Source organism: Vreelandella mediterranea (genome assembly GCF_970647075.1).
The window spans coordinates 3,120,346-3,346,222 of the sequence record NZ_OZ310198.1; the positions used below are offsets into that span (position 1 = coordinate 3,120,346).

Consider the following 225,877-nt stretch of genomic DNA (forward strand, 5'->3'; position numbering starts at 1 on the left):
GTCGTTTTGGTGCTGGGCAAGCCACAGCGTATCCCCCGGAGGCACGTGCGCGGCGAACGCCTGGTAGCGCGCTCGCCGCGCGGCGGCCTCGACCCCGTCGCCCTGAACATCGACGTGGACGGTCGCCACGCTAAGCGCCACCTCGAGGGTATGGCACAGGGCCTGGCAGTGCGCCTCGAAGCCGGCTGCACCGGGCTGTAAGCCGTGATTGACGTGCAGGGCGTGAAGGGGTCGGCCGGCCTGGCGGCATACCCTGGCGGCCAGGGTGAGCAGTAGCGTGGAGTCCAGCCCGCCGGAGAGCGCCACCCAAATAGAGCGCCCCGGCGCTGTATGCGCCAGGGCGTCGATCAACAGCCGTTCGAGCGGATCCGAGGGCTTATGCGGTGGGCGCGCCATAGCTCATCAGGCGATCATAACGGCGCTCCAATAGCGCGTCGGTATCCATGCGCTTGAGCCGGTCGAGGCTTTCGCCCAGGGTCTGCTTGACGCGCTCGGCGGTGGTTTGCGGGTGACGGTGAGCGCCGCCCAGCGGCTCCTTGATCAGCTCGTCGACGAAGCCAAGCTCCTTCAAGCGCTCGGCGGTGATGCCCATGGCCTGGGCGGCCTCGGACGCCCTGTCGGCGCTTTTCCACAAAATGGAGGCACAGCCTTCCGGCGAGATCACCGAGTAGGTCGAGTACTGAAGCATGTGCAGCTCGTCGCACACGCCGATGGCCAGCGCCCCGCCGGAGCCACCCTCGCCCACTACGGTCGAGATGATCGGGGTTTTCAGCCGCGACATGACCGCCAGGTTATAGGCGATGGCCTCGGATTGGCCCCGCTCCTCGGCGTCGATGCCGGGGTAGGCGCCGGGGGTGTCTATAAAGGTCAGCACCGGCATCTTGAAACGCTCGGCCATTTCCATCAGGCGGCACGCCTTGCGGTAGCCTTCCGGGCGCGGCATACCGAAGTTGCGGCGCACCTTCTCTTTGACATCGCGACCTTTCTGGTGACCGATCACCATCACCGGGGCATCGTCGAGGCGCGCCACGCCGCCCACCAGGGCCGCGTCGTCGGCGAAGTTACGATCGCCATGCAGCTCGTCGAAATCGGTGAAGATCGAGGCGAAGTAGTCCAGCGGATAGGGGCGCTGGGGGTGGCGCGAAATCTGGGATACCTGCCAGGGCGTCAAATCCTTGAAGATCGACTCGGTCAACTTGCGGCTTTTCTCTTCGAGCCGGGTAATTTCGTCGGACAGGTTGACCTGGTTGTCGGAGCTTACCAAGCGCAGCTCCTCAATTTTCGCCTGAAGCTCTGCTATGGGCTGTTCAAAATCGAGATAGTTGGGGTTCATCGGCTCTGCCTGTAAGCTGCCTGTAAAAAACAAGCCTGATTAAAAACGTCGTCAAACGTGCATTATCGCACCCTAACCGGCGCGCGCAAGGCGCACCGGTCAAACGCTACTTGTAGCGCAGCTGGATACCGACCTGACCTTCGACGTCGCGAAGGGTTTGCAACAGGTCGTCGCTGGGGGTCACGCTCCAGTTTTCGTCGAGTGACAGCCACCCGGTAGCATCCGCGTGGCGGTAGTGAAGGTGTATCGGAAGCCCGGCCTCGTCGCGGTATGGGGTTAGACAATCGCGCAGGCTCTCGACCAGCCGGCCGTTGATCTGCGCGGCGTCCAGGGCGATTTCCACGCCCTGACCGTAGCGCAGCCGCGCCGCCACCATGGGCGTGACCTCCTTGCCGCGTAGCTTGAGCCCACCGGAGAAGTCGTCGCTCGACACGTCGCCTTCGACGATCAGCACCTGGCCGTCGAGACTTTGGCCTCTAAGCTGCTCGAACAATTCGCCAAAGATCGAGGCTTCGATGCGCCCGGTACGGTCGTCCAGGGTGACGAACGCCATGGTATCGCCGCGCTTGGATTTCATGGTGCGCATCGCGACCACCAGCCCGGCAACCCGCTGCGGCTCCCAGGAGGGCTTGAGCTCGCTGATGCGCGTGGAGACGAAGCGCTTGAGCTCCCGCTCGTACTCGTCGATCGGGTGACCGGTGAGATAAAGGCCGAGGGTATCCTTTTCGCCAGCCAGCCGCTCACGGTCGGACCACTCCCGGGCGTGGCGGTATTCCAGGTAGACATCGCTCTCCTGCTCTTCCTCTACCGCGAACGCCTCGCCGAACATATCCATCATGCCCAGATTCTGGTTGGCGTGGTTCTGGGCCGCCGCCTTCAAGGCGTCCTCCATGGCCGCAAACAGCACCGCCCGGTTGGGGCCAAGATTATCCAAGGCGCCTGAGCGAATCAGCGCCTCGAGGGTGCGCTTGTTCATCCGCTTGGCGTCGATGCGCCGACAGAAATCGAACAGATCCTTGAAGGGGCCGTCCGCCTCGCGGGCCTCGACGATGGCACCGATGGGGCCTTCGCCGACGCCACGAATCGCGCCCAGCCCGTAAACCACCCGAGCCTCGATATCCACGGTGAACTTATAGCCGCCCACGTTGACGTCCGGCGGGGTCACGGTGAGCTTTAAGTTGCGACACTCCTCGATCAAGGGCACGACCTTGTCGAGGTTGTCCATCTCGGTGGAGAGCACCGCGGCCATGAACGGCCCCGGGTAGTGGGCCTTCAGCCAGGCGGTCTGGTAGGAGACCAGCGCGTAGGCCGCCGAGTGCGACTTGTTGAACCCGTAGCCGGCGAATTTCTCTACCAGGTCGAAAATGTTGCCCGCCAAGTCCTTGTCGATGCCGTTGGCCGCGCACCCTTCCATGAAACCGGCGCGCTGCTTGGCCATCTCTTCGGGCTTTTTCTTACCCATCGCCCGGCGCAGCATGTCCGCCTGGCCCAGGCTGTACCCCGCCATGACCTGGGCGATCTGCATGACCTGTTCCTGGTACAGGATGATGCCGTAGGTCGGCGAGAGCACCGGTTTCAACAGCTCGTGCTGGTAATCCGGGTGTGGATAAGATACCTCGGCGCGGCCGTGTTTCCGGTTGATGAAGTCGTCCACCATGCCGGACTGCAGCGGGCCCGGGCGGAAAAGCGCCACCAAAGCGATCATGTCGTCGAGTGAGTCCGGCAACAGGCGCTTGATCAGCTCCTTCATGCCACGGGATTCGAGCTGGAACACTGCGGTGGTTTCGGCGCGCTTGAGCATTTCAAACGTCTTGCCATCATCGAGCGGAATGGCGTCGATGTTGAGCGAGCCCTGCCCGGCCGCGTCGCGCACCTTGTCGACCATCTCCAGCGCCCAGTCGATGATCGTGAGCGTACGCAGACCCAAAAAGTCGAACTTGACCAGCCCCGCCTCTTCGATATCGTTCTTGTCGAACTGCACCACCAGGCCGGAGCCGTCTTCGTCGCACAGAAGGGGCGAGAAGTCGGTTAGCTTGGTGGGGGCGATGACCACGCCACCGGCGTGCTTGCCGGTGCCGCGGGTGGTGCCCTCGAGCTTGAGCGCCATCTCCCAGATCTCTTCGGCCTCGTCATCGGACTCGATGAACTCCTTGAGTGCCGGCTCCTGCTCGATCGCCTTGCCAAGCGTCATGCCCACTTCGAAGGGAATCAGTTTGGAGAGCTTGTCGCCGAGTGAGTAGGGCCGCCCCTGGGCACGGGCCACGTCGCGCACTACGGCCTTGGCGGCCATGGTGCCGAAAGTGACGATCTGGGACACCGCGTTACGCCCGTAACGATCCGCCACGTAGTCGATGACCCGGTCGCGCTTTTCCATGCAGAAGTCGACGTCGAAGTCGGGCATCGAGACACGTTCGGGATTCAAGAAACGCTCGAACAGCAGGTCGTAACCAATCGGGTCGAGATCGGTGATCTTCTGGGCGTAGGCCACCAAGGAGCCGGCGCCGGAGCCGCGACCCGGGCCCACCGGCACGTCGTTGTCCTTGGCCCACTGGATGAAGTCCATCACGATCAGAAAGTAGCCGGGAAACCCCATCTGGATGATGATCTCAAGCTCGAAGTCGAGCCGTTCCCGGTAGCGCTGGTCGATCTCCTTGTACTCGTCGCTGTCCCGCGGGTAGCGCTCAGCAGGAAACAGGAAATCGAGGCGCTCGGTCAGGCCGTCGTGGGAGACCTTTCTAAAGAACTCGTCCTGGGTCATGCCTTCGGGGATGCCGAACTCGGGCAGAAAGATTTCGCCCAGGCGCACATCGACGCTGCATCGCCGGGCGATCATCACGCTGTTCTCCAGCGCCTCGGGGATATCCGAGAAGAGCTCGGCCATCTCCTCCGGGGTTTTCAGGTACTGCTCTTCGCTATAGCGGCGCTCGCGGCGCGGATCGTCGAGCGCCTTGCCCTCACCGATCGCCACCCGGGTTTCGTGGGCCCAAAAGTCGTCGCGCTCCAGAAAACGTACGTCGTTGGTGGCCACCACCGGCGTGCCGGTTTCCACGGCAAGCTTCACGCTTGCGTGCACGCAGGCCTCCTCCAGCGCGCGCCCGGTACGCACGAGCTCCAGGTAGAACCGGTCGGGAAACGCCGCCTGCCACTGCTCCAAAAGCGCCTTCGCCTCGCGCTCGTGATCGCTCAAAAGGTGACGGCCAATCTCGCCTTCGCGTGCCCCGGAAAGCACGATCAGCCCTTCGCTTTGCTCGAGCACCCACTGTTTGTCCAGAATCGCGCGGCCCTGGCGCTGGCCGTCGCTCCAGCCTTTGGAGATCAGCTCGGTCAGGTTGCGATAGCCCACGTCGTTCATCGCCAAAAGCGTAATACGGTACGGGTGCGCCGCATCATGAGGATTTGCCAGCCACAGGTCAGAGCCGATGATCGGCTTGAGCCCTGCGCCTTGGGCGGCCTTGTAGAACTTCACCAGGCCGAACAGGTTCGCCTCGTCGGTCAAGGCCAGCGCCGGCATGGCGCGGCTTTCAGTCGTGCTGACCAGCGATTTCAGCTTCACCAGGCCGTCGACCAGGGAGTATTCGCTGTGCAAACGCAGATGAACGAAGGGAGACGTCATAGGACTTTCACCACTGGATAAATAAATGGGCCGTCGTCAGGCCAGCGCTAGCTGACGCTTGACCGGCGCAAAGCTTACGCGATGTTCACTCAGCGGGCCGTGCGCCGCCAGCGCCGCGAGGTGCTCTTTGGTCGGGTAGCCCTTGTGGCGGGCGAAACCATAGGCCGGGTGGCGTGCATCGAGCGCCACCATCTGGGCGTCCCGGGCCACCTTGGCCAGAATCGAGGCCGCGGCAATCGCCGGGTGGCGGGCATCGCCCTTGACGACGGCCTGGCCGGGAAGCGCGTGACCGGGCAAGCGGTTGCCGTCCACCAGTAAATACTCTGCTTGCGGGGCGAGGCCGTCAATCGCCCGACGCATGGCCAGGTGCGTGGCGTGAAAAATATTGAGTGTATCCACCTCCGAAGCGCTCGCCTCGGCCACGCAGTAAGCCAGTGCCTGGGCCCGAATCTGCGCATCCAGCGCTTCGCGTTTGGCCGCACTCAAAGTCTTCGAGTCGTTGAGCCCCTCGATGGGCGCTGCCGGGTCGAGAATGACCGCCGCGGCAACGACGCTGCCCACCAGCGGGCCGCGCCCGACCTCGTCCACACCGGCCAGGTACGCGCCGGCGTAGGGAATCTGTAAAGGCGGGTATTCTTTAGGTGTCTTGACGCTCATACGACTCCTCGGAATCTTTGGGAAGCGGGCGGCCTTCGGCGACCGCCTCGACGGCCAGCGCCGCGCGAACGCTCGCCCCGCGTTGAAGCGCGGCGTGCATGCTGGCAAAGCGCGCCTCCAGCGCCTGGCGGGAAGCGTCATCCTCCAGCAGCGCATTCAGCGCGTCGACAATCGCCTCCGGCGTGGCGGCGTCCTGAACGAGCTCCTCCACCAGCGCCTCCTGGGCGATCAGGTTGGGTAGCGAGATCCAGCGCGTCTTGACCAGCCGCTTGGCAAGCCAATGAGTGGTCGGGGCCATCTTGTAGGCCACCAGCATCGCCCGGTGACAAAGCATCGCTTCAAGCGCGGCGGTCCCGGAGGTCAGCAGCACCAGATTGCTGGCCACCATGGCTTCGCGGGCATTGCCTTGTATGAGCGTGACCGTGGCCGCGAGCGCCGGGGTTTGGCGTAAAAGCGCCTCGAGCTCCTGGTAGCGCTGCGCGGTGGCGGCGGGAATAACCACACAAAGCGCTGGATGGCGCTCCTTGAGCCGGGTCACCGCCTCGAGAAAGGTCTCGCCCATGAAGCGGATTTCGTTGCCCCGGGAGCCGGGCAGCACCGCCAAGAGGGGGCCGTTCTCGGGAAGCCCGAGCGCCTGGCGGGCAGCGGTGCGGTCGTTTTGAAGCGCCATTTCGTCGGCCAGCGGGTGGCCGACGAAGGCGACCGGCACCTGGTGGCGTTGATAGAACGCCGCCTCGAAAGGCAGAAACGTCAGCATGGCGTCCACGGCGCGGGCGATCTTTTTGACCCGGCCCTGGCGCCAGGCCCATACCGAGGGGCTCACGTAGTGGGCGGTCTTGATGCCCGCGCGGCGCAGCTTGAGCTCGAGGCCGGTATTGAAGTCCGGTGCGTCGATGCCGATCATGATGTCCGGCTGCCACTCACACGCCTCAAAAAAGAGCGTGCGGCGTACGCGAACGAGTTCGGGCAGGTGCTTGACCACCTCGACCAGCCCCATGACCGAGAGGGTTTCCAGCGGAAAGCGGCTCTGCATGCCCTCGGCCTGCATATTGGGTCCACCGATACCACAAAACTCGACGTTTGGGTGGCGCGCGCGCAGCGCACGCATTAGCCCGGCCCCCAGCTGGTCGCCCGAGAGCTCGCCGGCGACAAGGTATACACGCGCTAAGGCCATGCTCATCTTCCTGTGGCGTTGATGGTCACGCCGTGGCAGAGCGTCACCCGGTTCTGATCTAGCGGACGATACCGCGCGTGGAGCGCTCGATCGAGTCGGCGAAGTGCGTGACCTCGGGTATATCGAAGCGCGTGCGCATTTCTTCGAGGGCCTGCTCGACGGTCATTGCCTGGCGGTAGACCAGCTTGTAGGAGGCGGTCAGCGCACTGATCACCTCGCGGCTGAAGCCGCGGCGTTTGAGCCCCACCAGGTTGAGTCCGCGCGCCTCGGCCGGGTTGCCGTTGATCATCATGTAGCAAGGCGTGTCCTTGGTGATGATCGAGCCGCCGCCGGCCATGGCGTAGTCGCCAAAGTGGCAGAACTGATGGACCGCCGAGAGCCCACCTAAAATCGCGAAATTGCCGACGGTCACGTGGCCGGCCAGGGTCACCTGATTGGCAAGAATACAGTCGTCGCCGATCAGGCAATCGTGGCCGACGTGGACGTAGGCCATGAACAGATTGCGCGAACCGATGGTGGTTTCGCCGCGATCCTGCACGGTGCCGCGATGAAGCGTCACGCCTTCGCGCACGACGTTGTCATCGCCCATCACCAGGCGGGTGGGTTCGCCGGCGTACTTCTTGTCCTGGCACTCCTCACCCACGGAGGCGAACTGGAAAATACGCGTGCGCTTGCCAAGCCTGGTGGGGCCCTTGACCACCACGTGGGGCCCGATCACCGAGCCCTCGTCGATCTCGACATCGGGGCCGATCACGCTGAACGGGCCGACCTCGACGTCGTCGGCAAGGAGGGCCGTTGGGTCGATCAGTGCGGTAGGATGTATCAAGTTACCTTCCTCTCGGCACAGATAATTTCCCCTGCGCAGGCAAGCTCGCCGTCCACCGTGGCTTCGCAGGCAAACTTCCAGATACCACGCTTGCCACGAATCACGTTCGCCTCCAGACGCAGCTGGTCACCGGGCATGACCGGGCGCTTGAAGCGCACGTTGTCGCTGCCCACGAGGTAGTACACGTAGCCATCGGCGGGCAGCTTGTTGACGGTTTTGAAGCCCAAAATGCCGCAGGCCTGGGCCAGTGCTTCGATCACCAGCACGCCGGGCATGATCGGGTGATGGGGGAAGTGCCCATTGAAGAAGGGCTCGTTGATGCTGACGTTCTTGTACGCCACGATGGATTCGCCCACAGTTAACTGCGTCACTCGATCCACCAGCAAGAACGGATAGCGGTGGGGCAAGTATTCGCGAATTTCGTTAATATCCATAACCATCGTAACGACCTCAAAAAAGACAAAAAACCTGATAGCGAATCAGGTAAATGCCAGCGTCGCCGCTGGCAAAAGGTGGCGAATTATACCCCCGCAGCCGGGTGAAGGGCCACCTGGCGCGAACCTAAAACGCGCCTCTACTCATCGCGGCGTACTTTTTCCAACTTGTTCAGCCGCTTGGCGATCTCGTCGAGTTGCTTGAAACGTACGGCATTCTTGCGCCACTGGGTGTTGTTCATCGCCCCGGTGCCGGAGGAGTAAACGCCCGGCTCTAAAATGGAGTTGGTCACCAAGCTCATGCCGGTGACCTGCACGCCGTCGCAGATCGTCAGGTGCCCGGAGAGCCCTACCCCGCCGCCCAGCATGCAGTGCTTGCCGACCTGGGTGGAGCCCGCAATGCCTACACAGCCCGCCAGCGCACTGTGATCGCCGATAGTCACGTTGTGGGCGATCTGTACCTGACTGTCGATTTTGACGTCCCGGCCGATCAACGTATCGCCCAGTGCGCCGCGGTCGATACTCGAGCAACTGCCGACTTCCACGTCGTCGCCGAGCACGACCCCGCCCAGCTGGGCGATCTTGTGCCAGCCCGCGCCGTCGTGGGCAAAGCCGAAGCCGTCGCCGCCAATCACGCAGCCGCTTTGCAGGATCACCCGCTTGCCGATCACGCAGCCGTGGCAAACGGTGACGTTGGCGTGCAGGCGCGAGCCCTCACCGATCGTGGTGTCCGCGCCGATCATGCTCCCGGCGCCGACCACCACCCGCGCGCCCAGCGTGACGCCGGACTCGATCACTGCGTGGGCCTGGATCGAAACGTCTTCGCCTAGCACGACGTCGTCGGCGACCACCGCGGTTGGGTGTATGCCGATCGTATCCCGGGCTTTCACGGGGTCGAACAGTTGGGAGACTTTGGCGTAGGCCAGGTACGGGTTGTCGATCTCCAGGCGAGGCACCGGGCAGTTTTTGCCGTGCTCGGGGTGAAGCAGCACCGCCGCTGCCCGGGTGGTCGTCAGATCCTTGAGATAGGCGCGGTTGGCCAAAAAAGCGATCTGGTCGGGCTCGGCTTCCTTGAGCGTTGCCAATCCGCGAATCGGCTGGTCAGCGTCGCCGTCGAAGGCGATGTCCAGGTGGCGAGCGATATCAGCCAGCGTGATGGTGTGAGGAGCGTGCGTCATGGGAGCCCACAATTGCGCGGGTGCGGCAGCGCCGCACCCCATCGATTAGTTTATAGCGAGTCGAAAATCTGCGTGACTTCATTGGTGACGTTGGGCAGATCCGTCGAGGAGTGCAGTACCCCCTGGGGCTCCACCAGCACATCGATGTTATGACGCGCCAGCACCTGCTCGACGGCTTGCTCGAGCTTGGACTCGGCGCTTTCCAGAAACTGCTGTTCGGAGTTTTGCTGGGCCTGCAGTACATCGCGGCGCAGCTGCTCGAAGCGGCTGCCCTTCTGCTGAAGCTCGGCAATCAGCGATTCACGCTGGGCCTGGCCCATGGTCTCGCCTTCGTTTTGCAGGCGCTGCTGAAGCTGCTGGAGCTCGTTACCCAAGCCTTGGGCTTCGCGCTGTTGGCTACCGATCTGACCTTCCAGCTGGCTCAGCGAGGTTTGTGCGGACTGCGTGTTCATCAGCGCAGCGCGCCAATCGAGTACCGCCACCTCGGAGGCAAAAGCGGGAAGCGCCATGCTCCCGAGAAGACATACCGCGGCCGTCAATTTACGCATGCTAACTCCTTTTCTTAAGCTGACACGGGTCAGGCCGGCAAGCGCCGGCCGACCACGGGCGTATTAGAACGTTTGGCCCAACGAGAACTGGAAGAACTGCGTGTCGTCGCCGCTTTCATCGTTGAGCGGCTTGGCAACGCTGAAGGTAAGCGGTCCTACCGGCGTTAGCCAGGCAAGGCCCACACCCGCGCTGTAGCGCAGATCGCCCAGGTCGACGCCAGAGCTGCAGCGCTGACGTCCGGCGTCTTCGTCCAATACATCGTAGCAAGAGTCCAGGAAGGTGTTACCCGCATCCACGAACAGCGACGGCTGAATCGAGCGCTGGTCTTCGACGAAGGGCAGCGGGAAGAGCACCTCGGCGCTGCCTTCCATCAATACGTTACCGCCAAGCGTGCGGTCGCGGCCGCCTTCGCGAGCTGGCGTGGTGCGCTGGCCCAGGGTGTTCGAGGTGTAGCCACGCACCGAGCCCAAACCACCGGCGTAGAAGTTTTCATAGAACGGGAACGGGTCGTTGGTTCCCAGCGTATCGGCGTAGCCCAAATTACCGGTGAACTTCAGCGCCCAGGTTTGCTCTTCGTTGACCGGGAAGAGCTGCTGCGCGCGGGCCCGCGCCTTGTAGTACTGGGCGTCGCTGCCCGGCACGCCGGCTTCCACCGACAGGCGCTGGTAGTTACCCGCGGTCGGCATGACGCCACGGTTCAAGTTGTTGCGGGTCCAGCTGGCGCTGAGCTTCAGGCTTTGGGCATCCTTACCCTCCTCTTCAACGTAGCGGCGGATTTCCGAGGCCGTATCGAAGTAGGTCTTGACCGTCAGGTCCTCGACGCTGGCGCCGAAGTTGAGCCGCGAAAGCTCGCTGATCGGGTAGCCGAAATTGATACCCGCGCCGTAGGCGTCGGTGGAGAACGTCGAAATGTCGGAGTCGGCGTAGTCGGTCTCGCGGTAGAAAACGTTATAGCCGCGGGAGATACCGTCCAGCGTCCAGTAGGGGTCGGTGAAGGCGAAGTTGACACTGGTGAAAGTATCGCTTCGCTGAGCGCCGATGTTGACCCGGTTACCGGTACCGAGGAAATTGTTCTGCGCCAGGCCCACCCCGTAGATGATACCGGCGCTTTGCGAGAAGCCCACGCTTGCCGAGACCGAGCCCGAGGGCTGCTCTTCGACGTTATAGGTCACGTCCAGAAGGTCGGGCTGGCCGGGCACCGGCTGGGTGTCGACCTCGACCTGGCTGAAAAAGCCGAGCCGTTCGAGGCGCTGGCGCGACTGAGTGATCGAGTCGGTGGAGGCCGGCGCGCCCTCCATCTGGGTCATCTCGCGGCGCAGCACTTCGTCCTGGGTGGTGGTGTTACCGTAAAACTCGATACGCCGAACGTAGGCGCGCTGGCCCGGGTCGACGGCGATCACCAGGTCCACGCTATCGCCGCTGCCGGTTTGCTCGGGCACGCCCTGCACCTCGGCAAAGGCGAAGCCTTCGGCGCCCAGGCGGCTTCGCAGCGCCTCGGTCGAGGCGTTGACCTGACCGCGGGAGAAGACGTCGCCGCTTTCCACTTCCAGCAACTGACGCGCTTCGTTTTCGCTGATTTGCAGGTCACCGGCAAAGCGGATGTCACCAACGCGAAACTGCTCGCCTTCATCCACGTTCAGAGTAATGTAGATGTCAGACTGCTGCGGGCCGATGGAGACCTGGGTCGAAGTCACGTCGAAATTGATGTAGCCGCGGTCCAGGTAGAACGAGCGCAGCCGCTCGATATCGCCGGCCAGCGCCTCGCGGGAGTACTCGTCGTTGGAGAACCAGCCAAAGATGCGCCCGGGGCGGTCTTCGAGCTCGAACACGCTGCGCAAGGTCTCGTCGTCGAAGTCGTCGTTACCGACGATGTTGATCTGACGGATGGTCGCGACGTCACCTTCGTTGACGTTGATGTTGACCTGAACGCGGCCCTCATCGATCTCCTGAACGTCAGTGCTGATGCTCGCACTGTAACGCCCCTGGGACTGATAGACGCCTTCGAGCTCGCGCTGGATCTCTTCGAGCGTCGAGAGCTGCAGCACCTGGCCTTCGGAAAGGCCGGACTGGCGCAAGCCCCGGCGCAGGTCGTCGTCGGCGATTTCACTGTTGCCGGTAATGTTCAAACGCGCGATGGTCGGGCGCTCGACGACCTGGATGACGAGCACGTCACCTTCCCGGGCAAGCGATACGTCTTCGAAAAGGCCGGTAGCGAACAGATTACGCGCCGCCGCCGCCAGCTCCTGCTCGCTGACGTTGTCGTTGGCGCTGACGGGAAAGGCATTGAAGACCGAGGCGGCAGATACCCGCTGCAGCCCTTCTACACGAATGTCCGAAACGTCAAAGGATTGTGCCTGGGCGCTACCCGCCGCCGCCAGCAGGAGTGCCGCCATTCCAAGGGTCTTGATTTTCATGCAGTCAGTTCGCTCGCGTTGGTCTGCCGGTTATTAAACAGGCACCATATACATTTGTGCAGGCGGATGACAAGGCATCCCACGCGCTACACGCGTCATTACCAAAGGCGCATCAGATCGAAGTAGAGCGCCATCACCATCAGCGTCCCTACCATGGCGAGTCCGATACGCAGCCCCACCGCCTGGGCTTTTTCCGAAACCGGGCGTCCGCGCACGATTTCGATGAAGTAGTAAAGTAAGTGCCCACCATCGAGTACCGGAATAGGCAGAAGGTTCAAAACACCGAGACTGATGGAAAGGTACGCTAAAAAGCCCAGGAACGCTTCCATTCCTGCCCGAGCGGAATCGCCGGAGATTTGCGCGATGGTGATCGGCCCGGAAAGATTGGATGGCGAAATGAGTCCCACCAGCATCTTGCGAATCGCATCCAGGGTTAGCATGATCATTCCGCCGGTGCGCGAAAACGCCTGCCCCACTGCCTCGACGGGCCCAAAACGGATCTCGCGTGTGAGCTCTTCGGGCCAATCGATCTGCTCTACCCCTGCGCCAATGTACCCAACCTCGGCGCCGTTCTCCAGTGGTTTGCGCGCCGGTGTCAGCGACAACGCTGCCGGCTCTCCGTCGCGCTCATAGCGTATTTCCAGCGTCTGACCGGCGCTTTCGCGAATGATCGATACGAAGGCCATCCAGTCGGCGATGGGCTCACCGTCGATGGCGATCATCCGATCCCCGGGTTCGAGCCCAGCGTTGGCTGCGGCTTCACCGTCGAGCACCGGGCCAAGCACGGCCGGTACGTCCGGGCGCCAGGGCGCGAAGCCTAAACTCTGCAGCGGCTGGGGCGGGTCCTGACGGACGAGATAGTCATTAACCGGCAGAGCGTAGGCGCGCGGCGCGCTGGTGTCGTTGTCCCTCGCCTCGATGGCGAGCTCGCCGCTGTAGCCGATCAGCGAAACGAGCTTTAAGTTGATATCTTCCCAGGAGCGCATGGGGTCGTTCTGGACCGCCGTGATCTCCGCGCCTTCGGGGAGGCCGGCTTCAAAAGCGGGCGAGCCCTCGACCACGTCGCCGACGATGGGCATGACCGTGGTCGTACCGGCCACGAACAGCGCCCAGTAGGCCACCAAAGCAAGCAGGAAGTTGGCGATCGGCCCGGCGGCGACGATCGCGATACGCGCCCAGACGCTTTTACGGTTAAAGGCCTGGTCGAGCTGTTCCTCGGGCACCGGCGCTTCACGCTCGTCGAGCATCTTGACGTAGCCACCCAGGGGAATGGCGGCCACGGCGAACTCGGTGCCGTGACGATCCGTCTTCGACCAGAAGGGCTTGCCAAAGCCGACCGAGAAGCGCAGCACCTTGACGCCGCAGCGCCTGGCGACCCAAAAATGACCGAACTCGTGGAAGGTGACCAGCACCCCCAGCACGACGATAACCGCTAAAACGTTCTGAACAAGCCCCACACGCTACTCCTTGGTGATCTCACGCCTCGCGGGTATCCGCGGTTTCGAGCAAGCGTCTCGCTTGCTCCCGCGCCCATTGGTCCGCCGCCAAAATCTGCTCGACGGTGTCCGCGCGGTGCGCGTGCGGCGAGGCCATGACGCCTTCTACCAGCTCGGCAATGGCGCCAAAGCGAAGGCGGCCGTCGAGAAAGGCCTCTACCGCGACTTCGTTGGCCGCGTTCAGCACTGCCGGGGCGGCGCCGCCGCGCTGCATGGCTTCCCGGGCAAGACGCAGGCAGGGAAAGCGGGTTTCGTCCGGTGCCTCGAAATCGAGCCGCGCCACCTGGAAAAGATCGAGCGTTTCCACGCCGGCCTCGATACGCTCGGGCCAGGCAAGCCCATAGGCAATGGGCGTGCGCATATCCGGGTTGCCCAGCTGGGCAATCACCGAGCCGTCGCTGTAAGCCGCCATGGAGTGAATCACGCTTTGGGGGTGCACCACCACCTGAATCTGCTCGGGGGTGGCGTCGAACAACCAGCACGCCTCGATCAGCTCGAGGCCCTTGTTCATTAGCGTGGCGCTGTCGACCGAGATCTTGCGCCCCATCGACCAGTTGGGGTGCGCGCAGGCCTGCTCCGGGGTCGCCGCCATGATAGCGGCGCTCTCCCACTGGCGAAACGGCCCGCCGGAGGCGGTCAGCAAAAGCTTTCGCACGCCGTGGCGTTCGAGCCCGCCGCGGTGCTCCACCGGCAGGCACTGATAGATCGCGTTGTGTTCGGAGTCGATCGGCAAGAGCGTGGCCCCGGAGCGCGCCACGGCGTCCATGAAGAGCGCGCCGCTCATCACCAGCGCCTCCTTGTTGGCAAGCAAGATACGCTTACCCGCTTCAGCGGCGGCCAGGGCCGGTAAAAGCCCCGCCGCACCAACGATCGCCGCCATCACCGTGTCCACTCGGGCGTCCCGGGCGACGGCGCACAGCGCCTGCTCGCCAAAACTCACCTGCGTGGTAAGCCCGGCTCCTTCGAGTGCGGCCTCGAGCCAGGCGGCGTCTTCGGCGTCGTCGAGTACCGCAGCCACCGGGTGGTGCACCTTGCACTGCTCGAAAAGCGCCTCTTTCGAGGTATGGGCGGTTAGCGCGTGGACGCGATAACGCGCCGGATGGCGGGCGATCACATCCAGCGTGTTTTTACCGATCGAGCCGGTCGAGCCCAGCACCGTGATGCGTTGCGGATTGCCTGAGCTCATAGCGCGGTGACCTGAACGCTAAGCACTTCTACGTAAAGAAGCGCGAACAACGGAACCGCCGCGGTCAGGCTATCGATGCGATCGAGCACGCCCCCGTGGCCGGGCAGCAAATTGCTCGAGTCCTTGATGTCGCGAAAGCGCTTGAGCATGCTTTCCAATAGATCACCCAGCACCGACACGAAGGTCACCAGCGCCGTCATCGCGATCAAGATGAGGCCGCCGGTCACGCCCATCGGCTGCCAAAAAGCAAAGCCGAGTGCCAGAATAGCGGTGGCGGTCAGCGCCCCGAAGACACCCTCCCAGGTTTTGCCCGGGCTGACCCGGGGGGCCAGTTTGCGCTTGCCAAAGCGCCGCCCGGCGAAGTAGGCACCGATATCGGCGCCCCACACCAGCAGCAGTACGAACAGTAGCCACACCGCGCCGCTTTCACGCAAAACGTTGAAGCCCACCCAGCATGGCAGCAGCACCCAAAGCCCCATGGCCAGCCGCCAGGTGGTACTTTGCCACTGCTGGCGCTTCTCCGGGTAGTTGGCCACCCAGAAGAAGTTGACCGCCCAGCCCAGCGCGGCGACCCACAAGGGCCAGGCGGCAAAGGCCGCCCCGCCTAACCACATGGCCGCCATGAACAGCGCCGTCAACGCCACCAGCTTGAGGCGTTTTGAGCGGCGGGTAACGCCGGCCAGGTTGGTCCACTCCCAGGCGCCCAGCAGTACGATGAGCGCGGTGAAGAGCGCAAAGGCGCCGCCTTGTAATCCAAACAGGCCGATCAGCGTCAGAGGCGCCAACCAGGCTGCGGTGATGATCCGCTGTCTAAGCACCTTGCGCCTCTATTTGTTCATCGGTCATGCCAAAGCGCCGGCGCCGCGAGAAAAACTCGTCAAGGGCGCTGTCGAACGCCGCGGCACCGAAGTCCGGCCAAAACAAGGGGGAGAAGTAGAGCTCGGCGTAGGCAAGCTGCCAGAGCAAAAAGTTGGAGAGCCGTTGCTCGCCGCTGGTGCGAATACAAAGATCCACCGGCGGCACGTCGGCGGTATTCATCGCCTGACCGAGGCGCGTTTCGTCGATTTCGCTGGGCTCGAGGGTGCCCGCCGCCACCTGTTCGGCAAGCGCGCGGCTCGCCCGGGCGATGTCCCAGTGGCCGCCGTAGTTGGCGGCGATCACCAGGTGCATGCCGGTGTTGCTCTCGGTCAGCGTCTCGGCGCGCTGAATATGCTTTTGTATGGTCTGGGAAAAGCCCTGCTGCTCGCCGATCACCGAAAGCCTTATATTGCGCTCGTGAAGCTTTTTGACCTCGCGCTTGAGCGCCATCAAAAAGAGCTCCATCAGCGCATTGACCTCCGCCGCCGGGCGCTTCCAGTTTTCGCTGGAGAACGCGAACAGGCTCAGGGTCTTGATGCCGCGTTCGGCGGCGCGCTGGATCACCGCGCGCACGGCTTCTACGCCGGCACGGTGGCCACGTACGCCGGAAAGCCCCCGGGCGCGTGCCCAGCGGTTGTTACCATCCATGATAATAGCGATATGCAACGGGCTCGACTCCCCGGCGTGAGAAGGCAGCGCGTCGCACGGCGCCTGGGTCGGAAACTGCGGCGACGTCATGAGTTCTCGCACCAACGTTCAGTCATAAATAAGCCATACAATCGCCCGGGGCGGCCAACCGCGCCGGGCGTAATAAAAGACACGACTACACCTGCATCAAATCCTGCTCTTTGGCGGCCAGGGCCTTTTCGATGTCGGCAATGTACTTATCGGTCAGCTTCTGGATCTCGTCTTCCCCCTGGCGCTGATCGTCTTCGGTGATCTCTTTATCCTTGAGCAGATTTTTGAAATCACCGTTGGCGTCGCGGCGTACGTTACGAATCGCCACCCGGGTGTGTTCGGCCTCGGAACGCGCCTGCTTGATATAGCTTTTGCGCGTCTCTTCGGTCAGCATCGGCATCGGCACGCGAATCACGTTACCGGCACTCGACGGATTGAGGCCCAAATCGGCGGTCATGATCGCTTTTTCGATCTTGGGCACCATGGGCTGCTCCCAGGGCGAGACGGTCAGGGTGCGCGCGTCTTCGACGTTGACCGAGGCCACCTGATTGAGGGGCACCTGGCCACCGTAATAATCCACGGTGACGGCGTCCAGAATACTGGGGTGGGCGCGGCCGGTACGGATCTTTTTGAAGTTGGTATGCAGCGCATCGACACTTTTTTGCATGCGCGCGTCGGCATCTTTCTTGATGTCGTTAATCACGTTTTCATCCTCTGTCTATCAGCGTGCCTTCCTTGCCCCCTACGACGAGGTTGAGCAAGGCGCCAGGCTTGTTCATGTTGAATACACGTACCGGCATGTCATGGTCACGTACCAGGCAGATAGCGGTCAAATCCATTACGCCAAGCTTTTGCTCGAGGGCGTCGTCGTAGGTCAACTGCTCGTACTTGACGGCATCGGCGTGCTTGACCGGATCCTTATTGTACACACCGTCTACCTTGGTGGCTTTAATGACCACATCGACATCGACTTCGATACCGCGCAGGCACGCGGCCGAGTCGGTCGTAAAGAACGGGTTGCCGGTGCCGGCGGAAAACAGCACGACGTCGCCGGAGGTCAAATAGCGAATCGCCGTGCGGCGGTCGTAATGCTCCACCACGCCACTCATGGGAATCGCTGACATCACCCGCGAGCGGATGTTGGAACGCTCGAGGGCGTCACGCATCGCCAGTGCATTCATCACCGTTGCCAGCATTCCCATGTGATCGCCGGTTACACGGTCCATACCTGCTTCGTTGAGCGCCGCTCCGCGAAACAGATTACCGCCTCCGATCACGATCCCCACCTGGACACCGATGCCCACGAGCTGTCCGATCTCCAGCGCCATGCGATCCAGCACCGCCGGGTCGATACCAAAATCGTGCTCGCCCATCAGCGCCTCGCCCGAAAGCTTGAGCAAGATACGCTTGTACTTGGATTTCGATTTATCCATTTTACCGGCGATGGGGTTGGCTTCTTGAACATCACGTGACATGGCATCTCTCCAGGATAAAGAACAAAGGGGGGTAGCAGGTCCTTTTAAGGGCCGAACGCAAAGGCCGGATACACAATGGCGTGCGCTTACGCGCACGCCATTATCGAACGGGAACCTGCGACCTTAGCGGCGGCCAGCCTGTTCCATTACCTCTTTAGCGAAGTCGACTTCTTCTTTCTCGATACCCTCGCCCACTTCGAAGCGCGTAAAGCGGACCACTTCACCACCGGCGGCCTTTACGAACTCGGCAACGGTCTGGTTAGGGTCTTTGACGAAGGCCTGCTGGGTCAGGCTGTTCTCGGCCAGGTACTTCTTCAAACGGCCTTGAACCATCTTCTCGGCGATCTGCTCGGGCTTGCCGGCCATGTCGGGCTGGGCCAGGATGATCGCTTTCTCTTCGTCGAGCTCGGCCTGGGGCATATCTTCCGGGTGAGAAACACTCGGGTTGATCGCCGCCACGTGCATCGCAACGCCTTTAGCGGTTTCGCTGTCGCCGCCGGTCAGTACGGTCAACACGCCGATACGACCGCCATGGACGTATTCGCCCACCAGGCCGCCTTCGACGGCATCGACAACGACGGCACGACGCACGCCGATGTTCTCGCCGATTTTCTGAACGAGCTGCTCACGTTCGGTTTCGATTTCGCCTTCGGTGACCGCGGCCACGTCTTCGCTTTTAGCGGCGAAGAAGGCGTCGGCGACCTTTTTAGCGAAATTGATGAAGTTTTCATCGCGCGAAACGAAGTCGGTCTCGGAGTTGATCTCGACCATTACACCGTAGCTGCCGTCGTCGGCAACGCGGGTCACCACGGCGCCTTCGGCGGCGACACGGTCGGCTTTCTTAGCGGCTTTGAGACCCGAGTTCTTGCGCAGGTTCTCGATTGCCACTTCGATATCGCCACCGGTTTCGGTGAGTGCTTTTTTGCACTCCATCATGCCAAGACCGGTACGTTCGCGCAGTTCTTTAACCTGAGAGGCGCTGATAGCTGCCATGAGAAATTCACCTCTGAAAGGATTCTTGAGAGTTAGACGCGCTACAAAGTATAGACAAGGCGTATGACCGCTTTGTATCACTGCCCGTTCAGCGCAGATCATCGTTTGTAGTGCGTATGCCGGCGTCAAACCTGGCGTAATCGGCCCGCCAAGCGGGCAAAAGGGGGCCAAAGCCCCCTTCACGCGATGCGGCTAGACGGCCCGCCGCATCCACCGTGACCGTATTACTCGGCCGCGGCGTCGGTTTCGGCGGACGCCTGCTCGTCGGTTACTTCAACGAACTCGTCCGGACGACCTTCTTTAGCGCGGCCACACGCGTCGGCAATCGCCTTCACGTAGATCTGGATCGCGCGGATGGAGTCGTCGTTACCCGGAATGACGTAATCCACGCCATCGGGGTTGGAGTTGGTATCGACCACGCCAATGACCGGGATACCCAGCTTGTTGGCTTCGTTGATCGCGATACGCTCATGATCGACGTCGATTACGAACAGCGCGTCCGGCAGGCCGCCCATTTCCTTGATACCGCCGATGGAACGCTCGAGCTTTTCTTGCTCGCGGGTCGCCATCAGAACTTCTTTCTTGGTCAGCTTCGCGAACGTGCCGTCTTCGTGCATGGTCTCAAGCTCGCGTAGACGCTTGATGGACTGACGGATCGTTTTGAAGTTGGTCAACATGCCGCCCAACCAGCGATGGTTGACGAACGGCTGGCTAACGCGGTTGGCTTCTTCCTTGATGACCTTGCTGGCGCTGCGCTTGGTACCAACGAACAAAATCTTGTTGTTGGACGCCGCCATCTTCTCGACCACGTCGATCGCTTCGTTCAGCGCCGGCAGGGTGTGCTCGAGGTTGATGATGTGAATCTTGTTGCGCGCGCCAAAGATGAACTTGCTCATCTTCGGGTTCCAGTATTTGGTCTGGTGACCGAAGTGAGCGCCTGCTTTGAGCAGGTCACGCATGTTAACGTGTGCCATGGTAAAACTCCTGAAACTCGGGTTAGGCCTCCACGCACCCCATGGATCCGACCGATAGTCTCGACGCTGAATCGGCGTCTAGCGAGGCTAAAGGCACCCGGGACCATGTGCCGGTGCATGTGTGTTTTCAAGGCTTGCTGTTTAGCCTCACGGGATATCCGCAGGGCTTCCTCTTGTACGCTTGCCCGCCGCCGACTCGATCGCGGGGCGATTACGGGATGGCGATTGCAGGAAAGCGCGCGGCTTTATACCATATATCATTGTCAAGATGAAGTCGCACCCATGGGTTTGCGCCTACTCCCGACCCCACACGCCATATCGAGAAGTCATGAACGTTCCAATCAAGACAGCGGAAGAAATCGAAAAAATGCGCGAAGCCGGCCGTCAGGCGGCCAGCGTTTTTGAAATGATCACGCCCTTTATAGCCGCAGGCGTCACCACCGGTGAGATCGACAAGCGCTGTCACGAGTACATCGTCGATGAGCTGGGCTCACAACCTGCACCGCTGAACTACCACGGCTATACCCACGCCACCTGCATTTCGCTGAACCACGTGGTGTGTCACGGCTTCCCGGACTTCAGCAAGAAGCTGAAAAACGGCGACATCATGAACCTGGACATCACCGTCAAAACCGCCGACGGCTACCACGGTGATTCCAGCATGATGTTCATCATCGGCGAGACCATCCAGGGCGAGCGCCTGTGTCGCGTGACCCAGGAGTGCCTTTACAAGAGCATCGCCCAGGTCAAACCCGGCGTGCATCTTTCCGAGCTTGCGCGCACCATTCAAAAGCACGCCGAAGGCAACGGCTACTCGGTGGTACGCGACTTCTGCGGCCACGGTATCGGTGCCGGCTTTCACGAAGACCCGCAGTTTCTTCACTACGACGGCTACGCGCCGAGTGCCGATATCGCGCTGGAACCCGGCATGTGCTTCACCATCGAGCCGATGATCAACGTCGGCGGCTACAAGACCAAGGTGCTGCGCGACGGCTGGACCGCGGTCACCAAGGACAAGAGCCTGTCCGCCCAGTGGGAGCACACGCTGCTGGTCACCGAAAGCGGCGTTGACGTGCTGACCGCGCGCAGCGACGAAGATTTCAGCTTCTTGAACTGATGCTCTTACACCACCACCGGTTCGAGCCGGACGCTACCCTGTTCGATCTTAAGGCATTTCGCGCGGAACTCGCTGGCACGCGCTCGCCGGTGGCCCCGTTCAAGGCGGCGCTCAAGCAACTGCAAGCGCGCCTGGACGAGCAGTTTCGGGCCGGCGGTGACATCCGCGATTTGGTGCGCGGCCGCGCCTGGTACCTGGACCAACTGCTGGCCATCGCCTGGGAGCGCCACGCCTGGCCGGATGACGCCATCGCCCTGGTCGCTGTAGGCGGCTATGGGCGCGGCGAGCTTCACCCCCACTCCGATATCGATCTGCTGCTGCTCTTGGAGCGAGACGACGACAGCGCTTACCGCGAGCCGCTCACCGCCTTTATCACCTTTTTATGGGACATTGGCCTGGAGATCGGCCACAGCGTGCGCTCGCTCAATGACTGCGAGCGCGAGGCGCGAGACGACGTCACGGTGATCACCAACCTGCTCGAATCGCGCCTGGTCGCCGGCCCAAAGCGGCTGCGCGAGGCGATGCGAAGCCGCCTGAGCCCGGCGAATCTGTGGCCGGCGGATCGTTTTTTCGAGGCCAAGTGGCAAGAGCAGATCACCCGCCACTACCGCTACAACAACTCCGAGTACCACTTGGAGCCGAACCTTAAAAGCTCCCCGGGCGGGCTTCGCGACATTCAAATGATCGGCTGGGTCGCCAAGCGTCACTTCGATGCCGAACAGTACGCCGATATCGTCGCCAACGGCTTCATGAACGACGCGGAGCTTCGCATTCTAAGCCAGGGCCAGGCCTTTTTATGGCAGGTGCGCTATGCCCTGCACATGCTCACCGGCCGCGCCGAGGACCGCTTGCTGTTCGATCATCAGCGCACCATTGCCGTGATGTTCGGCTTTCGCGATACGCCGGAGCGCCTGGCCGTCGAACAGTTCATGAAGCGTTATTATCGTCACGTCACGGCCCTTGCCGGGCTCAACGACATGCTGCTGCAGCACTTCGACGAGGTCATTCTGCGCGGCAAGGAAGAACTCGAAACGGTCACGCTCAACGAGCGCTTCGAGACCAAGGGCGGCTACATTCAGGCGCGCTCGCGCAGCCTGTTTCGCGACCACCCCGAGGCGATGCTCGAGCTTTTCCTGCTGATGGCCGAGCACCCGGAGATCGAAGGGGTGCGCGCCGACACCATCCGGCTGATTCGCGACCACCGCCACCAGATCGACGACCACTACCGCGACGACCCGCACCATCAGCGCCTGTTCATGGCGATCATCCGCTCGCCGGGTAACGTACCGCGCCAGCTCCGGCGCATGAACCGCTACGGCATTCTGGGCAAATACCTGCCGGAGTTCGGCCGCGCGGTCGGTCTGATGCAGCACGATCTTTTCCATATCTATACCGTCGACGCGCACACCCTGCGCCTGCTCAAGTTTTTGAACGGTTTTAGAAAACCCGAAGCCAAGGCGGACTTTCCGGTCGCCGCCCCGCTGATCCACCAGTTGCCCAAACTCGAGCTATTGTGGATCGCCGGGCTTTATCACGATATTGGCAAGGGCCGCGGCGGCGACCACTCGATCATCGGCGCCCTCGATGTCGAGCAGTTCTGCCGCCGCCACCACGTCTCGCTGCACGACACCAACCTGGTGAAGTGGCTGGTCGAGCATCACCTTTTGATGTCGATGACCGCGCAAAAGCGGGACATCAGCGACCCAGACGTGATTCGCGACTTCGCCCTGGTGGTGCGTAACGAAACCCGTCTGGACTATCTTTACGTGCTTACCGTGGCGGATATCAACGCCACCAACCCCACGCTCTGGAACGGCTGGCGGGCGTCGCTTTTGCGCCAGCTCTACGCGGAAACCAAGCGCGCGCTGCGCCGCGGGCTCAAAAACCCACCGGACCGGGACGACTGGATCCGCGAAACCCGCTGTGAAGCGCGGTCGCTTTTGCAGAACCTGGGGGTGGCCAGCGAGCAGATCGACACCCTTTGGGAGTCGCTGGGTGAGGACTACTTTCTGCAGTACGCGCCCAGCGAGATCGTCTGGCAGGCCCAGGGCATTCTCGCCCACCAGCCCTCCCTGCTTCCGCTGGTGTTGATCAGTGCGCCCACCGAGGACATGGCCGAAGGCGGCACCAAGGTGTTTATCCACACCCGCTCGGTGGACGATCTGTTCGCCGCCACCGCCGCGGCCATGGAGCAGTTGGGGCTTTCGATTCACGACGCGCGTATCGCGACTTCGCACAACGACTGGACGCTCAACACCTTCATCGTGTTGGACAGCCAGGGCCAGCCAATTCGCGATTTTGATCGCATCGAAGAGATGCGCAGCCACCTGGTCGAGGAACTCGACGACCCGGACGACTACCCGCAGATCGTCACCCGACATACGCCGCGCCAGCTCAAGCACTTCAAGGTGCCCACAGAGGTGATCATCGAGCAGGACCCGGCCAACGAGCGCACCCTGTTGGAGCTGACCGCCCCGGACCGCCCGGGCCTTCTCGCCCGGGTGGGGCGCATCTTCATGGAACAGGACATCGCGCTTTCTACGGCCAAGATCGCAACCCTTGGCGAGCGGGTCGAGGACGTGTTCTTCATCACCACCAAAGCGGGCGAAGCGCTGACCGACCCGGCGCGCCAGCAGCGCCTGCGCGAGCGTTTGATCGAGGAGCTGGGCGTGTGAGCAAGGAGCACCGGTGGCGCCGGGTATAGCGCTTCTATTCGTATGGGTGCTGGCCGTGGCCTACATGGATCTTCGGAAACGCCAGATCGCCAACCACCTCGTGTATCCGTTTTTGCTGCTGGCCGCGGGGTGGCTGGCCGTGACCGGCGAAAGCCTGATCGGGGTGGCCTGGCCCCAGGCGCTGTTCGGGTTGGGGAGCGCGCTGCTGCTCGCCATTCCCGGCCACGTAAAGGGGGTACTGGGCGGAGGCGACGTCAAACTGCTGGCCGCCCTTGGCCTGTGTTTGGGCACGACGGGGCTGCTGGCGGTAGTGGCGCTGACGGCGGCGCTGCTCGTCGTGTGGCACACCCTCGCGCGGCGCTTGCCGGCAAAAACCCGGGCGGCCCTTGCGCACTACGCACCGGGGATTTGCCCGCCGCCGCGCGATCACACCCAGGATCCCCTCGTTCAGGGCCCAGATGAACCGGGCTACTATGCCTACGCCCCCTTCATTGCGCTGGCGCTCGTGCTATTGGTGCTAGGGGCCATCAGCTTCACCGGCTAGTTGCCGCTAAAACCGCCGGCGGTATCGCTTGCGTAGCGTTCGGGAATGGGGTGGTTGAAGCTATCGAGCCAGCGCTGATGAGCAAGCTCCTGCTCCCGGGGTGAAAGGGACTGGGGCGTAAGCGATGCCTGATGGCCCTGGCGCTGAACCTGTAGCCAGTTATCCGCCGCGGTCATCGAATGCTTGCCCGGGCCCGCGCAGCCGCTTAACAGGGCGACCATCAAAGGCGCGGCCACCAGCACGACCAACCCCCGACCAACGCCCTTGGCTTGGGCGCCCCGCAGGCTACCTACCTTGCAATATGCCATTTCTTTATCTCCCTTGTAGCGGCGCATGGACTTAACGGCGCTGCTGATCTTCCAGCTGCATCTGGCGGGCGCGGGTTTCGGCGCGCTGGTACTGTAGGGGCGTCCCCCGCCCGTTGCCCAGCAGCGCGCTCGCGGCCTGGGGTCGCTGCTGATAGATCAACAGCGTCATCAAGTTCTCCAGCGGCAGCGCGTCGTCCTGGCTTAGCTCCAGCGCGGTCATGAACTCGAACCGCGCTTTTTCGAGCTCGCGACGCTGTAGATGAACGAAGCCCAGGTCGTTACGGATTTTGAAACTGGCGGGGTAGAGCCTGGCCGCTTCGCGCATATGGGTGAGCGCCTGATCGAAGTCGGCGGCAACGACGGCTACCTGGCCAAGGCCCTGGTGCGCCTCGGCGGCCACGCAGCTGTCGAGCAGCGAGCGGTAGAGCGCTTGCGCTTCGGGGTCCTTCAACTGACGCAAAATTTGCGCCTTGCGCAGGCGCACCTCGGCAATCGACTCGGGCAACTGCTCGAGGTGGGCCAGCGCCGCATGGGGCCTCCCCTGCTCGGCCATGTCGCTTGCAAGCTCGACGGCGAGCTGCTGTTCCGGCGCCAGTTGGCGGCACGCATCGACCGGCGCGCCCGACGTCGAGGGCACCCCGGCACAGCCGGAAAGCGCCAGCGCGAGAAGCACCGTGACGCTCGCTAAAACATGGTTCATCAATTCATCCCCGATATCGCGGCAAAAATGGCCATAAAGCCAGGGCCTGCCAGAATAATCAGCAGCGCTGGAAAGAGAAACAAGACCATCGCCCCGGACATCTTGGCCGAAAGCTTGGAGACCTTCTCCTGCTGGTCGGTGATTCGCCGGTCGTGGAAAAGCTCCTTGAGCGAAATGAGCGAGGCAACCGCCCCACCGCCCTGGCGTATCAACTGCTCGAGAATCACCACGCAGTCGTTGAGCGGATCCACATCCAGCCTTTCGGCCATGACGCTGAGCTCAGTGGCCAGGTCGAGGCCAGCGTCGACGCGGCTGAGCACGCGCCGGAGTTCCCGGGAAAGCTCGGGCAGAATGTGCTCTCCCTCCCGGGAGAGTACCCGCAGCGACTGATCCACGGTCATGCCCACCTCGAAGAGCATTCGCAAAAGCGGCAGCATCGCCGACACCTCTTCGCTAATCGCGGCGTGGCGCTTTGCGACCTGCTTTTTGAGCCAGCGCTTGGGCAGAAAAAAACCGAGCGCCGCGGCGATGAACACCGCCAACAGCGATGGGCCATCGCCCCAAAGCGCGGTGACGAGAGTGGCCAGTACGCCGGCCGCGATCGGCACGCCCAGCTGAAACGCGTAATAGGTGGCCCGCTGGTCGGCGCCGCGCCAGCTCAACTGTTCCATCAACTTCGGAACTTCCGCGTCCAGCTTGCCATCCAGGTAGGCAAGCTCCCCCAGCAGCGTACGCCGCGATACGCGGCCAGGGGTATCGGCCACCGCGATGCGCTGGGCAATCATGGCCGCTTTCCAGCGCCGGGTGAGCAGCACATAGCCCACCAGGCCCGCCGCAACAAAAAAAAGTAACGCACTGAGGGTCAAAAGCGTCATGGTTACATACTCTTCAACATACGCCACAAGAGCGTGCAGCCGGTCACTTGTAGCGTTAAAGAAAGCAGCAGCATGGCCTTACCGGCCGTCGTTGCCCACATGTCGAGTATGAACGTCGGGTTCGTCATCAAAATATAGCTCCCTATGGCGAGGGGTAAGCCGGCCAATACCACTGCGCTGATACGCGTCTCGCCGGTCATGGCACTCAACTGCCGGCTGGCCTGCTCCCGGTCGCGGATGATCATGATCAGGTTATTGAGCATATCGGTGGAGTTGCCGCCATAGCGCTGATTGACCTGAACCCCCAACGCCAGCATGTAAAACTCCTCGCGGGGGTAATCCTCGGCAAACTCGTTGACCGCTTCGGCCATCGGCATGCCAAGCTCAATATCCCGGCGAACGGTTTGTATCGCCTGGTTGAGCGGGTAGGGGCAGCGCTTCATGGCAAGCAGCATGGCATCATTCAAGGTTCTACCGGATTTGATACTGCGTATCATATGATCCAAAAGCGTCGGCAGTTGAGCGATCATACGCTCCAGACGTCTTTGCGCCCGCCACTGTCCAACGAGATAGACCACTAGCGCTATCAAGACGAGCGCAATCGGCGGCAGCACCCAGCTAATTTGGGTCAGCATCAGCGCCAGCAGAAGCACCAGGGACGTTGCCACCGCCACCACCCAGGGGGGCAGTTCGAGCCCGGCCTGGCTTAGCCAGCGCGCCACGCCTCTGGGTCGGCGCTCGCGGCGGGTCATGGGTGTGCGCTCGCTTTGGAGTCGCTGGCCCACGCGCTCGCCCACCGCCTGGCGGCGGCTTAAGCTCACCAACAAAAGCCCGGCCCCTAGCAGCAAGAGGCTGCCCACCATCAACAAAAGCGATACGCTACCCACCGCTCGCCCCCGGTAACGCGCCCTGGAGTTTTTCGTTGACCACCTGGGTGCTGTTTTGCACAAAGCTCTGCTGGTGCCGGTCGTAGCGAAACAGCAGGTTGGTGACGTAATTGCCCTGCTCCAGCCCGCCAAGCTCGATGATCTCACTGATACAGCGCTGGCCGTTGGGCAAACGGGACAGTTGAATGATCACCTCGATCGCCGAGGCGATCGAGCGGCGCACGGTACTCTCGGGCACCTGAACGCCGGAAAGCCCCACCAGGGTTTCGATACGTAGTAATGAATCGCCGGCGCTGTTGGCGTGTATCGAGGTCATCGACCCTTCGTGGCCGGTGTTCATCGCCGAGAGCACATCGAGCACCTCGACCCCGCGGGTTTCGCCCAGAATGATCCGATCGGGGCGCATGCGCAGCGCGTTGCGAACCAGGTTTCGAGCGGTCACCTCGCCGTGGCCATCCGCGTTGGGTGGGCGCGTCTCCAAACGCACGACGTGACCGTGCTTGAGCTGAAGCTCCGCGGTGTCCTCGATGGTCACCAGGCGCTCGCGCTGATCGATCAGGCTGCTCAACAGGTTCAGCATGGTGGTTTTACCCGTCCCGGTCCCCCCGCTGATGACGATATTGCAGCGCCTTTTCACCGCGCACTCGAGAAACGCCAACATGTCCTCGTTGAGCGAGCCGGCGCCGACCAGCTCCTTGCTTTGCAACATGTCCTTACGAAACTTACGCACCGAAAGACAGGCGCCGTCCAGAGCGATGGGAGGAATCACCGCATTGACCCGGCTGCCATCCGGCAGGCGGGCGTCGACCATGGGCGAGGATTCGTCCAGCCGCCGCCCAAGCGGGGCAAGAATGCGCTGAATGACGCGCTGAAGGTGATGATCATCGACGAACTGCAAATCGCTTTGCGACAACACCCCACGGCGCTCGACGAAAATACGCTCACAGCCGTTGACCAGGATCTCCGTCACGCTGGGATCACTGAGCAGCATTTCCAGCGGGCCGAAGCCGGTGAGCTCGTCGATCATCTCCTCGGTGAGCCGGTCGATCTCATAGCCCGACACCGCCAGCTGATGAAGCCGGGTAAAGGACTGAATATGCACGGCCAGAAACCGCCTGAGCTCATGCCGGCTGCCTTCGACCAGGTTAGAACCTTCATCCCCTAGCTGATCGATCAGGTAGCGGTGCAAACGCTCTTTAAGCTGAAAAAGCTGCTGGCGGCCCACTCGCTCCATAAGACGTCCTCTTTGGTGTGCAATACAAAACCCTCATGATCTTTCCCAACCCGATACCTGGCCGGGGGTTAGCGCCGTAGCCGGGGCCATCGCCAACGCCCTCGACACTCTTCTACCGGCTCGGGCAATAACGTTTTGGCCAACCGCCGCAACGCTCTGGAGAGTTCGCTGTGGGGCGCCAATTCAAATAGCGGCACGCCCTGGTTGAGACTATTGAGCCGCTGTTCCGCTAGTGCCGGCAGCACCGCGGCAAGTGGCGTGGCGAAGGTGTCCGCCAGCACCTCTGGCGTTGGCGAGACGCTGGATAAATGGCGGTCCACCAGCAAGCCCAGGCGGTTCAGAGAAATGCCTTCCGTCTTGTAGCGCTGTAGCCGCTCTAGATTACGACGGCTGCAGGGCACGCTCTGCTGGACGTACCAAAGCACCTGGTCCGCCGCGCTTGCCAGGGCGCGCAAAAAACCGCTGTCCGCCTGGCCGCACGCGTTGATCACGATAAAGGCGAAGTGCTGGCGCAAAACCCCCAACAAAAGGATCGCTTCCGCGTAGCTGTAGTGCTCGGGATAGCGCTCGTCCTGGAGCAGCGGCAGTACGAAAAGCCCGCTTTCGTGCTGGGTAAACACGTTGGCGATGACCGCGCTGTCGATACGCTGGGCAGAGCTCATGGCATCCTCGACGCCAAAGCTGCATTTCAGGTTCAAAAGCGCCTCCAGCTCGCCAAGCCCGGGGGCTGCATCGATCAACAAAACCGGCGAATGCTGTTCGGCCACCGATAGCGCCAGATGGGCGGCCACCCAAGTCGTATCCGCCGTGGCGTCCGTGCCCTCAAGCACCACCACGTTGGCGCGGGGGCCGGAGCTTCCACCGATGATCGACGGCTGTTTTCGAAGCAACCGACGCATGAGGCTTTGCACCTCACTGCGGCGCTGACCCACGGTCAGGTAGTCCCGCGCGCCGGCGCGCATCGCACCCAGCACCAACGCGTTCTCGGCGCTCTCCCCGACGGCGACGACGGCAAGATCCGGGCGCGACTCGACCACGCCCTCGATCACCAAAAGCGCCATGTCGCTGTTACTTGGGTCGATATAGAAAAAGAGGAGACCACTGCCCATCTGATCGGCCAGGCCGATAATCGCCTCCAGCTGAGGGGTTACCGGGACCAGCCGGGTCTGCTCGACCAGGGTCGCTTGAAGCCAGCTAATCTCTGCGTCGCCGCAGCCGCATACCATGAATATCTGCATCATCGCCCCTATTGTGACAGTCCGACGCTGCGGTTGAACGAGCCGTCCTCGAGCAGCAGCTCGTGCACGCTGGGCGCGTAATCGCGCACCTCTTCGCCGGGCAGGGCGGGCAGCGTCGCATCCGCCGCAATGGGCTGTACCAGGTGCGGCGTGACGATCATCAACAGTTCGCGCTCTTCGCTGCGGGTTTGGCTATTGCGGAAAAAAGCGCCAAGGACCGGCACGCTCCCGAGCCCCGGGAGCTGCCTCACCTGAGCACTGCGATTGGTGCTGATCAGGCCGCTGATGATGAAGCTTTCGCCGCTGGCAAGCGATACGCTGGTGTCCGAACGGCGAACCGTCAGCGCGGGCACCGTCGTTCCCGCAATAGTGACGCCGTTGGCGAAATCAAGCTCGCTGACTTCCGGGGCAACCTTGAGCGTGATCCGCTGCTCGTCGATGACCGTCGGCGTCAACGTGAGCCGCACCCCGAACTCCTTGTACTCGATGGAGACGCTGTCGCTTCCTGCACTGGGCACGGGGATAGGGAACTCGCCGCCGGCCAGAAAACTGGCGCTTTGCCCGCTCAGCGCGACCAAACTCGGCCGCGCCAGGGTATAGGCGAAGCCGCTGGTCTCCAGGGCGCTAAGCGCGGCCATGACGCGCTGACTCCCACCCCCGACCACCAGGTTGAAACCGCTGCTGGAAAGCGGCACGTTGGCGCCGGGGGTCAGCGCGCCGATGGTGCCCACGCCGACGGACCCGGGGCCTACGCCTGGCGAAGCGAACAGATTGTTATTAGAAGCCCCGAACAGCGACACCCCGACTTCGCGAAGCCGGGTCCGGTTGACCTCGACGAAGCGAATGTCGGTCTGCACCTGGGAGGGCACCGGCGCACGTTGCAAGGTGCGCTCGCCAAGCGCCTGACTCGCGGCGCCCGAAACGCTCAGGGCGATCTCGACCGGTGCATCGGCGCAGGGGGTCCAAATCGAGGCGTTGGTGACCCCGCCCGCCAGGGGTGTGATCAAAAAAGCGTTGCCGGAGGTCAGTTGCACGTTGGCCACCTCAGGATTGCCGACCGCCAGGCGCTCGATGGCGACCGGCAACGCCACCTCCCGGTGTAGGCCCGGGGCCAATTCGAGCGTGGCCGGCAGCTGGCTCAACTCGCTACAGCTGGACTGCGCAAGCGCCCCGGAGGAGTAGCTACCCACGCCCAACAGCACGCCGGCTAACACGCGTATCAGGTTCTTCATTGGTCTCCCTTACCCTGGCCTTTAACGCCCGGGCATCTCGTTATTGGTTTGTCGGTATGAGTAGGTCGTGATGAGTAGATCGTTATAAGCCCAGGATGGCTGGCATGGCGTTGATAACGGCACGTCGTTAACAACGCGGCAGCGGTCTAAGGCGCTTCCAGGCTTCTCACCGCCCCTCGAATCACGGCGACCGACGATTCGCTGGTCTCTGGCGAGCGCGGGGCCGGGGCCTGCTGGTACGGGGGCGGCGCGGCGTCATTCACGGGCGCGGCCGGGGGCGGGGCAGCCGGGCGCAGGGCCAGCTGCTCGAACTGAAAAAGCTGCTGGTTGAGGTCCTGGATCGAGGCGCCGCCCCCGCGATGAAAATCGGCCAGGCGCCCCTCCTCAGAGGCGCGCACGGCAATTCTTAGCTCGCCGACATCCGCGGCCAAGGCAAAGCGGGTGAGCAGCGTCTCGGGCACGGCGAGCACCAGCGTCCCGGATGACGGGTTAGCGCTACCCAAGGAGCTATCGTTTTGAACCGGCAGCGGCTGGACCGTTTCGCCTTCCGCGGTCAGCCCCAGCACGCTACCCACCGTCAATACCCGCAGGGCCGGCACGGCCACCTGCATCGTACGATCGGCGTTTTGCTCGGTTTGGGGAAGAAACAGCAGCACATCCACGTAGTCGCCTGGCGAGATGTGTCCACCAGCGCCCATGACCGGGTTAAAAGGTACGGCGATCGCCCGCTCGTCTGATCGAATCATGCGCGCCACCGTACCGCCGCTGGCAAAGTAGCTCTCTTTCAATACCGTCCCCTGGGCCGCATCGCGCCCCACGGCGCGCCCTACCAAAAGATCGGGGTCGCTGAATCCGCCCGGCGGCATCAGGCTCAGCCGCTCTACCTGGAGATCCTCGCGGACGATTGGATGATAAGCACTCAGGTCTTGAGCGAGTACGACGACATCCACGCCGGGCAGGGGCTCGGCCATGTCACTACGCATCGGCTCGCCTAATGCATCAATGCCTGGCTCAACGGCCACGACCGGTGACGGAGCAGCGGGCTGCTGAGCGATTCGAATACCCGCATAGCCCACGGCGATGGCCGCCAACACCAGCACGACCGCGATACACATTAGAAAACGGCTACTCACTACTTCTAGTCCCCAACGTTGTTCGGGCCTTTAACTTATCGACCAAGATCGGATAGCGTAACCACAAAGTTAAAATCACTTTAAGTCGAAAAACCTATAAAATATTGGCTTAATCCACAATTAAAGAGATTCAACGATAGCGTTCAATTGATAAGCAAGGTGGTATACGACAATGATGACAAGAGCATTAGAGTCTCGAGAACAACCTTCTCATCGTTGTCTTTAAGGCAATCATTAAACAAATAAAGACTTAACAAAAAGTAACATTTAAAAATAAAAAAATTACTAATGAAACCGGTCAGAATGACGATAAATAGCCATACCACTTACTAAACAACCATTTAAGAAATTAACAACCCTTTAGCGGATCGATACCGCTACCCATTGAATCGGAGATTACTAATGAAAGTGTTCGTTTCTCTCTACACCTACCTGACCACTCTTCACAACGATAAAAAAGGCGCCTCCGCCATAGAGTATGCATTGATTGCGGGTTTGATCGCGGCGGGCTTGATTACCGTACTTACTCTTCTAGGCGGCGGTATCGCCGACTTTTTCCAGCAAATCACCGATGGCCTAGGTCTTAAAGCACCTGAAACAACTCCTGAAACCGGCACTGGTGGCTAATGAAAAGCATAAAAGAGCTTTAATAAAAAAAGGCTAATATAGATAACTGACAGCACTCTAACTTATAATAGATAACATAAGTTAATAACCTAACGATTGGAACCGCTGTGGCCACTTTAAAAGCGCGCCAGGTTGGTGCTATCAGTATTGAATTTGCGCTGAGTTTCATTCTACTGTTGGGGCTTTTTTACGGCGCTATCGGCCTCTCCATGCCGCTGTTGCTAAGTGCCACTTATCAGCAGTTGGCCTCGGATGCGTTAAGAGAAGGCCTGGTTTGGAAAAACCATCATCAAGCCACCCAAGACGAGGCGGCGGCACATATCGCCTCGATCATCGACGCCGCATGGATGCCGGCGTCCTGGGTTGCGCCCTGCGCAAGCCAGGACCGCTATTTGACGGTCGACCCTCTGGAGGGCGCTTGGCATGTTTGCCTGCATCACCCTTCGCCGGACACCATACTCCCCCCCATCCGCTTGATGGGCGCTCAATTCCCCCCGCTGCCCGACCAGATAGTGGGGCGCGCCTATTTGCGAACCCTCGAGGTGGCCGCGTCGTCGAATTAACAGTGCATTTTGGGGTGATAACACGCCAACCGGATAAGCGTTTTCCTTCGTTTTGATAACAGGCAGGTGAACATGCCCCCGGCTTTTTCGGGCCCTCGAGGCCCCTTGTACCAGCGCGGTTTCATCAGTGGTCTGACGGCCTTCGTGCTGATGACACTCCTGTTGGTCATGGCGCTGTTGGTCGATACCGGGCGGCTTTTTCTCGAAAAGCGCCAGCTGCAGAAAGTGGCGGATATGGCGGCTCTCGAGGCCTCCGCCCGTTTGCCGCGGGGTTACTGTGCCGGCGCCCCCGCCCTTGCCCACACGCTCGCCTTGGAGTCCGCCGCCGTTCATGGCTTCGTCGCGGATGCCCAAAGAGCACTGTCAGTGCGCTGCGTGACGCTTGCAAGCCAGGACGGGATGCGCCAGGTATCGCCGATCCCCCACGCCGCCGTCGAGGTCACGGTGAGTCGCTCGACCCCAGCGAGTCTCGTGCTACGGGGCGGCGCCCTGGTCAGTCGTGGCCTTGGTGAGAACGTCGCGCTCACCGCCCGCGCGACCGCCCAGCGAAGCGATGCGGTGGCCGCCTTTACGGTCGGCAGCCAACTTCTACGCCTGGAAAGAGAACGACCGGTGGGGCGCTTTTTGCGCGCGGCCGGCGTCGACACCACGCATCTGGCCACTCTCAGCGCAAGCGGCGTTGCCAGCACCGACGTAAGCCCGCTGGGGCTTTTCAAAGCGCTCGGCATCGAGACGAGCATCGTGGAGTTGTCGCGTATGACGTCCTCGGAGCTGATCGCGCTCACCGATCAAAGGCTTGCCTCGTTGACGCTTGCCCAGTTGATCGACGCAATGGCCCGGAACGTCGACGATGAGAGCTTGCGCGCCTCGCTTCGCGCGTTTGGCCGCGCGATCGCCGCCCACCCGCGGCTTGGCCAGGTCAAGCTGAAACTACTGGGAAGCGACGCCACCGGGCTGATCGAGCTAAAGCGCGACGCCGTGAACAGCACCCGCGCGGTACTCGAAAGCCGCGTGAACCTGGCCGAGCTCTTGGCCGTGGCGCTGCTGACCGGCACCCGCGAGCAGACGATAGCGCTTGAAAGCCACGGGCTTTTCGGCCTCGAGGTAGCGGCCCGAATGGTCTCGGCGCCGGTGATCGCCATTGGGCCGGCGGGCAGCCAGGTGCCAGGCGGCCAGCTCAGGCTCGAGGTCAAACTCGATACCGCGGGTCTGGCACCGCTCGGGGCTTTTTCCGGGCTGCTGGGCGTACGGGTCAACTTTCCGATCACCCTCGATCTTGGCTCGGCCCAGGCCGAGCTCACCCGGCTACAGTGTCAGTTCGATACGCCCACCGCCGATATTACATTGAACACCTCGATTCTGAGCGCCTGCGTAGGAAATTCGCCCGGCCGTGGACCATGTGCCAGCCAGCTCGAAAACACCGACATCTGGCGGTTATTTGGCCGGCCCACCCTCACCGGGCGCGCGACGCTGGCGGGCCTGGCACACCGCCAAGCGCTGACGGATATGAGCGCCGGCGAGAAACGCATCGCGCAGCCCAACGCGCTGGCGTTAAGCGGCCAGGTCAATAACCTGGTCGGAAACCTTCTGGATCTTCTGGCCGGGCTGTTCCGCGCCCCGCAGAACCAGCCGAGAGAAGCATTTGTGGTAGGTGACAAATCCCAGAGCGTGCTGCTCGATCAGTTGGCTACCCACTACCTCGAGGCAACGAAAACCAGCAATGGCTTTTACAACGTCGACAACCTGGTTTCGCTGGTATTGGAAGGCAGCCCGGTATCCAACATCAGCGGCCAGCTCCGTGTACCGCCACTGACCGATAACTTTCTTATTCCCGACGCCCCTATTGTGCCTGCCTTGAGCCCGCTCCTCTGCCCATTGGGCGTGTGTCAGCGCTTTGACCCGGCCTTTAAAGCCTACGCCAATTACAACCCCGGCTTGCTTGGCGGAATCCTCGCACCCCTGGGTAACAGCAACTACCGTGCTTGTGGGCGTGTCAGTGTCAGCACGTCTCTTGTGAACTGGAACGCCTGCCTCAAGCATAATTTGATCCAGATGTTCAGGGCCAAAAACAATCCACCGCTGGAGATGATCAACGTACGAGACGCGCTGATCGTGGCTGACGCCGCCAACACTACCGGGGTCTGCTCGGGCAGCGTGTGTCATGTGCTGGGACCGCTGCTGCGCTCGGTGAAACCCAGCCTGACCGGTGTGGGAACGCTGGTGAGTACGCAGTTGCCTGAGGCGCTGGGCGTGACACTCGGCCAGACCGAGGTCCACCTTCACTCCACCAGCTGCGGGGTGCCCTCGATTGCCTACTAACGCCCAACAGCGCGGCGCCGTGGCGATCGAGTTCGCGGCCATCTTCCTGCTGTTTTTCACCCTGGTGTACGGCGCTTTCGCGTTTGCCCTGCCGGCCGTCGCGCGCTTGTCGTTTCAGCACTGGGCGGCGGAAGCGGCCCGCGCGGCAATGCGCGTCGACACCGACGCCCCCCACGCCACCGTGTTGGCGCGGCTGGGCGAGCAGGTGGAGCAGTCGATCGCCCATAGCTGGCTTCCCGGTGCTTGGCGTGGCGGCTGTGACGTGCCGGAAAGCGCGCCCTGGCAACCCCTGCCAGGAACGATGTATGGCCACTGGGCGTACGAGGCCCACCCGGCCCCGTCGCGAAGCCCGCGCTACCTGCTTCACGTCTGCCTCCAGGCCAACGACCCCATCGTGCCCCAGGTCAAAATCGGCAACCTGTACCTGCCCCCCCACAACGACGACAGCGGCCGCCCCTGGGTGCGCGGCTACACCATCACCCATCTTTGAGACGCGATGAGGCCACTTGGGCGTGACCCATTTGGCGGATGCTTATTTCCCGGTATGTTTGAGCAAGCCCTGGGGGTTGCCTATAATCGGTAGCTGACAATTTTCAGCCGCCGCCCAGGCCCGCCACGGACCCGCCATGAATCCTGATCTTAACGCGCTGCATCCTTATCCGTTCGAGAAGCTGGCCACGCTGAAAAAGGGGCTGACACCCCCGGCCGAGCTCGATCCCATTGCGCTCACCATCGGCGAGCCCCAGCATGCCCCGTTCAAGGGGGCGCTGGAGGCGCTAACGGCGCATCAGCACGAAATGGCCCGCTACCCGGCGACCAACGGCCTGCTTGCGCTTCGTGAAAGTATCGCGAACTGGGCGACCCGGCGCTTCCACCTTACGGGCCTGGACGCGGATCGCGAGATCGTTCCGGTCAACGGTACCCGCGAGGCGATCTTCGCCTTCGTGCAAGCCGCCCTCGATCGCAGCCGGGCGGCCAAAGTGGCGGTGCCCAATCCGTTTTATCAGATTTACGAAGGCGCCACGCTGCTCGCTGGCGGCGAGCCACACTACCTGGCCTGCACCGCGGAAAACGGCTTTCGCCCGGATTTCTCCCAAGTGGACGCCGCCACTTGGCAAGACGTTCAGATCGTATTTATTTGCTCGCCGGGCAACCCCACCGGCGCAGTCACCCCGCTTGCCGAGTTCAAACAGCTAATTGCACTTGCCGACGAGCACGATTTCATCATCGCATCAGACGAGTGCTACTCCGAGCTCTATCTCGACGAAGACACGCCGCCCCCGGGGCTACTACAAGCCTGCGCCGAGCTTGGCCGTTTTGATTATCGCCGCTGCGTGGTGTTTCACTCGCTCTCCAAACGCTCGAACCTGCCGGGGCTTCGCTCCGGGTTCGCGGCCGGCGACGCCGAACTTCTGGCCCCGTTCAAGCGCTACCGCACCTACCACGGCTCGGCCATGTCGCTGCCGCTTCAACACGCCTCGATCGCGGCCTGGCAGGACGAGGCGCACGTGCGCGCCAACCGCGATGCGTATCGAGAAAAATTCAGCGCCGTAACCGAGGTGCTGGCCCCGGTGATGGATTTTCCCACGCCCGAGGCAAGCTTTTACCTTTGGCCCGCCGTGCCCGGCGGTGACGATATCGCTTTCATGCAGCGCCTGTTTCGCGAAGAGCACGTAAGCGTGCTGCCGGGCAGCTTGATGGGCCGCGCCGATACAAACGGCCACAACCCGGGCGCGGGCCGGCTGCGCCTGGCGCTGGTCGCCGAGTTAGCGCCCACGCTCGAGGCGGCGCACCGCCTGCGCCGGATGATCGAGCGCGGCTAGCGCTGCATTGAGCAATCCCCAACGACAACCGCCACGACGCTCAAGGAGACGACTTTATGCTAACGCTTTATGTAATCGACAATTGCGACACTTGCCGTAAAGCGCGCAAGGCGTTGGACGAAAAAGGCCTACTCTTCAAGATCCACGACCTGCGCAAAGACGGCCTCTCAGCGCCCCTTTTGGAGCATATCCTCGAGCAGGTCCCGCTATTGAAGGCGATCAACAAGCAGAGCAAAACCTGGCGCGAACTGCCAGAAGAGGAAAAAGAGGATATCGACGCGACCTCCGGGCGCGAGCTCATTCTCAAGCACCCGACGCTTTTAAAGCGTCCGCTTCTCGAACTCGATAGCCACCAGATCCTGGTAGGCTACAAAGAGGGCGATTACGACACTATTAGCCAGTAACGGGTTCACCCAGTAACACCTTACTGGTACGCACACCGTTAGATATCGACACACTTGAAAGGAAGACGCTTTATGCTGAGCTTCGCGCTTGGAATCGGCACGCAAAACACTAAAGGCGACTGGCTGGAAATCTACTACCCGGCCCCGCTTTTCAACCCCGCCGAAAGCCTGGTGGCCGCCGCCCAAAAAGCGCTGGACGCCGCCCCGGGCACGCAAGCGATCAGCTTTTTACCCGAGGATTGCCAGCGCCTTGCCAGTGCCTTGAAGGACGCAGGCGACACGGAACAGGCGGCGATTGCCGAGTCCCTTGCCGACAGCAAGCGCCCGCTGGTTGCCATGTTCATCGACACCGACCAGCCGCCGCAAAGCGCCCCGGAGGTGTATCTCAAGCTGCACCTGCTCTCGCACCGCCTGGTCAAGCCTCACGGGCTCGATCTGACCGGGATGTTCGGCCTTCTGCGCAACATCGCCTGGTCGAGCGAAGGCGCGATCGATATCGAAGAGCTGCCCGCGCGGCGCCTGAAAGCGCGCCTGGCCGGCCAGCCGCTGTCCGTGGACTGCGTCGACAAGTTCCCGAAAATGACCGACTACGTAGTGCCCAGCGGCGTGCGCATCGGCGACACCGCCCGGGTGCGCCTGGGCGCGTATCTGGGTGAAGGCACCACGGTCATGCACGAAGGGTTCGTCAACTTCAACGCCGGCACCGAAGGCCCGGGCATGATCGAAGGGCGTATCGCCGCGGGCGTGTTCGTAGGTAAAGGCTCGGATCTCGGCGGCGGCTGCTCGACCATGGGCACGCTCTCCGGCGGCGGCAATATCGTCATCAAGGTGGGCGAAGGCTGCCTGATCGGCGCCAACGCAGGTATCGGCATTCCGCTGGGGGATCGCTGCACCGTAGAGGCGGGGCTCTACATCACCGCCGGCACCAAGGTCACGCTGCTCGATGACCAGAAAAACGACGCCGGCGTCGTCGCCGGGCGCGAACTGGCTGGTCTAAACGACCTGCTATTGCGGCGTAATTCGCAAACCGGGCGCGTCGAGTGCTTGACCAACAAAAGCGCGGTTGCGTTGAACGAGGCGCTGCATGCCCATAACTGAGCCGGAGGGGCTGTCGCCCACGCTCGTGCTCGCCTTCGATCTATTGGGCCGGGCCTCGGTCACCCCGGACGACGAGGGCTGCCAGGCCGTGCTCATCGAGCGCCTCGAGGCGCTCGATTTTCATATCGAGCGCCTGCCCTTTGGCGATGTCGAAAACTTCTGGGCGGTGCGCGGCCATCACGGCCCGGTGCTGGCGTTTGCCGGCCACACCGACGTGGTACCCAGCGGCCCGCACACCAGCTGGGAGTTCGCGCCCTTCTCGCCCTGCATCGACGATCACGGGATGCTTTGCGGGCGCGGTGCATCGGACATGAAGGGAAGCCTGGCGGCGATGGTCACGGCCGTCGAGCGCTTTTTGGCGCGCTGCCCGGACCATGATGGGCGTATCGCGTTTCTGATCACCGCCGACGAAGAAGGCCCGGCCATCGACGGCACTCGTGCGGTGGTCGAGCACCTTCGCGAGCGCAACGAGCGTCTGGACTACTGTATCGTTGGCGAGCCCTCCTCCACCGAAAGGCTCGGCGATGTAATCAAGAACGGCCGGCGCGGATCACTTGGCGGCGTGCTGCACGTCAAGGGCGTGCAGGGCCACGTCGCCTACCCGCACCTGGCACAAAACCCGATCCACCAGGCGCTGCCAGCGCTCGACGCCTTGGTGGCCGAGCACTGGGATGCGGGCAACGATTTCTTCCCCGCGACCAGCTTTCAGATATCGAACTTTCGCGCCGGCACTGGGGCCACCAACGTGATTCCCGGCGAGATCGAGGTGGTGTTCAACTTCCGCTACTCCACCGAGGTGACCAGCGAGACGCTGAAGGCGCGCACCGAGGCGATACTCGAACGCTTCGGGCTGGACGCTCATATCGAATGGACGCTCAACGGCGAGCCGTTTTTGACCGCCGAAGGGGCGCTGGTGGACGCGGTAATGCAGGGGGTTAGCGAGGTAACCGGCGAGCGCCCGACGCTCTCCACCAGTGGCGGCACCTCGGACGGGCGCTTCATTGCCACCCTGGGCGCCCAGGTGGTCGAGCTCGGCCCGCTCAACGACACGATTCACAAGGCGAACGAGCGCGTGCGCGCAAGTGACCTGGAGGCCCTCAGTCGCATCTATGAAGCGACGCTGGGTGCGCTGTTCACGCCCACCAACGCCGCGAGGAAAACCGATGAGTGAGCGCTTTCCCGATATCGAGGTATACATCGCCAAGCTCGACCTGGAGCGGCTAAACGCCTGGCTTGGCCACGTCATCGATGCCACGCCGCTGGCCCCGGCGGGTAAGCACCAGTGGCGAACCCGCGGCGCGCACCAAGGGGAGGTGATTCCTGTACTGGTGATGGACAACACCGCCGATGGCTTCGCAAGCCTTTGGCTCGACAGCGCCCATACGCCCTGGGAGAACGACCAGGCCTGCGCCCAGGCCGCCGCGGGTGCGCTTGAAACCGAAGTGCGCTGCTCGCTGGGCAGCTGGAGTCCCGGCGACGACCCGGATGCCTTCTGGCAGGTACTGCCCGACGGCCAGCAAGCGCGCATCGCTTGGCCAGACTCCGGGCGCTAGCCCAAAACGCCACAGGCCCCGCAATAGCGGGGCCTGTGGTTTGAAGCGAGGCTACTTTAAAGGGCGTTCAGGATTCGATGATGCTTACATCGTCGGCCTGTAGCCCGCGGTCGTTTTGAATCACGTTGTAGCGCACGATCTGACCTTCGGCCAGCATGCGCGGCCCGCGCCCGCGAATGGCGCGAAAGTGAACGAACACGTCCTCGCCGTTATCGCGGGTAATGAAGCCGTAGCCTTTATTGGTATTGAACCACTTGACCTCGCCCTCTTCACGCCCGTCGTTGGGGTCGATCACATCCTCCGGCTCCTCGTCGGCCGGCTCGTGACGCGGCGCGGCTTTGGGCCGGGCCGGTTCAGCGCGAACGGCATCGGCATTGACCACGACCGGCGGTGCAAATGCTGCCGCCGCCAGGGTGCCGACCAGCAAAACGATAAAGCTACCCAGCGCTACCGCAACGTACACGCCGGTCGTGCCGATAATGGCAAGCTCTGAAAGCCACTGTTCAGCCAGCGGCGCATCGGTTAAATGAACAAGACCTGCCAACAGCAGCGGCGTAGGAGCTGCGAGTAATACACTGATCAATAAACAACGCACAACAACTTTTGGATTCATAGATAGTAAAAGCTCTCTTGTTGTAGGAGTAACAAACAAAGGAAAATACACGAAACGATTATAGCAACCCGCCCGTAACGCGATAAACGCAAGCGCCACATCGATTTTTTAACGCCGGGCGGGTCAACCGTGTCGAGCATACACTACAAGGTATTGATCTTATCATGCTAAATGAATTATCGCCTGCCGAGCTCAGCCAACGGCTGGAGACGCTGGAAAGCAAGCTCGCCTACCAGGAGCATTGGCTGGACACCCTCGACCAAGCCGTCGCCCAGCAGGAGCGCCGCCTGGAAAAGCTCGAGCAGCTAAGCACGCTAATGCGCGACCGGCTGCGCGAGCAGCACCAGGCTTTTAACGACTCATCGAACGAAGGGGCACACCGCCCTGAAGACGATGTGCCCCCGCACTACTAGGCTCTGTCTGAAAAGTGCCTGCGCTCGACAATACGGCGTTAAAAATTGGCTCAAAATACTCATTTACACATGTAAACTCCGTTTTTTCGCCAATTTTTGCCTTGTCTTGTCTTCGCTCGTCGATTTTTCAGACAGACCCTAAGCCTTGCCCTTAAAACGTCTTGCAAGCCAAACGCCTGGCCATGAAACGCCCCGGGCTAGGCGCCGAGCAGTGAGCCGCTCGCGACGTACTCGAGGCCGAAGGCCTCGGCGACCGCCTTGTAGGTAAGCTTGCCGGCGTGCACGTTGAGCCCTGCCGCGAAGTGGTCGTCGTCTCTGAGCGCCTGCTGCCAGCCCTTGTCCGCCAGCGCCAGTACGAAGGGCAGCGTGGCGTTGGTCAGGCCAAGCGTGGAGGTGCGCGCTACCGCCCCGGGCATGTTCGCCACGCAGTAGTGAACGATACCATCGACGATATAGGTCGGCTCGGCGTGGGTGGTGGGCTTGCTGGTCTCGAAACAGCCGCCCTGATCGATGGCGACATCCACCAGTACGCTCCCCGGCTTCATGCTCGCAAGCATCTTACGGGTGATCAGCTTGGGCGCCGCCGCCCCCGGGATCAGCACCGCGCCGATGATCATGTCCGAGGTCCTGGCGGCTTCATCCAGCGCATCCGCGGTGGAGTAGACCGTTTTGATGCGCCCCTGGTAGCGGTCGTCCAGGGTCTCCAACCGGGGAATGGAGCGGTCCAAAATGGTGACGTCCGCGCCCAGGCCCAGCGCCATGCGCGCGGCGTTTTCGCCCACCACGCCGCCGCCGATCACCGTTACCTTACCCGGCGCGACGCCGGGCACGCCGGGTAGCAGCACCCCGGCGCCGCCCTGGGCTTTCTCGAGGCTATGGGCGCCCGCTTGAACCGCCATGCGCCCGGCTACGGTGCTCATGGGGGCCAATAACGGCAGCCCCCCTTTACCATCGACGATGGTTTCATACGCAATGCAGGTCGCGCCGCTTTCGATCAACCCTTGGGTCAGCGTCTTCTCGGCGGCCAGATGCAGGTAGGTGAAAAGCGTCTGGCCGGGCTTCAAGCGCGCGACCTCCTCGGGCTGAGGCTCCTTCACCTTCAGAATCAGCTCGGCGTTTTGCCAAAGCGCCTCGACGTCGGTTTCGATGCGCGCCCCCGCCGCCTCGAAATCACCGTCCGCAAACCCGGCACCTTCGCCGGCGGCCTGCTGCACGCTGACCGTATGGCCGCGCCCGGCAAGCTCGCGGGCACCGGTGGGGGTCAGAGCAACGCGGTACTCGTGGTTTTTGATCTCTTTGGGAACGGCGATATGCATGGCAGGCCTCGTGAAGGAATTAGGTTATCTTCCTTCATTACAGCACAGTCAGGCCGTACCGCCAGAATCTGGCCCCAAAACAAGAAAAACGCCGTCAAAGGCGTTTTCCAATAGAAAATTACCGCGTAAACGATGCTTTCACAGCAAAATCCACGCGACTTTCCCAAGTTCCTCTCCCAAGCTACTCTTCCACGCTACTCTTCGATGATGGCCGCCCCGTAAATGCGCTGATACTCGTCGGGCAGGCGCTTGGGCCGCCCGTTCGATAGGGCGGCGCACACAAAGCGGGTGCGGGCGTTGAGCAGGGTTTTGCCATCCGCCTTGCGCTTGAGCTGAAACCGCCGGGTCAGGCTGAAACGCCCGTCGCACTCGACGATCCAGGTGGCCAGCTGTAGCGCATCATCCTCAAACGCCGGGGCGAGGTAGTCGAGCTCGTGGCGGTGTACAACCATGGCCCTATCGAGCGCCCGGTAGCGCGCCAGGTCGAGGCCCAGCGCCTCGGAGTGGGCCCAGCTGATTTGCTCGACCCAGCGCAGATACTCGCTGTTGTTGACGTGCTGGTAGGCATCGATGGCGCGCGCGTCAACGGTGATATCCAGCACGAACGGCTTTGGCAGTACCCACTCCATCATCGCTCCTTACTCGGCCAACCTGGCACCATGGTGGCCTATCGCTTAGTCGCGGTAAACGCGCGCACCCAGCGCCTTGAGGTACGAGGTCTCGGGAATGGCCGGGTGCACCGGGTGATCCGGCCCCTGGTGACCCTGGTAGATCACCTGGCCGTGACGGTCCTGATGGCGCACCGCGCCCCGTACCACGTCGACCAGCCGGTCCTGGGCCAGGTGCATCGAGCACGAGGCCGAGAGCAAAAGCCCGTCGCGGCCCAAAAGGCGCATCGCTTCGCGGTTCAGGCGGGCATAGGCGCGCTCGCCGTTGGGAATGTCCTTGCGCTTTTTGATGAACGCCGGCGGGTCGAGAATCACCACGTCGAACTGCTCGCCCTCGGCCTTGAGGGCGGCGAGCGCCTCGAACGCGTCGCCTTCACCAATGGCCACCTGCTCGTGTACGCCGTTGAGTTCGGCGTTGCGCGCCACCTGCTCGAGGGCCGCGCTGGAGCTATCCACGCACAAAACCTCGCTTGCACCGCTGGCCGCCGCCTGCACGCCCCAGCCGCCCACGTAGCTGAATACGTCCAGCACGCGCTTGCCCGCCACCTGACCGTTGAGCCAAGCCCGGTTGACGCGGTGGTCATAAAACCAGCCGGTTTTTTGGCCGTTTAGCACCGGCACCACGAAGCGCGCGCCGTTCTCCTCGATCAGTACCTCGTCGGGAAGCGTGCCCTTGACCACTTCGACCTGGGCCTCGAGACCTTCCTGGCGGCGGCCGCCGGTGTCGTTACGGAACACGATCACTTCGGGCTTGATGACTTTCTCGAGGGCGTCGACGATCTCCTCGGAAAGCGCCTGCATACCGGCGGTGTTGAGCTGGACGACCAGCACGTCGCCAAAACGGTCGATCACAAGCCCGGGTAAAAGGTCGCCTTCGCCGTGAATCAAGCGATAAAAGGGCTTATCGAACATGCGCTGACGCAGCGCCAGCGCCTGGTTGAAGCGGTGGACGAACAGGGACCGGTCCAGGCGCATTTCCGGGTCGCGGGACATGATGCGCGCGCAGATCAGCGAGTGCGGGTTCACGTAGGCCACGCCAATGGCCTTGCCGTTGGAGGCCTCGATCAGCGCGGCTTCGCCAGCGGCGAACTCCTTGAGCGGCGTCTCTTTGGTATCCACCTCGTTGGAGTAGATCCATAGATGCCCCGCCTTCAAGCGGCGGTCGGCATTTTTATTCAAGCGCAGGCGTTGGGTCACAGGTGTCTCCAAAAGCATCGGCAAAGCGTAGGGTTAAGTTTAGCGCTGACACCCCGGGCAGAAAACGCTGGCGCGCTGTCCCAGGATGATACGTTTGAGTGGCTGTCCACAGCGCCGGCAGGGCAGCTCCTGGCGCCCGTAAACGTTGAGCCGCTGGGCAAAGTAGCCAGGCTCGCCCTGGCCGCTGACAAAATCGCGAAGCGTGGTGCCACCTTGGGTGATGGCGGCGGCCAGCACCTCCTTGACCGCTAACGCCAAGTCCTCATAACGCTTGCGCGAGATACGCCCGGCGGCGCGACGCGGATCGATCCCCGCGATGAACAGCGCCTCGGCCGCGTAGATATTACCCGCCCCGACCACCACGCGGTTATCCATCAAAAACGGCTTGACCGCCACGCGCTTGTGTCTTGAAAGCGTGTAGAGCCACTCACCGTTGAAGGCGTCACCGAGCGGCTCCGGGCCCAGATGCGCCAGGCGCGGGTCATGGGTTCCGTCGCCGTGCTGCCAGTCGACGAAGCCAAAGCGGCGCGGGTCGTGATAGCGAAGTACGAAGCCCTCATTGGTCACCAGGTCCACGTGGTCGTGCTTTTTGGGCAGATCGCCGACCCGGGCCACACGCAGGCTCCCGGACATCCCAAGGTGCCACAAAAGCGTTGCATCACCGGCCGCGCCTGCAAGCGGGATGCGCAAATATTTGGCCCGGCGTGCAACGCTGCCTACCCGCGCGCCGATCAAGCGCGTTTCGAAATCCTCGGGCACCGGTACGCGAAGGCGGCGGTTGCGCACCAGCACCTCGGTAATCTCCTGGCCCTCGATATAGGGCGCTATCCCCAAACGGGTGGTTTCGACCTCGGGCAGCTCGGGCATGGCAACAACCTGTGGTGGCAAAACCTTTCGTCTAAAAATGCCCCAATACCTTGGGGCGCACGGCCGCTTTAATAGCGCCATGCACGCAAAAACCCGGCTTTGAGGGCCGGGTTTTCAACAGGCATACGCCTGCGGTGAAAGCCGATCAGCGTAATCGAAATTACTTGATCTTCGCTTCCTTGTAGATAACGTGCTTGCGGATGACCGGGTCGAATTTCTTGAATTCGAACTTGTCCGGCGTGTTCCGCTTGTTCTTGTCGGTGGTGTAGAAGTGGCCTGTACCGGCACTGGACACCAAACGAATCTTGTCGCGCATGGTTCATTCTCCCAAAAAAGTCGGTGCAAAAGCGGCTTAGATAGTGCTGCCGTTTTTACGGATGTCGGCCAGTACCGTTTCGATACCTTTCTTGTCGATGATGCGCATGCCCTTGGAAGAGACGCACAGCTTCACGAAACGGTTTTCGGATTCGACCCAAAAACGGTGCGTGTGAAGGTTCGGCAAGAAACGACGACGCGTCTTACGCTGGGAGTGTGATACGTTATTACCAGTTACCGGACGCTTGCCGGTAACCTGACATACTTTGGACATGAGAGCCTCCAACCGCTTGGCCAGGACATAAGCCTGAGTGTTCAAAACTGTCGGGCAAACCGGAGCAGGGAGGAAGTCGACGCCCGTGAAGGCTTGGCTTTACCCGAATCCGTTATTCAACCCAAGTTTAAAGGTGGCACTTTATACCAGAGCACCCGGCCAACAGCAAGCAAAAGCGTGCCAAAAGGGTCAAAAAGGCCCTTTAAACGGGAAGACGCCAGGCCTTTTAAAGCCAGCCGCGCTCGGCAAAAGAGATGACATCGCCGTCCCCCACCACGAAGTGATCCAGCACGCGAACATCGAAAAGCCCCAGCGCTTGCGTCAAGCGCTCGGTGATGCGTCGGTCAGCGTCGCTGGGCTCGGCCACCCCGGAAGGGTGGTTGTGGGCCAGAATCACCGCGCCCGCATTGAGCTCCAGGGCGCGTTTGGCAACATCGCGGGGGTACACCGATGCGCTGTCTAGGGTACCGCGAAACAGCGCTTCATAGCGAATGATTCGGTGCTGGGTATCCAAAAAAAGTACCGCGAACTCCTCGTGGCCGAGATGCCTTAGCTGGGAACGCAGGTAGTGGCGCACAAGCGACGGCGAGGTCAAGGCATTGCCCCTGGCAAGCTGAGACGCCAAATGGCGCCTGGAGAGCTCAAGCGTAGCCTGTAGCTGGGCAAACTTGGCCGCCCCTAACCCGTGGGCCTGACAAAAGGTGCCCTGGTCGGACTCCAGCAAAGGGCGCAAGCCCCCAAAGCGAGTGAGCAGGTCCCGCGCCAGATCCACCGCGGAGCGCCCCTTGACCCCTACCCGCAAAAAAATCGCCAGTAGCTCGGCATCGGAAAGTGCCTGGGCGCCCAGCGTTAAAAGCTTTTCTCGCGGACGCTCGCCCTCCGGCCAATGATTGATCCCCATCGTCCCCTCCCCGTGGCGGCCGTGTGTTTTTTAATCGCCACTCGATAAAGCTCACTATACTTGGCTTTCACCCTTGGGGTCGAGCATGCCAAAACGCGCCGCCAAATGGTATGGTGAGCCCCTTTGGAGCGGGCCTTGAAGCGCCCGACTTTTGACTTATTCAGGCGTTTATCCGGGGAGTGTTATGGCTTCGATACAGCCCTTGGCGGGTTCGTCACTGGCAGGCAAGCGCATCCTGCTGGGCGTCAGCGCCGGCATTGCCGCCTATAAAAGTGCCCAGATCATTCGGCTCATCAAGCAGGCCGGCGGCGAGGTGCGCGTGGTGCTGACCGACGGGGCCCAGGCGTTCATCACCCCGTTGACCCTACAGGCGCTTAGCGGCGAGGCGGTGAGAACCTCGCTTTTGGACCCGGACGCCGAGGCCGGCATGGGTCATATCGAACTGGCCCGCTGGGCAGATGCGCTCTTGATCGCGCCGGCCACGGCGGATTTGATCGCCCGCCTGGTGCACGGCCTGGCCGACGACCTGCTGACCACGCTGAGCCTTGCCTGCGAGGCGCCAAGGCTGATTGCCCCGGCGATGAACCAGGCGATGTGGCGCCACCCGGCCAGCCAGCGCAACGCCCGGATGCTCGAGGCGGATCAGTGGCAGGTGATTGGGCCCGCCGCCGGCGAGCAGGCCTGCGGCGACGTGGGCCCCGGGCGCATGAGCGAGCCCGACGAAATCGTCGAGGCGCTCGCCAAGCGACTAAGCGCCCCGCCGGCGTTTTCGCAAGCGCACCGCCCCCACGTGGTGATTACCGCCGGCCCCACTCGCGAGGCGCTCGACCCGGTGCGCTATCTCTCCAACCATAGCTCGGGAAAGATGGGCTATGCGCTGGCCGCCGCCGCTTTCGAGGCGGGCTTTCGGGTGACGCTGATCAGTGGGCCGGTGAACCTGCCCACCCCGGCCGGCGTTACCCGTATCGACGTCGAAAGCGCCCTCGAAATGCACCAGCAGGCGCTCGAACTCGCCTCCCAGGCGGCGCTGTTCATCGGCTGCGCGGCGGTGGCGGACTACCGCGCCGAGCACGCCGCCGAGCACAAGTTGAAGAAAACCGACGACAGCGACACGCTCACGATCACCCTGGTGAAAAATCCGGATATCATCGCCGAGGTCGCGGCGCTGCCGGGGGATGCGCGCCCTTTCGTGGTGGGCTTTGCCGCCGAAACCCGGGACGTGGCTCACTACGCCCGGGACAAGCTTGCGCGCAAGAACCTCGACCTGGTGGTGGCCAACGACGTCGCGCAACAAGGCCTGGGCTTTGGTAGCGACGACAATGCCGCGCTACTCGTCTGGCGCGCCCCCGAGGGCACTGACCAGCTCAGCGCCCCGCCCCAACCCAAAACGGCGCTGGCTCGTTTGATTATCGAAAAAGCGCTTTCACTGACCGATTCAACCGCTGGAGCCGCCCCATGAGCCGCCCCCCTTTGAAGTGCAAGGTGCTCGACGAGCGCATGCTGGACTACCTGCCCACCTACGGCTCCGAAGGTGCGGCGGGTATGGACCTGCGCGCCCTGCTCGACGCCCCGCTCACTCTCGCCCCGGGGGATTGCGAGCTGATCCCGACCGGGCTTGCGATCCATATCGAAGACCCAAGCCTTGCCGGCATGATTTTGCCCCGCTCCGGGCTTGGCCATAAGCACGGCATCGTGCTGGGCAACCTGGTGGGCTTGATCGATTCGGACTACCAGGGGGAGCTGATGATCTCGGTATGGAACCGCGGCCAGGCGAGCTTCACGCTCGAGCCGTTCGACCGGCTGGCCCAGTATGTTTTGGTGCCGGTGGTACAGGCCACGCTCGAGGTCGTCGATAGTTTCGAGGACAGCGTGCGCGGCAGCGGCGGCTTTGGCAGCACCGGCAGCCAGTAAGGAGTTCGACCATGACGGTACCCGCTTCGATATTTCGCGCCTACGATATACGCGGCGTCGTCGATGACACCCTGACCGAGGCGACCACCGCGCTAATCGGCCAGGCGATTGGCAGCGCGGCCGCCGCCCGAGGCGAGCGTACGGTCATTGTCGCCCGGGACGGGCGCCTTTCCGGGCCGCGACTACAAAAGGCGCTCATCACGGGACTTTTGAGCGCCGGCGTCGACGTCGTCGATATCGGCATGGTACCGACACCGGTGCTCTATTTTGCCACTCATACGCTGGGAGTGGGCCGCTCCGGGGTGATGGTCACCGGCAGCCACAACCCGCCGACGTACAACGGCTTCAAGATCGTACTGGGCGGCGAGACGCTCTCCAGCGATACCATCACCGCGCTCTACCAGCGCATCGTCGATGGCGCGCTCGATGAGGGCGAAGGCCGCTACCGTGAAGTCGACGTACGCGCGGCGTATCTCGAGCGCATTCTTGGCGATGTGAGCGTGACGCGCCCGCTACACGCCGTGGTTGACTGCGGCAACGGCGTGGCCGGCGAGCTCGGCCCCGAGCTGATCCGCCGGCTCGGCGTTCAGACCACGCCGCTTTTCGACGAGATCGATGGCCACTTTCCCCACCACCATCCGGACCCGGGCAAGCCGGAGAACCTCGTCTCGTTGATCGAGGAGGTCGAGCGGCGCGGTGCGGATATAGGACTTGCCTTCGACGGTGACGGCGACCGGCTGGGCGTGGTGACGCCGCGCGGGCGCATGATCTACCCGGATCATCTTCTGGCGCTGTTCGCCACCGACATGCTCACCCGCCACCCGGGCGCCGGGGTGGTGTTCGACATCAAGTGCAGCCGCACCCTTCCCCGCGTCATTCTGGACGCCGGCGGCGAGCCGGAGATGTGGCGCACCGGGCACTCGCTGATCAAGGCGCGCATGATCGAAACCGGGGCGCAGCTGGGGGGCGAAATGAGCGGGCACATTTTCTTCAAGGAGCGCTGGTACGGCTTCGACGACGGCCTCTACGCCGCCGCCCGCCTTTTGGAGATTCTGGCGGCCGGCCCCCTTGATGCGGACGCGCTGTTTGAGCGTTTTCCCCAGGAATTCAGCACGCCGGAGATCAACCTGCCAGTGGCGGATGAAGAAAAGTTTGGCCTGGTGGAAGTGCTTGCCAGAGATGGCGACTTCGGCGAAGGTATCAAGACCACGATCGACGGCATACGCGTGGACTATCCGGAAGGCTTTGGGCTTTGCCGGGCGTCGAACACCACGCCGGCGCTGGTGCTTCGCTTCGAAGGGGAGAGCGAAGCGGCCCTGGCCGATATACAAGCGCGCTTTGCCCGTGCGCTTGCCCGCGCCGCCCCCGCGCTCGATACCGGCCCCATCCGTTAGCCTATCGCGTCACACAGAGCGCGCTTTAAAAGCGCGCCATAAAGGCCCAAGCGCCGCTAAAAAATCAACGCAAGGGATAAAGCAATGAATGCGAACACCCACGACCCCCGGGTCGTCGTGGAGGTGCTGTCCGAAGCGCTTCCCTATATTCAGCAATTTTCCGGCAAAACGGTCGTCGTGAAGTATGGCGGCAACGCCATGACCGAAGACACGCTGATCAACTCCTTCGCCCGCGACATCGTGCTGATGAAAGAGGTCGGCATCAACCCGGTGGTGGTTCATGGCGGCGGCCCGCAGATCGGAAGTCTTTTGGAAAAACTCAATATCGAGTCGCGCTTCGTCAACGGCATGCGCGTCACCGACGCTGAGACCATGGACGTCGTCGAAATGGTGCTGGGGGGGCTGGTCAATAAAAGCATCGTCAACTTGATCAACCAAAGCGGCGGCAAGGCGATCGGGCTGACTGGCAAGGACGGCGCCCAGATTCGCGCCCGCCAGCTCAAGGTCGAGCATAAAAGCCCGGAAATGACCGCCCCGGAGATCATCGATATCGGCCACGTCGGCGAGGTCGAGTCGATCTCCACCGACCTGATCGAAATGCTCGCCCAGCGCGATTTTATTCCCGTGATCGCGCCGATCGGCGTGGACGATGCGGGCCACAGCTATAACATCAACGCCGATTTGGTGGCGGGCAAGCTCGCCGAGGCGCTCAGCGCCGAAAAGCTGATGCTTTTGACCAACGTGGCGGGGCTAATGAACAGCGAAGGCAAGGTACTGACTGGGCTGACGACGAGCCAGGTCGACGAGCTGATCGCCGATGGCACGATCCACGGCGGGATGCTTCCGAAAATACGCTGCGCGCTGGACGCCGTAAAAGGCGGGGTCGTCAGTGCGCAGATCGTCGACGGCCGCGTGCCTCACGCCATCCTGCTCGAGATATTCACCAAGGCAGGCGTAGGCACCTTGATCAGTGACGCAGGCTAAGCCCAAAGGATCAGCACCATGAGCGATGACAATAAACCTCGCCGCCGCGAACAGATCCTGCAGGCACTGGCCATCATGCTCGAAGAGGACAGCGGCAAGCGCATCACCACCGCTGCCCTGGCCCGCCAGGTCGGCGTGTCCGAAGCGGCGCTCTACCGCCACTTTCCGAGCAAGGCGCGGATGTTCGAAGGCTTGATCGACTATATCGAAGAGAACGTGTTCGCGCGCATTACGCGCATTCTCGAGGACATTCCCGAAGCCGAGCGCCGCTGCGCGACGATTCTCTCGCTGCTGCTGGGCTTTGCCGAAAAAAACCCCGGGCTTGCCCGGGTGCTCGGCGGCGACGTCCTGACCGGCGAAACCGCCCGCCTGCGACAGCGTGTTCATCAGCTGTTCGAGCGTCTGGAAACTCAGCTCAAGCAGATTCTGCGCGAGGCCGAGATCCGCGAAGGACTTCGCCCGACGATTACCGCCTCGGCGGCGGCGAACCTGCTGATCACCCAGGCCGAGGGGCGCATATCGCAGTACGTGCGCAGCGATTTCAAGCGCGCCCCCACCGAGTACTGGGAGGACCAGTGGGCGCTGATCGCAAGCGGGCTTTTGCGGGAGATCGCCCAGCCCGCTTGATCGTGTTTTGCGCGCATAAAAAAGCCCCGGCGATAAGCCGGGGCTTTTCATTTCAAGGGCTTTTCTTTTCAGGGGCTTTTGGGCTTTCAGCGCCGCCTTAAGCCGCCACGCTCTCGCCCATCTTCAGACGAAGCTTTTTCATGGCGTTCTTTTCGAGCTGGCGGATACGCTCGGCGCTCACGCCGTAGACATCGGCCAAATCGTGAAGCGTCGACTTGTCATCGGTCAGCCAACGGCGCTGAAGAATGTCCCTGGAGCGCTCGTCGAGCTCCTTGAGCGCGCCCTGAAGACGACGCGTGGAGTCCTCTTCGAAGTCGCTGTCCTCGAGCTGGGTGGCCGGGTCGAGGGTGGCGTCGTCGAGAAACTGCGACGGGGACTGGTAAGGGCTATCTTCGTCGTCGCTTGGCGAGGCGTCGAAGCCCGCGTCGAACGCCGAAAGACGACCTTCCATATCGCGCACGATCTCGGGTTTGACGTCCAGATCCTTGGCAATGGCGTCGACTTCGTCGTTGTTCAACCAGGCCAGGCGCTTTTTGGCGCTACGCAGGTTGAAGAACAGCTTGCGCTGCGCTTTGGTCGTAGCGATCTTGACGATCCGCCAGTTGCGCAGCACGAACTCATGAATCTCGGCCTTGATCCAGTGAACCGCAAAGGAGACCAGGCGCACACCCTGATTGGGGTCGAAACGCTTGACGGCCTTCATCAGGCCTACGTTGCCTTCCTGGATCAGGTCGGCCTGGGCCAACCCGTAGCCCGAGTAACTGCGCGCGATGTGTACTACAAAGCGCAGGTGCGACATCACCAGACGCCGCGCCGCTTCGAGATCACCGTCGTCGTGAAGGCGGAACGCAAGCTCGCGCTCCTCCTCGACGGTAAGTACGGAGATGCCGTTAACCGCTTGAATATAGCCGCCCAGGTCATTGCCTGGAGAGAGCTGTCCCACCGGTAGAAGACTAGTGCCCATGCAGATGGTCTCCTCGTTACCAATCCTGGTTGACCTGCTATCGTCATCAACATGATCCATCGCGCGGCTCACGATCGACATAGCGGTGTCAGCGTTGTCGCTATGACAGCAACCAATGTATAAGGTTCATATAACCCGGACCATGGTTCGAGCCGGATCGCGCACCCGCGCTGAAAAACCTAGCGCGGGCGAATGCTGGATAGGTGGCGCGACACGGCAAGCCATGCCCCCAGCCAGCCCAATAGTGTACTGCAGGATAGCAAAATTGTGGAGCCTGTCACGTCCAACTGCGGCAATGTGAAGCTGGCCCCGTAGCTTGCCGCCAGCGCCGCCACCGGCATCGAGAGCCAGTGGTTACCCAGCGCCAGCAACAATAGCGCAATCAAGCCCCCACCAAAGCCGTACCAGGCCCCGCTGTACAAGAAGGGCCGGCGCACGAAAGCATGGGTGGCGCCGATCAGCATGACCACCTCGATCTCCCGGCGACGGCTTTCCACGGAAAGGCGAATGGTATTACCCACCACCAGCAAAACCCCAAAGCCGAACAGCACGGCCAGCGCCAGCGCCACCCGCCGCCCCAGGTCCGCCAGGTGGCGAAGCCGCTCCACCCAAGCCAAATCCACACGCACTTCATCGACCCCCGACAAACCTTCCAGGCGCCCGGCGAGCTGCTCCATGGCCAGCGGCTCGACGCTTTGCGGGTTGATCACGATGCTTGCGGGCAGCGGGTTCTCCTCGAGGCCCATCAGCGTATCGTCGAGGCCCAGCGAGCGCTGAAACGCCGCCATCCCCTCCTCGGCGCTGATCAGCCGGGTCTGTAACACGCCCTGCTCGGCGTTGACCGCCTCGTCGATACGCGCAGCCTGAGCCGGGTCCACCTCGGTTTGCAGGTAAACGGTAAGCGTGGCGCTTTCGTCGAGTTCGGCGTCGAGCAGCCGCGCGCTATCCAGCGTCAGCCAAAGCGCGGCGGGCAGCACCAGCGCAATGGCGATAGCCAGCATCGTGAGTACGTTGCCCAAGGGGTGGCGCACCAGCCGATAAAGGCTGTCACCGAGCATGGCCCGGTGGTGGCGGCCCCAAGCGCGCAACCGGCTGCCCAACCCCGGGCCCGTGGCGCGGGGCTTGGGCGGGCGCGGCGCGGCTGCCTTATGGGGAGTACTGGCGTGCCCGGCGGCCGGTCGGCTGACCGCGCCGGTGCGGCGAGCGGGGCCGCTGGGGGGCGTAGTCCGGCGCGTCATACTGCCCCCTCATCGGCAATCAGGCGACCGTCGCGCAGGCGCAGAATACGGTGGCGTAGCCTGGCGATCAGCGCCAGGTCGTGGCTTGCGATCATGACCGTGGTGCCGATGCGATTGAAGTCTTCGAACAGCCCCATGATATCCGCGGACAGGTGCGGGTCCAGGTTGCCGGTCGGCTCGTCGGCGAGCAGCAGCGCGGGCTTGTTGACCACCGCCCGAGCAATGCCCACCCGCTGCTGTTCGCCGCCGGAGAGCTCCACGGGGAGGGCTTTCTCGCGGTGCAAAAGCCCCACTTTATCGAGGGCGGCCCGCACCCGGCGCGCGGATTCCCGCGGCTCGAGCCCCTGGATTTCCAGCGGCAACGCAACATTGCGAAACACGCTGCGATCGAATAGAAGCTGGTGGTCCTGAAAGACCACGCCGATCTGGCGTCGGTAAAACGGCACCTGGCTTGCGTGAAGTCTGGCGATATCGTGGCCGGCCACCACCACCCGCCCACGGCTGGGCCGCTCCAGGCGCATGATCAAGCGTAAAAGCGAGCTTTTACCCGCCCCGGAGTGGCCAGTCAAAAACACCATCTCGCCCTGGCCCACGCGAAAATTGAGATGCGCCAGCGCCTCGAAGCGCCCGCCGTAGCGTTTCCCCACGTGTTCAAACGCGATCATGCGCGGGCGTGGCTCTCGGGCTGGTCGAACAGCGCATTGACGAAGTCGTTGGCATCGAAAGGACGCAGATCATCCAGGCTCTCGCCAACGCCGATAAAGCGGATCGGGGTATTGAGCTGCTTGGCCAGGGCGAAAATGATCCCGCCCTTGGCGGTGCCGTCAAGCTTGGTCAGCGTAATACCGCTGACCGGCACGGCTTCGTTGAAGGTGCTGGCCTGGGAGATAGCGTTTTGGCCGGTGCCGGCGTCGAGCACCAGCATCACCTCATGAGGCGCGGCGGTATCGATTTTCTGCATCACCCGGTGGACCTTTTTGAGCTCCTCCATCAGGTGGCTTTTGTTATGCAGCCGCCCGGCGGTGTCAGCAATCAAAACGTCCACACCGCGGGATTTCGCCGCGCTGACCGCATCGTAGATGACCGAGGCGCTGTCGGCGCCGGTGTGCTGGGCAATCACCGGCACGCTGTTGCGCTCGCCCCACACCTTGAGCTGTTCCACCGCCGCGGCGCGGAAGGTGTCGCCGGCAGCAAGCATCACGCTTTTGCCTTCGCGCTGAAAGCGCTGGGTCAGCTTGCCGATGGTGGTGGTCTTGCCCACACCGTTCACACCGACCACCAAAATGACGAAGGGTCCATCACCCTCTTTGGTGAAATCGAGCGGTTTGGCGACGGGCTCGAGCATATTGCCAAGCTCTTCTTGCAAGCCTTTGTAGAGCGCGGCCGGGTCCTTGAGCTCCTTGCGCGACACCCGGGCTTGCAGGCGTTCGATAATCGCGGTGGTCGCCTCGATCCCCACGTCGGCCATCAACAGCTGGGTTTCCAGATCTTCCAAAAGCTCGTCATCGATCTGCTTTTTGCCCAGAAACAGATCCGCCAGCCCGTCGGTCAGGTTGGCCCGGGTCTTGCCAAGCCCTGATTTGATACGCGCGAAAAAACCCTGCTTTTCCGCTTTCGCGGCCACCGGCTTCTCCTGGGTGGCGGTCCGGGCCGCGGCCTGGACCGGTTCGCCCTGTGGCTCGGCGGGGGGCGGTTCTACCTCGGGCCCGGCGGGCTGTGGGTCGACCTCGGGGATACGTGGCGATTCAGGCTCGACCTCGGGCTCCTGGGGCGTCGGCTCGACTTCCGGCTTTTGAGGTTCAGGATCGACCTCGGGCTTTTGAGGTTCAGGATCGACTTCCGGCTCTTTGGGCTCGGGTTCTACTTCGGGCTTCTGGGGCTCGGGGTCGACTTCCGGCTCCTGGGGCTCGGGCTCTACCTCAGGCTCCTGGGGCTCGGGGTCTACCTCAGGCTTTTGCGGCTCGGGCTCGACTTCCGGTTCCTGGGGTTCGGGTTCCACCTCGGGCTTTTGGGGCTCGGGCTCGACTTCCGGCTGCTGGGGCTCGGGTTCTACTTCGGGCTCCTGCGTGGTCGGGTCCAGGGCGCTCTCTTCTTGAGACGCCTGGGGCTTTTGGGGATCCTGCTTTTTCTTACGTTTCAAGAAACCGAACATGGGGGTATCCAACTAAAAAGGTGAACATTGTGACCATCCTACCACCGCCAACCAAGACTTTGGATAATCGGCCCGTTACAATCGGCCATATGAAACGACAACGCCCTTCACGCAAAACCTCTGCGCCTCGCGACGCATCCAAAGCCCTCGGCAAGCTACGTATTATCGGCGGTGATTACCGCCGCCGCCAGCTTCCGGTGCTCGACCACCCAGGTCTTCGCCCAACGCCCGATCGGGTGCGCGAAACGCTGTTCAACTGGCTGGGGCCAAAGCTTGCCGGCAAGCGCGCCCTGGACGTGTTCGCAGGCTCCGGCGCGCTAGGGATCGAGGCGCTTTCGCGCGGGGTCGCCCAAGCAGTGTTCGTCGAGCGTGAGACCCGCGTGGCCGCGCTGATCGAGCAGAACCTGGCGACCCTGGGCGCCACCAACGCCGAGGTCAAAAGCCAGGATGCCACCGGTTTTCTAGCGGGCGCCTCCACGCCGTTCGATATCGTGTTCATCGACCCACCGTTTCTAAAAGGCCTGGCCGGGCCGTGCTGTCAGGCGCTGGAAGACGGCGGCTGGCTAAGCGCCGAGGCGTCTATCTACCTGGAAACCGAGCGCGCCTTGACCCCGCAGGTGCCCGCCAACTGGCAGCTTTACCGGGAAACCACCGCCGGCGAGAGCACCGCGCGGCTTTACCGGCGCACCGCGCTTGCCCAATAGTCAGCACGGCGTTACGCTCGCACTCCCAACGCGTCATTTACTGTGGGCAGGCCCTTCTGCCCCGCTTTTTGGAGGTAGGCATGAGCCTTGAACTATTTAACCAGCTGGAACAGAAAGTCACCGACGCCGTCGAGGCGCTGGAGCTGATGAAGCTCGAAAACGAAGAGCTTCGCAAGGAGAACGCCGAGTACAAGCAAGAGCACGAAGAGTGGGAACGCCGCCTACAGGGCGTGCTGTCGAAATTCGAATCGAGCGATACCTCGGGTTCCGTTTAAGGCTGCGTGTCTAGCGCTGACATTAACAGCGCATCCTCTCGCCCGGCCCCGTTAGCGGCCGGGTAGTAGTTTTTTCGCCGCCCGTCCACGCCAAACCCCGCCGCTTCATAAAGTTTGACCGCCGCCACGTTGTGCTCGCGCACCTCGAGCAGCACCCGCTCGCTTTGCCACGCCCGCGCCTGGTCGAACACCCCCTGCAAAAGCGCCCGCCCCAGGCCTTGACCGCGATACTCGCTCAAAACGCCAATGGCCTGCAGCTCGGCCTCGAAGGGAAGCCGCGCGATGAGCGCGTAGCCTACCAGGCGCTGCTGGCGCCATAAGCCCAGTACGACCATGCTCGAATCCGTAAGCGCCTGTTCGAGCGCGCGCTCGCTCGCCCCGCTGCGGGTCTGGGCCTCCAGGCCGACCAGGTCGGTGAGATGCGCAGCGGACAGCGCCTCGATCACGCGGGGCGCGCCGCCGCGCCCTGGGCAAGACGTAAAAGTTCGGGCCACAGCGCACGCTTGGCCGTCGCACTCGTGAGCGTATCGAGCGCTGGCCCCTGCCAAACAGGAAGGCCCAGCGTATGGCTTTGACGCTCACGAAGCTCGAGTACCTGGCTTAGCGCGTGGCCACCTTCGCCTGGTTCGTCGCTCTCCAAGGCGGGCTTCGCCCACCAGAGCAGCCGTTCGAGCTGCCAGCCCTGACGGCGGGCTGCGCCTTCGATAAAGGCAGCCAGGCCTTCCCGTGCCTCGCCCATCGGGTCTTCAGAGGCAAAGGCGTTGGCCACCGGCGGCCAGTTGAAGGTGATCAATTGAGGAAGCGCGCCGTCGATCAGCCCTGCCGCGCTTAGCATGTTGCCTAGCAGTCGCTGCTCGCCGGGGCCAGGCGCGCCCGGGTGCAGGCTCAGCAAGCGCCCATCGATGCACACGCAAGTCACGGTAAACACCACCGGCTCGGCGTGCGCCACCGGGGTGCTGGCGGGCGCTTTTTCAGGGGCAGGGGCGGGCGCTGGCTCGGCTCGCTCGGGAGGGGCGATATCGCCCAGCAGCGCCCGGGCGGATTTGGGCGGGGTGCTGGCGCCAGGTTCGGGCACCGCCTGAGTGCTGGCCGGGGCCCTGGGCGGCGCAGCGCTTTGCTCTTCGAGCAGCGCGTGCAGCGCCTGGCGCGGCTCGGCGGCCGCGGCGGGCGCCTCCCATTCGCAGGCCTCGGTGGGTAGGGCATTGGGCAGCTGGTACCGGCACGCCCAGGCCGTGATGCCCATGGCGTCCAGATAGTGGCGTCGGCTGGCTTCCGGAGTCACTGCCCGCCGCCGCGACAGTCCGGGGAATTAGGCCGTTCGCTGCCGCGGGCGGCCCACTCCTGGGGGGTATAAAGGTGCAGCGCCAGGGCGTGAACCGGCCCGCCCAGCTCGTCGGCCAGCAGCGCGTAAATCTGCTGGTGACGCTTGACCGGCATCATGGCCTCGAAGCTCTCGGAGACCAGCGTCACTTTGAAGTGGGTCTCGGAATTGGCGGGCACGTTGTGCATGTGGCTTTCGTTCTCTACGCGCAGCACGTCGGGCGAAAGCGCCGTTAATTTCTCTTCGATTTGTGTCTGCAACGTCATGACCGGCCTCCTGGGTGGATAAACGCTTTTATTGTACGCCCTTAGCGGGGCGGCGACGATGCCCGCCGTTCAACGAGTGCGCGGCGGGCAAGCGAGACCCGGCCGAGGCTGACCGCGAGCGCAAGGCAGGTGGTCAGCGCGCTGAACCAGAGCGTGGCCTGCACCGAAAGGCCCAGTGCCAGCGCCGCCCCGACCACCGCCACACCAAACGACTGGCCAACGGTGCGCACCGTACTCATCACCCCGGAGACGTTGGCGCTTCGCTCTGCCGGCAGGCTTGCCATCATTTCGCGGTTGTTGGGCGGTTGAAAAAGCCCGAAGCCGATCCCGCAAAGTGCCGTGCGCCAAAGGCTTCCCGCAATGCCCGTGGTTTCATCCACCAGCGCCAGCGCCACCAGCCCTGCAATCAAGAACAAAAGCCCGATACTCGAAATCACGCTGGGGTTGAGCTTATCCGCTAGCCGTCCGGCAAGCGGGCCCACCACCATGATGGTCAGCGGCCAGGGCGTGAAGAGCCAAGCGGTTTGCAGTGGCGTGAAGCCCATCTGATCCTGATAGAAAATCGACAATGCGACGAAGGTCAGCCCCTGGCCGATGAAGGCAAGCCCCGAGGCGGACACCGCCAGGGTGAAGCGCATCTCGCCAAACAGCACCAGTGGAAGCAATGGGTAGCGCGCCCGGCGCTGGCGCCTTATGAACAGCGCAGCGGTGGTCAGACATAAAAGCGCCCACGAAAGCCCCTGCACCAGGGCTGCGTGGCCAAGCGCGTCCATGGCGAGAAAAAAGCTCGCCAGCATAGCCATCGAGCAGAGCGCCCCCCACACGTCGAAGCTTCCTTGGCGCGGCGTTTCACGAGGCAAAGCGCGGGCGGCGAACCAGAGCGAGCAGAGACCCAGCGGCATATTAAGTGCAAAAAGCCACGGCCAGTTGGCGAAGGAGAGAATCACCCCGCTAAGCGTGGGCCCAGCGGAGTAGCCCCCGGCGACCACCAGCGCGCTCAGCCCCAGCGCGCTGCCTAACAGTCGTGTGGGAAAGATGACCCGGTAGAGCGAGGGCCCGATGGAGAGTGTCGCCGCCGCGCCGAGGCCCTGCAGCGCGCGAAACACCAGCAGCGTTTCAAGGCTTCGTGACAGCGCCGCACCAATCGACGCCGCCACGAACGTCGCCAGGCCCAACAGGTAGAGCCGCCGCCGGGTAATCAGCTCGCTCAGCGCTGCAAACACCAGCAAAAACGCCGCGCACACCACCTGGAAGATATTGGTGATCCATACCGAGCGCGAGGCCGAGGCGCCCAGGTCCTGGGCGATGGTGGGCAGCGCCAGGTTGATCATGGTGGTGTCCATCACCGCCATGGTGGTGCCGGTCATCAGCGCCAACAGCGCAAGCGCGCGTTCGCGACCGGGCAGGCCGTCATCACTGGGGCGGGTTTCAAACAGTCGCATGGGGCGGGCGTTCCTCTCAAGAGCGCTACGGTTAAAGGCCATTACAACGACAAAACCGGCCGGAGCCGGTTTTGTCGTGCAGCGCTGAGTCGATCCAGGCGCTAGGGCGCGTCGGTCTCGAGGGAGAGCGCGTCCTCGACGTCGGAAATTTCCAGCGCCGTTTCATCATCCAAATCGACGGCCAGGTAGCTGTGCTCGACGTGGAGAAACGATTGGAAAAGTGTCCAGTCCAGCGGCTTGGGCCACTGGCTTTCGTCCTCTTCCCAGGCGCTTAGCTCGGTTTCCAGGATATCGCTGAAGCGCTCGCGCACGAAGGTCTCGAGTGCTTCAGGGGTATCCATTTCGGGAATGAGGTAGATGGTACTTTCACGTTCGACGTCGTCCAGGGTCAGGTCGTCGTCTCCCATGGTGGGTTCCAGCGCATTGATCCAGTCGACAAAGGGCTGGGTCGGCCTGACGCTCAGAGCGGAGCGGTTAAGCAGTTTCATGGGATTCTCCTCGCCGTCGAAACGTTGACCATTATGGGCGCTATAGCGCCCCCTTACCAACTTTTACTAGCGCATTGGCGTTAATGGCTTTTTCGCCAATGTTTTATTCCACTTCCGGGCGCATGGCCGGGAACAAGAGCACGTCGCGAATCGAGGCGCTGTCGGTAAACAGCATCACCAAACGGTCGATACCGATGCCCTCCCCCGCCGTGGGCGGCATGCCGTACTCGAGCGCGCGCACGTAGTCGGCGTCATAGTACATCGCTTCCAGGTCGCCGGCGTCTTTCTCGGCGGCCTGCTCGCGAAAGCGCTCGGCCTGGTCTTCGGCGTCGTTGAGCTCCGAGAAGCCGTTGGCGATCTCGCGCCCGCCGACGAAAAACTCGAAGCGGTCGGTGACGAAGGGATCCGCGTCGCTTCGCCGCGCCAACGGGCTGACCTCCGCCGGGTACATCGTAATGAAGGTGGGCTGGTCGAGTTTCGGCTCGGCGACCTCTTCGAAAATCTCGGTCTGGACTTTGCCCAGTCCCCAGCTCGGCTTCACCTTGATGCCAACACGCTCGGCCACGGCCCGGGCGCTTTCCAGCGAATCGAGCTCGGCTTCAGTGATGTTATCGCCATACTCGAGGATCGAATCCTTGAGGGACAAGCGGCGAAACGGCTGGCCGAAATCGTACTCTTCGCCCTGGTAGGAAAGGAGCGTGGTGCCCAGCACCTGCTCGGCGATCGAGCGCAGCATCGCCTCGGTCATGTCCATCAGGTCATTGTAATCGGCGTAGGCCCAGTAGAACTCGACCATGGTGAATTCGGGATTGTGCCGGGTCGAGAGGCCTTCGTTACGGAAATTGCGGTTGATCTCGAAGACCTTCTCGAAGCCGCCCACCACCAGGCGCTTGAGGTAGAGCTCCGGGGCGATGCGCAGGTACATGTCCATATCCAGCGCATTGTGATAGGTGATGAACGGCCGCGCCGTCGCCCCGCCTGGGATAGGCTGAAGCATGGGGGTCTCGACCTCCATGAACCCCTGGCCCTCGAAGAACCGGCGCATCGAACTGATCACCGCGGCGCGCGTCTCGAACGCCTTGCGCGACGCCGGGTTCATGATCAGGTCGACGTAGCGCTGGCGGTAGCGCGCCTCCTGATCGGTCAGGCCGTGGAACTTGTCCGGCAGCGGGCGCAGGCTCTTGGTCAGAAGCTCGGCCTCCTTCATCATCACGTAGAGATCGCCCTTGCCGGACTTGTGCACCGGGCCACTGGCGGCGACGATATCGCCGATATCCCAGCTCTTGATCTCTTCCAAAAGCTCGGCGGGCAGGCCCTTTTTATCCACGTAGAGCTGGATTTGGCCCGCCACGTCCTGGATGACGATAAACGGGCCGCGCTTGCGCATGATGCGCCCGGCGACCGACGCCTGGTGGTCAAGCGCTTCGAGCTCGGCCTTTTCCTTGTCGCCGAGCAGATTCTCGAGCTCGACGGTGAGGCTGTCGCGGCGGAAACCGTTGGGGAAAGCGCTTTTACCCTGGGCGGCAGCGGTCTCGCGCCGTGCGGAAAGCTTGGCGCGGCGCTCGGCGATCAGGTGGTTTTCGTTGTCCAGAGAAGACGCGTCTTGGTTAGCCATCCAGCACCCTATGTATGTTCCAGGCGGGTCATGCACCAAACACGGCCTGACCCCGCAAAAAGATTACAAGCCCTGCTTGAGGCTTGCGATGATAAATTGATCCAGGTCGCCGTCCAGCACCTTGTCGCAGTTGCTTGACTGCACGCCGGTGCGCAGATCCTTGATACGCTGGTCATCGAGTACGTAGGAGCGGATCTGGCTGCCCCAGCCGATATCGGCCTTGGAGTCCTCGGCTTCCTGCTTGGCGGCGTTGCGCTTTTGCATCTCGTGTTCCCAGATGCGCGCCTTGAGCTGCTTCATGGCGAAGTCGCGGTTGGCGTGCTGGCTGCGCTGGCTCTGGCAGGCCACGACGATACCCGTCGGCTCGTGGGTGATCCGCACCGCCGAGTCGGTGGTGTTGACGTGCTGACCGCCGGCGCCGCTGGAGCGGTAGGTATCCACGCGCAAATCCGAGGGGTTGATCTCCACCTCGAAGGTGTCGTCGATCTCCGGTGACAAAAACACCGAGGCGAACGAGGTGTGACGACGCCCGCCGGAATCGAAGGGGCTTTTGCGCACCAGCCGGTGAACCCCGGTTTCGGTGCGTAGCCAGCCAAAAGCGTGGTCGCCCTGGATATGCAGCGAGGCGGACTTGATGCCCGCTACTTCGCCGGCGGAGGCTTCGATGATATCCGCCTTGAAGCCGTGGTGTTCGGCCCAGCGCAGGTACATACGCAGCAAAATGTTCGCCCAGTCCTGGGCTTCGGTGCCGCCGGAGCCGGACTGAATGTCGAGATAGGCGTTGTTCTCGTCCATTTCGCCGGAGAACATCCGGCGAAACTCGAGTTTCTCGAGCGAAGCCTGCATGCTGTCGAGCTCTTTATGAACTTCCTCGACGGTGGCTTCGTCGTCTTCCATCTCGGCCAGTTCCAACAGGTCGCGGCTATCGCCCAGGCCCTGGTCCAGCTCGTCGATGGTCGCCACGATCGTCTCTAAAGTGGCGCGCTCTTTGCCCAGCTTCTGGGCGTAGTCCGGATCGCTCCAGACGTTCGGGTCTTCGAGCTCGCGGGAGACTTCTTCTAGCCGATCTTTCTTCTCGGCATAGTCAAAGATACCCCCTAAGAACGTCTGTCCGCTCAGACAAGTCCTTGATCTGGGTGTGTAGCGGGTTGGTTTCCAACATGAGTGGCCTGACCTTGTTGAGGATTCGAAAAAAGGCAAACGCCACCGGGCGGCCTTAGCACTGGCCGATAAACGCCTGCGCAAGCCCCCGAAGCGGCAAAATCGTTGGAACGCATTGTAACGAAAGCCCACGCTTCCCGCATCCACCGCGCTAAAACCACCGCCCGCCCCTTCAGAGCGACGCCATCATCACGAGTCGACGACGATGACCCCGAGTTCTTCCAGGCGTTCTCGCGTCGCGGCATCGGTCTGGAAGGTAACCGGACGCGTCAGCGACCAGAGAAAGTGGGTGCGAAACCCCGCGGCCACCGCGTCCTCGGCGCTCCACAGAACGCAAACGTCCCGCGCCAGCCCGCAGAGATAGACATCACTCACCCCGCGATCGCGAAGCCAGCCCGCAAGCCCCGTGGCCGGGCGCTGGCCGTCCGGGCCCTGGTTGTTGCGAAACGCGCTGTAGGAGTCGATCTGTGGGTCGGTGCCTTTACGGATGATGGCGTCGCAAGGCGTCCAGTCGATCGCGGGATGTAGCGCCGCGCCTTCGCTTCTCTGAATACAGTGATCCGGCCACAAGGTTTGCTGATGACCGAAGCGTTCGATGGCCTCGAAAGGCTGATGGGGCGGGTGCTGGGAGGCGAAGGAGATATGCGTCGGCGGGTGCCAGTCCTGGGTGGCGACCACGTGGCCAAAGGCGCGCTTTGCCAGCAACGCCTCGATGCCGGGCAAAATGGCATCCCCCTCGGCGCAGGCAAGCGCCCCGCCGGGCAGAAAATCCGGCTGAACATCCACGACGATCAGCGCACTCTGCGCCGCGCGCTCTCCAGCCACCAACGCCAAAGGGCCGGCTTGCGGTTCGCGGCTTGCCGCTACGACATCATCTTCCACCATGCAACGCTCCTGAGATCCAAGACGTGAAACCCGCTAAAAGTCATTCATTCAGTATCGAGGCCCGCCCCTCGAGGCGCAAGCGGTGGCGAGCAGGCGCCTGCTCGCCCATCGGTTTTTGCTCAGACGAGCATCGAGGGTTTGAACAACTCCGAGCGATCGAGAGTGGTGCCCGACACCATGAACGCCCCCATGCCCTGATAGTGCAGCGACGCTTGTTCGTCCGCCCCGGGGGCGGCATGAGCTTTGACGATCTCGAAAATGAACAGGTCGTATCCGTCGATCATGGCCTCGTCGTGCAAACGGCACTCGAAAGAGGCGTAACACTCGTCGATCAACGGCGCACCGACCTTCGAGGCCGAACCGGGCGTGAGCTCAAATGCTGCAAACTTGTCGACCTCGCTGCCGGAGCAGTTGCCGACCCCCACCACCGTGTCGATGAGTGCCGCCGACGGAATATTGATCACGCACTCGCCGCTTTCGCGCACCATTTCGTGGGTATGATTGCCGGCGGCGATCACGCAGCCCACCAGCGAAGGGGAAAAGGACATGACCATATGCCACCCCAGGGTCATGATGTTGCTCTGCTGCTGCCAGCGGGAGGAAACCAGTACGATCGGGCCAGGCTCGAGAAAATGCCTGGCGTTCGAAACGGGGAAATCTTCTTTCACCAACGCGCGGGACATGAAAAACCTCCGGTCAGATGGGGAAGTTGGCCAACCTCGAGGGTATGGCCTTCGCCCCATAAAACCAAAAGCGCTGGCAACATGGCCAGCGCTTTGTCCCTCACCCGATCACGGGTTTACCGGATTTCGGTGGATGTCCCTCGCCCAAGGCTTAGAAACGGTAGGTCAGCTGGGCGCCGATACCGTGAGCTTCGTTTTTGTAGTCCGCCGTGTAGGTCGCCCCACCCACCGGTACACCGCCGGTCGCCGGGCTTGCCAATAGATCCTGGCGCTCCTGGTCCACCGAGGTACTGCGCTCGGTCAGGTAGGAGTAGGCGACATCCAGGGTGAGATCCGGCGTCGGCGACCAGCCCGCGCCCAGCGAGAAGATGCGCCGGTCGTCGGAGGGAATCCGCACGCTGCGGTGCGCGTCGTTGGTAGGCGTGAAGTCGAGCGTAAAGCCGGCGCGCAGCGCAAGGGCCGGTGTCAGCTGGTACTCGCCGCCGGTGGCAAAGGCCCAGGCGTTGGAGTAGTTCTGGGTCTCCTGGGTGATGGTACCGCCATCGGTGCCGGTCACGCGGATCTCGTCGAACTGACTCCAGCGCACCCAGGAGGTACCGAACATCAGCTTGAACCGGTCGCTCATTTGCTGGGTGACCGAGAAATTGACCGTCTCCGGCGTGGTCAGATCCAGCGACGCGTTGTCCGCGCGCACGACGTTACCCAGCGGGTCGGTGGCGGAGAAGTTGCCATCGAGGGTGTAATCCACTTTGGAGCGGTAGGTCAGACCTAGGGTGGTTTCCGGTACCGGCTGGTAGATCACCCCCAGGTTGTAACCCCAGGCTTCGTCGTCGCCGTCTACGCGGGAGTCGACGTCGGTGGCGGCGTTAAACCCGGTGCCCGAGGGAATTTGGCGGCGCAGCTCGCCGTCGACCGAGTTGTAGGACACGCCCGCACCCACTGACCACTGGTCGTTGAAGCGGTAGGACACCGTCGGCTGTGCCGAGACCACGGTCACTTCGGTGTAGTCGCCGAAGTAGCGGCCCTGAAAGGAGCCTTCATAGTCGGTTTTAGAGCCAAACGGGGCGTAAACGCCGAAGCCGAACGCTAGCTGCTCGTTCACCGGATGCGCGTAGAACGCGAAGGGGACGAGCGTACCCGGCACCATATCGCCTTCGTTAGTGCCCCCGATGCTGCCGACGGGAATCTGATTACCGTTGGGCAAACCGCCGGTCGCAACGCCGGAATCCAACGTGCGGTTGGCCTGGACGTTACGAATTTTGGTTTTAGGATTCAAGTAGGTGGCACCCGCGGTGAACTGCGCGCGGTCCAAAAACGACATCCCCGCCGGGTTACCGTACACGATGGTCGCATCGTGTATGTTGGAGCTACGCCCGGCATGGCCGTAACCCTGCCCGCTGACGCTCTGTTCGTTGATTTGATAGCCGCCAGCGTTGGCCTGGCTTGCAAAGGTCGCCGCAGCCACAGCGGACACCATCGCCAGTTTTTTAACGTTATTATGCATAGTGAGCCTCATTTCCCAATGATCCGGCGAGGTACGCCCCGCCCGCGTTATTATTCGCCCCAGCGCTAGTTTTCGCCCAATGTCGGCGCAGGTTCAAGGGGCAAACGGTCGTTTTATTTCTTTTGGGGTTTATCCATTAGTCTTACGAGCGTTTTAAATCGGTGTTTTAGTTAACTTTACCGAGTTTTTCTGGATTGCTTGACCTATGGGCCACCCACAGGTTTTACACTGAGCGTGAACGTCGACAACGGTAATGCGACCATGCAGCCAAGCGCCTCCCAAGCAAGCCCCTCACAAGCAAGTCCTTCACAAACCGCGGCCCTCATGAAAGTCAGTGAGCTTGCCAGGCGCGCGGGGGTCAGCGCCGAAACGGTACGCCACTACAGCCGCGAAGGGCTTTTGCACCCGGCGCGCCACCCGGACAACGGCTACCAGCTCTTTTCCAGCGACGACCTGGAACGGCTCGCCTTCATTCAGCGCTCGCGGACGCTGGGCTTTAGCCTCGCCGAAATCCGCGACATCCTGGCCCACGCCGACCAGGGCGATTCCCCCTGCCCGCTGGTGCGTGACCTGCTGGCCAGCCGCCTGCCCCAGATACGCGCGCGCATCGAAGAGCTCGAAGCGTTGGCAGCGCGCATGGAGCAGGCGCTGGAAAGTTGGCAGGCCATGCCAGACGCCACGCCCACCGGCCACAGTATCTGCCGACTCATCGAGAGTTTCCCGGATTCCCGCTCATGAAATCATATACCTGCGTTGGCGCATCGTTTGATAAGCGCCCCCAGCGCTTTTTAATTCGCGGCATGAACTGCGCCGGCTGCGTTAAAAGCGTGGACCGCGCGCTCGGCCAGCTCCCCGGGGTCGAACACGCCACGGTCAACTTCGCCACCCAAACCGCCGAGGTGAGCGGCGAAGTATCGAACGAGGCGGTGTGCGAGGCAGTGGCGGCGAGCGGCTACGTCGCCGAGCCAATCATCGATTTCAAACAAGCCGAGCAGCGCCGCCGCGACCAGGAAGAAGCCACCTACCAAGCGCGCCTGCGCGGCGGGGTTTTGTCGCTGGCCCTGGCGCTGCCGTTGATGCTGGCCATGCTGGTTTATCACCCCGCCCCGCAGGGTATGGGCCGCATCTTCTGGCTGGTGATCGGTCTGCTAACGCTGGCTATTTTGGCGTTTCCCGGGCGGCACTTTTTCACCAACGCCTGGCGACAGCTGACCCACCGCCAAGCCAGCATGGATACGCTGGTCGCCCTGGGCACCGGCGCGGCCTGGCTCTACTCGATGGCCGTGGTGCTCTTCGCCCCTTGGCTGCCCGAGGCCGCCCGGGGTATTTACTTCGAGGCTTCGGCCATGGTGGTCGGGCTCATTTTGCTGGGTAACGCCCTGGAGCTTCGCGCCCGGGGCCGTACCCGCCAAACGCTCGGCCAGCTTTTGGATCTGCAGGGCACGACCGCGCGTCTCGAGCGCAATGGCGATACCTTCGAAGTGAATGTCGATGACGTGGTGCCCGGCGACACCCTGCGCGTACGCCCAGGCGAACGGCTGGCCGTAGACGGCGTGGTGCTCGACGGGCAAAGCCATGTGGATGAATCGATGCTCACCGGTGAGCCCGCGCCGGTGTATAAAGCCGCTCAGGCGGCGCTTGCCGCCGGCACGGTCAACGGCGAGGGTAGTCTTTTGTATCGCGCCACCCACACCGGCCGGGACACTCGCCTTGGACGTATTACCGAGCAGGTCGCCCACGCGCAAAACGCGCGCCCACCGATTGGCAAGTTGGCCGACCGAATCTCCGGCGTCTTCGTACCCGCCGTGATGATTCTGGCCGTGCTCACCGCGCTTATATGGTTCAACCTGGGCCCGGCGCCACCGACGCTTTACATGCTGGTAACGGCGACCACGGTGCTGATCATCGCCTGCCCCTGCGCACTGGGCCTCGCCACGCCGCTTTCCACCATGATCGGCGTGGGCAAGGCCGCTGAGCACGGGGTACTGATTCGCGACGGCGAAGCGCTGCAGCGCTCCTGCCGGCTCACCACCCTGGTGGTCGACAAAACCGGCACGCTGACCGAGGGCAAGCCCCGCGTGCTCGAGGCGGCTATTTTTCATTCCGATTGCGCCTGGCTACTGGGCGCGGTGAACGCCCTGGAGCAGCGTTCGCAGCATCCGCTGGCCAACGCGCTTTGCGCCTACGCCAGGACCCAAACGACGGAGGTCGTAGCGCTCGAGTCGTTTGCAAGCGACACCGGCGCAGGGGTGCGCGGTACCACCGAGCAGGGGGACCGTTTGCTGCTGGGTAGCGCCCGGCTGTTGGAGGAGGCCGGTATTGGCCTGGACGCGGCGGCCGAGATGACCGCCGCGCTCGAAAAGAACGCCCGGTCGGCGGTGTATATCGCGGTCAACGGCGCGCTTGCCGGTGTGTTCGCCATCAGCGACCCGGTTCGCCAGGACGCCGCCGCCAGCATCGCCCGTTTGAAACGCGATGGATTGACGGTGGTGATGCTGACCGGCGACAACCGACATACGGCGGCGGCGGTAGCCTGGGAGGTAGGTATCGATGAATTCATGGCCGGGCTTTCCCCCGAGGACAAGCTCGAGGAAATCAAGCGCCGCCAGGCGCGGGGTGAAATCCTGGGCATGGCTGGCGATGGCATCAACGACGCCCCGGCGCTGGCCCAGGCGGATGTCGGCTTTGCCATCGGCGGCGGCACGGATATCGCCATGGAAAGCGCCGGCGTTACCTTGATGCACGGCTCGCTTCACGGTGTCGCCACCGCCATCGAACTCAGCCGCGCCACCCTTGCCAACATCAAGCAGAACCTGGCGGGCGCGTTCGGTTACAACCTGCTGTGCATTCCTATCGCCGCCGGCGCGCTTTACCCACTGACCGGCATGCTGCTCTCACCGATCATCGCCGGGGCCGCGATGGCGCTCTCCTCCGTGACCGTCGTCGGCAACGCCAGTCGGTTACGCCGCTTCACCCCCACCGCCTGGGAGACGTCATGAGCGTATTGGTGAATCTAACGGGCGTTTTGCTGATCGCCCTGATCGTCTGGTGGTTCTGGCTGGGCTAGCGTTTGGCCAGGCCCGATTCGGGCATGATCAGCTCACGCCGATATAGCGCCCCGGCTTGTGGTTGAGCGCGATGATGAGGTTCAGCGTAACCGCCCCCAGCACCGAGAATGCCACCCGATCCAGCGGCAGCTGGGTCAGCGCGACCAGCAGGATTACCCCGTCGATACCCAGTTGCACGTAGCCCGCCCGCCAGCCGTGGCGCTGCTGCAGGTAGAGGGCGAGGATATTGATGCCGCCAAGGCTCGTGCGGTGGCGAAAGAGCATCAACATCCCGATCCCCATCAGCGCCCCGCCCATGAGCGCGGCATAGAGCGAGGGCACGCGCTCGAAGGCGACCCACTGCTGGGTCAGCTCGGCGAATAGCGATACCAGTCCGATCGCCACGAAGGTGCGCAGGGTGAAGCTCCACCCCATCCGCTTGATCGCAAGATAATAAAACGGCAGGTTGATCGCGAAGAACCAGGCACCGAAGCCCCAGCCGCTCATGTAGTTGAGCAAAAGCGCAAGCCCCGCGGTACTGCCGGTCAGCAGCACGGCCTGGGTGTAGAAAGTGACGCCCAGCGCCACGAAAAACGTGCCCAGCAGCATCGCCATGACGTCTTCATAGGGTTTGTGCGGGTCGCTGGGAAGATCCTCCACGCGCATGGGGCATCCATCCTTTTATCGTTCGGTTGTAAACGTCCGGCTTGGCGGGGCTCGCCTAAACGGCGCTGGCGTGCTCGACCATCAGTTGCAGCGACTCCCGGCCGCGCCAGCGGTTGCGGTTGAGCTTGAACGCGCAGTGAAGCGAGTCGCCTACGTCGAAGCCAGGTAACTCGCCGGGAGTCAGCGCGCGAAACCAGATCGCTTTCAAGGTGATCGGGCCCTGGGAGAGCTCCATCATCAGGTGTATTCCTTCGCCGCCCACCGGGCGCAGCGACTCGATGATGAACGCGCCTTCGAACAGCGGCGGATCGAACTCGCGCCCGTAAGGGCCCAGGGCCTCGATTTCATCCAGCGTCGTTAAACTCAGCTGCGCAGCGGACAGCGTGCCGTCGGTCAAAAGCCTTGGGTAGCGCGGCTCATCACCCAACTGCTCGGTCACGGCCTGCAAAAACGCCGTCTTGAACGCCTCGAGTTGCTCAAACGGTAGCCCCACGCCCGCCGCGCCGCTGTGCCCGCCAAAGCGGGGTAGCGCGTCCGGGGCAAGCTCGAAGGTGCGCTGCAGGGCGTCGCGCATATGTAGGCCCTCGATCGAGCGCCCGGAGCCGGTAAGCATGTTGGGCGCGGCGGCTTTGGTGAGCACCACCGCCGGGCGCCCGTAAGCCTGCACCAGCCGCGAGGCGACGATACCCTGAACCCCGGCGTGGCCCTCCTCCACGAATACGACCACGGCGGGCTCATCCGCCTCGATGGCGGGGGTCGCCAAGCGCTTCGCCTCTTCTGCCATCTCGGCTTCGATCGCCTTGCGCGACTGGTTGTCCTGATCGAGCACTTCGAGCTGGCGGTTCGCCACCGCGTCGCTTTCGGCCAGCATGTAGTGAAGTGCAGCGTAAGGGTCGTCGAGACGCGAGCGGGCGTTGATGCGCGGCCCCATCTGAAAGGCCAGTGTTTCGGCGCTGAACGGCACGCTATCCGCGCCAAGTCTTGCCGCCATCGCTCGCCAACAGGCGGCGTCCATGCGGTTGATCAACGTAAGCCCCTGGCTTACTACCGCGCGGTTAGCGGGGCTAGCGCCGAGCGACACGCAGTCGGCCACGGTGCCGAGCGCCACGTAGGAGAGCCAGGGCGAGAGCTTGGGGGTGGCCGCATTGAGCACGCCCCACTCGATCAGCACGCCCCGGGCCAGCGACATCAAAAGCCACGCCACCATACAGCCGGCGATGGTTTTATCCGGGTAATCGCAGTCGTCGCGGGTCGGGTTGATACAGGCGTAGGCGGATTCTGGCGGGCCTTGCTGGGGCAGCGCATGGTGGTCGCTCACGACCACGTCGATGCCCGCCGCCTTGAGGCGGGCGATGCGAGGCTCATCGCTGCTGCCGCAGTCCGCGGTGATGACCAGCGTCGGCAGCGGCTTGAGCGCGAGCGTACGCTCGACCAGCGGCAAACTGATGCCGTAGCCGTCGTTGATACGGTGACCGATCAGGCTGTGAAGCCGGTACTCGGGCACGCCGAAAAGCTCGACCAACGTGCGCCGGATCACCACGTGGGAGGTAATACCGTCCACATCGTAGTCGGTTAAAATACCGATGGACTCGCCTTCGGCGACCGCTTTGGCGATACGCTCGGCCCCGCGACGCCCATCCATTAGCTTCTCAGGATGGGCCAGGTAGCGAAGGCTTGGGGAGACCAGCGGCGTGAGCGGGGCCTCGTAGCCTGGCAGGCGCGAGGCCAGAAGCCTGGCCTGCAGCGCAGTGAGCCCCTCGGCCAGGGCCCGAGCGTACACCGCCTCGTCCACCGGGCGCGGCGTGAGACGAGGACGGCTGGCGTTGTGTAACAGCGTAGTGGGCGCGGCGCTCAAATCGGTCATCAATACGTGCGCCGATGCTCGGCGACGAACTGCTGAACCGCGGCCAACTCCGCGGGAAGCACCGTATAGCGCTCCTCTCGCTCGAGCAGGTCATCCATGTGCGTGGGCAGCGCCACGCCTTGAAAGCCTGCCTTGACCACGGCCTCGGCGAATTTGGCCGGGTGAGCGGTGGCCAGCGTCACCACTGGGGTGGTTTGATCGGCGCGGGCGCGCTCGGCGGCCCGATAGCCGGTCGCGGTGTGCGGGTCGAGCATCTCGCCGGTGCGGTGGTGCGCCTCGCGGATCGCTTCCAAAATCGTGGCGTCGTCGACACTGTAGCTTGCGAATTTTTCGCGCAGCCGCGCAAGCGGCGCCTCGGCAAGCGCGGTAGGCTCGGTTTGGAATCGCTCCAGAAGGGCGGCCACCGCGGCACCGTCGCGCTCGTAGGCGTCGAACAACAGCCGCTCGAAGTTAGACGATACGACGATATCCATCGACGGCGCGAGCGTGGCTTCCAACGACTTCTTGGAGAAGTCGTTGTCGGCAAGCGTGCGGTGGAGAATGTCGTTGGCGTTGGTGGCGATGATGAACTGCTTGACCGGCAGGCCCATCTGGTACGCCGTATACCCGGCGTAAACGTTGCCGAAATTCGCCGAGGGTACGCAGAAGCTGACCTCGCGATGCGGCGCCCCCAGGGCAACACCGGCCGCCACGTAATAGACGACCTGGGCCATGATGCGCGCCCAGTTGATCGAGTTGACCGCGACCAGCCGGGTGCCCTGCAAAAAGTTCTGGTCGGCGAAGCTCGCCTTGACCATGGCCTGGGCGTCGTCGAAATTGCCCTCGATGGCGATATTGAAGACGTTGTTGGCAAGCACAGAGGTCATCTGGCGGCGCTGCACTTCCGAGACGCGCTGATGCGGGTGCAGGATGAAGATATCCAGGTTGTCGCAGTGGCGACACCCCTCGATCGCCGCCGAGCCGGTATCGCCCGAGGTGGCCCCCATGATCACCGCACGCTCGCCGCGCTTTTCGAGAAAGTGATCCAGCAGCCGGCCAAGCAGCTGTAGCGCTACATCCTTGAACGCGAGCGTCGGGCCGTGGAACTGCTCGAGCAAAAAGTGGTTGGCATCGAGCTGCTTGAGCGGCACGACCGCATCGTGGCTGAAGGTGGCGTAGGCCTCCTTCACCAGGCGGCGGAAGGTATCGTCATCGATCTCGCCACCCACGAAGGGCTTCATCACGCGAAAGGCGATCTCGGCGTAGGAGAGCCCGGCCATCTCGGCCAGCTCTTCCCGCGAGAAAGTCGGCAGCGTCTCGGGCACATAAAGCCCGCCGTCGCTTGCCATACCGGTCAACACGACCTCTTCGAACGAGAGCGCGGGCGCCTGCCCACGCGTGCTGATGTAGCGCATGTGATTACTCTCCTTCGTCCAGACTCTCCACGCGGATGCGTGTCGCGGGACCGGCGATATCCGCCATCGCTTCGATTTCGCGAATCGCGTCATTCATGTGGCGCTCTTTGGTGCGGTGCGTCAGCAGGATGATCGGTACGAGCTCCCCTTCCGTCGCCTCTTTTTGAACCAGCGCCTCGATGGAGATGCCCTGCTCGGCCAAAATGGTCGCCACCCGGGCCAGCACGCCGGGGCGGTCGACCGCCAAAAGGCGCAGGTAGTACGCGGTGGTGATCTCTTCCATCGGCATGATACGAAGCTGGTTCGCATCATCGTTGATGCCGCTGAAGGCCAGGTACGGCACGCGGTAGTGGTGGTCGGTGGTGATATCCCGGGCCACGTCCAGAATGTCGGCCACGACCGCCGAGGCGGTGGGCTCGGCGCCGGCGCCGGCGCCGTAGTAAAGCGTGGGGCCGACCGCATCGCCCATCACCGCGATGGCGTTTTTGACGCCATGCACGTTGGCCAGAAGCCGCTCCTTGGGAATCAACGTCGGGTGCACGCGAAGCTCGAGCCCCTGATCGGTACGCTTGCAGATGCCCAGATGTTTGATGATGTAGCCCAGGTTATCCGCCTGATCCACGTCCTCGGCGGTGATGCGCGCGATGCCTTCGGTGAAGGCTTTGTCGAACTGCAGCGGCACCCCGTAGGCGATAGACGCCAGAATGGTCAGCTTATGGGCGGCGTCGATACCTTCCACATCGAAGGTGGGGTCGGCCTCGGCGTAACCCAGCGCCTGGGCTTCGGCCAACACGTCCTCGAACGCCCGGCCTTCATCGCGCATATGGGTGAGGATGTAGTTACCCGTGCCGTTGATGATGCCGGCTACCCAGTCGATACGGTTGGCGCCCAGGCCCTCGCGCAGGGACTTGATGACCGGAATACCGCCGGCCACCGCGGCCTCGAACGCCACGATCACGCCCTTTTCGTGGGCGGCGCGGAAAATTTCGTTGCCGTGCACGGCGATCAACGCCTTATTGGCGGTAACCACGTGCTTGCCGTTTTCGATGGCGGTGAGCACCAGCTCCCGGGCCACGTCGTAGCCGCCCACCAGTTCGACCAGCACGTCGACATTGGGGTTGGTGGCCACCTCGAAGACGTCCGAGGTGGCGTTGATGCCGGTAATGTCGCAGTCGGGGTGAATACTGCGATGGGCGACCTGCTCGATCACGATGGGCCGGCCGGCGCGGCGGGCAATATCCTCCGCGTTACGCGTCAATACGTTGAACGTGCCGCCGCCGACCGTTCCCAAACCACAAAGGCCTACTCTTACCGGTTTCAAAATACTTCCCCCTTTTGCTACGTGCTGCGTCTTAACGTTTGAATTGGCGTGCGCCACGCGTGGCGGCGTTATTCGTCTTCCAGGCTTAGTCGTCCAAGCCTAACATGCCCACCAGCCGGTCCGGGGGTACAAATCCTGGCACCATCTGGCCGTCGGGCAAAATGATCGCCGGTGTTCCCTGCACGCCCAGCGCCATACCGAGCTCGTACTGCTCGCCGACCGGGTTGTCGCATACGCTGCCCGCTAAGGTTTCGCGCTGCTGGGCCCGGGTCATGGCTTCACTGCGATTATCCGAGCACCAGGCTTTTTCAAGCGTAGTGGCCGCATCGCTTTCCATGCCGGCCCGCGGGAACGCCAGGTAGTGTACGGCAATGCCGCGCTCGTTGAGCTCGGGCACGGTCTCGTGCAGGCGCTCGCAGTAGGGGCAGGTCGGGTCGGTAAAGATCACCACCGTCGCACGGGGCTCGTCCACACCGCGATACACGAAGCGCTCGGACTCCGGCACCTCATCGAGGGCCGCCACGCGCTGCTGGTTCTGCGCCTGCTCGGTCAAATTGACCAGCCCCTGCTCGGCGTTTTGGTACAAATCGCCCACCAGAAAGTAGCTGCCGTCTTCATTGGCATAAAAAGACTCGCCGTTTTCCAGGCGCACCTGGTAGATGCCGTCCATGGGCGTCTCATTGACCTGCTCGACCGGCATCGGCTGGCCATTGACCTCGAGGCGCTCGGAAAGGGTCTGGGCGTCGGCGTGAGCGAGCCCGGGTAACAGGCTCGCGCCCAGTAAAAACAGTGAAGCAAGGCGCGTGTAAGGCGGCGCGCCGGCCGTGAACGTGGTGCGTTGACCCATGGTCTTCAACCTCGTGGATGATGATCTGCGTGCAGTTGCTCCAGGCGCGCCTGGGCAACGTGCGTGTAAATTTGCGTCGTGGACAGGTCACTGTGCCCAAGCAGCAGCTGTACGACCCGCAAATTGGCCCCATGATTCAATAAATGCGTCGCAAAGGCGTGGCGCAACGTATGGGGCGACAGCGGGCGCGTGATGTTAGCCGTTATCGCGTGAATTTTAATCCGATGCCAAAAGGTTTGTCGCGTCATGGCTTTGTCGGCACGGCCGGGAAATAGCGCCGGCCGGGTGATGTCCTTCATTAGCGCCGGCCGAGCGTTTTTGATATAGGTTTCGAGCCACTGAATCGCTTCGTCGCCCATGGGCACCAGCCGGTCTTTATCGCCCTTGCCGCGCACGCGCACCACGCCTTGGCGCAGATTCACCGCGTCGCTCGAGAGCCCAACCAACTCCGAGACGCGCAGCCCGCAAGCATAAAGCAGCTCCAGCATGGTGCGGTCGCGAAGCCCCAGCGGGGTTGCGGTATCCGGCGCCAACAGTAGCCGCTCTACCTCGTCCTCTTCTAACGTATTGGGCAGGCTCGGGCGCACCCGGGGCAGCGCCACATCCGCCAGCGGGTCCCGGGCGATGTGGCCATAAAGCTGCGCCCAGCGGTAAAAGCTACGCAGCGATGAAAGCAACCTGGCGTTGCTACGCAGCTGGTAGCCCGCTTCTTGACGCTCATCGAGCAGCCCGGTGAAACGTCCGGAGCTTGGTGCCAGCAGGGGTTCGTCAAAGCGGGTCAGATACGCTTGCCAGGCACTCAAATCGCGCCGGTAGGCCGCTAACGTATGATCGCTTGCGCCTTGCTCAAGCCATAGGGCGTCCAGAAAGGTGTCGATATCGCTCATGGGTCAACGTTTCCAGGCTTTGAAGCGCGCCAATAAAAAAACCCCGCCCCGCAAAGCGGTGACGGGGTTTTGTATCCAGGCGCCGGCAAGGCGTCCGGGAAAAGCGGCGATTAAGCCAGCTTTTCCTTGATACGAGCCGACTTACCGCTGCGCTCACGCAGGTAGTAAAGCTTGGCTTGACGAACGTCACCGCGACGCTTGACTTCGATAGAGTCAACCAGCGGGCTGTAGGTCTGGAAGGTACGCTCAACGCCCACACCGTGAGAGATTTTACGCACGGTGAACGCGGAGTTCAGGCCACGGTTACGCTTACCGATGACCACACCTTCGAAGGCCTGCAGACGCTCGCGGGTACCTTCTTTTACTTTCACCTGAACGATGACGGTATCGCCGGGGGCGAAGCCAGGGATCTCTTTGCTCATTTGCTCGTTCTCGAGCGCCTGGATCACCTTGTTTTTACTGCTCATGTTGCTTACTCCTGAATAACGTAATGGTTCGCCACGCAATGGTGGAAGGGGCAAACCGTGATCCCGGCGCTCGAAGCGAGCTACGCGGGAGTCGTTATGGGTGACGCAGGTGCGTTACGCCCTGCACCGCCGCCCTGGCCTACCCGTGGGCCTGGGCGTGTTCTTCGATAAACTCGTCGAGCAGACGCCGCTGCTCAGCACTCAGCTCGCGCCCTTCCAATAAATCGGGTCGGCGCTGCCAGGTTCTGCCTAACGACTGTTTCAACCGCCAGCGTTTGATGGCGCCGTGATGGCCGCTTAAAAGCACATCGGGCACGCTCTTACCGTCGATCACTTCCGGACGCGTATAGTGCGGGCAGTCCAGCAAGCCGTCGTTAAACGAGTCTTCGATGGCGGAGTCCTGATGCCCCAGTACGCCGGGTATCAGCCTTGCCGCCGCGTCGATCAACACCATGGCCGGCAGTTCACCACCGCTTAGCACATAGTCGCCAATCGACCACTCTTCGTCGATGTCACTCTCTACCACGCGCTCGTCGATGCCTTCGTAACGCCCGGCAACCACGACCAAAGGGCCCGCGTTGACAAGCGTTTCGACGCCTTTCTGGTCAAGCTTTCGCCCCTGAGGTGAAAGGTAAATCACCTTGGGCACCTGACCACTGCGCGCTTGGCCCTGGGCCTTTGCATCGGCAATCGCGCCGCGTAGTGTGTCGACCTTCATCAGCATGCCTGGGCCGCCGCCGTAAGGCCGGTCGTCCACGCTGCGATGCTTGTCGGTGGCATACTCCCGCGGATTCCAGAACTCGAGGGCGATCTGGCGCCGCTCGACCGCTCGGCCCACCACCCCTTGACGGGTAATGGCTTCGAACATTTCGGGAAAAAGCGATACCACGCCGATCCACATAGCGGGCGCCGTCGGCTCACTTTCCATACCGGACGTCTCGGTGCGGGAATCGATGTTCGAATCGATCATCAAAACTCAGGGTCCCACTCGACGATCATCTTGCTCTCGTCCAGGTCGACCTCACGCACCACGTCATCGGGCAGAAAGGGCACCAGCCGCTCGCGCCGGTCGATGGCGTTCTCATCACCGCGCACCACCATGACATCGTTCGCGCCGGTTTCAAACAGGTAGCTCACCTGCCCCAACCGCTCGCCTGACACCGTGAAGACCTGTAAGCCTTCGAGCTCGTGCCAGTAATACTCGTCGTCGGCCAGTTCGGGAAGGGCTTCTTTGGGCAGCAGGATCTCGGCCTGGGCCAGCGCTTCGGCGGCCGTACGGTCATTGATATCCTTGAGCTGCACCACCAGCGCCTTACCCTGGCGACGCCCCGTAATGACCGGCATACGCGTCAGGGTCTGGCCCTGGCGCACCCACCACTCCGGGTACTCCAAAATACTGTCTATCGGATTCGTGTAGGAGTAGACCTTGAGCCAACCCTTCACCCCATGGGGGCTTGTCAGCTTACCCAATACGACATGAGCGTCGTCAACCTGGCTGGCGTCAACACGGGTCATTCACCAACGCTCCTACTACTATATCCAGCGCCGGGGTATCCAGCACCACAGTATCTCGGTCTCCGCATCGCGTTTCTCGATACGGCACTTCTCGACAGACTTACGCCTGCTTGCTTGCTTCTTTAACCAGCTCGGCAACGCGGCCGGAAAGCTGTGCACCGTGGCCCTGCCAGTGTGCAACGCGCTCCAGGTTTACGCGCAGACGCTCTTCCTGACCACGGGCAACCGGGTTGAAAAAGCCAACGCGCTCGATGAAGCGGCCATCACGCGCGTTGCGCGAGTCGGTCACGGTCAGGTGGTAAAAGGGACGCTTTTTGGCGCCACTACGTGCCAAACGAATGGTAACCATACGATAACTATCCTTCGGTTGAGGTTACGAGAGTGGAGCATGGCGCACATCGCCATCAGAACACTCATCATGCAGTTTCCGGTACGCGTTACCTGTACAGGGGTTACTAAAACCCAAGTGCCTGATACGTACCGTTTTTCCAATACTTCACGGGCAGATCGAAGCAGCGCGACTGGCGCAAAGCCCTAACACCCACGCATGAAGAGGCCGCATTCTACGCAAATGCGGCCAACTTGGAAAGTCTGGCCGCCAGAAAACTCATAAGGCGTCAACCAGACACACTCTTTTGAAGGGCGAGCCTTAACGCCAGGGCAGCCCACCGCCGCCGCCCATGCCGCCGGGGCCACCCATACCGCCAGGTCCACCGGGGCCACCACCACCGCCGCCCATCATGCCGGACATGCCGCGCATCATCTTCTGCATGCCGCCTTTCTTGCCGGCTTTCTTCATCATCTTCTGCATCTGCTTGTGCTGCTTGAGCAGGCGGTTCAAATCCGGCACCTGAAGACCGGCGCCGGCGGCGATACGCCGCTTGCGCGAGCCGTTGATGATGTCCGGTGAGCGGCGCTCCTTAGGCGTCATGGAGTTGATCAGCGCTTCGAGCTTGCCCATCTCTTTTTCCGGGCCTGGGCCCTGGGCCATTTCAGCCATTTGACCCATGCCGGGGAGCTTACCGAGCAAGCCCCCCATGCCGCCCATCTTCTTGAGCTGCTGGAGCTGCTCGCGGAAGTCCTCGAGATCGAAGCCGTCGCCCTTCTTGACCTTATTGGCAAGCTGGGTGGCCTTGTCCTTGTCGACGGTGCGCTCGGCTTCCTCGATCAGCGAGAGCATGTCGCCCATGCCGAGGATGCGCGAGGCGACGCGGTCCGGGTGGAACGGTTCGAGGGCGTCGACTTTCTCGCCCATCCCCATGAACTTGATGGGCTTGCCGGTAATGTGACGTACCGACAGCGCCGCACCGCCGCGGGCGTCGCCGTCGGCCTTGGTGAGGATCACGCCGGTCAGCGGCAACGCTTCGTGGAACGCCTTGGCGGTGTTCACCGCGTCCTGGCCGGTCATGGCGTCGACGACGAACAGCGTCTCGTCGGGCGTGATCGCCTTATGCAGCGCCTGGATCTCGGCCATCATCGCTTCGTCGATGGCCAAACGGCCCGCGGTATCGACCAGCACGACATCGTGGAACTGAATTTTGGCGTGCTTGATAGCGGCGTTCGCGATGTCGACCGGCTTCTGGTCCGAGCTCGACGGGAAGAAGTCGACCTCGACCTCTTTCGCCAGGGTCTCGAGCTGGTCAATGGCCGCCGGGCGGTAAACGTCCGCCGACACCACCAGCACTTTCTTCTTTTCGCGCTCGCGCAAAAAGCGGGCAAGCTTGGCAACGGACGTGGTTTTACCCGCGCCCTGCAGACCCGCCATCAGCACAACGGCGGGGGAGCTTTTAAGGGTCAGCCCTTCGTTGGCCTCGCCCATGATCGCTTCGAGCTCTTGCTGAACGATCTTGACGAACTGCTGACCCGGCGAGAGGCTTTTAGATACTTCCTGGCCGACGGCGCGCTCACGCACGCGCTCGATGAACTCCTTGACGACGGGCAGCGCCACGTCCGCTTCCAAAAGTGCCTTACGCACTTCGCGAAGCGTTTCCTTGATATTGTCATCGGTCAGGCGCGCCTGGCCTTTAATCGACTTCAGCGTCTGGGAAAGACGCTCGCTCAGATTCTGGAACATGGGGCCTCTGCCTTTATCGCTGCCGCCGGGCGTAGACGCCGCCGGACGTGTGTAGGTTCGATTATACGCGCTCAACGCGCGAGTCTCTATGGCTTCTCGCGATACACTACTGTGCGACGCTTTACGATTGGTTATAGTAGGCGCTAGTCTCTCGGCCTGACTGATTATTCTTAGCCGTGTTCATCAACGACGTGTTTATCGACCACCGGGTTATCGACGACCAGACGTATTAATCGACAACCGGGTCATCGACGACGTTTCTTAACCTTACGCGCGCGAAGCGCACGGATAGCATCATGCAGGCGCTACCTTTCGCCACCATCGCTTTTGTACTCTACATCGCCGCGGCCATCTGGCAGGGCATGACGCTGTTCCGCCGGGTGCCCCCGCGGCGGGCCATGGTGCGCCTTCTGGGCGCGCTCGGGCTTTTGCTGCACATACCGGTCGTGGTCATGCTACTGGGTGAGGCGCCGGGGCTTTTGCCCGGCTTTTCCACCAGCGTGACGCTTTTGATGGCCGTGGCGGTGAACGTGGTGCTGGTCGCAAGCCTATTCAAGCCGGTGCTGAATGCCAGTATCGCGCTTTTCCCGCTGGCCGGAGTCGCGCTGATTTTCGCCACCTGGCTTCCCAACCAGGGGAGCCATACCGGGCTTACGCCGGGCATTTTACTGCACGCGGCAAGCTCGGCGCTGGCCTTTGCGGTGCTGGCGATTGCCGCGGTTCAGGCCGTGCTGGTCGGGCTGCAAAACCAGGCCCTGCGCCACCACCACATTCGTGGCATCGTGCAGTCGCTCCCACCGCTGACTACCATGGAGCGGGTACTGTTCGAGCTGGTATGGGCAGGGGTGCTGCTGCTCACGCTCTCGATCGCAAGCGGTTTGATCTTTCTCGACAACCTCTTCGCCCAGCATTTGGTGCACAAGACCGTGCTCTCGATCGCCGCCTGGGTCATCTTCACGACGCTTTTGATCGGGCGCTACCGGTTCGGCTGGCGGGGCATGCGCGCCGTGCGCTGGACGCTGGGGGGCTGTCTGCTTTTGATCCTGGCGTACTTCGGTAGTAAGTTCGTGCTGGAAATAATCCTTAACCGCTAGCCGGGCCGCGAGGGGGTTCTTGACAGACACCCCACGTGCTTCTAAAAACGAGCTTGATACGCCATAAAGGAACTTTCGACTTGAGCGACGATTTCCCGCTGGGATTACTGTTCGGCCTTCTAGCCTTACTGATACTGCTATCCGCCTTCTTCTCGAGTTCTGAAACGGGCATGATGTCGATCAACCGCTACCGGCTCAGCCATCAGGCCAACAGCGGTGACCGCCGAGCCAAGCGGGTCATGCGCCTTTTGACCCGGCCTGATCGTTTGATCGGCGTCATTCTGATCGGCAACAATTTCGTCAACAATCTGGCGGCGTCGATTGCGACCATCATCGCCATCCACTTCTTTGGCGAGGTGTCGGGCCCGGCCATCTCCACGGCGCTTTTGACCATTATCATCCTGATTTTCGCCGAAGTGACGCCCAAGACCTACGCGGCGATCAAGCCCGAGCGCATCGCCTACCCCACCTCGATGGCGCTGGAGCCACTGCTGAAGCTTCTCTATCCGCTGGTCTGGCTGGTCAACGCCGTTTCCAACGGCCTGCTGCGCCTGGTCGGGGTCAAAAGCGTCGATAGCGGCGGTGACAGCCTGACCCGGGACGAGTTGCGTACCGTGGTTCATGAGGCGGGTACGCTGATTCCCTACCGCCACCGCGCCATGCTGCTGTCGATTCTGGATCTCGAAAACGTGACGGTAAACGACATCATGGTGCCGCGCCACGAGGTGCTGGGTATCGACCTGGACGATTCGCTCGAGGATATTCTTGCCCAGATTCGCACCAGCCAGCACACCAGGCTCCCGGTTTACAAAGGCGATATCAACAACATCATCGGCATGCTCCACCTGCGCAACGCGGCGCGCTTTCTCTCCCGCGACGAAGTCACCAAGGCGGCGGTGGTACAAGAGGCGCGCGAGCCCTACTTCATTCCCGAATCCACACCGCTACACACGCAGCTTTTGAACTTTCAAAAACAGAAGCGGCGTATCGGCATCGTGGTGGACGAGTACGGCGACGTGGAAGGGTTGGTCACGCTGGAGGACATTCTCGAAGAGATCGTCGGCGAGTTCACCACCGACGTCTCGGAAGACGAAGAGATTCATCAGCAGGATGACGGCAGCCACGTGATCGAAGGTACCGCTAACATCCGCGAGATCAACAAGATGCTGGGCTGGCAGCTCCCTACCGACGGCCCCAAGACCCTCAACGGGTTGATTTTGGAGCATCTCGAGGCGTTCCCGGAAGGGCCGGCGTCGCTGCAAATCGGCAATACACGCATGGAAATTCTGGAAATCCGCGACAACCTGATCACCTCGGCGCGCTGCTGGCCGCTTTTACGCGCGCCCAGGCGCTAGGCCAGGCTACATCTTGTTCTGCGGTGCCTGGCCGCGCTGGGCGATGTCCAACTCACCGGCGGTCTTGAGCGCCTTCACGCGCGCCTCGAGATAAGGGCGCAGCGCCGCGCCTTCGGCGTCCTGGGCCATCACCGGCGGGCCGAAAGTAAGCCGAACCGGCGCACGAAAGCGCGACGGCCACTTCTTGAACGCTTTGCCGCCGCAGTGCGACGTCCAGGAGCCCCAGAGGCCGGCAAGCCCGGCGGGAATCACCGGCACGTTGTCCCGCGCCAGCATGGTCTCCAAACCGCGCCGGAAGGCCTGGAGTTCCCCGTCCGGCGTCAAACGTCCTTCGGGAAAGATCATCACCACCTCGCCGTCGCGCAGTGCCTCGCTGATCATCTCAAGCGTACGGCGAAGCCCCGCTGGCGTTCGCCGCTCGGACTCGACCGGAATCGCCCCGACCAGCAAAAACCACCACTTGAGCCAGGGCGAGTCGAAAATCGGCTGGTCCATGACAAAGCGCAGCGGCCGGGGGCTGCCCCCGCCCAACACCAGCGCATCCATGAAGCTTACGTGATTGCACACTACCAGCGCCGCGCCCTTGCGGGGCACGTGCTCGCGGCCGCGAACGCGCAGCCGGTAGCTTAGCCGCATGGCGATATAGATGGCGTAGCGCAGCACGTAACGCACCGGTTTGACGAGCCGCGTCACGCGGGCGCACCCTGGGCGCGAAGGCCAGCCAGCACGGTGCATAAAAGCTGGTCCAACAGTTCATCGACCTTGAGCTGCTGCCCCTGCCAGTACCCCAGGCGCTCGTTCAGCCCCAACTGCACCAGACCATGCACGCTGCCCCACAGCGTGCGCCCCAGCCGACGCGCCTCCATGTCGTCCAGCGCGGGCTGGTAGCGCTTTAGCGAGGTTTCCACTTGGGTAAATAGCGCCTCGATCAAATCGCTTTGGCGCTGATCGAGCTCGCCCTCTTCGGCCAAGGGGTAGTCGAACAGCAAATGCCAGCGGTAGCAGCCCGCCTCGGCGAAGTGCCAGTAAGCGTGGGCCAGCTCGCGAAGCCAGGGCTCGGGCTCGTCTTCCGTCAGGCTCTCGATGGTTTGCTGCAGCTGCGCCAGGGTTTCCACGTTGACGTGCTGCAATAAATTGTTAAAGCTGCCGTAAAGTTTGAGCAGCGTACTCGGCGCGCACCCCACGTCCCGGGCCAGCGCACGCAGCGATAAACCGTGGACGGGCCGCGAGGCCAGCCACTCGTCGCAAACGTGCATGACCTGCGCATGGAGGGTATCGGGCGCATGCTGTCGGGGACGGGCCATGGCGATCTCTTCAGGTCAGGCAAAAAGGCGAATGCCTCAACGCACTTGAGTTTGAGCAAGGGTTAATATAAGACAGGATACCTCACATCGAACACTGTTTTCGATACTAATGCACGACATTTAGCGTATTCTTGTCGCCCCGCGCCCAGCATATTTAACACGGGTTATAAGGAGACAGGCATGACGGGACGCCTACACGTGCAGCGCCTATCGCTTTCCCGCATGGTGCCCGAACTCAGTCAAAGCGACCCCTTCATTAGTTCGCCCAATTTAGCGCCGCGCCAGCCGGTATCGGCCCTTCGCCTGGAACAGGGCGTTATTCGTCACACGCCGCTTTTTTGGGGGCTAACGCCGCCCTGGCTCAAGGTGCTCGACCATGCCCCGCACTGCGCCCGGGCCGAGTCGCTTGACAAGCGGGCGATGTTCGAAGAAGCCTTCAACGCGAGACGCTGCGTCATTCCCGTGACCGGCTTTTACGTATGGCAGCAGCGCCCCGGCGGCAAGCAGCCCTACCTGGTCACCGCGACCGACCGTGCCCCGCTGCTGCTAGGGGCACTCTGGTGTCGCTACCACACCACGCTGACCGCGTTTAACGATTCCACCGCCTTGATCAGCGTGCCGGCCAACGTCTGCTTGTCCACGCTGACCGACCGGCTGCCACTGGTCATCGAGCCCTCGGCACTGGATCGCTGGCTGGACCCGGCAAGCTCGTCAGAGCACCTTCATGCGCTGATGACCCCGGCACCTTTGGAACTGTTGGGCGCCTTTCCGGTATCAAAGAGTGTCAATAACCCAGCCAACCAGTCGGCTGCCTGTGCTCACCCGCAAGGGGCCATGCTGCGATGGACCGCGCCCGAGGAGTTTTAATGTTACGCCCACACCCTACCGCCCCTGCCTTGACCTTACGCTACGCCGCGGCCGGCATGGTACTCAGCCTGACCGGGTATGCCCCTGCCCTATGGGCCGAGGAAGCGCCGGTGGCCGAGGTCACCACTCCGATCACGAGCCCCTTCGATGCCCGCGACTACCGGGTCGTGACCCTGGAAAACGGCCTCCACGCGCTGCTGGTCAGCGACCCGGAGGCCGACAAGGCAGCCGCTTCGATGAACGTGCGAGTGGGCAGCGCCCAGGACCCGGACGATTTGTTAGGGTTGGCCCACTTTCTCGAGCACATGCTGTTTCTCGGTACCGAGCCTTACCCGGAGCCCGACGCCTACCAGAGCTACATTGCCAACAACGCGGGCTCGCACAACGCGTTTACCGCCCAGCAGGACACCAACTACTTCTTCGACGTGGCGCCGGATGCACTGCCCGGGGCGCTCGACCGCTTCAGCGCGTTTTTCCTCTCGCCGCTTTTCAACGCCGACCAGCTCGAAAGCGAGCGTAATATCGTCCACTCCGAGTACCGGGCACGCATCCGCGACGATTCGCGCCGGGAAAACGACGTGCTCGACCAGGTATTGAACCCGGACAACGCCACCACCGGCTTTGCCGTAGGAAGCCGCGAGACCCTGGCAAGCCCCCCGGAAGGCGAAACGAGCCTGCGCGACCGGATCATCGATTTTTACCACCACCACTACGATGCCAACGTCATGAACCTGGCCGTGGTCGCCCCGCAGCCGCTCGATACGCTGGAAGAGTGGGTCGTGGAGCGCTTTGCCGATATTCCGGACAACGGCCTCGAGGCGCCGGTCATCAACGAGCCGCTGGCGCTAAGCGATGACCTACCGATCTATATCGAGCGCCAATCCTTCGAGGACCGCCGCCAACTCAACTTCTACTTCCCGGTGCCGGACCCCACCAGCGATTACCGCACCAAGCCCTCGCAAATGGCCGCTCACCTGCTGGGCGATGAAAGCGAAGGCAGTCTTTTGGCCGTGCTACGTGAGGCGGGGCTGGCCTTTGGGCTCAGCGCCGGCGTGGGCCGGGGCGACGGCGAGCACGCGCTGTTCGTGGTGTCCATCAACCTGACACAAAGCGGCGCCGAGCGCCTCGACGACGTTCAGGCGACGCTCTTTGCCGCGGTGAACGAGATCAAACGCGAGGGGATCGAGGGCTGGCGCTTCGAAGAGCAAGCCGCGCTTGCCGAGCAGGCGTTTCGCTTTCAGCAGCACGGCGACCCGCAAGGCGAAGCCACCCGCCTGGCCATGAGCCTTTCGCGCTACCCGGTCGAAGACGTTCAATACGCGCCCTACCGTATGGACGGCATGGATAGAGACGCCCAGCAAGCGTATCTGGACGCGTTGACCCCCTCCAACATGATCCGCATCTACTCGGCGGCGGAGGTCGAAAGCGATTCCGTCTCGCCCTGGTTCGATACCCAGTGGCGTAAGCTTCCCGCCCCCGAAGCGAGCGGTGAAGCGCTTGGCGGACTGGCGCTTGCCAAGCCCAACCCCTTTATCGCCAGCGACCTGAGCCTGGAAGAGGGTCAGGACGAGAGGCCGGACGTCCTGATGGAGTCGCCGTCGTTTACCGCCTGGCACATGCAGGATAGCCGCTTCAACACGCCAAGCGTCGAGTGGCGCATTAGCCTTCAGCACCCCAGCGCGAGCTACTCCGCCGAGGAAGCGGTGCTGACGCGTATGCTCTCGGGCTGGCTGAACGACAGCTTGAGCACCTCGCTGTATCCTGCCTGGCTTGCGGGCCAATCCTTCGACGCCTACCCCCACGCTCGGGGCATGACGCTGGCGTTTTCGGGCTGGCGCGACGGCCAAACGCCGTTTATCGAGCAGGCGATCAAGCAGTTGAAAACCGCCGAGATCACCGACGAGACCTTCGAGCGGGTGCGCTACCAGCTCCAGCGCGAGTGGCAAAACGCCCCACAGGCGCCGCTCTACAATCAGGCCGGCCGCCTGGTGGGCGAAGCGCTTCTAACACCGCAGTGGGATAGCCGCGCGCTGTATGCAGCCAGCCAGCGTCTCGAGCGCCACCACCTGGAAGACTTTCGAGAGCGTTTTTTAAGTGAGCTGTACGTCGACGCCATGGCGGTGGGCAATCTCACCGCCGAGCAGGCGCGCGATGAAGCCGCACTGATTCGCAACACGCTGCGCCCGCGCCTGACCCGCGAAGATATTCTGGATGTAACGCCGCTGGCCATCGATGAGGGCGGCGCGGTGCTCCACCCGGACAGCGCCCGGGACGAGTCGCTGGTGCTTCGCTACGTTCAAGGGCGCGACCAAAGCGACGACGAGCAGGCTGCGCTCATCGTCATTGCCCAGTGGCTGAATACCGCTTTCTACCAAACCCTGCGCACCGAGCAGCAGCTCGGCTACGTAGTGAGCGCCAGCTACTCGCCGCTGCTGGATGCCCCGGGCATTGCCTTTATCGTTCAGTCGGCGGATGTCGAAAGCGACGAGATAGCCCGGCGCATCGAGGGCTTTTTGGAAAGCGCCACCGACGAGCTTGAAACCCTGGATGACGAGACGCTTGCGCCTCACCGTCAGGCAGTGGCCAGCCGCTACGCCCAGCGCGATACGAGCCTTTCCGGCATGGCCGGACGCTACTGGCAGGCCACCGCGCGCACGCCGATTCGCTTCGACCGCCGCGAAACGATGGCCGAGCAGGTACTCGAGGTAAGCGCCGATGACATTCGCGCCGCCTGGCCTTCGCTCATGGAGCGTACCCTGGACGTGCGCTTCGATCCGGGTGATGCGCCCAGCGACACCGCCGCCTACCGGGCAAGCCTTGAGCCCTTCCCCGAGCGCACCGATGAACGCGAAGCGCCCTAAAGCGGCGCTTTGACCTCCCCGCTCAGGCGTCGAACGCCTGAGCGGGCAGCATCGCCTCCACGAACATCACCACCTCTTCGAGCACCTGGCGCTGGTAGTCGGTCAAACGCTGCTGGTTGTAGCCTTCGATTTCGCGAGCGAAGGCTTTTAGCGTAAAGCCGGAAAGCGCCGGGTCGTTCAATCGCGCCCAGCGAAATGCCTCCCACTGCTCGCGCTCTTCGCCTTCCAGGGTATCGGGGTAGTTGCGCGCGCGAAAGCGAAACAGCATCTCCTCCAGCCGCGGGTCCTGAAAGGGAAAGCGCTGACCGACCAAATCCCAGGGCGCCATTTCCCGAACCCGCTCCATCTGTTGACGATCCGCCGCGGAGAAGAAGCTGCCCGAGTAGAGCATCAGATCCGGGTCCTGGGGGGCGTCATCGAAGCCTGCGTTGAATACCTCGGCCACTTTTTGAGCAACGCCCGAAAGGTCCGCGCGTAGCGCCTTCCAGTGTTCGCGGCACTGCTCGACGTCCATCCCCAGGCGCGCCTGAATGTCGCCGTACTCACCCTTTCTGGGGCCTTCTACATCCTTCAATGCCGTGGCGGGAAATACCACCGGGCAGCGGTTGATGTGAATCACCTTCAGCGGAATACGCGACTCGCCCTCGGCCAGGTCTTGCTGGCTGACGAAGACCCGCTGGCGGATCTGCTCGACACTCAGCGATGTGAGCTCACTTGGGTCGGCGCTCAGGTCGAAAACGATCACGCCATTGGGGTTGGTGGGGTGCTCGACCAGCGGCATGACCAGCGCGCTGCAGGCGCGGCTGGCCGGGTAGCGCCGGGAGATGTGCAGCACCGGCTTGGCGCTTGCCACATCGAGCTGGGCCGCCACGGCGCGCTTGCCGCGAAGTCCCATCAGGTAGTCGAAGAGTCTGGGATTTTGGGCTTTTAGTAGCCTTGCCAGCGCGATGGTCGCGCGCACGTCCGCTAGCGCGTCATGGGCGCCTTCGTGGGCAATGCCGTTGGCCGCGGTCAGGTCTTCGAGCTTGAAGCTCGGCGCGCCGTCTTCACGTTGGGGCCACTCGATCCCCTGGGGGCGCAGCGCGTAAAACGCACGCACCACGTCGATCAAATCCCAGCGGGAGTTGCCGTTTTGCCACTCACGGGCGTAAGGGTCGAGAAAATTACGATAAAAAAGATGACGCGAGACTTCGTCGTCGAAACGCAGGCTGTTATACCCCACCGCGCAGGTACCAGGCTCTGCCATGAGCGCCTGTATCTGGCCGGCGAACTCGGCTTCCGCCAAGCCGTGGCGCTGGGCTTTTTGCGGGGTAATGCCGGTGATCAGACAAGCGGCGGGGTGCGGCAAGGCGTCGTCACTGGGCCGGCAGTAGATCTCTACCGGCTCACCGATCTCGTTGAAGTCGGCGTCGGTGCGCAGCGCAGCGAACTGCGCGGGGCGGTCGCGGCGCGGGTCGGCGCCGAAGGTTTCATAATCGTGCCAAAGAAAACTGGCAGGGGCGGCGTTGGCTGGCGCCATGTGCGAATACTCCCGTGAACGTATCCCGCCAGCCTACAACAACGCCGTTATACAAAAAAGTTCAAACCCGGCACGGGCGCCCGCGCCCGGCCCCGCCACCCTGCTCGACTCACTTCATGCCGCCCCCTCGCTCACTCCTTGGGCAAGGTGACGTTGAGCTCGAGCACCGAGCAGTTGTCTTCGCTGTCCAACGATACCTGAATGGCGTCGTCCGCGACGTGCACGTAGCGGCGCACCACCTCCAGGAGTTCGCGCTCGAGCATCGGCATGTAGTCCGGCTGGCCGCGCTGGCTGCGCTGGTGGGCCACAATGATTTGCAAACGCTCTTTGGCGACCGAAGCGGACTTCTTGCGCTCGCGCTTCAAGAATTCCAGCAGTTTCATCGACGACCTCCCCCAAACATGCGGTTCAGAAGACTTTTACGCTGTACTTCATGAAAGCGTAGCGGAATCTCTTCGCCCAAAAGGCGCGAGACGGTATCGGCATAAGCCTGACCGGCGTCGCTTGCGCCGTCGTGGGTGACCGGCACGCCCTGGTTCGACGCCCGCAGCACCGCCTCGGACTCCGGAATCAGCCCGATCAAATTGATCGCAAGGATCTCGCGAATGTCTTCGAGCGTGAGCATATCGCCGGAGGTTACGCGCGAGGGATTGTAGCGGGTGATCAGCAGGTGCTCCCTGACCGGGTCCAGGCTCTGTTCGGCGCGGCGGGTCTTGGAGCCCAAAAGCCCGAGAATACGGTCCGAATCGCGCACCGAGGAGACTTCCGGGTTGGTCACGACCACTGCTTCGTCGGCGAAATACATGGCCAGCTGCGCGCCGCGCTCGATCCCCGCCGGGGAGTCGCAGATCACGAAATCGAAGTCCCCACGAAGCTGCTCGAGCACTTCGTCCACGCCTTCCTGGGTCAGCGCGTCCTTATCGCGGGTTTGCGAGGCCGGCAAAATAAACAGGTTTTCTACGCGCTTGTCGCGAATCAGCGCCTGGTTGAGCGCCGCCTCGCCCTGAATGACGTTCACCAGGTCGTAAACCACGCGCCGCTCGCAGCCCATGATCAAATCCAGGTTACGCAGGCCCACGTCGAAGTCGATGACGACGGTTTTTTTGCCGCGCAGTGCAAGCCCGGTGGCAATGGCCGCCGCGCTGGTGGTTTTACCGACCCCCCCTTTACCTGAGGTCACTACAATAATTTTGGCCAAGAGTCATTTCCTTTTAGAGGTCGTTACATCGCGGGGGGATATTTTTATCGTCGTCGCGCGCAACGAGAACATCAATGTCAGTCAGTAGACGTATCAATACGGCCTTACTGTAACGAAAAGCAACCTGTACGTCGCTACGCCCGTCGCTCTCTACGGCAAACGGCGTATCGAGTTCAGGTTTACGCCAGCAGTTTGATCTCGAGCTGCTCCTCGGAGAAGTGTACCTGGGCGGCGGCGCCTAAAAGTTTCGGGTCGATATCCTCGAGGCGCTTGTAGTTGCCCGCCACGGAAAGAAGCTCCGCTTCGAGCTCGCGACAGTAGATGCCGGCGTGGGTATTCCCGTGAATGCCCGCAAGCGCGCGACCGCGAAGTGCGCCGTAGACATGAATACTGCCCGCGGCCAGCACCTCGGCGCCGGCGTTGACCGCGCCGATGACGATCAAATCACCTTCGGCGGCGCTCACTTGCTGGCCCGAGCGCACGGTACCGCGAAATAACCGGGTCGCCACCGCCACGGGTTCGCTGCCCGCCTCGACGGCGGGTTCGACCGGGGCGCTGGTGGGCTCTACGCTTTCAAGGGCTCGCGCTCGGCTCTCTTCGACCGGGGCGAACCAGCCAAGGCCGAGCGCCCAGGCCGACTGGCGAACCGGCTCCGGGCCGCCGCGTACCGCGACCGGCAAAAGTTTGTGGTCGCGGCACACCGCGCAAATGCGCTCCAGGGCCAAGTGCGGTTCATCGAGCTTTTCCACGCTCAGTACAACCGGTGTATGCTGAAAGAACGCGGGGGATTGTGAGAGTTTGCCGGCCAGTTGACGCCTGATCTGCTCGGGGTCGGCACTGCTTAACTCCATGACCGTCATGGGCAGCATGCCGCCTTTAAAGGTAAAGGCGTTGTCGGCACTATCGGCATTGAGGCTCATGGCCGAACTCCATGTCATGTTCAGGTAAGATAATCGTAGCGCAATCTCGCGCCGGGGATGTGAAGGCCCGCTGGATTCCAGGCGCAAAGTCACATTACCAATGGCAAAGCTAAGCGACAGCGCCGGTGACTGCAACTACCAAAGCACCGACGACTGATTTTTTTCACGCGACGCACCTTCTTGCAGGATGATTCATGCACGGACTGTTAAGACGCCTGTTCGCGCCTCGGTGGCAGCACCCTGACTCCGAGGTCCGCCTCAAGGCACTCCATCAGCTGGACCCACAACAATCAGAACAGCGCGAGGCCTTGAAAGCGCTTGCCGATGATCCAAAACCCGATATCCAGCTTGCCGCATTGCAGGCACTGGACGATATCGAGACGCTGGTCAGCCGCCTTCCCGATCAGGGCGAGAATGCCCCGTGGTATAACGCCGCCCTCGAACGGCTCACCGGCCGTCAGGGCCAGACCAGCCTTCACACCCGGTGTCAGCTTACCGCTACGCTAACCGATAAGGCGCTGCTAAACGATATTACCCTGCGCGGCGACAACCTGGATTTGCGCCTGACCGCCCTGGCCGCGCTGACCGACGACGTCGATTTGATCCACCAGGCATGCCACAACGGCGTGGCCAGCGTCCGCCACCGGGCCGCCGAACGTATCGAAGACGAAGAGAGCCTGAAGCGGCTTTTAAAACAGGCGCGCCGCGACCGCCACGTCATGCGCCTGGCGCGGGAAAAGCTGGACAAGCTTCGCCACGACAGCGCCTGGCTCGAGCAGCAGAAGGCCCGCCGCGAGGAGCTTTTAACCAAGCTCGAGCAGCTGGCGGGCGCCGCCTGGGAGCCGCTTTACGGCGGGCGCCTTCGCCATCTGGAGCGCGAATGGCGAAAGCTCGAACACCCGCCGAGCGCCGACCAGGAGGAGCGCTTTCATCGCGCGAGCCTGGGCGCACGCAAGACCTTGAGCGACCAAGAAACCCAGGAGCAGGCCCGCCAGCAGAGCCAACTTCGCCGCGACGAAGTGGAAACCACCCGCGAGCAGCTACTGGCAGGGCTGGAGCAGACCTTGCGCGGGCTCGATCACGCCGAGGCCGTAACGCTTCAGGATATCGACAGCCTGCGCGCCCAGCGCCAACTTCTGGGTCAGCGCTGGCAGTCACTCTCCGACCTGCACGCCGCGCCGGAAACCGCCCAAGCGCGCTACGCCCAGGCACTCGATGAGTACGAGCGCGTCATGGAGGCCTGGCAGCGCTGGCAAAGCCATCAGCCCGCCTTCGAAACGGCGCTGGCCAACCACGACCTGAAGGCGCTTGCCGAGCTTACGCCCTCGCTTGCCTGGCCCGAGACGCTGGCCAAACCAGCGCTTCTACAGCGCGCCCTCGAGCTTTTTGCGCTCGACCAGCAGCAAAGCCAGCGGGATACCCCCTCTTTGGATGCGCTCGATGCCGAGCTCGATAACTTCGAGCACATGCTCGAGCGCGGTGCGTTCAAAAGCGCCAGCCGACTTCACCAGCGCCTGAAGCCCACCCTCGAGGCGCTCGACACGCCAAAGGCCAAGCCGCTCAAGGCGCGCTTGAAGCACCTGGGTGCGCAGCTGGCCGAGCTTCGCGACTGGCGCGGCTTCGTGGCCGGGCCCAAGCGCGAACAGCTCTGTACGAGCATCGAGGCGCTCGCCGACGATACTTACATGGCCGAGCCGGCGCTGGACCGCCGCCACCGCCAGCTCGTCAAGGAGTGGAAGGCGCTGGGCGACGCGGCGGCCAGCCGCGAGCTTGCGGCGCGCTTTCGTCACGCATCGGAGCGTATCCACGAGCGCCTGGCCCCCTGGCGCGAGACGCTGGAGCAGACGCGCAGCGCCAACCTTCGCCGCCGCGAAGAGCTCTGCGAGCAGCTCGAAACGCTTTGCGAGCAACCCTCTGAAAACGCCGACCCGGACGTACTGCGCGAAATTCGCGACAAGGCACGCCACCAATGGCGCGAATACGCCCCGGTCCCGCGCGAGGCCTCGGAAGCGGTGGGCCGGCGCTTTGGCAAGGTACGCCACCGACTGCAAGCACTGATCGACCAACGCGCCGAGCAGATCGCCGCGCAAAAGCGGGCGTTGATCGAGGAGGTCCAGGCGCTTCTACACGACGCCGAGCAGCCACTCAACGAGCGCATTCAGCGCGCCAAGACGCTTCAGCAGCAGTGGCGAAGTCTGGGCCGGGCGCCCAAGGGCGAGGAGCAGGCGCTCTGGAAACACTTCCGCCACGCCTGTGACCAGCTCTTCGCCCAGCGCGACGCGCATAAAAACGAGCAAGCGGCCCACCAGCAGCAGAAGCTCGACGACATGCAGACGCTCATTGACGAAATGGATAGCTGGCAGCCCGCCAAAGCCGATGACGCCACCACCCTCGAGGCTTTCATTCAACGCGCCCAACAGCTGGAGCCGCTGCCGCGCAACCGGCGAAGCGAAGGGATGCAGCGCCGCTTGAGTGGAATCGTTCGCGCTCGGCGCGACCGGCTGAGCCGCCTGGCGGTGGCGGCCATCGTGGATCAGTGGCAGGCGCTTACGCCGCTGATCAAGGCGCACCTGGCCGCCGACCAGGCCGCCCTCGAGCAGTCAGCCGCCACCCCGGTGGACGCCGCTGACGTCTTGGGGGCACCGCTTTCCGGCGCGTTTTTGAAAGCCCACCAGCGGCGCAACGCCGCGCGCGGCAACGCTCAGCCCTTTTCTGACCAGGCACACCAGGCGGTCAACGAGGCGCTGGCGAAGCTTCGCGTCCACCTTTCACTACTGGCGGTGGGTAGCGTCAAACCCCAGGACGAGCCGCTGCGCCTGGCCATTCAGGTCGAGCGTTTGAACGAAGGGTTGAGCGGCGAGCGCAGTCAGGCCGAAGAAACCCAGGCCATTCTAGAGGCCCTTTTAGCGCTCGGCCCCATGCCGAACGAAATTTGGCAACGCGAAGCCGGTGAGCTCGATAGCCTGCTGGGCCGTCTGGCTCAACTGCCCACGCCCTCACCTGGCGCGCCGGGCGAACACTAAAAAAGGGAGGCTTTTGGCCTCCCCTTTTTTAGTGCTGTCATACGCGGAAGCAACGCCTGCGGCTAGCCCATGAACTGGCCGCCGTTGATATCGATATTGGCGCCGGTGATAAAGCCCGACTGTTGGTCGGCCAGAAACACGACCAGTCGGCCGATCTCTTCCGGCGTACCGTAGCGCTTCACCGGAATGGTTTCGCGAATCGCCTCGCGCACCTTCTCGGGGATGTTCATGATCATATCGGTGGCAATGTAGCCGGGAGAGATGGTATTGACCGTAATGCCTTTGGTGGCCGTCTCCTGAGCCAGCGACATGGTCAGACCGTGCATCCCCGCCTTGGCAGCGGCGTAGTTGACCTGGCCGAACTGGCCCTTGCGCCCGTTGATGGAGGAGATATTGATGATGCGCCCATACGCCTGTTCGAGCATGGGGTTGATGACACTGCGGCAGGTATTGAACACGCTATTGAGGTTGGTATCGATGACCTCGCTCCACTGCGCCTGGTCCATCTTCTTCAACGTACCGTCCCGGGTGATGCCGGCGCAGTTCACCAACACACTGATGGGGCCGTGGGTTTCGGTGATCTCCCGGGCGCCGTCCATACACGCCTGATAGTCCGATAGATCGACACCGGAAAGCGCGATATTGTCGAAACCGTCGGCTTTTTGGCTCTCCAGCCACGTTTTGGCTTTTTCCGGATTTCGGTACCCGGCCACGACCTGGTATCCCGCCTCGGCCAGCGATCGGCAAATCGCCGTACCGATGCCACCCGTTCCGCCCGTCACCCAAGCAACCTGGGGTTGATTAGCCATTGACTACCTCCCTGATATGACAAATGGCCTGCACCAAACGTAAACGCCCGTAGCGCCGCAAGCCACTTCAAATTGGCGCATAAACGCGTCGGCTTATCGCGCACCGTGTTGTTATCTTCTTTTCCTCGACGCCCGCGCTTTGCAAGGCGTCATAAAAGCATAGCGTTACTACGCCAATGTTGCAGCACGATGAATCAAACGGGCTTCAACAGGAAAACTTTATATAAACCATTGACGCGGGCCCAAATATGCGTAGAATACGCCACACGTTGATGCGGGGTGGAGCAGTCTGGTAGCTCGTCGGGCTCATAACCCGAAGGTCATCGGTTCAAATCCGGTCCCCGCTACCATCTTCTACAAAAAAGCCGTTACCGAAAGGTAGCGGCTTTTTTGTGCCTGGATAGTGGCGATATGCGAGAAAAGCGCGTCGGGCTCAGCTCTTTATAAGCCCTGGAAGGTCATCGGTTCGCTTTTGTTTTAAGATCAGCGGTCCCCGCTACCATCTTCTACAAAAAAGCCGTTACTGAAAGGTAGCGGCTTTTTTGTGTCTGGAAAGTGGCGATATGCAAGAAAAGCGCGTCGGGCTCAGCGCTTTATAAGCCCTGGAAGGTCATCGGTTCGCTTTTGTTTTAAGATCAGCGGTCCCCGCTACCATCTTCTACGAAAAAGCCGTTACCGAAAGGTAGCGGCTTTTTTGTGTCTGGTCATTATTCTGTGCCTGATCGCGTTGCGACGTTCAGCGCCGCCCTACGCCCCGGCGCCCAAGTATGATAATTTTGATGATTCATCATACTCTTCAAGACTTCCGAGGTAGCCGTGCGCGCAGCTCTTGGTGCCCTGTTGGCACTCTCTTTAACCTTGGGGCTTACCGGTCAGGCTCAGGCGCAGACACGCCTCAGTTTCTCTTGGCCGAGCAACGTGGGCCCATTGAACCCGCACGGCTACACGCCCAATCAGATGTTCGCTCAATCCATGGTGTACGAGCCGCTGGTAAAGTATCAATCGGATGGCTCGGTGGCGCCCTGGTTGGCTCGCTCCTGGGAGGTCTCCAGGGACAAACGCACCTACACCTTTCATCTGCGCGACGACGTCACGTTCTCCAATGGCGAGCCCTTCGACGCGGCGGCGGTAGTGGCCAATTTCGAGGCGGTGCTTGACCATCCAGCCCCTCACGCCTGGCTCGAGCTCGTCAATCAGATCGAGCATGTCCGCGCGCTCAGTGAGGACACCGTCGAGCTGACCCTGGCCGAGCCCTACTACCCGGCCCTGCAAGATCTTACCCTACCCCGCCCTTTTCGCTTCGTGGCACCGTCGCAGCTCGATGACAACGCCGGTGGCGTCCTGGCGCCGATCGGCACGGGCCCCTGGGTGCTCGACGAGACGCGCCTGGGCGAGTTTGACCGCTTTGCGCAAAACGAACACTACTGGGGCCAGACGCCGAGCTTCGACGAGATCGATGTCCGCGTGATTCCCGACCCCAACACCCGCGCCATCGCGCTGCAAACCGGCAGCATCGATTTGATCTACGGCGCCGAAGGGCCGGTTTCGCCGGACACTTTTCAGCGCCTGGCCGATAGCGGGCGCTACACCACCGCGCTTTCAGAGCCGGCCGAGACGCTGATGCTGGCGCTCAATAGCCAGCATGGCGCCACACGCGAGCGCGCCGTACGCCAGGCGATCAATCACGCGGTGGATAAAGCCGGCATTGTGGAGAGTGTGTTCTACAACACCCAGCGCGCTGCGGATTCGCTATTTGCGCCAAGCGTGCCCTACGCCGATGTGGACCTGCCCCCCTACGAGTTTGATCGCGAACGCGCCGCCGAGCTGCTCGACGAAGCGGGCTGGACGATGGACCGCGGCGTTCGTACCAAAGAGGGCGAGCCGCTGCTCATCGATCTGGTCTTCGTGGGCAACGATGCCGTGGCGAAATCCATGGCGGAGATCATTCAGGCCGAGCTTGGTCAGGTGGGTATTCAGATCCGCCTGATCGGCGAGGAGGAAAGCAGCGTCTATGCCCGCCAGCGCGACGGCCGCTTTGGCATGATCTTCAACCGCACCTGGGGGGCGCCCTTCGACCCGCACGCCTTCATTAGTGCCATGCGCGTGCCCGCCCACGCAGACTACCAGGCACAGCTGGGCTTGCCGGACAAGGCGGAAATCGATGCGTTGATCAAAGAGATTCTGGTCTCGACGGATGAACAGAACCGCCAAGCGCTCTTCGAGACGCTGCTGACCCGCCTGCACGAGGCCGCCATTTATCTGCCGCTGACCTATAGCAACGTGCTCGCGGTGGCGGACCCGACTATCGGGGCGATCCACTTCGGCGCCATGCCAGGCGAGATACCCTTCGAGCGCTTTACCCCGGAGCACGCCGACTAATGGCGGGGTTCATTGCCAAACGCCTGCTGTTGCTGCCGCTATTGCTGCTGGCCGCCTCGATCCTGATTTTTTTGCTCCTGCGCCTGGGGCCGTCGGACCCGGCGCTGGACTACTTGCGACTTTCCCAGGTGCCGCCGACCGCCGAGGCCCTGGAACACGCCCGAGCGGCGCTGGGGCTCGACCAGCCTTTGATCAAGCAGTACCTGGACTGGCTTTCAAGCGCGCTGCGCCTGGATTTTGGCGTCTCCTACGCGACCCAGCGGCCGGTGTGGCCGGATCTTCTCCATTTTCTGCCCGCCACGCTGCAGCTGGCGGGAGCGGCCTTCGTTCTGACACTCGTCGTCTCGATACCGCTGGGGCGCTGGGCGGCGCGCCACCATCACCGCGGACCGGATGCGGCGGTGCGATTGATCGCCTTTTTCGGCGTTTCCATGCCCAACTTTTGGCTCGGCTTTCTGCTGGTGCTGCTGTTTTCGGTGACCCTTGGGTGGCTGCCGCCCATGGGTTACGGAAGCATCGCGCACCTGATCATGCCGGCGGTGGCGGTCTCGCTCATGTCGCTTTCGATCAACGCGCGAATGCTGCGCGCCAGCATGCTGGAGGTCGCCGGCCAGCGCCACGCGCGCTACGCCCGCCTGCGCGGTCTCGGTGAGCGCGATGTCGAACGCCGCCACGTCTTTCGAAACGCCCTTTTGCCCATCATTACCGCCTCCGGCATGCATATCGGCGAGTTGATCGGCGGCACGTTGATCATCGAAAGTATCTTCGGCTGGCCAGGCGTTGGCCGCTTCGCGGTGTCGGCGATCTTCAACCGCGACTACCCGGTCATTCAGTGCTTTACACTGCTTCTGGTGGCGATCTTTGTGGTGTGCAATTTGATCGTCGATATCGTTTACGCTTGGGCAGACCCGCGCATTCGCGTCTCCCGCGAGGGGGTGCAATGAACACGACCGCCACGGCCACGCCGCCCCGCCGAGGCGGGTGGCGCCAGGCGCGCCCGAGCACACGGGTCGCGCTTTTGCTGGTGGCGGTACTGGCCGGCGCTGCGCTATTCGGCGGCTGGCTTTCGCCCTACGACCCCAATGCGGTGGTGCTGGCCGAGCGTCTAACGCCGCCCGGCGCCGCGCACTGGCTAGGCACGGACCACCTTGGGCGCGACATTCTCACCCGGCTGATGGCGGGCACGCAGATCTCGCTGGGCGTGGTGGCCATCACGCTTTCGTTGATGCTGCTGCTGGGGATCGGGGTCGGCGGCAGTGCCGGTTTCATCGGCGGGCGCACCGACCAGGTGATCATGCGCCTGATCGACATTTTCCTGACGTTTCCTACCTTCGTGCTGTCGCTTTTCATGATCGCTGTGCTGGGCACCGGGCTGACCAACGTGGTGCTCGCCATCGCGCTTTCGCACTGGGCCTGGTACGCGCGCATCACCCGCGCCGTCGTGCTCTCCCTCAAACACCGCGATTTCATCAGCGCCGCCACCATGGCCGGCGCCAGCCGAACGCAGGTGTTCCTGCGCCACCTGCTGCCGGCCACGTTTTCGCAGCTGGCGGTACTGGCATCGCTGGATATCGGCCACATCATGCTGCACGTATCAAGCCTTTCGTTTCTGGGCCTGGGGGTGGCCGCCCCGACGCCGGAGTGGGGCGTGATGCTCTCGGATGCGCGCCAGTTCGTCTGGACCGAGCCGCTTTTGATGCTCTGGCCCGGGCTTGCGCTGTTTATCAGCGTGATGGCCTTCAATCTGCTTGGCGATGCCCTGCGCGACCGCCTCGACCCTCACCTCCACCGGGAGCAGCTATTGTGAGCGACCCACGGCCCCATCGCACCTTGAGCCTTTCGAAAATGACCGTCGATGCCCAGCAGGAGCGGCTGGTGGACGACGTTTCGCTGACGCTGAATCGCGGCGAGGTCGTCGCCCTGGTGGGCGCTAGCGGCTCGGGTAAATCGCTGACCTGCGCGGCGGCCCTCGACGCCCTGCCCGGCGGCGTGCAGAAAAGCGCCGGCCAGGTAACCCTAGACGGCGCGCCGATCGCGGCCTCGCTTTTGCGGGGCCGAGTGGTGGCGTCGATCATGCAGAACCCGCGCAGCGCCTTTAACCCGGTGCGCACGCTCAAGGACCACGCCGAGGAGAGCTTAAAAGCGCTGGGCGTGAGCAAAAAGGAGCGCACCCCGCGTATTCATCAGGCGATGATCGACGCGGGGCTCGACGAGCCTCAACGCCTGCTCAAGCACTATCCCTTCGAGATGAGCGGCGGGATGCTTCAGCGGGCAATGATCGCGCTGGCGCTGGCAAGCCAGGCGCCGTTTCTCTTTGCCGACGAACCCACCACCGACCTGGATAGCGTTCACCAGCGCGCGATTCTCGACCTGCTGGCCAGGCTGCGCGAACGTTTTGGGCTGGGTCTTTTGCTCGTGACCCACGACATGGGCGTGGTCGCGCGTCTGGCCGATCGCGTGCTGGTCATGGACCAGGGGCGAATCATCGAAAGCGCGACGGTGGCGGCGATATTCAGCCACCCAAGCCACGCCGTTACCCAGCGACTGGTCGAGGCGCACCTGTCGCTCTACCCGCATTCCGGGAGAGCACCATGAGCTTTTTGGCCACCCAGGATCTGGGCCACACCTATGGCCGTCGCGCACTTTTTGGCAAACGCCCGGCCCCAGTGCTCGAGGCGGTGTCGATGGCCATCGAACGGGGCGAAACGGTGGGCATGGTGGGCCGCAGCGGCTGCGGCAAGAGTACGCTAGCGCGGCTTTTGACCGGGTTAGAGACGCCTGCGCGCGGCGCCGTGACCTTTCAGAGGCAGCCGCTTTCGGCCATGACGCATGCCCAGCGGCTGGCGTTTCGCCGCCAGGTGCAGATGGTGTTTCAGGACCCGCAGGGGGCGGTGAGCCCGCGCCTTAGCGTTTTCGAGATCATAAGCGAGCCTCTCATCCACCTGACCGGGCTCACCCGCGCGCAGCGCGCCGCGCGGGTGGCAACGCTTCTGGACGCTACCGGCCTCGAGGCGCGCATGGCCACGCGCTACCCCTTTGAACTCAGCGGCGGCCAGCTTCAACGGGTATGTATCGCCCGGGCACTGGCGCCCCGGCCGTCGCTGATCGTACTCGACGAAGCAGTGTCGAATCTGGATCTACACCTGCAAATTCAGATGCTGGAGCTCTTCAAGGCGTTAAGGCGCGACCAGGGCGTGGCGTTTTTGTTCGTGACCCACGACCTTCGCCTGGTCGAGCGCTTCTGCTCGCGAGTGCTGGTCATGAAGCACGGTCGCGTGGTGGAAGAGAGCCCCGTCACGGCGCCGCTGGCGCTTGCCTCCCACGAGGGCCGGGCGCTTTTGGACGCGGTGCTGCCCGCTTTTCCAGCCAAGGCGGCCCCACCCGGGGAACGACTCGCGCCCGCGACTGTCCTTTAACGGCTACGCCCCATTTTTAAAGGAACTGATCGAATGAAAAAGACCGCTATTTTGCTGAGCCTGGCCGCCGCCCTCACCGCGCAGAGCGCGTTTGCGCAAAGTCAGGCGTGCTCCGCCGAGGCCCTGATGGCTGCCAACCAAAGCATGTACGATCAGTTCGAGGCCTATACGGCCAACCAGATGGACCAGGGCCGCAGCATGGAAGAAGTAACGGCGTCCATGGAGGAGATCACCGCGGCGGGTAATGCCGAAGAGGTCATCGAACGCCACCAGGGCGAGCTCGAGATGATGGAGCCGGGCTCTGATCATCAGCCCTCCCAGGCGCTTTGTGACGACATGTACACCATGCTCGACGACATGCAGGCCGAGCTCGACGCGCAACAGTAAGCGCTACCCTCCTTCCTTGCTTGAAAGCGGTGCCGCCAAACGCGTCGGCACCGCTTGAATAACCCCGCCCCTGCCTGCATATCATGTGTCATGCTTGTCTTATCACTTTTTCCAGCAGAGCACAGAATTCATCATGTCGATTATTGATCCCCGCACTGGCAACACGCTGTCCGCCGAGCCCACCGAAACCGCACAAACCGGTAGCCCTCAAGGCAACGTCTCGCGTGACGACGTCATCATCGAGCTAAGCGCTGCCAATATCCAAAAGGTACTGGAAGCCTCCGCCCAAGTGCCGGTCGTACTGGACTGCTACTCGCCGGACAACGAGCCGTGTCTGCAGCTCATGGCCGTGCTCGAAAAGCTCGCCCTCGAATACGGCGGCGCGTTTTTGCTGGCCAAGCTCGACGCCCAAGCCAACCCCGAAATCGCCGCACAGCTTGGTGTGCGCTCGGTGCCGGATGTCAAACTGGTAAGCCAGGGCGGCCTGGTCGATAACTTCCAGGGGGCGCTACCCGAAACGGAGGTGCGCGAGTGGCTCGGGCGCTACATTCAGACGCCGGAAAACGCCCCGGCAAGCCCGGAAGAGCAGGCCGAGGCGGCCCTGGCCGAAGGCGATACCGCCACCGCCCAGGAGATCTACCAGGGCCTGATGACCCAATACCCGGAGCACTACGCCTACCAGGTGGCATTTGCCCGCGTCATGGCCATCAAAGGCGAGCTCGATGAAGCGCGTAGCGTCATCGATAACCTGCCGCCGGAAGAGCGCGACGCTCCCCAGGCGCGCGGCGTACGCGCCAGCATCGAATTCAGCGAGCAGGCGCTCTCCCATGAGGAGATCGCCGCGCTAGGCGAGCGCGATGACAGTGAAGCACGCTACCAGCGCGCCCTGCGCCAGGTGGCCGACGGCGACTATGACGCGGGGCTCGAAGGCCTTCTGGCGCTGATGAAGAGCGACCGCGCGTTCAATGACGACGCCGCGCGCAAGACCCTTTTGCAGGTGTTCGATGCGCTAGGGGCCGACCACCCGCTGACCGTCGCCTACCGCCGCAAACTGTTCGCCCTGCTCTACTGATCAGGGCGCGCCCAGCACCGCGTCCAGCCTTGATAACGCCGCCTCCAACTGCGAGGCGGTCGTGCCGAAATTAAGGCGTACGAAGCCCGGGCAGCCAAACGCGGCCCCGTCGGAAAGCGCCACCCCCGCGCGCTCCTTGAGCGTCTGATAGGGCGACTCCCCAAGCCCCGCCTGGCGCATGTCGAGCCAGACCAGGTAGGTCGCCTCCGGCGCGCTCATCTCGACACCTGGCCAGCGCGCCACGTAGCCGGCCAGTGTTTCGCGGTGCCCTCGCAATACGTCGAGCAGCGCCTGGCGCCAGGGCTCGCCTTCTCGGTAGGCGGCTTGTACCGCCACGAGCCCCAGCACGTTCACCTCGGGCAGAAACCCTTCGCACGCTTGGGCGAAGCGCTGGCGCACGTTGGTATCCGGTATCACCGCGCAGGCGCTGGAAAGCCCTGCCAGGTTGAAGGTTTTGGAGGGCGCCCAGAGCGTAATCGTACGCCTTGCAAGCGCGGGAAACAGCGCCGCAAGCGGCTGGTGCGTCGCGCCTTCGTCGAGCAGCAGATCGCAGTGTAGTTCATCAGAGACCACCCACAGATCATGGCGCTCGACCAGCTCGGCGAGCTTTTCGAGCTCCTCCTGGCGCCAGACGCGTCCGGTAGGGTTGTGCGGCTGGCACCAAAGCAGCAGGCGCGTTTGTGGGGTAATCGCCGCCTCCAGCGCGGCGATGTCGAGCCGCCAGGGCTCGCCGGGGCTTTCCGGTTCGGCGAGCATCGCCTGTTGAGCAAGGCGTCCGGTGCGCTCGGCCACGGCCAAAAACGGCGGGTAAATGGGGGCGACGGTGAGCACGCCCTCGCCGGGCTCGGTCAGCGCCAGGGTTGCAAAGTGCAGCGCTGGTACCACGCCTGGCAGCCAGTGCTGCCATTCGGGCTCGATGGGCCAGCCGTAATGGGCCGCGCTCCACTGACAAAGGGTCTGCTTGAGGGTCTCGGGCACCTCGCCGTAGCCGTAAACGCCGTGCTCGACCCGCGCCTGGAGCGCCTCGATGACCGCGGGCGGCGAGTGAAAATCCATATCCGCGACCCAAAGCGGCAATATCTCACTACCGTAGCGGTGCCATTTTTGTGAAGAATAGCCGCCTTCGGGCTGGCGCCGCTCGACAGGCGTGGCAAAATCAAAGGCCATGAAACATCTCACTGATTGCTAAAGGGTATCGATGAGCATGCCGCAAAACGATTTTTATACCAAGGTGCGCGCCGGGCTTGCAGCGCTTTTGCGCCAGTGGCGCTCGCTTGGCCAAGCGGATGCCGATCAGTTGGCGCTCATTTTGGCCGAGACCGCGCGCGTCGCCAAGCTGGGCGCGCCAGAAACCACGCCCAGCGGCGACGAGCTTACGCAGTGGAGCGGTGACACCCAAGGGAATATGCCGCTTTGGGCACCGCGCACCGCGGTCTTTTTGCTCAACCAGATGCCCGCCCGCCCGGCGCCGCAAAGCGAAAAAGAGGCCTGCGCCTGGGCGTACTGTTGGCTCAAAAACCGCGCGTTCGATTCACGAGAGGCCGCCCAAGCCGCGCTGCCCGAGCACCTGCAGGCGCCGCTCAAGGACGCGCTCGAGGCGGCCTGGCGCGACCAGCAGGGCCTTCGGCTGGTCTAGCGCCGACGTACCGGCGACTTCGGCTTGAAGCCAGCGGGCTTGGTGGCAAGCCAGGCCACAAAAGCACGCGTGTCCGGGTCCTCTGCCAGGGCCTGGACCGAGGGGAAGCGGTCGGCTAGCTCGCGCTCGCTATAAAGTCCATGAATATGCTTGTGGCAAGGGTGGCAAAGCCAGGCGATGGCGGTCAGCCGCACCTTGCGGCTGTAGCGCTTTTTATAGCGCGCCTTGTTGTGCAGGGTACGCGGAATGAGGTGGTGTTTGGTCAACGCCGCGGGGCGCCGGCAAAGCTCGCAGGCGTTCGGTTTGTCCGGCGGCGAAAGCGACTGGCCCGACCGAGAAGCAAAGTCCAAAAGACGCGGCCCTCCAGGCCAAAAATAAAAACCCATAATACGTATCGACTATAAGGATAATCGGCAATGCTGGAAGTTCCCTTAAGCTGGCAGCTCGCCAAAATAGTGGTATCGGTGGTCATGGTGCTGAGCCTTGGCGTGATCGCGGTGCGGGTCAGCCCCAAAGTAGCCGGGTTATTGGCGGGCTATCCGCTGGGCACCGCGCTGGCGCTTTTCTTTATCGGCCTGGAAATATCGCCGCTGTTCGCCGCGCAGAGCGCGGTCCATACCTTGGCGGGCTTCACCGCCACCATGGCACTGGGGGCGGGCTACTGGCTCTGCGGACGAAAACCCGGGCTTACCGGTGTTCTCACGGGCACCGCCGGCGGGATCGCGGCCTGGTTTTTGGTGAGTCTGGTGCTGGCCCAGTTCGATTTCACGCGGTTGACCGGCACGCTCACGACACTTTGTGCCATCGCCGTGTTCAGCGTGCTTTTTCGGCGCATTCCCGAGCGCATGGCGACCGCGCGAGCGCCGTTTTCCTGGCGGGCCCTTTGCCTGCGTGCGCTGCTCGCCACGCTGATCATCTTTGTCATCACAAGCCTCGCTCACTGGGTGCCAACGGCCTGGGCGGGCACGCTGGCCGCCTTTCCCATCACGATGCTGCCCTTTTTGCTGATTCTGCACATAAGCCAAGGCCCCGAGCCCACCGCCACGGTCATCAAACACTACCCGATGGGGCTGGGCTCGCTATTGTGCTACGCCCTGTGCGTCTCCTACACCTACGAACAGTGGGGGCTTTTGCCGGGTACCCTGGCAGGCTTCGCGCTCGCTACGCTCTGGCTCGTCGGCTGGATGCAGGGCCAGCGTTGGTGGGCCAATCGTCGACCCGCGCCGGGTCAAACCAGTTGACCCGGCGGGTATCAGGGCCGATTCTGAAGGCGCAACCCTTAACCCTCTACCCACAAGGCATCGTCCATGTTCACCCGCAGGATTGAACCCGCTTTTTATGATACCGACGCGTTGGGCCATATCAACAATACGCGCCTGCCCGCCTGGTTCGAGCTGGCGCGCAACGACCTTTTCAAGCTCTTCACGCCGGATCTGGACCCTAAAAAATGGCGGCTGATGATCGCGCGTATGGAGATCGACTACCGCGCTGAACTGTTTTACGGTCACGACATCGAACTGCGTACCTACTTGACGCGCTTGGGTAACAGCTCGTTCACGGTCACGCAGGAGGCGCACCAGCAGGGCACGCTGACCAATGTAGGCCACACCGTCTTGCTGCAGTACGACCACCAGGCAAAACGCGCCGTTCCCATCGAAGGCGCGCTGCGCGAGGCGTTGACCGCGCATTTACAGGATGCGCCTGTCTAAGCACTGGCCCGCGCAAGGGGCCCCGAGGAGCACCGATGGCTATTCGCTATAACCTTTGGCTAGACCCGGACAACACGGCCCAGCACAAGGCGGTGGAAGCGGACCTGGAGCGCTACTTCATCGAGCGTTTTGCCGACTATCCGCATATCCGCTTGTTTGGCGCCGACCCCTACGATTATGATGCCCCGTTCAACCGCCTGTATGATGCGCTGATGGCGCGCGCCGCCGAATACTGCGAGCGCACCTGGTGCTACGTGGCCTCCCCGGAACAGCTCACCCGCTGCTTTTACCGCGCGGTGGGCCGCTCCAATAAATTTATTCAAGACGAGCAACGTTAAGAGATTTTTCGATGGTAATTCGTACCGATCATGCCCCCGATGAGCGCCAACTGGCGATCATTACCCAGCAGCTTGGCCGGGCGCCCCGCGGTATCGAAGCCGTTGCCGCCACCGACCAAAACGGCACGCCCCTGGCGCTGCGTATGGCGCCGATCGTCGATGGCAAACCCTTCCCCACGCTTTACTGGCTTTGCTCCGATGTGCTCAAGATCGAGATTTCCCGGGTCGAAGCGGTGGGCGTCATCAAGTCATTGGAACAACGCCTTCAGGACGAGCCCGATTTTCTCGAACACTATCAGCAAAGCCACCGGGACTACGTGGCCGCGCGCTGGTCCTTCATGAGCGATGCCCAACGCGAGGAAGTCGCGCGGCTGGGCTACACCGAGGTGTTCACCGAGCGCGGTATCGGCGGTATCAGCAACTGGCAGCAGATACGCTGCCTGCATACCCAGTATGCCCACCACCTGGGCGGCCATAACGTGATCGGGGCGTGGATGGACGAGCACTACCAGATCGATCGGTTCGTGCCCTGAGCACGACGCGAAATCTTCACACCATCGCTTTAAGGAAGAATCGGTATGTCGCGTATCTGCGTTTATCTTGGCTCCCGCGCGGGGAGTCGCCCGGCCTTCATGGAAGCGGCCCGTACGCTGGGTGACACCCTGGCCAGGCGCGGCCATACGCTGGTTTACGGCGGCGCAAGTGTCGGGCTGATGGGCGAACTTGCCAATGCGGCGCTGGACGCCGGCGGCGAGGTCATCGGCGTGATGCCGACGCATCTGGTCGAGCGTGAGCAGGCGCATTTTGGCCTGACCGAGCTGATCCGCGTGGCCAACATGCACGAGCGCAAGGCCACCATGGCGGCCCATGCCGACGCTTTCGTGGCACTGCCTGGCGGCATCGGCACGTTCGAGGAGCTTTTCGAGGTCTGGACCTGGGGCTATTTAGGGCTTCACGAAAAGCCGTTGGCGCTTCTGGATACCGAGGGTTTCTACGCGCCGCTATTAGCTTTTTTGGACAACACCGTAGAGCAGGGCTTTTTGACCTCGTCCACCCGCAGCATGCTGATGGATGCCGACACCCCCGAAGCACTGATTCAGATGCTGGAAAGTCAGCTCGGCTAACCTCGCAAACCCAAGGCATGCAAAGCGCGCGACGACGATTAACGGGGCCGGGTAATCACGTCCTGAATGTCGGCGCGCGTACGCTGGTAGGTGAGCTGCAGCAAGCGGGCGTCGTCGCCGGCGCGGTGGCGCTGGATCGAGCCATCGTTGATGATCGCTTCCTTGGTTTGACTCCAAAGCGCCTGCTGCGGCTCGGTCATCAGAATACGCAGCGCCTCGAGGCGAAAGTGAGGCAGCATACCGGCGTGATAAAACAGTAGCGAAAGCCAGGTATTGTCGTAGCCCCAGCTGTCACTGTAGGCCTTGCCCAGCTCGCGCAGTTCGTCGTTGAGCCAGTGGGCGATTTGACGTACCGGATACCCTTCCTGAAACAGACGCTCGCGGGAGATCCCGTGAAGAAGCTCCGCCTTGGGGTCCCAGTGCGTCCACTCCTCCAACGGCTGTACCAGGAACGCACAGCAGCTCCCATCGGCGCGGGCCAGGCCGATCTCGATGGGGTAGCTGCCGCGGCCAAACCCCGAGGCCTCGATATCCAGAATAGTGGGGAGAGCCTCTGTCGCGGGGGGTGTCATACGCCCACCGTCACGCTGCGACTACCTGGGAGGGACTCGCCACGCTTTGCCAGTAGGCCGACCGTTCGCCGTCCACATCCAAGCCCAGCTCGCCTAATTGATAGGCGCGCGAAAGGCGCTCGGCAGCCAGTTTGTGGCCCGCCTGGGCCGCCCGGGCGTACCAGGTGACGGCGTAATCTTCGCGGCACGGGTACTGCACGCAGCCGTGCTCGTGGATACGCGCGGCCTGATATTGGGACTGAACGTCACCGGCCTGAGCGGCTTCCAGCACGTAGCGCGCGCCGCGTGCCTTGTCCTGAGGCGAGAGGCTGCGTTGAAACAGCATCTGTCCGTAGGTAGAAAGCGCATCCGGGTGCCCCGCCTCGGCGCAGCGCTTGTACAAGCGCATGGTCAGGCGCTGCGTACGGCGCGAGTGAGGCAGTAGCCAACGGGAACGAAATAGCTGTTCGGCCAAACGAAACTCGAGCCGAATAAACAAAGATGATGCCTGCGGCATGGCAAACCACCCTGCCTATCTGTTGAGAGCTTAAGCTAGCCAATCACTTCAAGCGGCTAACCCTACGGTAACCGGCGTTTGGCCGGTGAATGGGCTGGCAAGCATACGCCTGCCTTTGCCCCGACTCAACCCCCTTCATTTGCTGCTTTATCCAAGCATCGCTAACATGCCCTTACGCCGCTGCGTTGCACCCTCTAAAAGTGGTGCAATGCGGCCTTACGCCACTCAGGAGGTATTCATGCAGACCCGCCCACTTGGTAGAACCGGCCTGGACGTCAGCCGTTTGTGTCTAGGTACGATGACCTATGGCGAACAAAACAGCGAAGCCGAAGCTCACGAACAGCTCGACCGCGCCGTGGCGTTTGGTATCAACTTCATCGACACCGCCGAGATGTACCCGGTTCCGCCCAAGGCCGAAACCCAGGGCCTTACCGAACGCTATGTCGGCAGCTGGCTCAAGGCGCGCGGCGCCCGCGACGATGTCGTGTTGGCCACCAAGATCGTCGGCCCGGGCGTCGAGCATATTCGCGGGGGTTCACGCATGGACCGCGCGCATATCCACCAGGCGGTCGACGCAAGCCTTGAGCGCTTGCAAACCGACTACGTGGACCTTTACCAGCTTCACTGGCCAGAGCGCAAAACCAACTTCTTCGGCCAGCTGGGCTATACCGTCGCCGACGATAACGACGCCACGCAGCTCAAAGAAACGCTCGAGGCGCTCAAGGAGCTGGTGGATGCAGGCAAGGTGCGCGCGATCGGCCTTTCCAACGATACGCCCTGGGGTGTGATGCGCATGCTACAGCTGGCCGAGGAGTTCGATCTGCCCCGCGTTGCCAGCGTGCAAAACCCCTATAACCTGCTCAACCGCTCGTTCGAAGTCGGCCTTGCCGAGATCGCCCACCGCGAGGACGTCGGCCTGCTGGCGTACTCGCCGCTGGCCTTTGGCGTACTCTCGGGTAAATACCTGGACGGTGCTCGTCCGGCCAAGGGCCGCTTGACGCTTTACGAGCGCTTCAAGCGCTACACCTCGCCCCAGGCGGAGGAAGCCACTCAGGCCTACGTCTCGCTTGCCCAAAAGCACGGCCTGGACCCGGCGCAGATGGCACTGGCCTTTATTAACTCGCGGCCCTTTTTGACCAGCAATATCATCGGTGCGACCACCATGGAGCAGCTCGAAGCCAACCTGGCAAGCGAGTCGTTGAAGCTCGATGACGAGGTACTTGAAGGCATCGACGAGATTCATCGGCGCATCTCCAACCCGAGCCCCTAAGCGCTTTCAAAAGCGACCTTACGGTGGCTTTTACTATCGGCTCCATAGCCCCGGCCAAGGCCGGGGCCTGGTACCATGGTGTCCATTTCGACACCGCTCGTAGCCCATTTTGAAGCTGCGCTTAAGGAGCAAGCGATGCTAAGCGTCATTTCGCCAGCCAAGACGCTGGACTTTGAAACCCCTTCGACGACCCAACACGTTACCCAACCGGATTTGCTCGAGCATAGCCAGCCGCTGATCGACATCCTGCGCGGCTACTCGCCTCAACAGATCAGCGAGTTGATGGGGGTCAGCGATAAGCTCGCCGGGCTCAACGCCGCGCGCTTTAAAGAGTGGCAGCCGCCGTTTGACCTGGACAACGCCAAGCCCGCCGCTCAGGCGTTTCAGGGAGATGTTTATACCGGCCTCGAGGCGCAGACTTTTAGCGAGCCCGATAACCGCTTCGCCCAAACGCATCTGCGTATTCTCTCCGGTCTTTACGGCTTGCTACGCCCGCTGGATTTGATTCAGGCCTACCGGCTGGAGATGGGCACGAAGCTCCCCAACGAGGCCGGCAAGGACCTTTACGCCTACTGGCGGCCTACGCTAACCCGGGCACTCGATCAGGCGATCGGTGAAAGTGGCTCCAAACATCTGGTGAATCTTGCCTCCAACGAGTACTTCAAGGCGGTGGATACCCAAAAGCTCGACGCCGAAATCATCACGCCCGTGTTCAAGGATGAGAAGAACGGTCACTACAAAATCATCAGCTTTTACGCCAAAAAGGCCCGCGGGCTGATGAGCGCCTGGATCATTCGCGAGCAGATCAACGCGCCCGAAGCGCTCAAGGCATTCGATGTGGCGGGTTACGGTTTCGACAAGGCGGCGTCCGAGGGTAACACCCTGGTGTTTACTCGCCGCGAGGCGGATCGCTAAGAAAGCTCAGCGTACGCCTGGCGCGAGGTTTCAAAAACGCCCGGTGTACGCGTTTAAAAAGCGCGCTGTCGCAACGGTGAAGCCATTCGTAGGCGACCATGTCCGCGGTCACCGTTATTGCACCGTGTTGGCCGGCGCGCTTGCGCGCAAGCCCGGTTTCGACCGGGCGCCGGCTTAGCGTGGCGTCCACCAGCCAGTAAACCTCGTAACCGGCCTCCAATAACCCCAGCGCACTCTGCAGCACACAGATATGCGCCTCGGTGCCACACAATACGACCTGACGCCGCCCCAGGGCGTTAAGCGCCTCCATGAACTCGGGCTCTTCGGCGATGCTGAAGTGCTGCTTCTCCCATACACAGTGATCCGTTAGCGCATCGCTCAACGCCGGTGCCGTAGGCCCCAGCTTTACCGGGTTTTGCTCGGTCAGCCACACCGGCACGCCAACCTCTTGCGCGACGCCGGCAAGCCACGCGGCCTCTGCCAGGCCCTGCTCGAAGTGCTCGATCACGGGGATCAGCCCCGTTTGAAAATCCACGCATAGCATTAGCGTATTGTCGGCTTGTAAACGCACGTCGCCTCCTGGTCGTTGCCCTATGCGCCACGCTTTTTTCGCGCACGTCGTCTTTGCAGTCTAGCCCAGCAGGCGCGGCGGGGCCGCAACGTAAAACAGCCGCTTATAAGCGGCTGTTTCAAAACGTTCAATGTCACGCAAAAGCGTTAGTTGGACGCATCGTCGGCGGAATCTTCGATACTTTCGCCCATCTCCTCGATGCTTTCACCGGCGCTTTCCATGCTGTCGTCAATGCTCTCCCCCGCCTCTTCCGCCGGGCCCTGATCGTCACACGCGGCCAAGCCGCCCAGCATCACGCCCATTAACAGGGCCAACGTCAGTTTTTTCAGTAGCGGCGCTTTCATATCAACGTCTCCTTTTGAACGATGCCAGACTGTATCTACCCCTCGATTTTAAGGAGCTGTCGAATTAAATGCCATTGCAGGGCGAGCAAAATTTTAACTTTTAGCAAAAAGGGGCGAGGCCGCCATCGCCGAGGTGTCGGACCACCCATGAATCGGGCTTCTACAGGGGCGCGGGTGGCACTGATACTTTTTGTGCCCCCTGCCAGTGCCCACGTCTTCTCCCGGGCCTTTTCCTGCGCGCATAAAAAAGCCCCGAACACAGTGTGCTCGGGGCTTTTTCGAAGATGTGCCTGACGATAACCTACTCTCGCATGGGGAGACCCCACACTACCATCGGCGCGTTGCGGTTTCACTTCCGAGTTCGGCAAGGGATCGGGTGGTTCACGCAAGCCATGGTCGTCAGGCGTAACTGTCAATGTATATCGGCTGACGTTTTGTGATCGTTTCCAACGTATCCGGTGCTCTATCGAGCGTCGTTGTCACTACAGGACCAGACCCCTTGGGTGTTATAGGGTCAAGCCTCACGGGCCATTAGTACACGTTAGCTCAACGCCTTGCAGCGCGTCCACACCGTGCCTATCAACCAGCTGGTCTCGCTGGGCCCTTCAGGAGGCTCGAGGCCTCGGGGATGTCTCATCTTGAAGGGGGCTTCCCGCTTAGATGCTTTCAGCGGTTATCCCGTCCGCACATAGCTACCCGGCAATGCCACTGGCGTGACAACCGGAACACCAGAGGTGCGTCCACTCCGGTCCTCTCGTACTAGGAGCAGCCCTTCTCAAACATCCAACGCCCACGGCAGATAGGGACCGAACTGTCTCACGACGTTCTAAACCCAGCTCGCGTACCACTTTAAATGGCGAACAGCCATACCCTTGGGACCGACTTCAGCCCCAGGATGTGATGAGCCGACATCGAGGTGCCAAACACCGCCGTCGATGTGAACTCTTGGGCGGTATCAGCCTGTTATCCCCGGAGTACCTTTTATCCGTTGAGCGATGGCCCTTCCATACAGAACCACCGGATCACTAGAACCTGCTTTCGCACCTGCTCGACGTGTCTGTCTCGCAGTCAAGCACCCTTATGCTCTTGCACTCATTGCACGATGTCCGACCGTGCTGAGGGTACCTTCGTGCTCCTCCGTTACTCTTTGGGAGGAGACCGCCCCAGTCAAACTACCCACCACACACTGTCCTCGATCCGGATAACGGACCCGAGTGAGAACACCAATGATGCCAGGCTGGTATTTCAAGGTTGGCTCCCTCCGAACTGGCGTCCGGAGTTCAAAGCCTCCCAGCTATCCTACACAGGCAACATCAGTATCCAGTGTGAAGCTATAGTAAAGGTTCACGGGGTCTTTCCGTCTAGCCGCGGGTACACCGCATCTTCACGGCGATTTCAATTTCACTGAGTCTCGGGTGGAGACAGCGTGGCCATCATTACGCCATTCGTGCAGGTCGGAACTTACCCGACAAGGAATTTCGCTACCTTAGGACCGTTATAGTTACGGCCGCCGTTTACCGGGGCTTCGATCAAGAGCTTCGCCCAGAGGGCTAACACCATCACTTAACCTTCCGGCACCGGGCAGGCGTCACACCCTATACGTCCGCTTGCGCGTTAGCAGAGTGCTGTGTTTTTACTAAACAGTTGCAGCCACCTGGTATCTTCGACCGGTTCGGGCTGAAGGAGCAAGTCCTCTCACCCTAATCCGGCGTGCCTTCTCCCGAAGTTACGGCACCATTTTGCCTAGTTCCTTCACCCGAGTTCTCTCAAGCGCCTTGGGATTCTCACCCTGACCACCTGTGTCGGTTTGGGGTACGGTCGCATGTCATCTGAAGCTTAGAGGCTTTTCCTGGAAGCGTGGCATCAGTGACTTCCGGATCGTAATCCGTTCGTCTCGCGTCTCGGCTTTAAAGGGTCCCGGATTTACCTGAGACCCAGGCCTACTCGCTTTCACCAGGACAACCAACGCCTGGCTCACCTAGCCTTCTTCGTCCCCCCATCGCAATGACATCCGGTACGGGAATATTGACCCGTTTCCCATCGACTACGCCTTTCGGCCTCGCCTTAGGGGCCGACTCACTCTGCTCTGATTAGCATCGAACAGAAAACCTTGGTCTTCCGGCGGGGGAGTTTTTCACTCCCCTTATCGTTACTCATGTCAGCATTCGCACTCGTGATACCTCCAGCAGACCTCTCGATCCACCTTCATCGGCTTACACGACGCTCCTCTACCGCTCATCCCTAAGGATGAACCCGTAGCTTCGGTACCTGGTTTGAGCCCCGTTACATCTTCCGCGCAGGCCGACTCGACTAGTGAGCTATTACGCTTTCTTTAAAGGATGGCTGCTTCTAAGCCAACCTCCTAGCTGTCTGAGCCTTCCCACATCGTTTCCCACTTAACCAGGATTTGGGGACCTTAGCTGACGGTCCGGGTTGTTGCCCTTTTCACGACGGACGTTAGCACCCGCCGTGTGTCTCCCACGCTGCACTCACCGGTATTCGGAGTTTGCCTCGGGTTGGTAAGCCGGGATGGCCCCCTAGCCGAAACAGTGCTCTACCCCCGGTGGTGATACGTGAGGCGCTACCTAAATAGCTTTCGAGGAGAACCAGCTATCTCCGGGCTTGATTAGCCTTTCACTCCGATCCACAAGTCATCCAAATCTTTTTCAACAGATCCTGGTTCGGGCCTCCAGTTGATGTTACTCAACCTTCACCCTGCTCATGGATAGATCGCCCGGTTTCGGGTCTATATCCAGCGACTGGTCGCCCAGTTAAGACTCGCTTTCGCTACGCCTCCCCTATCGGTTAAGCTCGCCACTGAATATAAGTCGCTGACCCATTATACAAAAGGTACGCAGTCACCCAACAAGTGGGCTCCTACTGCTTGTACGCACACGGTTTCAGGATCTATTTCACTCCCCTCGCCGGGGTTCTTTTCGCCTTTCCCTCACGGTACTGGTTCACTATCGGTCAGTCAGGAGTATTTAGCCTTGGAGGATGGTCCCCCCGTCTTCAATCAGGGTTTCTCGTGCCCCGACCTACTCGATTTCACATGATCAGACTTTCGACTACGGGGCTATCACCCGCTACGGCCGGACTTCCCAATCCGTTCGTCTAGTCATTCACATGCTTAAGGGCTGGTCCCCGTTCGCTCGCCGCTACTGGGGGAATCTCGGTTGATTTCTTTTCCTCGGGGTACTTAGATGTTTCAGTTCCCCCGGTTCGCCTCGTATCCCTATGTATTCAGGATACGATACTGACCTTGTGGTCAGTGGGTTTCCCCATTCAGAGATGTCCGGGTCACAGGTTGTTTGCCACCTCACCGAACCTTATCGCAGGCTACAACGTCTTTCATCGCCTCTGACTGCCTAGGCATCCACCGTGTGCGCTTCATTGCTTGACCCTATAACCCGAAGGAGTCTGGATCCCGCAATGACAACGATTGCCGGATACGCTTGAAACGTATCACAAAACAATTGCGTATCGAGATCACGCTATAAACACAGCCACCCTAAAGGCACTTGTCTTCATATCGTCATTCGATACTGTCAGCATGATATACATTGTTAAAGAGCGACTGCTATAAGCAGTGATAAGACATCGCCGAAGGCGATAAGCTTATCACTGCTCATTTAACAGCTACTTGATCAGGTAATTCATTGTGAGCGCTTGCCGGGAGAGTGACGCATCGTTTAAGGAGGTGATCCAGCCGCAGGTTCCCCTACGGCTACCTTGTTACGACTTCACCCCAGTCATGAACCACACCGTGGTGATCGCCCTCCAAAGTTAGGCTAACCACTTCTGGTGCAGTCCACTCCCATGGTGTGACGGGCGGTGTGTACAAGGCCCGGGAACGTATTCACCGTGGCATTCTGATCCACGATTACTAGCGATTCCGACTTCACGGAGTCGAGTTGCAGACTCCGATCCGGACTGAGACCGGCTTTCTGGGATTCGCTTACTCTCGCGAGTTCGCAGCCCTTTGTACCGGCCATTGTAGCACGTGTGTAGCCCTACCCGTAAGGGCCATGATGACTTGACGTCGTCCCCACCTTCCTCCGGTTTGTCACCGGCAGTCTCCCTAGAGTTCCCACCATTACGTGCTGGCAAATAGGGACAAGGGTTGCGCTCGTTACGGGACTTAACCCAACATTTCACAACACGAGCTGACGACAGCCATGCAGCACCTGTCTCTGCGTTTCCGAAGACACCCCGGGATCTCTCCCGGGTTCGCAGGATGTCAAGGGTAGGTAAGGTTCTTCGCGTTGCATCGAATTAAACCACATGCTCCACCGCTTGTGCGGGCCCCCGTCAATTCATTTGAGTTTTAACCTTGCGGCCGTACTCCCCAGGCGGTCGACTTATCGCGTTAACTTCGCCACAAAGTGCACAAGGCACCCAACGGCTGGTCGACATCGTTTACGGCGTGGACTACCAGGGTATCTAATCCTGTTTGCTACCCACGCTTTCGCACCTCAGTGTCAGTGTCAGTCCAGAAGGCCGCCTTCGCCACTGGTATTCCTCCCGATCTCTACGCATTTCACCGCTACACCGGGAATTCCACCTTCCTCTCCTGCACTCTAGCGTGACAGTTCCGGATGCCGTTCCCAGGTTGAGCCCGGGGCTTTCACAACCGGCTTGTCATGCCACCTACGCGCGCTTTACGCCCAGTAATTCCGATTAACGCTTGCACCCTCCGTATTACCGCGGCTGCTGGCACGGAGTTAGCCGGTGCTTCTTCTGCGAGTGATGTCTTTCCTGGCGGGTATTAACCGCCAGGCGTTCTTCCTCGCTGAAAGTGCTTTACAACCCGAAAGCCTTCTTCACACACGCGGCATGGCTGGATCAGGCTTGCGCCCATTGTCCAATATTCCCCACTGCTGCCTCCCGTAGGAGTTCGGGCCGTGTCTCAGTCCCGATGTGGCTGATCATCCTCTCAGACCAGCTACGGATCGTTGCCTTGGTGAGCCGTTACCTCACCAACCAGCTAATCCGACATAGGCTCATCCGATAGCGGGAGCCAGAGGCCCCCTTTCTCCCGTAGGACGTATGCGGTATTAGCCTGGGTTTCCCCAGGTTATCCCCCACTACCGGGTAGATTCCTATGCATTACTCACCCGTCCGCCGCTCGTCAGCGTCCAGCAAGCTGGACCTGTTACCGCTCGACTTGCATGTGTTAAGCCTGCCGCCAGCGTTCAATCTGAGCCATGATCAAACTCTTCAGTTTAAAATCATTGTGATTCTTGCCTGTCGCTCGAAAGCAACAGAGGCGAATCAATCCTGGCTCAAGGTTCAAACGAATTTGAAGAATTCGAAAATTCTTCTTGTGCGCTTGCCTTGATATAAGGTGACTTGTCACCCTCATCGGCAAACGCCCACATGAATTACCTGATCAAATTTTTAAAGAGCGGTTTCGCTTCGGCTTAACGTCTTACTCGATGACCTGAGCCGGTTGCCGTAGCGAGGAAGGCGTATTCTACGCATTCCCTGAAGTTTGTCAACCGCCGATTTTGGCGAGTAAAGCGAGCGAACAAAAACCGCTAACCTCCTGACAAACCGAGAGTTTTCACTCTCATTCACCGCTGGCAACGCCTTGCGTCCCCGGCAGCGGATGCGTACTTTACGGATTCGCTGCCGGGAGTGCAAGGGGTTTTTCAAAAAACGATCACTTTAGCGTCACACGCGCGTAACGCTTCTTGCCCGCCTGGATAACGTAGGCCTTGCCCGTGGATAACATGGTGCTTGGCGCAACTGCCTCGCCATCGACTTTAACGCTGCCGTTTTTGAGCATGTCCTTGGCCTGGGCGCTGTTTTTGGTCAGCCCCGCGCGGGTGAGCACGCTGGCGATCGGCGCTTCGCCACCCTCGAAGTCGACCTCTACTTCCGGCAGGTCCTCGGGCAGCTCGCCATCGGCCAATTGGTTACCGGCGGACTTGTGGGCGTTGGCCGCGGCTTCCTCACCGTGGTAGCGGGCGATCAGCTCGCGGGCCAGCTCCATTTTAATATCGCGCGGGTTGGCGCCCTGCTCGACACTTTGCTTGATAGCGTCCAGCTCTTCGTTGGATTTGAGCGACAAGAGCTCGAAGTAGCGCCACATCAAACTATCCGGCATCGAGACCAGCTTGTTGAACATCGAGCCTGGCGACTCATCGACGCCGACGTAGTTGCCCAGTGACTTGGACATCTTCTGCACGCCGTCGAGGCCTTCGAGCAGCGGCATGGTGATGACCACCTGGGACTCTTGGCCGAAGTGTTTTTGAATCTCGCGGCCCATCAACAGGTTGAACTTCTGGTCGGTGCCGCCAAGCTCCACGTCGGCTTCCAGCGCCACGGAGTCGTAGCCCTGCACCAGCGGGTAGAGGAATTCGTGAATCGCGATGGACTGATTGGCCTTGTAGCGCTTCTCGAAATCATCGCGCTCGAGCATACGCGCCACGGTGCTTTGCGCGGCCAGCTCGATCAGCTTCGCAGCACTCATCTCGCCGAACCACTCGGCGTTGAAGCGCACCTCGGTCTTTTCGGGATCGAGAATCTTGAAGACCTGCTCTTTATAGGTCTCGGCATTGGCCTTGACGTCTTCCTCGGTGAGCGGCTTACGGGTGACGTTCTTGCCCGTCGGGTCGCCGATGCGCCCGGTGAAGTCGCCGATCAGGAAAATGACCGTGTGGCCCAGGTCCTGGAACTGACGCATCTTGGTGAGCAGCACGCTGTGGCCCAGGTGCAAATCCGGCGCGGTGGGGTCGAAACCCGCCTTGATACGCAGCGTGCGCCCTGATTCGAGCTTTTTCCTGAGCTCGTCCTCTATCAGGATTTCGTGCGTACCTCGCGACAGTAGCGCTAGCGCCTGATCCACCTCACTCATTGCCTCTCTCCACTTTAAGCTTTGCCCGGTAGGGGCAACAGATGATAAACAACCGGCAATGTTACCATGCCAATCGGCCACGGTTGAGCCTTCACCGCTTTGGAAACGCTAATGACGACGTCTCTCGCACCCGATACACCGCTCTATATAGGGCTGATGTCCGGTACCAGCCTCGACGGTATCGACGCTGCCCTGGTCGCCATGTCGCCTTCCGGCGCCCCCAAACTGCTGGATACGCACGCCGAGCCGATGCCCGAAACGCTGCGTCAGGCACTTTTAACACTGTGCCACGCCGAGCACACCCGCTTTTCCGAGCTCGCCGCCGCCGAGGCGCAGTTTTGTGCGCTGCAGGCCAGGGCCGTAAAGGCGCTGCTGGAAAAGACGGGCCGAACGCCTGGCGAGATTCGCGCCATCGGCAGCCACGGCCAAACCATCGAGCATGCCCCCGAAGGCCATGCAGGGGGGCCGGCTTATACACACCAGTTGGACAACCCAAGCCTTTTGGCGGAACTGACCGGCATGGCCGTGGTGGCAGATTTTCGCCGACGCGATTTGGCCGCGGGCGGCCAGGCGGCGCCGCTTGCGCCGGCGTTTCACCAAGCGCTTTTTCAAAAGGCAGGAGAAGAGCAGCTCGTTCTCAACCTGGGCGGCATCGCCAACGTCACCTGGCTGCCCGCCGCACCAGAAAAGCCCGTTTTAGGCTTCGACACCGGCCCTGCCAACGTACTGATGGACGCCTGGTTTACCCGCCACGCCCAACACCCAACCGCGCGCTTCGATAAAGACGGCGGTTGGGCGAAAAGCGGCCAAATCGACCCGGCACTGTTGGCGCGGTTGCTCGATGAGCCCTTTTTCGCGCTAACCCCGCCGCGCAGCACCGGGCGAGAGCTGTTTCATACCGAGTGGTTACTTAAAAAGCTAACCGGCGAGGAGGACGCGGCGGATGTACAGGCAACGCTTGCCGAGCTCACCGCCGTAAGCGTTGCCGGGGCGATCGATAAGCTTTTACCGTCGGCCGAGCCGCTTACCCTGATTACCGGCGGCGGCGGCGCGCATAACGCACACCTGATGGCAAGGCTTACCCACCACCTGCCCAACGCAGTGCTGACCTCGCCCGCCGCCCATGGCTGGCCGGAGGACTGGATCGAAGCCGGCGCCTTTGGATGGCTGGCCCACCAGCGTTTGGAAGGCCTGCCTGGCAACCTGGCCTCGGTCACCGGCGCCCGGGGCCCGCGGGTGTTGGGCGGCGTGTACGCCCCCTGAAAGCTTACTCCCGAGGGGGCGTAAGTGCGCCTTGAGCGCGGGACTGGGCTTCATCGAAGCTCACCGCGCCCTCGTTGACCAGCTTCAAAAGCGAGGCGTTGAGGGTTTGCATGCCCAGGTTCACCCCGGTCTGCATCGCCGAGTAGATCTGCGCCACCTTGTCCTCGCGGATGAGATTACGCACCGCCGAGGTGGCAATCAGAATCTCGTGAGCGGCCACGCGCCCGCCCCCTTCGCGTTTGAGCAGCGTCTGCGCGACCACCGCTTGCAGCGATTCGGACAGCATCGAGCGGACCATGGATTTCTCTTCGCCGGGAAAAACGTCGATGATACGGTCGATGGTTTTCGCCGCCGAGGTGGTATGCAGCGTGGCAAACACCAGGTGGCCGGTTTCCGCGGCAGTCAGCGCCAGGCGAATGGTCTCGAGATCGCGAAGCTCCCCCACCATGATGACGTCCGGGTCCTCGCGTAGCGCGCTTCTCAACGCGTTGGCGAAGCTGTGAGTGTCGCGGTGCACTTCGCGCTGATTGATCAAACAGCGCTTGCTGTCGTGCACGAACTCCACCGGGTCCTCGATGGTAAGAATATGCTCGAAACGGTACTGATTGATGTAGTCGATCAGTGCGGCGAGCGTAGTGCTCTTGCCCGAGCCGGTCGGGCCAGTGACCAGTACGAGCCCCCTGGGAAGCATCGCCAAACGCTCGAACACGTCACCCAGGCCCAGTGCTTTCATGGAGAGCACCTCGCCTGGGATGGTACGAAACACCGCCCCGGCGCCCCGGGCCTGAGTAAAGGCGTTGACACGAAAGCGGGCGACATCGGGTAGCGAGTAGGAAAAATCGATTTCCAGGTGCTCGGCATACTCTTGGCGCTGACGCTCGTTCATGATGGCGTGGATCAGCGCGATGACCTCTTCGTGGCCCATGGCGGGCACGTTGAGGCGATGAATATCGCCATCGACGCGAATCATCGGCGGCAAACCGGCGCTCAGATGCAGGTCCGAGGCATTCTGCTTTGCCGAGAATGCCAGCAGTTCGGTAATATCCATCTCTCTTCCCTGGCGGTGTTAAGGTAATTCAGTATGACAGAGATCGCGCTTTCCGAATCCCTTGCCAAGGCCCGCATGCGTATAGAGCACGCGCTTGACGCCGCGGCCCGCCCCGCAGATAGCGCCCGCCTGCTGGCCGTCAGCAAGACCAAGCCGGCCGCGACGATTCGCCAGGCGTGGCAGCTTGGTCAGCGCGCCTTTGGCGAAAACTACCTGCAGGAGGCGCTGGACAAGCAGCGCGAGCTAAGTGATCTGGACGATATCGAGTGGCATTTCATCGGCCCGCTTCAGTCCAACAAGGCCCGCGCGGTGGCGGAACACTTCGCCTGGATGCACAGCGTGGAGCGCATCAAGATCGCCAAGCGCTTGAGCGATTACCGCCCCGCGCACCTACCCCCGCTCAATATCTGCCTGCAGGTGAACATCAGCGGTGAAGCGAGCAAATCAGGGCTTGCGCCGGAGATGGTGCGGCCCCTGGCCGAGGAGATCGTTGCCCTGCCCGGGCTTGCCCTGCGCGGGCTAATGGCGATCCCCGCCCCGGCGGAGGACATCGAGCACCAGCGCGCGCCCTTTGCCGCCCTGGCTGCGCTGCTCGCCGAGCTGCAAACAGCGCTCCCCGACGCACCGCTGGATACGCTCTCGATGGGCATGAGCGACGATCTCGAGGCGGCAGTGCAGGAAGGCGCGACCCTGGTGCGCCTGGGCAGCGCGATTTTCGGCGCCCGGGATTAGCACGCCAGGCGCCCGGCACGCGCTCAACCGACGACCCCGCCACTGGCGGTACATTTTTAACAAGGGATTTCCCATGGCGAACAACATTACCTTCATCGGCGCGGGCAACATGGCCAAGGCGATTATCGGCGGGCTCATCGAAAGCGGCGTCAGCGCCACGCACATTACCGCCACCGCCCCTACCGAGCAGGAGCTAACCCCGCTTCGCGATAAAATGGGCATCCACACCCATACCGACAACGGCAAGGCGATCCAGAATGCCGACGTGGTGATTCTGGCGGTCAAACCGCAAATCATGCAAAACGTTTGCGCCGAGCTTGCCGACACCCTTCGGGCGCAAGCGCCGCTGGTCATTTCGATTGCCGCTGGCCTCGAAGCCGCTACAATCGATGCGTGGCTGGGCGGCAACACCGCCCTTGTGCGCTGCATGCCCAATACGCCTTCGCTGGTGGGCGTTGGCGCCAGCGGCCTTTACGCCAACCGCGGCGTATCCGATGCCCAGCGCACGTTGGCGGGCGAGCTGATGGAAGCGGTCGGGATCGTCGAGTGGGTCGAGGACGAAGTGCTGCTCGATGCGGTGACCGCCGTTTCCGGCAGTGCGCCGGCGTACTTCTTTTTAATGTTCGAGGCGATGGAAGAGGCGGGCGTCGCCCAGGGCCTGCCTGCGGCGACCGCGCGGCGACTGGCGATTCAAGCAGCACTTGGCGCGGCGACCATGGCCCAGCAAAGCGAACACGACCCGGCCACACTCAAGCGCAATGTCATGTCACCTGGCGGCACCACCGAGCGAGCGATCGAGCACCTGGAGTCCGCTGGACTTCGTGACACGATGGCGAGCGCCATGCAGGCCTGCGCCGAGCGCGCCAGCGAAATGGCCAAAGAGCTGCGCGGCCACTGAGCCAAACGCTCACCCCAACATTCAGCACGATTTAACGCAACGGAGACGCAAGCAATGGGCAGCCAAATGGGTAGCGCCGGGTTAACGCTAGTCAACACCCTCATCAACATCTATTTATTCATACTAATGCTGCGTTTTTTGCTGCAGGCCTCACGCGCGGATTACTACAACCCGCTGAGCCAGTCGGTGGTCAAAATTACCCAACCCGTGGTCGGGCCGTTCCAGAGCTTTCTAGGCCCGGTCGCCGGGCGCTTTGACCTTGCCACCCTGGCGGCGGCCTTCGTGCTCAAGGTGGTCAGCATCATCGCCCTTTTGATGCTCATCGGCTTCGGCATGCCGCCGGTGGTGCAACTGGTGATCGCCGGGGTCGCCGCGCTCGCCAACGCCATTTTGAAGATCTACTTCTTCGCCCTGATCGTAATGATCATTCTGAGCTGGGTCGCCCCCAACGCAAGCCACCCAGGCGCACTGCTGGTCATGCAACTGGTCGAGCCGATCATGGCGCCGGTGCGTAAAGTGATTCCGCCGCTTGGCATGATCGACCTTTCCCCGATCGTGGTGTTTATCGCCATCAACCTGATCGACGCGTTGGTCGTGGGCTCGCTGATTCGCCAGGCGGGTGCGCCGGGCGCGCTGGTCGGGCTTTAAGCGCGCGTCACGCGCGCTGTTATCGACTTTTTAGCAGGATTACCGTTTTCAATGCCTGATTCAGACACGCGGCCAACACCTGACCACCCGGCGGACTCCGTCGGGACGGTTACGCCCCACGTTGCTCGTTTCGACACCCCCTTGGCGCTTGCCTGCGGCAAGGTGCTGCCCGAATACGAGCTGATTTATGAGACCTACGGCACGCTCAACGCCGAGCGCAGCAACGCCGTGCTGATCTGCCATGCGCTGTCGGGTCACCACCACGCGGCGGGGTATCACCATCCCGACGACACCAAGCCCGGCTGGTGGGACGCTCATATCGGCCCGGGCAAATCGATCGACACCGACCGCTTCTTCGTCGTCTCGCTGAATAACCTGGGCGGCTGTCACGGCAGCACCGGGCCGGTAAGCCACAACCCGGCCACCGGCCGCCAGTGGGGGCCGGATTTTCCCGTGATCACGGTCATCGACTGGGTGGCCAGTCAGGCGCGGCTGGCCGACCACTTGGGCATCGAACGCTGGGCGGTGGCCGTGGGCGGAAGCCTGGGCGGCATGCAGGTACTGCAGTGGACGATCACGCACCCCGAACGGGTCGCCAATGCGGTGGTGATTGCCGCGACCCCGCGCCTTTCAGCGCAGAACATCGCCTTCAACGAGGTCGCCCGCCAGGCGATCCGCTCCGATCCGGAATTTCACGAGGGCTGGTACGCCGAACAGAATACGGTGCCCAAGCGCGGTTTGAAGCTCGCGCGCATGGTGGGCCATATCACGTATCTTTCGGAAGACGCCATGGGCAGCAAGTTCGGCCGCGACCTGCGAACCGACGACCTGAACTTCGGCTTCGACGTGGAGTTCCAGGTAGAGTCCTACCTTCGCTACCAGGGCGACGCCTTCTCCACCGCCTTCGATGCCAATACCTATCTCTTGATGACCAAGGCGCTGGATTACTTCGACCCGTCGGCACTGCACGGTGGCGACCTCGCCTCTGCGCTCGCCCCGGCCCAGTGTCCGTTTCTCATCGTAAGCTTCACCACGGACTGGCGCTTTCCGCCTTCACGCTCCCGAGAGCTGGTCGATGCGTTGATTCGGGCGGGTAAACCGGTCAGCTACGCCAATATCGAATCCCCCCACGGCCACGATGCCTTCCTGCTGCCGGAGCCGCGCTACGAGGCGCTGTTTAGCGCCTTCATGGAGCGCTCGGCGCAAAGCCTTGGCCTTTCAGACACCCGCGGGGAGAGCCCGGCATGATGCGCACCGACCTCGAGCTGATTTTTGACTGGGTGCCCGAAGGCGCCCACGTGCTGGATCTTGCCTGCGGCGACGGCGCCCTTTTGGAGCGTCTCTCCCAGCAGAAAAACGTCACCGGCTACGGTTTGGAGATCGACCCGGCGGGCATTACCCAGTGTGTGGCGCGCGGGGTCTCGGTCATCGAACACAACCTGGACGATGGGCTCGGCAACTTCGGCGATCAACGCTACGACCAGGTGATCATGACCCAAGCGCTACAGGCGCTGCGCCGCCCGGACAAGATGCTCGACGAGATGCTACGAGTAGCGGACGAGGGCATCATCACCTTCCCCAACTTCGCCTACTGGCGCCACCGGGTGTACCTGGGCCTGCGCGGCTACATGCCGGTGTCCAAGTCGTTGCCCCACGCCTGGTACGACACGCCCAACATCCATCTTTCCACTTTCAACGACTTCGAGCAGCTCTGCCGCGAGAAAGGGTTGGTGATCGTCGACCGTGCCGTGGGCGTGGGCGAACATCGCGGCCATTGGACCTCGCGCTGGTGGCCCAACCTGTTCGGCGAAATCGCGATTTTTCGCGTGCGCCGCCGCTAGCCGCTCAAAGGCGGACCGTCAGGGCGCGCTCGATGCCGATACTGATCGGCGCGCCCGCCTCCCAGCCCACCCCGATACCGTAGGCCAGCACTTCCACCCCCTGGGCCACCGCGGCTTCAAGGCCCGCGGCGTAGGCCGGGTCGATGTGGGCGGCCGGGCCCACATCGAAAATGCCCTCGCGGGCGCCGCAGAATACCAGCACCGCCCGCTCGCCCTGGCGCGCCAACGTCTCGAGCGCCTGCAGGTGCTTGAGACCCCGCGTGCTGACTGAGGCGGGGAAGTAGCCGTGGCCATCGTCTTCCATCAGCGTGACCTGCTTAACCTCGATATAGGCGCGGCGCTGGCTTTCGTCATCCTCGAGCAGAAAGTCGAGCCGCGACCCTTCCACCGTGACCTCGCGGCGAAGCCTGGCATAGCCGGCCAGCGCTTCGAGCTTGCCCGCCGCAAGCGCCGTTTCGACGATGCGGTTGGCGCGCCCGGTATGAATGGAGGCGAGCTCCACCTGACCAGCCAAGCCGGGCAGCTCGATCAGCTCCCAGGTCCAGGCGAGCTTGCGTTTGGGGTTGTCGCTTTGGGAGAGCCACACCCGACACCCCGGCACATTGACGCTTTTCATCGAGCCGGTATTGGGGCAGTGCGCGATGACCTCGCGGCCGTCATCGAGGCGCACATCGGCCAAAAAGCGTTTGTAGCGGCGCAGCAGTATGCCCGGCACCAGGGCGCTTTCGTAGGTGATCATAGCCGGCTGACAAAGCGCGCCAGGCGCACCAGTGCTTCCTGCAGGCGGGCCACGTCACTGGTGAAGGCGATGCGCACGAAATGCGCGCCACCGTGTACCGCGAAATCGACGCCTGGCGTGATGGCTACGTTTTCTTCGACCAGCAGCCGCTCGCAAAACGCCTGGCTGTCACGGCTGTAGCGCGAGATATTCAGCCAGACGTAGAACGCCCCCTGGGGCGCAACGTCCGGCGCAAGGCCAAGATCGAAAAGGCCATCGAGCAGCACCTGGCGGCGCTCTTTCAGGGTCACCCGGCGGCTTTCGAGCTCTGCAAGGCACGCCGGCGTGAAGGCGGCCAGTGCCGCGTGCTGGGAGGGCGTGGCCGCGGCGAGAAAAACGTTCTGGGCAAGTCGCGTCAAGGGCTCCACCGCGCGCTCCGGCGCCACCAGCCAGCCCAGGCGCCAGCCGGTCATGCCGAAGTACTTCGAGAAGCTGTTGACCACGAAGGCCTCCTTCGAGAGCGCGGTGGCGGAAAGCGGCGCGTCGTCGAAATTGAGTCCCTGGTAGATTTCATCGACCAGCAGCTCGCCGCCCCGGGCCGCCACCGCCTCGCACACGCCGGCAAGCCCGGCGCGGCTCAAGGTATGGCCGGTCGGGTTGGAGGGGGAGGCGAGCATGGCAAGGCGCGTGGCCGGCTGCCAGTGCTTCTCGACCAAAGTGACGTCGAGCTGCCAGCCGGTTTCACGCCCCACCGGCACCGCGTCTACCTCGGCGCCGGCCAGTGCCATGAAGTGGCGATTGCAGGGGTAGTTGGGGTCGGCCATCAGCACCCGGTCGCCTTCGCTTACCAGTAATTGGCTTGCCAGCAAAAGCGCCCCGGAGGCGCCGGGGGTGACGATAATGCGCGCGGGGTCGACCTCGGCGCCAAAGTGATCGAAGTAGTGGCCGCTGATCGCCTCACGCAGCGCGGGAAGGCCCGCCGCTGGCGTGTAGCGGGTCTTGCCATCGGCGAGCGCTCGTTGGCCGGCGGCGATGATCGGAGCCGGCGTTGCGAAGTCCGGCTCGCCCACCTCCAAATGAATGACGTCAAAGCCCTGGGCTTCGCGCGCCTGGGCCATTTCCAACAGGTGCATCACGCGAAAAGGGGCCACCTGGTCAAGGCGTGGATTCCAACCCATTCAAACTCCTTGTTCGTTCGATCGTTTGATTTTATTCGGCCCCGGGCGGCAATTAGACTAACGTCTTAGACGCCCTATAATACTTGCATAGCGGCCAATTTTCCGCTAAACAAGCATCCCTTTGACGTGAAATCGTGGCGTTGTCACGGTTGATCAGCAGTCACTTGAGTAAGGGGCACTCCCATGCCAGTAGCGGAACAGAAACCGGAAGCGTCCACATCCTTCACCCCGTACGAGCCGGCACCGGGTGAAGAGTACATGAACGCCAAGCAGCTTGCGCACTTTCGCCAGCTACTTCTCAATTGGAAGCAGGACCTCATGGAAGAGGTGGACCGCACCGTGCGCCACCTTCAAGAAGACGCCAATAACTACGCCGACCCCGCCGACCGGGCAACCCAGGAAGAGGGCTTCAGCCTGGAACTGCGTACCCGGGACCGCGAGCGCAAGCTTTTAAAGAAGATCAACGAAACCATCGAGAACATCGATGAAGACGACTATGGCTTCTGCGAAGCGTGCGGCGTCGAAATCGGTATTCGTCGTTTGGAAGCGCGCCCCACCGCCACGCTCTGCGTGGACTGCAAGACCCTGGCCGAGCTGAAAGAAAAACAGCTGGGCGGATAATCACGCCGGGGCTCTACCACCTCTAATCGGGCACCGCGAGTGCCCGTTTTTGTGCCTTGCCGAGCGTTTCCACCTGGCTCATGATGGGCTTTATGACCAACACCGTTCGCTATCGGGGCCGCTTTGCGCCCACGCCTTCCGGTCCGCTGCATTTTGGCTCGCTAGTGGCCGCCCTCGGCAGCTACCTGGACGCCCGTGCCCGAAAGGGCGAGTGGCACGTGCGGATCGAAGACCTCGACCCCCCGCGCTGCCCACAAGGCACCGACGCCACCATCTTGCGCCAGCTCGAAGCCTTTGGGCTTCACTGGGACGGCGACGTCGTCTGGCAAAGTAGCCGGCTCGCGCGCTACCAGCACGCTCTGGATAACCTCGCCGAGCAAGGCCTTGCCTACCCCTGCAGCTGTTCGCGCAAGCAGTGGCAAGACCACTCGGTCTACCCCGGCTGGTGCCGCGAGGGCGTGAGCGACCCAGACAAGCCCGTTGCCTGGCGGCTGCGCAGCGATATCGCCAAGCGCCCCGTTCGCTGGCACGACCGCTTATTCGGTGAGCAGTGTTTCGACCCGGCCGCACTTGGCGACGTCGTATTGAAGCGCAAGGATCACCTTTGGGCGTACCAGCTCGCCGTGGTGGTGGACGACTTCGAACAGGGTATGACCGATATCGTGCGCGGCCACGACCTACTCAACAACACCCCCTGGCAGGGCCAACTGCAAACCGCGCTTGGCTACCCGGCCCCGCGCTACCTGCACCTACCGCTGGTGATGAGCGCAGCGGGACAAAAACTCTCCAAACAGAATCTGGCCCCGGCGCTAGCGGATGAACCCGATGCCGTTCGCCGCCAGCTTTACCAGGCACTGGTTGCGCTGGACCAGGCCCCGCCGAGCGCGCTTCAAAGCGCCCCGCCCGATCAGCAGCTTACCTGGGCCATCGCCCACTGGCAGCCGGCGCGGCTGGTGCCCAACGTCGAGCGGCCCATGCCGGAAGAGGGCTGATATGTACGTCTACCGTATTTTGCTTTTTCTGGTGTTCGGCGGTTACCTGCTTTCGCCGGTGTTGATGGGCGGCTGGAGCGAGCCGGGGACGGTGTGGTACCGCCCTTTTTTGATCTGGGGCGGGCTGATCGCGCTGACCCTCTGGCTCGAGCAAAAAAGGAAGCTGGATGAGCGTTGAACTAGTCGGCGTCATCACCCTGGGGCTTGGCTATTTTGGCCTGCTGCTGGGCGTCGGCGTAGCGGTCGAGCGGGGGCTCATTCCGGTACGCCTGACTCGCCACCCACTGGTCTACACGCTGGCGCTTTGCATCTATGCCAGCGCCTGGGCGGTGTACGGCAGCCTCGAGCTTGCCGCCGAGGCGGGCTTTGGCTACCTGGCCTACTACCTGGGCGCGGCCGGGGCGTTTTTGCTCGCCCCGGTGCTGCTGGTGCCCATTCAGCGCATCACCCGCACCTACCAGCTCTCTTCGCTTGCCGACTTGTTCGCGTTTCGCTTTCGCTCGCGCTGGGTGGGCACCCTGGTCACCCTGTTAAGCCTTTTGGCGGTACTGCCGCTTTTGGGTATTCAGGTCAAAACCCTGAGCGATGCGGTCTTTCACCTGACCCATAGCCGCTACAGCGACGTCGCAACGCTGCTTTTTTGCGCCATCATCGCGCTGGGCGCCATTCTTTGCGGCGCCCGCCACCGCCACCAGCACCGCCACGACACGCTTTTGAGCATGCTCGCCCTCGAGGCGCTCATCAAACTGCTGGCGATGCTTGCGCTCGGCGCCATCGCCCTTTGGTGGGTGTTCAGCGGCCCCCAGGATTTGCAGCAATGGCTCGACGGCCCCGGGCTCGTTGCCCAGGCGGCCACGCCCAGGCTGGACCCCGCCCAGTGGCGTACGCTGCTGTTGCTGTTTTTCGCGGCCGCTTTCATGATGCCGCATCTTTTTCAAATCACCTTTGCCGAGAATCTCTCACGGCATACGCTTTTACAGGCGAGCTGGACGCTGCCGCTGTTCTTGCTGCTGATGGCGCTTCCTATCCCGCTGATCTGGTGGGCGGCGCAGTCGCTGGGGGGCGATCTTTCCTTGACCGCCTACGCCGCCTATCAGCTCTCCACCCATTGGTGGGTCGGGGCGCTGGCCTTTTTGGCAGGCCTGGCCGCGGCCAGCGGCACCATGGCGGTGATGGCCATTGCGCTATCGGGCATGGTGCTCAACCACGTGGTGCTGATCGCCCGCCCGCCGGAGGCGCGCAGCAATCTTTACGGTTGGCTTTTATGGCTACGCCGCGCGCTGGTCGTGGGCGTCGTGGCCAGCGGCTGGTTGTTTGCCGAGGGCATCAGCCGCCACCACACCCTCACAGACCTGGGGCTCGCCGCCTTTGTGGGTATTGCCCAGTGCTTACCGGGAATGCTCGCGCTTCTTTACTGGCCCGGCGCCAACCGTAACGGCATGGTGGCCGGTCTTATCGGCGGCGCGCTGATATGGCTTTGGGGGCTTTGGCTGCCGCTTTTGCTCTCCACCTCGCTGCCCGGCCTTCCGTTCATCGACATGATGCCGCCGGGGGCCCCGGACTGGTACACCACCACGCTGATATCGCTTTCGGTCAATATCGTGCTGTTGATCGTCATCTCGCTTTTCACCCACACCTCGGAAGGCGAACAGAGCGCCGCGGAGGCGTGCTCGGTCGATGCGGTGATCCGCTCCAAGCGCCTGCCGCTGGAAGCCGCCACCCCGGCGGATTTTCACACCCACCTGGCCCAGGCGCTGGGCGACGAGGCCGCCGAACGCGAAGTGGCCCGGGCAATGAAAGCGCTCAACCTGGGCCCCGAGGAGCGCCGGCCCTACGCGCTGCGCCGGCTGCGCGACCGACTCCAGGCAAACCTTTCCGGGCTAATGGGCCCGTCGGTGGCCCGCGACATCGTCGACCGCTACCTGCCCTACCGCCACGACGACGCGCCGGTGACCGACGATATCCACTTCGTGGAAAGCCGCCTTGAAGCCTACCGCTCACGGCTCACCGGCCTTGCCCGCGAGCTCGATGGGCTGCGCCGCCACCACCGCCAAACCCTGGCCTACCTTCCGGTCGGGCTTTGCGTACTGGGCGATGACGACGAGCTGACCATGTGGAACCAGGCGCTTTCCGAGCTATCCGGCATCAGCGGCGAGAGTGTGATCGGCGCGCACCGCGACAGCCTCCCCGCGCCCTGGCCCGAGCTATTAAAAAGCGCGCAGCACGCGCCAAGCGGCCCGCTTTACAAGCAACCGGTATGCCTACACGGCAGGGACTACTTTCTGACCCTGCACCAGGCCGCGCTGAGCGGGCTCGATAGCCGCGGCGGTAGCGTGATCCTGGTCGAGGACCACAGCGAAATGAAATGGCTCGAAGAGGAGCTGGTGCACGCCGCGCGCCTGGCCTCGATCGGCCAGCTGGCCGCCGGGGTCGCCCACGAGATCGGCAACCCGATTACGGGGATTTCATCGCTTGCCCAAAACCTGCGTTTCGATACCAGCGACCCGGCATTACTGGAAACCGCCGATCATATCCAGGAGCTGACCCAGCGGGTGACTAAAATCGTCAACTCGCTGGTGGGCTTTGCCCACGGCGGGCGCCAGTCATTGCCGCCCCCGGCAGAGTGCGTCGTGCTCCGCCATATCAGCGACGACGCGCTACACTTGATCCACCTGGCCCGGTCGGGCGAGGATGTTAGCTTTGATAACGCCTGCCCAGCACACCTCACCGTTCAGGGCGACGCCCAGCGTTTGACCCAGGTGATGGTGAACCTGCTGGGCAACGCGCGCGATGCCTGCCAAGGGCCAGGCGAGGTTTCGATCGAGGCCGGCGAGCAGGCCGGGCAGGCCTGGTGGCGCGTTACGGATAACGGCGAAGGTATCGCGGAAAGCGTAAAGGATCACTTGTTCGAGCCCTTCACCACCACCAAGGCGCCGGGAGAAGGCACCGGGCTTGGGCTATCGGTGGCGTACCAGATTATCAACGAGCACCAGGGCCGAATCGAGTGCACCTCGCCTCCGAGCGGACAGTCGTGCGGCACCGCCATTACGCTTTGGCTGCCGCTTTACCAACAGGATGATCGACCCTAAATGGCCAGGATACTGATTGTTGAAGATGAAGCGATTATTCGCAGCGCCCTCAAGCGACTGCTCGAGCGCAGCCACTACGAGGTCGTCGAGGCGGCCAGCGTCGAGGAGACGGCAACGCTTGCGCTTGCCGAGTTCGATCTCATCATCAGCGACCTGCGCCTGCCGGGCGAGCCGGGCACCGCGCTGATCGAAGCCGCCGCCCCGGCGCCGGTGCTGGTCATGACCAGCTACGCCAGCATGCGCTCGGCGATCGAGGCATTGAAGCTTGGCGCGGTGGACTACGTCGCCAAACCCTTCGATCACGACGAGCTGCTGGAAACTGTCGAGGGCATTTTGCACAATCGCGCCATGGCGGCCGGCAGCGCCCCGGCGATTACCGACGAGGGCGGCACCCGCCAAATCATGATCGGCGACTGCGCCGCCATGCAGCAGGTGTACACCCGGATTCGTAAAACCGCTCCGGCGGATGTCAGCGTGCTGATCCAGGGCGAGTCCGGCACCGGCAAGGAGCTGGTGGCGCGGGCGCTTCATCAGCAGAGCAAGCGCGCGGCGGCCCCGCTTATTTGCGTCAACTGCGCGGCGATCCCGGAAACGCTGATCGAGTCCGAGCTTTTCGGCCACGAAAAAGGCGCCTTCACCGGCGCAAGCGCTGCTCGCACCGGGCTGGTAGAAGCCGCCGACGGCGGTACGCTGTTTCTCGACGAGATCGGCGAACTTCCGCTGGATGCCCAGGCAAGGCTTCTGCGCGTGCTGCAAGAAGGCGAAATCCGCAAGATCGGCTCCGTGGAAACCCGTCACGTGAACGTCCGCCTGATCACCGCGACCCACCGGGACCTGCGCGCGCTTTCCAAAAGCGGTGAGTTCCGCCTGGATCTTTATTATCGCCTCAACGTCATGCAGATCGCCCTGCCGCCGCTTCGCGAGCGTGACGAGGACGTTTTGAAAATCGCCGACATCCTGCTAGAGAAAGCCTGCCAGCGCCACGACCGGCCAGGTCTTCGCCTTTCGCGCGCCGCGCGTCAGGATGTGCAGGACTACCCCTGGCCTGGCAACGTACGCGAGCTCGAAAACGCGCTCGAGCGCGGCGTGATTCTCGCCGAGGGCCACCTGATCCACCCTGACGACCTGGGGCTGGGGCCGGTACCCCACCGCCCGGCGCCCAGTGCTACGTCCGAAACGAAAGAGCCGTTCGAAGAGGAAGAGGATCTTTCGCTGGAGGATTACTTTCAGCATTTCGTGCTGGAGCACCAGGATCAGATGAGTGAAACCGAACTTGCACAAAAATTGGGCATTAGCCGTAAAAACCTCTGGGAACGGCGCCAGCGGCTGGGTATTCCGCGTAAAAAGACCGCCAAACGACCGGGAGCGGGGGGCGACACCTCCACGCCTTGATGCCACGCGCCACGCCCTACGACTAACGTCTAATATCCTGATTTCAATAAAAAATATTTAAAAAAGCGGCCATTCGGGTTGTTACCTTCCCACACACAAGACGTTTAAAAACGCTGTTTTGAAGGTAACACTTGGTGCACAGCACCTGCTCAAAAAATACTCGAATACTACAAGTTGATGAAATAACTTTTCTTTTTAACAAGTGGCACGCCAAGTGCAGTATTACTGGGTAAGAAAAACAAATCGGGTAGCGGTTAAACAACAACAATAACAAGCCATACCGCGCAGACCTCGCCAAAACAAAAACAACAGGGCGAGGGCAAGATAAGCGACCAATAACAATAAACGGCTGATGTCTTGCAAATTGCTCGCGCTTGATAGCAGGCGCATCCATAAAAACAATCGAAAGCAATAACCCGAAAAAGGACGCGACGTACACCCTCAAAGCGGCCAACAATAATAAACGCTTTGCAATGTACCCCCGGAGCCAATAACAATTCGCCGGGCGAGAAGAGTTCGCGGTTGGATTATTGTTTTGAATACGAGGCGGTCGGAGCAGAGTGAGCAACGCTTTACTGACTGCGGTGCGTATTCAGGGCGATGTGCCATCATGAAGAAAAACAGCAGCACGGATGCTGATTGACCCAATTGACAGGGGAGGCCGTTTTGGCCTCCCCTTTCCGCATCTGGCCCTTGGTCATTGACGCCGTTATGAACGCCGTTTTTTAAACGTTTTGTACAATCCTCGTCTGAATGCTTTGCAAGGCGTTGGGCGTCGGCTACACTCATCGACTTATCATTTATCAAACCCTTTGTTAAATAACCTACGTTTTAACTGCGAGTCGATGTCGTCGCATGTTTAGAGGACTTACCCGTTTTTTACCTGGTTCGGGAGAGCAATTGAAAAACCTGCTCGATTCCCAAGAAAACCCTACTGAGGCCTTAACGCCTCACGTTATCCCCCGCTCCGAGCACCCTGTTTCTCGTCAGCAGATCAGCGACGCCGCCTTGAAAGTACTTTATCGATTGGACGGTGCAGGCTTTGGTGCCTATCTGGTCGGCGGCTGCATTCGCGATGCGCTCCTTGGCCAAACCCCCAAGGATTTCGACGTGGCGACCAACGCCACGCCGGATCAGGTGCGCGATTTGTTTCGCAACTCGCGATTGATCGGGCGGCGCTTTCGTATCGTTCACGTCCGCTTTGGGCGCGAAGTCATCGAGGTGACGACCTTCCGGGGCAAGCCTCAAGACGAGCACGGCGATCATATCGCTCAGCAGTCCGACGATGGGCTTCTGCTGCGCGATAACGTTTGGGGCAGCATCGAAGAGGACGCGCTGCGCCGTGACTTCACCGTCAACGCGCTTTACTACAGCATCGCCGACTTCTCGATTCATGACTTCGCCGGCGGCATCGGCGATATCAACGCGCGCACGCTGCGACTGATCGGCGACCCGGCAACCCGTTATCGGGAAGACCCGGTGCGTATGCTGCGCGCGGTGCGCTTTGCCGCCAAGCTGGGCTTCGAGATCGCTCCCGAAACCGAAGCGCCGATGTACGAGCTGGCGCCGCTTTTGCTGCAAATTCCGCCGGCGCGCCTGTTCGACGAAGCGCTCAAGCTCTTCATGTCCGGCCAGGGGCTTTTGACCTTCCGTCTTTTGAGCCACTACGGGCTGTTCGGCATGCTCTTCCCCGAAGCCGAGGAAGCCATGGCCGACGCCGCTTGGGTCGAGGAGCTGATCGAGCAGGCGCTAATGAATACCGACAAGCGCATCGCCAACGACCGCCCGGTGACCCCGGCGTTTTTGTTCGCCGCGTTTTTGTGGGGGCCGGTTTCACTACGCCTGGCAGAGCTCGAAGGCGAAGGCATGCCCGCGGTACCCGCGCTGCAAACAGCCGCCCAGGACGTAGTGATGCGCCAGCTTCAGCACATCTCGATCCCCAAACGCTTTGGTATGCCAATGCGCGAGATCTGGGAGCTTCAGGCACGCCTGCCCATGCGTCGCGGCAAGCGCGCGTTTCAAAGCCGCGAACACCCGCGCTTTCGCGCCGCTTTCGACCTTTTGTTACTGCGCGAGCAAGCCGGTGAAATACCCCGCGGGCTGGGCGAGTGGTGGGAAGCGTTCCAGCAAGGCGACGAGCACGAACAGCGCCGCCTGCTGCAAAAGGTGGGTGGCGACCCGGCAAGCCAGGGCGACCGGCGGCGTAAAAAGCGCCGTAAGCCGACGCGCAAAAGCGATTAGCGAGCCAGCGCCATGATCTCATCGCTTGCCTATATCGGCATTGGCAGCAATATCGAAGAGCCGCTGGCCCAGGTACGCCGGGCGATAGTCGAGCTTGGCGAGCTGCCGCTCACCAGGGTAAGCGGCGTCTCCTCGCTTTACGCCAGCCGCCCGGTGGGCCCCCAGGACCAGCCAGATTTCGTCAACGCCGTCGTCGCCCTCGACACCGCGCTTTCACCGCTGGCGCTTCTGGATCAGCTCCAGGGCCTGGAGCAGCGCCATCGCCGCCGCCGTTTGCGCCACTGGGGCCCACGCACCCTGGATCTCGATATCCTGCTCTTCGGCGAGCAGCGCATCGAGCAGCCCCGCTTAAGCGTTCCCCACCCGCACATGCACGAGCGCGCCTTCGTGCTGATGCCGCTTAACGAGCTCGATGCTGCGATCACCCTGCACGATCAACCCGCCCGCCACTGGCTGGAGCGCATCGAAAACCCCGGTATTCAGCGACTGGTCGAAGACGGCCCGGGTTAACGGCCCACGGGGTTCGACGTCGCCCGCGCCCTCTTTTGTCTTATCTCTGCCAGGCCAACCCATAATGCGCACGCTGCACGACATCGCCGACCTTCGATCGACGCTCAACGACGACCGCCGAACCGGGAAACGTATCGCGCTGGTTCCCACCATGGGCAACCTGCACGCCGGGCACATGGCGCTGGTGGAAACCGCGCGCCAGCACGCGGATATCGTGGTGGCGAGCCTTTTCGTCAACCCGATGCAGTTTGGCCCGGGTGAAGACCTGGACGCCTACCCGCGCACCCTAAAAGAGGACCAGGCGAAGCTTGCCGAGGCCGGCTGCGATTTTCTATTCGCCCCCACCGCCGCCGCGCTCTACCCGGGCGGCCTGGACGCTCAGACGCGGGTGCAGGTGCCGGTGGTTTCCGAAGGGCTTTGCGGCGCCAGCCGCCCCGGCCACTTCGACGGCGTGGCCACCGTGGTGACGATGCTGTTCAACCTGGTGCAGCCGGACATCGCGCTGTTCGGCGAGAAGGATTACCAGCAACTGGCGGTCATCCGTAAGCTCAAAGCGGACCTGCACATGCCCATCGAGATCATCGGCGTGGCAACCCAGCGCGCCGAGGATGGCCTGGCGCTTTCATCGCGCAACGGCTACTTGAGTGACGAGCAGCGCGCCGCCGCGCCCAGGCTTTACCAGGCCCTGCAAGCAGCGAAAGCGGCACTGGAAAACGGCGAGCCCGCCCCGCTCGTGCTCGACCAGGCGATCGCGGCCCTGGGGGCTGCGGGCCTTACACCGGAATACGTAGAGCTAAAAAGCGCAGCGCTTGGCCCGGTAACGCCCACCACCTCGGCGGCGGTACTATTAGCGGCGGCAAAGCTCGGCCCGACGCGCCTGATCGATAACGTGGCCGTCACCCTGCAACGGCGCGACCCACGAGGGTGAACCAAAAGCGTATTGTCGCGACGCACGACTTTCCCCTATGCTGATTGAACACGCTTGAATTCAATACGCTCGCTCACAGGCTTACGGCCTTATTCATTTCGGGAGTTCTGTCATGCAAGAAGTGGTCATCGTCGCCGCACGGCGCACCGCGGTCGGTAGCTTCGGCGGCTCGCTCGCGGGCATTCCCGCCAGCGAACTCGGCTCGCTGGTCATCAAGGACATTCTCTCATCCACCGGCGTCTCACCGGATCAGGTCAACGAAGTGCTGCTCGGCCAGGTGCTGACTGCGGGGGTGGGCCAAAACCCGGCTCGCCAGGCGTCCATCAATGCCGGCCTGCCGGACTCGGTGCCGGCCATGACCATCAACAAGGTATGCGGCTCTGGCCTCAAAGCGGTTCATTTGGCCACCCAAGCCATCCTGTGCGGCGATGCCGACCTGATCATTGCCGGCGGCCAGGAGAACATGTCCGCCTCGCCTCACGTGCTGCCCAACTCGCGCAACGGCCAGCGCATGGGCGACTGGAAAGCGATCGATACCATGGTCCACGATGGCCTGTGGGACGCGTTCAACGATTTCCACATGGGCATTACCGCCGAGAACCTGGCCGAGAAGTACGGCATCACCCGCGAGCAAATGGACGAGTTCGCCGCCCAGTCGCAGCAGAACGCCTCCAACGCCATCAAGGAAGGCAAGTTCAAAAGCCAGATCGTGCCGGTGGAGATCCCCCAGCGCAAGGGCGACCCGGTGGTGTTCGATACCGACGAAAACCCGCGGGAAGTCACTGCGGAAAAACTGGGTGGCATGAAGCCGGCGTTCAAGAAAGACGGCACCGTCACCGCGGGCAACGCTTCCTCTCTCAACGACGGCGCCGCCGTGGTGATGGTCTGCTCGGCGGAGAAAGCCAAGGAACTGGGGCTTGAGCCGCTCGCGCGCATCAAGGCCTACGCCAACGCTGGCGTGGATCCGGCGATCATGGGCATCGGGCCGGCCCCGGCGACAAGGCGGTGCCTTGAGAAAGCCGGCTGGAGCCTTGAGGATTTGGATCTCGTCGAGGCGAACGAAGCCTTTGCCGCCCAAGCGATGTCGGTCAACAAGGAGCTGGGCTGGGACGTCTCCAAAGTGAACGTCAACGGCGGTGCCATTGCGCTGGGCCACCCGATCGGCGCCTCGGGCTGTCGCGTACTGGTCTCGCTGATTCACGAAATGATCGCCCGGGATGCCAAAAAAGGCCTTGCTACGCTTTGTATCGGCGGCGGCCAAGGTGTAGCGCTGGCCATCGAGCGGCCGTAACTTCAGGCCTTCTAAACAACAAAGCCCCTGCCTTCGAGCAGGGGCTTTTGATTGCAGCTATATCTCAACCACCCCAGTGTGGCCGGAAGAGACCCGTAGCGGGGGTCTTTCGCCAGGGATGGCGAAAGTAGCGTACAGGGAGGTATTTACAGCGCCCCCGCGTAGGGTCTCTTCCGGACCCCGATGCTCGATTTTTGAAGCGGTTTACCGAATCCTGCCGCCATTGACTAGCTGTGATGGCGTGCGACCAACCAGCACCACCCCCATCAGGAAAAGCCCGGCGGCGGCCCACATGGTGGTCGGTAGACTCGTGGCATCCACCACGCGCCCGCCCAAAAGCGACCCCAAGCCAATCGACATATTGAACACGAAGGCCATTAAAGCGGTAGCCGCCTCGGTATTGGGCGCGGTGCGCAAAATCCAGGTCTGAATGCTTACCGAGATGCTGCCGAAGATCGCGCCCCACACCGTCAAGAGCACCACGCCGCTGAACGGACTCGTGCCCAGCAGCGGAAAGCTCGCCACCACGACCAAAAGCAGCACCGGAATCATGAGCACGGCGATGTAGGGGTTGCGCGCCGCGCGCATGCCCGCGATCACGTTGCCGATAATGCCCGCCGCCCCGTAAAGCAGCAACAGGGTTCCCACGTTGCGCTGCTCGATGCCGCTGACGTTTTGCAGAATCGGGCTGATGAAGGTGTAGGCGACGAAGTGGCCCACGACCACGCAGCCGGTGGTGAGTACCGCTACGCGCACGCCACGATTGAGCACCTGCTGGGCGAGAATGCGCAGGCGCACCGGCTCCCGGGGCGGAAGGCTGGGTAACCATAGCCAGATCATACCCGCGGTCAGCAGACTAAAGCCGCCCAGGCCGCCAAACACCCACCGCCAGCTGCTGATATCCCCCAAGAGTGTACCCAGCGGCACGCCCAGCACCGAGGCCGCCGTGACGCCACCAAAGATGATCGTCATCGCCTTGGCCACGCTTTCCTCCGGCACGAGCCTGGGCGCGATGCTGCCCGCGACCGCCCAGAAACCCCCGATACTCATGCCGATCAGCACTCGCGCGGCGAGCAGCATGACAAAGCTTTCGGCCATACTCGAGAGCACGCTGCCCAGCGTCATGATGATCATCAAACCGGTCAGCATCACCCGGCGGTCCATGCGGCCCACTGCCACCGGCAACAGCGGCGCCGACAACGCCGCCACCACCCCGGGTACCGTCACCATCAAACCAGCGGTGCCCTCGCTGACGCCCATCTCCCCCGCTACCTGGGAGAGCAGCCCGATCGGCAGCTGCTCGGCGGTGACCAGCAGGAAAATCCCGCACATGACCGCAATGACCGCCCACCACCTGGCGACATCCTTCTCCATGATTTCTCCTTATCGACCGCCTCTCCCAAACAACGCCGCCCCCGCAGCCAAAGGCAACGGGGGCGGAGGGAGCACCTTCGGATCGCTTATTCGACGGTGGCTTCGCTTTGCACGGCAAACGCCGCTTTCTCTTCTTCGGTGATCTCCTTGATGGAGAGCTTCACGCGGTTGCGGTTGTCGATGTCGAGCACTTTCACGACCACGTCGTCACCTTCGTTCAAGAAGTCGCGCACGTCGTTGACGCGCTCCTGGACGATTTGCGAGATGTGTACCAGACCGTCGGTGCCGGGCATGATGTTCACGAATGCGCCGAAGTCGGCAATACGCACGACCTTACCGTTGTAAAGCTTGCCGATTTCCGCCTCGGCGGTGATCGCCAGCACGGTGTCGATGGCCGCCTTGGCGGCTTTCTTGTCTTCGGCATAAATACGCACGGTGCCGTCATCGTCAAGATCGATGGAGGCGCCGGTGTCTTCGCAAATCTTGCGAATGGTAGCGCCCCCTTTGCCGATGACGTCGCGGATTTTGTCCGGGTCGATTTTGATCGTCGCCATGGACGGCGCATTATCAGAAACCTCGGTGCGGCTCTGATTAATGACGGCGTTCATCTGCTCGAGGATCGAGATGCGCGCATGGTGGGCCTGCTGCAGCGCGGTCTCCATGATCTCTTCGTTGATGCCTTCGATCTTGATATCCATCTGGAGCGCGGTCACGCCTTCGACGGAGCCAGCGACCTTGAAGTCCATGTCACCGAGGTGATCTTCGTCGCCCAGAATATCGGTCAGCACCGCGTAACCTTCCGGGTCTTTGACCAGGCCCATGGCGATACCCGCCACCGGCGCTTTCAGCGGAACACCCGCATCCATCAGCGCAAGTGAGGAGCCACAGACCGAGGCCATGGAGCTCGAGCCGTTGGACTCGGTGATCTCGGAGACCACGCGAATGGTGTAGGGGAAGTCGTCTTCCGAGGGCAGCATGGCCTGCACACCACGGCGCGCCAAACGGCCATGGCCGATTTCACGGCGCTTCGGCCCGCCCATGAAGCCGGCTTCGCCAACCGAATAGGGAGGGAAGTTGTAGTGCAGCATGAAGCGGTCTTTACGCTCGCCTTCCAGCGACTCGATCAACTGCGAGTCGCGAAGCGTACCTAACGTCGCCACGGCGATCGCTTGGGTTTCACCACGCGTGAACACCGCCGAGCCGTGGGTCTTGGGCAATACGCCGACTTCGATGTCTAGCGGGCGCACGGTGGTGTTGTCGCGGCCATCGATACGCGGCTCGCCTTTCACGACCCGCGAGCGCACGACGCGCTTCTCGAGGCTTGCGAAGGCACCCTTGACGTCGTCTTTGGCGAACTTGTCGTTGACCGGCTCACCTTCGACGGCCACAAGCTCCTCGAGCGCCTGGTCTTTAAGCGCGGCCAGGGCGTCCTGGCGCTGCATTTTGTCGGTAATGCGATAGGCTTCGCCGACTTTAGCCTCAAAACCTTCGGCCATGGCGGTTTTAAGCGCCGCGTTCTCCTCGGCGGCTTGCCACTCCCAGCGCGGCTTGCCGGCCTCGGCGACCAGTTCGTTGATGGCGGAGACCGCCACCTGCATTTCCTGATGGCCAAAGAGGACCGCGCCGAGCATTTCGTCTTCCAGAAGCTCCTGGGCTTCGGACTCGACCATCAGCACGGCTTTTTCGGTACCGGCGACGACCATGTTAAGCTCGGAGGTCGCAAGCTCTTCGACGGTCGGGTTTAGAAAGTAACCCTGTTCTTCGTTGAAGCCCACACGCGCGGCACCGATCGGGCCGTTGAACGGCACGCCGGAGATCGAAAGCGCTGCCGAAGTACCCAGCATCGCGGCGATATCCGGGTCGTGGTTACGGTCGGTAGAGAGAACGGTACAGATGACCTGTACTTCGTTCATGAAGCCTTTCGGGAAAAGCGGGCGGATCGGACGGTCGATCAGACGCGAGGTGAGCGTCTCTTTCTCGGTGGGGCGCCCTTCGCGTTTGAAGAAGCCGCCGGGAATCTTGCCAACCGCGTAGGTCTTTTCCTGGTAGTGTACCGAGAGCGGGAAAAAGGGCTGGCCAGGATTGACGTCTTTCTTGGCGACCACGGTGCAGAGCACAACGGTGTCGTCCATGGTGACCATCACGGCACCGCTGGCCTGGCGAGCGATACGGCCGGTTTCGAGGGTGACGGTGCTACGACCGTACTGGAACGTTTTTTTTACCGGATTCACGGCGACTTCCTTTAACATAAAATAGCTACTTGTCTTTTCTGGGGTCGTTTTTGACTCGCCACTATTCTAGGCGCTGTGGCGCTCAAGGGCTACCAGAAACCCGAATTCACCGCCTTCCTCCCGCTTTTAGCGCGTTTTGGGCATAAAAAAACGGGTAGCCCTTTGGGGCTACCCGTTTTGATTGCACGCTTCGCGGCTTGTCTGCCCCCTCATGAAAAGGGGCGCGACAAGGCGTTTTAGCGGCGCAGACCCAAACGCTGGATCAGCGACTGATAGCGTTCAAAATCCTTGCGCTTGAGGTAGTCCAGCAGCTTACGACGCTGGTTTACCATGCGGATCAGACCACGACGCGAGTGGTGGTCCTGCTTGTTGGTCTTGAAGTGGTCCTGCAGGCCATTGATGTTGGCGCTCAGCAGGGCAACCTGCACTTCGGGGGAACCGGTGTCGCTCTCGCCGCGGCCGTATTCGTTAACGATCTCGGCCTTTTTCTCAGCGGTTAGTGCCATCTGTCTCTCCAGTCAGCAATATGCTTAACATTGAATGGGTGAGACCACGCATATTTGCAGTCTCAAAGGGTATTTTCGCGTAAATCGCGGCGTCCTTGCAACGTTTTACCAGCGAACTTACGAAAGCGCGACCGTGCTTAACAGCCGCTTGGGGGCCACTTCCTGGGGCCCTTTCACCACGCCCAAGCCGAGAAACGACTCGGCGTAGTAAAGTCGTGCCAGCTCGTTGGGCGGCAGTGCCCCCACGTCGAGCTTGGCGGATTGACCGTAGGACAAGGAGGTATGGGCGGCCTCGTCCACGCTAAGCGCAGGGAGGTGATCGACCAGTACGTCCACGGGCATCAATTCGGCCTCACGCGCGCTCTGCTCACCAAGAGCTTCTAACGCCTCCAGGGTCCACATCGCGTTGCCATCAAAGGGGCCGGTCTTGAGCCGTCTTAGCTGGCTGATATGAGCGCCGCATCCGAGCGCCAAACCGATATCTTCGGCCAACGTGCGAATGTAGGTGCCTTTACTACAGCTTACTTCGAGCTCGAACGCTTGACCGTCGAACGCGAGCAGCCGGGCATCATACACGCTAATTCTGCGCGCTGCACGCTCCACTTCCTTGCCCTCGCGGGCCAGTTCGTAAAGCTTTTTGCCCTGATGCTTGAGCGCCGAGTACATCGGCGGTACCTGGTCGATCTCGCCGCGAAAGCGTGCAATGGCAGCCTCGACGTCGTCATTCGAAAGCGTTGGCACCTCGCGGCGCTCGATCACGCTACCTTCCGCATCGCCGGTATCGGTGATCACCCCGAGTTCGACCCGGGTGCGATACATCTTGTCGGCTTCCAGAAGGTGCGCGGAGAACTTGGTCGCCTCCCCCAGACAGATCGGCAGTAAGCCCGTCGCCATGGGGTCGAGGGTGCCGGTGTGCCCCGCTTTTTGCGCCTCGAACAGCCGGCGCACGCGCTGTAAAGCATGGTTACTGGACACGCCTTGGGGCTTGTCCAGCAGCACCACGCCGTTGACCGGCAGGCCCTTACGGCGACGCGCCATTACCGCGGCGCCTCGCCTTCGTTACCGCCCTCTTCTTCGTCCTGACGGGCGCGGTCGGTCGAGACCGCCTCGTCGATCAGCGAAGAGAGCTGCTGGCCGCGCACCACGCTTTCATCGAAATGAAAGCGCAGCTCCGGCACATGACGCAGTTTGATGCGCTTGGCAATCTGGCTTCTCAGAAAACCGCTGGCGCGTTTGAGCACCTGCAGATTTTCCTTGATGCGCGCCGGGTCCTGCTCACCCAGCAGGGTGACGTAGATATCGGCGTAGCCCAGATCACGACTGACGGTCGCGCCGCTGACCGTGACCATGCCAAGGCGCGGGTCCTTGATCTCGCGCTGGATAAGCACCGCCAGCTCCTTTTGGAGCTGGTCGGCTACCCGGTCGGTACGCTTGAATTCGCGCATGCTTGCTCCTCGCAGCCTTACAGGGTGCGCTCGACCTTGACCTGGTCGAAGACTTCGATCTTGTCGCCGACCTGGACGTCGTTATAGTTCTTGACGCCGATACCACACTCGACGCCGTTGCGCACTTCCTGCACATCGTCTTTGAAGCGACGCAGCGATTCGAGCTCGCCTTCATAAATCACTACATCATCACGCAGTACGCGGATCTTCTTATTACGATGCACGTTGCCTTCAACCACCATACAACCGGCAATTGCCCCAATTTTCGGCGCACGGAAGACATCGCGGACTTCAGCAATACCCACGATCTCTTCTTTCCAGTCAGGTGCGAGCATACCGCTCATCGCCTGCTTGACCTCGTCGATCAAGTGGTAGATAACGCTGTAGTAGCGCAGGTCCAGGCCTTCACGTTCGACGATTTCGCGGGCAGCGGCGTCGGCACGGACGTTGAAGCCGACCAGGATAGCCTCACTGGCTAGCGCCAGATTGGCATCGGTACCGGTGATGCCGCCCACACCAGATGAAACCACGGCCACTTCGACTTCGGCGGTGGAGAGCTCCTCGAGCGCACCACGGATCGCCTCGAGCGAACCTTGAACATCGGCTTTCAAGACGATGTTGACCTTGGCCACTTCGTCCTGGCCCATCTGGCTGAACATGTTCTCGAGCTTGGCTTTCTGCTGACGCGCCAAGCGTACTTCGCGGTACTTGCCTTGACGGAAGTTGGCGACTTCCCGCGCTTTACGCTCGTCGGCCACGACCATGAAGTCGTCACCGGCGTCCGGCGTACCGTCCAGGCCCTGAATCTCGACGGGCATCGCCGGACCGACTTCCTCGACCTGCTGGCCGAGTTCGTTGGTCAGCGCCCGTACACGGCCGTAGTGCAGGCCGGCCAGCACGATATCACCGCGCTTGAGGGTACCGTTTTGTACCAGTACGGTCGCGACCGGACCACGGCCCTTGTCGAGACGCGATTCGACGACCACACCTTTACCCGGCGCCAACGGCACGGCCTTGAGCTCGAGCACTTCGGATACCAGCTGGATCGCCTCCAACAGCTCCTCGATGCCGTCACCGGTTTTCGCGGAGACGTGAACGAACTGGGTATCGCCGCCCCACTCTTCCGAAATCACACCGTGCTGGGAAAGCTCGTTACGAATGCGGTCGAAATCCGCGCCGTCTTTATCGATCTTGTTCACCGCCACGACCATGGGAACTCCGGCCGCTTTGGAGTGTTCGATCGCTTCAACGGTTTGCGGCATGACGCCGTCGTCCGCCGCTACCACCAGGATGACCACGTCGGTTGCCTTGGCACCGCGGGCACGCATGGCGGTAAACGCCGCGTGGCCGGGGGTGTCCAGGAAGGTCACGCCACCGTGGTTGTCTTCGACGTGGTAGGCGCCGATGTGCTGGGTAATACCGCCGGCTTCACCGGTGGCCACCTTGGCACGACGAATGTAGTCGAGAAGCGAGGTCTTACCGTGGTCGACGTGACCCATGACGGTCACGACCGGCGAGCGGGTAATCTCATCGCCTTCGTAGGAGATGCCCTCGATCATTTCGGTCTCGAGCGCATCGTCCTTGACCAGCTTGACCTTGTGACCCATCTCTTCCACCACGATCGCCGCGGTATCCTGGTCGATCGTCTGGTTGATGGTCACCGCCGCGCCCATGGTGAACATGGCCTTGATCACTTCGTTGGCCTTGATCGACATCTTGTCGGCCAGCTCAGCGACGCTGATCGATTCGGGAATCGAGACTTCGCGAACGATCGGCTGCGTGGGCTTTTGGAAGCCGTGCTTGCCGTTGCCGCTCTGGCCCGGGCCGCGGCGACCGCCACGACGCTCGGAGCGCTTGGCTTTCTTGGCACTGCCGCCACGCTTACGCTCTTCGCGATCGCCACGGTCGTCGTCTTCGTCACGGCCTTTTTTCTTCGCCGCGGCCTTTTTGGGCGGCGCGGTGCGACGGTCGGTACGACCCTCTTTTGGCGGCGCCGGCGGCATCTCTTCGGAGGCCGGGGTTTCGTCGATCTGAAGCTCGGGCACGGCGGTTTCGGCCGGGGCCGGCGCCTTGGCGTCGGCTTCCTTACGCGCGGCTTCTTCAGCGGCCTGGGCTTTTTGGGCCTCGGCGCGCTCTTCGGCTTCGCGAGCCTCGCGGGCTTTATTCTCGGCTTCGGCCTCGGCCATATCGCCTACTAGCTGGCGCGGGCCCGAGTGCGTGGGCTCCGGCTCTTTCGGCTGCTCTTCTTCGGCGCGCTTGACGTAGGTCTTTTTCTTGCGGACCTGAACTTCGATCGTCTTGCCGCGCTCGCCGGTTTTGATCCGGCTACGCGTTTTGCGCGTCAGCGTGATGCGGTTTTTACCGGCATCCGCGGCGTCACCGCCGCCGTGACTTTTCTTCAAAAAGCTCAAAAGCGTCTGCTTGTCGTCTTCAGAGACCGCATCGCTTTCCGAGGCGTGCTTAAGGCCCGCCTCTTTCATCTGTTCCAACAGGCGGGGCACATCGCGGCCCACCTTTACTGCAAAATCTTTAACCGTCATATCTGACATTGTGACCCTCCCAAGCCCGTGACCTGTTTACTGTGTGTTCGAAGCCGCTTCGCTATCGTCTTCGAACCAGGGCGCACGGGCAGTCATGATCAGTGCCGCTGCGCGCGCTTCGTCTAACTCCTCGATATCGACCAGATCGTCGACAGACTGCTCGGCGAGATCTTCCATGGTGACAATGCCCCGACTGGCAAGAATGAAGGCCAGGTGGCGCTCCATCCCTTCCATTGCCAGCAGATCGTCTGCCGGCTGGGCACCGTCGAGCGCTTCTTCCGAGGCGATCGCCATTGTCAGTAGCTCGTCCTTGGCACGTGCGCGCAGCTCTTCGACGAGCTCTTCATCGAATTCTTCGATTTCGAGCATCTCTTCGAGCGGCACGTAGGCGACTTCTTCCAGGGTAGTGAACCCTTCTTCCACTAATAGCCGGGCAACGTCCTCGTCCACGCTCAGGTGGTGAACGAAGGAGTCCACGAGGCTATCGATTTCCTGCTCGCGCTTGGACTCGGCCTCGTCTTCGGTCATGACGTTGATCCGCCAGCCGGTGAGTTCCGATGCCAGGCGCACGTTCTGGCCGCTGCGGCCGATGGCCTGAGCGAGATTGTCCTGGGCGACCGCGACGTCCATGGCGTGGGCGTCTTCATCCACCAAAATGGAGGCAACGTCCGCCGGCGCCATGGCGTTGATGACGAGCTGCGCGGGGTTGTCGTCCCACAGCACGATGTCTACACGCTCGTTTTGAAGCTCTGATGACACCGCCTGCACCCGCGAGCCGCGCATCCCCACACACGCACCGACCGGGTCGATGCGGCGATCGTTGGTTTTGACGGCGATCTTGGCGCGCGAGCCCGGATCACGGGCCGCGCCCTTGATCTCGATGAGCTGCTCGGCAATTTCCGGCACCTCGATCTTGAAAAGCTCGATGATGAACTGCGCATTGGTGCGCGAGAGCTGAAGCTGTGCGCCGCGAGCCTCCGGGTCGACCTTGACCAGCAGCGCACGCACCCGCTCGTTCATGCGGTAGCGCTCGCCGTGAATCATTTCGTTACGCGCCAAAAACGCCTCGGCGTTTTCGCCCAGGTCGATGATCAGCCCGTCACGGGTAGTTTTCTTGACGATACCGGCGACCAGCTCGCCTTCGCGGTCGGCGTACTGGCTGACCACTTCGGCGCGCTCGGCTTCACGGACTTTCTGGACGATGACCTGCTTGGCGGTCTGGGCGGCAATACGACCAAACACGGCGTTGTCGATCTTCTGCTCGGTGACCTCACCCAGCGCCAAAGGCGGGTCGCGTCGTTCGGCAACGGTTTGCTTGATTTCGTAATCCGGCGTCTCGAACTCGTCGTCTTCGACCACGGTCCAGTAGCGGTAGGTGTCGTAGTCGCCAGTGCGGCGGTCGATTTCCACGCGCACGTTGGCTTCTTCCTGCTCGAAACGCTTGCGCGAGGCGCTGGCCAGCGCCGCTTCGACCGCTTCGAAAATTACGTCGCGTGAAACGCCTTTTTCGTTAGAGATCGCGTCAACGACCATTAAAATTTCTTTACTCATGCGTATGCCTCGCCAGTAAACCTGTCCTTTGTGCCTCGCCCCAGCCGTGGGGGGCCGCCGTTTTTTTAATCTTCGAACTGCGGGACAATGTGTGCAGCATCGATACTTTCGATGGGAAAGCAATACTCTTCGCCGTCGAGCTGAAGCAGCACTTCGTCGCTTTCCACGCCCGCAAGCAGCCCCTGATATTTACGCCGGCCATGAAAGGCAGTGCGCAGCTTGAGCGCCACCTGGTGGCCCTGGTAGCGTGTAAAATGATCCAGGGTATACAAAGGGCGCGCCATACCGGGCGACGAAACCTCCAGGCGGTACTCGCCGGGAATAGGATCTTCGACATCCATGACGGCGCTGACTTGACGGCTGATATCAGCGCAGTCTTCGACACTGACGCCGCTTTCACGCTCGATATAGATCACCAGGCGTGAATGTTTGCCCTGAGAAAGATGGTCGATGCCCCATAGCTCGAAGCCCATGGCGGCAACAACAGGCTCAATCAGCGCGTGCAGCGCTGCGTGTTTTGTGGCCACAGACGAAGCTCCTATAGCCGTTGCATCAGGCACCTGGCCAGGAGTCATGAGAAAAGCTAGGTGGCTGATTGGCGTTACCTGAAAATGTGCCTTCGACGTCGCGGCGGGTGCCGGCGCGCAAGACACGCTTGGCTCGCAAAAAGCTACTCTTAAATCTGCCGGTAGCGTCAGCGTGTGTAAAGACGCTACTAACAAAAAGCCCCTTCACAGGAAGGGGCTTTTTAAAAGAAACCTGTAATACCATTTTAACAAACCGGTGTGATTCTATTGCCAGCCAATACTGAATGGCTGCGCATACACCGTTTGAAAAAATATGGTAGCGGGGACCGGATTTGAACCGATGACCTTCGGGTTATGAGCCCGACGAGCTACCAGACTGCTCCACCCCGCATCAATCTAGCTGGACGATATTAGCCCCTTATACGACCTTCGTCAAGGGCTTTCTCGTCTCAGGTACCACCCTGAAATCCTCGAAATTGATCTAACCAGTTTCTCGGTGGTGCCGAAGGCGGGACTTGAACCCGCACGACCATACGGTCACTACCCCCTCAAGATAGCGTGTCTACCAATTCCACCACTTCGGCATCAGGGGAGGCTAAAGAAAGCGTCAACAAGCATTTAATCTCAAATACTTAGTCGCTGTTTTCCTCTAGCACTGGCGCGGTATTATCCACACTTCCCGAGTCGTCGTCAAGTGTTGGAACACTTTGTTGTTGCTCGACCAAGCGCGAGTCCGGAATACCGGCTTCCGGGGCCTGTCCTGCCTGGGTGGCAAAGTAGGCAAGCGCCATGGACGTGACGAAGAAACCCGCCGCCAGAACGCCGGTCGCGGTCGACAGAAAGTTACCGCTGCCGCGGGAACCGAAGACCGTCTGTGAGGCACCGCCGCCGAAGGAGGCGCCGGCATCGGCCCCTTTACCCTGCTGGAGCAGGATAAGTACTACGAGCGCGATCGCGATGACCACGTGAACCATTAAAATTGCAACTTGCATGGCGTTATCCTGCTGACTGACAAATAGCGAAAAAATCATCGGTTTTGAGCGAGGCACCGCCCACCAAACCGCCGTCGATATCCGGCTTTGCAAGTAGCTCGGCTGCATTACCGGCATTCATGCTACCGCCGTAGAGAAGCACGAGCTCCTCACCGAGGGTGTCATCAAAACGCGCAAGGTGCGCGCGCACCTCGGCCATTACGTCCTGCGCCTGCTCCGGGGTCGCCGTACGCCCGGTACCAATCGCCCATACCGGCTCGTAGGCGATGACCAGTTTCTTTTGGGCATCGCGGCTTAGATGGGTAAGCACTGCGTCCACCTGAGCCAGTACCACGGCCATGGTGCGCTCGGCCTCGCGCTCTTTTAGGGTTTCACCCACGCATAGAATGGGCGTCAGACCATGATCGAGCGCAACGTTGACCCGGCCAAGGATCGCCTCGTCGGTATCACCGTAAAGCGCGCGGCGCTCGGAATGGCCCACCAGTACATAGCAGACACCGAACTCGTTGAGCATCGGCGCGCTCACCTCGCCGGTATGTGCCCCCGAGGCCTCGGTATTGAGCGTTTGCGCCCCCAGCTTTAGCGAGGTCGATTGAAACGCCCGCTGCGCGGCGTCGAGGTAGGGAAAAGGCACGATCAGCGCCGCCTCGACCTGCTCGGGCAAGGGGGTGGCCGCCAGAGTGCTCGCAAAGGTGTCGATCAGCGACCTTGAGCCGTTCATTTTCCAGTTACCGGCAATCAGTGGTGTGCGCATTCAATATCCTCACTCAAGGTGGAGCGAAATGGTATAGGAGCGGCCTTGTCAAGACAACCGCTGCCCACATTTGGGCCAAACGCGGGCCAAGCTTAGCTCAGCAGCGCCTCGACCCGCTTTGCAAGGGTTTCGGCCAGCGCCTGAACATCCAGGTGCGCGCGACCTTCGACCATCACACGAATCAGCGGCTCGGTACCCGAGGGGCGTAGTAGTACTCGCCCCTGGTCGCCGAGCTTTGCTTCCAGCTCGCCGACCGCTTCATCTAGCACCGGAGCGTCCATGACGTCTTTGGCATGGGTACCGGCGGGCAGCCGGACGTTAACCAGCGCCTGGGGTACCTTCTCGAAGGCCTTTAACAGCGCAGCGAGCGTTTTTTGCTCGCGCATCATCAACGCCAGCACCTGAAGCGCCGAGACGATACCGTCGCCGGTCGTTTGTGCATGGCCGCATACGATATGGCCGGAGGACTCGCCGCCCAACTCCCAACCGTTGGCCGCCATTTTCTCCATCACGAAGCGGTCACCGACCTTGACCCGCTCGAAGGGAATGCCTAGCGCTTCCAGCGCCTTGGCCAAGCCGAAGTTGCTCATGAGCGTACCGACCACGCCGCCCTGCAAAAGCCCGCGCTCATGACGGTCCCGGGCGATGAGATAAAGGATGTCATCGCCGTCGACTTCGCGGCCATCGGCATCGACCAACAGCACCCGGTCGCCGTCGCCGTCGAAGGCCACGCCTAAATCAGCGCCCTGCTGAATTACAGCCGCACGCAGCGCCGCCGGATGGGTCGAGCCCACTTCGTGATTGATATTGAGCCCGTTAGGCGTGGCGCCGATCACGCTGACCTCGGCGCCCAGCTCGCGAAATACGCTCGGCGCAATGTGGTAGGTCGCGCCGTGGGCGCAGTCGAGCACCACGCTCAGGCCGTGCAGGCTCAGCCGGTCGGGCAGCGTCGATTTACAGAATTCGATGTAGCGCCCCGCGGCGTCATCGATGCGCGCGGCCTTGCCAAGCTGCCCGGCCTCGGCGGTGCAAAGCGGCGCGTCCAGCATCGCCTCGATGCGGTCCTCGACTTCGTCGGGAAGCTTTTTGCCCTCGGCGGAAAAGAACTTGATGCCGTTATCCTCGAACGGATTGTGCGAGGCGGAGATGACGATGCCTGCATCGGCGCGGAAGGTGCGAGTCAGGTAGGCGATGCCCGGCGTGGGCATCGGGCCGAGCAGTGAGACATCGACCCCGGCGGCGGAGAGCCCCGCCTCCAGCGCCGACTCGAACATGTAGCCGGAGATGCGCGTGTCCTTGCCGATCAACACCCGCGTGCGCCCGTTCGAGCGGCGCAACACCTGCCCTGCCGCCCAGCCGAGCTTGAGCATGAAGTCGGCGGTGATCGGCGTCTCGCCGACCGTGCCGCGAATACCATCGGTTCCGAAATAGCGTCGTGTCATGAGAAGAGTTCCTTGTGGACCGGCGGCTCGCAGCTTTCCTGGAGGACCGCCCAGGCCATGGTAACGGCATCCGCCGTCGCGCCGACATCATGCACACGTAGTATTTTGGCGCCGCGTTCGACCGCCATGGCCGACAGTGCAAGCCCGCCAGGCAGACGTTCCTCGACCGGCCGACCGAGCACCTTGCCGATCATGCTTTTACGCGACATGCCTACCAACAGCGGCAGGTTCAGCGCCTCGAGCGCGCGCATTTGATTCAAAAGACGCAGGTTATGCTCAACGGTTTTGCCAAACCCGAACCCCGGATCGAGCAGCAGCTGATCGCGCTTGAACCCGGCCGCTTCGCAGGCCGCGATGCGCCTTGTCAGGTAATCGGCGACCGCCTGCTCGATGGGCTCGTCGTAGGTCGGCGAATGCTGCATATCCTGGGGCTCGCCCTGGCGGTGCATCAAACAAGCAGGCAGCCCGCTACTGGCGGCGGCGGCCAGGGCGCCGTCGCGCTCGAGAGAGCGTACATCGTTGATCATACCGGCACCGAGGGCGGCGGACTCGCGCATCACCAAAGCGCTACTGGTGTCGACGGAGACCAGCGCGTCGAGTTCGCGCACCAGTGCCTCGACGACCGGGCCGACACGGTCGAGCTCCTGCTGTTCGGGAACGGCGTCGGCGCCGGGGCGCGTGGACTCCCCGCCGACGTCGATCACCGCCGCGCCCTCGGCCAGCATCTGCTCGGCGCGGCGCAGCGCGTCGTCGAGCGAGACGTGGCGGCCGCCGTCGGAGAAAGAGTCCGGGGTGACGTTCAATATCCCCATGACCCGAGGAAAGGAGAGATCCAGCCGATGACGACCGCACTGCAACTGAGTGACGTGGCTGGGAGCCTGGTGTGGATCGAGCGTTGGTTTCATGAACAGCCTGATAGATAGAAAACGGGGCGGCTTGATGGCGCCTAGCATACCAAAAAAAAGCGCCCCGAGGTGGGGCGCTTTAGGAGCGGGGCGAGTATGACGACCCCAGCGTTAGGCTCAGGGCCCGGCCGGGCCGCCAAGCGGGTCGGAGGGGCGGCGACGCGGTTCGTCGTCGTCCTCTTCGCCATCGTCATTGGTATCGCCATGGTCCGGCTCATCCGCTTTGGGCTGCGGCTCGCCACCCGCCGGCGTACCGCCGCCGGAGGAGTCGCCGTCATCCCAGCCTTCCGGCGGGCGCGGGTCCTTGCCTTCCATGATGTCCTTGAGCTGACTCGCGTCGATGGTTTCGTACTTCATCAGCGCTTCGGTCATGGCGTCGAGCTTATCGCGGTTATCGTGCAGGATCTGGCGCGCCTGCTCGTAGCAGTCGTCGATGATCTTGCGCACTTCCTTGTCCAGACGCGTGGTGGTTTCGCCGGACTTCAGTTTGCCGCCGCTCTGCCCCGGGCCGCCGAGGAACTGGTGCGATTCGTCCTCGTCGTACATGATCGGGCCCATCTCATCGGACAAGCCCCACTTGGCGACCATGTTGTGGGCAAGTTCGGTGGCCCGCTTGATGTCGTTGGAGGCGCCGGTGGTCACGCCGTTGGCGCCCAGCGTCATCTCTTCGGCGATACGTCCGCCGAACAGCGAACAGATCTGGCTGAGAATCTGCTGACGCGAGAGGCTGTAACGATCCTCTTCCGGCAGGAACATGGTGACACCCAGCGCCCGGCCCCGCGGGATGATCGTCACCTTGTAGACCGGGTCGTGCTCGGGCATCACCAAACCGATGATCGCGTGACCGGATTCGTGATACGCCGTGTTGAGCTTCTCTTTGTCGGTCATGACCATGGATTTGCGCTCGGCGCCCATCATGATCTTGTCCTTGGCCATCTCCAGCTCGTCCATACCCACCAGGCGCTTGTTGCGACGCGCGGCAAAGAGCGCGGCTTCGTTGACCAGGTTGGCAAGATCGGCACCGGAGAAACCGGGGGTACCGCGGGCAATGAAGACCGGCTTGACGTCCTCGGCCAGCGGCACCTTGCGCAGGTGAACGCCCAGAATATGCTCGCGGCCGCGAATATCGGGCAGGCCTACGGTGACCTGACGGTCGAAACGGCCCGGGCGCAAAAGCGCCGGGTCGAGAACGTCCGGACGGTTGGTCGCGGCGATCACGATGATGCCTTCGTTGGCTTCGAAACCATCCATCTCGACCAGCAGCTGGTTGAGGGTCTGTTCGCGCTCGTCGTTACCACCGCCCATGCCAGCGCCGCGCGAGCGGCCCACGGCGTCGATCTCATCGATGAAGATGATGCAGGGTGCCTGTTTCTTGGCCTGCTCGAACATGTCGCGCACACGGGATGCGCCCACACCGACGAACATCTCGACGAAGTCGGAGCCGGAAATCGAGAAGAACGGCACTTTCGCTTCGCCGGAAATGGACTTCGCCAGCAGCGTTTTACCGGTACCCGGCGGGCCCACCATCAATACGCCACGGGGAATCGTACCGCCCAGGCGCTGGAACTTGGTCGGGTCGCGCAAAAAGTCGACCAGCTCTTCGACCTCTTCCTTGGCTTCGTCGCAGCCGGCGACATCGGCGAAGGTGGTTTTGATCTGATCCTGGGAGAGCAGCTTGGCCTTGGATTTACCAAAGCTCATCGGGCCGCCCTTACCGCCACCGGCGCCGCCCTGCATCTGGCGCATGAAGAACATGAAGATGGCAAGGATGAGCAGAATCGGGAAACTGGCGATCAGCAGACGCATCCAGATGCTCTGCTGCTCCGGCTCCTTGCCGACCACGGTGACGTCGTTGCTCAGCAGGTCATCCATCAGCTTCGGGTCTTCCGCCGCCGGCCGGATGGTCTGGAACTGCGACCCGTCGGTGCGCTCACCCTGAATGGTGTAGCCATCGATGGTGACGCTGCGAACCTGTTGATTTTGCACCTGATGCACAAACTGGGAGTAGTTAGTGGACTGGGGTGCGCTTTCCGTACTGAAATTGTTGAACACTGTCAGTAGCACGGCCGCAATGACCAACCACAGAATCAGGTTCTTCGCCATATCGTTCAAGGGGCTACCCTCATTACAAGAATCCGTCAGTTAACCGTCGATACTCAGACCTTACACTAGAGCACTACGTTCAACCATTGCCAAAGCACGTTTGACTTTGGGCCATGTATGCCATATAGGCCTTACGGCCCGTATGACACGCAGTGCGATTGCCTTCGCGGCAATCGCCATGATCGTTTTCTTCGCGGCGTGAATTAGCGGCCGCGAAACCCCTGGGCTAAAAAATAGACCTCCCGAGAGCGGGCGCGCGAGGCGCCGGGCTTACGCGTCACTACGCGGTCGAAGTCGCCTCTCAACTCCTTCAAATAAGCGTCGAAGCCTTCGCCCTGAAACACCTTGGCCAGAAAAGTACCGCCTTTGGAGAGCGTTTCCCGGGCAAGCTCCAGGGCCAGTTCGACAAGATACATCGCCTGAGGCTGGTCGATGGCGGTCATGCCACTCATATTGGGGGCCATGTCCGACATCACAAGGTCGACGCGGCGATTTCCCAGCCGCTCGAGAATGGCGTTCAGCACGCTCTCTTCGGTGAAATCGCCCTGAATGAAGTCAACGCCGGCTAGCGCGTCCATTTCCAGAATGTCCGAGGCGACGACGACACCATCCATACCGACTTTATCGGCGGCCACTTGGCTCCAGCCACCGGGGGCGGCGCCCAGGTCGATCACCGTCATGTTCGGGCGAAAGAGCTTGTCTTTTTCATCGAGCTCTAAAAGCTTGTAGCTTGCTCGCGAGCGGTAGCCGTCCTGCCAGCTCTGCTTGACGTACTGATCATCAAAATGCTCTTTCATCCAGTTGGCGCTGGTCTTGCTGGCGGAGCGTTTGGGACCTGCTGGCTTTTGCTGCATGAGGCGTCTACATCTAGCGTATGGGGGTGAATGTGCGAAAGTGCCGGGTGGACTGCTTTCACTTGACGGCGTTTCACCGTAAGATGGAGCGTTAAGCGCAAACCGGGATACCGCAAGATACCATGAGCTTGTCACAGGCACAAAAGAAAGCATTTCGCAGCATTGGCCATCACCTGAACCCAGTCGTGACGGTCTCTGAAAACGGCATCTCCGAGAATCTGCTCGCCGAGTTCGACCGCGCACTGCGCGATCACGAGCTGATCAAGGTGAAGCTGGCCCTCCCCGAGCGCGATGATCGCGCGGCCATGGTGCAGGAGCTCGTCAATGAAAGCGGCGCGGAGCTTGTTCAAACCATTGGCAAGATGGCGCTTTTTTACCGCCGAAACCCAAGCGCCAACCCCAAACTTTCCAACGTCAGCCGCTTCGAGAACCATCACGGCCGCCACTGAGCACGCGTTAAAGCACTATCGAGAAGCGTCATGAAAAAGGCCCGGGCATCACTGCCCGGGCCTTTTTTGCACCATCGAAACGCGCGGCTTAGATGTGCTCGACGCTTTCGATTTCGTATTCGACATCGCCGCCGGGAGTCTTGACCACCACGATATCGCCCTCTTCCTTGCCAATCAACGCGCGGGCAATGGGGGATGTGACCGAGATGCGCCCGGATTTAATATCCGCTTCGTCTTCACCGACGATACGGTAGGTGACCTGGGCGTCGCTATCCAGGTTCAAAAGCGCCACGGTCACACCAAAGATCACCTTGCCGGTTTTGGGCAACTTGGTGACATCGATCACCTGGGCGCCGGAGAGCTTGCTTTCGATCTCTTGAATACGTCCTTCGATAAATCCCTGCTGTTCGCGGGCCGCGTGATACTCGGCGTTCTCCTTGAGATCGCCGTGCTCGCGCGCCTCGGCGATCGCGGCAATCACTTCAGGGCGCGCTTCGCCCTTCAGGTGATTGAGCTCTTCGCGAAGACTTTTTTCGCCCGCTACCGTCATCGGGACCTTGTTCATTGACTTGCTCCTGCATGCAGATCCTGAAGGCGCCGCACCGTAATCTCCCGACCGTACTCGAGCGCCATGCAAACGGCATTAGCGCCCGCCAGGGTGGTCGCATAGGGCACCTTGCGCGCGAGAGCAGTACGGCGAATGATCGAAGAGTCGTTGATAGCCTGACGACCTTCGGTAGTGTTCACAATGTAGGCGATCTCGTCGTTCTTGAGCGAATCGACGATATGGGGGCGACCTTCGTAAACTTTATTGACGTGCTCGACTGTAAGCCCGGCCGCTTCGAGTGCGGCGGCCGTACCGCGCGTGGCACATAACGTGAAGCCCAATGTTAGCAGAGAACGGCCTACTTCGATAATCCCCTCTTTGTCCGGCTCGCGTACCGACAAGAAGGCCTTGCGCGGACCATCGAGGGCCGGAATGGCCTCCCCGGCGCCCAGCTGCGCCTTGAAAAATGCCTCGGCGAAGGTGTCGCCGGAGCCCATCACTTCGCCGGTGGACTTCATCTCCGGCGAAAGGATCGGATCGACCCCCTGGAACTTGTTGAACGGGAAGACCGCTTCTTTCACGCTATAAAAGTGCGGCACGATTTCGCGCTCGAAGCCCTGGCTTGCCAGGGTCTGGCCGGCCATGCAGCGCGCGGCGATTTGGGCAAGCGAAGTGCCGATGCACTTGGAGACGAAGGGCACGGTGCGCGAGGCCCGCGGGTTGACTTCGATCACGTAGATTTCATTGTCCTGCCAGGCGAGCTGCACGTTCATCAGCCCCTTCACGCCTAGCTCCACCGCCATGCGCTTGACCTGGTCGCGCATCTCGTCTTGGACGTCCGCGGGCAGCGAGTACGGCGGTAGCGCGCAGGCGGAGTCACCGGAGTGCACCCCGGCCTGCTCGACGTGTTGCATGATGCCGCCGATCACCACGGTGTCGCCGTCGGACACCGCGTCGATATCCACCTCGACCGCGGCGCTCAAGAAGTGATCCAGCAGCACCGGCGAGTCGTTGGAGACCTTCACCGCGTTGGTCATGTAGTTTTCGAGCTCAGAAGCGTCGTAGACGATCTCCATGGCGCGCCCACCGAGCACGTAGCTGGGGCGCACGACCAAGGGGTAGCCAATCGCCTCGGCCTTGGCGAAGGCCTCGTCGAAGCTGCGCGCGGTGGCGTTGGGCGGCTGCTTGAGACCGAGCTTCTCGATCATGTGCTGGAAGCGCTCGCGGTCTTCGGCGCGGTCGATGGCATCCGGGGTGGTGCCGATGATCGGCACGCCGGCGGCTTCGAGCTCCCGGGCGAGCTTGAGCGGGGTTTGGCCGCCGAACTGGACGATCACGCCCGCCGGCTTCTCCTTGTCGGCAATCTCCAGCACGTCTTCCAGCGTCACCGGCTCGAAGTAGAGTCGATCCGAAGTGTCGTAGTCGGTGGAGACGGTTTCCGGGTTGCAGTTGACCATGATGGTCTCATAGCCGTCATCGCGCATGGCAAGCGCGGCGTGAACGCAGCAGTAGTCGAACTCGATGCCCTGGCCGATCCGGTTCGGGCCACCGCCGAGCACCATGATCTTCTGGCGATCGGATACGTCGGCCTCGCACTCCTCTTCATAGGTGGAGTACATATAGGCTGTGCTCGAGGCGAACTCCGCCGCACAGGTATCGACACGCTTGTAAACCGGACGTATACCCGCGGCCTGGCGGGTTTGGCGGAATTCCTTTTCGCTGACGCCGAGCAGTTTGGCCAGGCGCGCGTCGGCAAAGCCCTTGCGCTTGAGCTGATAGAGCTCGCGGGCCGAGAAGTCGCCCAGCGCGCGCTTGGCCACGGCGGCCTCAGAAAGAATCAGGTCTTCGAGCTGCACCAAAAACCAGCGGTCGATGTTGGTCAGCGCGAAGACCTCTTCGACGCTCATACCGGCGCGCATGGCATCCGCCACAAAGAAGATGCGCTCGGCGCCGGCGGCCTGCAGCTCGCCCTTGATCTGCGCCACCGCCTCATCATTAAAGTCGGTGATGATCGGATCGAGGCCGTCGTTGCCGGTTTCCATACCGCGCAGCGCTTTTTGCAGCGACTCCTGGAAGGTACGGCCAATCGCCATCACCTCGCCTACCGACTTCATCTGGGTGGTGAGACGGTCGTTGGCCTGGGGGAATTTCTCGAAAGTGAAGCGCGGAATCTTGGTGACGACGTAGTCGATGGACGGCTCGAAAGACGCCGGGGTCGCCCCGCCGGTAATGTCGTTTTGCAGCTCGTCCAGGGTGTAACCCACCGCGAGCTTCGCGGCGATCTTGGCGATCGGAAAGCCGGTGGCTTTCGAGGCAAGCGCCGAGGAGCGCGAGACCCGCGGGTTCATCTCGATGACCACCAGGCGCCCGGTTTGCGGGTCCATGCCGAACTGGACGTTGGAGCCACCGGTTTCCACCCCGATCTCGCGCAGCACCGCCAGGCTTGCGTCGCGCATGATCTGGTACTCTTTATCCGTCAGCGTCTGCGCCGGGGCCACGGTGATCGAGTCGCCGGTGTGCACGCCCATGGGGTCGAAGTTCTCGATGGCGCACACGATAATGCAGTTATCGTTTTTATCGCGCACGACCTCCATTTCGTACTCTTTCCAACCCAGCAGCGACTCGTCGATCAGCAGCTCGTGGTTGTTGGAAAGCTCGAAACCGCGGGTGCAGATCTCCTCGAACTCTTCCTTGTTGTAGGCCACGCCGCCGCCGGAGCCGCCCATGGTGTAGGAAGGCCGGATGATGGTCGGAAAGCCGAGCTCCGCCTGAATCTCCCAGGCCTCCTCCATGGTATGGGCGACCTTCGCCTTCGGGCACTCGAGGCCGATGCGCTTCATGGCCTGGTCGAAGAGATCACGGTCCTCGGCCATGTTGATGGCGTCGGCGTTGGCGCCGATCATCTCGACGCCGTGCTTGTCGAGTACGCCATGCTTTTCAAGGTCGAGGGCGCAGTTGAGCGCGGTTTGCCCACCCATGGTGGGCAGGATCGCGTCGGGCTTTTCCGCCTCGATGATTTTTTCGACGGCCTGCCAGGTGATCGGCTCGATGTAGGTGGCATCGGCCATGACCGGGTCGGTCATGATGGTGGCCGGGTTGGAGTTGACCAGCACCACCCGGTAGCCCTCCTCGCGCAGCGCTTTACACGCCTGGGCGCCGGAGTAGTCGAATTCGCAGGCCTGGCCGATGACGATGGGGCCAGCGCCAATGATGAGAATAGTCTTGATGTCGGTACGCTTGGGCATAACGGTTCCCGCAAAAAAGTGACGATGAGCTCGATAGGGCTTGGCAAACGGATCAGCGACGCGCCTGCATCAGGCCGATAAAGCGATCAAACAGCGGCGATACGTCCTTCGGACCGGGGCTCGCTTCCGGATGCCCCTGAAAGCTGAACGCCGGGCGGTCGGTGCGCTCGATGCCCTGCAGTGTGCCATCGAAAAGCGAGCGGTGCGTGGCGCGCAGATTACCTGGCAGCGTGGTTTCGTCGGCGGCGAAGCCGTGGTTCTGGCTCGTGATCATCACCGTGCCAGAGTCGAGATCCTGCACCGGGTGGTTGGCGCCGTGGTGGCCGTGATTCATTTTGACGGTCTTCGCCCCGGAGGCCAGCGCTAAAAGCTGGTGACCCAGGCAGATACCGAACACCGGCGTATCGGTTTCGAGAATCTCGCCAATCGCGGTGATCGCGTAGTCGCAGGGCTCCGGGTCGCCGGGGCCGTTGGCCAAAAATACGCCATCCGGATTCATCGCCAGAACCTCTGCAGCTGGGGTCTGGGCGGGCACCACGGTCAAGCGGCAGCCGCGGGCGGCCAGCATACGCAGGATGTTGAATTTCACCCCGTAGTCATACGCCACCACGTGGTAAGGCCGATCAAAGGTCGAAGTATCGGCGTAGCCCGCGCCCAGGCTCCACTCGCCTTCGCTCCACTCATAGGCCTGCTTGCAGGAGACCTCCTTGGCCAGATCCATGCCCTTGAGCCCGGGAAAGGCGCGGGCCGCCGCCAGCGCCCGCTCGACGGCGTCGTCGCCTTCGGCATCGCTGCCCGCCAGAATCGCCCCGTTCTGCGCGCCCTTGTCGCGCAAAAGGCGTGTCAGGCGGCGGGTGTCGATATCAGCGATGCCCAGCACGTTTTGACTTTCCAGATACTCGGAAAGGCTCTGCTGGCTGCGAAAGCTGCTGGCCATCAGGGGGAGATCGCGAATCACCAGGCCGGCGGCGGCAACAGAGGCGGACTCCACGTCTTCCGGGTTAATGCCGGTGTTGCCGATATGCGGGTAGGTGAGCGTGACGATCTGGCGGGTATAGGAGGGGTCGGTGAGAATTTCCTGGTAGCCGGTCATGGCCGTATTGAACACCACCTCCCCGCTCGTGACGCCTTCGGCGCCGATGGCCACTCCGTGAAACACGCTGCCATCTTCCAGGGCCAATATCGCAGGTTTGCTCAATGCGGGGTTATTCAAGACAACTTCTCCCATGCTGTTAGGCGCCTGGGGGCGCAGGCTCGGCGATCCGGTGTCGGCGTTTGCGTGCAAACGTCGGGTCGTAAAAAAGCGGGACGAAGCCGATAAAGAAAAAATCGGTTTCATCCCGCTTGTTGTTCTTCCGTGGCAGGTGGCCATGGTTTAGCGTACGGCGTTGGGCAATTTTTCAATAAAGCCAGTGCAACAAGCGCAGCGTTCGCCGTTTACTTTCTACTCACATGCCACCACCCGGCCAAAATTTTTGGAATGTTACAGCATTTCAGACGACCAGACCAGCCTTTTGGCTATAAATCCAGCTCAAGCCTCACCCAGCCCGAGCACGTCCTGCATATCGAAACGCCCGCTTCGTTGCTCCGCGACCCAGCGCGCCGCGCGCACCGCGCCCTTGGCAAACGTCATGCGACTCGAGGCCTTGTGGGTGATCTCGATGCGCTCGCCTTCGGTGGCGAACATCACCGTGTGCTCGCCGACGATATCGCCGGCGCGTACGGTGGCAAAGCCGATTTCCCGGTCGGTGCGCGGACCGCACTGGCCCACGCGCTCGAACACGCCGTGCTCTTTCAGCGTGCGATCCAGACTTTTGGCGACGACCTCGCCCATCTTGACCGCGGTGCCGGAGGGGGCATCGATCTTGTGGCGGTGGTGGGCTTCGACGATCTCGATATCGTAACCTTCATCGCCCAGCGCCCTGGCCGCGGTTTCCAAAAGCTTGAGGGTCAGGTTCACACCGACGCTCATGTTGGGCGCGAACACCATGGCGACGTTATCGCGGTAGCTATCGAGGACGGAGAGCTCGTCATCGTTCATCCCGGTGGTACCGATCACGATGGCCTTGCCGTGCTCGGCGCAGAAGGCCAGATTCGAAAGCGTTACTTGGGGGGCAGTGAAGTCGATTAGCACATCGAAGTCATCGACGATGGCGTTTAGTGAGTCGACCGCGGTCACGCCACACTTCCCCGTACCCGCCAGCTCGCCGATATCGGCGCCGACGAGCGAGCTTCCCGGCTCGACGATACCGCCGGCCAGTGTTGCGTTCTCATCCTGATTTAGCGCGCTTACCAGCGTGCGGCCCATGCGCCCCGCTACGCCTACGATGGCCACTCGTGTCATACAATCTCCTGGGTGCAATCGTCTTAAAGGCGCCAGGCGGCGCCTTTTATTCATTCATCCGCGGGAGTATACCAGAGCCCGCCGGCCATCACGGCCGGCGGGCGGCCTGGCTAGTTTTCCCAGACGATCTCCAGCGTCTCGTCTTTGACCATGCGCTCCAGGTGGTTCTGGACGACGCCTTCGAGTTTATCCAGCGTTGCCTCATCGAGGGTTTCGATCGAGACCGCGAGCTTATCGGCCTCGGCGTGCATCAGGCAGGTGCCGCCTTCAGGAAAGACGATTTTGGCATCCTGAGCGGTGTACTCGACCTCGAGCTTGTGTGACCAGTGCTTACACAAACGGTTGATCAAGCGCTCACCGGATTCGGTGGCCATTTCAGCACGGGATATCGGCATGACACTCTCCTTACATAAGAAACGATCGATGTAGCTTAAAATCGGCGTTGAAAACTGACAAACGCTGCGTTGAGCGCTTACGCAACGCAGCGTTTGAATAATTGGAACAGTTTGACGCTAACCGCTCGACAGCTATCCGGGATTTCTCGATAATACCCTATGTAAATGCGAATCATACACAGTTGTCTCAGGGCGCCTGGCTCCGTTGAACGGCCCGACTCTTTATAGACACCATGATGACTTTTTATCTTCAGCCTTTTTATTGGCAGACTCGGCGGGAAAATTTATGAGCTCACATCTAAAAGCCCTGGCCGGTGCGGCCGCCCTGAGCTGCACGGCCGTCATGGCCGACGGTATCGACGTGGTGGATATTACCGGGCGCGAGGTGCATTTCGATGCCCCCGCCGAGCGGGTCATACTCGGTGAAGGCCGTCAGATCTACCTGTTGGGTCTGCTCGAGCCCGAAGCACCGTTCACCCACGTGGTAGGTTGGCGCGAAGATTTCTCCCAGGCCGATCCGGATAACTACGCGCGCTACGCCGAGCGCTTTCCGACGATGGGCGAGCTCCCCACCTTTGGCGGTTTCAAGGACGGTACCTTCGACGTCGAGCAGGCCGCCTCATTAACGCCGGACGTGGTGTTCATGAATTTGGAAGCCAAGGCCGCCACCGAAGACGCCGCCTACGACGATAAGCTCGGCCATCTCGGCATTCCCATCGTCTACGTCGATTTTCGTGAAGACCCGATTGCCCACACGATCCCTTCGATCCGCCTGATGGGCCAGATCATGGGCGATGAAGAAGCCGCAGAGGAATTCATCGACTTCGCCGAGGCGCAGCTGGCCCGCGTCACCAACGTAATCGACGAGGCCGACCCCGAGCGGCCGAGCGTGTTCATCGACCGGGCCGGCGGCTACTCCGATGAGTGCTGCATGAGCTTTGGCCCCGGTAACTTCGGCGAATATGTGACACTCGCCGGGGGCGCGAACATCGCCGAGGGCATCATCCCGGGCAGTTTCGGCACGCTCAACCCGGAGCTGATCATCGCCGCAAGCCCGGAGCACATCGTCGTAACCGGCGGCAACTGGGATGCCTACGTCCCTGGCGGCGACTGGGTCGGCATGGGCCCGGGTGCGGATATGGATGCGGCGCGAGCCAAGCTCGAAGGACTCACCCACCGCACGGCGATGACCGGCGTTCAGGCCGTCGAGGATGACAACGTCCACGCGATCTGGCACCAGTTCTACAACAGCCCCTACTACTTCGTCGCCATTCAGCAGCTCGCCAAGTGGCTACATCCGGATCTTTTCGAAGACCTGGACCCGGAGGCCACGATGCGCGAGCTTCACGAGCGCTTCTTGCCGATCGACTATGAACCCGGCTACTGGATCTCCCTCGATGGCCAGTGATACCATCCTGAGCGTCCCGGCAAGCCAGGGGCGCAGCCACTATAAAACCCAGGTGCTACGCCGCCAGCTGATTCTCGTCGCGCTGGTCGTGGCCCTGTTTTTCAGCCTATGCGTCGATCTGTCGCTTGGCCCGGCCCGCTATAGCCTCGGCGAAGTCATCGCGGCACTGCTCACCCCCGCAAGCGTCAGCGATCAGATCCGCGTGATCCTTTGGGAGATGCGCATGCCGGTGGCGCTGATGGCGCTGGTGGTCGGCGCGAGTCTCTCAATAGCCGGCGCGCAGATGCAGACCATTCTGAGCAACCCACTGGCCAGCCCCTTCACCCTGGGTACCTCCGCCGGGGCAAGCTTCGGCGCTGCCCTCGGGCTTGCGTTTGGTGTCGCCATCATCCCCGCCGCCTCCATCGAGTTCGTGGTGCCGCTCAACGCCTTCATCATGGCCATGTTCACGGCGTTCTTGATCCACACGCTGAGCTTAAAGCGCGGCGTTACGGTGGAGACCATCGTGCTGCTGGGCATCGCCATGGTGTTCATCTTCAATTCACTGATGTCGCTGATCCAGTTTTTCGCAAGCCAGGAGGCGGTGGCCGCGGTCGTGTTCTGGACCATGGGGAGTCTGACCAAGGCGACCTGGCCCAAGTTCTGGATCGCGCTGGGCATTCTGGGGGCGATCCTGCCGCTTCTGGCCCGCCATGGCTGGGCGCTGACCGCCATGCGCCTGGGCGATGCCAAGGCCGAGAGCATGGGCGTCAAGCCGCGCGCGCTGCGCCTGGAAGTACTAGTGCTGGTCTCGCTGCTCTCTGCGGTGGCGGTGGCGTTCGTGGGCACCATCGGCTTTATCGGCCTGGTGGGCCCGCACATCGCCCGCATGCTGGTGGGCGAGGATCAGCGCTTTTTCCTGCCGGGCTCGGCGATTTGCGGCGCGTTGATTTTGTCGGTGGGCTCGGTGATCTCCAAGCTGATCATTCCCGGCACGATCATTCCCATCGGCATCGTCACATCATTAGTCGGCATTCCGTTCTTTCTGTTTCTCGTGCTCAACCACAAGAAGGCCTCATGGTAACGCTCACGCTCAATCACGTATCGGCGCGTTACGGGCGTCGCACCATCGTCGATGACGTCACGACCCCCACCTTTCACGGCGGCCAGGTGGTGGCGCTATTGGGGCCCAACGCGGCGGGTAAATCGACGCTTTTTCGCCGCATCCTGGGCCTGGTGCAGGGCCAAGGCACGGTGGTTATCGGCAACACCCAGTCCGAACGCCCGGTGGCCTACATGCCCCAAGACACCGGCGCGAAGGCGGTGCTCAGTGTCTACGAATCGGTGCTTTTGGCACGCATGCAGGGGCGAAGCCTAAAGGTACGGCCTGAGGATCTTGCCCAGGTCGACCGGGCGCTTGGAGAGTTGAACATTGCCGCCCTTGGCGAGCGCGATATTGGCGATTTGAGCGGCGGCCAGCGCCAGCTGGTGAGTGCCGCCCAGGCGCTGGTGCAGGAACCGGACATCCTCATGCTCGACGAGCCTACATCGGCGCTGGACTTGAACCGCCAGATCAACCTGCTGAGCGTACTGCGTCGACTGGCCGACGAGCGCGGCATGCTGATTCTGGTTGCGCTGCACGATTTGGGCCACGCACTGCGCTTCACCGATGCCTCGATGGTGCTAGAGCACGGCCGGTTGATCGCCTGCGGCCCCACTCAAGAGGTCATCACGCCGGATCTCTTGCGCCAGGTCTACAAAGTGGCGGCGCGCATCGAGCCCTGCTCGAAGGGCCACCCTCAGCTTATCGTCGAAGAGGCCGTTTAGAGCGGCGGCCTTCGAGGGAGGCCAGCGCGACGCCGGCCAGCATCAGCGGCAGTGCCATGATAAAGCCACTCGAGATGGGGATGGCGAACAGCACCCAGTCCGCGGCGATCGGCCAGACCAGCGCAACGTACTCGAACGGCGCCAGCCGCGACACTTCGGCATAGCGAAACGCCAGCGTCATGGCGATATGCCCTGCCCCGCCAAACAGCCCGGAAAGCACCAGCAGGGCAAACTCGGTGTTGCTCAACGAGGCCCAGCCCAACGGGAACGTGGCAAGCCCCGCCAGCGACGACACCACGATGAAATAAAACGCGATCGACCCGGCGGTTTCGGTGCGCGAGATATGCCGGATGGTCAGCAGAGCGCCCGCGGTCAAAAGCGCACCCACGGTGCCGAGCGCGTAGCCCAACAGCCGGCCGTCACTTCCGGCCCCGCTCAGTTGGGGCACCACCAGCACCGCCATACCGGCCAGCGCCAGCACGATGGCCCCGGCGCGGTAGAACGAAAATTTTTCGCCGAGTAGCAGCACGCCGCCCACCGCCATGAAGATCGGCGCCAGCTGCACCAAAAGCGTCGCCTCGGCCACCGGCAGAAAAGCGACGGCCGAAAACGAGCAAAACATCGCCGCCGCCCCAAGCCCCGAGCGCAGCAGATGCCCGAGCGGGCGCCGGGTGGCCAGCGCCCCGGGAAACTCCCGGCGAACCATCAAAAAGATGACGATGGGGATCAGCGCGAACAGCGAGCGAAAGAAGATGGACTGGCCCACCGGAACCGACTCGCTCACCGCCTTGATACACACCAGCATGCCGGTGAACATCACCCCGGACAGCACGCGCAAGCAAATGCCCAGCCCTGGGCGGTCTTCGATTCCGGTCATGATCGACTCGCTTCTTTCTACAAAAAAGTCCCCGGCGCCAGGCACCGGGGACTTTGTACGCTAATGGCGCGCCAGGTACTCCATGGAGCACCCCGCCAACGCCGAGACCTTCAGCTTACGGCTTCATCTCTTCGAAGAACTTCTTCACGCTGTCGAAGAAGCCGGTTTTCTTCGGCGAGTGGCTGTGGCTGTTGCTGCCGTCGAAGCTCTCCTGGAGCTGACGCAGCAGACCTTTCTGCTCTTCGTTCAAATTCACCGGGGTCTCGATCACCACCTTGCAAAGCAGATCGCCCGGCGCGCCGCCGCGAACCGGTTTCACGCCTTTACCGCGTAGGCGGAAGAGCCGTCCGGTTTGGGTTTCCGGCGGAATCTTGAGCTTCACGCGGCCATCGAGCGTGGGCACTTCGAGTTCGCCCCCCAGGGACGCGTCGACGAAGTTGATCGGCACATCGCACTGCAGGTGCTTGCCATCGCGCTGGAAGATCGGGTGCGACTTGATCGCGACCTGCACGTAAAGATCGCCGGCCGGGCCGCCGTTCACGCCGCTTTCGCCTTCGCTATTCAGGCGAATACGGTCGCCGGTATCCACACCAGGCGGAATCTTCACGGACAGCGTACGGGTCTCGCGTACGCGGCCTTCACTATTACACTTGTGGCACGGCACCTTGATCTGCATGCCGGAGCCGTGACAGGTGGGGCAGGTTTGCTGCACGGCAAAGAAGCCCTGCTGCATGCGCACCTGACCCATGCCCTGACAAGTCGGGCAGGTGTCCTTGCTGGTACCGGGCTCGGCCCCTTCACCGTCGCAGCGGTCACAGTTGATGTGGCGCGGTACACGAATGTCGACCGTGGTACCGGCGACGGCGTTTTCCAGATCCAGCTCCAGGTTGTAGCGTAGATCCGAGCCGCGGGCCGGGGCGTTCGGGCCACGACGACGACCGCCGCCACCACCAAAGATATCGCCGAACACGTCGCCGAAGATGTCGCTGAAGTCCCCAGCGCCACCGCCGCCGCCGAAGCCGCCACCACCATAGCCGCCGCCCTGGCCGTCTACACCGGCGTGGCCAAACTGGTCATAAGCAGCGCGCTTTTGCTCGTCGCTGAGCACTTCGTAGGCATCGGATACGTCGCGGAATCTCTCTGCGGCGGTTTCGTCATCCGGGTTACGGTCAGGGTGGAATTTTTGCGCCAGGCGGCGATAGGCCTTTTTGATCTCTTTCTGATCGGCCCCTTTTTCAACACCCAGGACTTCATAATAATCGCGCTTGGACATGGGTCCTACGCCTCCTGGTTAGGTATGCACTTGACGGTACAGGTCACGATAAACGTCCTGGCCGCGGAAACAGCAACGCGGGAGAGAGCTCCCGCGTCACTGCTATCCTTGGCAGAAAGAGAAATTACTGCTTCTTCTGCTCGTCGTTGACTTCTTCGTACTCGGCGTCAACCACGTCGTCTTCCGGCTTGGAAGCGGTTTCTTCGCCACCTTCGCCTTCGGCTGCCTCGGCGCCTTCAGCCTGCTCGGCGTACATCTTCTGCGCCAGCTGGCCAGAGGCTTCGGTCAGGGCATCCAGTTTCTTCTGGATATCGTCCTGATCATCGGTCTTGACCGCTTCCTCGAGCTCGGTGATGGCGGTTTCGATGTTCTGCTTCTCTTCATCGGTCGCCTTGTCGCCGGCTTCTTCCAGGGTCTTGCGCGTGGCGTGAATCATGCCGTCGGCCTGGTTACGCAGCTGGACCAGCGCCTCGAACTTCTTGTCTTCGTCGGCGTGGGCTTCGGCGTCGCGCACCATCTGCTCGACTTCTTCATCGGAAAGACCGCTGGAAGCCTTGATGACGATCGACTGCTCTTTACCCGTCGCCTTGTCTTTTGCGGAGACGTTCAGGATACCGTTGGCGTCCAAGTCAAAGGCAACTTCGATTTGCGGTACGCCGCGCGGTGCCGGCGGAATGTCGGCGAGATCAAAGCGACCCAGCGACTTGTTCTGCGCTACCTGTTTACGCTCACCCTGCACGGCATGAATGGTCACGGCCGTCTGGTTGTCATCCGCGGTGGAGAAGGTTTGGGTCTTCTTCGTCGGGATGGTGGTGTTCTTCTCGATCAGCGGCGTCATGACGCCGCCGAGCGTCTCGATACCCAGCGTCAGCGGGGTGACGTCGAGCAGCAGCACGTCTTTCACGTCGCCGCCCAGTACACCGCCCTGAATCGCGGCACCTACGGCAACGGCTTCGTCCGGATTGACGTCTTTACGCGCTTCCTTGCCAAAGAACTCAGCGGCTTTCTGCTGAACCAGCGGCATACGCGTCTGACCACCGACGAGGATGACGTCGTCGATTTCAGAGGCGGAAAGACCGGAGTCCTTCAGCGCCATCTTGCACGGCTCCAGCGAGCGCTGTACCAGCTCTTCGACGAGCGACTCGAGCTTGGCGCGGGTCACTTTGACGTTCAGGTGTTTGGGACCGGTGTTGTCTGCCGTGATGTAAGGCAGGTTCACGTCGGTCTGCTGGGCGCTTGAAAGCTCGATCTTGGCTTTCTCGGCGGCTTCTTTCAGGCGCTGCATGGCCAGGTTGTCGCCGGAAAGGTCGATACCGCTGTCGGACTTGAACTGCGCGACCAGGTAGTTGATCAACGAAAGGTCAAAGTCTTCGCCGCCCAGGAAGGTGTCGCCGTTGGTGGCCAACACTTCGAACTGGGTTTCGCCATCGACATCGGCCACTTCGATGATGGAGATATCGAAGGTACCACCGCCCAAGTCGTAAACCGCGATGGTCTTGTCACCGCGCGACTTGTCCATGCCGTAGGCAAGGGCAGCGGCGGTCGGCTCGTTGATGATCCGCTTGACTTCCAGACCCGCGATGCGGCCGGCGTCTTTGGTCGCCTGACGCTGGCTGTCGTTGAAGTAGGCGGGTACGGTGATGACCGCTTCGGTCACTTCTTCGCCGAGGTAGTCTTCGGCGGTTTTCTTCATCTTTTTAAGCACTTCCGCGCTGACCTGCGGCGGTGCCATTTTCTTGCCTTTTACTTCGACCCACGCGTCGCCGTTATCGGCTTCGGCGATCTTGTACGGCACCATCTTGATGTCTTTTTGAACGACGTCGTCCTTGAAACGGCGGCCGATCAGACGCTTAATGGCGTACAGGGTGTTTTCCGGGTTGGTCACGGCCTGGCGCTTGGCCGACTGGCCGACCAGGGTTTCGCCGTCATCGGTGTAGGCGATGATGGACGGCGTGGTGCGGCCGCCTTCGGCGTTTTCAATTACCTTGGAGCTATCACCATCGAGAACCGCCACACAAGAGTTGGTGGTACCCAGGTCAATACCAATAATACGTCCCATAGCAAAACCTCGAATTCGGTTGTGACAAAACTAAATGCTGTTGAGCAATCGGTCTGCGGTAACTACCGCGGGTTGGCCTTTATCTGGGGGCCGCCTTGAACTTTTCAAGGGGGAATTTTGCATTAACCCCTAACTCGATCACTCTGCTTTCTTGCTGACCACGACCATCGCCGGGCGAACCAGACGGCCGTTGAGCAGGTAGCCCTTTTGCATCACGTCCATCACGGTGTTGGGCTCGAGCTCCGGATTGGGGACCATGGTCATCGCTTCGTGCACCTGAGGGTCGAAGGGCTCGCCGTGGGGCTCCACGCTTTCGACACCAAACTTGTTCAGCACGTCCAGCTGCATTTTGAGCGTCATGGACACGCCTTCACGGTGTACGTCAGTAGCGTCTTCCTGCATGTTCTCGAGGGCTTTTTCAAGGCTGTCGACCACCGGCAGAAGCTCTTTCACGAACTTCTCGAGCGCGAATTTGCGCGCTTTTTCCGCTTCGGCTTCAGCGCGGCGACGAATGTTTTGCGCTTCCGCCGAGGCGCGCAGCGACTGGTCCTTCGCCTCGGACAAACTCTGTTCGAGCTCTTCTACCCGCGCGGCCAACACTTCGGCTTCCGGGTTATCCACGCCCTGCTCCAAAGTGTCGGTGCCCAGCGGTGACTCGTCGTCCAGCACGCCTTCCAGGTCACCCTCGACCAGGCGCTCTTCGTCGGCCTGCTCGGTAACGTCGGCCTCCTGCTCCTGGCGGGCCAGCTCGTCATCCATGGGGGTTTGCGGTTCTTTCGCCATGCCGTACTCCTAAATGAGGTCGCGGCGCCTAATGCGGCTACCTGATGAAACAAAGGGTTTATCGATGCGTATGCACGCTATATGGGGGCCCTGGCCGTCATCTCAAGAGGGGCATTGAAGTGAGTTATCGACTACTGTATAAAACAACAATCATTGTATAAGCATCCAGTTCCTATAGCGCCCTGCCCAGGAGGCCCTATGCTGACGCAGCTAGTGATCCAGGACTACGCCATCGTTGACCGTCTGGAGCTCGACTTGACCGACGGCATGACCGCCATCACCGGTGAAACCGGGGCGGGCAAATCCATCTTGCTTGGCGCCCTGGGGCTTTGCCTGGGCGAACGCGCCGAGGCCGGGAGCGTACGCCACGGCTGTGAGCGCACCGATCTTTCCGCCAGTTTCGACATTACCCACCTGCCCGCCGCTGCCGATTGGCTCGAAGCGCGGGAGCTCTCGTCAGAAGAGTGCCTTTTGCGCCGCGTGGTCAGCGCCAACGGTCGCTCGAAGGCGTGGATCAACGGCCAGCCGGTGACCATCGCCGATCTTAAAGCGTTGGGCGAACTGCTCATTCAGGTACACGGCCAGCACGCCCATCAGGCGCTGATGCGCGAAGAGACTCACCTTGCCCTGCTGGACGACTACGCCGGGCTCAAACCCAAGCGCCAGGCGTTGACCGAAACCTTCAAGGAGTGGCGCAGCGCCCGGGCACGGCTGAAAAAACGCAGCGAGGCCGGCAGCGAAGTCGAGGCCAAACGTCAGCTACTGCGCTACCAGGTGGAAGAGCTGGATCAATTGGACCTGAGTGAGGGCGAGCTGCAAACCCTGGAAGAGGAGCAGCATACGCTGGCCCACGCCGAGGAGACCCTTCGCGAGACCCAGTTTGCCGTGGAGTGCTGCGAAAGCGATGAAGGCGGGGCGCTGTCGCTGCTCAATCAGGCCCACGCGCGCTTGACGGCGCTTCCCGGCAGCGACAAGGGCGTGCTGGCCAATACGCTTGCCATGCTCTCAGATGCCCGCATTCAGGTAGAGGAAGCCGCCAGCGAGCTCTCCCACTTCGCCAGCGCCACAGAGCTTGACCCGGAGCGCCTGGCTTGGGTAGACGAGCGCCTGACCGATGTTCACCGCATCGCACGCAAGCACCACGTCGCCCCGGAAGAGCTCTGTGCGCTTCACAAAGCGCTTGCCCAGGAATTCGCCCAGCTCGAGGCGAGCGACGAAGACATCGAGGCGTTAAGCGGCCAGGTGGCCGAGTACCGCGAGCGTTACCGCCAGGAGGCCAAAGCGCTCTCTGAGGCGCGCCAGAAAGCCGCCATCAAACTCGGCAAAGAAGTCCAGCAGCAGTTGGCGTTTTTGGCCATGGGCAAGGCGCGCTTCGAGGTGGCCGTTTCCCCACGTGAAACGCCCAGCCAGGAGGGCCTCGACCAGGTGCAGTTCTTGATCAGCGCCAATCCGGGCCAGCCGGCCAAGCCGCTCACCAAAGTGGCTTCCGGCGGTGAGCTTTCGCGCATCAGCCTGGCGATCCAGGTCGTGGCGGCCAGCCACTCCACCATCCCAAGCCTGGTCTTCGATGAAGTGGACGTGGGTATTTCCGGCGCCACGGCGGAAATCGTAGGTCAGCTTCTGCGCAAACTGGGCGAAAAAGGCCAGGTCATGACCGTCACCCACCTGCCCCAGGTCGCCGCCCAGGCGCACCAGCACCTGCATATCGAAAAGCACGCCAAGCGCGACAGCACCCTGACCCACATGGCGCTACTCGACGATCAGGGCCGGGTGAGCGAGCTGGCGCGCATGCTGGGCGGCGTAAAACTCTCCGAGCAAACCCTGGCCCACGCCCGGGAGATGCTCAACGCCAGCCAGCGCCCAACGCACTAGCGGCTAAAACCCTGGCACGCCCAAAACCAAAAGCGCCCCGGCCGCGATAGCAGCCGGGGCGCTTTTGTGAGCGCTGCGGTTCGTTGACTCAATAAACCGCTTGAAAGAGTGCGTGTTACGTCTTGGGGCGTACGTACAGCACCAGCGCATGGTCGATCAGCTCGAAGCCGTGCTCTTCGGCGATTTCTTGCTGACGACGCTCGATGATTTCATCGACGAACTCGATGATCTCACCGCTTTCCAGACATACCATATGGTCGTGATGGTCTTCCTGGGTCATTTCGAACACTGCGTGGCCGCCGTCGAAATTGTGACGAATCACAAGACCGGCTGACTCGAACTGAGTCAGCACACGATAGACGGTCGCCAAGCCGACATCCTCACCCGCATCGATCAGTGTTTTATACACTTCTTCTGCGCTAAGGTGGTGTTGGCCCGAAGCATTTTCGAGAATCTGGAGAATCTTGACACGCGGCAGGGTCACTTTTAGCCCGGCTTTGCGTAGTTCATGGTTCTGATCGGCCATGGTTGCTCTTCGCAGTAACAGGTTAGGTCGGGTATGATCGACCGAAACCACGATAGTGAAGAACAGGCCCAAATGCAAAAATTGACTCGTATCATTACGCTTTCCGTTGCCCTGACCGTCGTTAGCGGCTGTAGCTACGTTGGCGTTTACAAGCGCGACATCCCACAAGGCAACCTGGTGACCCAGGAAATGGTCAGCCAGCTGCAACCTGGCATGACCCAGGAACAGGTCACCTACGTCATGGGACGCCCGCTTTTAGAGGCGCCCTTCGATTCCCGCGAGTGGGACTACGTCTACCGGCTGGACAAAGCGTACGCCGGCGTCGAGCAGCGCCGCGTGACACTCACTTTTGACGAACAGGGGCGGCTGGCCAACGTCGAACAGCAGGGCGATCTTTCGCGCGCACCGACGGTCAGTCGCAGTGAAGGGGCAGGTCCAGCGACCGAAACCGCCGACCCGGCCCTGCCGATCATGACCCCGAACCAGCAAACCACGACGCCAACGCCCGAGAACGCGCCCACATCGACGCCAGAGAACGCGCCCGACCCGCAGCCTGTGATTCTGGACTAAGGGCTAGTCGCCCGTCTGGCGCTTGGCACGCGCCAGACGGGCGGCCTTGGGATCGATCTGAAGCGGGCGGTACACCTCGATGCGATCGCCGGGTGAAAGCGTTTGCACGCTTGGCTCACGCAGCGCTTTACCAAACACGCCCAGTGGCGCTTCATCAAAGGTATTGGCGGGGTGCTCGGGAAAAAGCGCGGGGAGTCCGGCCTTTGCGACGGCTTCCCGAGCGGTGGTGGTGGGCGTGACGTCCACTTTCACGATGTGCTGCTTCTGCGGCGTGGCAAACGCCACTTCCACGCAGAAAAGCGTGCTCGAGATCTCATCGGCCATATAGTTCGTCTGCGCGCTTGGTGAACGCATCGACCAATTGGCCGGCGATTTGTTGGAACAGCTTGCCAAACGCCATACCCAGCAACCGGTTGGCAAACTCGAACTCCATTTCCAGGCTAACCTTGCAGGTGCCCTCGCCCATGGGCGTGAAGAGCCAGCGGCCCTTTAACCGCTTGAACGGGCCCTTTACCAGTGAAAGCTCGATACGCTCCGGGGCGTACAGATCATTGCGCGTGGTGATGGTTTGCTCCACTCCGGCGCGGCCCAGCGTCATCTCGCCAATCAGATGCGTTTCGTCACGCTCGATCAGGCGGGCACGGCGGCACCCAGGCAAAAACTCGGGGTAATGTTCGAAATCGTTGACCAAATCGAACATCTGTTGGGGGGTGTGCCGCACCATGGCGGTACGATTAACGGTTGGCATTGACCTCTCCGCTGACTTCACAGTGCCCAAAGCGTATCATGGGAAATAATATTTCAGACCTTGAATGGTATCACGCCTCCCCATATAACGAAGGGGGTGCTATCGACAGATTAATGATGAGGTTTCATGGCCACTAAGAAAGGCAAGAGCAAGGGCCCCAGCAACAGCGCCATCGCCCAGAACAAGAAGGCGCGGTTTGAGTACCATATTAACGAAACCTTCGAAGCAGGCCTTTCGCTTGCAGGTTGGGAAGTTAAAAGCCTGCGCGCGGGCAAGGGTCAGCTCACCGACACATATATTCTAGTGCGTAATGGCGAAGCGTGGCTGCTGGGTAGCCACATCATGCCGCTCAACACCACCAGCACCCACGAGATTGCTGATCCGACCCGCACGCGCAAACTGCTGCTTCACCGCAAGGAGATCGCCAAGATCTTCTCGGTCACCCAGGACAAGGGCCACACCTGCGTGCCGCTCAAGCTCTACTGGAAGCGCAACATGGTGAAGTGTGAGCTGGCGCTGGTGACCGGTAAGCAGCTTCACGATAAGCGCGCGACCGAAAAAGATCGCGACTGGGACCGTCAGAAAGGTCGAATCATGCGGGAACATAATCGCGCGTAGCTGGTCAATTAACGCTGAGCACGTTAGAATACTGCTCTGACTTGGGGGCGACATGGTTTCGACGCCGGTGACAAACCCTGCGGTGCATGCCGAGAGCGTGATGTATCTCGTAAATACCACATCACGAAAAATAGTCGCAAACGACGAAAACTATGCTCAAGGCGCGCTGGCAGCGTAACAACTGCTAGCTTCTTGTCTGGCCCCAAGGTGATGTGCCTATTCATCACTGCGGGGATATGAGCTAAAGCTGATAGGACCGCGGTTGGCGGTGTCTTCTCGTCAACCGTTAAACTTTAGAAGGCTCGCGTGACTGGATCCTGATCGTCGGAGCCAGCTACGTTAAAGCAAATGACGAAATCTAAGCATGTAGAGCCAATGGGCGAGTGCTGGCGGACGCGGGTTCAATTCCCGCCGCCTCCACCAACACGGGGTATCAGGAGTTATCACAACTTCTCGGAAACCCAGCAATGAAGCGCCTCCGGGCGCTTTTTTGTTGTCTGGAGTTTTCACCCCATGCCTTGACATGCCCCCGCCAAAGGGGGCATATCTGGGGGCATTAAGAGCCTTCACCGATGAGGTGCCCCCAAATGGCAAACGCCAACAACAAACTCTCCGCCACCGCCGTGCGCAACGCCAAGCCCCGTGAGAAAACCTATCGCCTTGCCGATGGCGGGGGCATGTATCTGGAAGTCACCCCAACTGGGGGCACCTACTGGCGGATGAAGTACCGCTTTCACGGAAAAGAGAAACGCTTGGCCATCGGGGTATATCCGGCGGTGAGCTTAGCTGGCGCCAGGACATCCAGAGACGAAGCCCGCAAACAGTTAGCCCAAGGGCTCGACCCCAGCACCTCCAAGCGCGTCACCAAGGAGCTTGGCAAGGCCGCCGCCGAAAGTACCTTCAAGACGGTGGCCACGGAATGGCTCGAGCATATCCACCGCCATGAAGTGGTGGCCGACCACTACGAGCGCAACAAGTCACGCCTTACCCGTGACGCCTTCCCGGCGCTTGGACATCGCCCCATCACCGATATAACGCCGCCAGAGCTATTGGACTGCCTGCGCAGGATCGAGAAGCGCGGCCACTTGGAAACCGCCCACCGCGTCAAAACGCTGTGCGGGCAGGTATTCCGCTACGCCATATCCACGGGCCGCGCCGAGCGTGATTTAACGCCAGACCTCAAGGGCGCGCTTCGCACGCCAAAAACGAACCACCACGCCGCGATCACCGATCCGGCGGCCCTGCCCCCACTGCTAAGCGCTATCGACGGCTATGGCGGTATGCCGGTGACCATTACCGCGCTCAAGCTATCGCCGCTGGTATTCGTGCGCCCGGGCGAGCTGCGCCAAGCCCGTTGGGAAGACTTCGACCTTGACCGCGGCGAATGGGCCTTTAAGCCGAGCAAAAACGCCGATCCGCTGATAGTGCCCCTCCCCCACCAGGCCGTGACCATGCTTACCGAACTTCACCGCCTTACAGGCCGGGGCGAATACGTGTTCCCCGGCGCCCGTAGCAGCAAACGCCCCATGAGCAACACCACCATAAAGGCCGCGCTCGATCGCATGGGCTTCAAGGGCGAGATGACCGCCCACGGCTTCCGTGCCATGGCGCGCACCATTCTGGCCGAGCGGCTGGGCTACCCCGAGCAGTACATCGAGCAGCAACTGGCCCACAAGGTACGCGACGCCAACGGGAGCGCTTATAACCGCACCACGCACTTGGAACAACGCCGGGAAATGCTGCAAAGCTGGGCCGACTATCTGGACGCACTGCGCGCTGGCGCGGGTAATGTGGTGCCGATCTACCAGAGGGCCAAGGCATGAGTAAAAGCCAAGGTGGGCGTTATATCTTACAAAACGGAATAAGAAAGCAGGTACAAGCTCCGACCATTGACAGGTTCAGGGAAGTATATAGCGAGGAAGAGGAAGCAAAGGATAACGATTTAGTCGAGCAGGTAATTGATACTCTGCGAGCACTGGAAAAACGGGCTGAAGAGCTAAAGCCCGGCATTGCAGATGATCCTAACAACGCGTTACCTGAACTAGCTGGGCGCTGGAAAGATGAAGGCTTTCCCAAGGCTGGACTAGCCATGCTCCACCACATGATGGTCAAGGGTGGGCGTGATCTGTTAGCAGCCGCTACTGCTTGGGAGGTTCACCGCAACGCCATAAAGAGCGCTCGAAACTTCTACCCTGCCGAACATCCAAACGAACCATTGAAGCTGGCGCTATGGGAGCATGGGTTGTCGAATTATAGCGGCTTTCCCACTTCCTCTTTTAGCTCCCAAAAGATTAGCAATGCCTTTGAAAAACTGACCAGCTACCAAGTGGAATATTTCGGCCAAGGCGAGCTAAGAACCACGTCACGACAAGAGGTCGCCCAAAGGTTCGAAACGAAGGAAAGAGAGCTGCTTATTGCCAATTGGTTCTTTCAATTGTGGAGTAGTGATCCGAAGCGATACCCGACCACGCGTAATGGAATGGGCTTTTTAAATGCCGCCGACCAGATAAACGAATGGATAAAGCTCTTTCAAAGTGACCCAGAACACTACGCAAGAGCCTACCATCTTAATTCTCAAATAATTATGAGTTTCAGAGAGAAAGGAGGTGTCTTTGTAGGCGCAGCAACAGTTCAAAAAGTTTATGACTGCCCTGGCTCAATGTGGCACCAATCGAAATTATGGGGTTTTTCAAAAAGCACACGAAAAGTAGCGATGCGCAAAAGGGGTAAAAATTAATGTAAGGAAATACCCCCAATCAGGGGTTGCCAAGCACCATCCTTTCAGCCATGTCCAAAGCAATCAGGAGCTACAACGACATGGCCAACCTCATCAAGTTACCCGCCGTCAAAGCCAAAACCTCGCTAAGCACAAGCACTATCTATCGCGGCATCGAGCGCGGCGACTTCCCCAAGCCCGTGCGCCTGAGCCCTCGCTCCGTGGCTTGGGTCGAGAACGAAGTGGATGCTTGGATCGAGCAGCGCATCGAAGCGAGCCGCCAAGAGGGGGTCGCCTAATGTTGACCGCGTGCCCGCCTACCCGCTATGCTTTCGCTGCTGGCGCAAAATCGTCAGCCAGAGGGTTTAGCGGCCCGAGTAAAACACAAAGGCGCAACAGCGCGCCCATGACAGGCGCTTTTTTTATGCCTGTCAGTTATGGCGGCTGTGCGTGGGACACCTTCGGGTGTGCCGGTTTCCTTTGTGGCCGGTCCGCTAACCTGCGTACAGTCGCCCCCATTAGTTGTTTAGCGGCAACCGGGGACGGCTCCAAACACAAAGGAGTCACACCCATGGCCAAGTTACGCCTATCTAATCCAGATACCCGCAGTTTATCCAGCCGTGCCGACGCGCATAGAGCAATGGCGAAAGCCGCTCTATATGCCGATTCCAGCACGCGCACCCGCCTTAAGCGTTACACCAACCACATTGAAAAAGCACAGCAACTTGAAGCCCAAGCCCTAGAGGCTGCCAAGCGCAGCACTGGCGGTGAAGCGTGAAACTATCCGCCCGCCAATTAAAGCGCCTGACTGAACTGCTGGCGCCTTACCACGCCGCCCCGCTTACCAAGCCCGCTATCGAGCTGGCCTTGCGCCTTGTGCGTAGCGAGGTGCCCGCATGAGCCCGCAACAGATCCCCCAGCCCCACCGCGACGCCATCGCGCAAATTCAGGCCTTGGCGATGGCCATAAGCATCCAGGGCACCTATTGGGTGGGCGTCCAGTTTTCGGGCATGTTGCTTCGCCTGCACGTAGACGTTAACCGCTGCGCCGACCTTTACGCCCCGAATAGCACAAGCTCCACCTATTGCGTGACGCTTCCACCCTGCAACCGTGCCGAGCCCGATAGCCTTGAGCAGCTACAGGCAGTAGCCCGTGAACTGGAAGCATTGCTTCCGGGGATGGCGTCATGAACCGGTCAACCATTCGGCACTTGGTCGAGCTGCGCGAGATTGCCGAAGCGAGCGCCACGCTGGCGCAGACCATGAGCGACGTTGCCTACCTAAGCGACGAGCCAACAGAACAACAGGTGCAGGCGTGGGCGACGGCCTTTCGCTGCATGGGCGAGCGTGCCACCACGCTGGCCTATGACGTGATCGAGGAAGAGGAGGAAGGCTCAGACGCCGAGCCACAAGGGGGCCACGATGCTGACTGACACCCATGAAAAAGCCCAGCGCAATGGCTGGGCCTTCTCCGCGCCGCCTACCAAAGCAAACGCTAAGCCTGAGAATAGCACACGGCACGGGGCGCGCCTACGCCTTACCCAGCGTGGCCAGCCCTGCGCGGCCCGTGCTGGCGCGGGCGGACATGACCCGCTAAGCGAACAGGCGGCGCCATGACCAGCCACGCCGCCTTTATCGACCGCCAAGCCTTGGGCGATGCGCTGCTAAGCTGTGGCCCTTGGAAGTGTAACGGTGACGATCAAGCCTTGATCGATCACGCCACCGCCCAAGCCCGCGCCGTGGAGCTGGAAGCCGCCAAGCTGGGCGATCCAGTCTACGCCTTGCAGCGCGCCCGCCGCCGGGCGGCCCAGCACCACCTGAGCCCACCGGAGGGCTACAGCGCTACCGGGGAACTATCCCGGCTTGCCTGCCCCTTCTGGTGGCGGCGGCAACTGCGCCGCCTGACCAGCCGCCGCCGGGAACAGCGTCAGCGGCTGTTAGGCCGTACCCAAAAGCGGGCAGGCATTTACGTGAGCGATGAAGGCTACCGCCGCCGCATCGACCAGACCACCCGTAACGCGCGCTTGCTGGAAGCTATTACCGCCACCAATCAGGACGGTGACCAGTACACGCTGGCGGAACTGGCCGAGCTTGGCCTGGCCAACCCGGAGTTTCGCCGGGCCGAGCTGATGTTGCGCATCGCCGACACTGAGCGGGAAGCCGACCGCGCCGGGCATTGCGGCATGTTCTACACCATCACCACCCCGAGCCGCTTTCACCCGATACGCCAGAACGCCAGCCTGAACCACAAGTACGCTGGCGCCGACCCGCGTGAAGCCCAAGCCTACCTGCAACACCAGTGGGCCAAGGCCCGCGCCAAGCTCAAGCGTGAAGGCTTGGGCGTGTACGGCATCCGCGTTGCCGAGCCCCACCACGATGGCACGCCGCATTGGCACCTATTGATCTGGATGCAGCGCGAAGATGAAGCCCGAATCACCACGGTGCTGCGCCGATACGCGCTGGAAGACTCGCCCGATGAAGTGACCCACAACACCAGCATTCGCTTCAAGGCGGTGAAGATCGACCGCCGCAAAGGCAGCGCCGCGGGTTACGTGGCCAAGTACGTGGCCAAGAACATCAACGGCAAGCAGCACAACCGCCAGGGCGTTGAAGGTGACAACCTCGATCATTACGGCCAGCCGCTGGAAACCAGCGCGCCGCGCATCGAGGCGTGGGCCGCCTGCTGGGGAATCCGCCAGTTTCAGTTTGTGGGCCTGCCATCGGTCACGGTGTGGCGTGAAGTGCGCCGCCTGAAAGACGATGCGCGCGTGACCGACTGGGAAGCCGCCACCCGGCCCGAGCCCGAAGCCGCCGCGATACTCGACGCCATCCGAAAGGCCGCGATCGCTGGCGCTTGGGACAAGTACCTTCACCTGATGGGCGGGCCAATGCAGCCGCGCGACGCCGCCCCCGTTCGCCCATGGCGCGTTGTGCGCCAAACCACGGCGCCCGCCAACGTCAACCGGGTAACCGGCGAGTGGTCGAGCGACACGCTGGGCCGCTACGGCGAACCGGTAGCCAGCACGTGGGGCTTGGTGGTTAGCAGTCAACTGGGCGAAACGGAATACCTGACCCGTTTCTACCGCTGGACGTTCGAGCGAAAGAGCGAAGCCGCCGGGGTTGATTTTCAGCGCGTAGGCGAAGCCGCAGCGCCTTGGACTTGTGTCATTAACTGTACGCAGCCCACCGGCAACCGGCAGCTAGATGACTGGGAATGGCACATAACGGAGTCATTCAGGCGGATGTTCCCGACCCCACCACGGGAACAGGTGCAGCGAATCCAGCAACAAGCCACCCAAGATGCCAAACAATACCGCGTTATGTCGGTCAGGCGCCGCCTTGAGCGTGAAGACCAAGAACGCTTGCGCGAATCCATTGAGAAAGGCCGCGAGCTGCTGATAGCCATGCTGGCGCGCGGGGAGCTATCACCTGCCGACATACCGCCGGGAGCCATCGCATGAACGCAGACGCTCTGCTTGCCCGCATCGCCCGGATGCAAGCCGCCGCTGGCGCCACCCAGGCACAGGGCCGCCCGACCGCCCGACCAAAGCACCACCACCACCGCGCCGCCGTGACCAGCCGGGTGGAGCCATGGCTGGCGCTGATCGAGAAGCGGTGCCGCCTGCTGGCCGAAGACCGGCGCTTTATCCGCTTGCGTCTGGCCATGCAGGAACGACAGCACGCCATGCGCTTGGCCGAAGGGTATAGCGCCGCTTGGGAACTGGCAGCCAGCCAGGAGCCGCGCGCCCACGTGAAGCACAACGCTGGCCGTCAGGCGGCCAACCTTTGGCTAAAGCGGCAGCTCGAACAATGATCGAGCGAGCCACACAACCCAACGGCGATGGGCACAGCGATACCAAACAGCTCAAAGGCGGGCGATTGCTCCAAGACAGCCGGGCGGGCGCTGATAAAAAGCCGGGTCCTTCTAACGATCGTTTCCCCAAGCCACGGGGGGAAGCAGCCCCGGATTTCGTGAAATTTTCGGCCACCCAGCGTGTACCACCACAGGTTACCCGTATTCGCGCAGTGGTGCGGCTGATGACCTGTACGACCTGTACACCGCGCCCCGTGTATTCAGGCAAAGCATGTACAGGTGACGCCCCGGAAAATACACACCTCAACACCGGGACGGTCATCCGCAAAGGCCAGCGCTTAGCGCTGCCGGGAGGTGACGCCATGCCATAGCTCACCGCCAGAAAAAAGGCTTAATAAGACCCGATTAGCGGCAAATAAGAGTAACTCGAATATGAAAAAGCGCGGCTCCCAGATTTACCCATCCCAACAGCGGCGCGCCGAGCTGGCGCGAATGCTTGACGAAATGGCCACCGCTGGCGATGTGAACGCCGCAGGCTGGCTGCTGCTGTTATCCGAGATCAAACACCCCAAAAGCGAGGCACCCCAATGAACAACGACCTAACCACATGGAAAGAATGGCTCGAGCAACATCGGCAAGCGCAACAAGTGTTGAGCGGGGCTACTGCCAAAGCGTCAGAAGCAAAGCAGCAAATGAATGATGCCGAACGGCACCTAACGTCGAGCACTCGACAGGGGCGCCCGGATGGCCTGGTCATTGCCGACCCGGCAACACCTGAGCAGGTGCAACAGGTAACGGACTACCTTTCGCACGCACTCGAGCGAAGCGCTACCCACCACGATGACCCACGGCGCTTGGAGCTACAACGGGAACTGGGCGACCTTAAGCGAGCGCGGCTTGCCCACGAAGAAGCCCAGAGCGTTTATACCGAACGAAACGAAGCGCAGAACAGTGCCGAGCAGTCGCTAGCGGCCACCATCAAGGCAAGGCCGGAGGCTTCACCGCAAGCACTGGAAGCCGTCACCCAAGCGATCACGGCTCACCAGCAGCGCATCGACAAAATTAACGACACCATCGCGGCGATGAAGGATAGCGACAGCATCGCCGCCGATCTGGAAGCCCAAGCCCAGCGCGCAGCCGAGGAAGTAGAGCGCCTGGAAGCCAACGCGCTGCTTGGCGAGATAGACGACGAGGCCAAGGGCCAAGCCACCACCACGCTGGCTAAAGCCCGCAAGGCGTCGGAAAAAGCAGCCGAGCAGGCAGAAAAGCAAGCGAGCGCTCGCCGCGGGCTGGAAAAAATGCGCGCCGATCTGCAAGCCGAGCTTACCGAGCTGGAACACCTGCACCAGGGCGTGGGCTATGAAGTGGCACAAGCCGCCATGGCAAAAGCCGAGCGTGAGCTTTTAGAAGCGATTGAGTCAGCCGGTTTACAGGAGCGGGTGTCGGCCATTAATACGGCGCGCGATGAGGCAAATCACTTTGCCCCGGAAAGCGTAAATTACAGCAGCGTGCATGTTGAGCTAGGGTTATCCCACTTCTACACAACAGAGGCACCTGAGCGGCTGGAATACTAAGCCAGGCACCACCGAACGAAGCCGCGAAAGGATTGCCCCTTCGCGGCTTTTTCATGCCCGCCGATAACGATCCGATATACCAAAAAATAAAAAGGTACTCCCCCACCCATCCCCACCACTACGGGGGAAAGCAGCCCCGAAATGCAGCTATGCACGGCGAATTTTCGATAGTTGGTTGTTGTTTCTTTATCCCCATCATACCGCCCACCGCACCCGGCCAAAAATCCCGTGGCCAGCGCGTCCCAGCCGGTATAACCACGGCGCCCAATGACACGCGATACAACAACCCAAGACAACCTAGCGGCATGTTTGAACAAGCGCGGGGCTGGCGCGCTACACCCAGGGGGGAATGGGGCGAAGCCCCATGAAGCGAAGCGGTAACCGGCAAGGCACGACAAGCGCGGCGATAAAGCGGCCCGCCGCCCACCACCTAATCCAAACGCGACGCCGTGCCGATCACTGACAAACGGGGGTTGGTTGAAAGCGCGCGCTACCTTCAATGTAGCTTATAAGCTACAATTGCCCAATGATCGAGCTTACCCACTACCTGACCGCAGACGGCCACGACCCCTTTCAAACGTGGGTCAATGCTGTAAAGGCAAAAGACCGAATGGCGGCCATGCGGGTACTGACGCGCCTTAACCGGCTGGCCACAGGCAACCCCGGCGATACCAAGGCGGTGGGCGATGGTGTGTTGGAGCTGCGAATCGATTATGGGCCGGGCTACCGCGTTTATTATGCGAAGGTGGGCGGGCGCGTTGTGATGCTGCTAGCCGGTGGTACCAAAAAACGCCAGCAGGCCGACATAGAGCAGGCCAAGGCGTTTTTGGCCGACCACCGAAGGAGAACCCGGACATGAAAAACCACGATGATGCGGTTGTCGATATGCTGCGCGAAGACCCAGCAATGACGCTAGACTACCTGCGCGCCGCTTTCGACGAGCTGGACGAACAAGGCGGTGAGGCGGCCTTTCTCATGGCCCTGCGCCACGTAGTGGACGCCCAAGGCGGCGTAGCGGCGATCGCCCAGCGCGCTGAAGTTTCCCGCGAAAGCCTTTACCGGGCGCTCTCGCCCAAAGGCAACCCTACGCTTCGCACCATGACCGCCGTCATCAAGGCCACGGGGATACACTTCCACGATCTGACACACCAGAACCAGGAACCGATAGCGGGTTAGAGCGTAGTCGATTCATGGGAAGCCATCCCTCTCTACCCCGTACACGGGTTCAAAGTACGGGTTAACCGGCTTAGTACCATGGAAAAGGGGGCATAATTGGGGGCACATTTCAAAATAGCTTGCCATCATATATAATAAAAACAGTATCTTAAATAAACTTTAAGCGAGACGCCGCCTCCACCAGACACCCCAGCAAATCAAGCACCTTCGGGTGCTTTTTTTGTGCCCAGGAATTGAGACGCGCCTTTTCGAGCCCGGCGATTAAAGCCTGCTGCGGCTCGAAACGCTTCTAGACAGGCTTGATCGCCGGCCATGTAAACGCTCGAGAGACGCTATTCAGGATGGTCGTGGCATCGCTGTAGCGCCGAGAATCGGACGTGGACTTGAGAACGACGGTAATGACGCGGTGACCACCCGGCGCGGCATGCTCGAGCAAGAGGTTGAACCCCCACCCGGTGAGCGTGCCCGTCTTGCCCCCGGTAACGGCGCGGTCTTTCTCTCGTATAGCGACCACCGATGTTGTGATGGGCTCCACGCGCGCATCCGGGCCGCCCACGTGCAGGGTGTATCGCGCCTTGTTCCAGATAGTGACGAGCACGTCGCTATCGAGCGCCGCCCGGCCGAGGCGGGCCAGATCTCTGGCGGTAGCGTACTGATGGGCGGCGGGAAGACCGTGCGGGTTGATGAAATGACTGTTGTGCATTTTAAGCCTGGCCGCAGTGGTGTTCATTTCCTGAACGAACCGCTCTTTCGGATGCCCGCTGCCGGCTTCATTATCCAGTATTTTCTGACCCACTACTCGCGCCACGACGGCGGCGGTTACATTGCTGGAGGGGAGCATGAGGTTATGCAGCGCGCCCTCCACCGTGATGGCGTCCCCCGCACGCAGATTGTTACCGGACCCGCCGGTCGCATCTTCGCTCTCAACCCGCAAGACGTCCGACAGTACCGGCATCCACTTTAAAAAGACCAGGCAGGTCAACAGCTTCGCGAGGGAGGCCGGCAGCATTTTAAGGTCCGCATCCTTGGCCCACAGCACATCATCATGAAGCGCCGAATGGCGTGAAGCGCTCACGCAAATGGCCGACTTGGCGGTGATTTCAGCAGAATTGCCAAGCGACTTACCACCGAGCTGATCAAGCCCGCCCTCCAGATCGCTTTTCACCTCTCTCGGTACGTCATCCGGTCGTGCCATTTTCCGCTCCCGATGCCTGAGTCTGCGTGCATTGAGCTTGAAGCATGAACACAAAGCCGGCAAACCCTTACGCTATGGCGGGGCGGACCGGCGGGCCCCTGAACCAGGAACCGCTGAATAAAGTGACAGCGGCTACCCCATCTAGTTGCCGTCTTTTTATAGGAAGCAGCCATAAAGCTTTGAGGACACCCCTGAAACCTTCAGGCATTGGCATGTGCCAGTTTCTCGTAAATACTTTTTTAGCGCGGCGGGCTATGGACCTGCTCCCCGTGGGCGTACTTGATCCAGGTTTTCCCTAGGTGGTTACGCAGCTCGTGGCCTACTCGCTTGCCATCGCGCGCTTCCAGGGCGGCCAGAATCGCTTCGTGCTCCTCCATGGCCGTCGCCCACTTCTCGTTTTTTTGATTCGAAAGGTAGCGGACGCGGTAAAGCTGGCGACTCAAGTTGGCATGCATATCGATTAGGGTGGAATTCCCAGAGAGCGCCACGATCCGATTGTGTATATCCTGATTTAGACGAAAGTAATTCTGTCGATCTCTTCTCACGAAAGCAGCCTTCATCTCGTAATGAAGCGCCTGAAACTCTGCAATATCCTCTTCAGTGGCCACGGCGCAGGTAAGCTCCGCGGCAGCCTGCTCCAGCACACTAAGTACGTATGCCTTCTCCTTCATGTCCGCCGCACTCACATCCGCCACTACGGCTCCACGGTTGGGAGAGATCACCACGAGCCCTTCGGCCGCAAGAATTTTCAACGCTTCACGCAGGGGAGTTCGCGATACCTGAAGCTCGACGGCCAGCGTACGCTCGGGTAAGCGCTGGCCCGGTTGAAAATGATCCATCACGATATGCTCGCGCAAATAGGTAGCGACTTTTTCTACCAACCCGGCATGACTGACTTGAACGGTCTCTTCCATAGCGTTATTCACTTTTGTTAGCGACGAGCAAGAGTGGCATACCAAAAAACACCTTTCAAATGAATCGATAACTTCAAATAGAATGCTTCTCGATGATATTCATGCACTTATATCCATACATAAACCAACAACTACTAAAGTAGCATGGGCGATGCGTTGACCCTCCAAATGGTATACCACTACATTCTTTTGATCCGTGTGTCGTTTTGCTTTGTCATCGAGGCAGACATACGTTCGTCCTATTGCTGTTGCCTGCTATCGAATAATTAGGAAATACCCCTTATCTATGAATTACTTACAACACTTTGAAAACGCTAAAGTGGTCGAAGCGTGCATTGCGGGCGCGGGTGACTTTGGCCGTGGCGTACTGCGCCAAGCGCGCCAGATGGAAAAATTGTCAGCGCGTATTGCGATCGATATCAATCCGGAAAGAGCGGCTGACGCCTTACGCCAAGCGGGTATTTCAGACAAAGACATAATGGTATGCCATTCTGGCGCGGAAGCTGAAAACGCCTGGGAGAAAGACTCCTTCATTGCGACCGCGTCTTTCGATACCGTGGCAACACTACCTTTCGATATTCTCGTTGAATCCACCGGCATCCCGGATATTGGCGCGCAATATGCCGAGAGTGCGCTGCTGGCCGGCAAGCACGTGGGTATCGCGACCAAGGAAACCGAATCGGTGGTAGGGCCCTATCTGACGCGTTTGGCAGAACAGCAAGGACGAATCTTTACGCCCCTCGACGGCGACCAGCCAAGCCTGCTGATCGGTTTGTTGACCTGGGCGAAAACCCTGGGCTTTGAAATCGTTTCAGCCGGCAAAAGCAGCGAATACGATTTTATCTGGGATGAAGCCCAGGGCACCGTTATTTGTAACGGCGCCACCTACGATGCCGCTGACATGGCATCGCTCTGGACACTGGATGAACGCGACCCACGTGCAACGGTTAAAGCACGCAGCGAGGCACTCTCCGCCATCCCACAGATTTCAGTACCCGACCTGTGCGAAATGGTCAACGTGGCCAATGCCACCGGCCTACAGCCCGACCTGCCCGCGTTTCATGCCATGGTGTTGCGCACCCACGAAGTGCCCACCCTGCTGGATACCCAAGCCCACGGCGGCGTTCTTCAGGGCCCCCAGCGACTCGAAGTGTTCAACTGCCTGCGTCGACCTGACGAGCTGAGCTTCGCTGGCGGCGTATTCGCCGTAGTGCGCTGCGAAGACCCTCACGTTTGGCAGTTGCTTCGCGACAAGGGACACGTGCTTAGCCAAAGCGGCGATAGCGCCATGATCTATCTACCGCGGCACTTGCTCGGGCTCGAAGCGCCGATTTCGCTGCTCGATGCGGTACTCAACGGCATCACCTCCGGCGGAGGCCAAGCCACGACACCCAAGTTCGATCTAACGGCGCGCACGACCCAAGCGATCCAGGCAGGACAACTGCTCGAGATGAAAGGTCATCATCGCCATATCGAAGGCTTGCGCCCGGAGATCCACCCCGCCGCGGCGCTTTCCGGTGAAGCCAACGTGCCGTTCTATCTGCTGCCGGGGGCGAAAGTGGTTCGCGATATCGCACCGGGACAGCCGATTACGCTTGCCGATGTCACTCTGGCTGAGAGCAAGTTAAAAGAGCTTCGCCTCAAGCAAGATGCACTTTTGAGCCCGTAACACCTTACGTCCGGGCAATAGATGCTATTGCCCTTTTCCCACTTAGACAGCCCCTAAAAGCAACAACAATCGCTCTGGAGAAAATCATGCCTACTCAGTTCAGTATCAAATACGCCGCTCTCGGGTTAACCCTGCTTGGTACCGCCACCGCCGTCAATGCAAACGACGCGGACACGTTCCCCAGCAAACCCATCGAGTTTCTAGTGGCCGCTGGCGCTGGCGGCGGCACCGACAACTTCGCCCGTGTAGTTCGCCCCATGTTCGAAGAAGTGGTGGGTGGTGCGCGCATCACCGTGGTCAACCTGCCGGCCGCTTCCGGCGCCCTGGCTCACCAGCGCACCGCAAACGGCGCCGCCGACGGGCATACCCTGGATTTCGCTTCTACGACGCTTGTGACATCGCTTGCCGCCGGGCAAAACCCGGTGGGTCTGGATCAGCTGACACCTATCGCGCGCATGCAATCCGACGTCATGGCGCTGTTCGTCAATCCGGAACGCTTTGAAGATTTCGATGCGTTCATGACTTACGCCGAGGAAAACCCGGGCGAAGTCACCGTGGGCGGCACCCATACGGCGAGTCCAGACCACATGGCGTTTCTGTCGCTGATGGATGCCTCGGGTCTGGATATGAACTTCATTCCCTACGACAGCACGGGTAACGCCACGGCGAACGTGCTGGGCGGCAACATCGACGCCACCACGACATCACTGAGCCCGCTTTTAAGCTATATCGACGCAGGCCAGATGGCGCCGATTCTGATTTTTAGCGATGAGCGTCTCGAAGACTATCCGGATGTACCCACCACGGTGGAGCACGACTGGGATCTGACCGACGGTAACGACCGCGCCATTTTCGTGCATGCCGACACCCCGGACCCCATTGTGCAGCGCCTGCAGGACGCCTTTCAGGAAGTTTACGACTCTGAGGAGTACCAGAGCTACGCCGAACGCGTGAATCTGGATTACCGCGATGGCTGGATGAATGGCGATGAGTATCGTCAGCGCCTGGAAAACAACCTCGACCTTTATTCGCGGCTTCTACAAAACGACTGATACCCCCGTTGATTTGTAAAAGCATTACGTTCTGTTTGCTTCAAAGACCGGTCAACTGACCGGTCTTCCAATGTTCCCCTCAGGATTGGCCATGCACGTCAGAATCACTATTTTCGCGCTGGGGATCGTGCTACTTGCAGTTGTTGGGCTTTACCCGACGCTGCAGTTTCCAAGCTCGGCGCAGGTCTCCACCTTCATTGGGCCACGGGTTTGGCCTTTAACGCTGCTCGCCGTTTTATGCGTACTTGGACTGGTGCTTTTGGTGCTGACCTGGCGCGACCCCACGCGCGGGGTGACGGACGACGAGCCCCCTACCCACCGCTTCTCTTTCTCTCTGGGACGTACGCGTCACTGGTGGTTCATGGCCGCCGCCGCCGGCTACACGCTCTTGATGCAAAGCGTCGGTTTCCTTATTGCAAGCCTGGTGTTCACGCTGGTCGGCACGCTGTTACTCGGCGCCCGCTCGTGGGTGACGATCACCATTACCCTGGTGGTGGCAGCGGCGCTCATGCAGGGCGTGTTCGTATCACTGCTGGGCATTCCCATGCCGTAAGGCTGCCCCCATTCCCCACTTTCCAGGGAGTCGATCATGCTAGAAAATTTCTTGGGCGGGTTAGCCGTGGTGATGCAGCCACTGAACCTGCTGCTATTAACCTCTGCCGTCTTTATCGGTTTTATCGGTGGTGCGCTCCCCGGCATCAGCGGCGTGATCCTCGTGGTCATTTTGCTGCCGGTGACCTACGGCATGGAGCCCACCACCGCCTTCATGGTGCTGACCGCCATTTATGGAGCCACGGTCTTCTCGGGACTGATCACCGCCATTCTCTACCGCGCCCCCGGCACCCCCGAGGCGGTCATGACGGCTTTTGATGGCTACCCGATGACGCAGCGGGGCGAAGCGGGCAAGGCACTGGGCATCGGCGTTTTGAGTTCGGCGATCGGCGGCATCGTGGGCACCATTGCCTTGATCATCTTTACACCGGTGCTGGCCACCATGGCGCTGAGATTTTCATCCCCCGAGTACTTCGCGCTGGCCGTGCTGGGGCTAACCGTGGTGGCTTCACTCGGCGGGCGCCTTATCTTTGGCTTGATCGGCGCGGCGCTGGGGCTATTTATCGCCACCATCGGTATCGACCCCTTGACCGGCACCAGCCGCTATACCTTCGATAACCTCAACCTGGCGGAAGGCGTCGGGCTAATTCCCGTGATCGTCGGGCTTTTCGCGGTGTCCGAGGTCATGAAGCGCACGCTGGATCACGCGAGCCACCAGCCGCTCAAGGAAGTGAAGGTCAAGATTTTCGATCTGCCCGTTTTGCGTCAGATTGGCGCTACGCTGTCTCGCTCCTCGATCATTGGCGTCGTCATCGGCATTTTGCCGGGTATCGGGGCCAGTACCGCCGCCATGGTCAGCTACAGCGAAACGGTTCGCTGGTCCAAGCACCCGGAAAAATTCGGCAAGGGCGCCCCGGAAGGCATTGCCGCCCCGGAGTCCGCCAATAACGCCGCCGCCATGGGGGCGCTGGTACCACTTTTCGCCCTGGGCATCCCGGGCAGCGGTACAACGGCCGTCATCCTGGGCGCCTTCATCATGCACGGCCTGCAGCCGGGGCCGATGTTCATGCTCACCAGTAGCGACTTGATCTATGCGGTCTTTGCCGGCCTTTTCATCGTCAATTTTATGATTTTGCTCTTCTCCAAGCCGTTTATCGTGTTGTTCACCAAACTCTTGAACGTACCTTACTCGGCGCTGGGGCCCATCATCATCATGTGCTGCATCGTGGGAACCTTTTCGGTGCGAAACTCGATGTTCGACGTATGGCTCATGCTGGGCTTTGGTGTCGTGGGCTACCTGCTCGAGAAGATCAACTTCCCTATGGTATCGATCATCCTGGGGCTGGTACTCGGCCCCATTGCCGAGAGTGAGCTTCGCCGGTCGCTTTCGATGTCACAGGGAAATTTCGGCATCTTTTTGGATCGCCCGATTAGCGCCACGCTATTGGCAATCGCCCTCTTGTTGCTCACGGCAACGTTGATCATGCCGCTGATTAAACGTGCGCGGCGCCGCACGGCTTCTTAAGCCGGGATTTGGAGAACGAATATGACGATCGTACTAGGCGCTATCGCCGATGACTTTACCGGCGCCACCGACCTGGCCAACAACCTGGTACGCGGCGGCATGCGCTGTGTGCAGGTGATCGGCGTGCCCGACACCCTGCCCGACTTGCGCGATGTCGACGCGGTGGTCGTGGCGCTCAAATCCCGCTCCTGCCCCGCGGATGAGGCGATTGCCGATTCGCTCGCCGCGCTCGACTGGCTGCGCGAGCTAGGTGCCCGGCAGTTCTTTTTCAAGTACTGCTCGACGTTTGATTCAACCGATCAGGGCAATATCGGCCCGGTGGCCGATGCCTTGCTCGATCGTCTGAAGGCTTCGCAAACCGTTCTGGCGCCCGCCTTTCCGGTCAATGGGCGTACGGTCTATCAAGGGCACCTGTTCGTCGGTGATCGCCTCTTGAACGACAGCGGCATGCAACACCACCCGCTTACGCCGATGACCGATGCGGATCTGGTGCGCGTGCTCTCGAAGCAAACGCCGCACGCCGTGGGCCTGGCCTCGCGTGGCGTATTGACCCAAGGCGCCGAAGCCACGCGCGACCACCTCGCCGCCCTGCAGGCGGACACCGTTCGTCACGTGATTTGCGACAGCGTGGATGATCGTGACCTGGAGGTCCTTGCCGAAGCGGCCGTCAATTTAGCACTGGTCACCGGCGGTTCGGGCCTGGGCCAAGCCTTGCCCGCGCAATACCGCCGGCAAGGGTGGCTGGACAAGATCGCCGAACCCGGTCGCCTGCAGCCCGCCTCGGGCAGCGCACTGGTGCTCTCCGGCAGCTGCTCCCGGGCAACGCTTGCCCAAGTGGATGATTTCCTGGTGCGCCATCCGGAAGGCGGCTTTGCGATCCATCCGCTGGATCTGGCAAACGGTGATACCCACTGGAACGAGGCCCTGGCGTTTGCACTTGCGCGTATCGAGCAAAACGCCCCGGTACTGGTGTATGCCTCCGCCGATCCGGAGAAAGTCAAAGCGGCTCAGAACCAGCTCGGTGTGGAAAAGGCCGGACGCCTGGTCGAAAACGCATTGAGTCAGCTCGCGGTATCGCTGGTCGACAAGGGTGTCGGCCGCCTGCTGGTGGCCGGCGGCGAAACCTCGGGCGCGGTGGTGTCCGCGCTGAACATTACCGCGCTTCGTATTGGCGAGCAGATCGATCCAGGCGTTCCCTGGACTCAGGCGGCACTGGACGGCCATACGGCGCCGCTTTCACTAGCGCTGAAATCAGGCAATTTTGGCGGCGTCGATTTCTTCACTCGAGCGTTTGAGGTGTTGTCATGAGCACACACGAGCAGAACCAGCTACGCGAACATATCAGCTTGCTCGGAAAATCGCTGTTCGATCGAGGCCTGACCATGGGCTCGAGCGGCAACATCAGCGTTCGCCTGGACGACGGCGGCTGGCTGATGACGCCCACCAATGCGTGTCTGGGCCGGCTGGACCCGGCGCGCATCTCACACCTGGATAAAAACGGCCAGCTCTTGAGCGGCGACAAGCCCACCAAAGAGCACTTCCTTCATACGGCCATGTATGACGAGCGGCCGCAGTCCGGCGCTATCGTACATCTACACTCGACGCATTCGGTGGCCGTCTCGTGTCTACCCAACATCGACCCTTGCGACTGCATCCCCCCCATTACGGCTTATTACGCCATGCGCGTCGGTAAGCTTCCGCTGGTGCCTTACCATATACCCGGAGATGAAGCGTTGGGCGATGCGGTACGTGGTTTAGCGGGCCAACATAGCGCAGTTCTGTTGGCCAATCACGGCCCGGTCGTCGCCGGTAAAAACCTGGAAGCCGCCGTCTACGCAACGGAAGAGCTCGAAGAGACGGCAAAACTCTTTTTGCTACTTCGTGGTGAGAACCCCCGTATCCTGACGCCTGAACAGGTCGCGGCACTAGAGGCGCGTTTTCCACGCGACTGAGTATCAAGCGCTTTTCTTCGAGGCGATAACGGTAGCGGCTCTCAACGCCCCTCTTGATCAACAAGCGGGGCTTTTTATGCGTCGTACCGCGCGACGTCGAGCGCATTGGTAATCCATTGTGGCGTATAGCTTTCCACGCAGGTACACCATAGACTGAAAGGTGGGCCATGTTACCGCTACGCACCCCCTCTTTTACCGATCATGCGCCCAAGGAAGGATTTCATGGCCGACGACGAACAGTACACCGATGGCGAGACGCAGCTTCTTTACATTCAAGAGCGACTCGATGAAAACGACACGCCGTCACTGAAGACGCTGTTCGACGATCTGGAAACTCTGGAAATAGCGCGCATCCTCGAATCCTTTCCCACGAAGACGCGTAACCTCTTGTGGGAACTCATCCCCGCTACGCTGCTCGGCGAAGTGCTGGCAAGCGTCGATGAAGATATTCGCGCGGACTACGTCGAAGACCTGTCGATCAGCGATATCGAAAACATCGTTAGAGGTCTGGACGCCCAGGACGTTGCCGAAGTACTCGAGGTGGCTGACGAGGACGTCAAAACGAGCGTTTACGCAAGCCTCGATGACAATATTCGCGCCCAGGTAGAGAACCTGCACGCCTACGAAGAGGATGTCGTGGGCCGCTACATGGACCCGGAGACGGTCAATGTAAAGCAGGGTGTCTCCCTTGAAGCCGTACAGCGTTATATCCGCATCCATCATCTGCTCGACGATGAGTCGCAGCAGGTGATGATCACCGATAAAGACAAACGCCTGCTCGGCACGCTGACGCTGATCGACTTGATCAAGCAGCCCCAGGACGCGGTGGTCGATGACTACATGGATGACTTTTTCACGCTCAACGATCAGATGAAAGTCAGCGAAGCCGCTATTTTGCTGCGTTCGAAAGAGCTGCCCTTCGTCCCGGTGTGCGATAGCGACGGCCTGCTGGTGGGCCAGCTCAATGCGGCAGATGTTCTGGAAATCACCCAGGACGACGCGGATCTAACGCTGAAGCACCTTTCCGGCGTCAGCGACGAAGAAGAGGTGTTCACGCCCATCGTGCGTAGCGCCAAAAGCCGCGGCGTATGGCTGGGCATCAATTTAATGACGGCTTTTTTGGCGGCGTTCGTCATCGGGCGGTTCGAGGCGGTGCTGGATCAAATCGTAGCGCTGGCGATTCTAATGCCGGTGGTCGCCAGCATGGGGGGAATCGCCGGCAGCCAAACGCTAACGGTGGTGATCCGTGGCCTGGCCCTTGGCCAACTGGCCGGTAATAACAAGCGCTGGCTCTATAACAAGGAACTTTGGGTCGGTATGAGCAACGGCCTGGTCTGGGCCCTGGTGGTGGGCGCCATCTCCTATCTTTGGTTTGGCCAGGTGCTCATCACCGTGGTCATCACGCTGGCCATTTTTATCAACATGAGTCTGGCGAATATCTCGGGCGTACTGATCCCCTTGGTCCTGAAGCGGCTGAAGATCGACCCAGCGCTCTCCGGCGCGGTTATCTTGACCACCGTGACCGATGTCGTCGGCTTTCTATCGTTTCTGGGCCTGGCGACGGTGATTATTTTATGAAGATGGGTACCACCATCACCTCGCGGGCACTTTATCGAGCAAAGGGCGACCGCTGGTATTAGCCATTAGCGGGTGTTCTGACAGCTTGAATTTCTCCACGGCCCCCACCAGGTCGTGGGCCTGATCTCTAAGGCTTGCGGCCGCCGCGGCCGACTCTTGAACGAGCGCCGCGTTTTGCTGAGTGGTGTGATCGAGCTGACTAATCGCTTGGCTCACCTGGCTAACGGCGGCGCTCTGTTCGCTGCTGGCACTACTGATCTCTCCCACGATATCGCTGACATGCTGAATCGATGCCACGATATCTTGCATGGTGGCGCCCGCTTGATCCACCAGCTGGGTGCCTTTACCCACGCGCTCGACGCTGATACTAATCAATGCCTTGATCTCTTGAGCCGCTTGCGCACTACGCTGGGCCAAATTACGCACTTCACCGGCCACCACGGCGAAACCGCGGCCTTGCTCACCGGCCCGCGCCGCTTCTACCGAGGCGTTCAACGCCAAAATATTGGTTTGAAACGCGATGCTATCGATGACGCCCACGATATCGTGAATTTGGCTGCTGCTTTCATTGATGTCTCGCATGGTCTGCACGACCTGCTCTACAACGCCGCCCCCTTCCCGGGCGACCGTGCTGGCACTGGCGGCAAGCTGGTTGGCATTCATGGCGTTTTCAGCATTTTGGGTCGCGCTGGAGCCCATCTCCTCGATCGAAGCCGAGGTCTGCTCAAGCGCCGAGGACTGCACCTCGGTGCGCTGGCTCAGGTCGTCATTGCCCTGCGCGATTTGTGCACTCGCCGTCGCGACGCTTTCGGCGTTACGGCGCACATCGAAAACTACTTGAGCAAGACTTGCGACCATCGACTTTTGCGCCATCAGCAGCTGACCGATTTCGTTTTGGGAGTCGGGTTCGATGCTGGTCGATAAGTCGCCATCGGCGACGGCCTGGGACTGCTGAACGGCTTGACCTAGCGGCCGGGTAATACCTCGCGTAATGATGACGGCCGCGCCGACCGATATCAGCACCGCCAATAACCCAAGGGCCAGGGTCGATAGCATCGCCTGATAGTATCGGGCATCGCCATGTTCCATCCCCCGCTGCGCGGCGACGAGCTGCTCATCGATCAGTCGAGTGATCGTCTCGCTTATAGGGTCGATAGAGGCGTACAAGGCGCCATCATGAGCGTCGAGCCTGCCCACGGCCCGCCCTGACATGGTTTGCAACGTTTGCTCGAGCTCATCCAACGCGCGGTTGGCTGGTTCGAATAGCGCCTGGGCCCGAGCGGCAATCGCCGCCTCCTCGGCCGTCAGCGTCGTTTCTATATAAGCTTGCCACCGATCGGCAATGACATCGCGGGCGCCATGAACCGCCTCGAGCGCCTCTTCAGCGCTCATCAAGCCCGCGTTGGCCTTGTTAACGGCATCGATGACATCCACCGCATAAGCATCCGAAATCACTTTAAGATCCTGCAAGGGGACCACGCGATCGTAATAAAGAGAACTCATGGTGTCGTTAATGCTGCGCAGGCTGAACGAGTTCAAAAGCCCCGTAAATACTAAAAACAAGACAGGCACTAAAAATCCAAAGCCAATCTGCTTGCTAATTGAAAAATCCTTGAATTTCATTATGTATATTCCGTTAGGTGATAGAGAACTCAGGAAGGGACGCTCGCTGTACAGTCGTTTTATATAACAGGCACCACACTCGAAGCCGCCGCGCACTTATTTAGGTGCCCTTGCAGTTGAAGACCGAACGCTTTATAGCGCTTTTTTATAGGCGTTTCCCTTTTACTACCAGCCCCCTGAAAACAGCCCGCCGAATGGACGCTGGCAATCAGCAAGGCCGTTAGGCGATACGACCAAGCTTACCGCGCCATCATAAAAATCACGGTCTAGTCGTTGATCACCCATCCTCGTCACTTCTAAAAACGGCTAAAATCATTAAAACTTTAATTAATCTACCCTATTCAGCCAAATAGTTAAAAGCCATTAATACACTGCTCAAAACCGAAAATCGGTTCAAACAAGATGGGGTTAAAGTGCAGCTGTGTTACCACCTTACCCGCCGACAGATAGCCGGATGCTATACTCCGCTACTCCACGACGTTTTACAGACTTCATTTTAGTAGGCCAGGACCTCCATGCTTCCCGATTACTCCACCATCGCCTGGATATTGATTGTTTTCTCCGTGTACCTCACCGGCGTCTCCAAGGGTGGTTTTGCAGGTGGATTCGGTACGCTTTCAGTGCCGTTAATGGCGTTGGTGATCAGCCCCACTCAAGCCGCAGGACTATTATTGCCGCTGCTCTTGGTGATGGACGTATTCGCGGTGAAAGCGTGGTGGGGCAAGCACGACATGGCAGAAGTGTGGCGCTTTCTGCCCGGGCTTTTTATCGGCGTGGCGATCGGTACGCTACTTTTTGGCAGCTTGAGCGATCAGGGCGTTCGGCTGGTACTAGGGCTTTTATCGCTGGTGTTTGCCGTTTACATGCTGTTAAAGCCGGTCGCCAAAAAGCCCATCTCCACACGCTGGGCCTTGCCCGCGGCAAGTGTGTGCGGGTTTACGAGCTTTATCGCCCATGCCGGTGCACCACCGCTCAATGTGTATCTGCTGCCGCGCAAACTTGCCAAGGAGACCTTCATTGCTACCTGTGCGGTGGCTTTTGCCATCGTCAACGCCATCAAACTGGGGCCTTACCTCTGGCTGGGCGAAGTCAACCTCACCAGTGCCTGGGCCTCGCTTTTGCTGGTACCCGTGGCGTGGGTGGGGGTGCGTAACGGGCTTTGGCTGCAAAGCCGAGTGAACGATGCACTGTTCTACCGGCTGGTCATCCTGGCCATGCTACTGGTGGGCACTAACCTGATCGTGCAATCCTTGAATGTTTAGCCTTCAGGCTCAAGCCCGAACGAAAGCATCGACGAGGCGGGAGAATCGGCGATGCCGGAAACCAGCGGCTTTCGACTAATTTAAAATAGTAATTTCTGCTGTATAGAGAAGACGTTATAGCGCTTTAAAGGCGACGAAAGTCCTTTAAAAGTATATGCTTTCGTGAGGCCATAATAATCGCTTATTGCACTGAGTGAGCATTGCATATGGAGAGAAGATGAAGAGCCATTCAGTGGCTAGCGACACGCTCTATGCAGCGCTGTCGGAAAAGTTGCCCAGCTTTCTAAGCAAATCACTTTTGAGTACGGCCTCGTTGCCCTCGATGCCGACGGTCGCCATGCAGGTGCTGGAGGTCGCGCGAAAGCCTGACGTGTCGCTCAAAGAGTATGCCTTTGTCATCGAACACGACCCGGCACTTACCGCGCAGTTGATTGCGGTGGCGAATACGGCGCATATCGTGCGCGCCCCCAGGCCTGCGCAAACGAGCCTTGAGGCAACCCAGCGCCTGGGCACCGACGCGACACTAGCGGTAGTTTTGAGCTTTGCACTTTTTAAAGACGACCAAACCAACGAGATCGCCATACCGGGATGGCAGCGAGCCATTGCTTCGGCGGCGATTGCAAGCCAGCTTGCCCGAACACTCTGCCCCGACTATCTAGGCCAGGCGTTTACCGTTGCGCTGTTGCAAGACATTGGCATCCTGGCGCTGCAAATGGCTTACCCCGAGGAAGCGGCCACGCTCTACACCCAGCCCGACCGCTCTCACATGCAGCTCGCCAAAGAGGAGCGCCAGCGCTTTGGCTGCGACCATACGCTGATTGGCGCGTGGCTTGCAGCCAAGTGGGGCCTGCCGGAAAATATCGTCACCGCGATCGATGAGAGCCACGACAGCGTGTTGGCAAAGGCCCCGTTCGACATATGCGTACGCTTTTCAGGCCCGCTGGCGGATGCGTGGCTATCCAAGGTCCCGGCTCAGTCCTTTGCAACGCTGCTTTATGAACTCTCTGCCTCGGATACCGAGCACGTGGTCCTGCTCGAGTCGCTGTTCCATCGAATGCATCAGCAGATTCACCTGTTAAGCGATCTACTCAAGCTGGCCGTGCCGTTGCCTATCGATAGCCAAGCAGTACTGAGCGAAGCGAAACAGCTGCTGTTTCAGCACGCTCTCGCTATTAGTGCGCGGCTGGAGGCGCAGCAGGTGAGCTTTAGACAACTGGAGCATCAGCACGACGCGCTGCTCGAGCGAAGCCGTATCGACCCTCTCACGCAGTTGGCCAATCGCGCCTGGCTCGATGAACAGCTTCAGATGCGCTTTACGCTGTGCCGTCAGAAAAACCGCGCCCTGTCTGTGGTATTCATCGACCTCGACCACTTCAAAAGGCTCAACGACCAGCACGGCCACCGTGCCGGCGACAACGTCCTGCAGCGCTTTGGCAAAGTGCTCTCTTCGCTGGTCGACGCCTCCGATATCGCTGGACGCTACGGCGGCGAGGAGTTTCTCATCATCATGCCCGATGAAACGGCGCAAAACGCCGAGCGGCTCGCGCACCGCATCATGGCGTTACTCGAAAAAGAACCCATGTTCTACAGCGGCGAAACACCGCTTTATATTTCCGTCTCCATCGGCATTGCCTGTGTACAAGACGGTGTATTCGACAACGTGCACGAACTGATCGCCGCCGCCGACCAGAGCATGTACGACATCAAGCGCGCCGGGCGCAGCGGTGTGGCAATTTATGGGCGCCAGGCTCCCCCCGGGTCGTGAGCGGCGCTTGCTCGACGTGTGTAAACCCCGGCAACGGCTATAGCGAAGCGGCCGAGCGCGCGGCCTGATCGTAAAGCCCTGACATGGCGCGCATGATACTCGCCAAGCGACTAATCTCGCTGCGTTCGATCCCCATCGAGTCGAGAGACTCGATCAAGCACGTCTCGCGTATCTCAGCGTAACGTTTGCAGGCGTTACGCCCGTGCTCTGTCGTACTAAAAAGCGTCTCTTTCCCCTGTTTTTCCCCCACCACCAGCTCCAGCTTTACCAGCTTTCGCAGTGCGTACGTCACCGTATGGGTGTCCTCGACGTTCAGGACCAGGCAAATATCCCCTTGCCGTTTAGCCCTGTCACGATGATTGACGCTATGGAGCACTAAAATATCCAGCGCACCGAGTTCTGGATACCCCGTTGCATTCATGCAACGCACCATCCAACGGTTGAACGCATTGCTGGATATAATCAGGCCGAATTCGAATTCGGAAAGCTCATGTGCTTTATGTGATAAATGTTCGGACGAAACGATAGGGCTTCGTCCGGACCGTTTTTCAGCGTGCTCCTCACTCATTATGTTCACTCAATTATATTTAATATTAATGGTTTATTTTGGCATTCGCCGATTGAACAATCGACCATTATCAATGGTTTTACCACCGTTTGGGAACTGCACCCAAACAGCGGAATACGACGTTAGTCGTATTTGTAATGGATGATGCGCGATTGACATAAGAACACCATGTAGATAATTTCTAGATAAATTATATAAAAAGTGCAGGTAACTTCGTGTCTTCAATACCGCCTCTACTCTCTGTTCAATCGCTCGATATCGCATTCGGCTCTCATCGGGTCGTCAAGGATCTATCGTTTGATCTTTACGCGGGCCAAACACTGGCCATCGTCGGCGAATCCGGGTCGGGAAAGTCGATGACCTCGCTGGCCACGATGGGACTGGTGCACTACCTCAATGCCCATATCCCCAATGGTAAAATTCTATTTCGCCCCACGGTTGATAGCGCCGCGCAGGATCTAACCCAGCTATCCGATAAAGCGATGCGCAGCATCCGCGGCAAAGAGATCTCGATGATCTTCCAGGAACCGATGACGTCGCTCAATCCGGTTTACACCATTGGAGATCAGATCACCGAGGTGTTGCTACTGCACGGTGAATATACGCGAGCCACCGCGCGGGAAGAGGCGCTTAGGCTACTGCGCCTGGTACGGCTGGCGGACGCGGAATCGTTACTCAAACGTTACCCTCATCAGCTCTCGGGCGGAATGCGTCAACGCGTCATGATCGCCATGGCGCTAGCCTGCAAGCCCAAAGTGCTGGTTGCCGATGAGCCCACCACCGCGCTGGACGTTACGATCCAGGCGCAAATTCTGGCCATCATCCGCGACCTTCAGCAAGAGCTTGGCATGGCCGTCATCTTCATTACCCACGACATGGGGGTCGTAGCGGAAGTCGCCGATCACGTGGTGGTCATGCGTGATGGCGAAAAAGTAGAAGAAGCGGAGGTGAGCGCGCTTTTCAAGACCCCTCGCGAGCCTTATACAAAGGCGTTACTGGCGGCGGTACCGACCCTTGGCAGTATGCAAGGCGAAGCGCTCCCCCGGGCCGAGCCGCTCGTGATCTTCGACGGCCAACGGATCAAGACGCAAGGTGAGCCGGTGCCCCAGGACACCGTGCGCGCTCAGGAAGAGCCCGTGGTCAGCGTACGCAATTTGGTGACACGCTTTGATATAAACCAGGGCTTCTTTGGCGGTGTAAGCCACCGAGTGCACGCGGTCGAAAACGTTAGTTTCGATATCTACCCCGGCGAAACGCTGGCATTGGTGGGCGAGTCCGGTTCGGGTAAGTCCACTATCGGGCGCACCATTCAGCAGCTGCAAAAAAGCAACAGCGGCGATATCGTTTTCTCCGGCAAATCGGTCGCCAGCATGTCACGCGGGGAAAAAATGAAACTGCGCCAAGAGGTGCAGTACATCTTCCAGGACCCCTTCGCATCCCTCGACCCGCGTAAAACCGTGGGGTTCTCCGTGGCCGAGCCCATTCATACCCACCGCTTGATGGGCGACCGCCAACGTATCAAGCAGCGCGTCAACGAGCTGCTCGAGCGGGTGGGTTTGAAACCCGAGCATGCCAGCCGCTACCCCCACGAATTTTCCGGGGGCCAGCGCCAGCGTATCTGCATTGCCCGCGCCCTGGCCTCCAGGCCCAAACTCATCATTGCTGACGAGGCGCTTTCGGCGCTGGATGTGTCTATTCAGGCGCAAATCATTCACCTGATGATGCAGCTTCAGCGTGAAGAGGGCCTGGCGTATCTGTTCATCAGCCACGATATGGCGGTCGTCGAGAAAATGAGCCACCGGGTGGCGGTGCTGCATCTGGGGCAAATCGTCGAAATGGGACCGCGCCAGCATGTCTTCGATACGCCTCAGCATGACTATACACGGAAACTTCTTTCAGCCGTCCCCGTCGCCGACCCGCACCATCGCCGTGAACATCTGCTGCTGGATGGAGAGATTCCAAGCCCGATCCGCAAGGTAGGCGATGAGCCCACCGTGTTGGCGCTCGATGAAATTGCCGCTGGCCATTTCGTCTCTCGCGGTGGCGCATCGCCACGTCTTTAGCCTCTACCCTGATCACGTCCACAATAAGCGTCCGGAGAAATATACCAATGAAAAACAACCGCCTCTTTCAAGCCTGCGCTCTTACCGCCGCCATGACCGCCGCGGGCGCGAGCCAGGCAGGCTCGCTAACGATCGCATCACCGCAAGACCCGGGGAGCTGGGACCCGATCGACACCTTTCTGGTGAACTGGGCAGCCGTCGCCACCAACATCTTCGATGGTTTGACGTATCGTGGCCCCGATATGGAACTGGTGCCAGGGCTTGCCACCAGTTGGGAGGAGCTGGACGAAGGCGAACGTATCCGCTTTACGCTACGCGAAGGAGTCGTGTTCCATAACGGCGAACCGTTCAACGCCAACGCGGTTAAATTCACCTTCGACCGGCTGCTCGGTGAACAGGGCGCTCGGGGGCCGCAGCGCTCCAACTACACCGCGATTTCAAGCGTCGAGGTGGTGGACGAGTATACCGTCGACTTCCTGCTCAACGAGCCCGATCCCGTGCTGCTCACAAAGCTTGCCGGTTACGGCGCGATGATCGTGCCGCCTGACTATATCGAAGAGCACGGCGACGATCATTTCAACAGCCACCCCGTCGGCACCGGGCCGTTCAAGGTCGTCGACTACACACCTCGCTCCGACGTCGAACTGGAAGCCTTCGCCGATCACTGGGGAGGGGCGCCCAAGCTCGACAGTGTGACCTACCGGTTCATTCCCGAGCCCTCCACCGCTGTCGCGGAGCTGCAGTCCGGTCGGGTCGATATCGTGTTGCCGCCCACCATCCCGATTGGCATGATCGAGTCGATCGATAACGATGCCAACGCCGAGGTGGTCAGCGTCGCCTCCCCCACGGTAGAGGCGCTACGTTTCAATACGCAGTCCGGCATTACCGCCGACGAGCGGGTGCGCCAGGCCATCATCATGGCCGTCGACCGCCAGGCGATCGTCGACTCGATTTTGGCGGGTGAAGGCGACGTGATCGCAAGCTTTCAGGGCAACCAATCCTTCGGCTTCGACCCCGAGCTTGAGCCCTACCCCTTCGACCCCCAGCGCGCCCAGGCGCTGCTCGCGGAGGCCGGCGTAGAGCCTGGCGCCTCGCTGCAAATCGATGTGCGGGGCAACGATTCCACCTTTGCCGAAGTGGCGCAGGTCGTTGCTGCCTATCTTCAGGGCATCGGGCTCAACGCCACCATCCAGCCTTACGAAACCAATGTCCTGCTCAACGACATCATTCCAGCAGGGCGCACCGGTGCGATGTTCCAGCAAAAGTGGGGCGGCTGGACCTTCGACTTCGATAACACCGCTTACCTGATGTACCACACCGATGAGCGCTGGAACCCCTACGATAGCGACGCCGAGCTCGATGACATGCTCAATGCCCAGCGCAGCATTACGGATCGCGAGCAGCGCGAAGACCTGCTCCAGGCGATCGCGCGCTATACCAAAGAACGAGCCCTCGAGATGCCGCTTTATAGCCTTAATGCGCTTTATGGCGTGAGCACCCGGGTCGAGAACTTTGAACCAGCGCCGGATAGCCGCATCCGTCTCACCGACGTCGACGTCGCTGAATAAGCCCAAGGCGCCGCCGCCCTGGGGCGGCGGCCTATTGATTCTCGAGAGGGAGGCCCCGTGGCCAAGTTTCTTTTTTATCGACTGCTGCAGGCGCTGTTCGTCCTCGTGGCGGTAACGCTGATCGTGTCGTTTGCGATTCGCCTGACCGGCGACCCCGCCGTGATGCTTGCTCAAGGGGCGGGCAGTATCACCGAGGCGGATCTCGACCGCATCCGCGAAGCCCTCGGCCTCAACCAGCCCTTTTTGGTGCAGTACCTGGAATTTTTGAAGGGCCTGTTCACCGGCGATTTGGGGCGTAGCTTCATGGGCGGTACCTCGGTCAGCGAGCTGATCGGCCGCGCGCTGCCCGCCACCCTGGCGCTGGCGTTTACATCGCTTTTCGTCTCTATCGCCCTATCGATTCCTTTGGGCATCAAGGCGGCCGTTTCCCGCGGCAAGTGGCCCGATCAGGTGATTCGCGTTCTTTCGCTGGTCGGCCTCTCGTTTCCCAACTTCTGGCTGGCCATCATGCTAGTGCTTTTGTTCTCGGTCACCTTCAACCTGCTGCCGCCAAGCGGCATGCAAGGGTGGCAGAGCTTTATCATGCCCGCGGCCACGATGGGCATCATCCTGACCGCCACCAACGTACGTCTGGTGCGCACCACCATGCTGGAAACGCTGCGTTCTCAGTACATCATGGTGGCCAGAGCCAAAGGGTTATCCAACTCGGTCGTGCTCTACAAACATGCGCTACGCAACTGCTCGATCCCGCTGATCACCTATTTTGGCCTGCAGTTCGGTGGGTTGCTGGGAGGGATCGTCGTCGTAGAACGCGTCTTCAACTGGCCAGGGCTTGGCACGCTCGCCTTCGACGCCGTGGCCGCTCGGGACTACCCGGTGCTACAGGGCGTGATTACCGTGCTTTCGCTTTTGATCATCTCCATCAATTTACTGGTCGATATTGCCTATGGCTTCGTCGACCCCCGCGTGCGCAAAAGCTAAGAGGCCACTATGTCAGTCAATTCGCTGAATCTGGAGCGCTTTAAAAGCTTCGAGTTCATTGTGGGCGCCCTGCTGGTGGGCGGCATCGGCCTGGCCGTCATCTTCTCGGGCTGGCTGTTTCCAGAAGGTGGTAGCGGGGTCAACCTCGCCATGCGCCTCACGCCGCCGCTGGCCGACGGCGGTTACCCGCTCGGCACCGACCCATTAGGGCGTGACGTGCTCGCACGGGTCATCATCGGCGGCGAGATTTCACTCAAGGTGGGCTTCTATTCCGCCCTGGGGGCGGTCGTATTGGGCATCGTCATGGGGCTCTTATCGGGCTACTACGGCGGCATCGTCGATATGATCGTGATGCGCTTTGCCGATGTGCAGCTCGCTCTGCCCTTTATTCTTCTGGCGATCACCTTTATCGCGGTCGTGGGCGGCGGGCTGACCAATATGATCATCCTGCTTATCGTTTCCCAATGGGTGCAGTATGCCCGCCTGGTGAGAGGGTCTGTACTATCGCTCAAGGATCGTGAGTTCATTCTCTCGGCCCAGGCGATCGGCGTGCGCGATTGGCGCATCCTCTTCCAACACCTGCTGCCCAATATGCTGGGCCCGGTCATCGTGCTGATGACGCTCAACGTCGCCAACAACATTTTGCTGGAAAGCAGCCTGACCTTTCTGGGCTTGGGTGTCGACCCGGTCATCCCGAGCTGGGGTGGCATGCTCGCCGAAGGTCGTACCTACCTGCAAACGGCCTGGTGGGTAAGCGTCTTTCCCGGTGTCGCCATTTTGCTCACCGTACTGGGCCTTAACCTTCTCGGTGACTGGCTGCGCGATACGCTCGACCCCACAGGACGGACATCAAAATGACCTCTCTGCTGGAAACGACCTTTGAACGCAGCGTGGAGGCGTTGGCCGCCGCGTACTCGAAAAAGCTTGCCCCGGGCGACACGTTGAACGCCTGGGTATTCGACGACCGCGATGCCAGGCAGCGCGCGGAGAAGATCCTGCAAGACCTGGGCATCAAGGCGCACTTTTATAGCGCCTACAAACCCCTGGTGCACTACGTGCTCGAAAACGTTCTCGAAGCGCCGGGCGAAAAGCCGCTGCGCGCCCTTCATATCCGCTACCCCGCCCCGCGAGAAGCGCCCAAGCGCTTTATGCTGGAAGCCTACCCGCTCGCCGGTATGCTGGATAAGAAAACGGACGTGAGCTGGGAAGCCGTGCCCTGCGAGGCGCAAACCGCGCTCTACCATTACGAGCTGGTCTTGACCGGCCCGGAGGGTGAGCAAGAGTACGTCAGGGTGGCGGCGCCCAACCGCCATCACCTGGATCACGTCGACACCTGGCAGCTCTCCCCCTGCGGCTGGGTCGAATGGCGCACGGCGAGCGGCGAGAATGAAAGCACCGTTTACACCTGCGACTACGTCCAGCTATTCGAGAGCGCCATGGAGGCGATCACCCACGCTCAGTGGCCTTCCCAACAGCCATTTTTCGAAGAGCTCAACATCAGCGTCACCCTGCCCTACCAGGATACGCGGCTGCCTTTCGGCCTCGAGCACATAAGCCTGGCCGAAGGGTTACACGAAGAGCTCTATTTCTCCCTGCTCGAGTACTACCAACATCTGGCAGGTCTGCCACTGGGCGATCGCTCGATTCAGCCCGGCCAAATCGTGCCGGAGATCAAAACACGCCCCCACCAAGCGCCGTCGCTCACCATCACGCTTCGCCGGTTGAACAGTGATGAAGCATCACCTGGTGACGAGATGGCGCTCGATACCGCTCACCACCCGCTAAGCGTTACCCAAATCCATACCCAGCTCGCGGCGCTGGGCGGCGAAGAGCTCGCTGCCAAGAGCCGCAGTGGGCGCCGGCTTCTGGCGCGCTACCGTAAAGGGCGTGATCGCGCGGTCATGATCAGTGCGGCCCAGCACGCCAACGAGCCTTCCGGCATCGTCGGGGCCCTGCGGGCCGGGCGCGATCTGACCCAAAATAACGATACGCACTTCGTGCTTTCACCGCTCGAGAACCCGGACGGCTACCGTTTGCAGCAGCGCCTGGCCGCCGAGCAGCCCACCCACATGCACCATGCCGCGCGCTACACGGCTTTTGGAAGCGACCTTCAGGATCAGCCCGCCGGAGGTGAATTCGAACTGGCGATTCGCGAGCGCGCCAAGGCGCTGAGTGGCGCCCACCTGCATATCAATCTGCACGGCTACCCCGCCCACGAGTGGACGCGCCCGCTGACCGGCTATGTGCCGCGTAACTTCGAGCTATGGTCGATTCCCAAAGGCTTTTTTCTCGTACTGCGCTTTCATCAAAACTGGGAAGCCCAAGCCGAGGCACTGCTCGAGCGGGTGACCGCCCATTTGGCGAAAGTACCGGGGCTGGTGGCCTACAACCAGCGGCAAATCGAGGCGTTCGAGGCCCACGCCGGGCGTTTGGAGTTTGCCACCCGCCACGGTATTCCCTATTTGCTGACCCGCAACGACCAGCAGCTAACGCCACTGCAATTGATTACCGAATACCCTGACGAGACCATTTACGACGATGATTTCGTGATGGCTCACCAGGTACAGTATGAAGCCGTCATGAGCGCCTACCGGTGTTATCAAACGATGACATTGCCCGACGAATCATGCTGATCAACCTCACCCAAAGAGGGCTCGATGATGAATAGGAAGCTTCCGCTGCTCAACTGTGACATGGGCGAAAGCTTTGGCAACTGGACCCTGGGGCTGGATGCCGAGGTGATGCCGTATGTCGACTGCGCCAACATCGCCTGTGGCTATCACGCCTCCGACCCGCACGTCATGCGTCGCACGGTGGCGCTGGCCGCCCAGCACGGCGTGCGCATCGGCGCCCACCCTGGCTACCCGGATCTGATGGGCTTTGGGCGGCGCTCCATGGCCTGCTCGGCGGCGGAAGTCGAGGACATGATGCTCTACCAGGCCGGGGCACTGGCCGGGATTTGCCGCGCCGAAGGCGCCGAGCTTGCCTACATCAAGCCTCATGGGGCGATGTACAACGACATGGCCGCCAACCCGGAGCTTCTGGAAGGCGCGATGCGCGCCGTTCGCGGCTTCGATGCGCACCTGCCGCTAATGGTGATGGCCACCGCCGACAGCGCGCCACACCGTGAGCTTGCCGCCAAACTGGGCGTAACGCTCTGGTTCGAGGCCTTCGCCGACCGCGCCTATGACGCCAACGGCCATCTGGTTTCGCGCCGCCTGCCCGGGGCCGTGCATCAAACGCAAGCGACCATCGTCGCTCAGGCCAAGGCGCTGGCCCGGGGCAAGACGCTCACCGCTCTCGACGGCACGTCGCTTCAACTGCCCTGCGATACGCTCTGCGTGCACGGCGACAATCCAGAGTCCGTGGCGGCGGTGCGCGCCATTCGCGAGGCCTTCGACGCGCTGGAGTCGGCGTGAACCTGCGCCTTGAAACCGCGTCCATGGAGGCGATTACCGCTCGGCTGTTCGACGTCATCGACGAAGATAACATGGCTTGGATCATCGCCGCGGATACCGCGCTGCGCCGCGCCTTTGGCGAGGCGCTGATCGATCTCGTCCCGTCCTACACCACGCTGTTGATACACTACGACTGTCAAAAACTCGCTTTTTCTGAAGCCTCCGCGCTGATCAAGCAAGCACTCACGGGTCTTGCGCCCGCTGACACGCAAAACGGCCAGCTTCACGAAATTCCCGTTTGGTACCACGAAAGCGTCGGCCCGGAGTTACCCCGGGTCGCCGAGCGCGCCGGCATCAGCGTGGATGAGCTTATAAAACGCCATTGCGATCACGACTACTGCGTCTTCGCGCTAGGCTTCGCGCCGGGCTATGGCTTTATGGGGCTGGTGGATGAAGCGCTGGCCGCCCCTCGGCTGCAAACGCCCCGGCAGCGGGTAGCGGCAGGCAGTGTGGGCATTGCTGACCGGCAAACGGCGATCTACCCGCTGCTTTCCCCCGGCGGCTGGAACGTTCTGGGCCGTACCGCGGTGCCGCTATTCGAGTACGCCCGGCGGGGCAAGCCGCTCTTTGGCCCGGGCGACAAGGTGCGCTTCAAGGCGGTATCGAAAGCCGAGTTCGAAGCCGCCGGCGGCGATACAACCCCGCTGGAGGAGAGCCCATGAACCACCCCGGTTTGATCGTACAGCAGGCAGGGCCCTTGGCGCTGATTCAGGATAACGGGCGCTTCGGCGTCAGCCATCTGGGCGTCACCCAATCCGGCGCGGCGGACTGGATCTCGTATCGCTGGGCCAACTGGCTTTTAGGTAACGCGCCAAACTGCGCCACGCTTGAGATCGCCATGGGCGGCAACCTCACCTTGCAAGCCGAAAGCGACGTGACACTCGCACTGGCGGGTGCCGACCTGGACGCACGTATCGACGGCCAGCCGCTAGCGTCTCAGGGATGTTTTAAGCTCGACGCCGGGCAGAAGCTGACGTTTCGTCAGCCCAAAACCGGGCTGCGCACCTACCTGGCCTTTCCCGGAGGGCTCGATGCCCCAAAGGTAATGGGCAGCCGCGCCTGCACGGCGCGGGAGGAAATCGGCGGGCTTCACGATGACGGCAAGCCGCTGCGAACCGGCGACCGGCTCAGCTGGCACGGCGGCAAGCATCCGTCGCGCACGCTACCCCGAGGTGTGCAGCTGCCACTTCCCACGCCAGGCTGCCCGTTGCCCATGGTACTGGGGGCACAGGCTGCGCTGTTTGCCGGGCGCAGCCTTTATAACGCCTTCAATCAGACCTGGACGGTCGACCAGCGCGCCGATCGAATGGGTATTCGCCTGACCGGAGCGCCGCTTCAAAGCGCGTTGTCGGGTATCGTCTCGGAGGGCATTCCCCTGGGCGCAGTTCAGGTGCCGCCGGACGGCCAACCCATCGTGCTGATGAACGACCGCCAAACCATCGGCGGCTACCCACGCATCGGCGCGCTTACCCCCAGCGCCTGTGCGCTGCTCGCCCAGTGCCTGCCCGGCACCGAAGTCCGGCTTCAACCGATAAGCGCTACTCGAGCACAGCTTTTATATCGAAAACAGCTCGCAGCGTGGGTATGAACTTGCTAGCGGCAAGGGGGTAGCGGGTCCAGGCACGGGTTATCCACCTCGTACTTGTCCAAGCCATCGGCAACAAGGTCCGGGGTGGCCGAGCCCCCGTGTACGCCATTAAGGCCAGAGCACCACCCTCCCTATAGGGCAGGCTGCTCCAAAAACGCCCCCATTTAAAACGATTAAAAACAAAAAACTACATGAGATCGGAATGACGTTGGCCAGTGTTACGAGGCTTATGAATCGCCACTGAATGAACTAGCCCCGCCCTACCGGGCAATTTTTTGCTCAAGCTTCGCGCTTAGTCGCCGTTAATAACGCTTGTAACAACACTAAACACAATTCTCTTTCGATCACGCTGCGTCGCTGAGGGTCGGCAACGGTCGTTTTTCGATTTATTGGGGCTATCAATGAACATGTTTTATCGCCTATCGTTAACGCAAAAACTGCTCTTCGCAGTGGCGTTACCCTTATTGGCCGTGGCCATCGTGCTGGGCGTAGTCGTCAACATGCAACTTAATCAGGCGATTCCTTCACTGATCAACAATACCGCTATGCGCCAGGTAGACGCGCGGGCCGATGAGATCACGCGTTGGATCAATGGTTATCGCAGTTGGCTCAACGTATTAGCGCAGGATGAACGCTTGGCACAAGGCGCTCCGCTTGCTTCACACGTTGACTGGCTCGCCCAACGTCATGATTCGGATGGCACCATCGAGTCATTTTTTGTCTCGGATACGGCCGGCAATACAATTAATCAGGAAGGTATGCCGCTGAATATCGCCGACCGCCCCTACTTCCAAGCACTGGTGGTGGATGGCACCGCTGATAGCCTGCTTCTCGACCCTTTCATCTCCAAGGCCACCAATCAACCAGCCGCCTTGATGGTCGAGACGATGTTCGATGAGCGCGGCAACCGGATGGGGCTACTGGGCGTCGCCCTTTCGCTCGAATCTTTAACGTCTATCACCTCTGAGATCGAGGTCGGTGAAGGCAGCTTCGGCTGGATGCTCGATAGCCAAGGGCGCGTCATCGCTCATCCGGAGGCGTCTTATCGCCTTGCGCTTAACTACACCAGTGGCGATCAAACCCATGGTTACGAAGGCTTGAACGCGCTTGGCACTCAGATGCTGGGTGGCCAGCCAGGCTCGGGGCAAGCCACCATGCCAAGCGGTGAGCATAAAACTCTAATGTGGAACCCGGTCGACGATACGGCTTGGGTGGTGGGCACTACCGTGCCCGCCGCCGTGTTTACCGGCGTAACCCACCATCTATTGCTCTCACTGCTGGTGGCGGGCCTTATTCTCTTTGGGCTATTGCTGGTCGTGGTCGCTTTCGCCGCTCGCCGAGCGCTTGCCCCCATCCGGCATACCGCCAGCGCCATGGCGGATATCGCCCAGGGCAAAGGGGATTTGACCCGCCGCCTTGAGGTCAAATCCCAGGATGAAGTGGGCGATTTGGCAAAAGGCTTCAACGCCTTTGTAGAGCGGATGCAGGAAACGCTTCAGGAGGTACGCCAAAACGCGCAGACCGTGCTGGCCGGCGCTGGCGACATCGCGGATGGCACCCAAGAGCTCTCCACGCGCACCGACCAGGCGGCCGCTAATTTGCAGGAAACCTCCGCCTCGATGGAAGAAATTCACTCGACGGTCGCCCACACCTCGCAAGCTTCCGAACAGGCCAACGGCCTGGCTTTCGAGGCGTCCGGTGCATCGCAACGTGGCAACGAATCCATGCGGCAAATGCAGACCAAAATGCAGGCGATTACCGAGTCCTCTCACAAGATCAGCGATATTATCGGCTTGATCGACTCGATCGCCTTTCAGACCAACATTCTGGCGCTCAATGCCTCGGTCGAAGCCGCCCGCGCAGGTGAGCAGGGCCGTGGTTTTGCCGTCGTTGCCAGTGAAGTGCGCATGCTTGCCAGCCGTTCGGCTACCGCTGCTCAGGATATCCGTGCCCTGATCGATGTGTCGGTGGGCCACACCCAGGAGGGTAACCAGATCGTTTCCACGGCGGCTCAGCAGATGGAGGAGATTCATCGAAGCATTACCCAGGTGACGGACGTCATGGGCGAGATCGCCGCCGGCGCTCGAGAACAAACGGCGGGCATCGATCAGGTCAATACCGCGGTCGCGGAAATGGACACCATGACGCAGCAAAACGCCTCGATGGTCAGCCAAAACGCCTCTTTGGCCGCGCAAATGCGCGAGAATGCCCAGCGACTGGATCGATTGATGAGCGAGTTCGTGTTGGGCAACGAAGCCGTCTCCTTCACATCCCCCTTGTCGTCTACGCAGCGTAGCGCCAGCGCGCTTCCAAAGCCCGAGCACTCTGCCGCCCCGCGTGCTGCCCGCCAGGATGTTGCCGAATGGGAAGAGTTCTAAGGCGTTTCTCCTCTCGCCTGACGCTCGTCTATAAAAAGCCCCGCGATCCTCGATCGCGGGGCTTTTATCTTGAGGTGCTCTGCTGACCAACATCAAGTCGTTATTCGACACCACGCGCAAGGTAGGTCGAGAAGGCCTTATCGCCGTTTTTTTATGAGCACGTCGTTCACCGCGTCTAAAAACGCTGCGCGTGATGTCTCGTGAGGTGTCGTCAACAAACTCCCGCCCACAAACAGCAGCGTTGCGACAAAAATCCCCCAGATACCTGCCGGTAAGCCCAGTAGCGAGTTTCCGGTCGCGTACATCGCGAGTACGAACATACTGGTCCCCAGGATACTGGCCAGTGCCCCGAATGCCGTACCACGTTTCCAATAAAAAGCCCCCACGATGGCCGGCACCATGGCTACTAGCCCGGAGGAGGCGGCCACGGAAAGCACCGCAATCAAATCCATCTGGAGTTCGGCAAAGCCCAGCGCCAGTAGCGCGATCACCGGCACGACCAGCTTGCCGACCAGCAGTTGGCGCTTCTCGCCCGCGCCGGGCCGAGCGTGGGTATAAACGTCGCGGGAAAGCATCGAGGCAAGCGTCAGCATGATGGAATCGATCGTGGAGACCGCGGCGGCCAGAATACCGACCATCACGATCACGCCCAGCAGCGGCGGCACGAGACCGGAGCCGAGCAGGGTCGGCGTGGCAAGGTCAGCGCGTTCGAGGCCGGGAAAAGCCACCAGCGCGGAGAACCCCCATAGCACCGATACCAGGGTGTAGATCAAACCGAACACCATGAAGCCGATTAGCATCTGGCGCATGGCAGTGAGCGAGGCCGGCATAAAAAGGCGTTGGCTCACCTGGGGGTTGGAGAGGCTAAAGAAAAACCAGGGGATGCTTAACCCCAAAAAGGTGGTCAGGCTAAAAAGCCCCGGCCCCGGTACGGTGAGCGCCTCGGGGTGCTCGCTCGAAAGCGTTGCGAAAAGCCCACTAAAGCCCCCCAGCCCTCGAATGACCAACAGCGCCACCAGCGTCGAGGCGACGATCATCACCAGCGCCTGCAGCGAGTCGGTCCACATGACCGAGCGAATGCCGGCGATGTAGGAGAAAAACACCGCGATCGCCGTGGCCAGCATCACCCCGGTGGTGAAGCTCACCGCCCCGCCAGACATGCCCTCCAAGAGGTAACCCACGCCGGCAAGCTGCACCGCCGAATAGGGGATCAAAAAAATACAGCTGGCCACCGACATCGAAAGCGCCACGTACTTGCTGTGATAGCGAAAGCCCAGCATCTCACTGGGCGTGACGAAACCGAATGCGCGGCCCACCGCCCAGAAACGCGGCCCGAAAATAGCCACCAACGACACGCCGGCAAAATAGATGATCTCAAAACCCAGCGCCCCGACGCCCCCCGCGTAGGTAAGCCCGGCCAGCCCCACCATCATGAAGGCGCTGTAGGTCGTGGCACTATAGCTAAGCGCGGACACGAACCCGTTCATCTGCCGGTTGCCCAGAAAATACCCGGACATACTGTCTACCCGCCCCTGGCGGGATAAAAACGCGATCACGACCGATACGACAAGATAAAGCACGATGGCGACCCATATCATCGACTCAGTCACCGTCGTACTCCTTGAACCCTTGGGTGATGAAGATATTCAGCACGATCACCAAAAGCCCGGCCCCGCTCCAGAACAGAAAGCTGCCGTACCAGGCCGCTACATGAGCCAACACGGTATAAGGCACCAGACAGCACAGTACGACCACGGCCCAAACGGCCCATATCCATTTTTCGCGCGCCATGACTTACCTCTTGTTGTATTGGCGATATCGACCGTTGCCCGCCTTGAAATGCCACTGACAGGCAGACGAAGTATTTCAGCATACTTTGCCCTTGCCGATTCTCCTGTCAAGAAAGCGTGATGCTCTAGGCAAGTTTGCGTCAAAAACACCGCCAAAACACCAGGACATTACGCCAGGCACTCGGCCTTACGCGCAGTGGGTGGCCAAAACACCTCCCCCTGCCCGGCATCGGCTTAATTACGTGTATTTAAGCCGGGTATTTCGCGCCTACCCCATCAAGCACTTCTGATACTTTATGACCAGACAAGCCGTTGTCGACTCATATTAATGAAGGGCAACGACTCACGATAATGAATGACCTGCCGGGTAGCGTCTTGCAGGTCTTTAAAGAGTTCGCCGTGGCCTTTAAAAGATACCGCCTTATGACTGGTTTTACGCTTTTAGAGCTTTTGGTCGCGCTGGCCGTTTTGGCCTTGCTCGCGGCGGTGGCGTTTCCCAACTTCGCTCGGCTGATCGAGACAAACCGCGTGGTGGGTGCCACCAACGAGTTCAAGACCGCGCTGAACTTCGCACGAAGCGAAGCCGTGCGGCGTAACCGAAGCGTATCGCTGACCCCGCTAACGGGCGGCTGGGCGGCCGGCTGGGAAGTCGTCGACCCGGGTGGCGACCCACTGCGCCGCTGGCCGCAGTCGCTTGAAAACCTGAACGTCGCGGGCGCCCCGTCTTCCATCCGTTTTAATAGCCTTGGGCGCTTTACCCACCCGATCACCGAGCCCCTTTCCCTTCAGCTTGGCAGCCAGGCGCGCTGTATTCGCCTGGAGCGCAGCGGCCTCTCGCGGGTACAGGGCTGCGGTGAACAACGCGCCACAGGGGGTCCATGAAAAACGCGCAGCGCGGGGTGTCGCTTTTAGAAGCGCTGATTGCCATGCTCATCATGTCGATTGGGCTACTTGGCGTAGTCGCGCTGCAAACCCAGGCGCTCTCGCAGCAGCGAAGCGCCTATCTGGAAACCCAGGCCACCAACATGGCCCAGGACATGCTGGATCGTATTCGTGCCAATAAAGAGGATGCGAGAGCCTACGCGCTGACCCCGGGGCAGTCATCCAGCGGCAGCGGCCTGGTGGCCAGCGACACCCAAGGCTGGGTGCGTGACCTGGCCGACGTCCTGCCCCAGGGCCTGGGCGAGGTCGTGGTGACCCCGCCAGAGATAAGCGTAACAGTGAGCTTTGAAGAGCCGTCCTCCCCCGGCGAGCGGCGCCGCATCCAACTGGTTTCGGAGCTTTAAGATGCGCGATCGCCGCCTTTTTCCCTCGCCCAGCGCTTCGCCGCCCCAGGCAGGCTTTACCCTGGTCGAGCTTTTGGTGGCGATGGTGATCGGCGTCATGGTGGTGCTGGGCGCCACGCAGCTCTTTGTCGCCTCCCAGCGAAGCTACCAAATCACCACGGCGCTGGCCAATATGCAGGATACCGGGTGGTTCGCGCTGGAAACGCTCTCCCGGGAGCTTCGTCAGGTCGATTTCAAGGGTGGCTGTGCGGGGAACCAAACCCCGGTACATACGTCGGTGACGCCTGCCCCGGCGATACAGGGATACAGTCGACCTCCCGGCTCCCTTGAGAATGCCTTACCCAATACCCACGGTATTGCTTTTCGTGGCGGGCTATCGCCGGATTTCCCCCAACCGACCCCGGTACGGGTCGACAGGTTCACACCGCCAAAGCAGCTGGTCTTATTACAGGGCCCATTCAAATGTGCCCTTTTCCAAGGTGAACTCCCGCCCAACCTTAGCGCTAGCGACTACCCGGAAAGCAGAACCTTTGCATGGGTACTGGATAGTGCCACTTACTATCTGGGCACCGATGATGACAACGCGAACGCCCCTTCGCTTAGACGCGTTGATACCAGCGGCGATAGAGGTAACGAAGTACTCGCGAGCCACATCCCGGCCTTTCGCGCCCTCTTTTTGATCGGTGACGAGTATTTGCCCCCCGAGGCGTTAAGCGCTGATCAGTGGAAAGAAGTTCGCGCCGTACGTATCAGCCTGATCGTACAAAGCGAGCGTACCGGCCTGCGCCAGGCGCCCACCACGATTGCCACTGGCAACTTTCGCTCGAACCCGTTTAACGCCGATGACGGGCGCCTTTATCAGGCCTTCACCACGACCATCGCGCTAAGGAACCCGGGGAGTCGACCATGAAACGCGAGTACGGTCATCCAACGGCTCAGCGCGGTATGGCGCTGGTACTCAGCCTGATTTTTCTGGCCATCGTGACGCTGGTGAGTCTTTCGTCGATGCAAGGCTCGATAACCCAGGGACGCATGGCGCTTAACCAGCAGGATTACAATGCAGCGCTACAAGCTGCCGAAGCCGCTTTATATGAGGCTGAGCAACAATTAAAAGAAAACCCTTCAATACAAGACTTTCGTAATCGTGATTGCCGTGGGCAGTTAGAACCCACCAGGGAAGTATTAAAAAATTTAAAAAACTGGTCTTTTCATGGGAAAGAAGGGGCAGGACAAACCCTCGATTCTTATTACTGTATCGAGCTGGTAGCCGAGCTTGGCTCGCACCACACCGGCGCAGGCCTGGAAATGATTGAATTTCTTTTTAATATCAGTTCCGTAGGGTTTGGTAAGTCGCAGGATACGGCCGTTATGCTTGAAGTATTTTTTGCACATGAACAGGGGGCGGCAGTAAAACCATGAACAAACCGAGCTACGCGCGCCTAACCGCCACCCTGCTGGTGGCCCTGGCGGCAAGCTTTGGGGTAAGCCCTGTCATGGCGCTGGGGACCAGCCCACCGCCCACTACCGAGCCGCCTCCTACCACTGCCCCCCCCGCGACGGGCACTCCCTCTGAGCCGCCCACCACCACGGAACCGCCAGTCAGTGGCGGCGGCGGCGTCATCGATGAAGCGTATGAAATACCGCCCGATAGAACGGGGGTTGCCAACGCGCCGTTCAATGCGGTAAGCCACGTCGATCCTAATATCCTGTTGATTTTGGATAACTCGGAAAGCGGCCAGGAGGGGCTGGATGGTCGCGTGGCAATCGGCACGACCCCGGGCGACCGAGAAACGCTTGCCGCCTGTCAGCTCAATACGTTTAATGCCTCACTATGCCCAGCCGGGGCACGTTCACCGCTGAGCAAATCGAGCATCATGAAGCGCGTGGGGCGCGAGTTGATCGACCGCTACCGGGGCGAGATCAACCTGGGGTTGATGGCGTATCAGCAAAACCCGGCCTCTCGAACTCGCGACGATGCCTTCAATGGCCGTACCGTGGTGTGGCGGCTAACCGAACGCGCACTCGACGCTCGTTATTCGACAACGGCCAACCCCAGCTGGTACGCACCCAACTTTACCGGCGCCTGGAATGCTTCCACCAAGCGCTTTCGCTCAAAGCTGCCAAACAGTAATTTCTATACCTTTTTTAACGTAGGCGTGCCGGGCTACACCTTCGACGAGTCCTATACCACGGGTGTGCCCACCCACGATGTTACCGAGTACTGGCGCAACATCCAAAATCCCACGGCCACCGCCGATCAACGTGTCGAACGCTATAGAGGGCTTGCGGGCAATAATACCGGCTGGGCGGTTATCGAACCCAATCGAGTGTGGTACGACGACCCCGTCATCGCGGGCTATACAGGTTTTCTGGGCCGTACACCCATCATAGGCACGTACAACCTTCCACTGGTAGACAGCCTGCGCCAGCGCGGCATTCCCAATTGGGGGGCGCATACCGCCTCTATCGCACTGAACCAATTGGAGTGGCGTACCGCCTCCTCCCCAGGGCTTGGCTATCTTCATGTGCCCATCGGCGGATCGCTTCCCGATGGCTCGATCGACAACGCTCACTGGACATCGATTCTCACCAAACTGCAGCCGCAGCGCCACGACTGGAACGGCAGTGGCAACCCGATGATCGATCCCGCCTGGCCGTTGCTCGCGACCGGGCTTACCCCCATCGAAGGCACTATGTACACCGCGCGGGACTACTTTCTGAACAATACTAGCGCGGGCAGTTCCTTTACCAGCAACCAGGGGTATCGCGCCGGAATGCGCATCCCGAACATCAACAACCCCAGCGCCCAGCAGTGTCTGGTCAATGCCAATATCTGGCTCACCGATGGCTTGCCCTCGGTCGACCGTTTCGGGCGCTCGCTGGGCAACAACGTGGGCCAGGCACTGGGAGAAGCCCAAAACGCCATTAGACGCCTTTATGATGATACCGCCCGAGCACTGCCAAAACCGGTCAGAACCTACGTCGTGGGATTCAACCTGCCGCCGGACATCAACAACCTACCCGGCGTGCCCCAGGACCCGCTGGGCGAACTGGCCCGGGCGGGTGGCACCGAACGCGCCTACTTCGCCAACGACGAAGCCTCGCTTAACCAGGTAATGCAGCAGGTACTCGGCAACATCATCACCGCCTCGCAATCCAATACGTCCTCGGCGGTGAGTAACGATTCCTTTGATTTGGAGAGCAATAACCTGCTTTACAGCGCGGGGTTTCGAAGTGACGACTGGTCGGGCCGGTTGACCGCCGCCGCGATCGGACCCAACGGTGCACTGACGGCCCGCTGGAACGGTGAAACTCAGTTGGCCGGTCAGGCCGGGAGTCGCCGTCTTTTGACCTCCTATCGCCCACAACCAGACGCACGGCGTACCGGGGCGGTGCTGGGCACGACCACCAGCGGGTTCACCCAGGCAGAGATCGACTGGTTTCAGGGGCTCAACCGCCCACCACTGCGCGCGCGCCAGTCGCTTCTGGGCGACATCATCAATGCCAATCCGGTCGTGCTCCCCAAAAGCGACACGCGCGTACCACTTCTATTGGTGGCCGCCAACGATGGCATGCTGCATGGCTTCAACGCGGATACCGGGCGCGAGCTCTTTGCCTATCTGCCCTCGGAGCTCACCCAGGGGAGCTCCCCCCCGCTTCGTGAACTGACCCGGGCAACCTACAGCCACCGCTACTTCATGGACGGCACCCCGGCGGCGCGCGAAATAACGGTCAATGGCACCCCTCGCGCCGTGGTCGTCGGTACCATGGGGTCGGGCGGGCGCACGGTGTTTGCGCTGGATGTGACCCAGCCGACCCAAATGGGCGCGCAAAGTGTGCTGTGGGAGTTTCGTCATCCGGAGCTGGGTAGCAGTGTAAGCGAACCCACGATTACCCAGCTAAGCGATGGCACCTGGGCGGCCATCTTTGGTAACGGGTACAACAGCACCGGCTACCAGGCCTCGCTCTTCGTGGTCAATCTGGCGACCGGTCAACTGATCGCCCACCTGAAAACCGGCGAAGGTACGCTCGAGGCCCCCAACGGGCTAGCCACACCGACCATTACGGCATGGCCAGAATTTACCAGCGGTGCTCACTTCGCCTACGCCGGTGACCTGGCGGGCAATATGTGGCGCTTTTCACTAAGGGGCCGCGGTACGATCACGAAACTCTACTCAGGCTCCCGCGCCCAGCCGATCACCTCGGCCCCTGCGGTTACCTTGAGTAGCAACGCGCAGGACGGGCTCATGGTGCTCTTCGGCACCGGTAGCTACTTTAGAAATCAGGATATAAGCGACCGAGGCGTTCAGCAGTTGATCGGTATTCGCGATCAGGTTGATCGCACGAGCCCGGTGACGGCCGGCCAGCTTCTGACCCAACGCATTACCGCCACCGCCGCCCAAAACGGGGTAACCGCACGCGCTACCACCAACCTTGCGATGACCGGCAAGCCGGGGTGGCGGATGGAGCTGCCCGTAGGCGAGCGCGTCACCGCCTCGCCGTCCCTCTCGAGCGGCCTTCCCAGGCGAGTGCGGTTTTCGACCCTGCTGCCGGATAATACGGACCCTTGTGGTGGCCGACGCGTGGGCTATTTTCTATCGCTTTTGGCCGATACCGGCGGCAGCGGCGGGGCCACCATTTTCGACCTCAACCGCGATGGGGAGGTCGATAGCAACGCCACGATCGACGGCAATGCCATCGTAGGCCTACAGGTAGGCAGCGGCGAGCGCCTGGTGGGGGTCAAAAATTCAGAGACCGGGCGCGAAACGCTTTTTATCGGCAACCCAGGGGATTCAGCCGCCTCGCCGGATGGCAGCGGGTTGATCACGGTCGATTTCAACGAAGTGCCGCTCGGGCGCCGCTCCTGGCGCCAGCTGACCGGCGAGGAAGTCGAAGCGCTGCGTTGAGATCACCAGGACCGCACGGTCCACTGAACCAGCCGGGCGACGAGCGGGCGCACCACCAAAATGCACAAGAAAGCGGCCGGCATCGCCACCCTGTACGCCTGCCATACCTGGCCCATGAACCCCGGCTCCCAACCGCTGTTGACGGCGGTAATCACCAGCGTCATCAAAAAAGCCATGATGGACGACATGTAAAAAGCGAACACCAGCGGGGTAAACTTCGGGTGCAGCTTGCGCGCCGCCAGAAGGCGTTGCTCGGGGAAAATTTTTCGAACCATCACCACGGCCTTTATCGATTTAGCAAGCCGGCTACTTTAAGCGTTTAGCGGCGATGGGTTAAAGGCCCCTGTGCCGGGAGTAGCGCTTATCCGGCATCGCTTCACGCATAGGCGGTGGAGGAGACCTTCTTCCGCTCCAGGCGCCCTAGCTGGTAAAGGTCGTTCAGGTAGAAATCCAGCTGCCCGATCAGGTAATTCAGCGGTATGAGCAGAAAAATCAGCACCATCAGAATGACCGGCTCGTTCAGCCAACCAAGCGAGGGAGTGATGACAGGATAAAGCAGCGTGTAGATACTCATGCCGCCCAAAAACTGGGCAATGAGGCTATTGAGTATGACCAGGCCGATAAAAAGCGGCCGCCAATCGCGCCGGGGCAACGCCATGCTGCCCACAAGCGGAAGACGCGCGGTCAAACGGGGGCCAAAACGCAGCTGTGAGCGACGACGCAGTAGCGCCATGGCGGCTTCATCGTCCTCGCGCTCGAACGCCTCCCGAGCCAACGTCTTATCGAACTCCGTTCCCAGCGCCGTTTCTACCGCCTGGTCGAACTCCTGGCCACCGCTTTCCCGGTCGCGCTCCGCCGCCGCCTTGAGTGATTCAAGGCGCGCTCGGTCCTTCATCGAAAGCTTCTTGTGATTATCGAAATTGATGGCGTAGTTGACCGCGTAGAGCTGATAAAGCGTGGCGGTGACGCCGATAAAGATCAAAGCGTAAACAATCGCACTAAGCATGGGCGGGCCTACTCATAAGATGGGTGGTTTAGAGTCAATCAAGCGTTACTTATATTTAACAATATCTGCGTCTATATTCGAATGTGGCATGAAAGCGCAGTCAAGCTAAGCTACCATAGCGCCACGCGCAGCACGGGCAAAAAAACAACACCGCCTGACTGGTTATCTGGCTCACAAGGAGCATGTCATGCCCTCTCAACACTCCACTTCCTTGAGTGGCGATGCACCCCATCGACCGTCCCATGCCAAAAAATACCTGGCGGCGCTGGGCCCCGGCTTTCTGTTTGCAGGCGCGGCGATTGGTACCTCCCACGTGGTGCAATCTACAAGAGCCGGCGCCGAGTACGGTATTGGGCTTTTGGGCTTTATTCTACTTGCGGTGCTCTTGAAGTATCCTTCGTTCTTCTTTGGCCCGTTTTATGTCAGCGTCACCGGGCAATCCCTGGTCGAAGGATACCGCCAAACCTTTGGTCGCTTTGTGGTCGGCCTTTTCGCGCTGGTGCAAATTCCAGTCACCGCCATCATCATCGCCGCCATCGCGATCACTACCGCAGGTCTTGCGGGCAGCATCGTGCCCCTGACGCTGAGCCCGCCCACCGTCGCGGTGATTTTGATTGCGCTTTGCGGCGTGCTCACCTTTGCCGGGGGTTACAAGCTGCTGGACTGGATCAACAAGGTATTCGTGGTGATTTTGAGCGTGACCACGATGCTGGCCGCTGCCGCCGCCCTGCCACTGGTGGAATGGACGTTCTATCCGGCCACCGCGGCATCGCCGCTCTGGAGCGTGGCCACCTTCGTCACCCTGGTCGCCGTACTGGGCCTGATGCCCTCCGACATCACACTGGCCATCATGAACTCGCTCTGGTCCGAGGCGCGCAACAAAAAACAGGGTACGCGCAGCGAGACCGCCGCCGAAAAAATCGACTTCAACATTGGCTACATCGGCGCGGGCGTGCTGGCCGCGTGTTTCGTGATCATGGGCGCGGGGGTCATGCATAGCCAGGCCATCAACCCGGCGGACGGCGCGGTCGGCTTTGCCACCCAAGTGATTAGCCTCTACACCAGCACCCTCGGCGAGTGGAGCGGCGTGGTCGTGGGCATTTCCGCCTTTACCGTCATGCTCACCACGCTTTTGACCGTGCTCGACGGTTTTCCGCGCATGATCAGCGCCTCCTGGTACACCTTTACCCGGCCCGCCGGGGCCATCGAAGAGACGCGCACCCTCGAAGGCAGCCCGGCCTTTCTGGTATCGCTGGCCGGGCTTTCGCTGCTGGCGGCGGTGATTCTCTATACGTTGATGGGCAACTTCCGGCTGTTCATGGACTTTGTCATGGTCGTGGCCTTTTTGCTGAGCCCGATTCTTGCCGCGCTGAACCACTTCACCGCCAACGGCGCGACCGTACCCCCAGCACTTCGCCCCTCGAAGCTGATCAACGCATGGAGCTGGCTGGCGATTGCCACGCTGGCGCTGTTATCCCTGGGCTATATCGTCGTGCAGTTTTTGTAAACCTCCACCGGCGGCCTAGCTCAATGGGCCGCCTACCACCGTCTTTTGGATACCTTCACGCACGCCCTGGCCATCCTCGTGCTTTAACGCCTCGTACCAGGCCTGGGTTTCGGCGGGGTTCTCGCCGTGAATCATGTCGGCGCGTTTGCGCGCCCGCGCAACGATCTCGCCCACACGCTCTACCCGGGCATGATCGTACTGCGCCAGCGCTTGCGCTAACGCCTGTGCCCTCTCGTCATTTTCCGCTAGCGCTTTATTGACCGCCTCGGCCAGCACCCAAGCGTCTTCCATCGCCTGGCAGCCGCCCTGGCCCAAATCCGGCGCCATGCCGTGGGCGGCGTCGCCCAGTAGCGCCACGCGGGTATCGATGAGCGTGCTCAACGGCTCGATATCGTGGATCTCCACCCGCGCCATACGCGCCGGGTCGAACTGATCGATCAGCCTCTGAACCGCCGGGCTCCAGCCGGCAAAGTGCGCTTTTAGCTCATCGCGGTAGTGTTCGGAATCGGCGGGCGTACCCGCTTTTAGCGGCACATCGAAGAAGCAATAGAACTCCTGCTGGCCTTCGTCGTTTCCTCCGGTGCCCATGGGCATGAGCGAGACGCGCTTGCCCTCGCCGACGTACTGATCCCAGCTTTCCAGCGGGGCCAGGTCGGGATGGGCGGCCACGCGCACGTTCCAGTTCACGTAGCCTACGTACTGGCGCTCGACACGCTGACCGACGATCTTGTTGCGAAGGCGTGAGTGCGTGCCGTCGGCCACCACCAACAGGTCGGCCTCGACGCGCTCGCCGTCTTCCAGCACGGCGGTCACGCCGTCATCATCGGCTTCGTAATCCACGCAGCTACGCCCCAGCGCGATATGTTCCGCCCCGACCGCATCGAACAGCATTTGCTGGAGCGCGGCGCGGGAAATCGGGCAGGCGCGCTGATGGACCGCGTCATAAAGCGGCGTCAGCGAGAAGTCGCTCAGCAGGTGGCCCTCATGGCTTAAATAGCGCATGCGCGTCATGTCACCGCTGATCTGCTCTACCGTGGTGCCCAGGCCCAACTGGTGCATCACTTTGACGCCGTTGGGCCAAAGCGAAATGGCCGCTCCGACCGGGCGCATGACCTCGACCCGTTCGAACACCTGCACACGGTGCCCCTGGCGCTTGAACGCAAGTGCTGCGCTCAATCCGCCCATGCCCGCGCCAATCACGACAATACTCAATGCCATAACGCCTCCCGATTCTGTAAAACAGTTGTTATAAAAAGTGGCTATCAAAGGTCTTCCACGAGCCTACCGCATCTATCGTCCAAAGCGTATATCCCCTCGCGGACGCCCGACATAACACTGCCTTGAACGAGCAATATCGGGGCCAGCCTTACGTCTCGGTGGATGCGACAAACCCGCGCAGCTTATCGAAGAGCCAGACGGTGGCGGGCTCGTGGGCGTAAAGCTCGTGCTGAATCAGCGTGAGTGTGAGCGCGCCAAGCTCACCCGGGGCGTCGACCAGGCGTACCGGCAACAGCGCGGTGAACCGCTCGGCCATACGCCGAGGAAGCGTCATCACCGCCCCGGTTAGCGCCACCACCCGCGCGGCGGCGATATAGTTAAGGTTTCGAGAGACCACCCGCCGGGTCAAGCCATGCGCGCTCAGGCAACTGTCGATAGAGCTCGGCCCTAGCCCGCTGATGTCGGCAAGCTCCACGTGGGGTAGCTTGGCGAACTCGGCCAGGCTAAGCGACGCTCCTACCTGGGCGTTGTTCGTCGCGGCCAGACATACCCACTGCTCCGCAAGCCACGGCGTTGTCACTACACCAGAGGGCAGCTCGACCTGGCTATCCAGCCCGACCACCATATCCACCTCGTGACTTTTCAATCCCTCGCCCAGCACTTGGGGCGTTATGAGCTCGATGGCAAAGCTTATATGGGGGGCGCCGCTGAGCAGCCCGCTTAGAAATGGCGGGTACATGAGCTCTTCGAAATAATCCGTCGTGGCCAGCGTAAAGTGGCGTGTGCTGGTCGCCGGGTCGAAAGCGGCCGGCGGCGCGAGGCCCTCCTGCAGCAAGGCGAGCGCTTGGCGCACCACCGGCAGCAACGCCTCGGCCCGAGGGGTGGGCAGCATCCCCTGGTCCGTACGCACGAAAAGCGGGTCGTTCAGTCCTTCTCGCAGGCGCCGGAGCGCGTGACTGATCGCGGGCTGGCTCAGGTGTAGTTTAAGCGCGGCCCGGGTCACGTGGCGCTCCTGCATCAAGGTGACGAACACCCGAAGCAGGTTGAGATCGAAGGTGTGAGGCAAGCGCATGAATCACCATCATCAATGTAGTGAATGGATTGATTCTAAACATTCATTTTATTCATTACCTAAAACCTTTTATGGTCCGGCCTTTCCCTCCTCCTCCTTTTGGAGACATCTGCCGGTGACTCAGCTCTCCCCTCTTGCCTCACCCACCATGCCTAGCCTTTACGGCGACGTGATTTCCACCTTTATGAACGTGCCCAAGGCCCTCGACCCTAAAACGAGCGATGCCGAGGTGGTGGTGAGCGGCGTGCCCTTCGATTTGGCCTGTTCCGGCCGGGCGGGTACGCGCATGGGACCCAACGCCATTCGCCAGGCCACGGCCAACCTGATTTGGGAAGGCAAGCGCTGGCCCTGGGATTTCGCGCTCGAGGAGCGCCTAAAGGTGTGCGATGCGGGGAACCTGGACTACGCCTACGGCGAACCCGAAAGCCTGGTGGACAACCTGGAAAGCCACGCCGGGCGCTGGCTAGGGGCGGGCAAAAAGATGTTGACGCTCGGCGGCGACCACTACATTACCCTGCCGCTTCTACGCGCCCACGCCCGCGAACACGGCCCCATGGCGCTGATTCATTTTGATGCCCATACAGACACCTACGAGCAGGGCACGCGCTTTGATCATGGCACCATTTTTCACCACGCCTTGAAAGAAGGACTGGTCGTGCCCGAACACTCGCTACAGATCGGCATTCGCACAAGCTATGACCGTCATCAGCACCCGTACGAAGTATTGGACGCCGACTGGGTGAACGACCATGGCCCGAAAGCGGTACTCGAAAAAATCCGCGCCCGCGTGGGCCACCACCCGGCCTACATAAGCCTGGATATCGACGGCCTGGACCCGGCGTTTGCCCCGGGCACCGGCACCCCGGTCTGCGGCGGCATGTCGACCGATTTGCTGCTGAAGGTGGTACGGGGCCTTGTCGGTATGGAGCTGGTCGGCATGGACGTGGTGGAGGTCAACCCCGCCTACGATCACGGCGAGATCACCTCACTGGCCGCCGCCACCCTGGGGCTTGAGTTTTTGTATGTGCTGGGGGCGGCCAAACGCCTTTGATAGCGACTTCATACCTTGGCGCTTTATCAATCGTGACATTCTAAAGCGCCAAGCGTAGTTCGATTAGAAACGAGCTGACATCCTCATATTCTCAGCCCCCTGCCAAGCGACGGCGGCAAACGCGTCCTACGAGTTGACGTGGCTGCTAGTGGGCGTATCACTGTCCTTTGAAGCGTCCGTGGCTTTTTCTTTCAGCCGGCGAAACTTGCCGGACATACCCTCGATTTTGGCCTCCCATTCCGGGTCCGGCGTTTGCCCCTCGATCACCTTGAAATAGACCTGCATCATGCAGGTAACGGCTAACGGCTCGAGCACGGCGACTTTCACGCTCCAGGCAAACAATAGTGCAATCAAAATGCCCGTGGCTGACCACCCGCCTGGAATGAGATACGCCACCAAAGCAGCCGGCGCCAACATGACGAGAAAGACCACGAAGGCTAGTAAATAAATAATGACCGTCAGCCAAG

The 225,877-nt window shown here is 61.3% G+C and carries 214 protein-coding genes, 3 tRNA genes, 3 rRNA genes, 1 other RNA gene and 1 pseudogene (2 of these 222 running past the window's edge); 104 read left to right on the plus strand and 118 right to left on the minus strand.

What is annotated here, in order from left to right; all coding sequences use genetic code 11:
• From tilS to rpsB, 18 genes are all read right to left on the minus strand, one after another.
• Positions 1–396, minus strand: partial view of a tRNA lysidine(34) synthetase TilS gene (gene tilS / locus ACWFVE_RS14370; protein ID WP_447529947.1) — the start only. The gene continues 885 nt to the left of window position 1, outside the view; only the first 396 of its 1,281 coding nucleotides appear in the window; it begins with the start codon at positions 394–396; the stop codon falls past the left edge of the window.
• Complete coding sequence (locus ACWFVE_RS14375) at positions 377–1,333, minus strand: acetyl-CoA carboxylase carboxyltransferase subunit alpha (RefSeq protein WP_447529948.1); 957 nt, start codon at positions 1,331–1,333, stop codon at positions 377–379. Before ACWFVE_RS14375 ends, tilS begins: the two co-directional genes overlap by 20 nt.
• Positions 1,334–1,439: 106 nt before the next feature.
• Positions 1,440–4,946, minus strand: a complete 3,507-nt coding sequence (dnaE, locus tag ACWFVE_RS14380; RefSeq protein ID WP_447529949.1) for a DNA polymerase III subunit alpha — start codon at positions 4,944–4,946, stop codon at positions 1,440–1,442.
• Positions 4,947–4,982: 36 nt separating this feature from the next.
• Positions 4,983–5,603, minus strand: coding sequence for a ribonuclease HII (rnhB, locus tag ACWFVE_RS14385; protein ID WP_447529950.1), 621 nt, complete (start codon positions 5,601–5,603; stop codon positions 4,983–4,985).
• Positions 5,584–6,777 (minus strand): lipid-A-disaccharide synthase, encoded by a 1,194-nt coding sequence (gene lpxB, locus ACWFVE_RS14390; protein ID WP_447529951.1) that lies wholly within the window; start codon positions 6,775–6,777, stop codon positions 5,584–5,586. Before lpxB ends, rnhB begins: the two co-directional genes overlap by 20 nt.
• Positions 6,778–6,835: 58 nt before the next feature.
• Positions 6,836–7,603, minus strand: a complete 768-nt coding sequence (lpxA, locus tag ACWFVE_RS14395) for an acyl-ACP--UDP-N-acetylglucosamine O-acyltransferase (RefSeq protein WP_447529952.1) — start codon at positions 7,601–7,603, stop codon at positions 6,836–6,838.
• The gene (gene fabZ / locus ACWFVE_RS14400; RefSeq protein ID WP_447529953.1) at positions 7,600–8,043 is read right to left on the minus strand and encodes a 3-hydroxyacyl-ACP dehydratase FabZ; all 444 of its coding nucleotides are present in this window, start codon (positions 8,041–8,043) and stop codon (positions 7,600–7,602) included. The genes lpxA and fabZ overlap by 4 nt, the downstream gene beginning before the upstream one ends.
• A gap of 134 nt (positions 8,044–8,177) precedes the next feature.
• Positions 8,178–9,215, minus strand: coding sequence for a UDP-3-O-(3-hydroxymyristoyl)glucosamine N-acyltransferase (lpxD, locus tag ACWFVE_RS14405; protein WP_447529954.1), 1,038 nt, complete (start codon positions 9,213–9,215; stop codon positions 8,178–8,180).
• A gap of 50 nt (positions 9,216–9,265) precedes the next feature.
• The gene (locus ACWFVE_RS14410) at positions 9,266–9,763 is read right to left on the minus strand and encodes an OmpH family outer membrane protein (protein WP_447529955.1); all 498 of its coding nucleotides are present in this window, start codon (positions 9,761–9,763) and stop codon (positions 9,266–9,268) included.
• A 63-nt stretch (positions 9,764–9,826) separates the two neighbouring features.
• Positions 9,827–12,178, minus strand: coding sequence for an outer membrane protein assembly factor BamA (bamA, locus tag ACWFVE_RS14415; RefSeq protein WP_447529956.1), 2,352 nt, complete (start codon positions 12,176–12,178; stop codon positions 9,827–9,829).
• A gap of 98 nt (positions 12,179–12,276) precedes the next feature.
• Complete coding sequence (rseP, locus tag ACWFVE_RS14420; protein ID WP_447529957.1) at positions 12,277–13,635, minus strand: RIP metalloprotease RseP; 1,359 nt, start codon at positions 13,633–13,635, stop codon at positions 12,277–12,279.
• 19 nt (positions 13,636–13,654) lie between these two features.
• A complete protein-coding gene (ispC, locus tag ACWFVE_RS14425; RefSeq protein ID WP_447529958.1) occupies positions 13,655–14,860 on the minus strand; it encodes a 1-deoxy-D-xylulose-5-phosphate reductoisomerase in 1,206 nt (401 codons plus the stop codon).
• The gene (locus tag ACWFVE_RS14430; RefSeq protein WP_447529959.1) at positions 14,857–15,678 is read right to left on the minus strand and encodes a phosphatidate cytidylyltransferase; all 822 of its coding nucleotides are present in this window, start codon (positions 15,676–15,678) and stop codon (positions 14,857–14,859) included. The genes ispC and ACWFVE_RS14430 overlap by 4 nt, the downstream gene beginning before the upstream one ends.
• Positions 15,671–16,456, minus strand: coding sequence for a polyprenyl diphosphate synthase (gene uppS / locus ACWFVE_RS14435; protein WP_447529960.1), 786 nt, complete (start codon positions 16,454–16,456; stop codon positions 15,671–15,673). Before uppS ends, ACWFVE_RS14430 begins: the two co-directional genes overlap by 8 nt.
• A gap of 85 nt (positions 16,457–16,541) precedes the next feature.
• Positions 16,542–17,099, minus strand: coding sequence for a ribosome recycling factor (frr, locus tag ACWFVE_RS14440; RefSeq protein WP_447529961.1), 558 nt, complete (start codon positions 17,097–17,099; stop codon positions 16,542–16,544).
• A gap of 4 nt (positions 17,100–17,103) precedes the next feature.
• Positions 17,104–17,871 carry a UMP kinase gene (pyrH, locus tag ACWFVE_RS14445; RefSeq protein WP_447529962.1) on the minus strand — a complete coding sequence of 256 codons (768 nt, stop codon included), beginning with the start codon at positions 17,869–17,871 and terminating at the stop codon, positions 17,104–17,106.
• A gap of 123 nt (positions 17,872–17,994) precedes the next feature.
• Positions 17,995–18,864: a translation elongation factor Ts gene (gene tsf, locus ACWFVE_RS14450; RefSeq protein ID WP_447529963.1), complete on the minus strand. Its 870-nt coding sequence runs from the start codon at positions 18,862–18,864 to the stop codon at positions 17,995–17,997.
• 224 nt (positions 18,865–19,088) lie between these two features.
• Positions 19,089–19,838: a 30S ribosomal protein S2 gene (gene rpsB / locus ACWFVE_RS14455; protein ID WP_447529964.1), complete on the minus strand. Its 750-nt coding sequence runs from the start codon at positions 19,836–19,838 to the stop codon at positions 19,089–19,091.
• A 328-nt stretch (positions 19,839–20,166) separates the two neighbouring features.
• Between rpsB and map the strand changes: the two genes are divergently transcribed.
• Genes map through ACWFVE_RS14470 form a run of 3 tightly spaced genes read left to right on the plus strand, consistent with a single transcriptional unit; the run spans position 20,167 to position 24,174 of the window.
• Positions 20,167–20,955, plus strand: a complete 789-nt coding sequence (map, locus tag ACWFVE_RS14460; protein ID WP_447529965.1) for a type I methionyl aminopeptidase — start codon at positions 20,167–20,169, stop codon at positions 20,953–20,955.
• Complete coding sequence (locus ACWFVE_RS14465) at positions 20,955–23,630, plus strand: [protein-PII] uridylyltransferase (RefSeq protein ID WP_447529966.1); 2,676 nt, start codon at positions 20,955–20,957, stop codon at positions 23,628–23,630. Before map ends, ACWFVE_RS14465 begins: the two co-directional genes overlap by 1 nt.
• A 13-nt stretch (positions 23,631–23,643) precedes the next feature.
• Positions 23,644–24,174 carry a prepilin peptidase gene (locus ACWFVE_RS14470; protein WP_447529967.1) on the plus strand — a complete coding sequence of 177 codons (531 nt, stop codon included), beginning with the start codon at positions 23,644–23,646 and terminating at the stop codon, positions 24,172–24,174.
• Here the strand turns inward: ACWFVE_RS14470 and ACWFVE_RS14475 are convergent.
• From ACWFVE_RS14475 to cpaB, 8 genes are all read right to left on the minus strand, one after another.
• Positions 24,171–24,482, minus strand: coding sequence for a DUF3613 domain-containing protein (locus ACWFVE_RS14475; protein ID WP_447529968.1), 312 nt, complete (start codon positions 24,480–24,482; stop codon positions 24,171–24,173). The genes ACWFVE_RS14470 and ACWFVE_RS14475 overlap by 4 nt on opposite strands.
• A 31-nt stretch (positions 24,483–24,513) precedes the next feature.
• The gene (locus tag ACWFVE_RS14480; protein ID WP_447529969.1) at positions 24,514–25,182 is read right to left on the minus strand and encodes a hypothetical protein; all 669 of its coding nucleotides are present in this window, start codon (positions 25,180–25,182) and stop codon (positions 24,514–24,516) included.
• Positions 25,182–26,057 carry a type II secretion system F family protein gene (locus tag ACWFVE_RS14485; RefSeq protein ID WP_447529970.1) on the minus strand — a complete coding sequence of 292 codons (876 nt, stop codon included), beginning with the start codon at positions 26,055–26,057 and terminating at the stop codon, positions 25,182–25,184. The genes ACWFVE_RS14480 and ACWFVE_RS14485 overlap by 1 nt, the downstream gene beginning before the upstream one ends.
• Before the next feature lie 2 nt (positions 26,058–26,059).
• A complete protein-coding gene (locus tag ACWFVE_RS14490) occupies positions 26,060–26,944 on the minus strand; it encodes a type II secretion system F family protein (protein WP_447529971.1) in 885 nt (294 codons plus the stop codon).
• The gene (locus ACWFVE_RS14495; protein WP_447529972.1) at positions 26,937–28,178 is read right to left on the minus strand and encodes a CpaF family protein; all 1,242 of its coding nucleotides are present in this window, start codon (positions 28,176–28,178) and stop codon (positions 26,937–26,939) included. The genes ACWFVE_RS14490 and ACWFVE_RS14495 overlap by 8 nt, the downstream gene beginning before the upstream one ends.
• Before the next feature lie 68 nt (positions 28,179–28,246).
• Positions 28,247–29,416 (minus strand): AAA family ATPase, encoded by a 1,170-nt coding sequence (locus ACWFVE_RS14500; RefSeq protein WP_447529973.1) that lies wholly within the window; start codon positions 29,414–29,416, stop codon positions 28,247–28,249.
• Positions 29,417–29,424: 8 nt separating this feature from the next.
• Entirely contained in the window at positions 29,425–30,648 is a 1,224-nt protein-coding gene (locus ACWFVE_RS14505; RefSeq protein ID WP_447529974.1) for a type II and III secretion system protein family protein, read from the minus strand.
• 146 nt (positions 30,649–30,794) lie between these two features.
• Entirely contained in the window at positions 30,795–31,781 is a 987-nt protein-coding gene (gene cpaB, locus ACWFVE_RS14510) for a Flp pilus assembly protein CpaB (RefSeq protein ID WP_447529975.1), read from the minus strand.
• 402 nt (positions 31,782–32,183) lie between these two features.
• Between cpaB and ACWFVE_RS14515 the strand changes: the two genes are divergently transcribed.
• The 9 genes from ACWFVE_RS14515 to ACWFVE_RS14555 all read left to right on the plus strand — a co-directional run bounded on the left by ACWFVE_RS14515 (position 32,184) and on the right by ACWFVE_RS14555 (position 40,168).
• Complete coding sequence (locus tag ACWFVE_RS14515) at positions 32,184–32,408, plus strand: Flp family type IVb pilin (protein WP_447529976.1); 225 nt, start codon at positions 32,184–32,186, stop codon at positions 32,406–32,408.
• A 107-nt stretch (positions 32,409–32,515) separates the two neighbouring features.
• Positions 32,516–32,971, plus strand: a complete 456-nt coding sequence (locus ACWFVE_RS14520) for a TadE/TadG family type IV pilus assembly protein (RefSeq protein ID WP_447529977.1) — start codon at positions 32,516–32,518, stop codon at positions 32,969–32,971.
• 72 nt (positions 32,972–33,043) lie between these two features.
• Entirely contained in the window at positions 33,044–35,290 is a 2,247-nt protein-coding gene (locus tag ACWFVE_RS14525; protein ID WP_447529978.1) for a pilus assembly protein TadG-related protein, read from the plus strand.
• Entirely contained in the window at positions 35,280–35,780 is a 501-nt protein-coding gene (locus ACWFVE_RS14530; protein ID WP_447529979.1) for a TadE/TadG family type IV pilus assembly protein, read from the plus strand. The genes ACWFVE_RS14525 and ACWFVE_RS14530 overlap by 11 nt, the downstream gene beginning before the upstream one ends.
• A gap of 136 nt (positions 35,781–35,916) precedes the next feature.
• Positions 35,917–37,113 carry a succinyldiaminopimelate transaminase gene (dapC, locus tag ACWFVE_RS14535; RefSeq protein ID WP_447529980.1) on the plus strand — a complete coding sequence of 399 codons (1,197 nt, stop codon included), beginning with the start codon at positions 35,917–35,919 and terminating at the stop codon, positions 37,111–37,113.
• 56 nt (positions 37,114–37,169) lie between these two features.
• Positions 37,170–37,517 carry a Spx/MgsR family RNA polymerase-binding regulatory protein gene (locus ACWFVE_RS14540; protein ID WP_447529981.1) on the plus strand — a complete coding sequence of 116 codons (348 nt, stop codon included), beginning with the start codon at positions 37,170–37,172 and terminating at the stop codon, positions 37,515–37,517.
• A gap of 72 nt (positions 37,518–37,589) precedes the next feature.
• The gene (gene dapD / locus ACWFVE_RS14545; RefSeq protein WP_447529982.1) at positions 37,590–38,615 is read left to right on the plus strand and encodes a 2,3,4,5-tetrahydropyridine-2,6-dicarboxylate N-succinyltransferase; all 1,026 of its coding nucleotides are present in this window, start codon (positions 37,590–37,592) and stop codon (positions 38,613–38,615) included.
• A complete protein-coding gene (gene dapE, locus ACWFVE_RS14550) occupies positions 38,602–39,786 on the plus strand; it encodes a succinyl-diaminopimelate desuccinylase (RefSeq protein ID WP_447529983.1) in 1,185 nt (394 codons plus the stop codon). Before dapD ends, dapE begins: the two co-directional genes overlap by 14 nt.
• A complete protein-coding gene (locus tag ACWFVE_RS14555; RefSeq protein ID WP_447529984.1) occupies positions 39,779–40,168 on the plus strand; it encodes a hypothetical protein in 390 nt (129 codons plus the stop codon). The genes dapE and ACWFVE_RS14555 overlap by 8 nt, the downstream gene beginning before the upstream one ends.
• A 67-nt stretch (positions 40,169–40,235) precedes the next feature.
• On the opposite strand, the gene ACWFVE_RS14560 is transcribed toward ACWFVE_RS14555, so the two are convergent.
• Positions 40,236–40,781 (minus strand): cold-shock protein, encoded by a 546-nt coding sequence (locus tag ACWFVE_RS14560; protein ID WP_447529985.1) that lies wholly within the window; start codon positions 40,779–40,781, stop codon positions 40,236–40,238.
• A 164-nt stretch (positions 40,782–40,945) separates the two neighbouring features.
• Here ACWFVE_RS14560 and ACWFVE_RS14565 point away from each other — a divergent pair, with 164 nt between their 5' ends.
• Positions 40,946–41,194, plus strand: coding sequence for a SlyX family protein (locus ACWFVE_RS14565; protein ID WP_447529986.1), 249 nt, complete (start codon positions 40,946–40,948; stop codon positions 41,192–41,194).
• Positions 41,195–41,391: 197 nt separating this feature from the next.
• Here ACWFVE_RS14565 and ald read toward each other — a convergent pair whose 3' ends face one another.
• The 7 genes from ald to radC all read right to left on the minus strand — a co-directional run bounded on the left by ald (position 41,392) and on the right by radC (position 46,732).
• Positions 41,392–42,510, minus strand: coding sequence for an alanine dehydrogenase (gene ald / locus ACWFVE_RS14570; RefSeq protein WP_447529987.1), 1,119 nt, complete (start codon positions 42,508–42,510; stop codon positions 41,392–41,394).
• 194 nt (positions 42,511–42,704) lie between these two features.
• Complete coding sequence (locus ACWFVE_RS14575) at positions 42,705–43,139, minus strand: acyl-CoA thioesterase (RefSeq protein WP_447529988.1); 435 nt, start codon at positions 43,137–43,139, stop codon at positions 42,705–42,707.
• Positions 43,140–43,184: 45 nt separating this feature from the next.
• Positions 43,185–44,375, minus strand: a complete 1,191-nt coding sequence (locus ACWFVE_RS14580) for a class I SAM-dependent rRNA methyltransferase (RefSeq protein WP_447529989.1) — start codon at positions 44,373–44,375, stop codon at positions 43,185–43,187.
• Positions 44,376–44,414: 39 nt separating this feature from the next.
• Entirely contained in the window at positions 44,415–45,242 is an 828-nt protein-coding gene (mutM, locus tag ACWFVE_RS14585; RefSeq protein WP_447529990.1) for a bifunctional DNA-formamidopyrimidine glycosylase/DNA-(apurinic or apyrimidinic site) lyase, read from the minus strand.
• Between the two features lie 160 nt (positions 45,243–45,402).
• A complete protein-coding gene (gene rpmG / locus ACWFVE_RS14590) occupies positions 45,403–45,558 on the minus strand; it encodes a 50S ribosomal protein L33 (RefSeq protein WP_394582617.1) in 156 nt (51 codons plus the stop codon).
• 36 nt (positions 45,559–45,594) lie between these two features.
• The gene (rpmB, locus tag ACWFVE_RS14595; RefSeq protein WP_447529991.1) at positions 45,595–45,831 is read right to left on the minus strand and encodes a 50S ribosomal protein L28; all 237 of its coding nucleotides are present in this window, start codon (positions 45,829–45,831) and stop codon (positions 45,595–45,597) included.
• A gap of 226 nt (positions 45,832–46,057) precedes the next feature.
• Positions 46,058–46,732 (minus strand): RadC family protein, encoded by a 675-nt coding sequence (gene radC / locus ACWFVE_RS14600; protein ID WP_447529992.1) that lies wholly within the window; start codon positions 46,730–46,732, stop codon positions 46,058–46,060.
• Between the two features lie 184 nt (positions 46,733–46,916).
• On the opposite strand from radC, the gene coaBC reads away from it, so the two are divergent.
• The 5 genes from coaBC (at position 46,917) to slmA (ending at position 51,648) form a co-directional block, all read left to right on the plus strand.
• Positions 46,917–48,191 (plus strand): bifunctional phosphopantothenoylcysteine decarboxylase/phosphopantothenate--cysteine ligase CoaBC, encoded by a 1,275-nt coding sequence (coaBC, locus tag ACWFVE_RS14605; RefSeq protein ID WP_447529993.1) that lies wholly within the window; start codon positions 46,917–46,919, stop codon positions 48,189–48,191.
• Positions 48,188–48,643 (plus strand): dUTP diphosphatase, encoded by a 456-nt coding sequence (gene dut, locus ACWFVE_RS14610; RefSeq protein WP_447529994.1) that lies wholly within the window; start codon positions 48,188–48,190, stop codon positions 48,641–48,643. Before coaBC ends, dut begins: the two co-directional genes overlap by 4 nt.
• 11 nt (positions 48,644–48,654) lie before the next feature.
• Positions 48,655–50,037 (plus strand): phosphomannomutase/phosphoglucomutase, encoded by a 1,383-nt coding sequence (locus tag ACWFVE_RS14615; RefSeq protein WP_447529995.1) that lies wholly within the window; start codon positions 48,655–48,657, stop codon positions 50,035–50,037.
• 84 nt (positions 50,038–50,121) lie between these two features.
• Positions 50,122–51,021 carry an acetylglutamate kinase gene (gene argB, locus ACWFVE_RS14620; protein WP_447529996.1) on the plus strand — a complete coding sequence of 300 codons (900 nt, stop codon included), beginning with the start codon at positions 50,122–50,124 and terminating at the stop codon, positions 51,019–51,021.
• Positions 51,022–51,039: 18 nt separating this feature from the next.
• A complete protein-coding gene (gene slmA, locus ACWFVE_RS14625; protein WP_447529997.1) occupies positions 51,040–51,648 on the plus strand; it encodes a nucleoid occlusion factor SlmA in 609 nt (202 codons plus the stop codon).
• 97 nt (positions 51,649–51,745) lie between these two features.
• Here the strand turns inward: slmA and rpoH are convergent, their stop codons facing one another.
• The 4 genes from rpoH to ftsY form a co-directional block, all read right to left on the minus strand.
• Complete coding sequence (rpoH, locus tag ACWFVE_RS14630; RefSeq protein ID WP_447529998.1) at positions 51,746–52,612, minus strand: RNA polymerase sigma factor RpoH; 867 nt, start codon at positions 52,610–52,612, stop codon at positions 51,746–51,748.
• Between the two features lie 179 nt (positions 52,613–52,791).
• A complete protein-coding gene (gene ftsX / locus ACWFVE_RS14635; protein ID WP_447529999.1) occupies positions 52,792–53,850 on the minus strand; it encodes a permease-like cell division protein FtsX in 1,059 nt (352 codons plus the stop codon).
• The gene (gene ftsE / locus ACWFVE_RS14640) at positions 53,847–54,515 is read right to left on the minus strand and encodes a cell division ATP-binding protein FtsE (RefSeq protein ID WP_447530000.1); all 669 of its coding nucleotides are present in this window, start codon (positions 54,513–54,515) and stop codon (positions 53,847–53,849) included. The genes ftsX and ftsE overlap by 4 nt, the downstream gene beginning before the upstream one ends.
• Complete coding sequence (gene ftsY, locus ACWFVE_RS14645; RefSeq protein ID WP_447530001.1) at positions 54,512–56,002, minus strand: signal recognition particle-docking protein FtsY; 1,491 nt, start codon at positions 56,000–56,002, stop codon at positions 54,512–54,514. The genes ftsE and ftsY overlap by 4 nt, the downstream gene beginning before the upstream one ends.
• An 89-nt stretch (positions 56,003–56,091) precedes the next feature.
• Here ftsY and rsmD point away from each other — a divergent pair, with 89 nt between their 5' ends.
• A complete protein-coding gene (gene rsmD, locus ACWFVE_RS14650) occupies positions 56,092–56,706 on the plus strand; it encodes a 16S rRNA (guanine(966)-N(2))-methyltransferase RsmD (protein ID WP_447530002.1) in 615 nt (204 codons plus the stop codon).
• Between the two features lie 80 nt (positions 56,707–56,786).
• Positions 56,787–56,981 (plus strand): cell division protein ZapB, encoded by a 195-nt coding sequence (locus tag ACWFVE_RS14655; protein WP_447530003.1) that lies wholly within the window; start codon positions 56,787–56,789, stop codon positions 56,979–56,981.
• Here ACWFVE_RS14655 and rimI read toward each other — a convergent pair.
• The 10 genes from rimI to ACWFVE_RS14705 form a co-directional block, all read right to left on the minus strand.
• Positions 56,978–57,427 carry a ribosomal protein S18-alanine N-acetyltransferase gene (gene rimI, locus ACWFVE_RS14660; protein ID WP_447530004.1) on the minus strand — a complete coding sequence of 150 codons (450 nt, stop codon included), beginning with the start codon at positions 57,425–57,427 and terminating at the stop codon, positions 56,978–56,980. The two genes, ACWFVE_RS14655 and rimI, sit on opposite strands and share 4 nt — an antisense overlap.
• Entirely contained in the window at positions 57,424–58,263 is an 840-nt protein-coding gene (locus ACWFVE_RS14665) for a hypothetical protein (protein ID WP_447530005.1), read from the minus strand. The genes rimI and ACWFVE_RS14665 overlap by 4 nt, the downstream gene beginning before the upstream one ends.
• On the minus strand, positions 58,260–58,568 hold the full coding sequence (locus ACWFVE_RS14670; protein WP_447530006.1) for a BolA family protein: 309 nt from the start codon (positions 58,566–58,568) through the stop codon (positions 58,260–58,262). The genes ACWFVE_RS14665 and ACWFVE_RS14670 overlap by 4 nt, the downstream gene beginning before the upstream one ends.
• A gap of 41 nt (positions 58,569–58,609) precedes the next feature.
• Positions 58,610–60,010, minus strand: a complete 1,401-nt coding sequence (locus ACWFVE_RS14675; protein WP_447530007.1) for an MFS transporter — start codon at positions 60,008–60,010, stop codon at positions 58,610–58,612.
• 101 nt (positions 60,011–60,111) lie between these two features.
• Complete coding sequence (locus ACWFVE_RS14680) at positions 60,112–60,498, minus strand: hypothetical protein (RefSeq protein ID WP_447530008.1); 387 nt, start codon at positions 60,496–60,498, stop codon at positions 60,112–60,114.
• 103 nt (positions 60,499–60,601) lie between these two features.
• A complete protein-coding gene (gene lysS / locus ACWFVE_RS14685) occupies positions 60,602–62,113 on the minus strand; it encodes a lysine--tRNA ligase (RefSeq protein ID WP_447530009.1) in 1,512 nt (503 codons plus the stop codon).
• A 63-nt stretch (positions 62,114–62,176) separates the two neighbouring features.
• Positions 62,177–63,275, minus strand: a protein-coding gene (gene prfB / locus ACWFVE_RS14690) for a peptide chain release factor 2 (RefSeq protein ID WP_447530010.1) whose coding sequence is annotated in 2 segments (ribosomal slippage) — positions 62,177–63,199 and positions 63,201–63,275 — 1,098 coding nt in all. Because the reading frame shifts where the segments join, the coding sequence is not laid out codon by codon here.
• A gap of 188 nt (positions 63,276–63,463) precedes the next feature.
• On the minus strand, positions 63,464–64,159 hold the full coding sequence (locus ACWFVE_RS14695) for a nicotinamidase (RefSeq protein WP_447530011.1): 696 nt from the start codon (positions 64,157–64,159) through the stop codon (positions 63,464–63,466).
• A gap of 119 nt (positions 64,160–64,278) precedes the next feature.
• Positions 64,279–64,842 carry a flavin reductase family protein gene (locus ACWFVE_RS14700; RefSeq protein ID WP_447530012.1) on the minus strand — a complete coding sequence of 188 codons (564 nt, stop codon included), beginning with the start codon at positions 64,840–64,842 and terminating at the stop codon, positions 64,279–64,281.
• A 151-nt stretch (positions 64,843–64,993) separates the two neighbouring features.
• The gene (locus ACWFVE_RS14705; RefSeq protein ID WP_447530013.1) at positions 64,994–66,346 is read right to left on the minus strand and encodes an OmpP1/FadL family transporter; all 1,353 of its coding nucleotides are present in this window, start codon (positions 66,344–66,346) and stop codon (positions 64,994–64,996) included.
• A 324-nt stretch (positions 66,347–66,670) separates the two neighbouring features.
• Between ACWFVE_RS14705 and ACWFVE_RS14710 the strand changes: the two genes are divergently transcribed.
• Together ACWFVE_RS14710 and ACWFVE_RS14715 are read left to right on the plus strand one after the other, a co-directional pair.
• Complete coding sequence (locus tag ACWFVE_RS14710; protein WP_447530548.1) at positions 66,671–67,084, plus strand: MerR family transcriptional regulator; 414 nt, start codon at positions 66,671–66,673, stop codon at positions 67,082–67,084.
• A complete protein-coding gene (locus tag ACWFVE_RS14715) occupies positions 67,081–69,345 on the plus strand; it encodes a heavy metal translocating P-type ATPase (RefSeq protein ID WP_447530014.1) in 2,265 nt (754 codons plus the stop codon). The genes ACWFVE_RS14710 and ACWFVE_RS14715 overlap by 4 nt, the downstream gene beginning before the upstream one ends.
• 96 nt (positions 69,346–69,441) lie before the next feature.
• Here the strand turns inward: ACWFVE_RS14715 and ACWFVE_RS14720 are convergent, their stop codons facing one another.
• The 11 genes from ACWFVE_RS14720 to ffh form a co-directional block, all read right to left on the minus strand.
• Complete coding sequence (locus ACWFVE_RS14720; protein WP_447530015.1) at positions 69,442–70,059, minus strand: YitT family protein; 618 nt, start codon at positions 70,057–70,059, stop codon at positions 69,442–69,444.
• Between the two features lie 55 nt (positions 70,060–70,114).
• Entirely contained in the window at positions 70,115–71,923 is a 1,809-nt protein-coding gene (locus ACWFVE_RS14725; RefSeq protein WP_447530016.1) for a single-stranded-DNA-specific exonuclease RecJ, read from the minus strand.
• The gene (thrC, locus tag ACWFVE_RS14730; protein ID WP_447530017.1) at positions 71,923–73,317 is read right to left on the minus strand and encodes a threonine synthase; all 1,395 of its coding nucleotides are present in this window, start codon (positions 73,315–73,317) and stop codon (positions 71,923–71,925) included. Before thrC ends, ACWFVE_RS14725 begins: the two co-directional genes overlap by 1 nt.
• A gap of 4 nt (positions 73,318–73,321) precedes the next feature.
• Complete coding sequence (locus ACWFVE_RS14735; RefSeq protein ID WP_447530018.1) at positions 73,322–74,638, minus strand: homoserine dehydrogenase; 1,317 nt, start codon at positions 74,636–74,638, stop codon at positions 73,322–73,324.
• Between the two features lie 85 nt (positions 74,639–74,723).
• Entirely contained in the window at positions 74,724–75,485 is a 762-nt protein-coding gene (locus tag ACWFVE_RS14740) for a DsbC family protein (protein WP_447530019.1), read from the minus strand.
• A 5-nt stretch (positions 75,486–75,490) separates the two neighbouring features.
• Positions 75,491–76,372 (minus strand): site-specific tyrosine recombinase XerD, encoded by an 882-nt coding sequence (xerD, locus tag ACWFVE_RS14745; protein WP_447530020.1) that lies wholly within the window; start codon positions 76,370–76,372, stop codon positions 75,491–75,493.
• Positions 76,373–76,482: 110 nt separating this feature from the next.
• Positions 76,483–76,839 (minus strand): 50S ribosomal protein L19, encoded by a 357-nt coding sequence (gene rplS / locus ACWFVE_RS14750; RefSeq protein WP_447530021.1) that lies wholly within the window; start codon positions 76,837–76,839, stop codon positions 76,483–76,485.
• 139 nt (positions 76,840–76,978) lie between these two features.
• Positions 76,979–77,740: a tRNA (guanosine(37)-N1)-methyltransferase TrmD gene (gene trmD, locus ACWFVE_RS14755; RefSeq protein WP_447530549.1), complete on the minus strand. Its 762-nt coding sequence runs from the start codon at positions 77,738–77,740 to the stop codon at positions 76,979–76,981.
• A 68-nt stretch (positions 77,741–77,808) separates the two neighbouring features.
• Entirely contained in the window at positions 77,809–78,354 is a 546-nt protein-coding gene (rimM, locus tag ACWFVE_RS14760) for a ribosome maturation factor RimM (RefSeq protein ID WP_447530022.1), read from the minus strand.
• Positions 78,355–78,454: 100 nt separating this feature from the next.
• On the minus strand, positions 78,455–78,703 hold the full coding sequence (gene rpsP / locus ACWFVE_RS14765; protein ID WP_447530023.1) for a 30S ribosomal protein S16: 249 nt from the start codon (positions 78,701–78,703) through the stop codon (positions 78,455–78,457).
• A 300-nt stretch (positions 78,704–79,003) separates the two neighbouring features.
• Entirely contained in the window at positions 79,004–80,428 is a 1,425-nt protein-coding gene (gene ffh / locus ACWFVE_RS14770; RefSeq protein ID WP_447530024.1) for a signal recognition particle protein, read from the minus strand.
• A gap of 296 nt (positions 80,429–80,724) precedes the next feature.
• On the opposite strand from ffh, the gene ACWFVE_RS14775 reads away from it, so the two are divergent.
• Both ACWFVE_RS14775 and ACWFVE_RS14780 read left to right on the plus strand, forming a co-directional pair.
• Complete coding sequence (locus ACWFVE_RS14775) at positions 80,725–81,522, plus strand: cytochrome C assembly family protein (protein WP_447530025.1); 798 nt, start codon at positions 80,725–80,727, stop codon at positions 81,520–81,522.
• Positions 81,523–81,602: 80 nt separating this feature from the next.
• A complete protein-coding gene (locus ACWFVE_RS14780; protein ID WP_447530026.1) occupies positions 81,603–82,877 on the plus strand; it encodes an HlyC/CorC family transporter in 1,275 nt (424 codons plus the stop codon).
• A gap of 6 nt (positions 82,878–82,883) precedes the next feature.
• Here ACWFVE_RS14780 and ACWFVE_RS14785 read toward each other — a convergent pair whose 3' ends face one another.
• Together ACWFVE_RS14785 and ACWFVE_RS14790 are read right to left on the minus strand one after the other, a co-directional pair.
• Complete coding sequence (locus ACWFVE_RS14785) at positions 82,884–83,570, minus strand: 1-acyl-sn-glycerol-3-phosphate acyltransferase (RefSeq protein WP_447530027.1); 687 nt, start codon at positions 83,568–83,570, stop codon at positions 82,884–82,886.
• On the minus strand, positions 83,567–84,181 hold the full coding sequence (locus tag ACWFVE_RS14790; RefSeq protein WP_447530028.1) for a TetR/AcrR family transcriptional regulator: 615 nt from the start codon (positions 84,179–84,181) through the stop codon (positions 83,567–83,569). Before ACWFVE_RS14790 ends, ACWFVE_RS14785 begins: the two co-directional genes overlap by 4 nt.
• A 180-nt stretch (positions 84,182–84,361) precedes the next feature.
• Between ACWFVE_RS14790 and ACWFVE_RS14795 the strand changes: the two genes are divergently transcribed.
• A complete protein-coding gene (locus tag ACWFVE_RS14795; protein WP_447530029.1) occupies positions 84,362–85,048 on the plus strand; it encodes an SOS response-associated peptidase in 687 nt (228 codons plus the stop codon).
• Entirely contained in the window at positions 85,048–87,909 is a 2,862-nt protein-coding gene (locus tag ACWFVE_RS14800) for an insulinase family protein (protein ID WP_447530030.1), read from the plus strand. The genes ACWFVE_RS14795 and ACWFVE_RS14800 overlap by 1 nt, the downstream gene beginning before the upstream one ends.
• 22 nt (positions 87,910–87,931) lie before the next feature.
• Here ACWFVE_RS14800 and sbcB read toward each other — a convergent pair whose 3' ends face one another.
• The 4 genes from sbcB to minC all read right to left on the minus strand — a co-directional run bounded on the left by sbcB (position 87,932) and on the right by minC (position 91,546).
• Positions 87,932–89,428, minus strand: coding sequence for an exodeoxyribonuclease I (sbcB, locus tag ACWFVE_RS14805; protein WP_447530031.1), 1,497 nt, complete (start codon positions 89,426–89,428; stop codon positions 87,932–87,934).
• A 131-nt stretch (positions 89,429–89,559) separates the two neighbouring features.
• Positions 89,560–89,811, minus strand: a complete 252-nt coding sequence (gene minE, locus ACWFVE_RS14810; RefSeq protein ID WP_447530032.1) for a cell division topological specificity factor MinE — start codon at positions 89,809–89,811, stop codon at positions 89,560–89,562.
• Entirely contained in the window at positions 89,808–90,626 is an 819-nt protein-coding gene (gene minD, locus ACWFVE_RS14815) for a septum site-determining protein MinD (protein ID WP_447530033.1), read from the minus strand. The genes minE and minD overlap by 4 nt, the downstream gene beginning before the upstream one ends.
• Before the next feature lie 179 nt (positions 90,627–90,805).
• Positions 90,806–91,546 (minus strand): septum site-determining protein MinC, encoded by a 741-nt coding sequence (gene minC, locus ACWFVE_RS14820; protein ID WP_447530034.1) that lies wholly within the window; start codon positions 91,544–91,546, stop codon positions 90,806–90,808.
• Between the two features lie 194 nt (positions 91,547–91,740).
• Between minC and ACWFVE_RS14825 the strand changes: the two genes are divergently transcribed.
• On the plus strand, positions 91,741–94,569 hold the full coding sequence (locus ACWFVE_RS14825; protein WP_447530035.1) for a DUF349 domain-containing protein: 2,829 nt from the start codon (positions 91,741–91,743) through the stop codon (positions 94,567–94,569).
• A 62-nt stretch (positions 94,570–94,631) separates the two neighbouring features.
• Here the strand turns inward: ACWFVE_RS14825 and phbB are convergent, their stop codons facing one another.
• Positions 94,632–95,378, minus strand: a complete 747-nt coding sequence (phbB, locus tag ACWFVE_RS14830; RefSeq protein WP_447530036.1) for an acetoacetyl-CoA reductase — start codon at positions 95,376–95,378, stop codon at positions 94,632–94,634.
• A gap of 273 nt (positions 95,379–95,651) precedes the next feature.
• On the opposite strand from phbB, the gene ACWFVE_RS14835 reads away from it, so the two are divergent.
• From ACWFVE_RS14835 to ACWFVE_RS14870, 8 genes are all read left to right on the plus strand, one after another.
• Positions 95,652–95,728 (plus strand) — tRNA-Met (locus ACWFVE_RS14835).
• A 490-nt stretch (positions 95,729–96,218) separates the two neighbouring features.
• Positions 96,219–97,757 (plus strand): nickel ABC transporter substrate-binding protein, encoded by a 1,539-nt coding sequence (gene nikA / locus ACWFVE_RS14840; RefSeq protein WP_447530037.1) that lies wholly within the window; start codon positions 96,219–96,221, stop codon positions 97,755–97,757.
• On the plus strand, positions 97,757–98,701 hold the full coding sequence (gene nikB, locus ACWFVE_RS14845; RefSeq protein ID WP_447530038.1) for a nickel ABC transporter permease subunit NikB: 945 nt from the start codon (positions 97,757–97,759) through the stop codon (positions 98,699–98,701). Before nikA ends, nikB begins: the two co-directional genes overlap by 1 nt.
• Complete coding sequence (gene nikC, locus ACWFVE_RS14850) at positions 98,698–99,564, plus strand: nickel ABC transporter permease subunit NikC (RefSeq protein ID WP_447530039.1); 867 nt, start codon at positions 98,698–98,700, stop codon at positions 99,562–99,564. Before nikB ends, nikC begins: the two co-directional genes overlap by 4 nt.
• Positions 99,561–100,352, plus strand: coding sequence for an ATP-binding cassette domain-containing protein (locus tag ACWFVE_RS14855; protein ID WP_447530040.1), 792 nt, complete (start codon positions 99,561–99,563; stop codon positions 100,350–100,352). The genes nikC and ACWFVE_RS14855 overlap by 4 nt, the downstream gene beginning before the upstream one ends.
• Complete coding sequence (nikE, locus tag ACWFVE_RS14860) at positions 100,349–101,173, plus strand: nickel import ATP-binding protein NikE (protein WP_447530041.1); 825 nt, start codon at positions 100,349–100,351, stop codon at positions 101,171–101,173. Before ACWFVE_RS14855 ends, nikE begins: the two co-directional genes overlap by 4 nt.
• Positions 101,174–101,206: 33 nt before the next feature.
• Positions 101,207–101,560, plus strand: a complete 354-nt coding sequence (locus tag ACWFVE_RS14865; RefSeq protein ID WP_447530042.1) for a hypothetical protein — start codon at positions 101,207–101,209, stop codon at positions 101,558–101,560.
• Between the two features lie 133 nt (positions 101,561–101,693).
• A complete protein-coding gene (locus tag ACWFVE_RS14870) occupies positions 101,694–102,632 on the plus strand; it encodes a co-chaperone YbbN (RefSeq protein ID WP_447530043.1) in 939 nt (312 codons plus the stop codon).
• Here the strand turns inward: ACWFVE_RS14870 and ACWFVE_RS14875 are convergent, their stop codons facing one another.
• Positions 102,633–103,799: a MalY/PatB family protein gene (locus tag ACWFVE_RS14875; RefSeq protein ID WP_447530044.1), complete on the minus strand. Its 1,167-nt coding sequence runs from the start codon at positions 103,797–103,799 to the stop codon at positions 102,633–102,635.
• 37 nt (positions 103,800–103,836) lie between these two features.
• Between ACWFVE_RS14875 and ACWFVE_RS14880 the strand changes: the two genes are divergently transcribed.
• Positions 103,837–104,268, plus strand: coding sequence for a hypothetical protein (locus ACWFVE_RS14880; protein ID WP_447530550.1), 432 nt, complete (start codon positions 103,837–103,839; stop codon positions 104,266–104,268).
• On the opposite strand, the gene ACWFVE_RS14885 is transcribed toward ACWFVE_RS14880, so the two are convergent.
• Positions 104,265–104,618 (minus strand): hypothetical protein, encoded by a 354-nt coding sequence (locus ACWFVE_RS14885; protein WP_447530045.1) that lies wholly within the window; start codon positions 104,616–104,618, stop codon positions 104,265–104,267. The two genes, ACWFVE_RS14880 and ACWFVE_RS14885, sit on opposite strands and share 4 nt — an antisense overlap.
• Positions 104,619–104,684: 66 nt before the next feature.
• Between ACWFVE_RS14885 and ACWFVE_RS14890 the strand changes: the two genes are divergently transcribed.
• The 5 genes from ACWFVE_RS14890 to ACWFVE_RS14910 all read left to right on the plus strand — a co-directional run bounded on the left by ACWFVE_RS14890 (position 104,685) and on the right by ACWFVE_RS14910 (position 107,439).
• Positions 104,685–105,509 (plus strand): hypothetical protein, encoded by an 825-nt coding sequence (locus ACWFVE_RS14890; protein WP_447530046.1) that lies wholly within the window; start codon positions 104,685–104,687, stop codon positions 105,507–105,509.
• 66 nt (positions 105,510–105,575) lie between these two features.
• Positions 105,576–105,977, plus strand: a complete 402-nt coding sequence (locus ACWFVE_RS14895) for an acyl-CoA thioesterase (protein WP_447530047.1) — start codon at positions 105,576–105,578, stop codon at positions 105,975–105,977.
• A gap of 35 nt (positions 105,978–106,012) precedes the next feature.
• Positions 106,013–106,315, plus strand: coding sequence for a hypothetical protein (locus ACWFVE_RS14900; RefSeq protein WP_447530048.1), 303 nt, complete (start codon positions 106,013–106,015; stop codon positions 106,313–106,315).
• Positions 106,316–106,326: 11 nt separating this feature from the next.
• Complete coding sequence (locus ACWFVE_RS14905) at positions 106,327–106,848, plus strand: DUF501 domain-containing protein (RefSeq protein ID WP_447530049.1); 522 nt, start codon at positions 106,327–106,329, stop codon at positions 106,846–106,848.
• Between the two features lie 45 nt (positions 106,849–106,893).
• Positions 106,894–107,439 carry an LOG family protein gene (locus tag ACWFVE_RS14910; protein ID WP_447530050.1) on the plus strand — a complete coding sequence of 182 codons (546 nt, stop codon included), beginning with the start codon at positions 106,894–106,896 and terminating at the stop codon, positions 107,437–107,439.
• 38 nt (positions 107,440–107,477) lie between these two features.
• On the opposite strand, the gene ACWFVE_RS14915 is transcribed toward ACWFVE_RS14910, so the two are convergent.
• Complete coding sequence (locus ACWFVE_RS14915; RefSeq protein WP_447530051.1) at positions 107,478–108,011, minus strand: hypothetical protein; 534 nt, start codon at positions 108,009–108,011, stop codon at positions 107,478–107,480.
• 10 nt (positions 108,012–108,021) lie between these two features.
• Complete coding sequence (locus tag ACWFVE_RS14920) at positions 108,022–108,507, minus strand: tetratricopeptide repeat protein (protein WP_447530052.1); 486 nt, start codon at positions 108,505–108,507, stop codon at positions 108,022–108,024.
• Positions 108,508–108,745: 238 nt separating this feature from the next.
• Here ACWFVE_RS14920 and ACWFVE_RS14925 point away from each other — a divergent pair, with 238 nt between their 5' ends.
• Both ACWFVE_RS14925 and yaaA read left to right on the plus strand, forming a co-directional pair.
• Positions 108,746–109,777, plus strand: coding sequence for an NADP(H)-dependent aldo-keto reductase (locus tag ACWFVE_RS14925; protein ID WP_447530053.1), 1,032 nt, complete (start codon positions 108,746–108,748; stop codon positions 109,775–109,777).
• 135 nt (positions 109,778–109,912) lie between these two features.
• Positions 109,913–110,692 carry a peroxide stress protein YaaA gene (yaaA, locus tag ACWFVE_RS14930; RefSeq protein ID WP_447530054.1) on the plus strand — a complete coding sequence of 260 codons (780 nt, stop codon included), beginning with the start codon at positions 109,913–109,915 and terminating at the stop codon, positions 110,690–110,692.
• Here the strand turns inward: yaaA and ACWFVE_RS14935 are convergent.
• From ACWFVE_RS14935 to tyrS, 6 genes are all read right to left on the minus strand, one after another.
• A complete protein-coding gene (locus ACWFVE_RS14935; protein ID WP_447530055.1) occupies positions 110,667–111,263 on the minus strand; it encodes an isochorismatase family protein in 597 nt (198 codons plus the stop codon). The two genes, yaaA and ACWFVE_RS14935, sit on opposite strands and share 26 nt — an antisense overlap.
• Before the next feature lie 146 nt (positions 111,264–111,409).
• On the minus strand, positions 111,410–111,607 hold the full coding sequence (locus tag ACWFVE_RS14940) for a hypothetical protein (RefSeq protein WP_447530056.1): 198 nt from the start codon (positions 111,605–111,607) through the stop codon (positions 111,410–111,412).
• 288 nt (positions 111,608–111,895) lie between these two features.
• Positions 111,896–112,011: ribosomal RNA gene (gene rrf / locus ACWFVE_RS14945) — 5S ribosomal RNA — on the minus strand.
• Positions 112,012–112,117: 106 nt separating this feature from the next.
• Positions 112,118–115,010, minus strand: a 23S ribosomal RNA gene (locus ACWFVE_RS14950).
• Positions 115,011–115,300: 290 nt separating this feature from the next.
• Positions 115,301–116,834: ribosomal RNA gene (locus ACWFVE_RS14955) — 16S ribosomal RNA — on the minus strand.
• Together the 16S, 23S and 5S rRNA genes form the textbook arrangement of a ribosomal RNA operon.
• A 438-nt stretch (positions 116,835–117,272) precedes the next feature.
• Positions 117,273–118,469, minus strand: coding sequence for a tyrosine--tRNA ligase (gene tyrS, locus ACWFVE_RS14960; RefSeq protein WP_447530057.1), 1,197 nt, complete (start codon positions 118,467–118,469; stop codon positions 117,273–117,275).
• A 111-nt stretch (positions 118,470–118,580) separates the two neighbouring features.
• Here tyrS and ACWFVE_RS14965 point away from each other — a divergent pair, with 111 nt between their 5' ends.
• Complete coding sequence (locus ACWFVE_RS14965; RefSeq protein ID WP_447530058.1) at positions 118,581–119,732, plus strand: anhydro-N-acetylmuramic acid kinase; 1,152 nt, start codon at positions 118,581–118,583, stop codon at positions 119,730–119,732.
• 4 nt (positions 119,733–119,736) lie between these two features.
• Here ACWFVE_RS14965 and ACWFVE_RS14970 read toward each other — a convergent pair whose 3' ends face one another.
• On the minus strand, positions 119,737–120,780 hold the full coding sequence (locus ACWFVE_RS14970) for a type IV pilus twitching motility protein PilT (RefSeq protein WP_447530059.1): 1,044 nt from the start codon (positions 120,778–120,780) through the stop codon (positions 119,737–119,739).
• Positions 120,781–120,813: 33 nt separating this feature from the next.
• On the opposite strand from ACWFVE_RS14970, the gene ACWFVE_RS14975 reads away from it, so the two are divergent.
• The 5 genes from ACWFVE_RS14975 (at position 120,814) to metW (ending at position 124,899) form a co-directional block, all read left to right on the plus strand.
• A complete protein-coding gene (locus ACWFVE_RS14975) occupies positions 120,814–121,512 on the plus strand; it encodes a YggS family pyridoxal phosphate-dependent enzyme (protein WP_447530060.1) in 699 nt (232 codons plus the stop codon).
• A 73-nt stretch (positions 121,513–121,585) separates the two neighbouring features.
• Positions 121,586–122,410, plus strand: a complete 825-nt coding sequence (proC, locus tag ACWFVE_RS14980; RefSeq protein WP_447530061.1) for a pyrroline-5-carboxylate reductase — start codon at positions 121,586–121,588, stop codon at positions 122,408–122,410.
• A 54-nt stretch (positions 122,411–122,464) separates the two neighbouring features.
• A complete protein-coding gene (locus ACWFVE_RS14985) occupies positions 122,465–123,058 on the plus strand; it encodes a YggT family protein (RefSeq protein WP_447530062.1) in 594 nt (197 codons plus the stop codon).
• A gap of 51 nt (positions 123,059–123,109) precedes the next feature.
• A complete protein-coding gene (metX, locus tag ACWFVE_RS14990; protein WP_447530063.1) occupies positions 123,110–124,306 on the plus strand; it encodes a homoserine O-succinyltransferase MetX in 1,197 nt (398 codons plus the stop codon).
• Positions 124,306–124,899 carry a methionine biosynthesis protein MetW gene (metW, locus tag ACWFVE_RS14995; RefSeq protein ID WP_447530551.1) on the plus strand — a complete coding sequence of 198 codons (594 nt, stop codon included), beginning with the start codon at positions 124,306–124,308 and terminating at the stop codon, positions 124,897–124,899. The genes metX and metW overlap by 1 nt, the downstream gene beginning before the upstream one ends.
• Before the next feature lie 4 nt (positions 124,900–124,903).
• Here the strand turns inward: metW and sfsA are convergent, their stop codons facing one another.
• Both sfsA and ACWFVE_RS15005 read right to left on the minus strand, forming a co-directional pair.
• Positions 124,904–125,638, minus strand: coding sequence for a DNA/RNA nuclease SfsA (sfsA, locus tag ACWFVE_RS15000; RefSeq protein ID WP_447530064.1), 735 nt, complete (start codon positions 125,636–125,638; stop codon positions 124,904–124,906).
• The gene (locus ACWFVE_RS15005) at positions 125,635–126,795 is read right to left on the minus strand and encodes an aminotransferase class I/II-fold pyridoxal phosphate-dependent enzyme (protein WP_447530065.1); all 1,161 of its coding nucleotides are present in this window, start codon (positions 126,793–126,795) and stop codon (positions 125,635–125,637) included. The genes sfsA and ACWFVE_RS15005 overlap by 4 nt, the downstream gene beginning before the upstream one ends.
• 183 nt (positions 126,796–126,978) lie before the next feature.
• On the opposite strand from ACWFVE_RS15005, the gene dksA reads away from it, so the two are divergent.
• The 9 genes and pseudogenes from dksA (at position 126,979) to ACWFVE_RS15050 (ending at position 137,859) form a co-directional block, all read left to right on the plus strand.
• Complete coding sequence (gene dksA / locus ACWFVE_RS15010) at positions 126,979–127,416, plus strand: RNA polymerase-binding protein DksA (RefSeq protein ID WP_447530066.1); 438 nt, start codon at positions 126,979–126,981, stop codon at positions 127,414–127,416.
• A 92-nt stretch (positions 127,417–127,508) separates the two neighbouring features.
• Positions 127,509–128,408, plus strand: coding sequence for a tRNA glutamyl-Q(34) synthetase GluQRS (gene gluQRS / locus ACWFVE_RS15015; RefSeq protein ID WP_447530067.1), 900 nt, complete (start codon positions 127,509–127,511; stop codon positions 128,406–128,408).
• A 1-nt stretch (position 128,409) separates the two neighbouring features.
• Positions 128,410–128,586, plus strand: coding sequence for a hypothetical protein (locus tag ACWFVE_RS15020; protein ID WP_447530068.1), 177 nt, complete (start codon positions 128,410–128,412; stop codon positions 128,584–128,586).
• Positions 128,576–131,520, plus strand: a pseudogene (locus ACWFVE_RS15025) (ATP-binding protein). The gene ACWFVE_RS15020 and the pseudogene ACWFVE_RS15025 overlap by 11 nt, the downstream one beginning before the upstream one ends.
• The gene (locus ACWFVE_RS15030; protein WP_447530069.1) at positions 131,498–132,889 is read left to right on the plus strand and encodes a sigma-54-dependent transcriptional regulator; all 1,392 of its coding nucleotides are present in this window, start codon (positions 131,498–131,500) and stop codon (positions 132,887–132,889) included. The pseudogene ACWFVE_RS15025 and the gene ACWFVE_RS15030 overlap by 23 nt, the downstream one beginning before the upstream one ends.
• Before the next feature lie 855 nt (positions 132,890–133,744).
• On the plus strand, positions 133,745–135,130 hold the full coding sequence (gene pcnB / locus ACWFVE_RS15035; protein WP_447530070.1) for a polynucleotide adenylyltransferase PcnB: 1,386 nt from the start codon (positions 133,745–133,747) through the stop codon (positions 135,128–135,130).
• A gap of 12 nt (positions 135,131–135,142) precedes the next feature.
• A complete protein-coding gene (gene folK / locus ACWFVE_RS15040; protein WP_447530071.1) occupies positions 135,143–135,640 on the plus strand; it encodes a 2-amino-4-hydroxy-6-hydroxymethyldihydropteridine diphosphokinase in 498 nt (165 codons plus the stop codon).
• Between the two features lie 64 nt (positions 135,641–135,704).
• Positions 135,705–136,568, plus strand: coding sequence for a pantoate--beta-alanine ligase (gene panC, locus ACWFVE_RS15045; RefSeq protein WP_447530072.1), 864 nt, complete (start codon positions 135,705–135,707; stop codon positions 136,566–136,568).
• A gap of 112 nt (positions 136,569–136,680) precedes the next feature.
• Positions 136,681–137,859 carry an acetyl-CoA C-acetyltransferase gene (locus ACWFVE_RS15050; RefSeq protein ID WP_447530073.1) on the plus strand — a complete coding sequence of 393 codons (1,179 nt, stop codon included), beginning with the start codon at positions 136,681–136,683 and terminating at the stop codon, positions 137,857–137,859.
• A 204-nt stretch (positions 137,860–138,063) separates the two neighbouring features.
• Here the strand turns inward: ACWFVE_RS15050 and ACWFVE_RS15055 are convergent, their stop codons facing one another.
• From ACWFVE_RS15055 to rlmE, 16 genes are all read right to left on the minus strand, one after another.
• Positions 138,064–139,233 carry an MFS transporter gene (locus ACWFVE_RS15055; RefSeq protein ID WP_447530074.1) on the minus strand — a complete coding sequence of 390 codons (1,170 nt, stop codon included), beginning with the start codon at positions 139,231–139,233 and terminating at the stop codon, positions 138,064–138,066.
• Positions 139,234–139,319: 86 nt separating this feature from the next.
• The gene (gene pnp / locus ACWFVE_RS15060; RefSeq protein WP_447530075.1) at positions 139,320–141,482 is read right to left on the minus strand and encodes a polyribonucleotide nucleotidyltransferase; all 2,163 of its coding nucleotides are present in this window, start codon (positions 141,480–141,482) and stop codon (positions 139,320–139,322) included.
• A 218-nt stretch (positions 141,483–141,700) separates the two neighbouring features.
• The gene (gene rpsO / locus ACWFVE_RS15065) at positions 141,701–141,970 is read right to left on the minus strand and encodes a 30S ribosomal protein S15 (RefSeq protein ID WP_074397689.1); all 270 of its coding nucleotides are present in this window, start codon (positions 141,968–141,970) and stop codon (positions 141,701–141,703) included.
• 117 nt (positions 141,971–142,087) lie between these two features.
• Entirely contained in the window at positions 142,088–143,008 is a 921-nt protein-coding gene (gene truB, locus ACWFVE_RS15070; RefSeq protein WP_447530076.1) for a tRNA pseudouridine(55) synthase TruB, read from the minus strand.
• The gene (rbfA, locus tag ACWFVE_RS15075) at positions 143,008–143,415 is read right to left on the minus strand and encodes a 30S ribosome-binding factor RbfA (RefSeq protein ID WP_447530077.1); all 408 of its coding nucleotides are present in this window, start codon (positions 143,413–143,415) and stop codon (positions 143,008–143,010) included. The genes truB and rbfA overlap by 1 nt, the downstream gene beginning before the upstream one ends.
• Positions 143,416–143,432: 17 nt before the next feature.
• On the minus strand, positions 143,433–145,964 hold the full coding sequence (infB, locus tag ACWFVE_RS15080) for a translation initiation factor IF-2 (RefSeq protein ID WP_447530078.1): 2,532 nt from the start codon (positions 145,962–145,964) through the stop codon (positions 143,433–143,435).
• Between the two features lie 27 nt (positions 145,965–145,991).
• Positions 145,992–147,506: a transcription termination factor NusA gene (gene nusA, locus ACWFVE_RS15085; protein ID WP_447530079.1), complete on the minus strand. Its 1,515-nt coding sequence runs from the start codon at positions 147,504–147,506 to the stop codon at positions 145,992–145,994.
• Between the two features lie 65 nt (positions 147,507–147,571).
• On the minus strand, positions 147,572–148,033 hold the full coding sequence (rimP, locus tag ACWFVE_RS15090; RefSeq protein WP_447530080.1) for a ribosome maturation factor RimP: 462 nt from the start codon (positions 148,031–148,033) through the stop codon (positions 147,572–147,574).
• Positions 148,034–148,347: 314 nt separating this feature from the next.
• Positions 148,348–148,424 (minus strand) — tRNA-Met (locus ACWFVE_RS15095).
• 106 nt (positions 148,425–148,530) lie between these two features.
• Positions 148,531–148,617: transfer RNA gene (locus ACWFVE_RS15100), tRNA-Leu, on the minus strand.
• Positions 148,618–148,665: 48 nt separating this feature from the next.
• The gene (gene secG, locus ACWFVE_RS15105) at positions 148,666–149,025 is read right to left on the minus strand and encodes a preprotein translocase subunit SecG (RefSeq protein ID WP_447530081.1); all 360 of its coding nucleotides are present in this window, start codon (positions 149,023–149,025) and stop codon (positions 148,666–148,668) included.
• A 4-nt stretch (positions 149,026–149,029) separates the two neighbouring features.
• A complete protein-coding gene (gene tpiA, locus ACWFVE_RS15110; protein ID WP_447530082.1) occupies positions 149,030–149,779 on the minus strand; it encodes a triose-phosphate isomerase in 750 nt (249 codons plus the stop codon).
• Between the two features lie 92 nt (positions 149,780–149,871).
• Positions 149,872–151,221, minus strand: a complete 1,350-nt coding sequence (gene glmM, locus ACWFVE_RS15115; RefSeq protein WP_447530083.1) for a phosphoglucosamine mutase — start codon at positions 151,219–151,221, stop codon at positions 149,872–149,874.
• The gene (gene folP, locus ACWFVE_RS15120) at positions 151,218–152,126 is read right to left on the minus strand and encodes a dihydropteroate synthase (RefSeq protein WP_447530084.1); all 909 of its coding nucleotides are present in this window, start codon (positions 152,124–152,126) and stop codon (positions 151,218–151,220) included. Before folP ends, glmM begins: the two co-directional genes overlap by 4 nt.
• A gap of 117 nt (positions 152,127–152,243) precedes the next feature.
• Entirely contained in the window at positions 152,244–154,238 is a 1,995-nt protein-coding gene (ftsH, locus tag ACWFVE_RS15125) for an ATP-dependent zinc metalloprotease FtsH (RefSeq protein WP_447530085.1), read from the minus strand.
• Positions 154,239–154,432: 194 nt separating this feature from the next.
• Positions 154,433–155,083, minus strand: coding sequence for a 23S rRNA (uridine(2552)-2'-O)-methyltransferase RlmE (rlmE, locus tag ACWFVE_RS15130; RefSeq protein WP_447530086.1), 651 nt, complete (start codon positions 155,081–155,083; stop codon positions 154,433–154,435).
• Between the two features lie 122 nt (positions 155,084–155,205).
• On the opposite strand from rlmE, the gene yhbY reads away from it, so the two are divergent.
• Positions 155,206–155,532, plus strand: a complete 327-nt coding sequence (gene yhbY, locus ACWFVE_RS15135) for a ribosome assembly RNA-binding protein YhbY (protein ID WP_447530087.1) — start codon at positions 155,206–155,208, stop codon at positions 155,530–155,532.
• Positions 155,533–155,620: 88 nt separating this feature from the next.
• Here the strand turns inward: yhbY and greA are convergent, their stop codons facing one another.
• The 5 genes from greA to ACWFVE_RS15160 all read right to left on the minus strand — a co-directional run bounded on the left by greA (position 155,621) and on the right by ACWFVE_RS15160 (position 162,063).
• Positions 155,621–156,097, minus strand: a complete 477-nt coding sequence (gene greA, locus ACWFVE_RS15140; RefSeq protein ID WP_447530088.1) for a transcription elongation factor GreA — start codon at positions 156,095–156,097, stop codon at positions 155,621–155,623.
• On the minus strand, positions 156,094–159,324 hold the full coding sequence (gene carB, locus ACWFVE_RS15145; protein WP_447530089.1) for a carbamoyl-phosphate synthase large subunit: 3,231 nt from the start codon (positions 159,322–159,324) through the stop codon (positions 156,094–156,096). Before carB ends, greA begins: the two co-directional genes overlap by 4 nt.
• A gap of 52 nt (positions 159,325–159,376) precedes the next feature.
• Positions 159,377–160,522 (minus strand): glutamine-hydrolyzing carbamoyl-phosphate synthase small subunit, encoded by a 1,146-nt coding sequence (gene carA, locus ACWFVE_RS15150; protein ID WP_447530552.1) that lies wholly within the window; start codon positions 160,520–160,522, stop codon positions 159,377–159,379.
• Positions 160,523–160,855: 333 nt separating this feature from the next.
• A complete protein-coding gene (gene dapB / locus ACWFVE_RS15155) occupies positions 160,856–161,668 on the minus strand; it encodes a 4-hydroxy-tetrahydrodipicolinate reductase (protein ID WP_447530090.1) in 813 nt (270 codons plus the stop codon).
• Positions 161,669–161,778: 110 nt separating this feature from the next.
• Positions 161,779–162,063 carry a DUF2218 domain-containing protein gene (locus ACWFVE_RS15160; RefSeq protein WP_447530091.1) on the minus strand — a complete coding sequence of 95 codons (285 nt, stop codon included), beginning with the start codon at positions 162,061–162,063 and terminating at the stop codon, positions 161,779–161,781.
• Positions 162,064–162,349: 286 nt separating this feature from the next.
• Between ACWFVE_RS15160 and ACWFVE_RS15165 the strand changes: the two genes are divergently transcribed.
• Genes ACWFVE_RS15165 through ACWFVE_RS15175 form a run of 3 tightly spaced genes read left to right on the plus strand, consistent with a single transcriptional unit; the run spans position 162,350 to position 165,277 of the window.
• Positions 162,350–163,471, plus strand: coding sequence for an ABC transporter substrate-binding protein (locus tag ACWFVE_RS15165; protein ID WP_447530092.1), 1,122 nt, complete (start codon positions 162,350–162,352; stop codon positions 163,469–163,471).
• Positions 163,461–164,534, plus strand: coding sequence for a FecCD family ABC transporter permease (locus tag ACWFVE_RS15170; protein ID WP_447530093.1), 1,074 nt, complete (start codon positions 163,461–163,463; stop codon positions 164,532–164,534). Before ACWFVE_RS15165 ends, ACWFVE_RS15170 begins: the two co-directional genes overlap by 11 nt.
• Positions 164,528–165,277, plus strand: coding sequence for an ABC transporter ATP-binding protein (locus ACWFVE_RS15175; protein ID WP_447530094.1), 750 nt, complete (start codon positions 164,528–164,530; stop codon positions 165,275–165,277). Before ACWFVE_RS15170 ends, ACWFVE_RS15175 begins: the two co-directional genes overlap by 7 nt.
• Here ACWFVE_RS15175 and ACWFVE_RS15180 read toward each other — a convergent pair.
• The 4 genes from ACWFVE_RS15180 to grpE all read right to left on the minus strand — a co-directional run bounded on the left by ACWFVE_RS15180 (position 165,255) and on the right by grpE (position 170,269).
• A complete protein-coding gene (locus ACWFVE_RS15180) occupies positions 165,255–166,154 on the minus strand; it encodes a DMT family transporter (protein ID WP_447530095.1) in 900 nt (299 codons plus the stop codon). The genes ACWFVE_RS15175 and ACWFVE_RS15180 overlap by 23 nt on opposite strands.
• Before the next feature lie 115 nt (positions 166,155–166,269).
• A complete protein-coding gene (gene dnaJ / locus ACWFVE_RS15185) occupies positions 166,270–167,427 on the minus strand; it encodes a molecular chaperone DnaJ (protein WP_447530096.1) in 1,158 nt (385 codons plus the stop codon).
• A gap of 124 nt (positions 167,428–167,551) precedes the next feature.
• On the minus strand, positions 167,552–169,486 hold the full coding sequence (dnaK, locus tag ACWFVE_RS15190) for a molecular chaperone DnaK (protein ID WP_447530097.1): 1,935 nt from the start codon (positions 169,484–169,486) through the stop codon (positions 167,552–167,554).
• Positions 169,487–169,624: 138 nt separating this feature from the next.
• Positions 169,625–170,269, minus strand: a complete 645-nt coding sequence (gene grpE / locus ACWFVE_RS15195; protein WP_447530098.1) for a nucleotide exchange factor GrpE — start codon at positions 170,267–170,269, stop codon at positions 169,625–169,627.
• A 198-nt stretch (positions 170,270–170,467) separates the two neighbouring features.
• On the opposite strand from grpE, the gene recN reads away from it, so the two are divergent.
• Entirely contained in the window at positions 170,468–172,141 is a 1,674-nt protein-coding gene (recN, locus tag ACWFVE_RS15200; RefSeq protein WP_447530099.1) for a DNA repair protein RecN, read from the plus strand.
• Between the two features lie 115 nt (positions 172,142–172,256).
• Here recN and fur read toward each other — a convergent pair whose 3' ends face one another.
• Positions 172,257–172,667 (minus strand): ferric iron uptake transcriptional regulator, encoded by a 411-nt coding sequence (gene fur / locus ACWFVE_RS15205; protein WP_447530100.1) that lies wholly within the window; start codon positions 172,665–172,667, stop codon positions 172,257–172,259.
• Positions 172,668–172,739: 72 nt separating this feature from the next.
• Here fur and ACWFVE_RS15210 point away from each other — a divergent pair, with 72 nt between their 5' ends.
• On the plus strand, positions 172,740–173,237 hold the full coding sequence (locus ACWFVE_RS15210) for an outer membrane protein assembly factor BamE (protein WP_447530101.1): 498 nt from the start codon (positions 172,740–172,742) through the stop codon (positions 173,235–173,237).
• 3 nt (positions 173,238–173,240) lie between these two features.
• Here ACWFVE_RS15210 and ACWFVE_RS15215 read toward each other — a convergent pair whose 3' ends face one another.
• Positions 173,241–173,561: an RnfH family protein gene (locus ACWFVE_RS15215; RefSeq protein WP_447530102.1), complete on the minus strand. Its 321-nt coding sequence runs from the start codon at positions 173,559–173,561 to the stop codon at positions 173,241–173,243.
• A complete protein-coding gene (locus ACWFVE_RS15220; protein WP_447530103.1) occupies positions 173,551–173,985 on the minus strand; it encodes a type II toxin-antitoxin system RatA family toxin in 435 nt (144 codons plus the stop codon). Before ACWFVE_RS15220 ends, ACWFVE_RS15215 begins: the two co-directional genes overlap by 11 nt.
• A 126-nt stretch (positions 173,986–174,111) precedes the next feature.
• Here ACWFVE_RS15220 and smpB point away from each other — a divergent pair, with 126 nt between their 5' ends.
• The 15 genes from smpB to ACWFVE_RS15295 all read left to right on the plus strand — a co-directional run bounded on the left by smpB (position 174,112) and on the right by ACWFVE_RS15295 (position 183,882).
• Positions 174,112–174,603, plus strand: coding sequence for an SsrA-binding protein SmpB (gene smpB, locus ACWFVE_RS15225; protein WP_447530104.1), 492 nt, complete (start codon positions 174,112–174,114; stop codon positions 174,601–174,603).
• 43 nt (positions 174,604–174,646) lie between these two features.
• Positions 174,647–175,026: a transfer-messenger RNA gene (gene ssrA / locus ACWFVE_RS15230) on the plus strand.
• 164 nt (positions 175,027–175,190) lie between these two features.
• Positions 175,191–176,426 (plus strand): tyrosine-type recombinase/integrase, encoded by a 1,236-nt coding sequence (locus tag ACWFVE_RS15235; protein ID WP_447530105.1) that lies wholly within the window; start codon positions 175,191–175,193, stop codon positions 176,424–176,426.
• Complete coding sequence (locus tag ACWFVE_RS15240; protein WP_447530106.1) at positions 176,423–177,340, plus strand: hypothetical protein; 918 nt, start codon at positions 176,423–176,425, stop codon at positions 177,338–177,340. The genes ACWFVE_RS15235 and ACWFVE_RS15240 overlap by 4 nt, the downstream gene beginning before the upstream one ends.
• A gap of 80 nt (positions 177,341–177,420) precedes the next feature.
• The gene (locus tag ACWFVE_RS15245; RefSeq protein ID WP_447530107.1) at positions 177,421–177,618 is read left to right on the plus strand and encodes a helix-turn-helix transcriptional regulator; all 198 of its coding nucleotides are present in this window, start codon (positions 177,421–177,423) and stop codon (positions 177,616–177,618) included.
• A 272-nt stretch (positions 177,619–177,890) separates the two neighbouring features.
• Complete coding sequence (locus tag ACWFVE_RS15250; protein ID WP_447530108.1) at positions 177,891–178,097, plus strand: hypothetical protein; 207 nt, start codon at positions 177,891–177,893, stop codon at positions 178,095–178,097.
• Positions 178,094–178,219: a hypothetical protein gene (locus tag ACWFVE_RS15255; protein ID WP_447530109.1), complete on the plus strand. Its 126-nt coding sequence runs from the start codon at positions 178,094–178,096 to the stop codon at positions 178,217–178,219. The genes ACWFVE_RS15250 and ACWFVE_RS15255 overlap by 4 nt, the downstream gene beginning before the upstream one ends.
• Entirely contained in the window at positions 178,216–178,509 is a 294-nt protein-coding gene (locus ACWFVE_RS15260; protein ID WP_447530110.1) for a hypothetical protein, read from the plus strand. The genes ACWFVE_RS15255 and ACWFVE_RS15260 overlap by 4 nt, the downstream gene beginning before the upstream one ends.
• Positions 178,506–178,751, plus strand: a complete 246-nt coding sequence (locus tag ACWFVE_RS15265) for a hypothetical protein (RefSeq protein ID WP_447530111.1) — start codon at positions 178,506–178,508, stop codon at positions 178,749–178,751. The genes ACWFVE_RS15260 and ACWFVE_RS15265 overlap by 4 nt, the downstream gene beginning before the upstream one ends.
• Before the next feature lie 180 nt (positions 178,752–178,931).
• Positions 178,932–180,779 carry a replication endonuclease gene (locus ACWFVE_RS15270; RefSeq protein WP_447530112.1) on the plus strand — a complete coding sequence of 616 codons (1,848 nt, stop codon included), beginning with the start codon at positions 178,932–178,934 and terminating at the stop codon, positions 180,777–180,779.
• Positions 180,776–181,132: a hypothetical protein gene (locus ACWFVE_RS15275; protein WP_447530113.1), complete on the plus strand. Its 357-nt coding sequence runs from the start codon at positions 180,776–180,778 to the stop codon at positions 181,130–181,132. Before ACWFVE_RS15270 ends, ACWFVE_RS15275 begins: the two co-directional genes overlap by 4 nt.
• 432 nt (positions 181,133–181,564) lie before the next feature.
• Positions 181,565–181,723, plus strand: a complete 159-nt coding sequence (locus tag ACWFVE_RS15280) for a hypothetical protein (protein ID WP_447530114.1) — start codon at positions 181,565–181,567, stop codon at positions 181,721–181,723.
• Positions 181,724–181,824: 101 nt separating this feature from the next.
• Positions 181,825–182,706 (plus strand): hypothetical protein, encoded by an 882-nt coding sequence (locus tag ACWFVE_RS15285; RefSeq protein ID WP_447530115.1) that lies wholly within the window; start codon positions 181,825–181,827, stop codon positions 182,704–182,706.
• Between the two features lie 526 nt (positions 182,707–183,232).
• Positions 183,233–183,565, plus strand: a complete 333-nt coding sequence (locus ACWFVE_RS15290) for a type II toxin-antitoxin system RelE/ParE family toxin (protein WP_447530116.1) — start codon at positions 183,233–183,235, stop codon at positions 183,563–183,565.
• Entirely contained in the window at positions 183,562–183,882 is a 321-nt protein-coding gene (locus ACWFVE_RS15295; RefSeq protein ID WP_447530117.1) for an addiction module antidote protein, read from the plus strand. The genes ACWFVE_RS15290 and ACWFVE_RS15295 overlap by 4 nt, the downstream gene beginning before the upstream one ends.
• A 289-nt stretch (positions 183,883–184,171) precedes the next feature.
• On the opposite strand, the gene ACWFVE_RS15300 is transcribed toward ACWFVE_RS15295, so the two are convergent.
• Both ACWFVE_RS15300 and ACWFVE_RS15305 read right to left on the minus strand, forming a co-directional pair.
• Positions 184,172–185,077 carry a D-alanyl-D-alanine carboxypeptidase family protein gene (locus ACWFVE_RS15300; protein WP_447530118.1) on the minus strand — a complete coding sequence of 302 codons (906 nt, stop codon included), beginning with the start codon at positions 185,075–185,077 and terminating at the stop codon, positions 184,172–184,174.
• 239 nt (positions 185,078–185,316) lie between these two features.
• On the minus strand, positions 185,317–185,991 hold the full coding sequence (locus tag ACWFVE_RS15305) for a GntR family transcriptional regulator (protein ID WP_447530119.1): 675 nt from the start codon (positions 185,989–185,991) through the stop codon (positions 185,317–185,319).
• A gap of 286 nt (positions 185,992–186,277) precedes the next feature.
• Between ACWFVE_RS15305 and ACWFVE_RS15310 the strand changes: the two genes are divergently transcribed.
• The 7 genes from ACWFVE_RS15310 (at position 186,278) to mgtE (ending at position 194,319) form a co-directional block, all read left to right on the plus strand.
• On the plus strand, positions 186,278–187,660 hold the full coding sequence (locus tag ACWFVE_RS15310) for a flagellar biosynthesis protein FlgA (RefSeq protein ID WP_447530120.1): 1,383 nt from the start codon (positions 186,278–186,280) through the stop codon (positions 187,658–187,660).
• An 86-nt stretch (positions 187,661–187,746) separates the two neighbouring features.
• Positions 187,747–188,712 (plus strand): Bug family tripartite tricarboxylate transporter substrate binding protein, encoded by a 966-nt coding sequence (locus tag ACWFVE_RS15315; protein WP_447530121.1) that lies wholly within the window; start codon positions 187,747–187,749, stop codon positions 188,710–188,712.
• A 91-nt stretch (positions 188,713–188,803) separates the two neighbouring features.
• Positions 188,804–189,265, plus strand: a complete 462-nt coding sequence (locus ACWFVE_RS15320; RefSeq protein ID WP_447530122.1) for a tripartite tricarboxylate transporter TctB family protein — start codon at positions 188,804–188,806, stop codon at positions 189,263–189,265.
• Positions 189,266–189,301: 36 nt separating this feature from the next.
• Positions 189,302–190,789 (plus strand): tripartite tricarboxylate transporter permease, encoded by a 1,488-nt coding sequence (locus tag ACWFVE_RS15325; protein ID WP_447530123.1) that lies wholly within the window; start codon positions 189,302–189,304, stop codon positions 190,787–190,789.
• Between the two features lie 21 nt (positions 190,790–190,810).
• Positions 190,811–192,097, plus strand: a complete 1,287-nt coding sequence (gene otnK, locus ACWFVE_RS15330; protein WP_447530124.1) for a 3-oxo-tetronate kinase — start codon at positions 190,811–190,813, stop codon at positions 192,095–192,097.
• A complete protein-coding gene (gene otnC / locus ACWFVE_RS15335; protein ID WP_447530125.1) occupies positions 192,094–192,741 on the plus strand; it encodes a 3-oxo-tetronate 4-phosphate decarboxylase in 648 nt (215 codons plus the stop codon). Before otnK ends, otnC begins: the two co-directional genes overlap by 4 nt.
• Positions 192,742–192,963: 222 nt before the next feature.
• Entirely contained in the window at positions 192,964–194,319 is a 1,356-nt protein-coding gene (gene mgtE / locus ACWFVE_RS15340; RefSeq protein ID WP_447530126.1) for a magnesium transporter, read from the plus strand.
• Between the two features lie 15 nt (positions 194,320–194,334).
• Here the strand turns inward: mgtE and ACWFVE_RS15345 are convergent, their stop codons facing one another.
• Positions 194,335–195,942 (minus strand): methyl-accepting chemotaxis protein, encoded by a 1,608-nt coding sequence (locus ACWFVE_RS15345; protein ID WP_447530127.1) that lies wholly within the window; start codon positions 195,940–195,942, stop codon positions 194,335–194,337.
• Between the two features lie 515 nt (positions 195,943–196,457).
• On the opposite strand from ACWFVE_RS15345, the gene ACWFVE_RS15350 reads away from it, so the two are divergent.
• Both ACWFVE_RS15350 and ACWFVE_RS15355 read left to right on the plus strand, forming a co-directional pair.
• The gene (locus ACWFVE_RS15350; protein WP_447530128.1) at positions 196,458–197,204 is read left to right on the plus strand and encodes a sulfite exporter TauE/SafE family protein; all 747 of its coding nucleotides are present in this window, start codon (positions 196,458–196,460) and stop codon (positions 197,202–197,204) included.
• 217 nt (positions 197,205–197,421) lie between these two features.
• On the plus strand, positions 197,422–198,969 hold the full coding sequence (locus ACWFVE_RS15355; protein WP_447530129.1) for a sensor domain-containing diguanylate cyclase: 1,548 nt from the start codon (positions 197,422–197,424) through the stop codon (positions 198,967–198,969).
• A gap of 37 nt (positions 198,970–199,006) precedes the next feature.
• Here ACWFVE_RS15355 and ACWFVE_RS15360 read toward each other — a convergent pair whose 3' ends face one another.
• Positions 199,007–199,537 carry a winged helix DNA-binding protein gene (locus tag ACWFVE_RS15360; protein ID WP_447530130.1) on the minus strand — a complete coding sequence of 177 codons (531 nt, stop codon included), beginning with the start codon at positions 199,535–199,537 and terminating at the stop codon, positions 199,007–199,009.
• 215 nt (positions 199,538–199,752) lie between these two features.
• On the opposite strand from ACWFVE_RS15360, the gene ACWFVE_RS15365 reads away from it, so the two are divergent.
• The 9 genes from ACWFVE_RS15365 to ACWFVE_RS15405 all read left to right on the plus strand — a co-directional run bounded on the left by ACWFVE_RS15365 (position 199,753) and on the right by ACWFVE_RS15405 (position 211,573).
• A complete protein-coding gene (locus tag ACWFVE_RS15365; RefSeq protein WP_447530131.1) occupies positions 199,753–201,600 on the plus strand; it encodes an ABC transporter ATP-binding protein in 1,848 nt (615 codons plus the stop codon).
• Positions 201,601–201,647: 47 nt separating this feature from the next.
• Positions 201,648–203,168, plus strand: coding sequence for an ABC transporter substrate-binding protein (locus ACWFVE_RS15370; protein WP_447530132.1), 1,521 nt, complete (start codon positions 201,648–201,650; stop codon positions 203,166–203,168).
• Between the two features lie 57 nt (positions 203,169–203,225).
• Positions 203,226–204,149 (plus strand): ABC transporter permease, encoded by a 924-nt coding sequence (locus ACWFVE_RS15375; protein ID WP_447530133.1) that lies wholly within the window; start codon positions 203,226–203,228, stop codon positions 204,147–204,149.
• A 9-nt stretch (positions 204,150–204,158) separates the two neighbouring features.
• Entirely contained in the window at positions 204,159–205,007 is an 849-nt protein-coding gene (locus ACWFVE_RS15380; RefSeq protein ID WP_447530134.1) for an ABC transporter permease, read from the plus strand.
• Positions 205,004–206,782 carry a peptidase M14 gene (locus tag ACWFVE_RS15385; RefSeq protein WP_447530135.1) on the plus strand — a complete coding sequence of 593 codons (1,779 nt, stop codon included), beginning with the start codon at positions 205,004–205,006 and terminating at the stop codon, positions 206,780–206,782. Before ACWFVE_RS15380 ends, ACWFVE_RS15385 begins: the two co-directional genes overlap by 4 nt.
• 24 nt (positions 206,783–206,806) lie before the next feature.
• Positions 206,807–207,568: a 5-oxoprolinase subunit PxpA gene (locus tag ACWFVE_RS15390; protein ID WP_447530136.1), complete on the plus strand. Its 762-nt coding sequence runs from the start codon at positions 206,807–206,809 to the stop codon at positions 207,566–207,568.
• Positions 207,565–208,269 carry a 5-oxoprolinase subunit B family protein gene (locus ACWFVE_RS15395; protein WP_447530137.1) on the plus strand — a complete coding sequence of 235 codons (705 nt, stop codon included), beginning with the start codon at positions 207,565–207,567 and terminating at the stop codon, positions 208,267–208,269. Before ACWFVE_RS15390 ends, ACWFVE_RS15395 begins: the two co-directional genes overlap by 4 nt.
• On the plus strand, positions 208,266–209,195 hold the full coding sequence (locus tag ACWFVE_RS15400) for a 5-oxoprolinase subunit C family protein (protein WP_447530138.1): 930 nt from the start codon (positions 208,266–208,268) through the stop codon (positions 209,193–209,195). The genes ACWFVE_RS15395 and ACWFVE_RS15400 overlap by 4 nt, the downstream gene beginning before the upstream one ends.
• A 401-nt stretch (positions 209,196–209,596) precedes the next feature.
• Complete coding sequence (locus ACWFVE_RS15405) at positions 209,597–211,573, plus strand: methyl-accepting chemotaxis protein (protein ID WP_447530139.1); 1,977 nt, start codon at positions 209,597–209,599, stop codon at positions 211,571–211,573.
• 137 nt (positions 211,574–211,710) lie between these two features.
• Here ACWFVE_RS15405 and ACWFVE_RS15410 read toward each other — a convergent pair whose 3' ends face one another.
• Both ACWFVE_RS15410 and ACWFVE_RS15415 read right to left on the minus strand, forming a co-directional pair.
• Positions 211,711–213,183 (minus strand): sodium:solute symporter family protein, encoded by a 1,473-nt coding sequence (locus tag ACWFVE_RS15410; protein ID WP_447530140.1) that lies wholly within the window; start codon positions 213,181–213,183, stop codon positions 211,711–211,713.
• Positions 213,176–213,364, minus strand: a complete 189-nt coding sequence (locus ACWFVE_RS15415; RefSeq protein ID WP_447530141.1) for a hypothetical protein — start codon at positions 213,362–213,364, stop codon at positions 213,176–213,178. Before ACWFVE_RS15415 ends, ACWFVE_RS15410 begins: the two co-directional genes overlap by 8 nt.
• A gap of 422 nt (positions 213,365–213,786) precedes the next feature.
• On the opposite strand from ACWFVE_RS15415, the gene ACWFVE_RS15420 reads away from it, so the two are divergent.
• From ACWFVE_RS15420 to ACWFVE_RS15440, 5 genes are read left to right on the plus strand one after another with little or no spacing between them, the layout of a single operon-like run.
• Positions 213,787–214,245: a GspH/FimT family pseudopilin gene (locus ACWFVE_RS15420; protein ID WP_447530142.1), complete on the plus strand. Its 459-nt coding sequence runs from the start codon at positions 213,787–213,789 to the stop codon at positions 214,243–214,245.
• Complete coding sequence (pilV, locus tag ACWFVE_RS15425; protein ID WP_447530143.1) at positions 214,242–214,649, plus strand: type IV pilus modification protein PilV; 408 nt, start codon at positions 214,242–214,244, stop codon at positions 214,647–214,649. The genes ACWFVE_RS15420 and pilV overlap by 4 nt, the downstream gene beginning before the upstream one ends.
• Before the next feature lies 1 nt (position 214,650).
• Positions 214,651–215,559: a PilW family protein gene (locus ACWFVE_RS15430; RefSeq protein WP_447530144.1), complete on the plus strand. Its 909-nt coding sequence runs from the start codon at positions 214,651–214,653 to the stop codon at positions 215,557–215,559.
• Positions 215,556–216,068, plus strand: a complete 513-nt coding sequence (locus tag ACWFVE_RS15435; protein WP_447530145.1) for a pilus assembly PilX family protein — start codon at positions 215,556–215,558, stop codon at positions 216,066–216,068. The genes ACWFVE_RS15430 and ACWFVE_RS15435 overlap by 4 nt, the downstream gene beginning before the upstream one ends.
• Complete coding sequence (locus tag ACWFVE_RS15440) at positions 216,065–219,556, plus strand: pilus assembly protein (protein ID WP_447530146.1); 3,492 nt, start codon at positions 216,065–216,067, stop codon at positions 219,554–219,556. The genes ACWFVE_RS15435 and ACWFVE_RS15440 overlap by 4 nt, the downstream gene beginning before the upstream one ends.
• Positions 219,557–219,558: 2 nt before the next feature.
• Here the strand turns inward: ACWFVE_RS15440 and ACWFVE_RS15445 are convergent, their stop codons facing one another.
• A complete protein-coding gene (locus tag ACWFVE_RS15445) occupies positions 219,559–219,831 on the minus strand; it encodes a DUF2798 domain-containing protein (protein WP_447530147.1) in 273 nt (90 codons plus the stop codon).
• A 101-nt stretch (positions 219,832–219,932) separates the two neighbouring features.
• On the minus strand, positions 219,933–220,562 hold the full coding sequence (locus ACWFVE_RS15450; protein WP_447530148.1) for a hypothetical protein: 630 nt from the start codon (positions 220,560–220,562) through the stop codon (positions 219,933–219,935).
• A gap of 187 nt (positions 220,563–220,749) precedes the next feature.
• Here ACWFVE_RS15450 and ACWFVE_RS15455 point away from each other — a divergent pair, with 187 nt between their 5' ends.
• Positions 220,750–222,069, plus strand: a complete 1,320-nt coding sequence (locus ACWFVE_RS15455) for an NRAMP family divalent metal transporter (protein WP_447530149.1) — start codon at positions 220,750–220,752, stop codon at positions 222,067–222,069.
• Between the two features lie 15 nt (positions 222,070–222,084).
• Here ACWFVE_RS15455 and hpxO read toward each other — a convergent pair whose 3' ends face one another.
• A complete protein-coding gene (gene hpxO / locus ACWFVE_RS15460; protein ID WP_447530150.1) occupies positions 222,085–223,287 on the minus strand; it encodes an FAD-dependent urate hydroxylase HpxO in 1,203 nt (400 codons plus the stop codon).
• 148 nt (positions 223,288–223,435) lie between these two features.
• A complete protein-coding gene (locus ACWFVE_RS15465; RefSeq protein ID WP_447530151.1) occupies positions 223,436–224,359 on the minus strand; it encodes a LysR family transcriptional regulator in 924 nt (307 codons plus the stop codon).
• 148 nt (positions 224,360–224,507) lie between these two features.
• Here ACWFVE_RS15465 and speB point away from each other — a divergent pair, with 148 nt between their 5' ends.
• The gene (gene speB, locus ACWFVE_RS15470; protein WP_447530553.1) at positions 224,508–225,410 is read left to right on the plus strand and encodes an agmatinase; all 903 of its coding nucleotides are present in this window, start codon (positions 224,508–224,510) and stop codon (positions 225,408–225,410) included.
• 126 nt (positions 225,411–225,536) lie between these two features.
• Here speB and ACWFVE_RS15475 read toward each other — a convergent pair whose 3' ends face one another.
• A protein-coding gene (locus tag ACWFVE_RS15475) for a hypothetical protein (protein ID WP_447530152.1) crosses the window boundary here: on the minus strand, positions 225,537–225,877 show its 3' portion. The gene runs 676 nt beyond the window's last position; 341 of the gene's 1,017 nt are visible here — the last part of the coding sequence; the start codon falls outside the window, past its right edge; it ends in the stop codon at positions 225,537–225,539.

What these genes read in the sequence shown, in the direction of transcription:
- ACWFVE_RS14700 (WP_447530012.1), bottom strand. Translation starts at nt 64,842, where the DNA reads ATGTCCCGCGCGTTGGTGAAAGAAGATTTCCCCGTTTCGAACGCCAGG.
- nikB (WP_447530038.1), top strand. Translation starts at nt 97,757, where the DNA reads ATGGCGGGGTTCATTGCCAAACGCCTGCTGTTGCTGCCGCTATTGCTG.
- dnaJ (WP_447530096.1), bottom strand. Translation starts at nt 167,427, where the DNA reads ATGTCCAAGCGCGATTATTATGAAGTCCTGGGTGTTGAAAAAGGGGCC.
- ACWFVE_RS15315 (WP_447530121.1), top strand. Translation starts at nt 187,747, where the DNA reads ATGCCTACTCAGTTCAGTATCAAATACGCCGCTCTCGGGTTAACCCTG.
- ACWFVE_RS15280 (WP_447530114.1), top strand. Translation starts at nt 181,565, where the DNA reads ATGAAAAAGCGCGGCTCCCAGATTTACCCATCCCAACAGCGGCGCGCC.
- ald (WP_447529987.1), bottom strand. Translation starts at nt 42,510, where the DNA reads ATGCATATCGCCGTTCCCAAAGAGATCAAAAACCACGAGTACCGCGTT.
- tsf (WP_447529963.1), bottom strand. Translation starts at nt 18,864, where the DNA reads ATGGCAGCTATCAGCGCCTCTCAGGTTAAAGAACTGCGCGAACGTACC.
- xerD (WP_447530020.1), bottom strand. Translation starts at nt 76,372, where the DNA reads ATGAGCGATATCGACACCTTTCTGGACGCCCTATGGCTTGAGCAAGGC.
- tpiA (WP_447530082.1), bottom strand. Translation starts at nt 149,779, where the DNA reads ATGCGCACACCACTGATTGCCGGTAACTGGAAAATGAACGGCTCAAGG.
- rpmB (WP_447529991.1), bottom strand. Translation starts at nt 45,831, where the DNA reads ATGTCCAAAGTATGTCAGGTTACCGGCAAGCGTCCGGTAACTGGTAAT.
- ACWFVE_RS14500 (WP_447529973.1), bottom strand. Translation starts at nt 29,416, where the DNA reads ATGCAGATATTCATGGTATGCGGCTGCGGCGACGCAGAGATTAGCTGG.
- phbB (WP_447530036.1), bottom strand. Translation starts at nt 95,378, where the DNA reads ATGGCTAATCAACCCCAGGTTGCTTGGGTGACGGGCGGAACGGGTGGC.
- grpE (WP_447530098.1), bottom strand. Translation starts at nt 170,269, where the DNA reads ATGGCGAAAGAACCGCAAACCCCCATGGATGACGAGCTGGCCCGCCAG.
- fabZ (WP_447529953.1), bottom strand. Translation starts at nt 8,043, where the DNA reads ATGGTTATGGATATTAACGAAATTCGCGAATACTTGCCCCACCGCTAT.
- thrC (WP_447530017.1), bottom strand. Translation starts at nt 73,317, where the DNA reads ATGCGCTACATCAGCACGCGTGGGCAGGCGCCCGCGCTCTCGTTCGAA.
- ACWFVE_RS14480 (WP_447529969.1), bottom strand. Translation starts at nt 25,182, where the DNA reads ATGAACCATGTTTTAGCGAGCGTCACGGTGCTTCTCGCGCTGGCGCTT.
- rnhB (WP_447529950.1), bottom strand. Translation starts at nt 5,603, where the DNA reads ATGAGCGTCAAGACACCTAAAGAATACCCGCCTTTACAGATTCCCTAC.
- slmA (WP_447529997.1), top strand. Translation starts at nt 51,040, where the DNA reads ATGAGCGATGACAATAAACCTCGCCGCCGCGAACAGATCCTGCAGGCA.
- greA (WP_447530088.1), bottom strand. Translation starts at nt 156,097, where the DNA reads ATGAACAAGGTCCCGATGACGGTAGCGGGCGAAAAAAGTCTTCGCGAA.
- ACWFVE_RS14920 (WP_447530052.1), bottom strand. Translation starts at nt 108,507, where the DNA reads ATGCCGCAGGCATCATCTTTGTTTATTCGGCTCGAGTTTCGTTTGGCC.
- rpoH (WP_447529998.1), bottom strand. Translation starts at nt 52,612, where the DNA reads ATGGGCACTAGTCTTCTACCGGTGGGACAGCTCTCTCCAGGCAATGAC.
- ACWFVE_RS14975 (WP_447530060.1), top strand. Translation starts at nt 120,814, where the DNA reads ATGACAGAGATCGCGCTTTCCGAATCCCTTGCCAAGGCCCGCATGCGT.
- ACWFVE_RS14720 (WP_447530015.1), bottom strand. Translation starts at nt 70,059, where the DNA reads ATGCGCGTGGAGGATCTTCCCAGCGACCCGCACAAACCCTATGAAGAC.
- ACWFVE_RS14740 (WP_447530019.1), bottom strand. Translation starts at nt 75,485, where the DNA reads ATGGGTCAACGCACCACGTTCACGGCCGGCGCGCCGCCTTACACGCGC.
- ACWFVE_RS15005 (WP_447530065.1), bottom strand. Translation starts at nt 126,795, where the DNA reads ATGGGTTGGAATCCACGCCTTGACCAGGTGGCCCCTTTTCGCGTGATG.
- ACWFVE_RS15390 (WP_447530136.1), top strand. Translation starts at nt 206,807, where the DNA reads ATGATGAATAGGAAGCTTCCGCTGCTCAACTGTGACATGGGCGAAAGC.
- ftsY (WP_447530001.1), bottom strand. Translation starts at nt 56,002, where the DNA reads ATGTTCGGTTTCTTGAAACGTAAGAAAAAGCAGGATCCCCAAAAGCCC.
- dksA (WP_447530066.1), top strand. Translation starts at nt 126,979, where the DNA reads ATGCCAGTAGCGGAACAGAAACCGGAAGCGTCCACATCCTTCACCCCG.
- ACWFVE_RS15430 (WP_447530144.1), top strand. Translation starts at nt 214,651, where the DNA reads ATGCGCGATCGCCGCCTTTTTCCCTCGCCCAGCGCTTCGCCGCCCCAG.
- pilV (WP_447530143.1), top strand. Translation starts at nt 214,242, where the DNA reads ATGAAAAACGCGCAGCGCGGGGTGTCGCTTTTAGAAGCGCTGATTGCC.
- ACWFVE_RS15320 (WP_447530122.1), top strand. Translation starts at nt 188,804, where the DNA reads ATGCACGTCAGAATCACTATTTTCGCGCTGGGGATCGTGCTACTTGCA.
- ACWFVE_RS14715 (WP_447530014.1), top strand. Translation starts at nt 67,081, where the DNA reads ATGAAATCATATACCTGCGTTGGCGCATCGTTTGATAAGCGCCCCCAG.
- rpsB (WP_447529964.1), bottom strand. Translation starts at nt 19,838, where the DNA reads ATGGCACACGTTAACATGCGTGACCTGCTCAAAGCAGGCGCTCACTTC.
- ACWFVE_RS15290 (WP_447530116.1), top strand. Translation starts at nt 183,233, where the DNA reads ATGATCGAGCTTACCCACTACCTGACCGCAGACGGCCACGACCCCTTT.
- ftsE (WP_447530000.1), bottom strand. Translation starts at nt 54,515, where the DNA reads ATGATCGCGTTTGAACACGTGGGGAAACGCTACGGCGGGCGCTTCGAG.
- ACWFVE_RS15285 (WP_447530115.1), top strand. Translation starts at nt 181,825, where the DNA reads ATGAATGATGCCGAACGGCACCTAACGTCGAGCACTCGACAGGGGCGC.
- ACWFVE_RS15310 (WP_447530120.1), top strand. Translation starts at nt 186,278, where the DNA reads ATGAATTACTTACAACACTTTGAAAACGCTAAAGTGGTCGAAGCGTGC.
- fur (WP_447530100.1), bottom strand. Translation starts at nt 172,667, where the DNA reads ATGGCCGATCAGAACCATGAACTACGCAAAGCCGGGCTAAAAGTGACC.
- ACWFVE_RS15355 (WP_447530129.1), top strand. Translation starts at nt 197,422, where the DNA reads ATGAAGAGCCATTCAGTGGCTAGCGACACGCTCTATGCAGCGCTGTCG.
- ACWFVE_RS14870 (WP_447530043.1), top strand. Translation starts at nt 101,694, where the DNA reads ATGTCGATTATTGATCCCCGCACTGGCAACACGCTGTCCGCCGAGCCC.
- truB (WP_447530076.1), bottom strand. Translation starts at nt 143,008, where the DNA reads ATGGCGCGTCGCCGTAAGGGCCTGCCGGTCAACGGCGTGGTGCTGCTG.
- ACWFVE_RS15020 (WP_447530068.1), top strand. Translation starts at nt 128,410, where the DNA reads ATGTACGTCTACCGTATTTTGCTTTTTCTGGTGTTCGGCGGTTACCTG.
- metX (WP_447530063.1), top strand. Translation starts at nt 123,110, where the DNA reads ATGCCTGATTCAGACACGCGGCCAACACCTGACCACCCGGCGGACTCC.
- ACWFVE_RS14790 (WP_447530028.1), bottom strand. Translation starts at nt 84,181, where the DNA reads ATGGCCCGTCCCCGACAGCATGCGCCCGATACCCTCCATGCGCAGGTC.
- mgtE (WP_447530126.1), top strand. Translation starts at nt 192,964, where the DNA reads ATGGCCGACGACGAACAGTACACCGATGGCGAGACGCAGCTTCTTTAC.
- ACWFVE_RS14410 (WP_447529955.1), bottom strand. Translation starts at nt 9,763, where the DNA reads ATGCGTAAATTGACGGCCGCGGTATGTCTTCTCGGGAGCATGGCGCTT.
- ACWFVE_RS14515 (WP_447529976.1), top strand. Translation starts at nt 32,184, where the DNA reads ATGAAAGTGTTCGTTTCTCTCTACACCTACCTGACCACTCTTCACAAC.
- secG (WP_447530081.1), bottom strand. Translation starts at nt 149,025, where the DNA reads ATGCAAGTTGCAATTTTAATGGTTCACGTGGTCATCGCGATCGCGCTC.
- yhbY (WP_447530087.1), top strand. Translation starts at nt 155,206, where the DNA reads ATGAGCTTGTCACAGGCACAAAAGAAAGCATTTCGCAGCATTGGCCAT.
- gluQRS (WP_447530067.1), top strand. Translation starts at nt 127,509, where the DNA reads ATGACCAACACCGTTCGCTATCGGGGCCGCTTTGCGCCCACGCCTTCC.
- recN (WP_447530099.1), top strand. Translation starts at nt 170,468, where the DNA reads ATGCTGACGCAGCTAGTGATCCAGGACTACGCCATCGTTGACCGTCTG.
- ACWFVE_RS14695 (WP_447530011.1), bottom strand. Translation starts at nt 64,159, where the DNA reads ATGGTGGAAGATGATGTCGTAGCGGCAAGCCGCGAACCGCAAGCCGGC.
- bamA (WP_447529956.1), bottom strand. Translation starts at nt 12,178, where the DNA reads ATGAAAATCAAGACCCTTGGAATGGCGGCACTCCTGCTGGCGGCGGCG.
- ACWFVE_RS15380 (WP_447530134.1), top strand. Translation starts at nt 204,159, where the DNA reads ATGTCAGTCAATTCGCTGAATCTGGAGCGCTTTAAAAGCTTCGAGTTC.
- ACWFVE_RS15325 (WP_447530123.1), top strand. Translation starts at nt 189,302, where the DNA reads ATGCTAGAAAATTTCTTGGGCGGGTTAGCCGTGGTGATGCAGCCACTG.
- ACWFVE_RS14375 (WP_447529948.1), bottom strand. Translation starts at nt 1,333, where the DNA reads ATGAACCCCAACTATCTCGATTTTGAACAGCCCATAGCAGAGCTTCAG.
- ACWFVE_RS15400 (WP_447530138.1), top strand. Translation starts at nt 208,266, where the DNA reads ATGAACCACCCCGGTTTGATCGTACAGCAGGCAGGGCCCTTGGCGCTG.
- rpsO (WP_074397689.1), bottom strand. Translation starts at nt 141,970, where the DNA reads ATGGCACTAACCGCTGAGAAAAAGGCCGAGATCGTTAACGAATACGGC.
- ACWFVE_RS14875 (WP_447530044.1), bottom strand. Translation starts at nt 103,799, where the DNA reads ATGGCCTTTGATTTTGCCACGCCTGTCGAGCGGCGCCAGCCCGAAGGC.
- ACWFVE_RS15300 (WP_447530118.1), bottom strand. Translation starts at nt 185,077, where the DNA reads ATGGCACGACCGGATGACGTACCGAGAGAGGTGAAAAGCGATCTGGAG.
- ACWFVE_RS14940 (WP_447530056.1), bottom strand. Translation starts at nt 111,607, where the DNA reads ATGAAAGCGCCGCTACTGAAAAAACTGACGTTGGCCCTGTTAATGGGC.
- rbfA (WP_447530077.1), bottom strand. Translation starts at nt 143,415, where the DNA reads ATGCGCGAATTCAAGCGTACCGACCGGGTAGCCGACCAGCTCCAAAAG.
- ACWFVE_RS15445 (WP_447530147.1), bottom strand. Translation starts at nt 219,831, where the DNA reads ATGGTTCGAAAAATTTTCCCCGAGCAACGCCTTCTGGCGGCGCGCAAG.
- ACWFVE_RS14775 (WP_447530025.1), top strand. Translation starts at nt 80,725, where the DNA reads ATGCAGGCGCTACCTTTCGCCACCATCGCTTTTGTACTCTACATCGCC.
- ACWFVE_RS15175 (WP_447530094.1), top strand. Translation starts at nt 164,528, where the DNA reads ATGGTAACGCTCACGCTCAATCACGTATCGGCGCGTTACGGGCGTCGC.
- dnaK (WP_447530097.1), bottom strand. Translation starts at nt 169,486, where the DNA reads ATGGGACGTATTATTGGTATTGACCTGGGTACCACCAACTCTTGTGTG.
- metW (WP_447530551.1), top strand. Translation starts at nt 124,306, where the DNA reads ATGCGCACCGACCTCGAGCTGATTTTTGACTGGGTGCCCGAAGGCGCC.
- ACWFVE_RS14965 (WP_447530058.1), top strand. Translation starts at nt 118,581, where the DNA reads ATGACGACGTCTCTCGCACCCGATACACCGCTCTATATAGGGCTGATG.
- ACWFVE_RS14680 (WP_447530008.1), bottom strand. Translation starts at nt 60,498, where the DNA reads ATGAAACTGCTTAACCGCTCCGCTCTGAGCGTCAGGCCGACCCAGCCC.
- ACWFVE_RS14900 (WP_447530048.1), top strand. Translation starts at nt 106,013, where the DNA reads ATGGCTATTCGCTATAACCTTTGGCTAGACCCGGACAACACGGCCCAG.
- ACWFVE_RS14800 (WP_447530030.1), top strand. Translation starts at nt 85,048, where the DNA reads ATGTTACGCCCACACCCTACCGCCCCTGCCTTGACCTTACGCTACGCC.
- ACWFVE_RS15435 (WP_447530145.1), top strand. Translation starts at nt 215,556, where the DNA reads ATGAAACGCGAGTACGGTCATCCAACGGCTCAGCGCGGTATGGCGCTG.
- ACWFVE_RS15305 (WP_447530119.1), bottom strand. Translation starts at nt 185,991, where the DNA reads ATGGAAGAGACCGTTCAAGTCAGTCATGCCGGGTTGGTAGAAAAAGTC.
- nusA (WP_447530079.1), bottom strand. Translation starts at nt 147,506, where the DNA reads ATGAGTAAAGAAATTTTAATGGTCGTTGACGCGATCTCTAACGAAAAA.
- ACWFVE_RS14910 (WP_447530050.1), top strand. Translation starts at nt 106,894, where the DNA reads ATGTCGCGTATCTGCGTTTATCTTGGCTCCCGCGCGGGGAGTCGCCCG.
- ACWFVE_RS15465 (WP_447530151.1), bottom strand. Translation starts at nt 224,359, where the DNA reads ATGCGCTTGCCTCACACCTTCGATCTCAACCTGCTTCGGGTGTTCGTC.
- ACWFVE_RS14705 (WP_447530013.1), bottom strand. Translation starts at nt 66,346, where the DNA reads ATGCATAATAACGTTAAAAAACTGGCGATGGTGTCCGCTGTGGCTGCG.
- ACWFVE_RS15360 (WP_447530130.1), bottom strand. Translation starts at nt 199,537, where the DNA reads ATGAGTGAGGAGCACGCTGAAAAACGGTCCGGACGAAGCCCTATCGTT.
- ACWFVE_RS15450 (WP_447530148.1), bottom strand. Translation starts at nt 220,562, where the DNA reads ATGCTTAGTGCGATTGTTTACGCTTTGATCTTTATCGGCGTCACCGCC.
- speB (WP_447530553.1), top strand. Translation starts at nt 224,508, where the DNA reads ATGCCTAGCCTTTACGGCGACGTGATTTCCACCTTTATGAACGTGCCC.
- ftsX (WP_447529999.1), bottom strand. Translation starts at nt 53,850, where the DNA reads ATGACGCGCCGGACTACGCCCCCCAGCGGCCCCGCTCGCCGCACCGGC.
- ACWFVE_RS15245 (WP_447530107.1), top strand. Translation starts at nt 177,421, where the DNA reads ATGGCCAACCTCATCAAGTTACCCGCCGTCAAAGCCAAAACCTCGCTA.
- ACWFVE_RS15240 (WP_447530106.1), top strand. Translation starts at nt 176,423, where the DNA reads ATGAGTAAAAGCCAAGGTGGGCGTTATATCTTACAAAACGGAATAAGA.
- ispC (WP_447529958.1), bottom strand. Translation starts at nt 14,860, where the DNA reads ATGAGCTCAGGCAATCCGCAACGCATCACGGTGCTGGGCTCGACCGGC.
- tyrS (WP_447530057.1), bottom strand. Translation starts at nt 118,469, where the DNA reads ATGAGTGAGGTGGATCAGGCGCTAGCGCTACTGTCGCGAGGTACGCAC.
- folP (WP_447530084.1), bottom strand. Translation starts at nt 152,126, where the DNA reads ATGAAACCAACGCTCGATCCACACCAGGCTCCCAGCCACGTCACTCAG.
- ACWFVE_RS15260 (WP_447530110.1), top strand. Translation starts at nt 178,216, where the DNA reads ATGAGCCCGCAACAGATCCCCCAGCCCCACCGCGACGCCATCGCGCAA.
- ACWFVE_RS15370 (WP_447530132.1), top strand. Translation starts at nt 201,648, where the DNA reads ATGAAAAACAACCGCCTCTTTCAAGCCTGCGCTCTTACCGCCGCCATG.
- ACWFVE_RS14795 (WP_447530029.1), top strand. Translation starts at nt 84,362, where the DNA reads ATGACGGGACGCCTACACGTGCAGCGCCTATCGCTTTCCCGCATGGTG.
- ACWFVE_RS15215 (WP_447530102.1), bottom strand. Translation starts at nt 173,561, where the DNA reads ATGGCCGATGAGATCTCGAGCACGCTTTTCTGCGTGGAAGTGGCGTTT.
- ACWFVE_RS15295 (WP_447530117.1), top strand. Translation starts at nt 183,562, where the DNA reads ATGAAAAACCACGATGATGCGGTTGTCGATATGCTGCGCGAAGACCCA.
- argB (WP_447529996.1), top strand. Translation starts at nt 50,122, where the DNA reads ATGAATGCGAACACCCACGACCCCCGGGTCGTCGTGGAGGTGCTGTCC.
- dapB (WP_447530090.1), bottom strand. Translation starts at nt 161,668, where the DNA reads ATGACACGAGTGGCCATCGTAGGCGTAGCGGGGCGCATGGGCCGCACG.
- hpxO (WP_447530150.1), bottom strand. Translation starts at nt 223,287, where the DNA reads ATGGCATTGAGTATTGTCGTGATTGGCGCGGGCATGGGCGGATTGAGC.
- ACWFVE_RS14890 (WP_447530046.1), top strand. Translation starts at nt 104,685, where the DNA reads ATGCTGGAAGTTCCCTTAAGCTGGCAGCTCGCCAAAATAGTGGTATCG.
- radC (WP_447529992.1), bottom strand. Translation starts at nt 46,732, where the DNA reads ATGGGGATCAATCATTGGCCGGAGGGCGAGCGTCCGCGAGAAAAGCTT.
- ACWFVE_RS15265 (WP_447530111.1), top strand. Translation starts at nt 178,506, where the DNA reads ATGAACCGGTCAACCATTCGGCACTTGGTCGAGCTGCGCGAGATTGCC.
- ACWFVE_RS15415 (WP_447530141.1), bottom strand. Translation starts at nt 213,364, where the DNA reads ATGGCGCGCGAAAAATGGATATGGGCCGTTTGGGCCGTGGTCGTACTG.
- ACWFVE_RS14925 (WP_447530053.1), top strand. Translation starts at nt 108,746, where the DNA reads ATGCAGACCCGCCCACTTGGTAGAACCGGCCTGGACGTCAGCCGTTTG.
- rimM (WP_447530022.1), bottom strand. Translation starts at nt 78,354, where the DNA reads ATGACCCGTGTTGACGCCAGCCAGGTTGACGACGCTCATGTCGTATTG.
- pnp (WP_447530075.1), bottom strand. Translation starts at nt 141,482, where the DNA reads ATGTTAAAGGAAGTCGCCGTGAATCCGGTAAAAAAAACGTTCCAGTAC.
- ACWFVE_RS14670 (WP_447530006.1), bottom strand. Translation starts at nt 58,568, where the DNA reads ATGACGTTGCAGACACAAATCGAAGAGAAATTAACGGCGCTTTCGCCC.
- dapE (WP_447529983.1), top strand. Translation starts at nt 38,602, where the DNA reads ATGCCCATAACTGAGCCGGAGGGGCTGTCGCCCACGCTCGTGCTCGCC.
- ACWFVE_RS15210 (WP_447530101.1), top strand. Translation starts at nt 172,740, where the DNA reads ATGCAAAAATTGACTCGTATCATTACGCTTTCCGTTGCCCTGACCGTC.
- ffh (WP_447530024.1), bottom strand. Translation starts at nt 80,428, where the DNA reads ATGTTCCAGAATCTGAGCGAGCGTCTTTCCCAGACGCTGAAGTCGATT.
- ACWFVE_RS15160 (WP_447530091.1), bottom strand. Translation starts at nt 162,063, where the DNA reads ATGCCGATATCCCGTGCTGAAATGGCCACCGAATCCGGTGAGCGCTTG.
- ACWFVE_RS14475 (WP_447529968.1), bottom strand. Translation starts at nt 24,482, where the DNA reads ATGGCATATTGCAAGGTAGGTAGCCTGCGGGGCGCCCAAGCCAAGGGC.
- uppS (WP_447529960.1), bottom strand. Translation starts at nt 16,456, where the DNA reads ATGACGTCGCCGCAGTTTCCGACCCAGGCGCCGTGCGACGCGCTGCCT.
- ACWFVE_RS14485 (WP_447529970.1), bottom strand. Translation starts at nt 26,057, where the DNA reads ATGACGCTTTTGACCCTCAGTGCGTTACTTTTTTTTGTTGCGGCGGGC.
- rsmD (WP_447530002.1), top strand. Translation starts at nt 56,092, where the DNA reads ATGAAACGACAACGCCCTTCACGCAAAACCTCTGCGCCTCGCGACGCA.
- ACWFVE_RS14915 (WP_447530051.1), bottom strand. Translation starts at nt 108,011, where the DNA reads ATGACACCCCCCGCGACAGAGGCTCTCCCCACTATTCTGGATATCGAG.
- ACWFVE_RS15455 (WP_447530149.1), top strand. Translation starts at nt 220,750, where the DNA reads ATGCCCTCTCAACACTCCACTTCCTTGAGTGGCGATGCACCCCATCGA.
- rpsP (WP_447530023.1), bottom strand. Translation starts at nt 78,703, where the DNA reads ATGGTTACCATTCGTTTGGCACGTAGTGGCGCCAAAAAGCGTCCCTTT.
- sbcB (WP_447530031.1), bottom strand. Translation starts at nt 89,428, where the DNA reads ATGGCGCCAGCCAACGCCGCCCCTGCCAGTTTTCTTTGGCACGATTAT.
- ACWFVE_RS14970 (WP_447530059.1), bottom strand. Translation starts at nt 120,780, where the DNA reads ATGGATATTACCGAACTGCTGGCATTCTCGGCAAAGCAGAATGCCTCG.
- glmM (WP_447530083.1), bottom strand. Translation starts at nt 151,221, where the DNA reads ATGACACGACGCTATTTCGGAACCGATGGTATTCGCGGCACGGTCGGC.
- minC (WP_447530034.1), bottom strand. Translation starts at nt 91,546, where the DNA reads ATGAGCCTCAATGCCGATAGTGCCGACAACGCCTTTACCTTTAAAGGC.
- lpxD (WP_447529954.1), bottom strand. Translation starts at nt 9,215, where the DNA reads ATGACGCACGCTCCTCACACCATCACGCTGGCTGATATCGCTCGCCAC.
- ACWFVE_RS14985 (WP_447530062.1), top strand. Translation starts at nt 122,465, where the DNA reads ATGGGCAGCCAAATGGGTAGCGCCGGGTTAACGCTAGTCAACACCCTC.
- smpB (WP_447530104.1), top strand. Translation starts at nt 174,112, where the DNA reads ATGGCCACTAAGAAAGGCAAGAGCAAGGGCCCCAGCAACAGCGCCATC.
- ACWFVE_RS15030 (WP_447530069.1), top strand. Translation starts at nt 131,498, where the DNA reads ATGGCCAGGATACTGATTGTTGAAGATGAAGCGATTATTCGCAGCGCC.
- ACWFVE_RS14655 (WP_447530003.1), top strand. Translation starts at nt 56,787, where the DNA reads ATGAGCCTTGAACTATTTAACCAGCTGGAACAGAAAGTCACCGACGCC.
- dut (WP_447529994.1), top strand. Translation starts at nt 48,188, where the DNA reads ATGAGCCGCCCCCCTTTGAAGTGCAAGGTGCTCGACGAGCGCATGCTG.
- dnaE (WP_447529949.1), bottom strand. Translation starts at nt 4,946, where the DNA reads ATGACGTCTCCCTTCGTTCATCTGCGTTTGCACAGCGAATACTCCCTG.
- nikC (WP_447530039.1), top strand. Translation starts at nt 98,698, where the DNA reads ATGAACACGACCGCCACGGCCACGCCGCCCCGCCGAGGCGGGTGGCGC.
- ACWFVE_RS14495 (WP_447529972.1), bottom strand. Translation starts at nt 28,178, where the DNA reads ATGGAGCGAGTGGGCCGCCAGCAGCTTTTTCAGCTTAAAGAGCGTTTG.
- yaaA (WP_447530054.1), top strand. Translation starts at nt 109,913, where the DNA reads ATGCTAAGCGTCATTTCGCCAGCCAAGACGCTGGACTTTGAAACCCCT.
- ACWFVE_RS15055 (WP_447530074.1), bottom strand. Translation starts at nt 139,233, where the DNA reads ATGGAGAAGGATGTCGCCAGGTGGTGGGCGGTCATTGCGGTCATGTGC.
- ACWFVE_RS14725 (WP_447530016.1), bottom strand. Translation starts at nt 71,923, where the DNA reads ATGACCGATTTGAGCGCCGCGCCCACTACGCTGTTACACAACGCCAGC.
- mutM (WP_447529990.1), bottom strand. Translation starts at nt 45,242, where the DNA reads ATGCCCGAGCTGCCCGAGGTCGAAACCACCCGTTTGGGGATAGCGCCC.
- ACWFVE_RS14540 (WP_447529981.1), top strand. Translation starts at nt 37,170, where the DNA reads ATGCTAACGCTTTATGTAATCGACAATTGCGACACTTGCCGTAAAGCG.
- ACWFVE_RS15220 (WP_447530103.1), bottom strand. Translation starts at nt 173,985, where the DNA reads ATGCCAACCGTTAATCGTACCGCCATGGTGCGGCACACCCCCCAACAG.
- ACWFVE_RS14865 (WP_447530042.1), top strand. Translation starts at nt 101,207, where the DNA reads ATGAAAAAGACCGCTATTTTGCTGAGCCTGGCCGCCGCCCTCACCGCG.
- ACWFVE_RS15250 (WP_447530108.1), top strand. Translation starts at nt 177,891, where the DNA reads ATGGCCAAGTTACGCCTATCTAATCCAGATACCCGCAGTTTATCCAGC.
- ACWFVE_RS14895 (WP_447530047.1), top strand. Translation starts at nt 105,576, where the DNA reads ATGTTCACCCGCAGGATTGAACCCGCTTTTTATGATACCGACGCGTTG.
- ACWFVE_RS15275 (WP_447530113.1), top strand. Translation starts at nt 180,776, where the DNA reads ATGAACGCAGACGCTCTGCTTGCCCGCATCGCCCGGATGCAAGCCGCC.
- lpxB (WP_447529951.1), bottom strand. Translation starts at nt 6,777, where the DNA reads ATGGCCTTAGCGCGTGTATACCTTGTCGCCGGCGAGCTCTCGGGCGAC.
- trmD (WP_447530549.1), bottom strand. Translation starts at nt 77,740, where the DNA reads ATGTGGATCGGCGTGGTATCGCTTTTTCCCGAAATGTTCGAAGCCATT.
- carB (WP_447530089.1), bottom strand. Translation starts at nt 159,324, where the DNA reads ATGCCCAAGCGTACCGACATCAAGACTATTCTCATCATTGGCGCTGGC.
- ACWFVE_RS14905 (WP_447530049.1), top strand. Translation starts at nt 106,327, where the DNA reads ATGGTAATTCGTACCGATCATGCCCCCGATGAGCGCCAACTGGCGATC.
- proC (WP_447530061.1), top strand. Translation starts at nt 121,586, where the DNA reads ATGGCGAACAACATTACCTTCATCGGCGCGGGCAACATGGCCAAGGCG.
- infB (WP_447530078.1), bottom strand. Translation starts at nt 145,964, where the DNA reads ATGTCAGATATGACGGTTAAAGATTTTGCAGTAAAGGTGGGCCGCGAT.
- ACWFVE_RS14675 (WP_447530007.1), bottom strand. Translation starts at nt 60,010, where the DNA reads ATGCGACTGTTTGAAACCCGCCCCAGTGATGACGGCCTGCCCGGTCGC.
- coaBC (WP_447529993.1), top strand. Translation starts at nt 46,917, where the DNA reads ATGGCTTCGATACAGCCCTTGGCGGGTTCGTCACTGGCAGGCAAGCGC.
- ACWFVE_RS14710 (WP_447530548.1), top strand. Translation starts at nt 66,671, where the DNA reads ATGAAAGTCAGTGAGCTTGCCAGGCGCGCGGGGGTCAGCGCCGAAACG.
- dapC (WP_447529980.1), top strand. Translation starts at nt 35,917, where the DNA reads ATGAATCCTGATCTTAACGCGCTGCATCCTTATCCGTTCGAGAAGCTG.
- ACWFVE_RS15405 (WP_447530139.1), top strand. Translation starts at nt 209,597, where the DNA reads ATGAACATGTTTTATCGCCTATCGTTAACGCAAAAACTGCTCTTCGCA.
- ACWFVE_RS14525 (WP_447529978.1), top strand. Translation starts at nt 33,044, where the DNA reads ATGCCCCCGGCTTTTTCGGGCCCTCGAGGCCCCTTGTACCAGCGCGGT.
- ACWFVE_RS14565 (WP_447529986.1), top strand. Translation starts at nt 40,946, where the DNA reads ATGCTAAATGAATTATCGCCTGCCGAGCTCAGCCAACGGCTGGAGACG.
- nikE (WP_447530041.1), top strand. Translation starts at nt 100,349, where the DNA reads ATGAGCTTTTTGGCCACCCAGGATCTGGGCCACACCTATGGCCGTCGC.
- ACWFVE_RS14615 (WP_447529995.1), top strand. Translation starts at nt 48,655, where the DNA reads ATGACGGTACCCGCTTCGATATTTCGCGCCTACGATATACGCGGCGTC.
- ACWFVE_RS15440 (WP_447530146.1), top strand. Translation starts at nt 216,065, where the DNA reads ATGAACAAACCGAGCTACGCGCGCCTAACCGCCACCCTGCTGGTGGCC.
- map (WP_447529965.1), top strand. Translation starts at nt 20,167, where the DNA reads ATGAACGTTCCAATCAAGACAGCGGAAGAAATCGAAAAAATGCGCGAA.
- otnC (WP_447530125.1), top strand. Translation starts at nt 192,094, where the DNA reads ATGAGCACACACGAGCAGAACCAGCTACGCGAACATATCAGCTTGCTC.
- ACWFVE_RS15420 (WP_447530142.1), top strand. Translation starts at nt 213,787, where the DNA reads ATGACTGGTTTTACGCTTTTAGAGCTTTTGGTCGCGCTGGCCGTTTTG.
- rplS (WP_447530021.1), bottom strand. Translation starts at nt 76,839, where the DNA reads ATGAGCAGTAAAAACAAGGTGATCCAGGCGCTCGAGAACGAGCAAATG.
- ACWFVE_RS15350 (WP_447530128.1), top strand. Translation starts at nt 196,458, where the DNA reads ATGCTTCCCGATTACTCCACCATCGCCTGGATATTGATTGTTTTCTCC.
- minE (WP_447530032.1), bottom strand. Translation starts at nt 89,811, where the DNA reads ATGAAACTGCTGGAATTCTTGAAGCGCGAGCGCAAGAAGTCCGCTTCG.
- ACWFVE_RS15235 (WP_447530105.1), top strand. Translation starts at nt 175,191, where the DNA reads ATGGCAAACGCCAACAACAAACTCTCCGCCACCGCCGTGCGCAACGCC.
- panC (WP_447530072.1), top strand. Translation starts at nt 135,705, where the DNA reads ATGCGCACGCTGCACGACATCGCCGACCTTCGATCGACGCTCAACGAC.
- lysS (WP_447530009.1), bottom strand. Translation starts at nt 62,113, where the DNA reads ATGGCTAACCAAGACGCGTCTTCTCTGGACAACGAAAACCACCTGATC.
- ACWFVE_RS14505 (WP_447529974.1), bottom strand. Translation starts at nt 30,648, where the DNA reads ATGAAGAACCTGATACGCGTGTTAGCCGGCGTGCTGTTGGGCGTGGGT.
- ACWFVE_RS15385 (WP_447530135.1), top strand. Translation starts at nt 205,004, where the DNA reads ATGACCTCTCTGCTGGAAACGACCTTTGAACGCAGCGTGGAGGCGTTG.
- rpmG (WP_394582617.1), bottom strand. Translation starts at nt 45,558, where the DNA reads ATGCGCGACAAGATTCGTTTGGTGTCCAGTGCCGGTACAGGCCACTTC.
- pyrH (WP_447529962.1), bottom strand. Translation starts at nt 17,871, where the DNA reads ATGTCACGTGATGTTCAAGAAGCCAACCCCATCGCCGGTAAAATGGAT.
- ACWFVE_RS15170 (WP_447530093.1), top strand. Translation starts at nt 163,461, where the DNA reads ATGGCCAGTGATACCATCCTGAGCGTCCCGGCAAGCCAGGGGCGCAGC.
- ACWFVE_RS14575 (WP_447529988.1), bottom strand. Translation starts at nt 43,139, where the DNA reads ATGGAGTGGGTACTGCCAAAGCCGTTCGTGCTGGATATCACCGTTGAC.
- ACWFVE_RS14880 (WP_447530550.1), top strand. Translation starts at nt 103,837, where the DNA reads ATGCCGCAAAACGATTTTTATACCAAGGTGCGCGCCGGGCTTGCAGCG.
- otnK (WP_447530124.1), top strand. Translation starts at nt 190,811, where the DNA reads ATGACGATCGTACTAGGCGCTATCGCCGATGACTTTACCGGCGCCACC.
- sfsA (WP_447530064.1), bottom strand. Translation starts at nt 125,638, where the DNA reads ATGATCACCTACGAAAGCGCCCTGGTGCCGGGCATACTGCTGCGCCGC.
- dapD (WP_447529982.1), top strand. Translation starts at nt 37,590, where the DNA reads ATGCTGAGCTTCGCGCTTGGAATCGGCACGCAAAACACTAAAGGCGAC.
- folK (WP_447530071.1), top strand. Translation starts at nt 135,143, where the DNA reads ATGATCTCATCGCTTGCCTATATCGGCATTGGCAGCAATATCGAAGAG.
- ACWFVE_RS15270 (WP_447530112.1), top strand. Translation starts at nt 178,932, where the DNA reads ATGACCAGCCACGCCGCCTTTATCGACCGCCAAGCCTTGGGCGATGCG.
- ACWFVE_RS15180 (WP_447530095.1), bottom strand. Translation starts at nt 166,154, where the DNA reads ATGACCGGAATCGAAGACCGCCCAGGGCTGGGCATTTGCTTGCGCGTG.
- ACWFVE_RS15050 (WP_447530073.1), top strand. Translation starts at nt 136,681, where the DNA reads ATGCAAGAAGTGGTCATCGTCGCCGCACGGCGCACCGCGGTCGGTAGC.
- pcnB (WP_447530070.1), top strand. Translation starts at nt 133,745, where the DNA reads ATGTTTAGAGGACTTACCCGTTTTTTACCTGGTTCGGGAGAGCAATTG.
- ACWFVE_RS14465 (WP_447529966.1), top strand. Translation starts at nt 20,955, where the DNA reads ATGCTCTTACACCACCACCGGTTCGAGCCGGACGCTACCCTGTTCGAT.
- ACWFVE_RS14560 (WP_447529985.1), bottom strand. Translation starts at nt 40,781, where the DNA reads ATGAATCCAAAAGTTGTTGTGCGTTGTTTATTGATCAGTGTATTACTC.
- ACWFVE_RS14825 (WP_447530035.1), top strand. Translation starts at nt 91,741, where the DNA reads ATGCACGGACTGTTAAGACGCCTGTTCGCGCCTCGGTGGCAGCACCCT.
- ACWFVE_RS15345 (WP_447530127.1), bottom strand. Translation starts at nt 195,942, where the DNA reads ATGAAATTCAAGGATTTTTCAATTAGCAAGCAGATTGGCTTTGGATTT.
- ACWFVE_RS14555 (WP_447529984.1), top strand. Translation starts at nt 39,779, where the DNA reads ATGAGTGAGCGCTTTCCCGATATCGAGGTATACATCGCCAAGCTCGAC.
- ACWFVE_RS15165 (WP_447530092.1), top strand. Translation starts at nt 162,350, where the DNA reads ATGAGCTCACATCTAAAAGCCCTGGCCGGTGCGGCCGCCCTGAGCTGC.
- rlmE (WP_447530086.1), bottom strand. Translation starts at nt 155,083, where the DNA reads ATGCAGCAAAAGCCAGCAGGTCCCAAACGCTCCGCCAGCAAGACCAGC.